The 230,686-nt window shown below is 38.4% G+C and carries 203 protein-coding genes, 4 pseudogenes, 1 riboswitch and 1 other annotated feature (2 of these 209 only partly in view); of the genes and pseudogenes, 157 read left to right on the top strand and 50 right to left on the bottom strand.

The window, feature by feature from the left end; genetic code table 11:
* Positions 1-1,889, bottom strand: the 5' portion of a protein-coding gene (locus tag HMPREF1210_RS08070) for an EAL domain-containing protein (protein WP_016428158.1). 364 nt of this gene lie to the left of the window's left edge; the window shows 1,889 of its 2,253 coding nt (coding positions 1-1,889); it begins with the start codon at positions 1,887-1,889; its stop codon lies off the left edge, out of view.
* Positions 1,890-2,196: 307 nt separating this feature from the next.
* Between HMPREF1210_RS08070 and HMPREF1210_RS08065 the strand changes: the two genes are divergently transcribed.
* The 12 genes from HMPREF1210_RS08065 to HMPREF1210_RS08010 all read left to right on the top strand — a co-directional run bounded on the left by HMPREF1210_RS08065 (position 2,197) and on the right by HMPREF1210_RS08010 (position 17,377).
* Entirely contained in the window at positions 2,197-3,381 is a 1,185-nt protein-coding gene (locus HMPREF1210_RS08065) for a tetracycline resistance MFS efflux pump (protein ID WP_016428157.1), read from the top strand.
* A 1,397-nt stretch (positions 3,382-4,778) separates the two neighbouring features.
* Positions 4,779-5,099: a hypothetical protein gene (locus tag HMPREF1210_RS08060; RefSeq protein WP_016428156.1), complete on the top strand. Its 321-nt coding sequence runs from the start codon at positions 4,779-4,781 to the stop codon at positions 5,097-5,099.
* Positions 5,100-5,261: 162 nt separating this feature from the next.
* A complete protein-coding gene (locus HMPREF1210_RS08055) occupies positions 5,262-5,576 on the top strand; it encodes a hypothetical protein (RefSeq protein ID WP_016428155.1) in 315 nt (104 codons plus the stop codon).
* A gap of 95 nt (positions 5,577-5,671) precedes the next feature.
* Positions 5,672-6,508 carry a CPBP family intramembrane glutamic endopeptidase gene (locus HMPREF1210_RS08050; protein WP_016428154.1) on the top strand — a complete coding sequence of 279 codons (837 nt, stop codon included), beginning with the start codon at positions 5,672-5,674 and terminating at the stop codon, positions 6,506-6,508.
* Positions 6,509-6,659: 151 nt separating this feature from the next.
* On the top strand, positions 6,660-6,872 hold the full coding sequence (locus HMPREF1210_RS08045; protein WP_016428153.1) for a hypothetical protein: 213 nt from the start codon (positions 6,660-6,662) through the stop codon (positions 6,870-6,872).
* A gap of 920 nt (positions 6,873-7,792) precedes the next feature.
* Positions 7,793-8,230, top strand: a complete 438-nt coding sequence (locus HMPREF1210_RS08040) for an SMI1/KNR4 family protein (protein WP_016428151.1) — start codon at positions 7,793-7,795, stop codon at positions 8,228-8,230.
* A 145-nt stretch (positions 8,231-8,375) separates the two neighbouring features.
* Positions 8,376-8,657 (top strand): colicin immunity domain-containing protein, encoded by a 282-nt coding sequence (locus tag HMPREF1210_RS08035; protein WP_016428150.1) that lies wholly within the window; start codon positions 8,376-8,378, stop codon positions 8,655-8,657.
* Between the two features lie 430 nt (positions 8,658-9,087).
* Positions 9,088-9,278: riboswitch (cobalamin riboswitch) on the top strand.
* Between the two features lie 184 nt (positions 9,279-9,462).
* Entirely contained in the window at positions 9,463-13,068 is a 3,606-nt protein-coding gene (locus HMPREF1210_RS17310) for a DUF4430 domain-containing protein (RefSeq protein WP_016428149.1), read from the top strand.
* Positions 13,069-13,210: 142 nt separating this feature from the next.
* The gene (locus tag HMPREF1210_RS17305; protein WP_051123197.1) at positions 13,211-14,080 is read left to right on the top strand and encodes a DUF4430 domain-containing protein; all 870 of its coding nucleotides are present in this window, start codon (positions 13,211-13,213) and stop codon (positions 14,078-14,080) included.
* Between the two features lie 80 nt (positions 14,081-14,160).
* Positions 14,161-15,039, top strand: coding sequence for an energy-coupling factor transporter transmembrane component T (locus HMPREF1210_RS08020; protein WP_016428147.1), 879 nt, complete (start codon positions 14,161-14,163; stop codon positions 15,037-15,039).
* A gap of 5 nt (positions 15,040-15,044) precedes the next feature.
* A complete protein-coding gene (locus HMPREF1210_RS08015; RefSeq protein ID WP_036659812.1) occupies positions 15,045-16,700 on the top strand; it encodes an ABC transporter ATP-binding protein in 1,656 nt (551 codons plus the stop codon).
* Positions 16,676-17,377: an ECF transporter S component gene (locus tag HMPREF1210_RS08010; RefSeq protein ID WP_016428145.1), complete on the top strand. Its 702-nt coding sequence runs from the start codon at positions 16,676-16,678 to the stop codon at positions 17,375-17,377. The genes HMPREF1210_RS08015 and HMPREF1210_RS08010 overlap by 25 nt, the downstream gene beginning before the upstream one ends.
* A gap of 34 nt (positions 17,378-17,411) precedes the next feature.
* Here HMPREF1210_RS08010 and HMPREF1210_RS08005 read toward each other — a convergent pair whose 3' ends face one another.
* Positions 17,412-17,597: a hypothetical protein gene (locus HMPREF1210_RS08005; RefSeq protein ID WP_016428144.1), complete on the bottom strand. Its 186-nt coding sequence runs from the start codon at positions 17,595-17,597 to the stop codon at positions 17,412-17,414.
* A 519-nt stretch (positions 17,598-18,116) separates the two neighbouring features.
* On the opposite strand from HMPREF1210_RS08005, the gene HMPREF1210_RS08000 reads away from it, so the two are divergent.
* From HMPREF1210_RS08000 to HMPREF1210_RS07990, 3 genes are all read left to right on the top strand, one after another.
* A complete protein-coding gene (locus tag HMPREF1210_RS08000; protein WP_036659453.1) occupies positions 18,117-18,665 on the top strand; it encodes a hypothetical protein in 549 nt (182 codons plus the stop codon).
* Positions 18,666-18,968: 303 nt separating this feature from the next.
* A complete protein-coding gene (locus HMPREF1210_RS07995; RefSeq protein WP_016428142.1) occupies positions 18,969-19,433 on the top strand; it encodes a DUF3291 domain-containing protein in 465 nt (154 codons plus the stop codon).
* Between the two features lie 281 nt (positions 19,434-19,714).
* Positions 19,715-20,140: an ester cyclase gene (locus tag HMPREF1210_RS07990; protein ID WP_016428141.1), complete on the top strand. Its 426-nt coding sequence runs from the start codon at positions 19,715-19,717 to the stop codon at positions 20,138-20,140.
* Positions 20,141-20,471: 331 nt separating this feature from the next.
* Here the strand turns inward: HMPREF1210_RS07990 and pstA are convergent, their stop codons facing one another.
* The 6 genes from pstA to HMPREF1210_RS18405 form a co-directional block, all read right to left on the bottom strand.
* The gene (gene pstA / locus HMPREF1210_RS07985; RefSeq protein WP_016428140.1) at positions 20,472-21,371 is read right to left on the bottom strand and encodes a phosphate ABC transporter permease PstA; all 900 of its coding nucleotides are present in this window, start codon (positions 21,369-21,371) and stop codon (positions 20,472-20,474) included.
* Between the two features lie 2 nt (positions 21,372-21,373).
* Positions 21,374-22,303, bottom strand: coding sequence for a phosphate ABC transporter permease subunit PstC (gene pstC / locus HMPREF1210_RS07980; protein WP_016428139.1), 930 nt, complete (start codon positions 22,301-22,303; stop codon positions 21,374-21,376).
* Between the two features lie 77 nt (positions 22,304-22,380).
* On the bottom strand, positions 22,381-23,241 hold the full coding sequence (locus HMPREF1210_RS07975) for a phosphate ABC transporter substrate-binding protein (RefSeq protein WP_016428138.1): 861 nt from the start codon (positions 23,239-23,241) through the stop codon (positions 22,381-22,383).
* Positions 23,238-25,028, bottom strand: a complete 1,791-nt coding sequence (locus HMPREF1210_RS07970; protein WP_016428137.1) for a stalk domain-containing protein — start codon at positions 25,026-25,028, stop codon at positions 23,238-23,240. The genes HMPREF1210_RS07975 and HMPREF1210_RS07970 overlap by 4 nt, the downstream gene beginning before the upstream one ends.
* Before the next feature lie 378 nt (positions 25,029-25,406).
* Positions 25,407-27,218, bottom strand: a complete 1,812-nt coding sequence (locus tag HMPREF1210_RS18650) for an endonuclease (RefSeq protein ID WP_016428136.1) — start codon at positions 27,216-27,218, stop codon at positions 25,407-25,409.
* Positions 27,219-27,256: 38 nt separating this feature from the next.
* Positions 27,257-31,573, bottom strand: a complete 4,317-nt coding sequence (locus tag HMPREF1210_RS18405) for a 5'-nucleotidase C-terminal domain-containing protein (RefSeq protein WP_016428135.1) — start codon at positions 31,571-31,573, stop codon at positions 27,257-27,259.
* Positions 31,574-31,932: 359 nt separating this feature from the next.
* On the opposite strand from HMPREF1210_RS18405, the gene HMPREF1210_RS18400 reads away from it, so the two are divergent.
* Entirely contained in the window at positions 31,933-32,229 is a 297-nt protein-coding gene (locus HMPREF1210_RS18400; RefSeq protein ID WP_016428134.1) for a hypothetical protein, read from the top strand.
* A gap of 347 nt (positions 32,230-32,576) precedes the next feature.
* Positions 32,577-32,735 carry a hypothetical protein gene (locus HMPREF1210_RS18195; protein ID WP_016428133.1) on the top strand — a complete coding sequence of 53 codons (159 nt, stop codon included), beginning with the start codon at positions 32,577-32,579 and terminating at the stop codon, positions 32,733-32,735.
* A 38-nt stretch (positions 32,736-32,773) separates the two neighbouring features.
* On the opposite strand, the gene HMPREF1210_RS07945 is transcribed toward HMPREF1210_RS18195, so the two are convergent.
* Positions 32,774-33,184, bottom strand: a complete 411-nt coding sequence (locus HMPREF1210_RS07945) for a hypothetical protein (RefSeq protein ID WP_016428132.1) — start codon at positions 33,182-33,184, stop codon at positions 32,774-32,776.
* Between the two features lie 468 nt (positions 33,185-33,652).
* Here HMPREF1210_RS07945 and pcp point away from each other — a divergent pair, with 468 nt between their 5' ends.
* From pcp to HMPREF1210_RS07915, 5 genes are all read left to right on the top strand, one after another.
* Positions 33,653-34,288 (top strand): pyroglutamyl-peptidase I, encoded by a 636-nt coding sequence (gene pcp, locus HMPREF1210_RS07940; RefSeq protein WP_016428131.1) that lies wholly within the window; start codon positions 33,653-33,655, stop codon positions 34,286-34,288.
* A gap of 601 nt (positions 34,289-34,889) precedes the next feature.
* A complete protein-coding gene (locus HMPREF1210_RS07935) occupies positions 34,890-35,633 on the top strand; it encodes an ABC transporter ATP-binding protein (RefSeq protein ID WP_016428130.1) in 744 nt (247 codons plus the stop codon).
* The gene (locus HMPREF1210_RS18190) at positions 35,593-37,011 is read left to right on the top strand and encodes a hypothetical protein (protein WP_016428129.1); all 1,419 of its coding nucleotides are present in this window, start codon (positions 35,593-35,595) and stop codon (positions 37,009-37,011) included. The genes HMPREF1210_RS07935 and HMPREF1210_RS18190 overlap by 41 nt, the downstream gene beginning before the upstream one ends.
* 1 nt (position 37,012) lies before the next feature.
* On the top strand, positions 37,013-37,327 hold the full coding sequence (locus HMPREF1210_RS07925; protein ID WP_016428128.1) for a hypothetical protein: 315 nt from the start codon (positions 37,013-37,015) through the stop codon (positions 37,325-37,327).
* Between the two features lie 526 nt (positions 37,328-37,853).
* Entirely contained in the window at positions 37,854-38,108 is a 255-nt protein-coding gene (locus HMPREF1210_RS07915) for a hypothetical protein (RefSeq protein WP_369758001.1), read from the top strand.
* A gap of 341 nt (positions 38,109-38,449) precedes the next feature.
* On the opposite strand, the gene HMPREF1210_RS07910 is transcribed toward HMPREF1210_RS07915, so the two are convergent.
* A complete protein-coding gene (locus tag HMPREF1210_RS07910) occupies positions 38,450-39,304 on the bottom strand; it encodes a dimethylarginine dimethylaminohydrolase family protein (RefSeq protein ID WP_016428125.1) in 855 nt (284 codons plus the stop codon).
* A gap of 177 nt (positions 39,305-39,481) precedes the next feature.
* Here HMPREF1210_RS07910 and HMPREF1210_RS07905 point away from each other — a divergent pair, with 177 nt between their 5' ends.
* Both HMPREF1210_RS07905 and HMPREF1210_RS07900 read left to right on the top strand, forming a co-directional pair.
* Positions 39,482-40,228: a YqcI/YcgG family protein gene (locus HMPREF1210_RS07905; RefSeq protein ID WP_016428124.1), complete on the top strand. Its 747-nt coding sequence runs from the start codon at positions 39,482-39,484 to the stop codon at positions 40,226-40,228.
* A 345-nt stretch (positions 40,229-40,573) separates the two neighbouring features.
* The gene (locus tag HMPREF1210_RS07900; protein WP_016428123.1) at positions 40,574-41,569 is read left to right on the top strand and encodes a YecA family protein; all 996 of its coding nucleotides are present in this window, start codon (positions 40,574-40,576) and stop codon (positions 41,567-41,569) included.
* A gap of 98 nt (positions 41,570-41,667) precedes the next feature.
* Here HMPREF1210_RS07900 and HMPREF1210_RS07895 read toward each other — a convergent pair whose 3' ends face one another.
* Positions 41,668-42,573: an LCP family protein gene (locus tag HMPREF1210_RS07895; protein WP_147640337.1), complete on the bottom strand. Its 906-nt coding sequence runs from the start codon at positions 42,571-42,573 to the stop codon at positions 41,668-41,670.
* A 211-nt stretch (positions 42,574-42,784) separates the two neighbouring features.
* On the opposite strand from HMPREF1210_RS07895, the gene HMPREF1210_RS07890 reads away from it, so the two are divergent.
* Positions 42,785-43,057, top strand: coding sequence for an excalibur calcium-binding domain-containing protein (locus HMPREF1210_RS07890; protein WP_016428121.1), 273 nt, complete (start codon positions 42,785-42,787; stop codon positions 43,055-43,057).
* A gap of 61 nt (positions 43,058-43,118) precedes the next feature.
* On the opposite strand, the gene HMPREF1210_RS07885 is transcribed toward HMPREF1210_RS07890, so the two are convergent.
* The gene (locus tag HMPREF1210_RS07885) at positions 43,119-43,994 is read right to left on the bottom strand and encodes an SDR family oxidoreductase (RefSeq protein ID WP_016428120.1); all 876 of its coding nucleotides are present in this window, start codon (positions 43,992-43,994) and stop codon (positions 43,119-43,121) included.
* 357 nt (positions 43,995-44,351) lie between these two features.
* Between HMPREF1210_RS07885 and HMPREF1210_RS07880 the strand changes: the two genes are divergently transcribed.
* The gene (locus tag HMPREF1210_RS07880; protein ID WP_016428119.1) at positions 44,352-45,074 is read left to right on the top strand and encodes a gamma-glutamyl-gamma-aminobutyrate hydrolase family protein; all 723 of its coding nucleotides are present in this window, start codon (positions 44,352-44,354) and stop codon (positions 45,072-45,074) included.
* Between the two features lie 85 nt (positions 45,075-45,159).
* On the opposite strand, the gene HMPREF1210_RS07875 is transcribed toward HMPREF1210_RS07880, so the two are convergent.
* A complete protein-coding gene (locus HMPREF1210_RS07875) occupies positions 45,160-46,659 on the bottom strand; it encodes a UDP-N-acetylmuramoyl-L-alanyl-D-glutamate--2,6-diaminopimelate ligase (RefSeq protein ID WP_016428118.1) in 1,500 nt (499 codons plus the stop codon).
* Positions 46,660-46,916: 257 nt separating this feature from the next.
* Between HMPREF1210_RS07875 and HMPREF1210_RS07870 the strand changes: the two genes are divergently transcribed.
* Entirely contained in the window at positions 46,917-47,876 is a 960-nt protein-coding gene (locus tag HMPREF1210_RS07870) for an NAD-dependent epimerase/dehydratase family protein (RefSeq protein WP_016428117.1), read from the top strand.
* A gap of 561 nt (positions 47,877-48,437) precedes the next feature.
* On the opposite strand, the pseudogene HMPREF1210_RS07865 reads toward HMPREF1210_RS07870, so the two are convergent.
* Positions 48,438-49,110 (bottom strand): annotated as a pseudogene (locus HMPREF1210_RS07865) (nitroreductase family protein).
* A 67-nt stretch (positions 49,111-49,177) separates the two neighbouring features.
* On the opposite strand from HMPREF1210_RS07865, the gene HMPREF1210_RS07860 reads away from it, so the two are divergent.
* The 3 genes from HMPREF1210_RS07860 to HMPREF1210_RS07850 all read left to right on the top strand — a co-directional run bounded on the left by HMPREF1210_RS07860 (position 49,178) and on the right by HMPREF1210_RS07850 (position 52,591).
* Entirely contained in the window at positions 49,178-50,008 is an 831-nt protein-coding gene (locus tag HMPREF1210_RS07860) for an STAS domain-containing protein (protein WP_016428115.1), read from the top strand.
* Between the two features lie 141 nt (positions 50,009-50,149).
* Positions 50,150-51,439, top strand: a complete 1,290-nt coding sequence (locus HMPREF1210_RS17295; RefSeq protein ID WP_016428114.1) for a general stress protein — start codon at positions 50,150-50,152, stop codon at positions 51,437-51,439.
* 585 nt (positions 51,440-52,024) lie between these two features.
* Positions 52,025-52,591, top strand: coding sequence for a C40 family peptidase (locus HMPREF1210_RS07850; RefSeq protein ID WP_016428113.1), 567 nt, complete (start codon positions 52,025-52,027; stop codon positions 52,589-52,591).
* 152 nt (positions 52,592-52,743) lie between these two features.
* On the opposite strand, the gene HMPREF1210_RS07845 is transcribed toward HMPREF1210_RS07850, so the two are convergent.
* Complete coding sequence (locus tag HMPREF1210_RS07845) at positions 52,744-53,298, bottom strand: biotin transporter BioY (protein WP_016428112.1); 555 nt, start codon at positions 53,296-53,298, stop codon at positions 52,744-52,746.
* A 298-nt stretch (positions 53,299-53,596) separates the two neighbouring features.
* On the opposite strand from HMPREF1210_RS07845, the gene HMPREF1210_RS07840 reads away from it, so the two are divergent.
* The 3 genes from HMPREF1210_RS07840 (at position 53,597) to HMPREF1210_RS07830 (ending at position 56,947) form a co-directional block, all read left to right on the top strand.
* A complete protein-coding gene (locus HMPREF1210_RS07840) occupies positions 53,597-54,031 on the top strand; it encodes a MarR family winged helix-turn-helix transcriptional regulator (RefSeq protein ID WP_016428111.1) in 435 nt (144 codons plus the stop codon).
* Between the two features lie 7 nt (positions 54,032-54,038).
* The gene (locus tag HMPREF1210_RS07835; RefSeq protein WP_016428110.1) at positions 54,039-55,607 is read left to right on the top strand and encodes an MDR family MFS transporter; all 1,569 of its coding nucleotides are present in this window, start codon (positions 54,039-54,041) and stop codon (positions 55,605-55,607) included.
* Positions 55,608-56,026: 419 nt separating this feature from the next.
* A complete protein-coding gene (locus tag HMPREF1210_RS07830) occupies positions 56,027-56,947 on the top strand; it encodes a DMT family transporter (protein ID WP_016428109.1) in 921 nt (306 codons plus the stop codon).
* Positions 56,948-57,120: 173 nt separating this feature from the next.
* Here the strand turns inward: HMPREF1210_RS07830 and HMPREF1210_RS17615 are convergent, their stop codons facing one another.
* Together HMPREF1210_RS17615 and HMPREF1210_RS07825 are read right to left on the bottom strand one after the other, a co-directional pair.
* Positions 57,121-57,348 carry a hypothetical protein gene (locus HMPREF1210_RS17615; RefSeq protein ID WP_081637793.1) on the bottom strand — a complete coding sequence of 76 codons (228 nt, stop codon included), beginning with the start codon at positions 57,346-57,348 and terminating at the stop codon, positions 57,121-57,123.
* A gap of 58 nt (positions 57,349-57,406) precedes the next feature.
* Positions 57,407-57,961 carry a helix-turn-helix domain-containing protein gene (locus tag HMPREF1210_RS07825; protein ID WP_016428107.1) on the bottom strand — a complete coding sequence of 185 codons (555 nt, stop codon included), beginning with the start codon at positions 57,959-57,961 and terminating at the stop codon, positions 57,407-57,409.
* Between the two features lie 290 nt (positions 57,962-58,251).
* Here HMPREF1210_RS07825 and HMPREF1210_RS07820 point away from each other — a divergent pair, with 290 nt between their 5' ends.
* The 4 genes from HMPREF1210_RS07820 to HMPREF1210_RS18020 are packed head-to-tail and all read left to right on the top strand — an operon-like array spanning position 58,252 to position 61,954.
* Positions 58,252-58,911 carry a GntR family transcriptional regulator gene (locus HMPREF1210_RS07820; RefSeq protein WP_016428106.1) on the top strand — a complete coding sequence of 220 codons (660 nt, stop codon included), beginning with the start codon at positions 58,252-58,254 and terminating at the stop codon, positions 58,909-58,911.
* A 7-nt stretch (positions 58,912-58,918) separates the two neighbouring features.
* Complete coding sequence (locus HMPREF1210_RS07815) at positions 58,919-60,094, top strand: aminotransferase class I/II-fold pyridoxal phosphate-dependent enzyme (RefSeq protein ID WP_016428105.1); 1,176 nt, start codon at positions 58,919-58,921, stop codon at positions 60,092-60,094.
* A 50-nt stretch (positions 60,095-60,144) separates the two neighbouring features.
* Positions 60,145-61,764 (top strand): M20/M25/M40 family metallo-hydrolase, encoded by a 1,620-nt coding sequence (locus tag HMPREF1210_RS07810; protein WP_016428104.1) that lies wholly within the window; start codon positions 60,145-60,147, stop codon positions 61,762-61,764.
* 40 nt (positions 61,765-61,804) lie between these two features.
* Complete coding sequence (locus tag HMPREF1210_RS18020) at positions 61,805-61,954, top strand: hypothetical protein (protein ID WP_155974207.1); 150 nt, start codon at positions 61,805-61,807, stop codon at positions 61,952-61,954.
* A gap of 574 nt (positions 61,955-62,528) precedes the next feature.
* Here HMPREF1210_RS18020 and HMPREF1210_RS07800 read toward each other — a convergent pair.
* Entirely contained in the window at positions 62,529-63,530 is a 1,002-nt protein-coding gene (locus HMPREF1210_RS07800; protein ID WP_016428103.1) for an NERD domain-containing protein, read from the bottom strand.
* A 189-nt stretch (positions 63,531-63,719) separates the two neighbouring features.
* Between HMPREF1210_RS07800 and HMPREF1210_RS07795 the strand changes: the two genes are divergently transcribed.
* The 3 genes from HMPREF1210_RS07795 (at position 63,720) to HMPREF1210_RS07785 (ending at position 68,058) form a co-directional block, all read left to right on the top strand.
* Complete coding sequence (locus HMPREF1210_RS07795) at positions 63,720-64,769, top strand: S-layer homology domain-containing protein (protein ID WP_016428102.1); 1,050 nt, start codon at positions 63,720-63,722, stop codon at positions 64,767-64,769.
* 502 nt (positions 64,770-65,271) lie between these two features.
* Positions 65,272-65,733, top strand: coding sequence for a VanZ family protein (locus HMPREF1210_RS07790; protein ID WP_016428101.1), 462 nt, complete (start codon positions 65,272-65,274; stop codon positions 65,731-65,733).
* A gap of 150 nt (positions 65,734-65,883) precedes the next feature.
* Positions 65,884-68,058 (top strand): 5'-nucleotidase C-terminal domain-containing protein, encoded by a 2,175-nt coding sequence (locus tag HMPREF1210_RS07785; protein ID WP_016428100.1) that lies wholly within the window; start codon positions 65,884-65,886, stop codon positions 68,056-68,058.
* A 200-nt stretch (positions 68,059-68,258) separates the two neighbouring features.
* On the opposite strand, the gene HMPREF1210_RS07780 is transcribed toward HMPREF1210_RS07785, so the two are convergent.
* Complete coding sequence (locus HMPREF1210_RS07780; protein ID WP_016428099.1) at positions 68,259-68,978, bottom strand: hypothetical protein; 720 nt, start codon at positions 68,976-68,978, stop codon at positions 68,259-68,261.
* 179 nt (positions 68,979-69,157) lie between these two features.
* Between HMPREF1210_RS07780 and HMPREF1210_RS07775 the strand changes: the two genes are divergently transcribed.
* The 5 genes from HMPREF1210_RS07775 (at position 69,158) to HMPREF1210_RS07755 (ending at position 78,234) form a co-directional block, all read left to right on the top strand.
* Positions 69,158-71,101 carry an S-layer homology domain-containing protein gene (locus HMPREF1210_RS07775; protein WP_016428098.1) on the top strand — a complete coding sequence of 648 codons (1,944 nt, stop codon included), beginning with the start codon at positions 69,158-69,160 and terminating at the stop codon, positions 71,099-71,101.
* Positions 71,102-71,277: 176 nt separating this feature from the next.
* The gene (locus tag HMPREF1210_RS07770; protein ID WP_016428097.1) at positions 71,278-72,738 is read left to right on the top strand and encodes an N-acetylmuramoyl-L-alanine amidase; all 1,461 of its coding nucleotides are present in this window, start codon (positions 71,278-71,280) and stop codon (positions 72,736-72,738) included.
* Positions 72,739-72,832: 94 nt separating this feature from the next.
* Positions 72,833-74,737, top strand: coding sequence for a S8 family serine peptidase (locus HMPREF1210_RS07765; protein WP_016428096.1), 1,905 nt, complete (start codon positions 72,833-72,835; stop codon positions 74,735-74,737).
* 184 nt (positions 74,738-74,921) lie between these two features.
* Positions 74,922-75,944, top strand: a complete 1,023-nt coding sequence (locus HMPREF1210_RS07760) for a C40 family peptidase (protein WP_016428095.1) — start codon at positions 74,922-74,924, stop codon at positions 75,942-75,944.
* 250 nt (positions 75,945-76,194) lie between these two features.
* Positions 76,195-78,234 carry an S-layer homology domain-containing protein gene (locus tag HMPREF1210_RS07755; RefSeq protein WP_016428094.1) on the top strand — a complete coding sequence of 680 codons (2,040 nt, stop codon included), beginning with the start codon at positions 76,195-76,197 and terminating at the stop codon, positions 78,232-78,234.
* A gap of 200 nt (positions 78,235-78,434) precedes the next feature.
* Here HMPREF1210_RS07755 and murJ read toward each other — a convergent pair whose 3' ends face one another.
* The 3 genes from murJ to csaB are packed head-to-tail and all read right to left on the bottom strand — an operon-like array spanning position 78,435 to position 82,307.
* Positions 78,435-79,955, bottom strand: coding sequence for a murein biosynthesis integral membrane protein MurJ (gene murJ / locus HMPREF1210_RS07750; protein ID WP_016428093.1), 1,521 nt, complete (start codon positions 79,953-79,955; stop codon positions 78,435-78,437).
* 54 nt (positions 79,956-80,009) lie between these two features.
* Positions 80,010-81,182, bottom strand: coding sequence for a glycosyltransferase family 4 protein (locus HMPREF1210_RS07745; protein WP_016428092.1), 1,173 nt, complete (start codon positions 81,180-81,182; stop codon positions 80,010-80,012).
* A 15-nt stretch (positions 81,183-81,197) separates the two neighbouring features.
* Positions 81,198-82,307 carry a polysaccharide pyruvyl transferase CsaB gene (gene csaB, locus HMPREF1210_RS07740; RefSeq protein ID WP_016428091.1) on the bottom strand — a complete coding sequence of 370 codons (1,110 nt, stop codon included), beginning with the start codon at positions 82,305-82,307 and terminating at the stop codon, positions 81,198-81,200.
* Between the two features lie 415 nt (positions 82,308-82,722).
* Here csaB and HMPREF1210_RS07735 point away from each other — a divergent pair, with 415 nt between their 5' ends.
* The 13 genes from HMPREF1210_RS07735 to HMPREF1210_RS07675 all read left to right on the top strand — a co-directional run bounded on the left by HMPREF1210_RS07735 (position 82,723) and on the right by HMPREF1210_RS07675 (position 102,883).
* Positions 82,723-83,442, top strand: coding sequence for a WecB/TagA/CpsF family glycosyltransferase (locus tag HMPREF1210_RS07735; protein WP_036659447.1), 720 nt, complete (start codon positions 82,723-82,725; stop codon positions 83,440-83,442).
* 111 nt (positions 83,443-83,553) lie between these two features.
* The gene (locus HMPREF1210_RS07730; RefSeq protein WP_016428089.1) at positions 83,554-84,828 is read left to right on the top strand and encodes a nucleotide sugar dehydrogenase; all 1,275 of its coding nucleotides are present in this window, start codon (positions 83,554-83,556) and stop codon (positions 84,826-84,828) included.
* A 14-nt stretch (positions 84,829-84,842) separates the two neighbouring features.
* The gene (gene galU / locus HMPREF1210_RS07725; protein ID WP_016428088.1) at positions 84,843-85,715 is read left to right on the top strand and encodes a UTP--glucose-1-phosphate uridylyltransferase GalU; all 873 of its coding nucleotides are present in this window, start codon (positions 84,843-84,845) and stop codon (positions 85,713-85,715) included.
* Positions 85,716-85,775: 60 nt separating this feature from the next.
* Complete coding sequence (locus HMPREF1210_RS07720; RefSeq protein WP_016428087.1) at positions 85,776-86,909, top strand: glycosyltransferase family 4 protein; 1,134 nt, start codon at positions 85,776-85,778, stop codon at positions 86,907-86,909.
* Positions 86,910-86,915: 6 nt separating this feature from the next.
* Entirely contained in the window at positions 86,916-88,298 is a 1,383-nt protein-coding gene (locus HMPREF1210_RS07715; RefSeq protein WP_016428086.1) for an O-antigen ligase family protein, read from the top strand.
* A gap of 314 nt (positions 88,299-88,612) precedes the next feature.
* Positions 88,613-91,096, top strand: coding sequence for an S-layer homology domain-containing protein (locus HMPREF1210_RS07710; RefSeq protein ID WP_016428085.1), 2,484 nt, complete (start codon positions 88,613-88,615; stop codon positions 91,094-91,096).
* Positions 91,097-91,657: 561 nt separating this feature from the next.
* Positions 91,658-93,472, top strand: a complete 1,815-nt coding sequence (locus HMPREF1210_RS17290; RefSeq protein ID WP_016428084.1) for a M14 family zinc carboxypeptidase — start codon at positions 91,658-91,660, stop codon at positions 93,470-93,472.
* Positions 93,473-93,496: 24 nt separating this feature from the next.
* A complete protein-coding gene (locus tag HMPREF1210_RS07700) occupies positions 93,497-94,717 on the top strand; it encodes an S-layer homology domain-containing protein (protein WP_036659445.1) in 1,221 nt (406 codons plus the stop codon).
* A gap of 393 nt (positions 94,718-95,110) precedes the next feature.
* Positions 95,111-97,465 carry a bifunctional 2',3'-cyclic-nucleotide 2'-phosphodiesterase/3'-nucleotidase gene (locus HMPREF1210_RS07695; RefSeq protein WP_036659798.1) on the top strand — a complete coding sequence of 785 codons (2,355 nt, stop codon included), beginning with the start codon at positions 95,111-95,113 and terminating at the stop codon, positions 97,463-97,465.
* Positions 97,466-97,681: 216 nt separating this feature from the next.
* A complete protein-coding gene (locus HMPREF1210_RS07690; protein ID WP_016428081.1) occupies positions 97,682-98,182 on the top strand; it encodes a C40 family peptidase in 501 nt (166 codons plus the stop codon).
* Positions 98,183-98,340: 158 nt separating this feature from the next.
* Positions 98,341-99,363, top strand: coding sequence for an acyltransferase (locus tag HMPREF1210_RS07685; RefSeq protein WP_016428080.1), 1,023 nt, complete (start codon positions 98,341-98,343; stop codon positions 99,361-99,363).
* A 147-nt stretch (positions 99,364-99,510) separates the two neighbouring features.
* On the top strand, positions 99,511-100,128 hold the full coding sequence (locus HMPREF1210_RS07680; RefSeq protein ID WP_016428079.1) for an S-layer homology domain-containing protein: 618 nt from the start codon (positions 99,511-99,513) through the stop codon (positions 100,126-100,128).
* Positions 100,129-100,372: 244 nt separating this feature from the next.
* Complete coding sequence (locus HMPREF1210_RS07675) at positions 100,373-102,883, top strand: phosphodiester glycosidase family protein (RefSeq protein ID WP_016428078.1); 2,511 nt, start codon at positions 100,373-100,375, stop codon at positions 102,881-102,883.
* Positions 102,884-102,952: 69 nt separating this feature from the next.
* Here the strand turns inward: HMPREF1210_RS07675 and HMPREF1210_RS07670 are convergent, their stop codons facing one another.
* A complete protein-coding gene (locus HMPREF1210_RS07670) occupies positions 102,953-103,849 on the bottom strand; it encodes an accessory Sec system S-layer assembly protein (RefSeq protein ID WP_016428077.1) in 897 nt (298 codons plus the stop codon).
* Positions 103,849-106,209 carry an accessory Sec system translocase SecA2 gene (secA2, locus tag HMPREF1210_RS07665; RefSeq protein WP_016428076.1) on the bottom strand — a complete coding sequence of 787 codons (2,361 nt, stop codon included), beginning with the start codon at positions 106,207-106,209 and terminating at the stop codon, positions 103,849-103,851. Before secA2 ends, HMPREF1210_RS07670 begins: the two co-directional genes overlap by 1 nt.
* Before the next feature lie 249 nt (positions 106,210-106,458).
* Between secA2 and HMPREF1210_RS07660 the strand changes: the two genes are divergently transcribed.
* A complete protein-coding gene (locus HMPREF1210_RS07660) occupies positions 106,459-107,499 on the top strand; it encodes a glycosyltransferase family 4 protein (protein ID WP_016428075.1) in 1,041 nt (346 codons plus the stop codon).
* Positions 107,500-107,660: 161 nt separating this feature from the next.
* On the opposite strand, the gene HMPREF1210_RS07655 is transcribed toward HMPREF1210_RS07660, so the two are convergent.
* Together HMPREF1210_RS07655 and HMPREF1210_RS07650 are read right to left on the bottom strand one after the other, a co-directional pair.
* Complete coding sequence (locus tag HMPREF1210_RS07655) at positions 107,661-108,722, bottom strand: LCP family protein (RefSeq protein ID WP_016428074.1); 1,062 nt, start codon at positions 108,720-108,722, stop codon at positions 107,661-107,663.
* Positions 108,723-108,924: 202 nt separating this feature from the next.
* A complete protein-coding gene (locus HMPREF1210_RS07650) occupies positions 108,925-109,557 on the bottom strand; it encodes a YigZ family protein (RefSeq protein ID WP_016428073.1) in 633 nt (210 codons plus the stop codon).
* Positions 109,558-109,735: 178 nt separating this feature from the next.
* On the opposite strand from HMPREF1210_RS07650, the gene HMPREF1210_RS07645 reads away from it, so the two are divergent.
* The 5 genes and pseudogenes from HMPREF1210_RS07645 to HMPREF1210_RS18390 all read left to right on the top strand — a co-directional run bounded on the left by HMPREF1210_RS07645 (position 109,736) and on the right by HMPREF1210_RS18390 (position 116,456).
* Complete coding sequence (locus HMPREF1210_RS07645) at positions 109,736-110,890, top strand: sensor histidine kinase (protein ID WP_016428072.1); 1,155 nt, start codon at positions 109,736-109,738, stop codon at positions 110,888-110,890.
* A gap of 29 nt (positions 110,891-110,919) precedes the next feature.
* Positions 110,920-111,594: a response regulator transcription factor gene (locus HMPREF1210_RS07640; RefSeq protein ID WP_016428071.1), complete on the top strand. Its 675-nt coding sequence runs from the start codon at positions 110,920-110,922 to the stop codon at positions 111,592-111,594.
* Positions 111,595-112,055: 461 nt separating this feature from the next.
* A pseudogene (locus HMPREF1210_RS18395) lies at positions 112,056-112,307 on the top strand (DDE-type integrase/transposase/recombinase); the annotation flags it as partial.
* 363 nt (positions 112,308-112,670) lie between these two features.
* On the top strand, positions 112,671-115,829 hold the full coding sequence (locus HMPREF1210_RS07625) for a S8 family serine peptidase (RefSeq protein WP_231391066.1): 3,159 nt from the start codon (positions 112,671-112,673) through the stop codon (positions 115,827-115,829).
* A 369-nt stretch (positions 115,830-116,198) separates the two neighbouring features.
* Positions 116,199-116,456 (top strand): hypothetical protein, encoded by a 258-nt coding sequence (locus tag HMPREF1210_RS18390; RefSeq protein WP_016428067.1) that lies wholly within the window; start codon positions 116,199-116,201, stop codon positions 116,454-116,456.
* 505 nt (positions 116,457-116,961) lie between these two features.
* Here the strand turns inward: HMPREF1210_RS18390 and HMPREF1210_RS07620 are convergent.
* Positions 116,962-118,254, bottom strand: a complete 1,293-nt coding sequence (locus HMPREF1210_RS07620) for a hypothetical protein (protein WP_016428066.1) — start codon at positions 118,252-118,254, stop codon at positions 116,962-116,964.
* Between the two features lie 297 nt (positions 118,255-118,551).
* On the opposite strand from HMPREF1210_RS07620, the gene HMPREF1210_RS18645 reads away from it, so the two are divergent.
* The 22 genes and pseudogenes from HMPREF1210_RS18645 to HMPREF1210_RS07525 all read left to right on the top strand — a co-directional run bounded on the left by HMPREF1210_RS18645 (position 118,552) and on the right by HMPREF1210_RS07525 (position 140,725).
* A complete protein-coding gene (locus HMPREF1210_RS18645) occupies positions 118,552-118,809 on the top strand; it encodes an MFS transporter (RefSeq protein WP_081637790.1) in 258 nt (85 codons plus the stop codon).
* 86 nt (positions 118,810-118,895) lie between these two features.
* Positions 118,896-119,786 carry a LysR family transcriptional regulator gene (locus tag HMPREF1210_RS07615; RefSeq protein ID WP_016428065.1) on the top strand — a complete coding sequence of 297 codons (891 nt, stop codon included), beginning with the start codon at positions 118,896-118,898 and terminating at the stop codon, positions 119,784-119,786.
* A gap of 251 nt (positions 119,787-120,037) precedes the next feature.
* Positions 120,038-120,180: pseudogene (locus tag HMPREF1210_RS18640) on the top strand (DDE-type integrase/transposase/recombinase); the annotation flags it as partial.
* A gap of 22 nt (positions 120,181-120,202) precedes the next feature.
* Positions 120,203-120,425: pseudogene (locus tag HMPREF1210_RS18635) on the top strand (DDE-type integrase/transposase/recombinase); the annotation flags it as partial.
* Positions 120,426-120,566: 141 nt separating this feature from the next.
* The gene (locus HMPREF1210_RS07610) at positions 120,567-121,151 is read left to right on the top strand and encodes a nuclear transport factor 2 family protein (protein WP_016428064.1); all 585 of its coding nucleotides are present in this window, start codon (positions 120,567-120,569) and stop codon (positions 121,149-121,151) included.
* A 307-nt stretch (positions 121,152-121,458) separates the two neighbouring features.
* Positions 121,459-122,814 (top strand): DEAD/DEAH box helicase, encoded by a 1,356-nt coding sequence (locus HMPREF1210_RS07605; RefSeq protein WP_016428063.1) that lies wholly within the window; start codon positions 121,459-121,461, stop codon positions 122,812-122,814.
* Complete coding sequence (locus tag HMPREF1210_RS07600; protein ID WP_016428062.1) at positions 122,811-123,431, top strand: ComF family protein; 621 nt, start codon at positions 122,811-122,813, stop codon at positions 123,429-123,431. Before HMPREF1210_RS07605 ends, HMPREF1210_RS07600 begins: the two co-directional genes overlap by 4 nt.
* Positions 123,432-123,549: 118 nt before the next feature.
* Entirely contained in the window at positions 123,550-124,110 is a 561-nt protein-coding gene (gene hpf, locus HMPREF1210_RS07595; protein ID WP_016428061.1) for a ribosome hibernation-promoting factor, HPF/YfiA family, read from the top strand.
* Positions 124,111-124,625: 515 nt separating this feature from the next.
* The gene (locus HMPREF1210_RS17285) at positions 124,626-127,016 is read left to right on the top strand and encodes an EAL domain-containing protein (RefSeq protein WP_016428060.1); all 2,391 of its coding nucleotides are present in this window, start codon (positions 124,626-124,628) and stop codon (positions 127,014-127,016) included.
* A gap of 97 nt (positions 127,017-127,113) precedes the next feature.
* Positions 127,114-129,627 (top strand): preprotein translocase subunit SecA, encoded by a 2,514-nt coding sequence (secA, locus tag HMPREF1210_RS07585; RefSeq protein WP_016428059.1) that lies wholly within the window; start codon positions 127,114-127,116, stop codon positions 129,625-129,627.
* Positions 129,628-129,645: 18 nt separating this feature from the next.
* Positions 129,646-130,747, top strand: a protein-coding gene (gene prfB / locus HMPREF1210_RS07580; RefSeq protein WP_147640335.1) for a peptide chain release factor 2 whose coding sequence is annotated in 2 segments (ribosomal slippage) — positions 129,646-129,717 and positions 129,719-130,747 — 1,101 coding nt in all. Because the reading frame shifts where the segments join, the coding sequence is not laid out codon by codon here.
* A 362-nt stretch (positions 130,748-131,109) separates the two neighbouring features.
* The gene (locus HMPREF1210_RS07575; RefSeq protein WP_016428057.1) at positions 131,110-131,973 is read left to right on the top strand and encodes a YitT family protein; all 864 of its coding nucleotides are present in this window, start codon (positions 131,110-131,112) and stop codon (positions 131,971-131,973) included.
* A gap of 51 nt (positions 131,974-132,024) precedes the next feature.
* Positions 132,025-132,366, top strand: coding sequence for a cytochrome c551 (cccB, locus tag HMPREF1210_RS07570; protein ID WP_016428056.1), 342 nt, complete (start codon positions 132,025-132,027; stop codon positions 132,364-132,366).
* A 291-nt stretch (positions 132,367-132,657) separates the two neighbouring features.
* On the top strand, positions 132,658-133,344 hold the full coding sequence (gene ftsE, locus HMPREF1210_RS07565; protein WP_016428055.1) for a cell division ATP-binding protein FtsE: 687 nt from the start codon (positions 132,658-132,660) through the stop codon (positions 133,342-133,344).
* Positions 133,334-134,218 (top strand): permease-like cell division protein FtsX, encoded by an 885-nt coding sequence (ftsX, locus tag HMPREF1210_RS07560; RefSeq protein WP_016428054.1) that lies wholly within the window; start codon positions 133,334-133,336, stop codon positions 134,216-134,218. Before ftsE ends, ftsX begins: the two co-directional genes overlap by 11 nt.
* A 24-nt stretch (positions 134,219-134,242) precedes the next feature.
* Positions 134,243-135,550: a murein hydrolase activator EnvC gene (locus HMPREF1210_RS07555; protein ID WP_016428053.1), complete on the top strand. Its 1,308-nt coding sequence runs from the start codon at positions 134,243-134,245 to the stop codon at positions 135,548-135,550.
* A 137-nt stretch (positions 135,551-135,687) separates the two neighbouring features.
* A complete protein-coding gene (locus HMPREF1210_RS07550; RefSeq protein WP_016428052.1) occupies positions 135,688-136,341 on the top strand; it encodes a hypothetical protein in 654 nt (217 codons plus the stop codon).
* The gene (locus HMPREF1210_RS07545; protein WP_016428051.1) at positions 136,338-136,913 is read left to right on the top strand and encodes a redoxin domain-containing protein; all 576 of its coding nucleotides are present in this window, start codon (positions 136,338-136,340) and stop codon (positions 136,911-136,913) included. The genes HMPREF1210_RS07550 and HMPREF1210_RS07545 overlap by 4 nt, the downstream gene beginning before the upstream one ends.
* A 383-nt stretch (positions 136,914-137,296) precedes the next feature.
* Positions 137,297-138,730, top strand: coding sequence for a S41 family peptidase (locus HMPREF1210_RS07540; protein WP_036659439.1), 1,434 nt, complete (start codon positions 137,297-137,299; stop codon positions 138,728-138,730).
* 81 nt (positions 138,731-138,811) lie between these two features.
* Positions 138,812-139,981, top strand: a complete 1,170-nt coding sequence (locus HMPREF1210_RS07535) for a PDZ domain-containing protein (protein WP_016428049.1) — start codon at positions 138,812-138,814, stop codon at positions 139,979-139,981.
* 10 nt (positions 139,982-139,991) lie between these two features.
* A complete protein-coding gene (locus tag HMPREF1210_RS07530) occupies positions 139,992-140,237 on the top strand; it encodes a CsbA family protein (protein WP_016428048.1) in 246 nt (81 codons plus the stop codon).
* A 251-nt stretch (positions 140,238-140,488) separates the two neighbouring features.
* Positions 140,489-140,725, top strand: coding sequence for a glutaredoxin family protein (locus HMPREF1210_RS07525; RefSeq protein WP_016428047.1), 237 nt, complete (start codon positions 140,489-140,491; stop codon positions 140,723-140,725).
* A gap of 135 nt (positions 140,726-140,860) precedes the next feature.
* Here the strand turns inward: HMPREF1210_RS07525 and HMPREF1210_RS07520 are convergent, their stop codons facing one another.
* Positions 140,861-141,169 carry an AzlD domain-containing protein gene (locus HMPREF1210_RS07520; protein WP_016428046.1) on the bottom strand — a complete coding sequence of 103 codons (309 nt, stop codon included), beginning with the start codon at positions 141,167-141,169 and terminating at the stop codon, positions 140,861-140,863.
* Positions 141,169-141,855, bottom strand: coding sequence for an AzlC family ABC transporter permease (locus HMPREF1210_RS07515; protein WP_016428045.1), 687 nt, complete (start codon positions 141,853-141,855; stop codon positions 141,169-141,171). Before HMPREF1210_RS07515 ends, HMPREF1210_RS07520 begins: the two co-directional genes overlap by 1 nt.
* Positions 141,856-141,931: 76 nt before the next feature.
* Between HMPREF1210_RS07515 and HMPREF1210_RS07510 the strand changes: the two genes are divergently transcribed.
* From HMPREF1210_RS07510 to HMPREF1210_RS07470, 9 genes are all read left to right on the top strand, one after another.
* Positions 141,932-142,489: a helix-turn-helix domain-containing protein gene (locus HMPREF1210_RS07510; protein WP_016428044.1), complete on the top strand. Its 558-nt coding sequence runs from the start codon at positions 141,932-141,934 to the stop codon at positions 142,487-142,489.
* Positions 142,490-142,547: 58 nt separating this feature from the next.
* Entirely contained in the window at positions 142,548-143,186 is a 639-nt protein-coding gene (locus HMPREF1210_RS07505) for a TVP38/TMEM64 family protein (protein ID WP_016428043.1), read from the top strand.
* Positions 143,183-143,755, top strand: a complete 573-nt coding sequence (gene lepB, locus HMPREF1210_RS07500; RefSeq protein WP_016428042.1) for a signal peptidase I — start codon at positions 143,183-143,185, stop codon at positions 143,753-143,755. The genes HMPREF1210_RS07505 and lepB overlap by 4 nt, the downstream gene beginning before the upstream one ends.
* Before the next feature lie 96 nt (positions 143,756-143,851).
* Entirely contained in the window at positions 143,852-147,346 is a 3,495-nt protein-coding gene (gene addB / locus HMPREF1210_RS07495; protein WP_016428041.1) for a helicase-exonuclease AddAB subunit AddB, read from the top strand.
* Positions 147,330-151,052 (top strand): helicase-exonuclease AddAB subunit AddA, encoded by a 3,723-nt coding sequence (gene addA, locus HMPREF1210_RS07490; protein WP_016428040.1) that lies wholly within the window; start codon positions 147,330-147,332, stop codon positions 151,050-151,052. Before addB ends, addA begins: the two co-directional genes overlap by 17 nt.
* Before the next feature lie 2 nt (positions 151,053-151,054).
* Positions 151,055-152,212, top strand: a complete 1,158-nt coding sequence (locus tag HMPREF1210_RS07485; RefSeq protein WP_016428039.1) for a DUF418 domain-containing protein — start codon at positions 151,055-151,057, stop codon at positions 152,210-152,212.
* Positions 152,213-152,288: 76 nt separating this feature from the next.
* Positions 152,289-153,191, top strand: a complete 903-nt coding sequence (locus tag HMPREF1210_RS07480) for a fumarylacetoacetate hydrolase family protein (RefSeq protein WP_016428038.1) — start codon at positions 152,289-152,291, stop codon at positions 153,189-153,191.
* A 295-nt stretch (positions 153,192-153,486) separates the two neighbouring features.
* A complete protein-coding gene (locus tag HMPREF1210_RS07475; protein ID WP_016428037.1) occupies positions 153,487-153,858 on the top strand; it encodes a YisL family protein in 372 nt (123 codons plus the stop codon).
* A gap of 256 nt (positions 153,859-154,114) precedes the next feature.
* Positions 154,115-155,572 (top strand): alpha-amylase family glycosyl hydrolase, encoded by a 1,458-nt coding sequence (locus tag HMPREF1210_RS07470; RefSeq protein WP_016428036.1) that lies wholly within the window; start codon positions 154,115-154,117, stop codon positions 155,570-155,572.
* A 282-nt stretch (positions 155,573-155,854) separates the two neighbouring features.
* Here HMPREF1210_RS07470 and HMPREF1210_RS07465 read toward each other — a convergent pair whose 3' ends face one another.
* The 4 genes from HMPREF1210_RS07465 to HMPREF1210_RS07450 form a co-directional block, all read right to left on the bottom strand.
* Entirely contained in the window at positions 155,855-156,793 is a 939-nt protein-coding gene (locus HMPREF1210_RS07465; protein WP_016428035.1) for a helix-turn-helix domain-containing GNAT family N-acetyltransferase, read from the bottom strand.
* A gap of 336 nt (positions 156,794-157,129) precedes the next feature.
* The gene (locus HMPREF1210_RS07460) at positions 157,130-158,458 is read right to left on the bottom strand and encodes a CoA-disulfide reductase (protein WP_016428034.1); all 1,329 of its coding nucleotides are present in this window, start codon (positions 158,456-158,458) and stop codon (positions 157,130-157,132) included.
* A gap of 18 nt (positions 158,459-158,476) precedes the next feature.
* Complete coding sequence (locus HMPREF1210_RS07455; protein WP_016428033.1) at positions 158,477-159,331, bottom strand: DegV family protein; 855 nt, start codon at positions 159,329-159,331, stop codon at positions 158,477-158,479.
* A gap of 25 nt (positions 159,332-159,356) precedes the next feature.
* Positions 159,357-160,163: a Cof-type HAD-IIB family hydrolase gene (locus HMPREF1210_RS07450; protein WP_016428032.1), complete on the bottom strand. Its 807-nt coding sequence runs from the start codon at positions 160,161-160,163 to the stop codon at positions 159,357-159,359.
* A 137-nt stretch (positions 160,164-160,300) separates the two neighbouring features.
* Here HMPREF1210_RS07450 and HMPREF1210_RS07445 point away from each other — a divergent pair, with 137 nt between their 5' ends.
* The 3 genes from HMPREF1210_RS07445 to HMPREF1210_RS07435 all read left to right on the top strand — a co-directional run bounded on the left by HMPREF1210_RS07445 (position 160,301) and on the right by HMPREF1210_RS07435 (position 163,913).
* On the top strand, positions 160,301-161,074 hold the full coding sequence (locus HMPREF1210_RS07445; RefSeq protein ID WP_016428031.1) for a prolyl oligopeptidase family serine peptidase: 774 nt from the start codon (positions 160,301-160,303) through the stop codon (positions 161,072-161,074).
* 50 nt (positions 161,075-161,124) lie between these two features.
* Entirely contained in the window at positions 161,125-161,433 is a 309-nt protein-coding gene (locus HMPREF1210_RS07440) for a metal-sulfur cluster assembly factor (RefSeq protein ID WP_016428030.1), read from the top strand.
* A gap of 368 nt (positions 161,434-161,801) precedes the next feature.
* Positions 161,802-163,913: an ATP-dependent Clp protease ATP-binding subunit gene (locus HMPREF1210_RS07435; RefSeq protein WP_016428029.1), complete on the top strand. Its 2,112-nt coding sequence runs from the start codon at positions 161,802-161,804 to the stop codon at positions 163,911-163,913.
* 57 nt (positions 163,914-163,970) lie between these two features.
* On the opposite strand, the gene HMPREF1210_RS07430 is transcribed toward HMPREF1210_RS07435, so the two are convergent.
* The gene (locus HMPREF1210_RS07430) at positions 163,971-164,159 is read right to left on the bottom strand and encodes a YjzD family protein (RefSeq protein ID WP_016428028.1); all 189 of its coding nucleotides are present in this window, start codon (positions 164,157-164,159) and stop codon (positions 163,971-163,973) included.
* Between the two features lie 190 nt (positions 164,160-164,349).
* On the opposite strand from HMPREF1210_RS07430, the gene HMPREF1210_RS07425 reads away from it, so the two are divergent.
* From HMPREF1210_RS07425 to opp4A, 7 genes are all read left to right on the top strand, one after another.
* On the top strand, positions 164,350-165,285 hold the full coding sequence (locus HMPREF1210_RS07425; RefSeq protein WP_016428027.1) for a beta-ketoacyl-ACP synthase III: 936 nt from the start codon (positions 164,350-164,352) through the stop codon (positions 165,283-165,285).
* 108 nt (positions 165,286-165,393) lie between these two features.
* Positions 165,394-166,635: a beta-ketoacyl-ACP synthase II gene (gene fabF, locus HMPREF1210_RS07420; RefSeq protein ID WP_016428026.1), complete on the top strand. Its 1,242-nt coding sequence runs from the start codon at positions 165,394-165,396 to the stop codon at positions 166,633-166,635.
* Positions 166,636-167,079: 444 nt separating this feature from the next.
* Complete coding sequence (locus HMPREF1210_RS07415; protein ID WP_016428025.1) at positions 167,080-168,099, top strand: ABC transporter ATP-binding protein; 1,020 nt, start codon at positions 167,080-167,082, stop codon at positions 168,097-168,099.
* Positions 168,086-169,012, top strand: a complete 927-nt coding sequence (locus HMPREF1210_RS07410) for an ABC transporter ATP-binding protein (protein WP_016428024.1) — start codon at positions 168,086-168,088, stop codon at positions 169,010-169,012. Before HMPREF1210_RS07415 ends, HMPREF1210_RS07410 begins: the two co-directional genes overlap by 14 nt.
* A gap of 12 nt (positions 169,013-169,024) precedes the next feature.
* Complete coding sequence (gene opp4B / locus HMPREF1210_RS07405; protein ID WP_016428023.1) at positions 169,025-169,990, top strand: oligopeptide ABC transporter permease; 966 nt, start codon at positions 169,025-169,027, stop codon at positions 169,988-169,990.
* Between the two features lie 66 nt (positions 169,991-170,056).
* On the top strand, positions 170,057-170,932 hold the full coding sequence (locus HMPREF1210_RS07400) for an ABC transporter permease (RefSeq protein ID WP_051123219.1): 876 nt from the start codon (positions 170,057-170,059) through the stop codon (positions 170,930-170,932).
* 16 nt (positions 170,933-170,948) lie between these two features.
* On the top strand, positions 170,949-172,736 hold the full coding sequence (gene opp4A / locus HMPREF1210_RS07395; protein ID WP_016428021.1) for an oligopeptide ABC transporter substrate-binding protein: 1,788 nt from the start codon (positions 170,949-170,951) through the stop codon (positions 172,734-172,736).
* Positions 172,737-173,583: 847 nt separating this feature from the next.
* Here the strand turns inward: opp4A and trpS are convergent.
* Together trpS and HMPREF1210_RS07385 are read right to left on the bottom strand one after the other, a co-directional pair.
* Positions 173,584-174,570, bottom strand: a complete 987-nt coding sequence (gene trpS / locus HMPREF1210_RS07390) for a tryptophan--tRNA ligase (RefSeq protein ID WP_016428020.1) — start codon at positions 174,568-174,570, stop codon at positions 173,584-173,586.
* A gap of 45 nt (positions 174,571-174,615) precedes the next feature.
* Positions 174,616-174,838, bottom strand: a binding site (T-box leader).
* 54 nt (positions 174,839-174,892) lie between these two features.
* Positions 174,893-175,240, bottom strand: coding sequence for a DUF3899 domain-containing protein (locus tag HMPREF1210_RS07385; RefSeq protein WP_016428019.1), 348 nt, complete (start codon positions 175,238-175,240; stop codon positions 174,893-174,895).
* A 243-nt stretch (positions 175,241-175,483) separates the two neighbouring features.
* Here HMPREF1210_RS07385 and HMPREF1210_RS07380 point away from each other — a divergent pair, with 243 nt between their 5' ends.
* From HMPREF1210_RS07380 to pepF, 11 genes are all read left to right on the top strand, one after another.
* On the top strand, positions 175,484-177,199 hold the full coding sequence (locus HMPREF1210_RS07380) for a peptide ABC transporter substrate-binding protein (protein WP_016428018.1): 1,716 nt from the start codon (positions 175,484-175,486) through the stop codon (positions 177,197-177,199).
* A gap of 197 nt (positions 177,200-177,396) precedes the next feature.
* Complete coding sequence (gene opp3b / locus HMPREF1210_RS07375; RefSeq protein WP_016428017.1) at positions 177,397-178,329, top strand: oligopeptide ABC transporter permease; 933 nt, start codon at positions 177,397-177,399, stop codon at positions 178,327-178,329.
* On the top strand, positions 178,329-179,348 hold the full coding sequence (opp3C, locus tag HMPREF1210_RS07370; protein WP_016428016.1) for an oligopeptide ABC transporter permease: 1,020 nt from the start codon (positions 178,329-178,331) through the stop codon (positions 179,346-179,348). Before opp3b ends, opp3C begins: the two co-directional genes overlap by 1 nt.
* A gap of 17 nt (positions 179,349-179,365) precedes the next feature.
* Positions 179,366-180,421 carry an ABC transporter ATP-binding protein gene (locus HMPREF1210_RS07365; RefSeq protein WP_016428015.1) on the top strand — a complete coding sequence of 352 codons (1,056 nt, stop codon included), beginning with the start codon at positions 179,366-179,368 and terminating at the stop codon, positions 180,419-180,421.
* Positions 180,421-181,362, top strand: a complete 942-nt coding sequence (locus tag HMPREF1210_RS07360) for an ABC transporter ATP-binding protein (protein WP_016428014.1) — start codon at positions 180,421-180,423, stop codon at positions 181,360-181,362. Before HMPREF1210_RS07365 ends, HMPREF1210_RS07360 begins: the two co-directional genes overlap by 1 nt.
* 542 nt (positions 181,363-181,904) lie before the next feature.
* On the top strand, positions 181,905-182,132 hold the full coding sequence (locus HMPREF1210_RS07355; RefSeq protein WP_369758000.1) for a DUF3953 domain-containing protein: 228 nt from the start codon (positions 181,905-181,907) through the stop codon (positions 182,130-182,132).
* 235 nt (positions 182,133-182,367) lie between these two features.
* Entirely contained in the window at positions 182,368-183,573 is a 1,206-nt protein-coding gene (locus HMPREF1210_RS07350; protein ID WP_016428012.1) for a putative glycoside hydrolase, read from the top strand.
* Between the two features lie 411 nt (positions 183,574-183,984).
* Positions 183,985-184,380 carry a transcriptional regulator SpxA gene (gene spxA, locus HMPREF1210_RS07345; protein ID WP_162920212.1) on the top strand — a complete coding sequence of 132 codons (396 nt, stop codon included), beginning with the start codon at positions 183,985-183,987 and terminating at the stop codon, positions 184,378-184,380.
* Positions 184,381-184,642: 262 nt separating this feature from the next.
* Positions 184,643-185,311 carry an adaptor protein MecA gene (gene mecA / locus HMPREF1210_RS07340; RefSeq protein WP_016428010.1) on the top strand — a complete coding sequence of 223 codons (669 nt, stop codon included), beginning with the start codon at positions 184,643-184,645 and terminating at the stop codon, positions 185,309-185,311.
* Positions 185,312-185,456: 145 nt separating this feature from the next.
* Positions 185,457-186,614 (top strand): competence protein CoiA, encoded by a 1,158-nt coding sequence (locus tag HMPREF1210_RS07335; protein ID WP_255349284.1) that lies wholly within the window; start codon positions 185,457-185,459, stop codon positions 186,612-186,614.
* Positions 186,615-186,678: 64 nt separating this feature from the next.
* Positions 186,679-188,496 (top strand): oligoendopeptidase F, encoded by a 1,818-nt coding sequence (gene pepF / locus HMPREF1210_RS07330; protein WP_016428008.1) that lies wholly within the window; start codon positions 186,679-186,681, stop codon positions 188,494-188,496.
* Positions 188,497-188,971: 475 nt separating this feature from the next.
* Here the strand turns inward: pepF and HMPREF1210_RS07325 are convergent, their stop codons facing one another.
* The 3 genes from HMPREF1210_RS07325 to HMPREF1210_RS07315 all read right to left on the bottom strand — a co-directional run bounded on the left by HMPREF1210_RS07325 (position 188,972) and on the right by HMPREF1210_RS07315 (position 190,908).
* On the bottom strand, positions 188,972-189,784 hold the full coding sequence (locus HMPREF1210_RS07325; protein WP_016428007.1) for a ClpXP adapter SpxH family protein: 813 nt from the start codon (positions 189,782-189,784) through the stop codon (positions 188,972-188,974).
* Entirely contained in the window at positions 189,781-190,179 is a 399-nt protein-coding gene (locus HMPREF1210_RS07320; RefSeq protein ID WP_016428006.1) for a group 2 hemoglobin yjbI, read from the bottom strand. Before HMPREF1210_RS07320 ends, HMPREF1210_RS07325 begins: the two co-directional genes overlap by 4 nt.
* 156 nt (positions 190,180-190,335) lie before the next feature.
* Positions 190,336-190,908, bottom strand: coding sequence for a CYTH domain-containing protein (locus HMPREF1210_RS07315; protein WP_016428005.1), 573 nt, complete (start codon positions 190,906-190,908; stop codon positions 190,336-190,338).
* 108 nt (positions 190,909-191,016) lie between these two features.
* Here HMPREF1210_RS07315 and HMPREF1210_RS07310 point away from each other — a divergent pair, with 108 nt between their 5' ends.
* From HMPREF1210_RS07310 to HMPREF1210_RS07295, 4 genes are read left to right on the top strand one after another with little or no spacing between them, the layout of a single operon-like run.
* Complete coding sequence (locus HMPREF1210_RS07310) at positions 191,017-191,403, top strand: hypothetical protein (protein WP_016428004.1); 387 nt, start codon at positions 191,017-191,019, stop codon at positions 191,401-191,403.
* Positions 191,404-191,449: 46 nt separating this feature from the next.
* Complete coding sequence (locus HMPREF1210_RS07305; protein WP_016428003.1) at positions 191,450-192,130, top strand: GTP pyrophosphokinase family protein; 681 nt, start codon at positions 191,450-191,452, stop codon at positions 192,128-192,130.
* Positions 192,127-192,927 carry an NAD kinase gene (locus HMPREF1210_RS07300; protein ID WP_016428002.1) on the top strand — a complete coding sequence of 267 codons (801 nt, stop codon included), beginning with the start codon at positions 192,127-192,129 and terminating at the stop codon, positions 192,925-192,927. The genes HMPREF1210_RS07305 and HMPREF1210_RS07300 overlap by 4 nt, the downstream gene beginning before the upstream one ends.
* Positions 192,920-193,792 (top strand): RluA family pseudouridine synthase, encoded by an 873-nt coding sequence (locus tag HMPREF1210_RS07295; RefSeq protein ID WP_016428001.1) that lies wholly within the window; start codon positions 192,920-192,922, stop codon positions 193,790-193,792. Before HMPREF1210_RS07300 ends, HMPREF1210_RS07295 begins: the two co-directional genes overlap by 8 nt.
* Here the strand turns inward: HMPREF1210_RS07295 and prpE are convergent.
* The gene (gene prpE / locus HMPREF1210_RS07290; protein ID WP_016428000.1) at positions 193,789-194,541 is read right to left on the bottom strand and encodes a bis(5'-nucleosyl)-tetraphosphatase PrpE; all 753 of its coding nucleotides are present in this window, start codon (positions 194,539-194,541) and stop codon (positions 193,789-193,791) included. The two genes, HMPREF1210_RS07295 and prpE, sit on opposite strands and share 4 nt — an antisense overlap.
* 100 nt (positions 194,542-194,641) lie before the next feature.
* On the opposite strand from prpE, the gene mgtE reads away from it, so the two are divergent.
* From mgtE to HMPREF1210_RS07275, 3 genes are all read left to right on the top strand, one after another.
* Positions 194,642-196,015 (top strand): magnesium transporter, encoded by a 1,374-nt coding sequence (mgtE, locus tag HMPREF1210_RS07285; protein WP_016427999.1) that lies wholly within the window; start codon positions 194,642-194,644, stop codon positions 196,013-196,015.
* A gap of 175 nt (positions 196,016-196,190) precedes the next feature.
* Positions 196,191-196,961: an enoyl-ACP reductase FabI gene (gene fabI, locus HMPREF1210_RS07280; protein WP_016427998.1), complete on the top strand. Its 771-nt coding sequence runs from the start codon at positions 196,191-196,193 to the stop codon at positions 196,959-196,961.
* 42 nt (positions 196,962-197,003) lie between these two features.
* Positions 197,004-197,408, top strand: a complete 405-nt coding sequence (locus tag HMPREF1210_RS07275; RefSeq protein ID WP_016427997.1) for a hypothetical protein — start codon at positions 197,004-197,006, stop codon at positions 197,406-197,408.
* Between the two features lie 175 nt (positions 197,409-197,583).
* On the opposite strand, the gene HMPREF1210_RS07270 is transcribed toward HMPREF1210_RS07275, so the two are convergent.
* Positions 197,584-198,135, bottom strand: a complete 552-nt coding sequence (locus HMPREF1210_RS07270) for a CotY/CotZ family spore coat protein (RefSeq protein WP_016427996.1) — start codon at positions 198,133-198,135, stop codon at positions 197,584-197,586.
* Positions 198,136-198,266: 131 nt separating this feature from the next.
* Between HMPREF1210_RS07270 and HMPREF1210_RS07265 the strand changes: the two genes are divergently transcribed.
* From HMPREF1210_RS07265 to HMPREF1210_RS07245, 6 genes are all read left to right on the top strand, one after another.
* On the top strand, positions 198,267-198,674 hold the full coding sequence (locus HMPREF1210_RS07265) for a YhcN/YlaJ family sporulation lipoprotein (protein ID WP_016427995.1): 408 nt from the start codon (positions 198,267-198,269) through the stop codon (positions 198,672-198,674).
* Positions 198,674-199,129 (top strand): stage V sporulation protein AC, encoded by a 456-nt coding sequence (spoVAC, locus tag HMPREF1210_RS07260; protein WP_016427994.1) that lies wholly within the window; start codon positions 198,674-198,676, stop codon positions 199,127-199,129. The genes HMPREF1210_RS07265 and spoVAC overlap by 1 nt, the downstream gene beginning before the upstream one ends.
* A complete protein-coding gene (locus HMPREF1210_RS07255; RefSeq protein ID WP_016427993.1) occupies positions 199,123-200,127 on the top strand; it encodes a stage V sporulation protein AD in 1,005 nt (334 codons plus the stop codon). Before spoVAC ends, HMPREF1210_RS07255 begins: the two co-directional genes overlap by 7 nt.
* Before the next feature lie 9 nt (positions 200,128-200,136).
* Positions 200,137-200,502: a stage V sporulation protein AE gene (gene spoVAE, locus HMPREF1210_RS07250; protein WP_016427992.1), complete on the top strand. Its 366-nt coding sequence runs from the start codon at positions 200,137-200,139 to the stop codon at positions 200,500-200,502.
* A 66-nt stretch (positions 200,503-200,568) separates the two neighbouring features.
* On the top strand, positions 200,569-200,706 hold the full coding sequence (locus HMPREF1210_RS17595; protein WP_016427991.1) for a YjcZ family sporulation protein: 138 nt from the start codon (positions 200,569-200,571) through the stop codon (positions 200,704-200,706).
* 11 nt (positions 200,707-200,717) lie between these two features.
* On the top strand, positions 200,718-200,978 hold the full coding sequence (locus HMPREF1210_RS07245) for a stage VI sporulation protein F (protein WP_016427990.1): 261 nt from the start codon (positions 200,718-200,720) through the stop codon (positions 200,976-200,978).
* Between the two features lie 35 nt (positions 200,979-201,013).
* Here HMPREF1210_RS07245 and HMPREF1210_RS07240 read toward each other — a convergent pair whose 3' ends face one another.
* From HMPREF1210_RS07240 to HMPREF1210_RS07230, 3 genes are all read right to left on the bottom strand, one after another.
* Positions 201,014-201,442 (bottom strand): GNAT family N-acetyltransferase, encoded by a 429-nt coding sequence (locus tag HMPREF1210_RS07240; RefSeq protein WP_016427989.1) that lies wholly within the window; start codon positions 201,440-201,442, stop codon positions 201,014-201,016.
* Between the two features lies 1 nt (position 201,443).
* Positions 201,444-201,962: a YjcG family protein gene (locus tag HMPREF1210_RS07235; protein ID WP_016427988.1), complete on the bottom strand. Its 519-nt coding sequence runs from the start codon at positions 201,960-201,962 to the stop codon at positions 201,444-201,446.
* A 77-nt stretch (positions 201,963-202,039) separates the two neighbouring features.
* Positions 202,040-202,762 (bottom strand): esterase family protein, encoded by a 723-nt coding sequence (locus HMPREF1210_RS07230; protein WP_016427987.1) that lies wholly within the window; start codon positions 202,760-202,762, stop codon positions 202,040-202,042.
* A gap of 71 nt (positions 202,763-202,833) precedes the next feature.
* Between HMPREF1210_RS07230 and HMPREF1210_RS07225 the strand changes: the two genes are divergently transcribed.
* The 3 genes from HMPREF1210_RS07225 (at position 202,834) to HMPREF1210_RS07220 (ending at position 204,248) form a co-directional block, all read left to right on the top strand.
* Positions 202,834-203,454, top strand: a complete 621-nt coding sequence (locus tag HMPREF1210_RS07225; RefSeq protein ID WP_051123196.1) for a phosphatidylglycerophosphatase A — start codon at positions 202,834-202,836, stop codon at positions 203,452-203,454.
* A 207-nt stretch (positions 203,455-203,661) separates the two neighbouring features.
* Complete coding sequence (locus tag HMPREF1210_RS18490) at positions 203,662-203,784, top strand: hypothetical protein (RefSeq protein WP_016427985.1); 123 nt, start codon at positions 203,662-203,664, stop codon at positions 203,782-203,784.
* A 248-nt stretch (positions 203,785-204,032) separates the two neighbouring features.
* Complete coding sequence (locus tag HMPREF1210_RS07220) at positions 204,033-204,248, top strand: WGxxGxxG family protein (RefSeq protein WP_016427983.1); 216 nt, start codon at positions 204,033-204,035, stop codon at positions 204,246-204,248.
* A gap of 105 nt (positions 204,249-204,353) precedes the next feature.
* Here HMPREF1210_RS07220 and HMPREF1210_RS07215 read toward each other — a convergent pair whose 3' ends face one another.
* The 3 genes from HMPREF1210_RS07215 to HMPREF1210_RS17590 form a co-directional block, all read right to left on the bottom strand.
* Positions 204,354-204,590: a YkuS family protein gene (locus tag HMPREF1210_RS07215; protein ID WP_016427982.1), complete on the bottom strand. Its 237-nt coding sequence runs from the start codon at positions 204,588-204,590 to the stop codon at positions 204,354-204,356.
* 800 nt (positions 204,591-205,390) lie between these two features.
* Complete coding sequence (locus HMPREF1210_RS07210) at positions 205,391-206,059, bottom strand: lysoplasmalogenase (RefSeq protein WP_016427981.1); 669 nt, start codon at positions 206,057-206,059, stop codon at positions 205,391-205,393.
* Between the two features lie 39 nt (positions 206,060-206,098).
* A complete protein-coding gene (locus tag HMPREF1210_RS17590) occupies positions 206,099-206,314 on the bottom strand; it encodes a diguanylate cyclase domain-containing protein (protein ID WP_231391064.1) in 216 nt (71 codons plus the stop codon).
* 244 nt (positions 206,315-206,558) lie between these two features.
* On the opposite strand from HMPREF1210_RS17590, the gene HMPREF1210_RS07205 reads away from it, so the two are divergent.
* The 7 genes from HMPREF1210_RS07205 (at position 206,559) to ppsA (ending at position 214,247) form a co-directional block, all read left to right on the top strand.
* Entirely contained in the window at positions 206,559-207,140 is a 582-nt protein-coding gene (locus HMPREF1210_RS07205) for a TetR/AcrR family transcriptional regulator (RefSeq protein WP_016427980.1), read from the top strand.
* A gap of 26 nt (positions 207,141-207,166) precedes the next feature.
* Positions 207,167-208,369 carry an MFS transporter gene (locus HMPREF1210_RS07200; protein WP_016427979.1) on the top strand — a complete coding sequence of 401 codons (1,203 nt, stop codon included), beginning with the start codon at positions 207,167-207,169 and terminating at the stop codon, positions 208,367-208,369.
* A 512-nt stretch (positions 208,370-208,881) separates the two neighbouring features.
* Positions 208,882-209,160, top strand: coding sequence for a hypothetical protein (locus HMPREF1210_RS07195; protein WP_016427978.1), 279 nt, complete (start codon positions 208,882-208,884; stop codon positions 209,158-209,160).
* A 333-nt stretch (positions 209,161-209,493) separates the two neighbouring features.
* Positions 209,494-209,706: a hypothetical protein gene (locus HMPREF1210_RS07190; RefSeq protein WP_016427977.1), complete on the top strand. Its 213-nt coding sequence runs from the start codon at positions 209,494-209,496 to the stop codon at positions 209,704-209,706.
* 513 nt (positions 209,707-210,219) lie between these two features.
* Positions 210,220-210,453, top strand: a complete 234-nt coding sequence (locus HMPREF1210_RS18630) for a DUF3953 domain-containing protein (protein ID WP_016427975.1) — start codon at positions 210,220-210,222, stop codon at positions 210,451-210,453.
* A 284-nt stretch (positions 210,454-210,737) separates the two neighbouring features.
* The gene (locus HMPREF1210_RS07180) at positions 210,738-211,517 is read left to right on the top strand and encodes a putative protein N(5)-glutamine methyltransferase (protein ID WP_016427974.1); all 780 of its coding nucleotides are present in this window, start codon (positions 210,738-210,740) and stop codon (positions 211,515-211,517) included.
* A gap of 114 nt (positions 211,518-211,631) precedes the next feature.
* Entirely contained in the window at positions 211,632-214,247 is a 2,616-nt protein-coding gene (ppsA, locus tag HMPREF1210_RS07175) for a phosphoenolpyruvate synthase (protein WP_016427973.1), read from the top strand.
* A gap of 744 nt (positions 214,248-214,991) precedes the next feature.
* Here ppsA and HMPREF1210_RS07170 read toward each other — a convergent pair.
* Positions 214,992-215,429, bottom strand: a complete 438-nt coding sequence (locus tag HMPREF1210_RS07170) for an Rrf2 family transcriptional regulator (protein WP_016427971.1) — start codon at positions 215,427-215,429, stop codon at positions 214,992-214,994.
* A gap of 169 nt (positions 215,430-215,598) precedes the next feature.
* Here HMPREF1210_RS07170 and HMPREF1210_RS07165 point away from each other — a divergent pair, with 169 nt between their 5' ends.
* The 4 genes from HMPREF1210_RS07165 to HMPREF1210_RS07150 all read left to right on the top strand — a co-directional run bounded on the left by HMPREF1210_RS07165 (position 215,599) and on the right by HMPREF1210_RS07150 (position 219,189).
* Positions 215,599-216,240 carry an NAD(P)-dependent oxidoreductase gene (locus HMPREF1210_RS07165; protein ID WP_016427970.1) on the top strand — a complete coding sequence of 214 codons (642 nt, stop codon included), beginning with the start codon at positions 215,599-215,601 and terminating at the stop codon, positions 216,238-216,240.
* A gap of 297 nt (positions 216,241-216,537) precedes the next feature.
* The gene (locus HMPREF1210_RS07160; RefSeq protein ID WP_016427969.1) at positions 216,538-217,746 is read left to right on the top strand and encodes an aminopeptidase; all 1,209 of its coding nucleotides are present in this window, start codon (positions 216,538-216,540) and stop codon (positions 217,744-217,746) included.
* Between the two features lie 162 nt (positions 217,747-217,908).
* Entirely contained in the window at positions 217,909-218,274 is a 366-nt protein-coding gene (locus tag HMPREF1210_RS07155) for a DUF4440 domain-containing protein (RefSeq protein WP_016427968.1), read from the top strand.
* A 210-nt stretch (positions 218,275-218,484) separates the two neighbouring features.
* Positions 218,485-219,189 carry a hypothetical protein gene (locus tag HMPREF1210_RS07150; protein WP_016427967.1) on the top strand — a complete coding sequence of 235 codons (705 nt, stop codon included), beginning with the start codon at positions 218,485-218,487 and terminating at the stop codon, positions 219,187-219,189.
* Positions 219,190-219,398: 209 nt separating this feature from the next.
* Here the strand turns inward: HMPREF1210_RS07150 and HMPREF1210_RS07145 are convergent, their stop codons facing one another.
* Positions 219,399-220,277: a DMT family transporter gene (locus HMPREF1210_RS07145; protein WP_016427966.1), complete on the bottom strand. Its 879-nt coding sequence runs from the start codon at positions 220,275-220,277 to the stop codon at positions 219,399-219,401.
* A gap of 479 nt (positions 220,278-220,756) precedes the next feature.
* Here HMPREF1210_RS07145 and HMPREF1210_RS07140 point away from each other — a divergent pair, with 479 nt between their 5' ends.
* The 7 genes from HMPREF1210_RS07140 (at position 220,757) to HMPREF1210_RS07105 (ending at position 225,550) form a co-directional block, all read left to right on the top strand.
* On the top strand, positions 220,757-221,080 hold the full coding sequence (locus HMPREF1210_RS07140; RefSeq protein ID WP_036659785.1) for a PadR family transcriptional regulator: 324 nt from the start codon (positions 220,757-220,759) through the stop codon (positions 221,078-221,080).
* Positions 221,081-221,842 (top strand): hypothetical protein, encoded by a 762-nt coding sequence (locus tag HMPREF1210_RS07135; RefSeq protein WP_016427964.1) that lies wholly within the window; start codon positions 221,081-221,083, stop codon positions 221,840-221,842. It abuts the gene before it with no gap.
* Positions 221,843-222,190: 348 nt separating this feature from the next.
* Positions 222,191-222,580 (top strand): hypothetical protein, encoded by a 390-nt coding sequence (locus HMPREF1210_RS07130; RefSeq protein WP_016427963.1) that lies wholly within the window; start codon positions 222,191-222,193, stop codon positions 222,578-222,580.
* Positions 222,581-222,953: 373 nt separating this feature from the next.
* The gene (locus HMPREF1210_RS07125; RefSeq protein WP_016427962.1) at positions 222,954-223,217 is read left to right on the top strand and encodes a hypothetical protein; all 264 of its coding nucleotides are present in this window, start codon (positions 222,954-222,956) and stop codon (positions 223,215-223,217) included.
* A 189-nt stretch (positions 223,218-223,406) separates the two neighbouring features.
* Entirely contained in the window at positions 223,407-223,805 is a 399-nt protein-coding gene (locus HMPREF1210_RS07120) for a DUF5071 domain-containing protein (protein WP_255349283.1), read from the top strand.
* A 78-nt stretch (positions 223,806-223,883) separates the two neighbouring features.
* A complete protein-coding gene (locus tag HMPREF1210_RS07115; RefSeq protein WP_016427960.1) occupies positions 223,884-224,621 on the top strand; it encodes a hypothetical protein in 738 nt (245 codons plus the stop codon).
* A 632-nt stretch (positions 224,622-225,253) separates the two neighbouring features.
* Positions 225,254-225,550 carry a hypothetical protein gene (locus HMPREF1210_RS07105; RefSeq protein ID WP_016427958.1) on the top strand — a complete coding sequence of 99 codons (297 nt, stop codon included), beginning with the start codon at positions 225,254-225,256 and terminating at the stop codon, positions 225,548-225,550.
* 188 nt (positions 225,551-225,738) lie between these two features.
* On the opposite strand, the gene HMPREF1210_RS07100 is transcribed toward HMPREF1210_RS07105, so the two are convergent.
* Positions 225,739-226,701: a YafY family protein gene (locus HMPREF1210_RS07100; RefSeq protein ID WP_016427957.1), complete on the bottom strand. Its 963-nt coding sequence runs from the start codon at positions 226,699-226,701 to the stop codon at positions 225,739-225,741.
* A 110-nt stretch (positions 226,702-226,811) separates the two neighbouring features.
* On the opposite strand from HMPREF1210_RS07100, the gene HMPREF1210_RS07095 reads away from it, so the two are divergent.
* The 7 genes from HMPREF1210_RS07095 to HMPREF1210_RS07065 form a co-directional block, all read left to right on the top strand.
* Positions 226,812-227,291, top strand: a complete 480-nt coding sequence (locus tag HMPREF1210_RS07095; protein ID WP_036659425.1) for a GyrI-like domain-containing protein — start codon at positions 226,812-226,814, stop codon at positions 227,289-227,291.
* A gap of 22 nt (positions 227,292-227,313) precedes the next feature.
* Positions 227,314-227,778 (top strand): hypothetical protein, encoded by a 465-nt coding sequence (locus tag HMPREF1210_RS07090; RefSeq protein ID WP_016427955.1) that lies wholly within the window; start codon positions 227,314-227,316, stop codon positions 227,776-227,778.
* A gap of 338 nt (positions 227,779-228,116) precedes the next feature.
* Positions 228,117-228,335 carry a hypothetical protein gene (locus HMPREF1210_RS18380; RefSeq protein ID WP_016427953.1) on the top strand — a complete coding sequence of 73 codons (219 nt, stop codon included), beginning with the start codon at positions 228,117-228,119 and terminating at the stop codon, positions 228,333-228,335.
* A gap of 220 nt (positions 228,336-228,555) precedes the next feature.
* The gene (locus HMPREF1210_RS18010; protein ID WP_016427952.1) at positions 228,556-228,720 is read left to right on the top strand and encodes a hypothetical protein; all 165 of its coding nucleotides are present in this window, start codon (positions 228,556-228,558) and stop codon (positions 228,718-228,720) included.
* Between the two features lie 143 nt (positions 228,721-228,863).
* Positions 228,864-229,190 (top strand): antibiotic biosynthesis monooxygenase, encoded by a 327-nt coding sequence (locus HMPREF1210_RS07075; protein WP_016427951.1) that lies wholly within the window; start codon positions 228,864-228,866, stop codon positions 229,188-229,190.
* 151 nt (positions 229,191-229,341) lie between these two features.
* Positions 229,342-229,884, top strand: a complete 543-nt coding sequence (locus HMPREF1210_RS07070; protein ID WP_016427950.1) for a GNAT family N-acetyltransferase — start codon at positions 229,342-229,344, stop codon at positions 229,882-229,884.
* 432 nt (positions 229,885-230,316) lie between these two features.
* Positions 230,317-230,686: the 5' portion of a response regulator transcription factor gene (locus HMPREF1210_RS07065; protein ID WP_016427949.1), read on the top strand. 311 nt of this gene lie beyond the right edge of the window; the window shows 370 of its 681 coding nt (coding positions 1-370); its start codon is at positions 230,317-230,319; its stop codon lies beyond the right edge, outside the window.

Below are 230,686 nucleotides of genomic sequence, written 5' to 3'. Positions count from 1 at the left end.
GATGTGGAACGAATAACATCCATTGTCATAGATTCCGTGATTTCCAGTTCCAAACCATGTGGTGCAAGCCCAGTTTCTTGCAATACTTGTTTGACTTTATCCACAAGACGTTGCTTTAAAAATTCCTGAGGAGACAAGTTGATGGATAGTTTCAATGACGTCATGCCTTGATCGTGCCACTTTTTCATTTGACGGCAGCCGTGATTGAGTACCCATTCACCAAGATGTACCATCAATCCCATTTCTTCAGCTAGTGGAATGAAATCAGCTGGAGGAATAAGTCCGAGTTCAGGATGATTCCAGCGTAATAAGGCTTCAACTCCCACAATTTGCTTAGTGTGCAAATCAATCTGCGGTTGGTAATGCAGGATAAGATCGTTATTTTTTATGGCTAATTCGAGCTCCGATTCGAGCGTCAGTTTCTTGAGAGATTCCTCGTTCATATCCGAATTGTATATGCAGTAACCGTTTTTCCCTTGATCTTTTGCACGGTACATAGCAGTATCTGCATGTAGGAATAGGGTATTGATATCTGACCCGTCATTTGGATAGAGGGCGATACCGATACTCGTGCTAACATGAAACTCCAGGTTTTGAAGGAAAAATGGTTTCCGAACGACTTCAATAATATCGTCGGCAATTTTTTTTATTTCATCAACTGAATTGAAATCTGTCAAAGCGATGGTAAACTCATCGCCACCCATTCGAAACAGCTTTCCTTTGTCGAGTAAATAATGATTTAATCTTTGAGCGATTTCAACAAGTAACGTATCACCTTTTGCATGACCCAATGTATCATTGATTAATTTAAAACGATCAAGATCTAGCAGGAAAACCGCCAATGAAATATTTTTCCCATCGGATGAATCCAGAATGCCATTTATATAGTTATGGAAATAGCGTCTATTAGGCAATGTTGTTAAATCATCATGATGTGCGTGATGTTGCATGATCAATTGGTTTTCATAGCGTTCCGTTATGTCCCGGAAACTGCAGACTGTCCCGATGAAATATTGATTCACACTGTAAATTGGACGGCCGTCAAATAGACATATGGTTTCTTTTGACGAATCCGGTTTTTGGAATTTCACTTCGATATCGGAGAAGCTTTCTTTCGTTTGGATGATTTGATCTATCCAATCCTTAAGAATAGCCAGCTCAGACGCAGGCTTTTTAATCACATCTTGGCGTTTCAATCCTGTCAGTTTTTCTGCATATGGATTAAATTCCATAATACGACCATAATGATCCGTCAAAATCATGGCAGTATGTGAGGATTCCGTTAACACTTGGTTCAGCACATTCAAATCTTTGTTTTGTTCTTGCAATTGGATTTCACGTTCGATACTCGTTCCGACAATCGAAAGCAAGGAAAGGAGTAGAGGGTCTTCAAAATTCAAAGCGGTCATAATGGAAACTGTTCCAAGAGTGCCGTTCGTACGATGATCTGTAACTGGCACGGAATAACAAGCCGACTGATAGAGGAAATCATGATAATGTTGAGAGCCTACTACTTCCACCGGTTGATTGTGGTTCAGTGCAAGACTGATACAATTCGTTCCATTGTATTTCTCCGTAAACTGAACGCCTGTTCTGAAGCCAAGTTGTTGAATGACATCTTTAATCGTATTGTCACCTTCCATATAGGTAACGATGCCCTGATTATCGGTAACAACAATCAAAAGTGGAGTTCCTTTTACCATCTTCAAAAATTCTGGAATAAAAAATTCCACCACTTTCAAGACTTCTTTATTTTCTTTTTGAATTTGTTGTAGTTGTTCATGGCCAATTTCAAAAGGGTCGGGAATAATCGTCGGATCCAATCCCCATTCTTCACATCGCATTTTCGACTGTTCAATTAGCTGTAAATTTAATTGTTGTGCTTGCATTCAAATCCCCCCTTTATAATAAGGTTTTTGCAAAGTGTCTTAAGTAAATAATTCAAGGTTTTACAATATATAACAATATTTTTGTATTATAGTAGCTAGTACTCCTTTTTATTATAGTTGATAAGAAGGATTTTACCTACCAAATAATGAATAAAGTCGAATATAGTCGAAAAAGTTGTTTAATTCGTCACAATCGTACCCAACATAAAAAAAGATTACATTTCAAGTAAATGAACCGAAAGAGTTGACGTTTGACTGGTAGGTAGGGTTAGATAGGAAAGTATGTTAAATGAGATGAGGAATAGTTATGATGCAAGATCAACGAAAGAAAATAATTGTTTTAATGATAAATATGTTTATCGCAATAGGGAGTTTTGGCATAATCATTCCGATACTGCCAGCCTATCTAATGTCGATTGGTGAAGGGGGCATGGCGGCAGGTCTTATGATTGCCATCTTTGCGGGGGCACAGTTCGTCATGTCACCGATTGCCGGTAAGTGGGCAGATCAAGTTGGTCGACGGAAGATGATTATTGCAGGTCTAAGCGGATTAACGCTTTCCATGTTTGTGTTTTATTTCTCGGATTCAATATGGGTGCTGTATACATCGCGAGTGATAGGCGGTATCGGAGCAGCCTTATTAATTCCTGCGATTTTCGCTTATGTAGCAGATATTACGACTATGGATCAGCGTGCAAAAGGGAATAGTTACATTTCCGCAGCGATGTCACTCGGAATTGTCATTGGACCTGGAATCGGAGGGTTTTTGGCGGATTATGACTTGAAGCTTCCATTACTCGTTTCCGCATTGGTATCGTTGTTGTCTGTGATATTCTCAATAATTGTATTGAAGGAAAGCAGGGAAACTGGAGATGTTTTAGGCGCAGTTAAACAGGAATCAATGGTGAAAAAACTTGCACAGTCTGTACAAAAGCCTTATTTTATCCCACTTGTTATTACACTCGTCATGAGTTTTGGGTTGATGGCATATGAATCGGTATTAGGTCTGTTTGTGGATAATCAATTTGGCGCAACACCGAAACAGATTGCAGTGATGGTGACGTCAACAGGGATTGTCAGCGTTGTGATGCAATTATTGGTGGTGGATCGTCTCGTTCGAAGGTATGGTGAAGGAATCATTTTGAATTTCTTTATCGCCCTGACAGCTTTATGTTTCTTCTTATCTTTATTTGCCTCCACCTATGTGCTGTTCTTTATGATTACGTTAGTGGTGTTCCTTGCAACTTCTATTTTGAGACCAGTGCTGAATACGCTGATCTCAAAGCTAGCAGGTAATGAACAAGGCTTCGCGATGGGGATGAATAACGCCTATATGAGTATTGGTAACGTAGTTGGACCGCTACTTGCTGGTGTTTTATATGACGTGAATATTATATATCCTTTCTTGCTAGGATTCGTCGTACTAGGGATTACAATCTTGGTAAGTGTCGTGTGGCAGAGGAATCAGAAATCAATCCAATTTGTGAAGTGAATTTATTGCGTTCGATAGGTTAGTTCGACAATATGAACGTAGGGTGTCACAATCAGAAAAGGCTTTTGGCCAGTTTAGCTGGGAGCTATTAAATAAAAATGAATAGTAATTAACAGGTGAAACCTCGTATTTTGATCAAACAAAATACGAGGTTTTTATTCTATTGTAGTTTTGAAATAAAGTTGCGATGATCCGAGTAGGAATAACGCTCTTTTTTTAACTTATTGAACTCACATGAAAATTAAAAAACGCTCAAAATCAATAATAGTGCATATCAAAAGGACCCCGAAAAAAGCTGAGCCTTAAGAGAAATTATTTGGAGTTGGTAAGTAAATCGAGAAGTATCTCCAATCTACTAAGAATAAAGGCAAGTCTGGTGCAGTAACTAAAGTAGGATAAATATCCCGTAAGTGCTACTCATATTGGGGCGACAGTTTTGTGATGCACCGTGGTCGTTGGAGTCAGACTAACGGTTGGGCTCTATGGCACCATAGTTCATCGACCTTCTTCGTCATCCGTAGTGATTTATACCCATTAAGAACAAATTTTCATCCTTTGTGGTGCAGTGATTATTCGCTGCATGGGTGGCTTAGAGGTCAGTTTACTAAAAGAAATTATTTTGATTTATGGAATTATCTGTTAAAATTAATTGGACTGTTATCTTAATACTGGGCGTAAATGGGGAATTTAAAAGGAGGAGAAGAAAATTAACGAAACCTTTTATCTCAAACTAAATGGATATTTACTGCTCACAATCATACCATTATCCGCTCTTGGATATTATTTTGCCGTCCACAAAGAATCATTGTTCTACTTGTATGAATGGCTGCTTGTTGCAATTGTATTAATTTCAGTACTTTTCTCAATTAAAAATATAGTATCCATCAAAAGTAGACTAAAGTGGGTTGCTATTTCTATATTAGCCTTTTTAATTCAATTTGCGGTACTTGGATTATTTTTGGGACCACTAACTCACTATCTTATGATTTATCTTTTTTATGTTGTTGCAATCCTTTCTTTTGCTATTTTTATAATAACAATTAGAAAAAACGAAACCTTAAGAATTATCCCGTTAAGCTTCACTATATTAACAGGATTCTTCACGTTATATATGGTATTTCTAAATGCTTTATGGGGAAATAATTTAAGTTAAAACAACTTTATATTTTTCTTGCAGAACCACTATATAAACTAAATTGATGACTTTACACTTCAACTATTTAACTGGTGCTTTAGTTAAAGATCATCGGGCTGATTATTCAGCCCTTTTTCTTATTGAACTAACGGGGCAGTCTAGTTGAATAACTGCTCGAGGAATTATGAAAATAATGAGTAGGGTTATCATTGTGGAACTTGGTAATATGTGTAAACGTCAAATTTGAAAAGGAGCTGAATTAATGTTAGTAGATGTTTTTTATTATCTTAAATTTTCAATTGGTGTTTTTATTTTTAGTTTGTTAGTTACATTAATTTTAATATTATTGAAAAAGTCCGTTATAAGTGGATATTCAGTCAGTATGTTGGTATTTGTTTCTTGTATCGTATCGGGAGTAAATATGTTTATTTCGGGATATATAGCGGATGAAGTTCCATCTGGAGGAGACCCAATTATCTTCTATATGTTTTTAGTTGTTCTATTATTAAGTGTAGTAAATATGATTTTAGTTTTAATAAACACGAAGGAAAAGTTTGGGGAACAAAATATAGTAAATAATTAACGAAGTTTGTGAAAAATTGTACTTAAACTAACGGATGCTTTACTTCAATAAGGGGTGAAGCCTTTTTTCTTATTGAACTAAAGGGGCAGGTTAGTTGAAGAGTGTGGTATAACTTTTGTTCAACAATTGGGACATTTTGTGGAGAAGGGAGATGGGAGAACTATGGAAAAAGTATTAAGAAAATCAGGTCTGTATGGGTTAGTGTTCGGATTGGCTGTTTCCATTCTATTTGTTAGTTACAAAGAAATTCAAGAGGTAGATAACGGTGGTCAACTAATTACGTATAAACCGTTTCTTGATTATTTTATAGCGATTTTACGTTTTGGAATTATAGGAATGTTTTTGGGTGTGTTTATTGGTTGGAAGGATTATGAAAAGAAACATAAGACACAGCAACAAGGAAAAACATATTACATCCTTGCCTTTTTTGTTGTATTCCTCATTTCAAGCATTTTAATGTTGATATTAAATTGGTGAAATAGTATTCCGTTTTCATCTTCAACTAACGGGGCAGGTTAGTTCAATAAGAGATAAGATTTTTTGTGGTAAAATTTAGTGGGGGAGATTTGTAAATGGATGTAGACAATTATCGGAAATTTAATATTACGTCATTTGTTCTTTTTTATATGTCTATAGTGATTTCGGGAATAATTTTTTTTGGTTTTATGTTAAAGAATTATCCAAACGGAACACTTGTGTTAGTTTTAAAAATAGCCATCTTGATTTATTTCATCTACCAAATTAAAAAGTATAGAATTGAATTTAATAATGTTTCTCTTAAAAAGAGTATGTCAGGTATCAAATGGGCAAAATATGTCTCTTTGAGTATCATTTTAAAAATTAATTTTACTTTCATAGCAGCAATTAGTTTTACGCTGTTCGTTATTCTATTCCCATCACTTTTTGATTATTTTATTAACTTTCTTTCTGAACAAAATATTGAACCCGTATCTAGGAGTGCATTAAGTTTAATAATACCTATAATCTCTACAGCGATATTAACTCCAATATGGGAAGAGCTGTTTTTTAGAGGTATAGTGCTAAGAAAGTTAACAAAAAGATTTAAGCCTATTACTGCAATATTAATTTCTTCTCTTATTTTCGCCATAGTACATAGTGGTTTCATTGGAATAGCTCATGCATTTCTTATGGGATGTATGTTAGCTTATTTTTATCTATTGAAACAAAACATTTGGATACCAATTATTTTACATGCAGTAATAAACCTTGTAGCTATTCTTTTGAGTACATTCGATTCTCCAAATTTGACTGATTTAGCCATGCCCTCGAGAGAACAATTGATAGGGGAATTAGCATTGTACGGACCGATTACATTTGCTATTACATTTTTCCTTCTACTAATATTTATTAGAGGTTGGAAGCAAGTTAAGCTTTTGGTTATTGAATAAGACGGATATTTTCTTATTCAACTAAAGGGTGCTTTTGTAAAAATCTTTGGGCTGCTTTGGTAGCCCTTTTTTCTTTTTCATCTAACGGGGCATGTTAGCTAAAGAAAACTTTTATCTTATCCTAAAATAAATATTAAAAGAGGCGTTTGAAGTGGTTAACATTTTTGTAGTTGTTTGGGTTGTAATAACATCACCCATTCTTTTATCTGTCGTTTTTAGAATTTTCAAACCGATTGTAAATGCTGATTCTACTGGTATAAGTATGATAATTATTGTTTTATTAGTTGGTGTCTTGGATGCTTATATTGGAGTTAAATTAATTGAAAAGAAAATTCAACCTTGGCTAGAAAAGCGAAAGAGATAAACATTTTCCTTATTCAACTAACGGGTGCTTTAGTTAAAGATCGTGGAGTTGCTTTGGCAGCTCTTTTTTCTTATTGAACTAACGGGGCAGGTTAGTTGAACAAGGAAATGTTGAAATAGGACCTAAAATTCTTGGGGAAAAGGAAGTAAGCGTAATACGATTCGATAATTTAGGTTTTTATACAAAACCTTATAATTCTACATGGGAGGTTTGCCCTCACCATAATGCTTACTGTCATCATAAAAGGAAGTGTGAGGCAAACTGGATTATTATATAAGTTGTTTGTTTTCTTCGGTTTGTATAAAAGCATCAGTTAACAATTGAATATCTTCCCGTATCTGAGACTTCAGTTTAGGACAGTCACACTTGAAATAATCATCAACTAATCTTGTTAGTTCGTAACTAAATAGATTCATAGGCACAATCTCCTTTTTATTATCTCCTTCTAAATAGTCCCTAAATCCTATTATGAGACATTCTCGTATTAATTAAAAGGAATATTATATAGTCAAAACTATTAGATAAGTTATGGAAACATCTATTGAGAGAGAGAAAGGATGGATTATTTTTATGACCATGTACAAAATTCGTAATAGAGATACACAACAGATTTTTTCGGTAACTAATGGCTGGATCAACGAATTCTAAATAGGTGGTATTTTTAATAATCAGAAGACGGCACAGCTGTTGCAATAGGTTTCCTCATTTTACTGCTCGAATTGTGGGTATGTGTTAGGCTTATATGTTGAGAATCCTCAAAATCTTGGAAAGTGATTTTAAAGTAACGGGTGCATTAGTTAAAGTTCATCGGGCTGTTTAAACAGCCCTTTTTTTTATAGAACTAACGGGACAGGTTAGTTGAACAAGGACATGCATTATAAAATTTGGATATTTCATAAAACTAACAGGGAGGTTATTTAATGAAAGATGTAATAGGACTAATACATACAAGGAAAATAGGCGTTGATGAATCAGACATAAAGGCAACAGAAAATAAGTTAGATGCAGTCTTCCCAGAACAATATAAGGAACTTTTCAAGTTAATCAATAATGCAGAAATAGGTGAATGGACACTTTATCCTATCAAAGACCATAGAAATTCAAGAAAGACTTGGGATGATGTTGTTAGACAAAACAACGAAGTCAGAGAAGAAGATATGTCGAAAGACCTTATTTCAATCGGTGAAGATGGTTCGGGAGATAAATTATGTTTTAAAGTAAATAACGGAAGAATGGAGAATGAGATTTATATTTGGTATCACGAAGATGTAGAACTTGAAGAATATGCCCTTAATTTGAAAGAATTTATTATTTTAATATCAGAAGAAGAGGCCGAGGATGACTTTGAGGACGAATAAATCTTATTCAACTAACGAAGTGCTTTACTTCAATAAGGAGTGAACCTTTTTTCTTATTGAACTAAAGGGGCAGTTTAGTACAATAATAAAGCAAGTAAAGCAGTAGAGAGAAGAAAATTAAAAGTTACTTATTGTGAGGGGAAAAATGGACGTAAACAAATACAAAAAATTGATGGTGGATTTTTTAGAAGAGAAGATGTCAGCAGATGAATTTCAAACACAATATTTTAAAGTGTTTAAAGGATCGGATGATATAATGGGCAAACCCTTATTTGAAATTCTGAATGGGGTATTTGAATCAGCAGATTGTTACTGGCATGAGTGTCTTCCTGGACAAGAGACTCCATTCGAAATATCAGAACAACAACTAAGAAAAGAAATAAATGAAGCATTAATTAAATTAAATAACCTGTTAAATAGTCGTTAGAGCTTATTCAACTAACGGGTGCTTTAGTTGAAGATCCTCGTGCTGCTTAGGCAGCTTTTTCTTATTGAACAAACGAGGCAGGTTAGTTCAATAAGAGGATTAATTTACCAAATGAATAAGAAGCATTTTGAACTAATGGTACTACCAACGCATAGCAGGATATTTTAGGAAAAGAACATTTGATTGTTGAAATCATTGACTCAGATGAAGTAGGTGGGCTAAAGGTCTATTTATCGAAAAGTTATATATTGGAATTATTCCCAGACACTTCAGAAGAGGATGATGAGTCCTGGAGACTTTTTAATCGTAGGAGCGATAACCCCCACTTTATCTCTATATAAAAAATCATCCGTTTTTTGTAGGCAAACTTTACCAATTCAATTATTGTAATTCTATTTCCATTAAACTATAATGAAAGCGATTTAATAATTGAATAGTTATATATTTTGGTTCTTTACTTGCGGGTAAAGATTAAAAAGGAACCAGGTTAAAATCCTGGACGGTCCGGCCACTGTAATTGAGGGAGTGACTTCCATGAGCCACTAGTTGAAAAACTGGGAAGGCGGAAGAAACGTACCAACCTCATAAGTCAGGAGACTTGCCTAAATATAGATGTAGAATACCTTCCGGGAAAAGGTTGCATTGTGGATCATTGAATTTCTTTTTGAATTTGTGAGAATACAAAGGCTCTTACCTTTCTTCCGGGGGTAAGCGCTTTTTTTGTTTGATTTCGAAAAAGGGAGGATTTCACGGAACCGCAACAACACGTTAATCAAAAATTCTATGAGAAATGGAGAATCATCACTTGACTACCTACACACAGAAATTGCGACGCCTTCTTCCTGCATTATTGGCATTGATTATGCTCGGGTCCTTGATTTCACCGATCCAGGCAGGAGCCATAGGGGAAAGCGGAAATGCTTCGCTGCCTCAGGAGACGAGAGGCCAGCTTGCCGAAGGGCAAATTAATACACAAACGCAGTCGACACAAACCGACCGTAGCGCCGAGATAAGAGCAAAAGTGGAACAAGCAATCGAGAAAACGAAAAACTACTACATACAGAACCCCCCTGACTATTCCAAAGGGACTTCACATAGCAATTATTGGCTGATGTCCGCTTTATGGGGTGCAGGGACGGACTTGGAAAACGACGTTCCATGGAAAGAAAATGCTTCCCCATGGAATCCAGCGTCTTATTGGACCGTCGGCAAGGAAAAGGTGACTACTTCCTCGAACGAGGATGCAGGAATTGTTATCGGTTCCATCGTTTTGGGCAAAAACCCATATAAATTCGGGACACGGGACATTGTGCATGATTTAGTTGCGAAGCAGAAAGAGAACGGATCTTTCTTTACTATTTGGGGAGAGCCTTGGGCAATGGTCGCGCTTGATCTGATGGAAGCGGAGTATGACCAGGATAAACATATCCAATATATATTGAGTAAGCAAAATGCCACGACAGGATACTTTGGCGATTCCGATGTGACAGGGTGGATACTGATCGCCCTAGCCCCACATTTGGACCGGCCGGATGTGAAAGCCGCTGTCGACAAGGCGGTCCAAGGGATACATGACAACCGGAACAAAGCCACGGGCGAAGTCATGGGGCAGATGTTCGGGGAAAACTCCAATAGCGTCGCGCCTATCATCAATGGCTTGGCGGCGGTAGGCGAGGACCTCTTCTCGGAAAAGTGGACCATGGAAACGACGCAGCTCGGATCGGTCAACCTGATTGAACGATTTGTGGACCGCTATCAAATGGCTGATGGCAGATTTACTTGGCAGGAGAACACTTTGGGCTCCTGGCAGTTGGCAACCGAGCAAGGATTGCTTGCCATCTCTGATGCCGTTGCAGGAAAGTCGACTTTCGTGCGGCTGAAAGACTACAAGGAGCAAGAACTGGACAAGCAAACGAATGTCTCGGTAAGAGTGGAAGGAATCAACGATACGCTACTCATGAATAAAGATGTCCAAGTGGAGACATTCATGGAAGCCGCCGATGCTTTCGATGCGACGGAGCAGGCGCTTGCCGAAGCAAGCATCCCGTTTGAAGGATCGAGTTCCTATATTGCCAAAATAGGGCCAGAGGAACAAGCGACGTTCGGGGCCTGGGATGGCTGGCAGTATATAGTGAATGATGACTATCCGGGTGTGTCTGTCGGAGAGTACCCGATTGAAGACGGAGATGAAATCGTCTGGTTTTACGGGAACGTGGGGGACATTTACCAAGATATCGATATAGCCGATGAAGTGGAGGAATTGACCCTCCGCCCAAACATTTCAATTGCGCCGAAATTACTTGAAGGCGATGAAATTGAAGTTACGGTGACGGCAGAATACAATGTGTACAACCGTTCCTGGGAACTGGAAAAAGAGAACGAGGTAGCGAAGATCAAGGACGCGGCCATCCACTTCAATGGGGAGACATTCAGAACGGATGCCAACGGAGTCGCACGCATACCTGGTGAAAAAGCAAGGGTCGGGACGTATGAGCTGAAGGTCACGAAAGACATTAACGGTAGTTATCCAAGGCTCCTGCGCCAATCAAGTAAGATCATCATTGAGGAAGACCCCGACAGCGGTGCCATCCCGTCGGACAAAACGGTCACACTGTCCGTCGAGAAGCGCACAATAGGTCTGGGAGATATCATCGTGCCTATGGAAGTGGCACTGCAAAATGGTGATACTGCGTTCACATTATTGAAAAGAGTGGCCGACCAAAAAGGGGTATCCATTGATTATATTGGATCCGGGGCTGGGCTTTACGTTCAGGCGATAGAAAATCTTGGGGAGTTTGACCATGGTTCACAAAGTGGTTGGATGTATTCGGTCAACGGAACCTTCCCGGAATACAGTGCAGGGAACTATGTGTTGAAAGACGGAGATGTTCTCCGCTGGCAATATACGAAGGATCTTGGGCATGATCTAGGACAAGGAAATATTCCGGATAACGGAGGGGGCGGCAGTCCCGGAAACGGCAATAGCAATGGAAACAACCAGATCGAGATACAAAAATCAATTGCCAATGCAGCAAAATGGATCGAAAAAACCCGTGATTTCACTAATTATGATCATTTCATCGATTGGGATGTACTTGGTTTGGCGAGGGCGGCTCAAAAAGTTCCAGCTTCTTACTACGCTGCGTTCGAGAGCTATGTAAAGGCGGAAAAAGGAGAGTTCAGGAAAGTCACCGACTATGAGCGGATGGCGTTGGCCATCACCTCGATCGGGAAAAATCCGAGAAATATCGCGGGATATGACTTCATTGAAAAAATCTACAACAATGAACGCATGACGATGCAAGGGACAAACGGTGTCATTTTCGCTTTGCTTGCCTTGGACTCAAAAAATTACGAAGTTCCTGCGAATGCGGTATGGACGAAAGCAAAGCTGGTGGATTGGCTGCTTGCGGAACAGAACGGCGATGGTGGCTTTCCGCTGACGGATGGAGCTGCAAGTGATATCGACATGACTGCCATGGCGCTGCAAGCTCTAGCGAAATACCAGCAAACGAAAGAAGCAAAGGATGCAACGAATAAAGGATTGGATTGGCTGTCCAAGCAACAACTGGCTGAAGGTGGATTCCAGTCGGCAGGATCAGTCAACAGTGAAAGCGTTTCGCAAGTAATCATTGCGCTGTCAAGTCTTGGGATTGACTTGGAAGACAATCGCTTCAAGAAAGAGAAAGGCGATTTGCTTTCGGCACTTCAAACCTTTGTCAATATGGACGGGGGGATTTCCCATACGAAAGGCGCGGAAAGCAACTACATGGCCACCCAGCAAGGGATGATGGCTTTGGTCGCCTATGACCGTCTCAAAACTGGCAAAACCGGCCTGTATGATATGGGAGACGTAAAGGCATCGGCCCCGAATCTTTCATTCCCGGATGTCAAGAAAGGATCTTTTGGGGAAAAAGAAATACAGGAGCTTGCTGAAAAAGGTGTAATTGCTGGCTTCTTGGATGGGACGTTCAAGCCAAACCTAGAATTGAACCGAGGGGAAGCGGCGATTTTATTTGCCAGAGCACTGGATTTGAAAGCTCCGGAGTCGCCGGCAGGATTCAAGGATGTAGCCAAATCTAGCGTATTCTATGAAGCCGCACATGCTGCGAAAGCGGCAGGCATTTTCAGAGGTCAGGGGATCGGGGAAACTTTCGGTGCTGGTGAAAAACTGAATCGTGAACAAATGGCTTCCGTGCTTGTCAGAGCTTTTGGATTGAAAGCCACAAATGAAAAAGTGAAATTGGCTGATCTGGACAGTGTGTCGGATGCACATCGGAAAGATGCAGAAATTTTATATCAAAATGGTATCACGCTTGGGAATGGGAACGGAAATTTCGATCCTAAAGGGTCTGTCTCCCGCGCGCATTTTGCCGTGTTCCTTTCCCGTTCACTGAACAACAAGAAATAAACAGTGTCGCGTTCATTTTATCAAGTGTTCACATTAAATATCGTATTTCAAGGACGGTCCAGCATTCCTCCACTAAGGTGCTGGATTGTCTGCAATATGGAGGACATTCAATTCAAAGAATGTAAGTAAAGGGGGACTATCGTTGAGGAACCATGTGAAGTTCTTCGGAAATTTGGCCGCCGCTTTTGTATTGGTTCTTTTGCTGGGCGCATGCGGATCGTCACTGCAGAAACCGACAGGGCTGGAAAAACCGCAGAGCAGCCAGGAAACGGATGCAAGCGAGGAGCTGACGGAACAGGAACCCGTAGAAGAGAACGAGGGCATCTCTGAAGAATCAATAACGGATTCCCGCAAGGAAGAGCAAGAAAAAGCAGGAGAAACCAAGGTACGGGTGGAAAATGAGCAGGAAAAAACGGTTGCGTCGGCAAAGAAAGAAGTGCAGCAGCCTACTCATGCAAAGGAGCAGGCTAAAAAGCAGCCAGGACAAGCCGAAAATCATACGTCAGGGCCTTTAGGGGAAGATGGCAAGCAACCTTCAAACGCCACTGCCGGCAATCTCCCAAAAACGGCAGCACCCGTACAGGTCCCTTCCAAGCCACCGGCACCGCCTGTGGAAAGCCCCGCTGAAAAAGAAAAGGAACCTGAAGAGCAAGCATCCACAATCGTCTTCTCAATCGTCATCTCGTCAAGTGAGGTCCCTCTGACTCCTGTAAAAATGGAATTCAAGGAAGGGGATACCGTACTGGACGCATTGATCCAAATCACGAAAAAACATAAAATCCAAATGGATTACCGTGGCGGGAAAGGCGCCAGTGCTTACGTGGAAGGTATCGCCAATGTCTATGAATTTGATCGTGGACAGGGGAGCGGCTGGATGTACCGTGTAAATGGGGTATTTCCGGATCGTGGGGCAGGCACGGTCCCGTTAATGGTGGATGATCATGTCGAATGGCTCTATACGACCAGTCTTGGGGAGGACCTGAAAGCCGACCTGAAACCTTTTCGCCGTTAATTCAGCCAAGCGAAAACCGGCCAGTGCAATGCGGCCGGTTTTCTGCATGAGAAACGTTAAATGAAAGAAGGTGTACAAATATGGAAAGTGGCTTTCGCAGCTGCCACCCATTCGTGGTTTTCTTCTATTATTTATGTGTCGGCTTTCTCGCCATGTATTTCAATCATCCAGCATTTCTGCTTGTGGCGTGCTTGCTGCTGTTTGGGGCCAATCTTGCCCATGGCGGCGGCAAAGCGCTCAGGAAATGGATTCCATCACTCGTCTGGATGAGCGTTGCCATTATTGTCTTGAATCCATTGTTGAATTCGAGGGGTACGCACATTTTCTTCTACTTTCGAGGGAAGCAGGTTACCCTGGAAGCCACGATGTACGGTGTCGTAATGGCGCAGTCGATTGTCATGATCCTGCTGATGTTCATTTCATTCAACATCATTTTGAACGGCAATAAATTTCTGTTCGTTTTTTCTTCATTCTTGCCAAGAACCGCCTTTTTGACCATGCTGGCCATCCGTTTCGTCCCCCTTTTGAAAAGAAGGCTGGATGAAATAAGCGACGTGCAGCGCATCAAAGGGACGACAGCCTCGACAGGAACCGTATGGGAGCGAGTGGGAAATGGGATGACCATGCTGCAGATTTTGTTGACATGGTCCTTGCAAGAATCATTGGACACGGCGGATTCAATGAAGGCGAGGGGATACGGGACGGGCAAGCGGAATCCTTATATTCCCTACAGAATGAACAAACGGGATAAGGGGTGGCTCGTGACAATGACTGCTCTTTTTGCGCTATGTGTAACAGGCGGGATGCTTGGGTACGGCAAAATCATTATCTATCCAGCTCTGGGGACATTGCACCTTTATTTCCTGGATTGGGTCCTGCTTATTTGTATGATGTTATTGGTATCATTTCCATTGCTCGTTGAAGGGAGAGAACAATTGAAGTGGAAATTTTCCGTATAGAAGAAATGACATTCGGCTTTCCCGACATGGAATGGAAAGCGCTGAAGGATATCCATTTAAGTGTGAGGGAAGGGGAATTTGTAGTGCTATGCGGCCCGAGCGGCTGCGGCAAGACGACATTGCTGCGTCTTTTGAAAAAAGAGCTTGCCCCTGCAGGCAGGAGGAAAGGGGAAATCTATTACGAAGGAAAGCGTTTGGAGGACTGGGAAGAAAGGTTATTGATTGAACAAATTGGCCTTGTTTTTCAAGATCCCGACAATCAAATCGTCATGGATGAAGTGATGCAGGAAATTGTGTTCGGCTTGGAAAATCTGGGCTACTCGAATTTCGAAATGCGCAAAAGGGTTGCAGAGATGGTCCATTTTTTTGGAGTGGAAGGATTGCTGAGATTGAAGCCATCGGAACTATCCGGTGGCCAGAAGCAGATGCTGAATTTGCTTTCCGTTCTGTTATTGAAGCCCAAGGTGCTGCTACTGGATGAACCGACTTCCCAGCTTGATCCGATTGCGGCCAAAGAGTTGATTCTCATTCTGGAAAGGTTGAACAAGGAAATGGGCATGACGGTCATTCTTGTCGAACATCGGTTGGAAGAACTGTTCGGGGTTGCGGATCGGGTACTTATGATGGAGGACGGGAAAATCGTTTATGATGGAAACAGCAAAGCGGTCATCACCGAACTATATGCGCGGGGAGACGAACGATTCATCCCTTACGTACCTTCAATATCTAGGCTTTATATGGAAAAAGAAGTTTGGCCAAGACTGGATGGCATACCATTGAACGTGAAGGAAAGCAAAGAGTGGATCCGAACACTGCCGGTATATCCTGCACTTGAAGTTGCGGATGCCGATGCCACTAAGGGAACTGGGAGGCAGCGGGTACTGGAAATGAAGGATGTATATTTCCAATACGAGAAAAAAGGATCGATGATCTTGAAAAGTCTTTCGCTGGATATTTTCAAAGGGGAATTCTTTGCATTGGTCGGAGGGAACGGTTCAGGAAAATCCACTGTTATGAAGGCGTGCATTGGAAGCATCAAGCCGAAACGGGGAACAGTATGCTATGAAGGAATGGAAGTAAGTAAGCTGAAGGGCAGGAAACTGTATGAAAGAATGGCCTACCTTCCCCAAAATCCACGGACCTATTTCGTCCATGATACCATTGTGAAGGAATTGGAAGAAGCGGTCGTGCGACACGATGTGAAAAACGGCACTGCCAAAATGGAGGAATTGATGAAGGCATTCAATATCACACATCTGCGGGATCGCCATCCGTATGATTGCTCAGGCGGAGAAATACAAAGGGCGGCACTTGCCTGCATGCTGATTGGCTCTCCTGATATCCTGTTCATCGATGAACCGACAAAAGGGCTGGATCCCATCTCGAAAAAGCGCTTTTCCGAAGTGCTCTATAGGCTCCATCGTGAAGGATTGACCATCATGATGGTGACGCATGACATCGAGTTCGCTGCCCGGAATGCACAAAGATGCGCTATCATGTTTGATGGGGAAATAACGGTTGCCGGCACGGCGGATCAATTATTCAAAGGGAATTACTTCTACACCACGGCAATCAACCGGGCGACAAGGTCAAGCAATGTATATGAAGCACTTACGTTAGAGGAGGCGATCGAAACATGGCCCGCTCCCACATTTACTTGATGGCCGCTTCTTTTATTGTGCTCACCATGCTCATTGTTTCCATCGTTTATTTCGATTACAATGCCTATCTGCTGCTGAGCCTTGCGATTATCGCGTGTACCATGCTCCCCTTCTTTTCCCGTTTTGAATTCAGGGAATTGGCAGGGCGGGAAATCGTCATTTTGGCGATGCTCGCGGCCATTGCGGCGGTTAGCCGCGTTCCTTTTGCGGGCCTGCCCAGTGTCCAGCCCACCTCATTCGTCATCATGATGGCCGGTCTTGTTTTCGGGGCGGAATCGGGCTTCATCGTAGGGGCTGTCGCAGCGGTCGTTTCCAACATCTTCTTGGGACAAGGACCTTGGACTCCATGGCAAATGTATGCGTGGGGAATGCTTGGGATGAGTGCCGGTCTGTTGCGTAACGTTTGGTGGATGAAGAAAATGTGGGGTAAGTGCATCTTCGGGTTCCTTTGGGGATATTTATTCGGTTGGTTCATGAACATGTGGATCATTGTAAGCAACATGGAGATTTTGACAAGGGAATTTTTTGTCGGTGTCTATGTCTCCAGCATCTATTTCGATTTGGCGCATGGATTATCGAATGTATTTTTCATTTTAGTTTTCGGGGCAAGCTGGACGAAAATCTTGGAACGCTTCAAGAGAAAATACAGTCTGCTAAGTGTGAAAGGCTATGTGTAAGTGAATACATTCTTCTTTGATGCATTTTCGTGGTTCATTCAAACTTGTATTTTTCTTTAATCAAATCTTTTATTAATTCTTTATTACGAGTTTTAAAGACCTCATTGTGAGATGAAATCATCCCCAGACTAGCAGCATCCGGTTGGATGTATTGCTTAACTTTGTTAATGGTGTTGGCTGCGTCTTGAAATGTACCTGCAATCAAATTAAATGCAGTCATGTTTCAATAAATCGCCTACTGCAACGACTCCTGGAATCGATGCTTCACTGGTGATGCAGCTTGCTATAAAGCAGCCATCAGCCAATTCCGACTGGACGGGACTACTTTTTCCAAAGATTAATGAAGACTCCTAAATTTAATATGTGATAAATTGCTTTTTTCATATTCAACTAACGGGCGCTTTAGTTGAATAACCGACAGCCTTACAAGGCGGTTTTTTCTTATGGCCTAGATTTAATCGTGTAACTATACTTAGGTGTCGTATAGGTTACTGAACTTAGATTATTGAACGAGTTCTTGAACATTAATAAAAGAATTAACCTCACAAAACACTGTAAATATAGGGTGTTCATTAACTCCTGATTTACTGAACAAAACCCTTCGGTTCAGTGATTGAATCGGTCTTTATAAGATCTTTGAAAACGTTACTAAATGGCGAATTATTTGGTAATTCATTTACAAGGGAGTTTATCTGTGGTAATATAACTAAATATTCCCAAGATTAAAGGAGATTGAATGATGAAAAAACTATTATTGCTTATTGCTTCACTTTCTTTAGTGCTTGCAGCTTGTACTGAAGACAAAGAAGACAAAGAAGAGAAAAAAGTTACAACGACTGTAGGAACTAAATCTGAAGAAACTGCATCTGAAGAAAAAGCGAACCCTGCTGGAGATATGATGAAGTTTTACTTATCAATCTCTCAATCTATTAATGCTGTAGATGCAGATCTAAATGCTTTTGAAAATGTAGATGTAGAAGCACCTCCAGAAGCTGCTGAGCTAAAAAAAATGCGGGATGCTGCAAAAACAGCTGCTGCAAATACTGCGGTTAAAGTAGAAGAATTAGAAGTTCCTGCTGAATTAAAAGATCACCAAGAAACAATTGACTCAGCATTAAACAAAATGCAAGAAGCTTATACAATGAAAGCAGACGCATTAGCTGCAGAAGGTGACGTTGTATTAGATGAGGCAAATGCTAAATTTGAAGAGGCTGAAGCTGAATTAAATGAGGTACTTAAAGAAGTTGGCTTAGCAGAATCAAGCATTGCCAGCGAAGTAGCACAATAAGAAAAAATCGTCCGATAGAACGGACGATTTTTTTATTTAACATTATGTCAGTTGGTATATATACAAATGTGAAGCCAGCTGCCTTTAAAGGGCAGCTTTTCTTATGGAGTAATGAAATCGAATACTTCCCAATCCGGGTGTTATGTCTACTAGGAGTGCATGCAGCACACTCGTTCAGCGATAGAATAGATATGTTACAGATCGTATTTCTTCTTCAACTAACGAGGCAGGTTAGCTGAAGAAGGAATTTTCACATTTTTACTTGAATATATCTAGGAAAAGACTATAGATGGAGGGCTGTTTATGGCATTAGTTTCAATCTATACTGTTGGTAGGCTAAACCACCACAATGACCACCCTGCCTCTCGTGAATTTTTTCAAGTGGGAAATGAAGTATATCGTCAGGCAACTAAGTCAGGACTTATTGAGGCGTTTTCACCTGAAGGAGTCCCTTTCCCTGAAGAAACCGTAAAGGGAATTGGTTCTCCTATTCTTACACTAACAGTATGGAGAAGCCTTCAATCCTTATATCGCTTTACCTATTCAGGACAGCATATGCAAGCATTACGAGATAGAAGCAGATGGATCGAGCCGTATCCAAAGAAACACCTTTCTTATGTAGTTTGGTGGACAGAAAAGGTTAATGATGTCTCATGGGAGGAGGCATTCAAGAGATACAACTATTATATTCAGCATGGTCCCACTCCTTTTGCATTTGATTTTAAGCATGCATTTGATGAAAAAGGGGAGATGTTCTTGATTAAGTAGCAGGGGGGACCCTTTATTAATTGGGAAATTATCCATTTAAATTAATGGTGAAGTTAAGGAGTAATACACCTTCCTGTGACATTTTTCTCGCCATTTTTATTTATTCTGGAGGGAATTGTGAAGTATTACACTTAAACTATCGGGTGCGTTAGTAGAAGATCAATGAGCTGCATAGACGGCTCTTTTTTCTTGTTAAACTAACGCACTCGCTAGTTTAATAGTTAGAATAAAATCACCTATGATATTATTAGTTTTGAATTTATTAACAAGGGGGTTTTTAAATGACACCAGAACAAATTGTTAGAGAATTTTTTGAAGAAGTACGTTCAGGTAATAATCCTGATTACTCAAATCAATTAATGGCAGAACAAGTATTGGCACATCAAATTGTATCTGAAGTAGAACAAACAGTTTTGAGGACACCTAAAGATTATGCTGAACACGTAAGAGAAATGATTGAAGCATATGGTAATTTTTCTTTAGAAATTCAAGAATTTTTAGTACAAGGAAATAAAGTATATGTACGTTGGAAACAAGTAGGTAAACACGTAGGAGAAATCGATGGTTTTCCCCCAACGGGTCTGCCAGTAATTGAAATTGCGAGTGCTGTATATAAAATAGAAAATGAAAAAATTGCAGAGTATTGGATTCAGATTGATAGGTCAGGTATTCAAAAACAATTAGAAAGTAATAAAAATATTAAGTAGTTTATTTTCCGAACTATTTTTTTAAAAAAAGTGCTACACAAGATTTGTTAATAAACTCTTGTTAAACTAACGCAGCAGGTTAGCGTAAGAAGGATGTTAGGAAGAATTAGAGAAACTTAAATTTTTAAGATTAGTCTTGATAAGATGTTTGCGGTAACATTTGCAGCATTAATCGTGTCATTTCTGTCATTTACCCCGAAACAAATAACCCATCCTTTAGTTAGACGCAAAAGATGGGTTACTTCTTCATAAGTGAAGTTGTCATCCATAGTAAGAAGAACCAGCTGCCTTAAGAGGGAGCTTTTTTTATGGAGTAATGAGGTGTTACTGCCTATTTCATACGACTTCTCATTTTGTAATCTCTCAACCAGAGTGGAAATCTCATCGTTAAACTAATTATTAAGACGATTAACACTAGAACCGCTGCAGACATGTCTGCAATATCTGCAGCATCTTCTACAATCGCGCTTGATTGAAGATACCAAAGATGGACAGGTAAGGTCCCACCTTGCGAAAGCAAGTTAAAGTCCCACATATTCCCCGATGTCCCCGTTCCACCAACAAGTAAAATAACAGCAGATTCACCGAAAGCACGGCAGGTGGCCAAGCTTAATCCAGTTAATATCCCACCCATGGCCACAGGAACGACTACATTGACAATCGACTTTGATTTGGTTGATCCTAACGCATAGGATGCTTCTCTTAACTCGGCTGGAACAGCTTGAAGCGACACCTCTGTTACTCGTGTAATAACAGGTAAATTAAGCAACGATAAGGCAACACCAGCTCCTAAAATGGTTAAACCTATATTAAAGATATCTACAAATACAACATAGCCAAATAATCCAAATACAATCGAAGGTACGGTTGCTAAACTCTCAACACATGTTCGTATAAATTCAGTTAATCGATTATTTGGCGCGTACTCTGATAGATAAATCCCTGAACCAACACCAATTGGAATCGAAATGACCAATGAAATAAATAAGACGTAAAAGGAGTTAATCAGAAACGGCCCAACACCTCCTCCAGCTAAAATTTCATCTGGTAATCCAAAGAAAAAGTGAGGAGTCAATTTTGGTAAACCCTTTGAAAGAATAAATAGAAGTAACGCAGCGATGAGAAAAAGAACGATCACTGTTAATATCCATAAGCTAATTGTCAGTATACGATCAACAAGGTATCTTGATTTTTTATTTTTTATCAGTTCGTTTGAAATACCACTTCTCATACTTATACCCCTTTTGGACGAAGTTTGCGGATTAGGACAATCATAAGTGACGAGATAATTAATAAAATGAAAGCCATCATGTACAAGGCATTACTCCATGTTGATTCAAATTCAACATCAATGATTTGGTTAACGATATTACTGGTAAGTACAGCGGTTGGTGTGACCAAATCAGTTGGTAGTTGTGCTGTATTCCCTATCACCATAACAACAGCCATCGTTTCACCAATGGCCCGAGCCATCCCTAAAATGATTGCAGTAAATATCCCCGATTTTGCTGCTGGCAAAACAATCCCAAACACTGTTTGAAATCTTGTGCTCCCCATAGCATAACTCGCTTCTCTTAGCTCCCGAGGAACAGCAGTGATCGCATCATCACTAATTCTTGAAATCGTAGGTAATACCATAATCGTCAAAACAATCGCTGCAGCTAACAAACCATCTCCTAACAGACTTCCAGTCACTTGTCTTAAAAACGGCAAAAGAATGGTCAAACCTAAGTAGCCATAGACAATAGACGGAATCCCCACGAGTAAATCCAAAACAGGCCGAATTATACGTTTTAGTGATTCTGGTGCGATTTCAACCGTGAATATTGCTAGTCCTATGGAAATCGGTGCAGCAAACAACAGGGTTAATGCGGTCAAAGAAAGTGTACCTATGATAAAGACGGCAGCACCATACTTTTCTTCATAAGGCTCCCAAGTCGTAGAAAAGAGAAATTCAGTCAGAGAAACATCATTAAAGACTAAAAATCCTGTCCGCCCGATAAAAAGAACAAGAGCGAAAAGAACAAGTCCCATGAAAAGTGCGCTAGTAAAACAGAAGACTTGAAATAATCGATTATTAAAGTAGTTAAGTTTCATTTTCTTCATTTGATTTTTTGCAAATGAAACATTTACAGTGGGTAGTGGATGTGCGATCTTTGCCATAAAAATCCTCCAAACTAATTTAAAGCCAGCTCTGATTAGAGCTGGCTTTCTATGTTTATGGTAAACATAGATTTAACTTAATTCATTGCACTAATAGGAATAAACTTTAGTTTCTTTAAAGAACCATTTTGGAATTTACTGCTTTGAATGAACTTAATAAATGCAGCTTCAGCACCTTTAGGAGTGCCTTTTGTCAATAAGTATCCATAACCCCAAATTTTATAGTTACCATTCACAACGTTTGTCGTAGTTGCAGATACACCGTTGAAGCTAAGAGCCTTAATATCACCTTTTACATAAGCTAAATCTGTATAACCGATAGCATTTGGATTTGCTCCGACATTTTTAACCATATCTCCATTACTGCTAACTTCTTTATAATTTTCACCTTTTGACATAAAATCATTTCCAGCTAAAGCCTTCATTTGATAGTTAACACGTGTACCAGAACCATGTTTACGATTTACTACAACGATTTCTGAATCGTCTCCACCAACTTGCTTCCAGTTTTTAATTTTCCCTGAAAAAATATCTTGAAGCTGTTTTGTTGATAAATTTTTTACCGGATTTGATTTGTGAGTGATTGTTGCAAATGGAATAACTGCAATTTTGTGAGCTTTTAAACTATCAAATGCGCTGAATCCAGGAACAGCTTTGGTTGCATCCCAGTCAGCTGCGCCTATTGTTGCTGAACCTTTCATAACAGATTGAGGACCAGCAATTGAAGAAGAACCTGATACCGAAATAGAAACTTTAGGATTAGCTTTTTTAAATTCTTTTGCAGCTTGTTGTGTTAAAGGTAATAAAGCAGAAGAACCTGCAACGACGATTTTCCCACTTGTTGCTGCCTGAGCTGTTGTTGTTATTCCACCAAAAGTTAAACCCACTGATGCGACAACCACTAGTGCCGCTGCTGTAAATCGTTTCAAGATATTCATTTGTTATTCGCTCCTTTATTTTTCGTTAATGCTTCAAATTGACCGTTTTTCCATACAACCACAATTTCGCCGTCTTCACCCGGTGTAGTCGCAACAAGTGACTTACCGTCAGGAGAAGTTGTGAATGATGTTAATTGAAGGTTAGTTTGAGCTAATTTTCTTAACCCTTTTGTATCTGTATTTACTTCGTAAAGTGTGCTCATGCTGTTTTCTTCAGCAACTAGAATCACTAGTTTTCCTTGTGGTGTTACCAGAGATGAAATAATGTCTTTGTTCTTAACAAGTACAGTCGTTTCATCCACTCCATATAAAATCTTTAACTCTGGAAGCTCTTCACTATCTGTCTTAGCACTTAAATACACGATGCCCGCATTTTTTAGGAACATAGAGAAAACTTTATTATCATTCGTCGTGGTCAATTGATCTGCTTTCACTTCTTTGCTCTCAAGGTCTATAGAGTAAATCTGAGGCTCAGTGCCAGTTAAATCGATAGAGTCCACATCTGTTTTGTCATCATCTGTATATTTTGTCGTTCCTTCTTTACCCACTACATACAGAACTTTTTTTCCATCAAAAGATAAATGTAAATCCGACTTGTAGGTCAGCTTATCTTCAAAAACTTTTGTAACCTTACCATCAGTAATTGTCATATATGAAATTTTTTCGTTTTTATCTCCTTGAAGGAAGTAAACCTTTGTTCCATCAGATGACCAAACAAATTCAACTTTAAGTGAGTCATCTTCTGCATTTACAACAGTATCCATTTTCGTTTCAAAGTCGACTAAATGCATAAATCCTGTTTCGTCCGAATAAACAGCTTTTTTGCCATTGGGTGAAACAATTAAATCTGTTGCATTAATTGTCCAGCTTGCTTTTTTAGTTTGGGTGTCTAATAGCACTGAACGATCATTATTAGTAACTAACAGTGTTTTTTCATTAATGAATTGTGGCGCAAACGTATCTCCACTTACTAAACCAGAAGTTGCAACAAATAAACTGCTATTTAACTTTTGAACATCACCTCCAAATGCAGTAACAATATCGTTCAGATCAGCGTAAACAATGCCTTTCACGTGGACAGGACTTGCTACTAACTTCATGGATGTTCCATTATTTTGTAATACCTTGCTTAATAATTTAAATTTCAAAGTTTTACCTTGCTTAGAAAGAGTGATTTCATTATTCTTTCCGATTGTTGTGGTTGCAGAAAATAATTTTGAGATATCTTGAACAGAATAAAGCTGTTTGCCGTTTACAGTGAACGTATTCACTTGTTTTCCGGTACCGTCTACCATTAATTTGGAAGATCCAAGTTTAAAACTACCATTTACAGAGATTAATAGGTTTTTATCTGTTAATATATCTCCACCTAATGCTTTAACGAGGGGTGTTGCTTGGACAAATAATGTTTTTTGTTCTAGCTTTGCTGGAATCCCTAACTTACTTTTTTTACCATTCACTACATAAACATTGGAGTTTTGAGTTAACTGGATTGTTTTTTTGTTTTTCCCGATTCCTTTTGTAATCGTATATGTTTTTGTTTTTTGATTGTAAGTGATGGAAGCAGACATCATTTTAGCCAATTCTTGTACGGAGTGAAGCTTAATCTTGTTGATCTCAATAAATGAAACTGATTTTTCCATACCCTCAACTAAGACCATTTCTTTTTTTACAGTCATATTTTGTTGCACGACTGCAGCATGTGCTTCATTAATTGCTACGGGAGCAAATAAACTACCCGATAAAACAGCGGATACAATAAATAAACTAGTTACTTGGCGCTTCATTCTTTCTTCCTCCTCTTTTATAGTTCAAATAAAATAAATAAAAACCAGTAAATACCTCTCCTCCCAGTCTAATTACTCACTACTAAAGTCATTGTAGACTGGTTATATTAAGCTGGTGTGATTTTTTGTGTGAAAATTGTAAAAATATCATACGGATTTTATTAAGAATTACAGTAGCAATAGATTGTAAAAAGAATTGTTCCAATATAAAAACGGAACAATCCTTGGGAAAATTTAATATGTGAAATGAGTTTCTTCTATGTAAATAGGCAGCATGTCCAATACGACAGAGAGGGAGGGAGGGAGGGGGTAAGAATTTTGAGTCTTACATTGCAAAAAAAGCCCCTTCATCATGATGATGAAGGGGAGGAGGCTTGTTTATGATGCTTCTTCCAATTCGTTTGGATTAGCTGCATTCCAAATTGATTCTACCCATTGTGGGTTATCGATGAAAGGATTGCGGTTTCCTTGGATGCTGTAAATGACATTGTTGCGGTTCGCTTCGAATGCATCAACAGGATCCTGGTTGTGCCATTGTAGCAATATGGACAGTTTACCATGGTATGGTGCTGAACCATTGTTTAAATTGTTGTTCAGTTCTAAATCCACTTTATCTCCTTTTTCATAGCGTGTTGCCATGTAGAAGAGCATGCGAGCAACGTCGCCTTTGACGCTATCAGGTGGCTCGAATGAACTGCCTGTTTTTAAACAACCATTACAGCCACTTACTGGACTTCCGCCGTTATCGAAGTCAAGGTTTCCTCGGGAGCTGTTAACTTGAACGTTGGTTGGTCGCAAGTGATGGATATCAGTACCTGGGCCGTTGCTTGTGCCGAAGTTGCCATGTGATTTTGCCCAAACGTGTTCCCGGTTCCAGTTAGTTGTGTTCCCGCCGTTATTGCTTTTCGGGCTTGATACTTTTGAGTAGAACAAGATGACGTTGTTCGGGTTGTTCGGATCCTCGTCTGTTTCGCGGAGAGCTGCCCAAACCGCGTCATATGATAGGACTTTGTGATTTTTTATGATATCGTGTAAAGCTGTTTTTAGCGTTTGACCTTGTTTACCTTCTGCATCTTTGTAATAATCACCAGCGGTAGGTGGGATTTCAGTATCTGATACAGTTACTGAGAAGCTTCCTGTTACTTCGAATTCGCCATCAGTTGCTGTAACTCCGACAATATACGAGCCTTCAGCTAGTGATAATGTCAATACGCCATCTGTAATTGTACCAAGTGTAGACGTGTAGGTTAACTCATCGTTATCCACATCTGTGAAATGTTCAGCTAGGTTTATGGTGATGGTTTCACCTGTTTTCACTGATTTGTTCGTGAATGTATTTGCCAGGATTGGTGAATGGTTTGCATTCGGATCTGCAGGGTAGTCAATTACCTCGCCTTTTACGTTCGTATATGCGATTGTTTCAGGATTAGCACCGTTAATGAAAGTTAGGGCTTGAATGTTTTCAGCGCCACGGATTTCCTTGACGTTCGGTCCATCCACCACAACTTTGGAAGCAATATTACCTTTGAAATCAAAAATTGCTTCTGCAGATACTGGATTAAGTGTCAGTTTGTTCGACGAGAATCCTTGTCCATGAAATTCACCATATGCTCCTATTACAAAGAGGCCTTCTGTGATTTTCGAAGAACTGTCCATCGTAACGGAAATACTTGGGTCATCGATAGTGATTTTATTCGTTTGTATATTTGTGAAATTGAATGTTTTTTCTGGTGTAATCGGTGTTACCTCAATTGGTTCTTCAATGTTTGAAAATGCAATAGCTGAAGGGTTTTTCAAACCAGGCTTTGTAAAGTACGCTGTCAGGTCACCTGAAATGTCAACTTGTTTTCCGATAAGTGAAGGGTTTGAGTTTAATCCCCAATCACTTCGGAAACTAGAAGTTACAGCTACGAAAAGCATGTTATTTACATTTGTCTCGTCTGCACGATCTGCAATAGCGAAGTTGAAATCGTCAGGCAGATTAGTTTTGGAGACATTTGTGGCACTGTTAATATGTCCGATAATATAGCCGCGAACGGTTGCTTTACCGCTGTTGTTGGCAATGGCATCTGACACTGTCTTAACTTCTTCGGCTTTTGCCACTTGTAATGTGTAAGGTATGACCATACTGAGTAATAAGATGAAAACCAGTCCAAGGAGACTAGTCTTTTTACGTTTTAAGTAAGTCATTAAGTACGCTCCAGTCTATTTGAATTTTTTCTGGGTGCTTAGAAAATGATGTCGCCATCCACTTGAATGCCATCAAGGCTAACATTGTTTAAATCTAGTCCAGAAAGGTCCATATTGCCTTCAACTTGAATGTTCAAGAATGACAAGTTAGTTGAAGAAGTTCCTTTGAGCACCAGGTCGCCTGTAATTGTTGCATGTTGAAGTAATTGAGCGTTTTCCATGGTTACAATAACATCGCCAATAAATGTTTTTGGTGTCTCAGCAGATCCAGAAAATTCTTCCGGAGTAACTTCAAATGGTCCAGTCGGTTCAACAGGAGCTTTAGCATCGTCCAAAATACGTTCTTCAATTTGTGGATTTACAGTACCTAATTTTTGAACATAGTCTCGTAAATTTTCCCAATCTGATAAACCTAAATCTGTAACACGACCTTGGTCGTAAGCATTTTTGAAAATTGTAAAGCCGTCTCCACCTTTTGCAGTGAATGCGTTCGTCGCAATTACATAATCAGATGTTAAATTGATATCCGAGAAAGAGCCATCTGTGTTTTTGACTTTCATCGAAGTAACACGATTTCCAGCTGCTAGGCGGCTGTCGTAAGTAAATTTCATACCAGAAATATGCAAGAATCCACCGTTTTCGCCTGGTGCTAGACTGACGCTTTGTTCAAGTGCCATTTTGATTTCCGCACCTGACAGTGTCATGGTTGCAAGCGTATTACCGAATGGAAGGGTAGTCAACACTTCGCCAACTGTGATTGGTCCTGCGTCTATTGGATTTCGAATTCCTCCGCCGTTTTGCATTGCAATCACAACTTTGGAGTTATATTCTTTCGCTTTATCAAGCATGCCGTCAGTGATTAGATTTCCAAGTTTTGTTTCATTTGCCCGGACACTCTCCATACTAGTAGGTCCAAGGCGTGGGTTCGCTAGTTCTTCAAGTGCAGTAGCGCCTGTCGGTTCATTTTTAATTGTGGCAACTTCATCAGCGTAAGGTTGAAGCAATTCTTTTGCTTGCGCATCTTCCGCTTTGCCAGCAGTTGCGATCAATTGTCCATTGTGCGCAGTAATGATACCTGATTTATCAAAAGTCACATCCAGCGTGCCTAAGAAGTCACCATATTGGTAGGCTTGTACGATGATTGTTAAGTCCTTTGCCACACCATTTTCGTCTACTGCCACTTCGACAGGAGCTTTTAATTGTGTATGACTATGGCCACCGACTATTACATCAATGCCATCTACATGCTTCGCTAATAATTGATCGTTATCGAAGGCAGGATTATCATCAAAACCTAAGTGGGTAATTGCCACGATTTTGTTTACGCCTTGGCTTTCCAGTTCTTCTACTGCTTCATTTGCAGAAGTGATGTAATTTTTGAACGTCACATCATTGGCACTTGAAATTTGAACTGTTTCTTCCGTTGTCAAACCAAAGAATCCAACTCGCTGACCATTAATATTCTTAATAATCGTGTTGTACATTTTACCGCCGACCGGATCAATACCAGTCGAATCGTTGAACAAATCTTTTAAGTTTGCATCTGCCGAAAAGTCCACGTTACTTGAGACAATCGGGAATTCTGCGTCTTTAATAAAATTAGCCAGTGCTTGATGGCCATCAGGTGATGAGCCAAGATCGAATTCGTGATTTCCAAGAGTCATGAAATCATATTGGGCCAAATTCATAAAAGCAAGGTCCGCTTGTCCCTGGAACTTGTTGAAATATAATGTTCCAGAGAAGACATCCCCAGCGTCAAGTAACAATGCATCAGGTTTTGCTGCACGAACTTCTTTAATGGCGGTTAAGCGTTTTGCAGCATTGTCTAAACGAGCGTGAGTATCATTGGTGTGCATCAATGACAACGTAAAAGGACCTGGAATAACTACTGATGCTGTGTTTACGATACGACCTTCAATTTGAGGGTCGACTGTGCCTAAGTTTTTAACGTAGTCACGAAGGTTCTCCCAGTCAGCAGCGCCAAGGTCGGTTACGCGGCCTGCTTCATATGCATTCTTGAAAACTGTGTAGCCGTCTCCGCCTTTAGCTGTAAATGCGTTTGTCGCGATTACATAGTTGCTTGCTGGAACAATATCTGAGAATGAACCGTCAGTATTTTCAACTTTCATTGAAGTAACACGGCTACCGACTGCAAGTGTGCTGTCGTAAGTAAATTTCATACCAGAAATATGCAAGAATCCACCGCTTTCTTTCGGTGATTGGCTAACACTGTGCTCTAAAGCTGTTTTGATTTCAGTACCAGAAAGGTTCATTGTTGCCAATGTGTTACCGAATGGCAAAGTTGTTAATACTTCACCGACTGTAATTGGACCAGAGTTGATAGGAGCGCGAATACCGCCACCATTTTGCATTGATATGACCACGTTTGGATTGAATTGTTTTGCTTTCCAAAGCATACCGTCTGCAATCAAGTTACCTAATTTAGTTTCGTTTGAACGAACACTTGGACCGGTATCACTTGATCGTGGGTTGTCTAAAGCTGAAACAGCTGTAGCTCCAGTTTCTTCGAGTTTAATTGTTGCGATTTGATCAGCATAAGGTTGCAGCAAAGCTTTCGCTTCAGCATCTTCAGTTTTTGAAGAGATCGTGATTAATCCACCTGTTTTACCTGTTACAATTCCGTTTTTGTCAAACGTTACATCCAGTGTTCCAAGGAATTCACTGTATTGGTAGGCTTGTACGATAATTGTCGGGCTCTTCGCTACACCATATTCATCCAAGTTTACTTGAACTGGTGCATCCAATTTTGTATGGCTGTGACCGCCTACGATTACGTCAATTCCATCAACATATTTCGCAAGAAGTAGATCATTGTCGAATGCAGGATTGTCATCATAGCCAAGGTGAGTGATTGCGATGATTTTGTTTACACCTTGACGTGTCAACTCATCTACAGCTGAGTTTGCAGATGTAATGTAATTTTTAAATTTCACATCTTTTGCAATTGAAATTTCAGCCGTTTCTTCTGTTGTTAATCCGAAGAATCCAATACGTTCTCCATTTACATTTTTAATAACTGTGTTATACATTTTGCCGCCTGTAGGATTAATTCCAACGCCGCTATTTTTTAAATCTTTTAAGTTAGCATCTGCTGAGAAATCAACGTTACTGCTGACAATTGGGAATTCAGCATCTTTGATGAAATCAGCAAGCGCTTTGTGACCTTCTGGAGTAGAACCAAGATCGAACTCATGGTTACCTAATGTCATCATGTCGTATTTAGCTAAATTCATGAAATCTAAGTCTGCTTTTCCCTGGAACTTATTGAAATATAAAGTTCCCGAGAAAACATCCCCAGCATCAAGTAATAGAGCGTTTGGCTTCGCAGCGCGCACTTCTTTTATTGCCGTGATGCGTTTTGCCACATTATCCAAATTTGCATGTGTATCGTTTGTATGCATTAGTGATAGTGTGAAAGGATTTGGATTACCGGGTGTTATTGGTGGTGTAACCACTACTGGTGCCGCAACAGTAACTGTTAACACTAAGTTAGTTGCTTTGTTTCCAGCTTTATCTTCCGCACTATATGTTATCGTGTACGTACCTGAGTTAGCTGTGTTAATCGTGCTGATTTCAGCACCTTCACTGTTACGAATTGTTGTTTTAACGGGAACGCTAGCATCTTTGTTATCAGTAGCTGTAACAACTGGAACAGCAAATTGGCCATTGTGTGCAACATTTATAGATGTAGCTCCTGTGTAAGTGAAAGTAGGTGCTACTTTGTCAGTTGTTTGGTTCATGTCTTTACCACGATATAGGAACATAGCCATTTCGCCACGAGTCACCGCTAAGTTTGAACCAAATGTAGTGTCTGTTTTCCCTTCAGTCAAACCAGCTTTTAATAGTGCGTTTACATATGAATCCCAGCGATTATTTACATCTGTAAATGTGTTGTTAACCCCCGTGCCATCTAACTTGTATGCAATTGCTAAAACTTTAGCCATTTCGCCACGAGTGATTTTAGCATCTGGATCGAAAGATGTTTTCGTTTTCCCATTAATTATTCCAGCTGCAAATAGAGCGTTAACTGAACCTTCAACTCGTACATTTAAATCTGTGAAAGTAGATTTTGGTGCGGTGGCCACATTAAGACCGATTGCTTTAGCAATCATGATTGCCGCATCTCCACGTTTTAATGAATCGTTTGTTCCAAATGTTGATTCGCTATACCCTTGTGAGATACTTTCGGTTGTTACGTAATTGACTGCTGCTTTAAGTGTACTTGGTACGTCACTGTATGCTGCAGAAGCGGCAATCGGAAGTGTAGATGCGACTAAAGCTGCTGTGGCTGCTGTAGCAACGAACTTTTGATACCTTTTAACATGAATAGACATTCGTCAATCCCCCGTTTGGTTATTTTTGTTTAGAAATATATGAATATTCCATCACATTATCATTTTAACACTACTATTATCATAATAGCTAACTAAAGATACAAGACTATTAACCTATTAAAAGGGTAATTCATTCGAAAGTTTACAAAATTTACTTCTTAACAATGTTGAAACAACTAAGTTTCACGTGCAATTAAGACTACTTTTTGAAATTTGAGTAAATATGTAATTTTTTCGTAAAGCTAATAGAATCGGTTTTCTCTATGAATAAGTTAAAAAATCAGGAAATTCCGCATTGAATGTTTGAAATTATCTATTAAACTGTTGTAGGAAAAATTTATTTTAAGGGGAGTTCGTGAATGACAGACTCTATCACAGAATTTAGTATTAACAGAGATGAGTTTATATGGAAAATGGAAAGAGGACTATTCTTTCAAAATGATGCCTCTGCAATCGTATTATGGGACTTAGAAATTGAAATCTTATTGCAAACTTTGGATAAACACTTGGATATCGAAAAGAGCAATACAATATTGAAGGACTTTGGATTTCGCATGGGAGCAATAGCAAGTAAGTACTATTCTGAACGGATGGATCTTGAAAATATTTTAATTCAATTCAGTGATATTATCGCAATGCCGGTTGGGGAAATGTGAAAAATCACTAAGTTTTCCAAAGAAGATAGAAAGGTGATTATTGAACTTCACAATAGCTGGGAACATAGGGTTTTCAAATCAATTAATAAAGATCAAGAATGTATTATAATGCTGAGTTATTGGACAGGATTCATGAGTGAATTGTTGAAAGAAAATATGAGCTATTCATTGACAAACAAAAATCAAAATTGCATGGATTATTGTGAAATTAAACCGTTTGTAAACGAATAGTACTTTCGATGTAATCTAACTCTTCATACATAAATATTTAAATTTCATGTTATAAGTTTGATTATTAGGGGAAAATCAACTATGACGGAAATTTTATAATGGAGAGGTGAAAAAAAGTGAAAGACAATGAAAAACAATCTGCAAAAGAATTTGCAAATCAATCAGCTACTGAACAAACACAAAAAGAAGACCAGCTAAGTAAAGAAGAAAAAGAAAAACTTCAAGTGAAAGATGGTCAGAATAACCATCACTTGGATGAGCGTGGAGGGTACTAATCAAAAAACCGTGATCCCATAAGGATCACGGTTTTTGTTTATTCATTTGGCAATCTTTTTGCATTTTCTTGTTTCGCTGGTGAGTCATTGTTATCTTCAGGCAGTGATTCTTTTGATTTTGGTGCAGCTTTATGCTGAGATTTTGGGAAAGCTTGTTTTGCTTCTTTCTTAGTGTCCTTGCTTAGTACACTTTCGATATAATATTGAACACTGGTCATGGCGCCTTCTTCCACCATACGATTGTCATCCGGATCGTTAGGATCTGAGAAACCTGATTTTGTCATTTGGCATTGTTTTACATTTTTTGAATCCATGAATGAGGACACTTTTGTCATCGTATTATTCATCATGATTTTGGCTTTTTCACGATTTTCTGCTTTCTGTAGAAACATATAAGCCGTAGCTGCAAGACCTCCAATTAATAATGAACGTGTATTTCCTCTAGACATCGTCATCCCTCCAATTGTTGTTAAAAATCAGTTATCTTATATGATACCCACTTTCACAAACAATCACACATTTTCTTTCATAATTCCAATTTGCTTTCCTAAAATAATTCTGATGGATACTATTTAATCGTAAGGATGAAAGGTATATACGATGGTATTTAGGAGATTTCGTGTTGTACATCTTTTTGAATTGAATAACTTTAATTCAACTCAAAATCAAAATTGTACTTCTAATAATTATGCGTAAAAATATCTTTCGAATTTATATGAACATTACAGAGTGATACTTATTACTCAGATTTGTTAATTGAATTTCATTTTATACGAAGAAATACCAATGGAGTGGTCTATCTATTTGGACTGAAATCGATAAAATTCCAAATAATATTATCTATAAATTGTTTGCTTTTCGAAATAAAAGAAGCTATACGGTACAATAAAATCATGTGAAAAGGAGGTTGCTAGCTTATGAAGAAAACATTGTTACTGACAGGTTTTGAACCATTTTTAGAGTTCACGGTGAATCCAACTATGAAAATAGTGGAGGAATTAAACGGACAAACGATTGGAGATTATCAAATTATAGGGAAAACGATGACGGTTGATTTTAAGTCATCAGGGGACCAATTAGTCGCATTGATAGAAGAGTTACAGCCGGATGCAGTCATTTCATTGGGATTGGCAGGAGGTCGCTCAAAAATAACACCAGAACGCATCGCGATCAATGTGAAAGATGGTGCTGCAGATAACGAAGGACATACACCTGTGGACGAACTTATTCATCCTGAAGGTCCAGCAGCCTACCTTTCCACGTTACCGATTCGAGGGATGGTAGAAAAATTAAACGAATCCGGATTTCCTGCATCCATTTCAAATACTGCGGGTACATATTTGTGCAATAACGTGATGTACGAAGGACTACATACAATTCATACAACCAACTTAAATATCCCATCCGGATTTATTCATATACCAGCTTCCCATGATTTAGCCATCCAACATGGAAACATCCCAAGCTGGTCGCACAAAGATTTGAAAAAGGCGATATCGATTTGCATTACAGTGCTATCCGAGAAATCTATTAAATCAAAACAAACACCATAGCGAAAAGCTACGGTGTTTGTTTTGTAATTGGATATGTAAACATTAATGTGTTGTAATCCTACATTTATGCTAAGCCGCATGTTCCGCGTGAGCCCACAAGTATGAAGACCACATACTTGTGGGTCTCATTCTTCACGCACTTGCGGCATGCAAGGCGTAATACACTCTCACGTTTTATATTCAATAATCTAAGCATGCATATTATAGCCACTTGTGAAAAGTAATCGTAATACCTACTATTTCTAATAACTAAATTTAGAGTAAAAAATGGGAAATTTATTTATAAAATTATGGAAAATAATGCTTTTTCGGAAAAAGTTTCTCAACTTAAATAAGTAGCCTTTTTTTTCTATAATAGTAAAATAAGTATATAGATTACAAAACGAGTAGCCATCAAGAATTTTTCCTATTTGTCATTTTACATTTCTCAGTTAAATAAACAAAAAGCATTTTTTAAAGTTTTTTATAATAAATTTTAAATATTCTGAAATGAATCATTGACTAATTTTTCCTTTATGTTACATTAAAAATACCATTTTTTAACTTAAAATTTACTTATTACCAATAAATGGATTTTAATATGTCTTGCGGGGGGTAAAAAATGCTATCTATTCAAAAAATTCACCATTCTTATGATAAAGAACAGCCAATTTTTAATGATATCAATTTGGAAATTAAGAGAGGAGAATTTGTAGCAATTGCTGGACCCAATGGATCAGGAAAAACCACTTTAATTAAACTGGTATGCAATTTACTGAAGCTACAAAAGGGTTCCATCACTTTCAATGGAACATCTCATACTTCTTTGTCTGTACAGAGTAAAATTGTCTATTTACCTAGTGACGATTATATTCCCGAATTTTTAACAGGTCGAGAGTATATTATGTTAATGTCCAAGTTATATAAAAAGAACATAGACGAACAAAATTTACAAGTAATTTCATCTCACTTAAGCATGAATAAGAAACTTTCGGAGATGGTGGAATCCTATTCCCATGGAATGAAAAAAAAGCTTCAATTAATAAATGCTCTTTTATTAAATCCTCCATTAATGATTATAGATGAAACCTTAAATGGCATTGATGTTGAGGCGAAAGAAATTATAAAAATATTACTCAATGAGTATACGAAAAATGGTGGCACCATTATAATTTGTTCACATGATTTAGAGTTGATGCAGGAGATAAGCAATAGGGTGATTCTTTTATATAAAGGGGAAGTATATCTGGACAATCGCGTAAGCAATCTTACACGATCACTCTCAGATTCATTTAAAGAGTTGATGAATTTAGAGGAGGTGAAAAATGAGATCCGCACAAGTTTTCAATTTAGTACATCTGATTAGCTTATATTTCACCAGAAAGGTTTTTAATATCGGTCCTCTAAAAAGCAAAGCATTTAGGGTTATCTTTCTATTAGTCTTAGTGATGATGCTCGGTATTTTCACTTTTATGCTTTATTCATTCTTTAATCTAATTGGGAATGAAAACCTTGAAGTTCCACTTATCTTAAGAGTGTATAGTATGACAATCATGTTTTGGTCTTTAATTATTTTTATGTTTGTCAAAATACTTTTTATGAAGTCCAACAGTTTTCTTAAGATGACAACCACTCTTCCTGTAACGATGAATGAAAGAAATAGCGCACTTTTAATTTTTGAAACGGTGATATCTATTATATTAATCTCATTGTTGTCAAGTGCTGTTGTCCTTTCACTGATCCTTACATATGGAACTCAATTCATTTTGTTATTAATTAGTACAGTCTTCTTCTCTAGTATTATTACGTATTTAATCTTACAACTTATTAATAAAGTCATCGTCTTTATTCTCAATTTTTTCAACCTGAATCCTTTAAAAGACATCGTGACAATCTTTATTTTTAGCCTAGTGTTCTTCTTTTTATACCAAGATGCTAATTCTGTGGCAGAGTCAGTTGTATATGCATATCTCGACGAAAAGGATGTTGGATTTAATATTTTAATATCATGGTCGATTTTCTTTGAACGATTCGACTTTTGGATTATTTTGGTCACTTTTATGATATCGTTTTTACTTTTGAGTTTCTTGAATATCAAAATACCTGATAAAGCGTACATGTCTACGCAAAATTATTTGAAAATTGAATTATTTAAACGATTTAATAACCTATTGGTCTCCTATGTGTATAGTATTCTCAGGAAGAAAGATACCTTTAATTACATAGGTGTTTCGTATATCATCTTCCTCTATTTATTTATGGATAATAAAAGTGAATACTCATTATATGCACTTCTACCTTTGGCGTTTAATGGAATTTATCATTATGTAAATACCAATTCTATTAGAAAATTATGGTGGAAAACGAATTATACGGTTTGGAAAGACTACGTATTCCTTATTAGTAGTCAGATTTTATATATACTGTTCATTTCATTACCATTGGTGATAATTGTATTGATTTTTAATACAAGCCTAACAACAAACTTTATGGCTTTAGCATCTGTAACTGTTGCTGTTTTTTTATTCACACTGGTTGGTATCCTTTTTCCACCATACGATGATAATCCATTCTCTGTCATTATCAGTTTCGTAATTATTTTCACGATAATAATTGTTTTGGCGATAGGGATAGCAATTCTTCAATTGTCTACTACACAAAATTTTATATTTGTCGGTTTTATCTTTTTTGTAATTATATATTTCAGTATATTTGGCTTAAAAAAAATAAGGGAGGAAGTATAAAATGAAAAAAGTCTTTATAGGATTCAATGCATTTTTGGGGGCCTTTGTTACAACTTTAGTAATTCTAGTTCTTTCATTTCTTTACATGTTGTTCAGTGAGGGCGGCAAATTAGGAAAGAGAACAGTTTACTTTGACACTCTTTTCTTCGATTCAGCCGATAAGGCTGATGGTTCCGTTTCTTTACACTTTGGAGTTGAAAATTATCTTCCAGCAATCCTTACAGTGATTATACTTACTATATTTTATATGATTGTTTTCTTCACTTATAAACTTTTACGACAAAAACAAATCCAACTTAAAAATAGCCATAATTAAGCCATGAAACAAGTCACAAAAACAGTAGAAGACATAAATCTTATGAATTTTTCATGGTTATTCCTTAAAATCAATAAACCACTGGTGATAATGATCATGGTGAGCATCTTATTACCAATGCCACTGTTTTTGAAACTAGAAGTTGCTTTTTTAACAGTCCAACAATTCACCTTGATTAGTTCGTTGCTTATTTCATTCATGCTGCATGAATACTTTCATATCTTATCATTTAAGGTTTTGAAAAAAAAAGGTGCTGTGCGAATTGAGAGTACATTTTTACGAATTTCGATTATTCCTCTTTTTCACCTAAGTAACTATCAGATAGTGATGATGGCTATGATGGGACCATTGATTTGTTTCACTATAGGGTTGATTCTTTTCATGACAGCTAGTTCTCAGTTAATGATGTATGTCTCTTATATTTTTCTTCTACACATAATCTTTCTCTTGCCTCCCTTTGGAGACGGGATGATGATTATTAAAGCATATCTCAGTTCTCAATTGAAAGGAGGTGAATAAATTGACAATGTCCATAAATAACAGTTTAATCGGTATTTTGGTTTTTCTACAAACCATGAAGGTGAAAGCTATTAACTCTTTTCAAAAGCAAATGGTTAAAAGTGATGCTTGGTTTTTAATCTTTGCAGCAGTATTATTAGGTTTGGCATTTACTATTTTTGCAGGTCTAATGATTTGGTGTGTTGTGTATCAAGGCAAAAAATTCACAGGCAACTGGAAATGGTCCCAGTGGGGAGTCAGCGTTTGGGCTGAATGTGCATAAGAATTATTTAGTCTGAGCCCTAGAGAAGTAGTTACAAAAATCATGTATTTATGATCACTTCATTCCATAATCCTAGGGTGAATGATTAACGGTGTATTGGATTTGAAAGATTGATTAGTAATTTATATTCTTCTGCTGGCACAGAAGATATTAAATGACACTATAGAACTCATACTGTTTAACCGTTTCAATGATAACCACCATATAAACATGTGATAAATGAAAGTGTTTCTTTAGGGTATTATATTGTATTAAACAAAAAGAATCCATTTTGAAGCAAGACTGATCAAAATGGATTCTTTTTATTGTGCTTTAGTATGCAATTTTATAAAACTGCCACTTTATCCTCGTGCAATTGGCATAGTACAACATCTGAAAGATCCCCCAGATTTGATGATTTCTGAAAAGTCCACTTCAATCACTTTATAGCCTTGCCTCCGCATTTTGTTGTTGACATGGGCGTTGATAGGCAAACTGAAAACTCTTTTATGTCCAATGGATAACACATTCGTACCCATCGTAAATTGTTCTTCCTTACTTACTTCAATTAAGTGATAGCGGTTTGTTAAAAATGATACAGTTTCCGCGTCTAGTGCTTGTGGGAATATTAATGCATCGGTGGGGGAAAGTATATTGAATACACAATCCAAGTGTAAATATTTAGGGTCAAATGGAATCGCAACTATTTCATAATTCGGCAAATCGGAGCGAAGCTGTTCAATTGCTGAATTACATGTACGATGACTAAGCCCTATATAGATTGTCCTATCGTCAATAATGACATCTCCACCTTCAATATGGTTTTGAGATAATTTTTGGAAAGGTACGTGATGTGTGTTTAACCACTTCTCTAGAACGGTTTCTTCTCCTTGTCGGATACTGCTTGCCATTTCAGATACAAAGGTCTGATTGCCAAGAGTGAATCCGATATCCCGTGTAAAAACTTGTTCAGGATAAGAGGCATTGGCAGGCAGTGTAATGACGTCGACGCCTTCTGCACGCATTTTCTCAACAAAATCATGATGTTGATTCAAAGCACGTTCAATATTGATGTTTTCATCTTTATATTTTTTTTGAACATCGTTGATAATTTCATCAATCGACATAAATTGGGGTTCACAAACAATAACTTTTCGCAAAGTGTCATATTCACTTTGGCAACTCGTTTGAATAGAATCGGTACTTTCAATGCTCATCTTTCATCCTCCATGAAATTGTAATTGTTTCTTCTGTTATTCCCGTAACGGTAATAAATTAACATAAAAAGAAAGAAAAAATTTTTCAATATTTAGATGAGATTGTTTCGAATCAAAGGTAGAGGGTATTTGATTAATAAAATATGACATACATGCTATTTGGTGGAGGGAATTTGGATGATAAGAAAGAAACCGGCTTTATTGACAAAAGAGGATTTTTCTACACGATCGGATCTACCACAATGGTTACTCGATGAATATCAAACTTTTCATAATACAGTTACGGATAAAACTTTTCCCTGTTATTTCGGGATGAGTGGAGAGTTAAAAGGCGAATTGCGTTATGGCTTTATCACACAGGACGATTGGTCAAATCTACCCAAAACGTTGGAAGGTTTCTTGGACTTGTTTAATAACCCTAAACATAAGCGTCATGGCTTATTTGTTTTTGTTGAACCATTTGAAGTCGAAGGCAAATTAGAGCAATACCGCAAACAATTTTGGGACATTCTTCAGTATTTACACGAAGTCGACCCAGTGGAATGGCCTGAAGATGCACCACGGAATCCAGCCCACTATTTATGGGATTTCCGTTTTCATGGGGAACCTATTTTTGTTTTTGGTAATGCTCCAGCTTACAAACAAAGAAAAACACGACATTTAGGTAACTCCATGGTGCTCGGTTTCCAGCCACGAAAAATATTCCAAGGGCTAGAGGGGACTGAAAAAGGGGGCATCATGTCCCGCGAAAAAGTTCGCGAACGCGTAGAGGCATGGGACCACCTGCCAACGCATCCGGATATCAGCCATTTCGGTGATCCAGAGCATAATGAATGGAAACAATTCTTTATCGGAGACGACATTGAACCCATTAAAGGGAAATGTCCATTTAATCATAAAGCAATGACAACCGTTGAAAGTTAATTTAGTCATGCCTTTTGTTAGGTCAAGATTTGTTTAAATTTATTGAAACGAGAATAGAATGTACCTGAGCGAGAATAGTCGACAGGAAACCGCGAATAGAGAACCTGGATTCGCGAATAGATCTGAGGAAACCACGAACTAGACAGAAAAATCATCAAAAAGTATCCAACTCTTGTTGTATGACCCTTTTGTTTACAGCTAATCCCTGTCAGCGTGCATATCTTAATAATGAATTTATCCATATCCGCGCTATTCCGTAAGTCCCACATCCTTCGTACCCTGTATTCATGCTGGATTGCATGTTACACTAGGGCGTAAACTTTATTAATCGAAGGACGTGTTTGAATGGTAGGACGTAATGATCCGTGTCCATGTGGAAGCGGGAAAAAATTTAAAAAATGTTGTGAACGCAATCAGGAGCCATCAATTGAAGCTGTTCGTTCGGAAGAGTTGGATAGAATGCTCCAATCATTTTATGACGAGTATCCCGAACGCAAGGATTTTCCAGCATTGCTAAGTGTAATTAAGGAATGGAAATCGAAGCTAGAGAAGTATTTGCTTGAAGAAATGATAGAAGCTATTGCAATCGACGAATTCTTCTTCCATCATAAACCAGAAATCTGGTTGAAATATGTTGAAAAGCAACAAAAGAAAGCGGTGCGACCATCTGTTATCAATGTTCTGGAGCATTGGAAAACGCCTTCCGTACTTTTGGGAGAAGTCGTAGAAGTAGCACAAGAGTTTATGAAAGTAAAAAATATCCTTACGAATGAAACACTTTATTTAAAACGTGAAAGTGAAAAGCCTGTTCCTGTTGGCGTGCATGTTTTCTGCTTCATGCTGCCGGATATCAGTTTAAAAGACAATCACTTCTTGGCGGTTTCAAGCTTAATATTCCTCCCAACTGACCATCGGGATGTTATCAATACCTACGCACAATCAAATGCTGTCAGTACAAAGGAAGAGGCAGCCAACTTCTTGCAAACACACCTCATCGATTTCTGGGAACTATTAGGGGCAAACGGTTACGCGGGAGGCGAATTTACTGATTTCGAAGCTGGTATCCTTCTTGAAGTAATGGAGCGACTCGAGAAACAAAATCGTAATCCTAAGCCATTGTTGAATATCATTGAAGACTATTTGGTGACCAATCAACCGAATGCCAGAAAAGAAGCGGCCGTAGCTGCAGGTGCCATTCGATTTGGGCAAGAGCATCAATTGTTTGAAGGACCATATTGGAGCGTTAAAGAAATAGCTGAATGGTATGGAGTATCAACTCATTCATTAAATAAATATTATAAAGATATTAATGAGTTTTATTCAGTAACGTTAGCTAATTAATTTGTAAATCCCGCCTCTATTTACAATAGGGCGGGATTTTTTAAAATTGCATCAGTAATCATACAAAAAAGCTTCTTCAATTTTGAATGGAGCTTTTTTCAATCTTTCAATTCTAAATGTGTCTGCAATTGTAGCTGTATCTTTTCAAGTTCATGTGAATCTAACACGTAATACCAGACACCATCCGAAATTTGCCCATGTCCTTCTTGTAAAGAAAGTGATTCCAGATGACTAAAAGCCTCTTTATAATCTTTAAAAATTTTCTTCATTTCATCAAACGTTAAATTCGTGTGCACATTGTCGCCTGCAACAGCTAATAATTCTTTATATTTCCACACACTATTGAAAGATTTCAGTTTGTTGAAAATAGCATTAAGTACGATTTTTTGACGTTCTTGTCTGCCGAAATCCCCATTTGGGTCATCATACCTCATTCGAACGAATGCTAATGCTTGTTCACCTTGTAAATGAATAGGACCAAGTTGATACATAAAATCATCCACTTCAAAAGCTAAATTGTTTTCTACGTCTACACCTTCAACGGCATCAACTAATCCGATAAATCCTTCCATATTAATCGAAACTGTATAATCTATAGGAATCTGCATTAAATTTTCAACGGTAGCTTTGACCATTTCTACACCACCAAAAGCATAGGAGTGATTAATTTTATCTTCTTTGTTCAATCCGATCAATGTTGTATAGGTATCTCGAGGGATGCTAATGATTTTCGTCGTATTATCAGTTGGATTTACGGTGACTACAATCATTGTATCCGCTCGTCCTCTGTCGTTTTCTCTCTCATCCACTCCCAATAACAGAAAAGAAAGTGGGGGCTTCTCTTCAATTAGTATAGGCGTAGATCGGAAAGTAGACTCAGGAAATTTTAAGGGTTCGTGCATTTGTTCAACTGTGGATTCAACAGTTGAATAGACATGATAAATTGCAAATCCTGTAACCAGAAATAAGAAACTAACGATCGTGATAAGCTTATGACCCAACATCCATTTCACTTGTATTTCAACACCTCTCTTCACAATATATCCAGCAATAGTGGCAATTAGAAGTGAGTGTATCGATTTTAAAAGTGATGAAAAAATTAAAAGGGAGATTAGTAAAGCACACTTGATAATAACAAATAAATTAGATTCTCTGGACAAATAGTCTATTTTTAATGTATGATATTGGTAATTAAGTAGTGTTGGAGGAATATTAATGAAAAAGAGAATAACTAGTCTTCTTCTTTCTGTTGCATTAATCGGAGGAATGGTAGGACATACACAAGTGGAAGCAGCTCCTAAGGTGACATTAAAGGAATATAGTAATTGCAAAGAAATTAATAAGATTTATCCAGGTGGGATTGCACGGTCATCAACAGTGAAAAATAAAGGTGGGGCAACTAAGTACAAACCTTTCGTTAATCAGAAATTGTATGATTTAAATACTAAGAGTGATCGTGACAACGATCTGATTGCTTGCGAACGTTAAACAAATAACCATAAGAAAAAGCACATCTTTGATGATGTGCTTTTTCTTATTTTATGATTTTCTACGAAGAAACGAAGTCTCCACCATTTACATGTATCGTTTGTCCGATCATGTAGCTTGAGTCAGAAGATGCTAAGAAAACGTAAGCCGGAGCATTCTCTGCAGGTTGTCCACGTCTTGCCATTGGTGTGTCGTCTCCCGCCTTGGCTACTTCTTCTTTGCCAAATGTTGCAGGAATCAAAGGGGTCCAAATCGGTCCTGGCGCTACTGCATTCACTCGAATACCTTTATCGACCAAGTTCAGTGCCAGGGAGCGGGTGAATGTAGTGATGGCACCTTTTGTGGACGAGTAATCGATTAAATGTGGCGAACCTCTGTAAGCAGTAACTGAAGACGTGTTGATAATGGTGTCCCCTTTCGATAAATGGGGAAGTGCTGCCTGAGATAAGTAAAACATCGAGAAGATATTTGTTGAAAATGTTTCTTGCAATTGGTCCGGAGTGATTTTCAAGAAGTCTTCTGTAGGAAATTGCTTACCAGCATTATTCACCAGTATATTTAGCTGACCAAATTCTGCAATCACCTGGTCAATGACGTCGTGGCAATTTTCATCATCACTCAAATCAGTTGCAATTTTCATCGCTTTCCCGCCGTATCCTTCCACCAGTTTCACCGTTTTATCAGCATCATCATGCTCATCTAAATAGGCGATTGCAATATTCGCACCTTCTTTGGCATAAGCCACGGCAATCGCACGACCGATACCACTGTCTCCACCTGTAATGAGTGCTACTTTTCCAGCCAGTTTGCCAGAACCTTTATAATCTTTATCGTCGTAAATCGGTTCGGGATTCATTTTTGATTCAATTCCAGGTTGGTGATCTTGGGTTTGACCTTCAATTTCTTCGTGAATTTTTTCGTATTTATCTTTTGCCATGATACGCCTCCTCAAAAATTATGATATGAAAATTATTCCCTTCACAGGCTGATTCAAACGTGAAAAAAACGTTGCCTTTATGACAACGTTTGATTCATTCAAGTTTCTTAATAGTGATTGCTGCGTTTAAGATGATCTCATCACTTTCGATATCAGTCTGTAAGTCTACATAAGTAGAAGATGATGTTTGATTTCTTATTGTCAATTTACTATTAGATTCTAATGTAAGTATGACTAAACCGGTATTAAGGGGGGATTTCCTTCAGATGGCATTTGGAATATTTAGTTATGTTTTTCCTGAATCTAAGAGGGTAGATAAAGGAATAAGAACTTTTTTAAATAGAACGGAGAATATACATGAAACCAATTATTGGAATTACCGCAGAAATTACAGAGGGAGGAGGATATTTCATGCCATGCATTTATCCAGATGCTGTGACACAGGCAGGTGGAATTCCTTTAGTGATTCCTCTTATTCCGGGAGAAGATATCGATGCACTTTGTGAACAAATTGATGCACTGTTTGTAACAGGAGGGGAAGATATAGATCCTTCTTATTATGACCAAGATCCTCATGTGCATTTAGGGAAAATCGCTCCACGTTTGGACGCGATGGAGCATGCTTTAGTGCAAAAAATGTTGGAGCTTGATAAACCATATATCGGTGTATGCCGCGGTTTACACATGTTAAACGTTGCAACAGGAGGTTCTCTCTACCAAAGTATTCACTCTCAAAGAGAAGAAGCAGTAATGCAACATAAACAACAAGCAGAGCGTACTCATCGTTCTCATCCAGTAAAAGTAGACAAAGATAGTCGAATGTTTGAAATGCTTAAAGAAGCAGAGTTCAGAGTGAATTCTTTCCACCATCAAGCCTGTCATGAAGTAGGTGGACCGTTAAAAGTAGTAGCACGTGCTAAAGATGGCATCATTGAAGGCGTAGAAAGTACAGAGCATTCCTTCGTTTTTGGTTTCCAATGGCATCCAGAGGAATTTGCAAAAGCTGGAGATGAACCGTCTAAACGAGTCTTTAAGGCATATATTGATGCAGCGATTAAACGAAAAGAGAAGAATAACTAAACCAAAAAGAACTGCTGGCTTATTGGCAGTTCTTTTTTTGTTTCATTTAAGAAACAAAAAACCTGTTGGCGCGGGGCCAACAGGTTTATACGCTCAATTTTGTATTGTAAAAATAATTGTGAATAATTTCTTCATCCGAATGAGGAATATATTCCCCTTTTACAATTTGAGAGCCGTTTATACATCCACTCGTCAGTAAAACAATATCACCAGGTTCACTTGCTTTCAACGCTTTCATAACGCCCTCATGTCTTGAAGGAGCGGTCAAAACTTCTTGTAAATATGGTTCGGTAAAACCCTTCAGGACAGCGTCAACAACATTCCAAGGATCATTATAGCCAGGATGATCAACTGTGACAATCAACGCATCTGCTTTTCCTTCTGCTGTTTTTGCCATTTTGGGCATCTTAGAGAAATCTCTAATGCCTATTCCAGTAATTAAAGTGATTAATCGGTTATGAGGTAATTTTTTTACAGCCCGCATAATCGCTTCTAATGCAACAGGTGTATGTGCATAATCCAAAACGATTGTTCTATTTTCAGGTCCGTGAATAACTTGGAAGCGGCCATCTACTTGTTGCATCTTGGGGAGGACTTGCAATATTTCCTGTAGGGAGACATTCGCAAATAAAGCAGCACCAATCGCGGAAACTAAATTACCTACATTATATTCCCCGTAGATGGGGACATTAATACGATACGTCTGGTCTTCATAAATTAAATCGAAAGACATTCCATCAAGATGATGCTGTATATTTGTCCATACTAAATCTGCATTGGATTCCACATTACTGGAATATGTCAGTATAGATCCTTGTACGGCTTGAATAATGTCTTGACTCATCCCGGCATCGTCCAAATTAATAACACTTGCTTTAGCCTGTGTAAACAATCGAAGCTTGCACATCTTATAATGTTCGAACGTTTTATGATATTCCATGTGCTCTTCAGAAATATTTGTATGGATTGCCACATCAAATTCAAATCCACTTACTCGATGCTGATCTAATGCAATCGAAGACACTTCCATGGATGCCGCTTTGTCCCCATGGTTCACAAGCTCAGTGAAAATAGCTTGTACATCCGATGACATCGGGGTGGTAGGCGTGCTTTTTTTGAGATGAAGTTGTTCATCTGAAGTGAAAATGCCATTCGTACCGAGCATCCCACAAGGCAAATCGAGTAAGTTTAATAAGTTTCTTACATATGTAGCAACTGTTGTTTTTCCATTCGTACCGGTAACACCGACTTTGAATAATTTATCTGAGACATAATGATTAAATTCAATCGCTATAAAAGCCAAGGCTTCCTGTGAATCATGCACTAATACAAAAGATAATAGGGGATGGGAAGAAGCATAAGATTCGAGGGTACTTTTGTCTGAACCCACGATAGTGGTAGCGCCGTTTTGAATTGCTTCATCTATGTATAAGTGACCGTCGGTTTCTTCTCCTATAATGCAAAAAAAGGCATACTGATTTTGTACATCTCTTGAATCGTACACAATCCCAGCCGTTAGCTGCATAGACGGTCCATATACGTGGAGCGCTTTTATTTGAGGAAGTTGAGTCCATTGAATATCCATGAAATGCTCCTTTATCTTCAATAAGATTAGGTAAGTTTAACATTGCACGCATTGAATCTATAGCACAGTTCGACAAAATGCGAGTATTTTCCCACACGGTTTGCTACTCCATACCCTATATCCTTTTTTATATCTAACTAAAACGTCCTATGTCGTATTTAGTATGCTTTAAAAACAAGAAGCAATGCTTTAACTGAAATTTTTAAAGGTTTTTTTTAATATGCGAAGAAATTGTAAGAAGTAGAGGAGATGGGAAAATGAAAATTTTAGTGCTTGGTGGAACATCTTTTGTAGGACGTCACTTAGTGGAAGCGGCAGTCAAAAACGGACATGAAGTGGTATTATTTAACCGGGGAAAAACGAATCCTGAAGTGTTCAAACAGTTAAGGCATATTCAAGGAGATCGGCGGAAAGATGCGGAGAAGTTACGTGAAAAAGAGTGGGATGCAGTCTTAGATACATGTGCTTATTCTCCTCAAGACCTGCATCCAGTGATAAGCGTATTGAAAAATAAAACAAATCGTTATATGTTCATTTCGACCATTTCGGTTTATGACGATTACAAAAAAGGCAGACCTAATGAGTCAAGTTCTACTTTTGCACAAAAAATCGAGTCAGATGAAGTGACTGGTGAAACTTATGGACCATTAAAAGTTATGTGCGAAAAATTAATCAACGAAACCTTTAAGGACCGTGCATTGATTATTCGTCCATGTATCGTTGTAGGTCCGCATGATCCTACAGACCGATTCACGTACTATGCGAAAAGGTTAATGGAAAACGGGAAAGTTGCTTTACCCGGTGGGAATGAACCTCATCGCATGGTCCAATGGATTGATGTAAGGGATATGGCTAGTTGGATTGTGCAAATGATTGAAAATGGGACAACTGGTACATTTAATGCAGCTTCAAATCCACTGTCAATGGAAAAATTCATTGACAGTATAACGACAGCTACAATTGAAAAACAATGGATTCCTGACGCCGTTTTGGAATCAACGGACTTGGGTTCCCGAAGATATCCTTTTTGGGTATCCATTTCACAAGACTATCCCGAAGGTTTTATCATTGTTGAAAATCAACGAGCAATCGACAACGGGCTGACCATTAGACCTTTAGCCACGACTGCACAGGATACAAGACAATGGGCAATAAATCGAGAGTTAAAGGCGGGGCCGACAATTGAACAAGAGCAGTCGCTTCTCAAAAACAAGTAGTAGATTAGACATAAGAAACCTTTGAGAAGTGCAAAAAATAGTGTATACTTAAATCAGAAAGACTAGGTGTGTCAGCACCTAGTCAACAATCGCTAATGTACAAAATAGCGGTTGATCCAGATTAATTCAGAAAAAGCCGTCTCGCCTAATCAGTGGGGACGGCTATTTCTTTTTAGCGAAAAAAATGACTAATGATACAACGATTGAAAAGCCCCCGATCATTACAGTTGCAAGCTGCATAAGCAAACTCATCGATTCAAAACTTGTCATAGGCATCACCTCCATTCCCTGGAAGTGATCATCCGCTACCTGTCATCTACAATTGTTCCTTTTATTATAACATAAACAGAATATATGTTCGTATTTTTGTTGAAAAAAAGAACATAATTTTGGTAATGCCATTTTTTGCTCGTTAACTTTCATTAACGAGGTGGTTTACATTTTTCAGGGAACTTCATTTCTTTAATAGAGGGAGTCTCAAAAGGATTGATTGAAAATCCTTTTGAATCAGAAAATTTTTTTCCAAATAAAACCTTGTTTTTTCAGGAAATCTTTCATATGTTACCGACGGGCTTCCCCTAAAAACTTAGCCATTGATTGGGTCCAGTTGGTCGTCTTTTGATTTGAACCTCTAGTAGCGTAATAATTCTCCATCGTCTGGTCGTAAATGGATAAGAGGGTATGATATTTTTCACTATTATATTCATTTTCATGTACAATCGCTTCGACTGGAAAACGTGGTTTCGCTTCATATTTTTCATCTGGGACACCCATTGTCATTGCAAAAACGGGAAATACTCGACTCGGTAGATTTAATAGTTCTGAAATTTCATCTAGGCTGTTGCGGATTCCACCGATGTAACAAATACCATAGCCGCTATAGCCAAATTTTGTGCGAAAATTGCAACATCTGTTGTTCTGACGATTACATTTTCTGTTGTATCCGCTACAATAGTAGTATCATTAATTACACCAGCAATTTGTAGTCTCTTAAAATCAACACAACAAACAAATACAGCTCCAGCTGTTTCCATTTGTGTCGGTTTTTTTGATAATTGCCCCAATTTGTTCGTGATAACTTAGTCCGTTATCCAAATAAAACTATAAGCTTGTACAAAATGAGAACTCGCTGCATGTTGAGCAACTGAAATAAGTTCAAAACTTCTTCTTTTGACAATTTCTTGTTTTTATATGTACGAATTGAGGTTTGAGAAGAAAGTAAATCCAAGACCAACCGAAATCATCTCCTTTCTACATATCGTCACAGAAAGGATTCTAAAATGTGAAGGAGTGCCCTCAGCATGCACAGGAATATGGATCTTTATAAATACTTAATAACAAAAGCCGAAAAATTAACTGATGACTGGTACAAATCGATTGATCAATCTACTGCAGTAGGTGTATATGCATCTAAAGATGCAAAAGATATTAATCGTTTAAAATCTCAAAATTATAGTTTTCATGAACATTTAATTCAGGTTTTTTTGGAAGATGAACATGAATTCTTTAAAGCTTTTGAAGTTTGGTTAAACGAAATTGTTACCGATACTGGTCATCAATCTACACCCACTCATATAATTTTGCAGGAATTCCTCAATGTACAAAGACAATATCTTAGTATGATTGAGAGTTTTGAAAGAGAGAATGAAGGAACTTATACAAAAGAACAAATTTATTCATGGAATCATATTATTCTAAAAGCGTTCAGTAGGGTTATGACTAGATTTGTAGAAGTACACGATCAGCTATCTTTGCGAAGGCTAAAAAGTCAGCAAGAATTGATTAATGACTTGAGTGCTCCGGTGATTAAATTACATCAAGATGTTGGTTTACTTCCTGTAGTGGGTGAAATCGATACGCAACGAGCTAAATATTTGTTGGAGAATACATTGATGGAATGCACGAAAAAATGCATTACTCATTTGTATGTAGATTTATCAGGTGTAAATGTAATTGATACAATGGTAGCCATGCAAATTTTCCAATTAATAGATGCATTGAAGATTGTCGGAGTTAAGACTACATTATCCGGAGTTCGACCAGAAATCGCTTTGACAGCAGTTCATCTGGGTTTGAACTTCAAAGACATCCATATAGCTGGAAATCTATCCCAAGCATTACAAATGAAATAGACTAAGATAAACCTGTGCTCAGCTGAGCACAGGTTTTTTTGTGCAATCATATTACAGTCTGATTAAAAGTTTTCAAAAGTGTTTAACTTTAATAAAGCGTTGGGTAGATAGAATGTAAATCAAAAAATAGGAGGTAACCCCATGAACTTTGAATCAAATCGTAAAATTGAAGTTGCTCGTACAGAGGATGAAATGTATGAAAAATTAGAACAACTAAAAGCACAAGGTTATTCCGAGAGTGATATACATGTCATTTCAAAAGATCATGCACACATGAGTACATTAAATCGCTATTCTGAAGTTTCGACGCATGAAGCGGGTACATTCATGGATAAATTCAAATCATGGTTTACGGGAGAAGATTCCGTTAAAGAAGGTCTGAGGAAATTAGATTTAAATGACGCAGAAACTGATCGCTATTCAAAAGATGTTGCTAGTGGTGGGTTTTTACTGTACACCGATGCATCGCTAAACGATAGAGTCACAGATTCTCACCAGAATGAGTTTGAAGAAGGCTATGATACGTTTGGATCAACTGGAAACAGTTATGAATCTTATCATGGAGAAGAGCGGGCAGTTCAACCAATTGAACCAGGTTTCGAAGACACGACTCGTAACGAAGCGACAAGACATTCAAATGAGTTTACCGCTTCAGCACGTACAGACTTTGTTGAATCACGATTCAATGAAACAGATAAAAATCTTACTGGAGATTCCACAACCTTTAGTGCAGAAGAACCGCGAAGCGAAATGACTTTTGACAGTGGTAAAAATCCTCAAAGAGAATATGCTAAAGAAAAGGGGTTTGAACCGTCAACAAATGATTTTGTTAATGAGACAGATGGTCGTTTCGACGAACCTACAGATCGTTTTGGGCGAGGAGAAACTTTCGCTACGGATCCATATTTGGCCAGAGAAGAAGACCATATTGGTCATTCAATGCAGGAAGATAGAATGGTTCGGGAGAATCGTCCGAATATTCAGGATACGATTAAGAATGAACAACAGACAGATGGATTCCAATCTCCTGGTGTAGACCCTAATTTAGGACCTGCAGCATTTGGTAGTGAATTAAATAATGATAAATCCACTGAGGAAATGAAACACGATTTTGATAGAGATCCTCGAACGGAAGAAAAACGAGTTTTTGGGACTGAGTATACAGCAGGTAAACATAACGAACCAACTAATCAATCTGAAGAAAAAGCTTTAAATAAGTACAACACATCCGAAGAGCCAGAGTATAGAGAAACTGGTTACGAAAATGAAGGACATGGCAATGCATTTGCATTCGACACGAATTCTACTGAGAATGAAATTCCCTTAGGTGGTGTCGATGAAGATGAAGATGTTACAACGAATCAATATGAGGAAAGCTTAGATAGAGATAAATATCTTCGCGAAGTTCCCCCAAACAGCAAATTATTTTAATAAATGGTAGCCATGCTGCCCATACTATTGCTATAAGATGACCTCCTTATAGAAAAACCCCTTACAGAATTCAGCGGCTGTAAGGGGTTTTGTGCGTTTAGAATATTGGCGATAGTAGAATGAAAATCCGTCATATAAATGATGTTTCCAACAAGTCCGCCTAAGCTGACTTTCAATAGGGGAATGGGAAAATATATTTACTTCTGTTGAGAATGGATTAAAACTGCTTAATAATCATTGGAATTACTTGAAGAGTGATAGTCAAAAGAAAATCGGTGTACTTTCAAATGATTTGTCGATGAAAGATGGAGTAATTAAGTCGATTTTGAGTGGATATACAGCCAATAACATAGTTTCTGAAAAACTAAGAAATTGTGTGAAGCTGCTATTGGCAATTGTCCTTTCTACCTGTAAATGACAATAGTCTCCAAATATTTCCCGGGCAATAACAAATCACGAGAGTAATTACTGACAAAATTATTCTTAATACGAGTTGTTTCTATAATATAAATTATATTGACTGAATTTTCGTATTTTAATATGATGAGTATAAGATTTTCAGAGATTAGATGGGGGATAGAGATAGTGAAGAAAAAAATAATAATAATTTGTCTAATGTTATCGACTTTCAGTTTAACTTTCAGTCCGATTGTAGAGGCATACAGCACAACAAAAACACATACTTCAACTATGGCACAGTTAAAGAAATCTTCTATTCTCAAGAAAAAAACTCAAACAGTTGAGCCGATTGCCAAACCAGTTTCTATAACTGGACAAGCAGTATATGCAAATATTGCTTCGATCGCTCCTAACTTTGTCGGAACGCCATATGTTTTCGGTGGGAAAACACCTGCTGGCTTTGATTGTAGTGGTTTTATTCATTACGTTCATCAGTTTGCGGGGCTGGATATACTTCGGATGAGTAGTGAAGATTATTTCAAATTATCATCCAAAGTGAATGTACCTGTAGTAGGTGATTTAGTATTCTTTAAAGATACATACAAAGAAGGAATTTCCCATATGGGCATTTATATGGGAGAAAATACATTTGTTCATGCCGGATCAAAAGGTGTAGAAATCACAAAACTTGATAATCCGTATTGGCAACTACACTTTGTCGCGTTTAAACGTTTTAATGTTGTAACGGACTAAATGAAAACAAGCACCGGAGTGAGTATCTCCAGTGCTTGTTTTAACTTTCCGTTATGTAAAATAGTTCCTTGAGAATCGAAAACTCGATGGGCGTAAATAACCCGTATCTACAAAGCGCTTTTTTAGATACGGGGTTAATCAATTGTCTTCGCTTATGAAATTGTAGCTGGTAATAGCTTTGCAGATGTTAGACGTTTACGAACTAGAATCCCTGTAGTTGCAGCAAGTATTGCTTTAATTATTCCCACCAGAATAAATGGAGTTACACCGCCAGTTAAAGCTGCAGTCCAACTTAGTTCAGCGACGAATTTCAACCAAACAGCACCAAATGAAAGAGTAATAATCATCGCAATGATATTTGCGATGACAGCATTTTTAACTGTAAATCCGAATCGCTCCAGTAGCCAGCCTATTAAGAAGGCTGCTGGAATGAATCCAATTATATAGCCTCCAGTAGGACCAAAAACTACTCCGATCCCTGATGACATTTCACTAAATACAGGTAATCCTGCAATTCCCAACATTATATAGACTAAGACGGACAATACCCCATAACGCTTGCCTAAAATGGTAGCCGCCAGTCCAACAGCAAGGGTTTGTCCAGTAATTGGAACTAGTGGAAGGGGAATAGTTATTTGTGCCATAATCCCAATAATTGCTGCGAATAGAGCGGTAACAATTAACATCTTAAGGTGTTCGTTTCTCATATGTATAACCTCTTTTCATTAAGTGAACTATTTATTAATTTTAGTTAACACAAATAGTATCATAATAATATTCTGCTATTTCGTCAATACTTGCTTAATATTATATATATTTGGGTCAAGATTTATCAGTCCTGCCTTATTCACTCTATTTGACAGGTTTCTGTTGAATGGATTTTTTTGTGTGCACAATTTTGACTTTTGTTTTGGAAAGCAACACAATTTGACAACTGTCAGTTCCAAGCTTACTATACTAAAGTAGTTAAGTTACTAAACTATTTAATGTTGAAGGGGTTTTTCCATGAACGATCGCAAAGAAATAATTCAGGAGTTTGTCCGATCTTTCCGCTATTTAATAAGAAGTACTCGACAAGATTTTGCGGTCGAATTTGAAGGATATATACCATTTAATGAATTTACGGTTCTACGTGCATTGGAAGAAGATCGTACACTTCGTGTGTCCGATGTGGCACGAAGATTGAATTCAACCAATAGTTATGTCACATTGACGAGTGATAAATTGGTGCAAAAAGGATTTCTCATCCGCGAACGCAATGATTCAGATCGACGTACGGTTTATATGACTTTGACTGATGAAGGATTAACGCTCGTGAAGAAAATGGACGAAATAATGTTTGCATATTTCAGTAAAACGTTTGGCGATATTTCAAATGAAGAAATGCTCTCAGTCATGAATATTCTTCAGAAAATTAAGCCAAACGAGAGAAAGGTTTGATTTCTACTTGGAACATTTAAAACAAAAAGAAAAAGTAACTATTATGATTGCGATTATTGGGGCACTATTTTTTGCAGCAGTTAACCAAACAATCGTCAGCAATGCTTTGCCAAAAATCATTTCTGATTTAGGTGGTTTGAATTATTACAGTTGGGTATTTACCAGCTTTATGTTAACGAGTGCCATTATGACAGTCGTTGCAGGTAAACTTTCGGATATCTATGGAAGAAAGCCGTTTTTTCTAATCGGTATTTTAATATTCTCTGTTGGCGCATTTTTGTGTGGCACATCCGCTTATATTGAACAGTTGATCATTTATCGTGCCATCCAGGGTGTGGGTGCAGGCCTTATTATTCCTACAGCCTTTGCGGCAGTGGGAGACTTGTTTGCCCCGCGAGAACGTGGAAAATGGCAAGGTATTATGAGTTCTGTATTTGGTATATCCAGTGTTCTTGGACCAACTATTGGTGGATATATTGTCGATAATCTAGACTGGCGATGGGTATTTTGGGTGTTCTTGCCACTAGGTATTGTCGCTTTTGTATTGATATTAAGGCTGTTCCCTAAAACAGAAAGACGCCAAAATGAGACCATTGACTATTTAGGCACTTTCTTCCTTACCGGAACATTGGTTCCAATGTTGCTTGCGTTTTCATGGGCTGGTTCTAAATATGATTGGTCATCAGACATCATCTTGTCGCTATTCGCAGGATCGATTGTTTCCTTGGGGTTGTTTATTTGGGCTGAAAACCGAGCGAAGAGTCCAATATTGCCTTTGCACTTGTTTAAATATGCCAATTTTACATTCTCAAATATTATTGGCTTTGCGGTAGGAATAGGCATGTTCGGTGGTCTCATGTATGTGCCTTATTTCGTTCAAGGCGTACTAGGATATTCCGCAACACATTCCAGCTTCATTTCGATGACCATGACTCTTGGTTTAGTCGGAGCGAGTGCATGGGGTGGACAATTGATTACAAAAACAGGGAAATATAAGCGACAAGCCACTTTTGGTCTGGCGGTTTCTGTCGTTGGTCTTTTATTATTGTCCCAAATGGACATGGACATTTCCCAGTGGCTACTTGTGCTTTACTTAATTTTGGTAGGCTTTGGTATCGGAATGGGCTTGACCGTATTTACTATGACTGTTCAAAATTCCGTTGGATCTGAATATTTGGGTGTAGCAACAGCATCTACTCAACTTTTCCGATCCCTAGGAGGAACAGTTGGTGTGGCAGTTCTCGGAACAGTATTGAATACATCGATGAAGGATAAAATGGCTTCATTCGATTCAAGCAAAGTACCTGAAGCTGCAAGAGAAACATTAAGCAAATTCCAAAACCCCAATTTATTATTGGATCATACACAACTCGAGTCCATTCGGGCACAGTTACCTGAACAAATGTTGCCACTATTTAATGATTTAATGTTGCACTTACAACAATCATTAACATTTGCTTTATCAAATGTATTTTTAGTAGCGGCAATTGTCATGGCGATCGCTACACTTTTGACATTTACCATTAAAGAAGTTCCTCTGCGCAGTCAAAAGCAAAAACCTAATTTAGAAGAATGAGTCATAATTCATGATAAAACCAGACGATAGAGTATCCATGTGGATGCTCTTTTTTGGGATAATAAGAGTAAGAAAATTTTAAAAAGTATTATATGGAAGAATCGATTTTAGGGCATAGCTGTTGTGTGGCAAAGTATGTTGTAATAGACAACTATACGATATCGAGAAATAAATCATTTACTTTAGTCAGTTAAAGGATTAAGATGGTTGTTCTATTGTTTTTAAGCTACAATCAACATGCTTAATTATTTGATGGGTATCTAAAATTATAGAATTGCTATGTCTAGCTCCAAGCGCTAGCTCGCACCTTAGCTTCAAACCCTCAGGCGAAAGCAAAGGGAACCTTTCCAGCGCCGGCGTCGAGCTAAAGTAGCGCTTATGCTTTTCCTAGAACGAAGAAATGGTGAGGTGAAAACCACGTGAAACAATGGAAAATCTATGGCATACTCGTTTTCGTTATGTTCATATGGGGCTTTAATTTGCCTGCCGTAAAATATTTAGTTAGCGAAGTGCGTCCTGTAACAATGACTGCCTTTCGCATTTTTTTAGCCAGTTTAACCGTATTTTCGATTTTAGCGGTACTTCGCATCGTCAGAAAACCGACAAAACAAGAATGGAAATTCATTGTCCTTGGTGCACTTCTTAATGTTGTGTGCCACCATTACTTTTTGTCGATCGGACTGACCATGACGACAAGTTCGAATGCCGGTTTAATTCTTGGCACAGGTCCAGTACTAACCGCGGTATTAGTGTCAATGATTATGAGGATCTATCCCTCTAGATTGCAATGGGTAGGAGTAATACTCGGATTGTTCGGAGTCAGCGCAACAGTACTAGCTGCAGGAGAAGGAACCTCTGGGTTATCTTTTGGTGATGTATTCGTGTTTCTATCCATATTGACACAGGTTTTCAGTTACTTGGTTATCAGTAAAGCTGCAAAAACACTGGATCCCCGATTGCTTACAGCTTACATGTTCTTAATCGGATCATTCGTATTGTTCTTGATCAGTTTGTTCCAGGAACCTGGAGAAATTCGAGCATTTTTAGAAGTTCCACCGATGTTTTGGGTAGCATTCTTTGGAAGTGGCATGATTGGAACAGCAGTTGGACATATGCTATATAACTATTCAGTAGGAAAGGCCGGCCCTTCTAAAGCAGCCATTTTCATGAATTTGAATACATTGTTCACCTTGGTGGGTTCATCTGTATTTCTTAATGAAACCATCACAAGTCGTCATATTTACGGACTTGTTTTGATTGTCGTAGGCGTAATATTGGGCTCTGGTGCTGCTGAAGATATTTGGAGAAAATATAAATTGAAAAAGTCCCTCTCAGAGTGAGAAGGTTATAAAATGAGGGTCTTCCGAGTTTGTGGAAGGCTCTTTTTTGATGGGACGCGAACAGAAAGTGTGGAAGCGCGAATAGAAAGGGAGAAACCGCGAATAGAAGAGTCGACACCGCGAATAGACCACTCAAAACCGCGAATAAAAAAACCACTCCCAATTGGAAGTGGTCAGTAAGTGCGTTTATTCATTCGATCGGCAACTTGGTATGCGTCGTACATTCCCCATATCCAAACAAGCGGGAAAGTGATGAAGCCAATCAATACGAACATTAATAATGAGTTGATTAGTTGAACGCCAATCAAGATTAAGCCTTTCATGATTTGGCCGTTATATATTTGCCCGACACCGGTCCAAAAGAAACTTAATACAGCGGCAATGCCTGGGTTTTTTAGAATGAATTATTCCTCCTTATGATTCTCATACATAAGTATATGGATGACAGGCGAAAAAGATTCAAAAAGGATGAGTCATGGCCCAAATTGCTGTTGCTATTTGTGGACTGACATTTTCAAAACGATGAGGCAGATTGCTGTTGAAGTAAATACTGTCCCCTTCAAAAAGTTCATATACTTCTCCATCGACCTCTACACGAATTTGCCCTGACAATAAATACCCACATTCTTCCCCCGTGTGAAACATCAAGGGATTTTCTGATTGTTCACCTGGTTCTAAAATCAATTTAAAAAAGTTGATTTGTTTCCCTTGAGTAGGTGACAGGTGTTGATATGTAACATTCGGACGCAGTTGCTTCATTTCAGGCTGTTCATTATTACGTAGAACTGTAACGATTTCTTGCTTTTCTTCTACAAAGAATGTGAAGACGGGAACTTTTAAGCAATGACTCATTTTCCACAATGTATCCAGTGAAGGCGATACTTGTCCACGTTCTATTTGAGATATCATACTTTGGCTGACCCCAGCTTTTTTCGCTAAATCATCCGCAGTAAATCCTTGCGATTTTCTTAAATACCTAATTCTTTTACCAACTTCCTCTTTTGGAAAGTCCATGTTCTAAACCCCCATTCAGTTACTTAATGACGCACTCTATCACTTATCTATCATTTTACACAATATGCTAATAAATGGGTTTAAAAAATATTAATAATTCTTAATTAATAATTATTTATTGTTATAAAATATCGTGGATAATTAGTAATACAATGTTGTCTTCATCTGCATTTGATAAATTATGACAGAATTTATCAAACAATCACTCTATACTTTGAGACACCAGTACGTTATAATTCACATATACTGTATACAGAATACAAGTTGTTTTTGAAAGAGGTTGACATCTGTTGAGAAAGATAAAAAAATCCGATTCATTAGCGGATCAAGCCTATGATTTAATCCGCAAAGATATTTTGACGGGCACTCTTGCGCCTAATGAAGAACTGCGTGAAGAAAAATTTGCATTGGAATTGGGCATAAGTCGTACACCACTTCGGGAAGCAATTCGCCGGTTAGCAACTGATGGACTCGTGGTCTTACAAACTGGCAAACCGGCGAGTGTTTCATCCTTCACGAAAGAGGATGCACTTCATCATATGGAAGTCCGTAAGTTACTCGAAACGTACAATATTGAGCAAGTTGTCAAATTTACAACGCCAGAATTTCTTAAATCTCTGAAAAGTAATCTTAAGCTTCAAAAACGGGCAGCGGAGAAAAATGACTTTCATGAATTTATTGAACTGGATCGGGAGTTTCACCTATTATTGGCTGATCAAAATCCGAATACAAAATTATGTGAAATGATTTATACCATCAATACTGGCGTTAATCGTGCCTTTTTAATCCTCGCGAATACGTACCCCGTTTCTGCAATGGAAGCTAGCGGGGAGCATGAAGACATCGTCAACGCTCTTGAAAAACAAGACGTATCTAGTGCCATAAATGCCATGCTGGAACATATGGATAATATTGAAAGAAGATTTCTTCATTACTATGAGAAGGGTTGAAGATTCCATGCCACTTACGATAAATGAACGCATTACCAAAATTGCCGTTTCAGGCATCCGTCAGTTTTCCAATCAGCTTGTACATTATCCGGACGCAGTGAATTTAACGATAGGCCAACCAGATTTCCCAACACCTGAAGCTGTCAAACAAGCAGGGATTGCAGCTATTTCTAATGACTTGACTGGGTATTCCCATAATGCCGGCATGATTGAGTTGCGCAATGCGGTCAGTCGCTTTTTCTTGGAGAAATATGAATTTGCATATAAAGCGGAAACTGAAGTTATCGTCACAATCGGTGCAAGCGAAGCCATTGATGTGGTTTTCCGAACCATCCTGGAAGAAGGAGACGAAGTGATTCTGCCGGCGCCATGCTATACAGGTTACGCTCCAATCATTACCATGTGTGGTGCAAAGGTAAAGTACTTAGATACTTCAGATACAGACTTTCAACCATCTCCCGAACGTCTGAAAGCTTTAATTAGCGAGAAGACGAAAGCCGTTCTATTCAATTTTCCATCAAATCCGACAGGTGTCACCATTGATTCCAAGCAAATGGATGCCTTGGCGGATGTATTGAAAGAGCAGGAAATCTATGTATTGTCCGATGAAATATACAGTGAAAACACTTTTTCTGGCGAACATCGATCCTTTGGTTCGTATCCAGAATTAAGAGACCGTTTGTTCCTCATTCACGGATTATCAAAATCTCACTCTATGACAGGCTGGCGCATCGGATTTTTATTAGGTCCTGAAGCACTTATGCAACATTGCATTAAAATTCATCAATACAATTCCGTTTGTGCACCAGTTCCGAGCCAATATGCAGCAATCGAGGCGCTTGGCAACAGCAGGGATGTTCCTGCTGAAATGAATAAAGAGTACATTGTCCGCCGTGATTACGTATATGGCCGACTGATTGATATGGGACTTGATGTGGTTAAACCGAATGGCGCTTTTTATATTTTTCCTTCTATTAAAGAATTCGGGATGACGTCCTTTGATTTTGCAACAAGTCTGTTGAAAGAAGGAGGCGTTGCATGTGTGCCAGGCAGTGCCTTCAGTGAATATGGTGAAGGTTTCCTTCGTATTTCATATGCATATGCAATGCCGGTATTGGAAAAAGGAATGGATCGAATGGAAACATTCATTTCAAAACAAAGGGAATTACGTAAAATCGTATAGGTTATGGCACCATTAAAAGATATTTGTTTTAAAAACAGGGGGAATACATCATGACAGAACTTAAGTGGTCAACACCAGAAGCACTCCGTACCTTGTTATGTGAAGTAGTCAGTTGGAAAAGTATGACGCTATCAGATGGAGAACGAGAATTTCCGTTTAAGGTTCAAGCGAAACTGCAGGATATTCCATACTTCCAAGATCATTATAAAAACATTGAATTAAGCGAGGCAGATCTTGGTCGGAAGTTTCTCACTGCTTTATATAAACATCCAGAAGCGAAAGAAACGATTGTGCTAATCAGTCATTTCGATACGGTTAATACCGAAGAATACGGTGACCTCGAAGCATTGGCCTTTGAACCGGAAATGTTGACGAAAGCCTTGCATGATGTAAAAGAAGAATTGCCTGAAGACGCCCGACTTGATTTGGAATCAGGTAATTATTTATTTGGTCGTGGCACGATGGATATGAAGATGGGTCTAGTATTGCATATGAGCCTCATCGAAAAAGCATGTCATGAACAATGGCCGGTCAATCTCCTGTTATTGACGGTTCCAGACGAAGAAGTAAACAGCTCTGGAATGAGAGCGGCTGTGTCCAAATTGATTGAATATCGTGAGCAACATGATCTCACATACAAGCTATTTTTAAACAGCGAGCCCGTTTTCGCACAACAACCGGGTGATGATAAATATTATTTGTATTCGGGATCCATCGGAAAAATTATGCCGTCAGCCCTTTTTTACGGTATGGAGACACATGTGGGAGAACCGCTTAGTGGAATTACGGCCAATTATATTGCTTCATTTTTAACGCAGCGTATGGAATATAATCCAATATTTCAGGAAACAGTTTTAGGTGAGAAGACCCCATTACCTGTAACCATTCAGCAAAAAGATTTGAAGATGGAGTATTCAGCGCAGACACCGTATCGTGCGAAAGCATTATATAATGTGTTTCTGATGAAACGCAATGCTGCTGAAATCATGTCGATTTTTGAAGGTGTTGCGAATGAAGCTGCGTATGAGTGCAACGCAAGCTATCAAGCGATTTGTACTCGTGAGGATGTAGCACCAGTTGGTGAGATACGGGTACTGAAGTACGAGGAATTGATGAATCACGCAGTTTCGAAATTTGGCTACGATTATGTAGAATTAGTCAAAACGACCGTTCGGGATCATCAGGAGTTGGATGATCGTGAAAAATCATTCCGAATCGTTGATACACTAATGATTCAATGTCAGGAGTTGGCACCTGCAATCGTACTCCTTTTTGCACCACCATATTATCCTGCAGTCAATACGAGTGACGATCCGTTAGTGGAAGAGTGTATGGAATTTATAAAAGAGCTGGGTAAGTCGGAATTTAATCTAGCGATTGAACAGATTCATTATTTTAATGGAATCTCTGATTTGAGTTACGTGAACTACGAAGATACAAATGGGGGATGGCAGGTGTTTGAAGCCAACACACCTGTATGGGGCGATACGTACTCCATTCCCTTTAATGAAATGCGAAATCTAAAAGCTCCAGTTCTCAACGTGGGACCCTTCGGAAAAGACGCACACAAACGTACGGAACGGCTGCACATCCAAAGTGCATTCGTTGAATTGCCACAGTTACTCGAGAATTTAGTAAAAAAAGTCCTTTTGGAAAAAATAGAAGCCTGACCCAATCCCTCACTCTCTGATAGAGTGGGGGATTTTTGTAATGTTTTTCAGGATATCAACTGGGGATATCAAGGATTCGCGGGTGGGTATCGAGGATTCATCGTGTGATATCTACATTTCAATAGGTGATATTTGGGCTTATCGCTGGAATCAAGGATTCGCGGGTGGATATCGAGGATTCGTCGTGTGATATCTACATATCAATAGGTGATACCTCAAATTGGCCAGTGTTTATCTAGAAATCGAGGACTCATATCTAAAATTCACGAAATCCGCACAATTCAAACGCGCTGAAATGGTGCCATTTGCGTCGCAAATGGCACGTTTCTGTGGGTGTATCGCTGGAACCAAGGATTCGCGGGTGGCTATCGAGGATTCGTCGTGTGAAATCTACATTTCAGAAAGGGATAACTTGAAATGGACAGTGTTTATCTAGAAATCGAATATTCATATCTAAAATTCACGAAATCCGTGCAATTCAAACGCGCTGAGTTGGTGCCATTTGCATCGCAATTGGCACGTTGCTGTGGGTGTATCGCTGGAAACAAGGATTCGCGGGTGGAAATGAAGGATTCGTCGTGTGATATCTACATTTCAATAGGTGATATCTCAAATTGGCCAGTGTTTATCTAGAAATCGAGAACTCATATCTAAAATTCATGAAATCCGCGCAATTCAAACGCGCTGAAATGGTGCCATTTGCATAGCAAATCGCATGAAGTTTATCAATCAATAACTCTTACTTACAATAGAAAAGCTTCCGGTCATTCCCGGAAGCAAGCTTTTTCCTTTTTGGATAGAAAGCGATGCATTTCTTCAGCATTTACATGATAGATTGTTCCCTTATTTTGACCTGAGTAAGGGAAGTTTGATTTTTTCATAAAATAACCGACCGAATAGGATTTGTCTACACCTGCAAATAAACGTAATTGTCTATTTGTAATCTGATTGCCTACCAATGTAAACCAATCTATCATCGTATCGTAAAAAGGGTTGTCAGGAGTATGAAGACATGAGGAGCATACATATACTCGATTACTTTTTTTCAATAAGCGGCTCTCACACTTCGGGCAGAAAATTCCTTTAAGTAGTTCAGAGGGATGTATTCCATATTTTTGGCATGCAGTTGCGTGTTCGAAAGGTCGATTTGATTCTTGTAATTTCTTAGAAAGTGTTTGAAATTGATAATGAGTAAGTTGCTGCGGAAGCTTATTTAATTTCCGAAGAATTATAGGTAACTCTTTTGCAAAATGAATACCCCGATTCTCAGCTCCAATTAGTAAGGTGGAAGCAAAGGGGAAACTGACAATTCGATGTACAGGTAATTGTGTATCATGCTTTGCAAACCAATCTAGCAAATTCCCGACATAATAATCTGCTTGAACGGTAGGACAATCCATTGATCTTACGATGCCATCTTTTGTTTGTAATACTTGTCCGACTTGTTGGAAGGATATTGTTCCACTCCAATTCTTTACTTCTATTATTAATGCATAAGCGGTTGTGAATATTAAAATATCAATTTGGGTGGAAGGAATGTCTTTTTCATGGATTCGAATATTGGGAAGTAATATATGGGGGATAGGGAAGTGAATGGTCGATAAGACAGAATCAATATATGCTTCTCCAGCATGACCTGCGTTGGAATTATACAAATCTTGATTAATGTCGGTAAATTGGGGGTGATTTACCGATAATCGACGATGCAATCGCCGAAGGGAAAATAATCCTGCAGGAATATCTCGATTTAGTTGAATAAAAATCATCTCCTTTTTATGAATTTATCAAATATTATGATATCTAACAAGATTTATTAAAACTTATCACCTTACACCAACATAGATCCCTTCAAATTTCAACAATCTTCCAATATCATAGATTTATTTTCGTGCCTCCTTATCCTCATTAAAATTATTCTATTTTTTGGTAGAGTAATATGGAGAGGATGTGGGAGAATGAAACCCGTAAAGTTTATTGTTGCGGCATTACTCGCTATTACTTTGTTCGTTCCGACAAGTAGTCAAGCTGCTGGTTTTCCGGATGTTTCAACGGAACATTGGGCATATAGCTCAATTATAAAGCTTTCAAATGCAAAAATAATTAATGGATATAGTAATGGGACGTTTGGTCCGAACAATCAAGTTACCCGTGCACAAGCCGCAAAAATATTGGCGAGTGCGTTAAAGCTACCGCTTGATTCAACTTTCAAAACGAGTTATCAAGATGTACCTTCAACGCACTGGGCATTTAAAGAAATACGCGCTTTAACTGAAAAAGGAATCTTTTCAAATGCGACAACATTTAACCCTGATGCACCATTGAGTCGTGCGCAAATGGCCAAAGTTCTGGTAGTGGCATACCAAATTAAAATTGACGATAATAACCAAGTTACTTTCAAAGACGTGCCACAAGACAACTGGAAACCATTCATTACTACGCTGGCGGAAGTGAAAATTTCTGAAGGAGTTTCATGGAATTATTTCAGTCCGTACGCCAAAGTCACCCGTGCGCAATTGTCGGTCTTCATCGATCGTGCGATGACTTGGGATCAAAAACGAGATTCAGGTGTGATTAAGTATGACAGCACAAATAAAGTCTATGTCGATTCCACGCTTGCAATTGATGATACCGCAAAACAAACTATTCACTTGGTGAATCTCGAACGCGCGAAAGCGGGTCTTCCTGCATTAGCGGCAGATGCACCATTATCTAAAATAGCCACAGTAAAAGCGGAAGACATGGTAAAAAACAATTATTTCGATCATATCTCTCCAACGTATGGGAAGCCTTGGGATATGGCTGAGAAGTTCGGCTATAGTTATAGCAGCTTCGGAGAAAACATTGCATATGGTCAACGAACACCGCAGGAAGTTGTAACTGCGTGGATGAATTCACCAGGTCATAAAGCCAATATTTTAAACAAAGACTATACCAATATCGGTGCTGGAATAAAGAAAGATTCCAATGGCCAAATCTATTGGGTGCATATGTTTTCTAGTAAATAAATATGAAAAATAATGTGGCAGTCTAACTTAGACTGCCATTTTTCTATGTTATGAAGGGTGTAACCAATTCCAGATAAGCCAGCAGAAATACAGATATCGTCGGACGAAATGTAGATAACAATTTACTTCGATACCAATTCCAGAAAACACACCACGAATTCTAGATAACGCTAATCGAAATCTAGATAAGTCATCACGAAATACAGATATCTGCGGACGAAATGTAGATAACAATTTACTTTGATACCAATTCCAGATAACACACCACGAATTCGAGATAGCGCTAATCGAAATCCAGATAAGTCATCACGAAATACAGATATCTGCGCACCAAATGTAGATAACAATTTACTTCGATACCAATTCCAGATAAAACACCACGAATTCGAGATAAAGCATCTCGAAATGTAGATAACCATGCACGAAATGCAGATTTCCAACTCCTGATCCACAATCACCCTTCAGCACGAATAAATCTAGGAAGTGTGCTAAACTTGAAAATATGAAAAAGTACATTCTATTTATCTTCATCCTAGCAACACTATTTTATTCTTCTGCACAAACGTATGAAGAACAGTCGTTGATTCCTGACCTCATGAGATGGCTCCCGAACGAACCTTTTAAAGGTGGTTTATCTCTTTTGCAAATTCCTTATTGGGGGACAATCGTTTCTGTGGAAGAACGTGGTTACCATGCATTTATTGAATTTCTAATCAGAAAAGGAGCACATGTTGTTACGTTTGGTGCTCTTGCTATTGCCGCGTATATCATGGTAGGGCGCTTAAGGGTGGCATTCATCCTTACAGTAGTACTGGCGATTGCTGATGAATTTCATCAATCACTGACAGGCGGGCGGACACCAACCATACATGATGTTTTGTTGGATTCATTTGGTGCGGGTTTGGCATTAATCTCTATTTATTTCATTGAAAAGTATAGGTCTAAAAAAAAGAAGTCCATTTAAAATGGGCTTCTTTTTTACATGATAAGAAAACGCTTGCAAAAAAATGAAGATTTTGTAAATAAACTATATTATTAATGGGAATATTGGTAAAATTAATAGGGTAAGAGTTTTTACCTAATAACCTACATATTCGAAGGAGGAAATTTGTACATGTCGAAATTGTCTAATAAGAAATTCTTAGCTACTACTGTTACTGCTGCGGCCGTTGCCATGGCTTTTGCTCCAGTTGCATCAGCTGACGAAATGAAATTCACTGATGTAGGTGAGAAATATAGTGATGCGGTTAACTTTTTGGTGGGAAGCGGTATATCTAAAGGGCTAACTGATACACAATTCGGTGTTAGCAAAAACATTGACCGAGTAGATGCAGCGGTTCAAGTTGCACGTGTATTAGGTTTTTCTGAAGACGGAAAGTATAAGAGCTCTGGATTCACTGATGTACCAGCTCGTGCAAAATGGGCAGTTGATGCATTGGTAGAAGCGAAGATTGTAAACGGTAAGACGAATAAATCGTTTGGCTCTTATGACGATTTGACTCGTGATGAAACTTCTAAGATATTAGCAAATGCTGCTAAGCTACCAATCGATGAGAGCGTTACAAAGACTAAATTTACAGATGTAAATCCTAGATTTGCAAAATATGTTGATGCACTTGTTAAAGCTGGAATCACAAATGGACAAACAGAAACAAAGTATGGTTCATGGTACGCAGTGAGACGTGGTGAACTTGCGTTGTTCCTTGATCGTGCAAAAGAACATTTTGGTTTCTATGATTTAACTGTCATGCATACAAATGATACACATGCATACCTGGAAACAGCTCCATTCCGTGCTACTGCAATTAAAGAAGTACGTGCAGAAAATGAAAACAATATTTTACTAGATGCTGGTGACGTATTCTCTGGAGATCTTTACTTCAACGCATTTGAAGGCGCTGCAGACGTTGCGATGATGAACTACCTTGGTTATGATGCCATGACTTTTGGTAATCATGAATTCGATTTGGGATCTTCAAAAGATGGTCACAAGTCTTTAACAGAATTCATCAAAAATGCAAAATTCCCATTGGTATCTGCTAACGTGGATTTCTCGAAAGACCCATTGTTTGACGGACTTCAATCAAAAACTTACGCTTCATCATACAAAGATGGACAAATCTATAATGGTGTGGTTTTAGATGTTAATGGTGAAAAAGTCGGTGTGTTTGGCTTAACAACTGAAGAAACACCAACAATTTCTTCAACAGGGAAAGTTGAATTCAAGAACTACATTGAATCGGCAAAAGCTTCTGTAAAAGCACTTCAAGAACAAGGCGTAGATAAAATTGTCGCACTTACTCATCTTGGTTTAGATGATTCCTTGAAGTTTGATAATGACTTGGAATTAGCGAAACAAGTTGAAGGTATCGATATTATTGTTGGGGGCCATACACATTCGAAAATTTCTGCTCCGGTAGTATCTAAAGCGTTCGACGCTCCAACAGTTATCGTAACTGCAAATGAATATGGTAAATTATTAGGAACTCTTGATGTTACTTTCAACAAAAAAGGCGAAGTTTCAGTCTTTGCTGGAGAATATTTAGAAATGAAAGCTGAAAACTTTGCTGCTGATGAAGGCGCTGTGAAATTATTGGCTCCGTATAAAGCAGAAGTTGAAGCTATTAAAACTCAATCTACAGGTACAACAGCAGTAGCGATGTTAGATGGACAACGTGCTGGTGATACAGAAGGCAAGTCAAGTGTTCGCTTCAATGAAACAAACCTTGGAAACTTGATGACTGACGGTATGCTTGCAAAAGCAAAAGGTATCAATAAAGATACGGTAATCGCTCTTCAAAACGGTGGGGGTATCCGTAGTTCAATCGATGCGGGTGACATTACAGTTGGTGAAGTATTGAAAGTTATGCCTTTTGGTAATGCATTGGCAATCATAGACCTAAAAGGCTATGAAATCAAAGCTGCTTTGGAACATTCAGTGTCTCAAGCACCAAAAGAAAACGGTGCATTCTTACACGTATCTGGCATGAAATTTGAGTATGATAGTTCAAAAGAAGCGGGCAAACGTGTAACAAAAGTTCAAGTTAAAGTTGGAACTGAATATGTGGCTCTTGAAGATGCGAAAAACTACTTCGTAGCAACTAACACATTCACCGCTAAAGGTGGAGACGGTTACGAAATGTTCAAAACGGCTTACAATGAAGGTCGTGTGTCTGAACCAGGTATCGTTGATTACACAAGCTTCATCGATTACATCAAGACATTGGATAAAGTTGATCCAAAAGTAGAAGGTCGCATCGTTGACGTTGCTACTCCTGCAGCTAAATAATTAAGTAAATGAATAAATTGTAAAATACCCCCGGCATCTTTTGATGTCGGGGGTATTATTTTTTGAAATGATGAAATGAGTGAGGATATGTCATTGTATTTTAAATAAGAGTTTATAATAAACAACTCAATAATAGTAATGTTTAATAGCTAATTTTTCTATTAAAAAAACCTGACCGGTATTTCGGTCAGGAAGACTTATTATCTATTCATTGCCTTATCTAATAGTGCGCTACGTCGAGCTTCTTTTTCAGCTTCATAGTCATTTATTAAACTTTGAGCGTGGGACTTTCCATAACCATTTGCTACAAGTTCCTTTTCAATAACTGAAATTGCTGAGTAAAATACTTTGTCTGTTCGGCCTTCCAATTCAGAAGCAGCTGAAGTGTATTTGTTGTAGAAGTAAGCGTAGTTAATTGATTCACCATTTGCTTTTTTTCCTTGATACTCTGAATATGCACGACCAACTAATGCATCAATACGGCTATTTGCCTGAGATTGCAGACTCGACATTACGGGTTCATATTTCTGTTTAATAGAAGCAACTGTTACACCACTATCAGGGGTGTTGCCTGTGCTGGATCCACCGTTTGATGAATTACCAGTTGTACTCGTTTTTGTACCAGTAGAAGAGTCGTCATTTGTTGTTCCATTACTAGAATTTGTACCTGAAGATCCATTGTCAGTAGACACGACCGGAATATTATTGTTAACCTCCGATTCAACAATGTTGCCATCTTCATCTAATTCAATAGAAGTGCCATCTGGTAAGTCAATTTTATATGTTTCTTTAGTAATTTCTGTGACTTCTGAATCGGCTATATCATATTCCTTAATTTGAAAAATGTAAATTAAATATCCACCAACGATTAAAAATAAAGCTACGAAAGCAGCTAATATTTTCTTCCAATGCTTTTTCACGCGCAGACGCCTCCTAAATAAATTCTACTATAAGATTACCATAATTCGACATGAACAAAGTAGATTTATTGAAAAGACAATCCAATTTCGATATATTTGGTAAATTCGGTTGTGGTTGGAAAATCTATGGACTATAATAAACACTACGGAATAAGCAAATATAACCAAGAGGTGATTTAATGACTAAATTTTCTAGTGATAATAAGACTATAAAAGCAATAATCGCAGGAGCGGTTGCATTCACACCCGTGATAGCAGTAGGTATAAATGCCGAGAAGGCGAGTGCAGCAGAGCAGGATTCTCTACCTAGTAACGTGGAAACGTTCCTTAATCAATTAGATGTAGTTTATGCGGATCCAAGTTTGACTAAAGATGACTTATCTAAATTACATGCAGCCCAAAATTACTTAGCTGCCAAAAGTGACTGGGTAGATGTTGCAGAAAGAATGCTTAATAAAAGTACTTTAACTGCTGAAGAGCAGAAAGTTCTTACGTATCTTCTTCCTTTATTTGCCGCAAGTACAACAACTAACTTAAAAGCTTCTATTAATAGTTTCTACTCAAAGGTAAGTGATGCTGAATTACAAAAAGCATTTGATGTACAAGTAGGTTCTACTACATTTACAAAAGCTACTTTTACTTCATTCTTAGTAGAAACTGAAACTAAAGTTTTTACTAACTATGCGAACAATACAAAAGGGACAACTTTATTTAACGAATTTGTGAATGCACTAATTTCCCCAACAAGTTATCCAGATGTAAAAAAAGCAATTACAGATAAGTTCATATTAACTAGAGTTTTTGATGAGCTCCAAGATATCTTGAGTGTTGGAATAATTAATGACGCTAAACCTGCTTTTGCAAAAGTTGCGACTATTTATGACGGAAAATTCGGTGTCGACACAGGAAATCCAGGCGGTGGTACTCCAGGACCAACACCACCTCCAGTTGAGGTAAATAAAGATGAGGTATCAACGGGTGGATCAACAATTGAGTCAAATCCACAATCTGTAATCGATGCAATTACGAAAGCGGCAACTGTTGAAGCGTTAGTTGTTAAATTAGATGCTGGTGTTGAAGTTGTAAGTATTCCTGCAACAATATTAAGTGCTCTCAAAAACAAAAACGGTGAAGCGGTAGTTGTTATCGCTTCTGGAGACGCTACATATGAAGTTCCTGTTTCTCAGATTGACCTTTTGGCAGCTGCTGCGTCGCTAGGTGTTGCTTCTGCTGAATTAAAATTAGTAGTAACAGTTGATGAAGTCGCAAACCCACTAGCAGGTAAAGCTGGATTTAAAACACTATCTGATGCAATTGATTTCAAACTTTCATTAGTAGCACCGGATAATAAAACAATCGAATTGAAAAACTTCAGTAAACCTGTTCAACGTTCAATTAGTACTTCTACAACCTTAAACCCATTAACAACAGTTGGTGTGGTAGTCAATGCTGACGGTTCAGTCGTAGCAGTTCCGACATTTGTAGAAGATAAAGGAGCTAATCTTTACCGTAACAGTAACTCGGTTTACACACTAATTGAGAACTTCAAGACATTTAATGATGTAAATAACGGTAAAAACTGGTCAGAAGAATATGTTGAGAAATTAGCTTCTCGTATGGTAGTTAAAGGGACGACTGCAACAACATTCTCTCCAAACCGTGAAATTACACGTGGTGAGTTTGCTGCAATTTTATCTCGCGGTCTTGGATTAATTTCGAAATCTTCAGATGTTAAATTTACTGACGTCTCTTCAAAACAAGCTTTCAATCTTAATGGTGAAATTGCAGCAGTAGTTGAAGCTGGAATTGTTAAGGGTGATGCGAAAGGTAAATTCCGTCCATATGATGAAATTTCTCGTGATGAAGCGGCAATCATGATTAGCCGTGCACTTGATTTTATCGGCACTGATGGCGTTAAAGTAGACACGACTAAAAAGATTACGGATTTTACAGATTACCGTTACATCGGTAACACTGCACGACCACACGTTCAAAAAGTTTATCAAGCTGGATACATCAACGGTTACAGCAATGGAACGTTTGGTCCTTCACAAGATACTGAACGTGGCCAAATGGCGAAAATTCTTTATAACTTCTTACAATCTGTCAAATTCATTAACTAAATTACAAAAGACCTCACAGAGTGAGGTCTTTTGTAATTTATATTCTCCAATTAAAATACAGCAAACTAGAGTGAAAAGTCGATTATTGGTAAAATATAGACCAATAGAAACATAGAAATTTGGCAAATTTTATGTTACGATTTCGTTACAACATAGAAAAAGGAGAATTTTGCGATTTGAAAAAATTATGGTTGTATGCTTTCTTTGCTGCAGTATTCATTGGATTAGGGTTTCCTGTAACACAAGCTTCGGCTAACACATCATTTAGTGATGTTGGAACTACCCATAGAGCCCAAGAGGAAATCTATTATTTAGTAGAAGGAGGAATTGCGAACGGAATTTCTTCGACATCCTTCTCACCGAACCAACAAGTAACGCGTGGACAGGCTGCTGCTATGCTAGGGCGTGCACTTGGTTTGAATGGAGAGAAAAAGACAACATCCTTTTCAGATGTCTCTTCAAACTATTTTGCATCTGGTTATATTCAACAAATGGTAAATAAGGGGATTATTTCAGGTTACCCTAATGGCCAATTCCAGCCTAACAAAACTTTGACTCGTGGTGAAATGGCTCTTTTAATTAGTCGTTCATTTGGCTATGGAGCAAACTCTGTATCAATTGCTTCTTCTCGTCTGATGGAAAAAGGAATCGCTCAAGGTTATGCTGACGGTTCATTTGGTGCATCTGAGACGATTATTCGAGCAGACTTCTCTGTATTCTTAGCTCGTGGAATTCATAGTCAATTCCGTACGTCTGATGAACAAACGTTTAACCGTCCTATGTATGTAAATGTAGATAGTTTAAACGTCCGCACTGGTCCTAATACACAATACCCTTCTTTGGTAAAAGTAAACAAGGGACAAGTCGTTGAATATGGATATACAATTGGAGATTGGTCTTTCATACGTGTAAATGGAAAAGAAGGATTTGTACATAGTTCATATATCCAAATAGATGTGCCAGATCCGAATAATCCAAAGCCTCCTGTCGTAACACCGCCACCTACTACTGTACCTAGCGATTTAGTTGTCATCATCGATCCAGGTCACGGTGCACATGATCCAGGCGCTCAGGGGTTTGGTTATAAAGAAAAAGATGTCGTATTGAGCATTTCCAAATCAATTAAGACATATTTCGATAAAACACCAATTCAAGCAAAATTGACAAGATCCACAGATGTTTTTCTTGAGTTGGGGGCACGTACTAAATTTGCTTCACAAAACAATGGTGATATTTTCATCAGTATGCATGCAAATGCACTGAATGGTTCAGCAAATGGAACAGAAACTTATTATTATCGAACAGCTGCAACTAATCCATATGTAAATGATTCCAAGGCTCTTGCCACATATATTCAAAATCGTATGCTGGAAGCATGGGATTTGGCAGACCGTGGTGCTAGACCTGGGAACTACTATGTATTGCGTGAGAATACAATGCCTGCAGCTTTAGCAGAGATCGGATTTATCGATAACAAGACTGATAATGCGTATATCGCATCAACTACACGTCGTGATCAAATGGCAAAAGCTATCTTCATGGCAACTCTTGACTATTTCTACCACTATGAAGGGCGAAAAGATGTGTTACCATTATATAACACGGTAAACGGCAAACCTTCTCCTAAACTTCATTAAAACCAAAAACGCTGATCTAAAGAAAATTTAGGTCAGCGTTTTTCATATGAGTCAATTAAAAGTATAATGAGAAAAAAAGATAGGGGGCGATACCGTGAAATACATTGGGAGTATTGCTTTGTCTACGCTTTTACTTTTTGGGAGTTTACCCAATCATGAAGTAGTTGCTGAAACAACGCATCACATTCTAGTAAAAGTAAACGATAGTCAGAGAGAGTTACTCAATAATTACAAGATACTGCGTGAATTCGACACTATCCCGGTAGTTGAACTTGAAGTAACATCTTCACAACTGAATGAACTTAAGATGGATTCATCAAATGTTCAAATCCTGCCAGATTTTGATTATCAAATTTCAGCGGATTCAGTCCCAGTATCCTTTAAACAACTTAAAGTAACGCCTACACAAGTTACACCCTATACAGGAAAAGGCGTTAAGGTAGGCATTCTGGATACAGGAATTGACACGGAGCATTCCGATTTGTTTGTTCGTGGAGGCTTTTGCAGTTTAGAAGAGAAATGCCCACAATCTGTTTCTTACGATGATGACAACGGTCATGGAACACATGTTGCGGGAACAATAGCTGCGCTGAAGAATAATGCAGGTATTCAAGGTGTAGCGCCAAATGTTGAATTATTTGCAATTAAATCGTTAAATCGTAATGGAGGCGGTTCTACTGCCAGTTTAGTCGCTGGTGTAGAGTGGGCCATTAAGAATGATATAGATATTTTAAATATAAGTGTTACAACTAACGGGGATGACCCCGCTCTTCGCATGGTATTGGATAAAGCGTATCAAAGTGGGATGGTGCTAGTAGCCGCTGCTGGTAACGAGGGAGAGTCTTTGCAAAAAGATAGTGTTCAATACCCAGCAAAATATGACAGTGTCATCGGTGTTTCTGCTATAACTGCAACAAACGAGAAATTACTTGAATCTTCAAGTGGACCGGAAGTTGAAATTGCAGCACCAGGTTCATCTATAGTTAGTACATATCCGAGAAATTTGGATACAACGGATGGCCTAAAGAACGGATATTTTTCTCAATCAGGTACTTCTATGGCTGCTCCACATGTTACCGGAGTGTTGGCACTTTATAAAGAACGATTCCCAAATGCATCAAATGTAAAGTTGCGTCAAATGTTGCAAGTGACAGCCACGGATTTAGGTGCAGTAGGACGAGATGAAACGTTTGGGTATGGAGTCGCTACCTATGAGCCTATCATTACAGAACTACCATTCTTGGAATCCAAAGTAGCAAATGGTCAGATCTTGTTTACATTACAAAATAAAGATGCTGTGAGTAGTTGGAAGCTAACAGAAAATGGGACTACCCTAAAAGAAGTGGCAGGCTCAAAGTGGGAACTGTATCGTCCTGCGGGAACTTATTCATTTAATTTTACTTTTGTAATGAAAAATGGAGCTGCTATGACAGAAAAAGTGAATGTGACATTAAGAAATCCGGCGTTCACAGACTTGAATCAATCCCAGTGGTATTCAAGTCATATCAGCTATTTGTTCTTTAAAGAACAAATGAATGGTTATAAGGATGGATCATTTAAGCCATCTAAAGCAATTACAAGAGCTGAAGCAGTAGCATTACTTGGACGAGCAAAGGATTTGAATGGGGAAGAGAGAGTCACTTCATTTAAAGATGTAGGTTCTGGTAATTTTGCATCCGGCTACATCCAGTCTGCATTAGAAGAAGGAATTCTATCAGGTTTTCCGGATGGTACATTTAAGCCTAATCAAGCTGTGACTCGCGCAGAGATGGCCATTCTCATACAAAATGCATTCATGTTCCCAAGCGATCCTAATAAAGGTTTACCTTTTTCTGATATGAATACAGGCATGGCAAGTTATGAAGCCATTCAGGCATTAGTTCAACAAGGAATAGCAAAAGGTATTTCGACAACACAATTCCAACCTCATTTAAAAATGACAAGGTCAACGTACAGTGTGTTCTTAGCAAGAGCCCAAAAACCGACAGTCTTTAAATAAAAAAGAAAAACTCGAAGCGTTTATCGCCTCGAGTTTTTTAATATTCTGTCGATTGTTACACAATTGTAACCTAAACGTAAAGTAACTATCATGAAATGTCTGATATTATTTAAAATAGATTGTTAAAACTATAGAAATGAACCAGATATTATGTCTAGGTTCCAAAAATTACATGAGGTGGAAAATGAAGAAACGTATTACTCAGATGATCATCGCTGTGTTACTGATCTCAGTGGCGCCATTTATGACGACTCAAGCCAGTGCTTCAACAGGAAATGAAATCGTGAACTACGCTAAAACATTACAGGGCGTCCCATACCAATATGGTGGAATTACTCCATCAGGGTTTGACTGCTCTGGATATACATCTTATGTTTTCAAAAATACTGCTGGTATATCATTAAATAGAACAGCTGCCAATCAATATTCACAGGGCACTTCTGTTTCAAAATCAAATCTTCAACCGGGAGACTTAGTTTTCTTCGATAACTTGGGATACACATCACATGTAGGAATTTATATTGGAAATAGCCAATTTATCTCAGCAACCTCTTCTAAAGGAATTGCAATAGCGAGCATAAACGACCCATACTACTGGGGAAAATATTATATGGGTGCTAAACGAATTGGAAGTGCATCAGTTGCATCTACACCACCCGTAACAAATGGTAATTTCACGGATGTGAAGTCAACGCATCCAGCCTATGTAGCAATTAAGGAACTAAATATGGATGGTGTAATCAATGGTTTTGAAAACCAACAATTCCGTCCGAATGCTGAAGTTACTCGTGGACAAGCTGCCGCGATGGTAAATAGAGTATTAAAATTAACGCCTAAAAATCAATCTCGATTTTCTGATGTTCCAACAAATCATACTTTTGCAAAAGATATAGCGGCAATGAACGAAGCAGGTATATTAAGTGGTTATACTTCAGGAAGATTTGGAATGAATGATTCTTTAACAAAATCACAATTAGCCGTAATTTTAGACCGTGCATTCAAAATTTCTGCTGCAACAGAAAATCAAGTTCACACGGCCTCTATCTATAATGATGTTCCAAAAACGTATTGGGCTCACGATCCAATTGTTGCATTAAAAACAATTGATCAAACAACAGTTTTCCAAACATCGTATTACAAAGTTAATGCTGAAGCATCTCGTGCTGAATTCTCAGCAGCAGTGTACAGCGCTAAATTGGCAAAATAATATTATGTTCGAAGTCATTTGTCTAATAAGGCAAATGGCTTTTTTTTATTATTAATATCCCCAAATTTTGTAGGGTTAAACCTTTTAATTAATAAGAAGTCATTCGTACTAATTTAGACGAATGGCTTTTCATTTTGTTTCATTATATGGGTAAAAATCTTTATCTATTTTATAATTACCCAAAAAACCTTTTATTATACCAATTATTCTATTAAAATGGAAATAGTCACAATAATTGGAGGAAATGAGAATGAAACATATAAAGAAGGGTTTGCTTCTTGTGGTCATGTTCACGTTGGCATTTACGATGTTATTGACGACACAAAAAGTAAAAGCCGATAGCCATGATGATATTACCGGTACTTTAGCACCTGAGATGAGAGAAGCTGTTAAACGGGGAATATTGTTAGGTTATGGAGAAGGAAAATACGGCCAAGAAGAACAAGTAACACGTGCTCAATTTGCAGCATTCATAAAAAGGGCTTTGAATTTACCTGAAGCACAAGCCACTTTTAAAGATGTCACACCAAATATGACATTGGCTACTTCAGTTAATGCTGTGGCCGGTGCAGGTATTATGCAAGGGGTAACATCAGATAGATTTAATCCTGATGCCTTGATTACACGTGAGCAAGTTGCTTTGACCATTGAAAATGCATTGATCTACAGTAAAATGGAATTAGTTAAAAAAGAAACCCTATTTTCAGATGCTAGTTTAATGACCTCAGGAACGAAATTAGCAATTTTTCATGCAACTAATTACGGAATTATAAACGGTATTCCGAATGACGATGGGACAATGAGATTTGAACCGAAATCTAATGCGACTCGAGCGCAAGCAGCCGCATTTATCGTACGTTTCTTAGAAGCGAAAGAGAGCTATGTGCCAACACCACCCACGGTTCCAGAGCCAACACCTGAACCTAAGCCACCTATTGATACAACTAAATACTACAATGCCATCATTAAAGATGGTCAACTTGTGAAAGGGCAATCGGAATATATTACATACGATGCTGCAGCTTCTGCTTTCAGAAGTAACCCTTCTGCCAAAGCAATCTATAAAGGTAATGAAATGATTCAAATTAAAGAAGGTCTTGCTTATGCAAAGCATTACACGCCAGGATCAACAACTGTCATTTATTCAGATACTAGTTTTTCAAAACAAGCCACATATATTCAATATGGTAGAGAATTAAAATTACTAGAGTCCAATGACAGATATGTAAAAGTTCAAGCTGGTGGGACAATTGGTTTTGCAAAACAAAGTGAAATTGAATATATTCCGCAAGAGTTGATTACAAATAAAGATTACTACATGCCGTCATCTACAGGTGTGTTAACACATTTCACTTATAATCATGCCAATAAGTCATTTGGTTATGGTGGCTATCAAATTGGACCTGCACCAATATTTATGACGAATCTTCAAAAATATTATTCTCAGGATGGCGTCAATTTCTATCATGAAAATGGTGTTTTCGCAGGTCAGCACTATCCATATTTCCAATACTTATCAGCAAGAAGTAAAACGAACTATACAGCAGATGAATTGAATCTTTATATTATGGATCGTTTACAGACTGTTTCTTCAAAATATCCTACGGCATTAACCAAATCGAAGCTGATTGGGCTAGGTGCTTTCTTGAAAGAAGTGGAAAGTATTTATAATGTGAACGCACTCTTCATCCTTAGTGCGGCGATGCATGAGAGTGATTCAGGAATGAGTGTGAATGCACAGACGAAGAACAATCTTTTCGGTATTAAAGTATTCGATTCAACACCTGAAGATGGAGAATCATATATCAAACCTGAAGATAGTGTCGTGGCATTCGTGACACGTTATGTGAATTTAAACTATGGTCCACCTACTGGCTCATATGCTAAAGGTTTGGCACCTGGAAATAAATCTTCAGGTATGAATGTTCATTATGCTTCTGATCCAAACTGGGGAGCTAAGATTGCTCAATATATGTGGCGTGGGGATACTTTACTAGGTTACAAGGATAGTGGAGTAAATGCGAAACAATTGGCAATGACAGCTCATAATGGTGTAATCAACGTGAGGTCTACTCCTGAAGTCAAATCAGATAATCTATTATTCACATACAAAGCAAAAGATTTAGGTGCTAACAATAGCTTTGGTTATCCATTGGTGATTTTAGATGAAATCATTGGCACGGATGGATATAAGTGGTTTAAAGTGTTATCAGATCAAAATTCACCTGCAGATTTCGGGTGGATTCGTGAAAAAGATGCAAACAACACACTTGTAAAGAAAATTAACTAGCAAATAGGAAAGACCGTTTCGTATTTATACGAAACGGTCTTTTGAGTTTTATATTAAGGCAATTTTTTTATATATAAATTAGAGCGAATCAGATTCTTTTCTTCGGACGAACTTGCGAGCCTCCTCACTCATGATGATTGTCTAACAATGACTTTATCAAAAGAAAAAGCTTCTGGCACTGGCCAAAAGCTCACTAACTATTATTTAGATCGTTTCACCATACTCAACATGCGATTGAAGCCAGTCGGGTAAGTGACTTTTAATGACGCTGCATATACGATGATACCGATTGGCACAAGCACTGCTAGCTGGATTAGCGAATACCAATCCTCTGCACCTAAAGCAATCTTAGCTCCCCAAACCACAAGCCCCATAAGGACTGCAGGTATGATTACTCTGACACTCATGCGAGCAAATCGAGCAAATTCAGACATTCCTAAATCTCTGTATACCACAATCATAGACACGGTAAAGTAGTAAATGCTGACTACTGACGCCGAGACGGCGAGTGCAGGGTAGCCGTAATCATCAACTAACCACCAGTTTAATAAGAAGTTTAATAAAATTGTCGTGACACTGATTCGGAACACAACAGAAGTTTTCCCACGCGCATACATCGACTTGGATAGAATCAATTGCATGCCTTGGAAAACGATAATTGGTAGGTAAAATAACAAGGCAATATACGTATTATCTGTATCTTGCGCTGAGAATTTTCCACGCTCATAAATGAACGACACAGCAGCGTCACCAACAACCAATAAACCCACTGTAATTGGTAACAACGTAACAAGAGAAATTTCCATACCACGGAAAAAAGTATCTTTAAATTTCTTAATATCTTCCGTTTGTTCACTCATCAAAGTGAATATAATCGCGGCTAGAGTCGTCGCGTAAATCGCATTTGGTATGCTGATTAGAAGCGATGAGTTGTTTAAATACGTAACAGCACCGTCAGCGACACCCACACCAGATGCGAAAGCTTTATTGACGAACAGATTTATTTGTCCAACCACAGAGTTCAATAAAGAAGGGATAATCAATATAATGAAAGCTTTCTTGAAATCCGGCTCCATGGTGAAATCCAAACGCCATTTATAATCGGAACGACCTAGGAAGTATAACTGAATAACAACACCTAAAATCGTTCCGAATAAAAATCCGTAGACCAGTGAATAAATTCCCCATACTTCACTGAAGAAAATGGCGAAAATGGCTGCCATCAATGTAGCTAACAACTTCGCTAATTGTGAAGGTACAAATATGCGCCGGGACTGAAGATAGGAATCCAATAGTCCGGTTAACGCGATTAACATCATGAATGCAAAGAAAATCTGAGTCATTTCAACGGCATATGGCTCTATGCCTTCCTTCATATTGGGATAAATGACGGGAACAAACTGTTTCGCAAAAAACCATCCCAAAATACTGATAAAACCAAAGATGACCATTGTCCAGTTCAGGAGGGCATTCGCATTTTGTTCACTAGTATCCAATCCAGTTTTTTTACGTTTAATATACATTGGCAAAAATACATTATTGAAGCCTGTAGATATCATGGCCACCACTAATGTAATAAAACCGAAAGCGAGGAAGTAGCCATCTGTTTCATTTGATGCCCCAAACTCATTCGCGACTACTGCTTCACGAACGAACCCTGATAATTTCAGTAATAAAGCAAGTCCTGTTGACCATAACGCTGCTTTCTTCAAGTTACTCATCTTACACCTACCTATTTAGAAAAACTCCTTGCTATAGGAGCAAGGAGCCTTAGATTATTTAGAGATTGCACGTTTATAGATACTTTCATATTTTTCGGCAGCTGCGTAATGAGAATACTGGTCCACGATTTTTTTGCGCGCAGCATCAGCCAGCTGTGATCCTTCTTCACGGTTTTCAAGAAGGTGAATCATGGCATTTGAAAGATCTTCAATGTTTCTTTCTTCAACAAGTAGACCATCTTTTTCATGGTCAACAATTTCTTTTAATCCACCTACAGCACAAGCGATTAGTGGTACACCTGAGCCCATTGCTTCAAGAGCAGAAATGGATGTCGCTTCTTCAACTCCTGCACTATATATAGAAGGAACTAATACAACATCACTTAGAGCAAAGTACTCGATCATGTCTTTATGAGCTACGGCTCCTAGTAATGTAACGTTATCTGCTACGCCTAGTTCTGCAGCTTTAGATTTGATTTCATCAAACATTTCACCTGTGCCTGCAAATAGTACACGAGCGTTCGGGAATTTCTCCAAAACAGGCGGGAATGACAATACTGGATAAATAACGCCATTTTTACGAGTTAAACGACGTGGAACAAAGAAGATAAGTTCATCTTGATTTAAGCCATATTTGTCACGGAATTCACGGCGACGTTCAACTTCTGGTTTAAATGAATCTACATCAATGAAGTTTTTAATCATTGTTCCGTCAACGCCTGTTTCACGCTTCACATAATCTTTAATGCGTGTATCAACTGTAATGACTTCGCGCGTAGCCGTGTAACCTACACGTTCTACTGCCATTAGCTTGTCCGCATGTTTTGATCCTTCAGCAACAGATCCTTTTGAAATACCTTCATACGTTAAATAACCATGAACAGTGGTAACTGTCGGAAGACCTGCTGCAAGAGAAGCGCGAGTGGCGAATACGTCTTGCGCATTAACTACGTCATACGCTTTATATTTATCTTCACGTAACATTTTTTCGAGGAATGCCTGGCGACGTTCTAACGTCCACACATAACCAGCACCTAAAGAAATCTTGTTTAAAATAAACGACGGACCACGTGCGATAAAATCACGTTTCCATTTTGGTACATCAGAGAAAGATAAAGTATCCACTTGATGTCCACGAGCTTCAAGCCCGGATTGTAATGTTGTCATATGTGTCGAAAGGCCACCTAAATGAGGATAGTCATACGACGTGACTAATAATATTTTCATGAATGACAATCTCCTTTAGTTTCCGAATTTTTCTTTTAATAAATCCAAGTTGCGCATAGCTTCACGACGAAGTTGATCGACATTAGGTTCCATTGTTTTCTGTGCAGCTTCTTTGTTGTCCAGTAAATAAAGGGCATTCTCAAGAAGTTTTGCCTGATCAATTTCACCTAAACGGAATGAATAGTCCCACATGCCAGAACGTTTTAGAAAGCTTTCTACTTTCTTATCGTAACTGAATCCAAGATGAGGAACATTGCTGAGTGCTGAGAATATTAAAGCATGTAAACGCAAGCCGACAGTTAAATCCGCATGGCGGATAAAGTTCAGGAATTGATTTGGTGAAAAATCCGAACCAAGCATATACGTTTTGTCTGCGTGTTTCATATGTGACAATACATCATTGGAAGCAGGTACATCATATTTTCCTTCCATTGGAACGAAAACCGGTGTAACGCCACGTTGCTCAATTAACTCATCTAATAAATGAGCCATTTTTTCAATGTAGTCCGGATGCTCAAACCATGGACGTACAGTAACGGCAACGATTTTTTCGTCACCTTTTAAAGGAAGTGAATCATATGCCGAGTTTTCTTCGTCTGCTCGGAATGCGAAAACGATATCAGCAGTCACCACTGTTTCAGGTCGTTTAACACCGAGTGAATGCAGATAGTCTTTTGAATATTGGTCACGAACTGTAACGAAGTCAGCCAGGTTAGCAAAGATTTTCATCAAAATCTTACCCCATGTAGAGGTAACAGGGCCGATTCCTTGTGAAAAGAACATTACTTTTGCTCCACAAAGTTTAGCTAAGAACACAATTAGTAAATAATAAGGAAGCGGGCCGAATAAAAACTTCGTTGGGTAAGTGTCTTGAAGCAAGCCGCCACCACCGGAAATCAATAAGTCTGCATCACGCAACGCTCTTACTTTTTCCTTATTTTGATGTCTCCATCCACGATAAACAGATTTCACGCCATGTTCCTTCGCTGTTAATTCAGGCGATAGGGAAAACACAGTGATCTCAGGATTGTTTAATTCAGAACGCAGATTATCTACGATCGCTTTTAGTATCGCTTCGTCTCCTGTGTTACCAAGACCATAGAAGCCGGATAATACAATTTTCAAATGAAGTCCTCCTCTTAAGAAAAGCGGAAAGCGCCACTATAGCTCAACGCTCTAAAATGTGGAACAGGCCAATCTAATCCGACTCTGGCGCTGGAGCAACTGAATCGAAAACTTGTTTTCGAATGAAGTTGCGAAGCTTAGGAGCGGGTTGGCCTGTGCAACTGGATCTGGCGCTGGAAGAAGCGAATCGGAAACCTGTTTCCGAATGAGTTTCTGAAGCTTAAGTGTGAGCTGGCGCTTGTAGCTAGACATAATAATAACAGAAATTTATCTTTTTAATTTCCATAACAAAAGCTTTCACAACGAAGTGAAAGCGTCTTATGTCCAAATTTTATCACTTGTCACGGATGCTATGCAACTAAACAAAGAATCTGCTATACTATATCAATTGAATGTGAACGAAATGAGGCTGTAAATAGTGAAAGAGACCTACTTAGGCGTGGATGTATCGCCATTAACATATGAAGGAATTATCAGTGAATTACAACAGAAAATGGCTCGTAATGAGCAGTCAACAATTATCGCAGTAAACCCGGAAAAAGTCATAACTGCAAATCGGGATCCACAAGTGAAAACGTTAATTAATGAATCAACTTTCCAGATTCCTGATGGCGTTGGTATCCTATTGGCATCAAAACTAAGAGGTGGCAAGATTACTTCCCGTGTTACTGGGGTAGACATGATGGGAAAACTGCTGGACTTCGCCGCATCACATGGCCATCCGGTTTATTTTTATGGGGCAAAAGAAGAAGTCGTGACTAAAGCCATTTCAGAGATTCAAAAAGAGAGACCGCTTCTGACCGTTGCTGGATATACAAATGGTTATGAGAAAGATGAGGCAGCTTTGGTACAACGTATTCATGAAAGTGGAGCGAAGATATTATTCGTTGCACTCGGCAGCCCAAAACAGGAACTATGGATAAAGAGGGACCTGGTAAACCTTCCAAACGTTCTTGTTTTTCAAGGGGTCGGTGGGAGTTTTGATGTATTTTCGGGAATGGTCAAAAGAGCACCCGCACTTTTCCGTAAGTTTGGGTTAGAATGGTTATATCGTTTGGCAAGTAACCCATCACGTATCAAGCGTCAAATGAACTTGCCGATCTTTTTATGGCGAGTATTAATAGGTAAGAAATAACATTGAAATCGTGTGATTTCTGTACCTATAATTGCGGTACTTGAGTGACCAATACAAAACACACTTATAATAGAAGAAACTAATTTATTTTCATTCAGAAGGAGAATACTTATGAAAAAAACCATTTGCGTAGTTGGACTCGGATATATCGGATTACCGACTGCTGTCATGTTTGCAAATCATGGACACCAAGTTCACGGAGTGGACGTTAACGAAGACACGGTTAAAATGATTCAAAAGAAACAATTACATATCGAAGAAAACGGTCTACAGGAGCGTTTAGATAAAGCGATTGATTCTGGTTCACTGACTGTTTCTACAGAACCAATCAAGGCGGATGTCTTTATTATCGCTGTTCCTTCACCAATCAAAGCGGACAAAACAGCTGATTTAGAATATGTAAGAATAGCTACTGCTTCTACAGTTCCTTTCCTTGAAAAAGGTAACTTGGTTATTTTGGAATCAACTGTTCCTCCACGCACGGTAGAAGATGTAATGATGCCTGAATTGATTAAGGCGAACTTGGAAATTGGCATGGAATTGTTAGTGTCCCACTCACCTGAACGCGTGATTCCAGGTCGAGTATTTGAAGAATTGGTTTCCAACGACCGTATTATTGGTGGTGTCAATGTAGAGTCAGCTAAACAAACGACAGCACTGTATCAATCATTCGTAAAAGGTACGATGCATGAAACCGATGCAACGACAGCTGAACTTGTAAAAGTAATGGAAAACACATACCGAGATGTTAATATTGCTTTCGCAAATGAATTGGCAAAAATCGCACAGAATATTGGAGTGAATATTTGGGAGGCAATCAAGCTTGCTAACTTCCATCCTCGGGTGAATATTCATATGCCAGGCCCTGGTGTTGGTGGACACTGTATCGCAGTTGATCCTTGGTTCTTGGTGGAACTTGATCCGCAACAAGCGAAGCTCATTCACTTGTCACGACAAACAAATGATGGCATGCCATCCTATACTGCTCAATTAACGGCTGATATATTAAATGCAAAAGGCATTAAGGATCCGAAAATTGCTGTACTCGGATTAGCATTTAAAGGCAACATTGACGATATGCGTGAAAGTCCTTCTGTTGACGTAGTGGAACAACTTCGTGAGCGACAAATGAGTTTGTCAGCATACGATCCACATATTAAACACAACAACTTGCCGGAACAGACACAAGATCAATTTGTAGCGCTTCAACATGCTTCGGCGATTTTAGTATTAACTGATCACCAAGCGTTTAGAGACTTGAATCCTGAAGAAATCAAATCACATATGACCAACCATATCATCATCGATACTAAAAACTGTATTGATCGTGCGAAATGGGAAGCAGCTGGATTTGATGTATATCTTTTAGGTGATTCCAAGAATTAAGGGAGGCATTGTTGATGAAAAAAGTACGCAAAGCAATTATTCCAGCTGCAGGTTTAGGTACACGTTTCTTACCAGCAACGAAAGCAATGCCAAAAGAGATGCTACCTATTGTTGATAAACCGACCATTCAATATATTGTAGAAGAGGCTATTGCTTCAGGTATTGAAGATATTATCATCGTTACAGGAAAAGACAAGCGTGCCATCGAAGATCATTTCGATTCTGCGCCACTTCTTGAAAATACATTATATGCAAAAGAGAAATTTGATTTATTGGAAGAAGTACAACAATCCGGAAAAGTTGAAATTCATTACATTCGTCAGAAAGCACCCCTTGGATTGGGACATGCTGTTTGGACCGCACGTAAGTTTATTGGGGATGAACCTTTTGCGGTTTTACTCGGTGACGATATTGTACAAGCTGAAACACCATGCTTGAAACAGTTGATTGAGAACTACGAAGAGACGGCTTCCTCAGTGATTGGTGTAATGGAAGTTCCAGAATCAGAAACACACCGTTATGGCGTCATTGATCCTTCTGAACAAATCGGTTCACGGTACAAAGTTCGTAAATTCGTAGAAAAGCCAAAACAAGGTACAGCTCCTTCAAATATGGCGATTATTGGTCGTTATGTGTTTACTCCTGAAATCTTCAAGTATTTAGATGAGATGGAAATAGGAGCGGGGGGCGAAATCCAATTAACGGATGCCATTGAAAAGTTGAACGGTGAACAAGGCGTTTATGGATATGCTTTTGAAGGAAATCGTTATGATGTAGGTGAAAAACTTGGTTTTGTCGAAACCACTTTGGAATTTGCCCTGCAACGTCCAGATTTAAAAGATGATTTAATCGCCTACATGAAAAAGAAAATTGAACAGTATGAATAAGACATCGCGAGCAATCGCGATGTACTTGCGTCTAGAACTAATTGGAAAGGGGGATGAGAGATGAAAATTTTATTGGTAGCCAATATGTATCCATCCTCAAACTTCCCAAGTTACGGTGTCTTTGTACAAAACACCGAAAAGATTTTACAAAATGAAGGCTTTCAAGTTGATAAAGCCGTTTTACAGAAGAAAACATCTAAACTGTCTAAAATAATGGGTTACGCTATTTATTACAGCAAAATCTTATCAAAAGGTTTAACTGGAAACTACGATGCTATTTATGTGCACTATGCTTCTCATAATGCCATGCCTCTATTATGGTTGAAAAAGCTGAAGCCTTCTGTCCGAATAGTGACAAATGTTCATGGTAGCGATGTGGTACCGGAAGTTGCTTCACAGGAAAAATACCAACCGGCAGTTAAAAAACTGCTTCAACAATCATCACTCATAATTACACCTTCTCATTACTACGAAAAATTAGTGCAACAAAAATATGGTGTCAAAACACCTATACGCGTATTTCCATCTGGTGGGGTGAATGCGGAAGTCTTCCACCCGAAAAAAAACCAACGTATAGATATTTTATCTCAACTAAAACTAGATCCTGCTTTCCGTTATATCGGATATGTAGGGAGACTGGATGTCGGAAAAGGTTGGGATCATTATTTGCGGGCCATTTCGTTTTATATGAACGAAAAGCCAGAGGAAAGAGACCGTACCCGTTTTATTGCAGTAGGCTCTGGTAAAGAAGATGATGCATTTAAAGAACTTGCGAAATCATTGGGCATTGAAGATGTCATCATTCACTATCCTTTGATGAAACAATCTGATCTAGCAAATATCTATACTGTCATCGAAGCATTCATATTTCCGACAACCAGAAAAGGGGAAAGCCTGGGTCTCGTTGGACTAGAAGCAATGGCATGCAAAACTCCGATTCTTGCAAGTGCAATAGGGGGCATCCTTGATTATGTTCAAGATGGTCAAAATGGATGGTTATTTACCCCAGGGGACGCTGTTCAATTAAAAGATTTATTGGTTAAATTTGATGAACTGTCAAATGAAGAATATGAAAAGATTTCTCAAGCAGCTTATGAAACCGCCTTACAATATGAACAAACAACAATTCAATCGAAGCTTTCAGCTATTTTTAATGAATTGAATCCACAAACAACTAACGAAAGAGGATTTTAACTTGCCATGAATCAAACTAAATTTCTAATCTATTTTATTGCTTTTCTTGTGCTTCAACCCGTCATTGATGTATTAACAGCTGGGTCCAAACTTTTATTGGGCTCGAATATTACAATCGGAGTCATGCTCCGCTTTGCTTATATGGGAACAATGGGTTTATTTTTATTATGGATGGCCCGCTCGAATAAATTGGCACGCGGCTACATAATATACCTAGTTGGCTTAGCACTAATTATTGGTATTAACATTTTCCTGAATATAAGCGTTAAAGATCCTTATTATCTATTCCAGGAATTAAAGTTCTTCAATAAAGTAGTATATTTCAATATCGTGTTCCTTGGATTCATGATTGTGTATAAACAATTACAAGCACGTGATTGGGATATCGAGAAACATACGACGAAATATATGTGGTTAGCAGGCTTTATTATCGGCGCAGTATTTATCATAGCTCAGCTTACTGGCACGAGTTTATCCAACTATGCACATACCAAAGTTGGTTACTCCGGTTGGTTCTATGCAGGAAACGAAATAGGGGCAATTATGGCGATTATCTTACCGATTCTTGCACTGTATGCAATCGAACGAACAACAAATGCTAAGAAACCGTGGTTCTGGATTCCATTTGTCATGTTGTCACTAGGAATGCTGGCATTAGGAACTAAGGTTGGTTACGGTGGAATACTGGTTGTCCTTTTATCAGTACTGATTGGTAGCATCATCATGTATGTGTTCATGAAGCTTAAAACGCAACAAGTAAAATCAAGTTTGATCATTTCATTTGGATTAATTGTTTTGCTTGCAGCTGCAACACCATTTACACCTGTTTTCGGAAATATGTACGCTCATTTGGACATCTTGAATATTGATCTTTTCGGAGATTCTGAGAATGATGAACCCCAATTTGATGCCAACGGGGAAGAAATTATCGAAGACGATCCCGAAATAACAAATGAACAACTTCAAAACTTGATTTTCAGTTCACGTGAAAAGTATGAAAAAGAATTCAATGCAGATTTTAATTCTTCACCAATCACACAAAAGTTGTTCGGTATGGGCTTTGCAGGAAACTATGAAGAACCTGAACCAGGAAAAGACTTGAAAATGATTGAAATGGACTTCCATGATTTGTTCTATTCATTTGGATGGATCGGCTTCTTTTATTTAATGGCTCCATTCTTCTGGTATACAGGGAAGTTTTTACTACATTTTGTACGAAATATTAAAACACACTTTACGTATCTATATATTTTATACGGGGTGGCCTTCTTGCTGGCGGTGGGAATAGCTTACACAGCAGGACATGTATTGACTGCACCAGCAGTTTCTATCTATATCGCATCCATTTTAGCGATGTTAAATGTCAGAGAGAAGCTAATAGACCTATAAAAATAGGCTGTTAGACTAGAAAAATCTGAAATTTCCTAATAACATCAGGTTAATTTGTCGTAATATCTATAAAATAGTTGAAATGTAAATGTAATCTGTTAGAATAAATAGGAGTTTAATTGTAAAACTTTGTCCTTTTACTGCCATTTCTATAAACCTTTCTTCTTGCGCAGAAGATATATATTTACTAGGTAAATAGAAAAAACTGGCGTAAAATTGTAAATGTTGGTACAATTTAAACTGTGAAATATTTTTGATGCGGTTTTGCCGTTCTCAAAACACAGACTATACACAAAACAGGAGGAATACTCAACATGGCTTATCAACCAAAGTCGTACAAAAAATTCGTTGCAACAGCAGCGACAGCAACACTTGTTGCATCTGCAATCGCACCAGTAGCTTCGGCTGCATTCTCGGACGTGGCAGAGCAATACAAAACAGCAGTAGATTACCTATCTACTAAAGGTATCTCACAAGGATATCCTAACGGTAAATTCGGTACTGACGACAAAATCAAACGTCAAGATGCTGCAGTAATGATCGCTAAAGCTCTAGGAGCTTCACCAACAGGAACTTATGCAAACGCTGGTTTCACTGACGTACCTAAGGATCGTCAATGGGCTGTAAACTTCCTAGTTGAAAAGAAAATCGTTTCTGGTAAAACAGCTGAAAAATTCGGCGCTAACGATTTCACTACACGTGGAGAAATGTCAAAAATTATTGCTAACGCTTATAAATTCGTAGGTGATGCAACAAACACATTCCCATTCACTGATGTTTCTGATACTTTCAAACAATATGTTGACGCATTAAACGAAGCTGGTGTAGCTAAAGGTTTGACTGCTACTAAATTCGGTACTGGTGAAAACGTAACACGCGGTCAATTCGCATTGTTCGTTTACCGTGCTGAAACATTTGCTCCTGCTGCACCGTCAGTAGTATCAGTAAGTGCGATTAACGGTAAAGAGATTGTAGTTGATTTTAATGGACCTCTTGATAAAGTCACTGCAGAAACAGCAGCTAACTATGAACTTAGTGTAAATGGTATTGCTGAAACTGGTTTTACAGCTAAACTAGCTGACAGCAAAAAGCAAGTTGTTTTAACTCTTACTGATGCTGCTAAATTAGCTAATAATGAAGCTTTAACTTTAACTGTATCTAAAAATGTTTTGAATGAAAAATTAGTTGCAGGTGTAGCTGATTACTCAAAAACTTGGGTATTCTCTGATAAAGTTGCTCCAAAAGTTACTAAAGTAGAAAAAGATGGAGATAACATCGAAGTTACTTTTGATGAATATGTATCATCTACAGTTACTATTTCAAAAGTAAACGGTGTTGATAAAGTTGTTGCACCTGTAGTTGGTTTAACTAAAACAATTACTATCACTGATGGTGCAAAAGGTTTAGCTAACGGAAATTACGAAGTATTGTTAAGCGGTGTAACTGATGCTACAGGAAATACTTCTTCAGTTTTAACTGGAACTGTAACTGTTTCTGACGATACATTAGCTCCAACTGTATCTAAAGTAGAACAAATTACTGACGACAAGCTAAGAGTTACATTCAGTAAAAATGTATCAGGTGCTACTTTTACAGTTAAGAAAAATGGTTATAACCTAACTGCAGTTGCTACTCCAGCAGCTGGTCCTGAAGATGAATATGTAATTACACTATCTGATGCAGGCGCTATTAAAGTATATGATGCTGGGCAGTCATCTTCTGTTGTAACATTAGAGGTAACTGGATATAAAGGATCTACAAATAACCTTTTCGGTGCTGCATATACAACTAATGTTTCTTTGAATAAAGATACTACAGCTCCAACGAATGTAACTCGCTTTAATGAAATCGTTGACATTGATACTGCAGCAGCAACTTTTGATGAAGTATTCAACATCAAATTCAATGAAGAACTTACAGTTGGATCTGCTGATGCTTCAAAAATCACATTAACTGATAAAGATGGCGTTAGACAGGCAGTAACAAGTGCTACAGTTGTTAACGATGCAGCTGGAAAACCAACTATCCTTCAAGTTAAATCAACTGCAATTCAAGATGCTACTACTAAGAAGATTAATGTAGGAACTTACACAATTAACTTGGGTGTTGGTTCAGCAAAAGACTTAGCTGCAAATTCAAATGCTGCAACTAATGTAACAATTAGTAAGTCTGGTACAGCATCAGATGTTACTGCTACAGCAACAGCTGCGGCTAACGTTATTACTGTAGTTTATGGCTCTGATATGACTACTACTGCAGTATCTGCAGCAAACTACTTACTTAACGGTAAAGCATTACCTGCTGGGACTAACATCTTCTTTGATACAAATAAATATACAGTAGATATTGAACTTCCAGATGGTAGTGTTTCATCTTCTGGTACTGGTGTATTATCAATCTCTGATAATGTTGTATCTACAGGTGGAAGCAAAGTTGCATCTGCAGATCGTACGAAAAACATCACAACTGGTTTTGTAGATAATGTTAAACCAGTCTTAGCATCTGCTAAGAAAGAAAGCACAACTTCTGTTGAACTTACTTTCAGTGAAAATGTTGATGCTACAACTTTACTAGCTGCAGATTTAAATGACTTTGTTGTTAAAATTAACGGAAATACAGTAGCTTACACTGCTGTTGTTGATGGAGTAGTAGGAGATAACAAGATTTCTTTAACTGTTCCTACTTACAACACATCTCAAGCAGTTACTGTAAGTGTTACAGGCACTGCTGCTGATATTCAGTTAGAAGATATTCAAGGCAACCTTGTAACTAAATCTACTACTGTAACAGCTAACTAATATTATAATAATAGGTGTTAAATTCTACTACTGTACAGATTGAGAGATTTGTAAGTACTGCATTGACACTAAGGGAAAAGGGCCATCGCTTTTGCGATGGCCCTTTTTATTTTTTCAATAATATTTTTTATGGTAGTCACACAATTTAGGTATAAAAAGCACTACATCATCCACTTCTTCTAAACTTGTTTTGTCTAGAAACAAGAATTGAAATGGTTTTTCCTTTTTACATTGCCCGATGGTAGAATCATCTGAGAAAATAGTATGTTAAATCATTATTTAGGTTGTGATAAATTAAGTAAGTGAACCCATTTTTGATGGTATTTTAATTTATAGAAAATAAGATAATACATAAACTGTTTACCTTTGATGAGGATAAAAAATTGTAATCGTATATTCACTAAATTTAACTAGTAAAGCAAATAGGACTAATAGTAACAGGGAATGAATATTGTATATTAGTAATTAGTAAGTAGATAGATTCATTTAGTAAATATTCACACAAACTGCCTTCTATATGAAATATACTTTACCTATATTACTTACTGAAGGAGCAATGAGATGAAAAAATCACTATTAATCTTTTTATTTGTTATCGGAATTGGATTTTCACTTCCACAACTGGTTTCCGCAAATGATTCTATGATGCATGGTCAGTTAACTAACGATCAAGTACCTTTGTATTCATCAATGGAAATGACAAATGCTGTCGCAACCTTGCAAGGAACAGGTAACACTGTTCAATTCCAACCGACACAAAATGCAACGATTTTGCAAGTGTCTATTGGTGGGAAAACCTATTTCATGGAAAGTCGATTTTTGGCACCAACCGACAAAGTATTACCGGACGTTCAAACTGGCACCGAAAGACAAATTAATACAAAAACTAACTTTACTATTTTCGGTGAAAAGTCTTCGTCAAGCAATGTGTTAGTTCGTGGGAATTCAGCAGGTTCTTTCACGACAATTGGCTACGAAAATGGATTCTTCAAAGTTTTGGTCGCAGGGAAAGTCGGATATTTCCCGGGGAATGATGCAATCATATCTTTCACAAAACCAGCAATGTCGATTCAAGTCTTAGAAACTAAGCTTCCGTTATATGAAGTACGCAGTGGTGAGCGAATTCAAGTCGGATCCTTAGCGTCTGGTTTTATCATTAATCGTGAGAAAGAAGTTAGTGGTTATCATCAATTTGTCGCAAAAGGGAAGACCTATCAAATTCCTGTAAAGGGCACCTGGCCATCCAGTACAGCTGCAACAATCATACCTGCCGCTAAACCGATGTTTCCTGCGTCCGTACGAGTGGAAAATGAAACTGCTGTCACTAACAGCTCAGGAACTACGATTGGTTATTTAAGTCGAGGAAGCGTGCTGACATTACATAACTTCAGTAAAGATAAAGGCGTAATTGAGTTTCTTGGTTCGGTTGCGTATATTCCTTTGAAAAATGTGACACATTCCAACCTTGTTCAACCAAAGAAAAACATTTCTCACAGAGAAATGTCCTATTGGATGCAAGTAATAGCGGGAATGTACCCGGAGTTCACTAAGTTTGAACTCATCGGGAAGAGTGTAGAAGGACGGGGGATTTACGCTTTAAGAGTTGGAAATGGTAAGAAAGAAATCTTATTTGATGCATCCATGCATGCACGGGAGCACATGACAACCAATGTACTTTTAGAAATGATTGATACTTACTCTCTTCATTACAATAACAAAACAACCTTTGCTGGATATAACGTTAAAACGGTATTGGATCAAACCAGCATTTGGTTCGTTCCAATGATGAATCCTGACGGTGTTACGCTGGTTCAGGGTGGGCAAGGTGCTGTTACAAATGGCGCACTTGCTCGAAAAATCAACGGTTCGAGTAACTTTGCACGTTGGAAAGCGAATGTGCGGGGAGTCGATTTAAACAAAAACTTTGATGCAGGATGGAGCTATATTGATAATAATATTACTAAGCCAAATTGGATGGGTTACCGTGGACCACGTGCGTTTTCTGAACCAGAAGCAGTTGCGTTGAAGCATTTCGTCGAGAAACATAAGTTTATGTCCAATGTCTCTTATCATTCCTCTGGACAAGTCCTGTATTGGTTCAATTTCCAAGCAGGAGCGCAACTGAGCAGGGATGTTCAATATGTGAATCAGCTCAAATCGATTACAGGATATACAGTTGTCCCACCTTATTATAGAAAAGGAACAGGATCTTCCGCGGATTGGTTTATTAAAGTGACGAAGATGCCTGGTGTTACAGTGGAGATTGCTCCGTATGCTGGAGAGGCGCCTGTTCCACTTGCTTATTGGGATGGCATTTGGAAACAGAATCATAAAGTCGGATTGCACGCTGCCAATGAAGCTTGGAAACGGAATTAATATAATAATGGAAAGAGGGATATGATGATGAAAAAAGTAATTGCATCCTTGGCACTAGGAGTCTTGTTTGCAAGTTCATTTGTCAATGAAGCCGATGCTAGCGTAAAACATTCAATCTATACCGACTTATCCATGAACAACACTTTTTATGAGGCTGTCTATTCTATGAACATGAAAGAAGTATTGGAAGCAGAATATACGAATGATGGTAAAGTTTTGATTGACTCTGCTGGAATCGTCACTCGTGGGGAAGCAGCATTCATGCTGTATATGCTTCTTGGCATGGAGCCGGAAATCAGCAAGAGCTTCCCAGATGTTAAATCCGACAGTGCCTATTATGAAGCAATTTCCACAATTGCTTCACTAGGGTATGTTAATGGCTATGAAGATGGGACATTCCGTCCTGAAGTTGAATTGACACGTTCTCAAATGACTCGTATCTTGTCAGGAGCTTTCAATTATTCAGTGACAATGAATGCTAAAGTACCTTTTACTGATGTCAATGAACGTTGGGCGCCTTACGTTGATGCGATTTTCCGCAATGGAGTGACCAAAGGTGTAACGGCGACGTCGTTTGCACCGGATAAAAAGTTGACGCGAGGTGAAATGTCAGCTTTCATGTATCGTGCCTTTAAAAAGGTTCCGGGATCTACTTATAATGACTTCGAAGTGATGAATGCCATTAATGAAGCTACTCGCAAAACACGAATTATCATGATTCAAGGTCTTGAAAAATATCATCCGAATCATAAAGCTGCAGATATTAAGGATGATTTGTCAGAGCTAGTGGTGGAGCCATACTTATCACAAGCATTAAAAGGATATGAAGCGTCATGTTATAACTGTGATAACGCAAATGTTATACATGACTTCCAATTTGGATTACCATTCAGAGTCGTTGCGAAAACGGACAATGTCCTAAAAGTGGATGCGACTGTTCCTTCAAATGGGATTAATTCGGGTTACCGTGCCACGATTGAATTAGTACGAAGCGGTGATACATGGAAAATCAAAACGTACGTGCCACGTACGTTTAAAGAAGATCCACTAAAACTCACAATTGAGCAATCAATTGATTACCTTAAATATGCTATTCCTCTTTACTACCAGGAAGAAGTTGATTCCATTCAACATACAGGAAAAGAACCTCGGTTAGGACTGGATTTGTTTAAGGTGAATGGGAAATCTATGTATGTATTTGATGTAAATACCGGTGAACTAACTGAGTACTATCCGGTTAACTAAATAGAGTATAAGGAGCCTATCTGTGAAAAAGATAGGTTCTTTCTTTTTCTATTAATATTTTGAAGAACTAATATTAATCGATAATAAAGAAGATATGTTAAAGGTCACTTTTGATTTTTCCTTATAAAGAGATATGTAGCAAAACAGCGCAGACTCACGTGGGAAAGCGAGACAGTCGAGACCGAGGCTCGGCGATCGCCCACGGAAAGCGGAGCGGTTTTGCGGAATATCTACAATACCATTTAATATAGCTAATAAAAAATGAGCTTACATAATAGGAAAATAGTAGAAAAACTTCATAAAACAGTTACATAGCCTTAATATTTTGACATCCTAAATTTGGTATAATGAATTTGTTTCATTATTTCGAATTAAGGGGAGAAATGCATGACAATGTGGAAAAAAGTATCCGCTTCAGCATTAGCAATGTCGTTAGCTGTAAGTGGTTTGGGGATAAGCCAAGAAACGTCTGCTGCAGAAAAAGACGCTACTCGCGGAGAATATGTGAAGGCACTAATTACTGCGATGGGTGTGGAACTGGGAACTGGAAAAACGATTAAATTTGATGACGTTCCAAATGAACTAAAACCGTATATTGAAAAAGCAGTTGAGTTAAAACTTATCAATGGCAAATCTGCAACAAAATTTGATCCAAACGGTACTCTAAATCGTGAACAAGCATTTGTAATTGCGGTTCGTGGTATCGGGACTGATAAGAGCTTTCCGATTAGTAACTTAAAAGAGTTCAAGGATGGCAATAAAATCAGCGGAAGTTTACGTTCTGATCTATCAAAAGGAGTTGGAATGGGCTTCTTACTTGGATATGCCGACAAAACAGTAAGACCAGGTCACCATGTAAGCAAAGGGGAAATGCGTGCACTCGTGCAACGTTTCCTGAAAGAATATAAGGCATCTGTGGCGAATACGACAGTAGCGCTACGAATTCTTGGAACCTCTGATATCCATACGAATATAGTGAACTATGATTATTACAAAGATACGCCATCCAACAGCTTGGGTCTTGCAAAGACAGCAACATTAATCAAAAATGCCCGTAAAGAAAATGGCAATACTTTGTTATTCGACAATGGAGATTTGATTCAAGGGACTCCACTAGGCTCATTCAAATCATCAGTGGAGCCATTGAAAGATGGGGAAGTTCATCCATCGATAGCAGCTCTTAATTTGTTGGATTATGACGTTGCCACTCTTGGGAACCATGAGTTTAACTATGGTCTTCCATACTTGAATGAAGTGATGGACGATGCTGGCTTCCCTTATGTAAATGCAAACGTGAAAGACGCTAAGACAGGGAAGAATATGTATACTCCGTATGTCATCGTTGATAAAAAAGTGAAAGATTCTAAAGGAAAAGAAACGATCATTAAAGTCGGTGTAACTGGAATTGTCCCTCCTGCGATTCTTAAATGGGACAAGTCTCATTTAGAAGGAAAAGTCACTGTAGACGATTCAGTGGATGCTGTCGAAGCACTTATTCCTAAAATGGAAAAAGACGGAGCAGACGTAATTGTCGTGCTGTCCCACTCCGGTATGGGTGACATGGTTCACGAAAAAGGCGAAGAAGATGTGTCCTATTTGATGACAAAAGTTGAAGGTGTCGATGCAATCATTACAGGACATGCGCATCAAGTATTCCCTGGGAAAGTTGATACTTCATTGACTGGCGTGAATGTTGAACAAGGTACAATCAACGGGAAACCTGTAGTAATGTCAGGCAAGTTCGGTAGCCATTTGGGTGTAATCGATTTGACGCTAGCTAAGAAAGGAAACGATTGGACAGTTTCTTCTTCTAAAGCTGAAGTACGTGCGATTGCTAAAGATGAAAGTGATGTAGATACTAAAGTAGTAGAAGCGGTTAAAGTTGCACACGAAGGAACAATTAAATATGTGCGTAAAGCAGTAGGAACAACGACTGCAATTATCCATAGTTACTTCTCACAAGTTCAAGATGATCCATCAATTCAAATTGTAACAAATGCTCAAAAATGGTTTGTTGAAAAAGAATTAGCAGGAACTGCTAACGCCAAGTTGCCTATTCTATCTGCAGGAGCACCATTCAAAGCAGGTACCCGTAGCGATCCAGAGTATTACACATATGTACCAAAAGGTGAATTGGCAATCAAGAACGTCGCAGATTTGTACTTATACGACAACACTGTCTCTACTTTAAAACTTACAGGAGCTGACGTGAAAGAATGGCTTGAGATGTCTGCAGGTCAGTTCAACCAAATCGACGCAACGAAAACAGCAGAACAATCTCTGATCAATACTAACTTCCGTTCATACAACTTTGACGTAATTGATGGAGTGACATATGAAATCGATGTAACACAACCAGCAAAATATGATGCTGATGGCAAAGAAATCAATGCCAATGCAACACGTATCAAAAACTTGAAGTATGATGGTAAAGCAATCGATCCTAAACAGGAATTCATCGTTGCTACAAACAACTACCGAGCAAACGGTAATTTCCCGGGCGTACGAAATGCTAAAGAAGTCGAAATATATACCGTTGAAAACCGCCAAGCGGTCATCGACTACATTATCGAAAAGAAAACAATTGATCCTTCTGCTGACGGCAACTGGAAGTTTACAACATTGCCTGCATCAGCTAAAGTAATGTTTGAATCATCTAAAAAAGCGGTTGAAGTTATTCCTACTAGTGGTAATATCAGCTACTTGGGTGAAGGTACAGATGGTTTTGGAAAGTACTTATTAAAATAATAACATGCAAAAGCAGTGGCCAAATCGGTCACTGCTTTTTTTTATGTTTAATAGTCTGAACATTCAATTATTACAAGATTATCTTAAATTCGACTCATAATGTAACGACATTGTTACACAACTGTAAAATAAAACAGGTATATTTCATGGTAAGATGACTTTAGTTAAGTTTTCAGAAAATTTTTAGCCATTGGCCAAACCGGAGGATTCTAATTCATGAAGTTACAGTCTCAGTTCCTTAAAGTTCTTACGATGATTACTTTCGCTATACTATTAATTGTTGCTCCATTAGCAAACGAAGTGGACGCTTCAAGTGGTGTTGATTCAAGCAAGCTTGTATCTGCAGCAAATAATGTTATGGGAACAAAGTATTTACGTGGTGGAACGACAGCAAACGGATTTGATTGCTCAGGATTTATCGGTTATGTTTACAATCAAGTAGGTGTTGATCTTCCAAGAACATCTGCAGGCATGTACTCAACAGGCTCATCAGTTGCTAAGAAAAATCTACAAGCGGGCGATTTGGTTTTCTTCAATACTTCAGGTAAGGGTGTATCTCATGTGGGAGTTTACGTCGGTGGAGGAAAATTCGCTCACTCATCATCTAGCAAAGGTGTTTCAATTGCAAAACTTAACGATCCCTACTACTGGGGTTCAAAATACATTGGCGCTAAGCGTGTTGCAAATGTATCCCAAGTAGCTTCAGCTAAAAAATAAACTTACATTCTCATACGCCTTGTCGTAAATTCAATTTGCGATAAGGCGTTTTTATATGGAATAATATGATGTGAGTCTTCGAAATAGAATCGCGAGAGCAAAGAAGTTTAGAAATAAAGTTAGTTCAAGATTTTTTGATGTAGAAAGGATATGAGAGAATGTCGACTGAGCGTTATGATTATATGGACTGGATGAGAGTTTTCGCCATCTTTTCAGTCGTAGGCATACATGTGGTAGCACAGCTAGTATCAAGTATGGAGATTGGTCACCAAATTTGGTGGTTTGCAAATCTATTGGATTCTGCCTTACGTAACAGTGTCCCATTATTTTTCATGATCAGTGGGGCACTATTGTTGACGCGCAAACAACAAGAACCGTTAATCCCTTTTTTCAAGAAGCGGGTTAGTAAGGTTGCAATACCGTTACTGGCGTGGAGTATTATTTACATCGTCTATCGCAAATTCATGTGGTTTGAAGAACATACGTGGAAACAAATGATTAAAATGGTGTTGACGGACTCTGTGTTTTTCCATTTATGGTTTCTATACGTTATTTTGGGTTTATATTTAATGACCCCGTTTTTAAGACAAATTGTCAGTTCCTCTTCTAAACAAATGCTGCAATACTTTATAGGAGCTTGGTTTGTCATGTCAAGCTTGTTTCCATTCGTACCAAAATTCTTCGATTTTGGGCTGGCTTTGTCTGCTGGACTGTTCGGTACGTATATTGGCTACTTTATTTTAGGCGCGTATTTAATCTTATTTCCTCTCAAACGGAAATGGTTGCCTTTGCTTGGACTGTTAGCCGTGATCGGGTATGCAGTAACAGCCTACGGCACATATGTTTTGACTCTCCAGAATGACGGGAGATTGGATGGTTTCTTCTATTTGTATATTGCCCCGAATACGGTGGTGATTGCTGTTTTCTTATTTGTATTATTTCAGCAGTTTCCGAATGTCTTCAAGCCGAATACTGTTATTCAAAAAATCAGTGCTGCCAGCATGGGAATCTATTTGTTACATCCCATCATCCAGTTATATGGTCGCCGTATAGGGTTTGACGAATATTGGGTTCATCCAGTACTTGCAGTGCCGCTAGTGTGGATTGCTATATTCTTTTCATCATTTGTCATCGTGTGGATACTTCAAAAAATTCCACTCGTTAATAAACTAGTACCATAAAGCATTCAAAACTAAGTGTCAGGTCATTCCGTTTGAATCTCAATCTTGCCGACTGAGAGTGGGAGGGCCTGGCACTATTTACATGGTGGTATTCATTTCCATATTTTGTTACACTTATAAGAGACTTAAAAAGAGGTGAGCTGTAAAATGTTGAAAAAAACTTTGTTGCTTTTGTCATTGGCAATTGTCGTCCTACTTCCTTTGAACTCGGTTCTTGCGGCTTTTTCAGATGTAAATAATACATATAAACCAGCTGTGGACCATATTGTCAGTAAAGGATATGCACAGGGAATCAGTGAAACGCAATTCGGTATTTCCAACGAAATCAAACGTATTGATGCAGCAGTCATGATTGCCCGTGTAAATGGTTTTACTCCGGATGGGAATTATCAACAAGCAGGATTCACGGACGTTCCTAAAGATCGTCAATGGGCTGTTAATGCTCTTGCGGCTAACGGAATTATGAATGGTTTATCGACCAAGACTTTCGGAAGTTATCAATCTATGTCACGTGAACAAATGGCGAAGGTCATTGCACTTACATACGATTTGAAGGCTACTTCTATGGATATTCCATTTACTGATGTTCTTTCGACAGTGAAACCTTTTGTAGCAGCTTTGCTTGAAAGTAATATTACACAAGGGAAAACGGCTACTGAATTTGGTTCTAAAGCAAATATTACACGAGGTGAATTTGCATTATTCATCTACCGTGCAGAAACTGCTGGGTCACTTACACCCCCAGATGTAATTTCAGTTGATTAAATTGTAAAATGAAAAATTACCATCTTGTACTAATTCTGAATTGTGATACAATGAAAACGTATTAAAAATCCTGTTTTGTATTTTCATAAACTTAAAAACTTGGTTGATGCGCGAAAAAGAATCCACGGGACTGGTCTCCTGTGGATTCTTTTTCGTTTATGGAAAACAATTACAAATAGACTATTTCTATTTTACTAAATTTTAGTATAATTATTAGTAGAATCTAACATTAAGGAGCTGCATCATGTACCCAAAATTAAAAAGAATGCCTGCTTTTCTACTAGCATTCATTCTAGTCTTTTCAAGTTTACCCGTTTCTGCCGCTACGTTATCTCCTGGTATACACCACGAAACTATCTCGACATCAGTGGGAGGTTACCCACAAAAAGTAAACAAACTCTCCATCGATGTCACAAATCCGTATACTAAAATCGAATACGGGGTATCCAATCCAATCAATACACTTAAGACAGTAACTAATTTATCAAAAGAACATACATATCCGAGCCATAATGTAGTTGGTGCAATTAATGCATCTTTTTACACCTTCGAAAATCGTTATCCTTCATATTTACTGGCAAAAGATGATCAAATCGTTAATTTAGGAAGAGTTTCAACTAATTTTAATGACTATATGTACGTGCCAGCTGCATTTGGTGTGACGGCTGAAAATAAAGCGAAAGTTGGGCGTTATTCGTTAGAACGTACAATTGAACATAATGGGTCGTCATTTAAGACGACAGATATGAACCGGGAAAGAGCAAATAACGAATTAATTTTATACACGGAAGGTTTTCGTGAAGAAAAAACCCGTCAAAACCAATATGGAATTGAAGTGGTTGTAACGGGAGTAACAAAAAAAGTAGACTCCCAGTTGAAATTCGGAGAAAAAGTGACCGGTAAAGTATCCGCTATACGTCCGTATGGTCAGTATACTTCTTCGACAATCCCGAAAGATGGTTTTGTTCTATCCGCATCTGGAACATCGAGTGCTAAATTATCATCTATGAAAATAGGAGATGACGTTTCACTGACAGTTGATGTTGATTCTGCATGGAAAGGCTCACAATTCATGTTGGCATCAGGTCCTTTACTCGTACAGGATGGAAAGTCTGCTTTGACAATTGATATCACTGCCGGTCGTGCGACTGAAAGAACTTCCCGTACCGCTGTTGCGACCGATGCCACTGGCAGTCGTGCATATTTCGTTACGGTCGATGGTCGTCAGTCTGGTTACAGCCAAGGAATGACCCTACTTGAATTTTCAAAGTACCTTGTTTCAATCGGTGCTTACAATGCCATCAACTTGGATGGTGGTGGATCAACGGCAATGGTTACACGCCGTTATGGAAATGTATATCCATCTCTAATTAACCGACCTTCGGATGGTTCTGAACGTTCCGTCTCTGCTATTTTGGAAGCAATTAGTACTGCACCTAATGGACAAGCCACTCATATAAATGTCTCTCAGGATCAAGAGGGAATCGTTGCTGTTGGTGCATCTCTAGGTTTTAAAGTAAATTATGTGTTAGATCAATATTATAATCCCTTAATAGTAGATTCTACGAAACTAGAACTTCAGGAAGTTTCAAATGGAGTAGGGAAGATTGAAAATAATCGCTTCGTCGGAGTAAAAGCAGGAACAGGGCAAATCACCGCAAAATACGATACCGCTACGGTTTCAATTCCTGTTACAGTTACCGATACGATTGAACAATTAGTGGCATCTCCTTCAGAAGTTCGTGTCGGACTTGGAGAATCAGCTAATTTCCAAGTGAATGGAATCAGTAATAATCAAAAAGTTATTTTCAATCCTGCAGCTGTTTCCTGGACGACAACAGGAGGCATAGGCTCAATCAACGGCACTACTTTCAATGCAGGAAATAGTGAAGCTACGGGTTCAATCACAGGAACCTTCGGATCTGCACGTGTGTCGATTCCTGTTACGGTTTCAAATAAATCATTACAAGTCAGTGGATTAGACTCACTCACAGGATTAAAGGCAGAAACTATCCGTTCATCTGCAACCATTGGTTTAGAAAAAACATTGCAGGCTAAAGAAGGATCCAGTTCCCTTAAGTTGTCTTATGATTTTTCAAGCTTTGCTGAGGGTACCTCCGTATCGTACTTGACTTGGCCGAACGGTTTGTCCATTCCTGCGGCACCTAAGAAAATTGGTGCATGGGTGTATGGAGATGGTGCAAATCATTGGTTACGCGCAGCCATAACAGATGCTAATGGTCGCGAAACAGTGATTGACTTTACTCAAGATGGAGGACTTAATTGGGTAGGCTGGAAATACGTTGAAGCAACGATTCCGACTAATGTCCAAAGTCCAGTAAAATTGAACAAGATATATATTGCTGAAACTTCTTCAGCGAAGAAAGGTAAGGGTTCGATTTGGCTTGACCAGGTCCAAGCCGTTTATTCAAATCAACCAATTCCTACAAAATCGTTTGTTCCTTCTTCGTCAGCGAGAGTCGTGGATACAAATAAACAATTTACGGTGACTTTCAATCAACAAATGAATTCCGCATTTTTCAACACGAAGCATGTTTTTGTCGAGGATGAGTTCGGTACTCGCCAAAGTATAGCTGTCCGTACGGGAAGTGATGCAACTAAGGTTGTCGTCAGTGCACCAACGGGAGGATATGTGAAAGGGAAATCCTATCGACTAGTCGTTACACATTTCGTACCGAATGGAAAAGGTGTTCGAATGGTAAAAGACTCGATAACGGAGTTTAAAGTGCAATAAGAAAAGCATGTGAGCGATTGCTCACATGCTTTTTCTATTTAATATGACCTGAGAATAGATAAATCGCTTTTAAGCGCTCTGAGGCACTCTGACGGTCCATTTAGACATGTCAGAATCTTTATTGATGACCATTTCCTTAGGGAACAAGAAGGTCCAGGGTTTAGAAGTATTTGCATTAACCTTAAGTTGATCAATCGTAAATGCGCCTTGTGCCACAATTTTGCCATTCGCATCGAGCACTTCCAGTGGAAGTTGCTCTAATGTGATTTGCTGGGAGTGCCCATTTCTAATAAACAGGGAGACCGCAAGAGTACCATCTGGCTGAACTTTTGCCTGGAATCCACTGAAGTTTACTTCTCTGTCATGAAGTTTAGGCAGGGAATCAACAATTTTCTTTAAGCCATCTTTTTGTTCGTCGCTTAGAGCTTCTTCCCAAGCTGCGTCCAATTCGATCTTGTGTGGTACCAACGATTGAACGTTGAAAGCTAAACGCCAACCATCCTTAGGAAGTTCTCCTTTTAAAGTCGGCTGTTCAAAAACAAATACCCAAGGTCGTGCACTGGTTGCAGGCAATTCACCTAGTTCCGCAAGATTGAATTCTTTTGCTGCCACCACTTGTTCATTTTGATCGATCAGCACGAGCTCAGCTGTATTCAATGTAATGGGAGTGGCCAATGATGTCCGTAAAAATGCTTTAACCAACCAAGCTTGTGTATTGTCGTCTTGCTCAATATCGATGCCTGATAAAGAAATTTGATTTGGTTTTAATGATTCAAGCTCATTCGAAAGGAAGCTGAATACATATTGTTGTTCTTTCGGTACATCCCAAGCAGGATGAAGGGACAATGCTGTAGTGACTTCTTCCGACTGAGCACTCGGTTCAGTGCCATTAACTAACTCTGTTGACTCAACGGTACTATCAGCACCCGTTTTTTCGGTCTTCTTGAAAATCGAAAAAATGCCCATTAAATCGTCTCCTCTCGAGTTGAAATAATTTTCATAAAGTTGATAATCTCAGTTGCGATTGAACGGCGTAGCTCCTGGTAATGCATTTCAAAAAGCTCCAGACCTTCATTTTGGTAAATGCGCATTGGGTCTTCTTGTTGATATGCACGTAAACCGATGCCCTCTTTCAATCGTGTCATCGCCTCTAAATGTCGTACCCATGTTGAATCCAAGTAGGCAAGCATCACTTGTGGAATGGTATTCATAACCTCAGGCTGCTCAGAGAAAGTGGACATGTAATCTTTCAATTCATTTACTGCCGGCTGAAGTTGTTTAATAATATCTTTCACTTTAGAAACAGAACGATTCAATGTAACAGGTGCTAGAAGAATTTGATTCATCGTTTGTTCGATTTGGTCGAAATTCCAGTGTGCAGAAAGTTCGTCTTCTGAGCAACTTTCCCCTACAACAAACTCGACTGTTTCATCCAACATTTTGTGTAATTGATCAATCAAATCATTTCTTTCAAGCACTTTGTCTCTTAAGGTATAAATGACTTTTCGTTGTTCATTGATGACATCATCCAATTTAAGGTTGTACTCACGCATGGAGAAATGAGATCCTTCGACAATACGCTGTGTACGTTCCGTCAGTTCATGAACATCTTTACCAAGGACAAGACCTATGCTATCAGTTTTCACTTTTTTATTGAATTTCTCTAGATCATCTTTTGCAAAACGTTTGAACATATCATCCTCGAGGGAAATAAAGAATTGAGACTCACCTGGATCGCCTTGGCGTCCAGAGCGACCGCGTAATTGATTATCAATTCGACGATTTTCATGCTTTTCAGTTCCGAGGACAAATAGTCCGCCTACATCAGAAACACCATCACCCAGTTCGATATCAGTTCCTCGACCAGCCATGTTAGTGGCAACGGTAATTTGGTTTAATTGACCAGCTTGTGAAATCAAGAATACTTCCTGCTCCACGCTTTTTGCATTCAACAGTTGGAATTCCAAGTCTAGTTGTTTTAAATATTTCGCTACTTCTTCTGATTGCAAAATAGAAGTAGTTCCGACTAAAACAGGTTGTCCAGTTGTGTGACGGGCTTTTACTTCCTTGGCAACAGCTGTATATTTCTGCTCAATCGTTTCATAGACTTGATCCGTTTCATCTTTACGAATGCGTGGGCGGTTTGTCGGAATTTGCAGAACTTGCATTCCATATACTTCAAGGAATTCTTTTTCCTGCGTTTTTGCCGTACCCGTCATCCCGCAAAGTAGGGGATACATCCGGAAATAGTTTTGAATGGTGATTTGGGCTTGGGCTTTATTTTCTTCCGTAATCGTAACGCCTTCTTTAGCTTCAATTGCTTGATGTAATCCATCAGACAATGTACGGCCATCCATGATTCGTCCAGTAAACATATCGACTAAGAAGATTTTATCTTCTTTAACGATATAATCAACATCGCGTTCAAACATTACATGAGCACGAACTGCCTGAATGACATAATGGAACAAAGTCTGATGCTCCAAATCATAAAGATTATCAATGCCAAAAGCCGCTTCCACTTTTTCGATTCCGGTTTCAGTTAATGATGTTGCTTTCGTTTCATCATCGAAATCGTAGTCACGCTCTATGATAAATCGTTTAGCCAAACGAGCTGCAATCATATGTAAATCTGCATCAGCTGACATTTTGCCGGCCACAATCAACGGTGTTTTGGCTTCGTCAACCAATACGCTATCCACTTCATCTATAATGGCAAAATGGTAAGGGCGTTGGACTTTTTGGGAAAGGTCAGGTGCCATATTATCACGCAAATAATCAAAACCAAACTCTGTTCCCACACCGTACGTAATGTCCGCATTGTAGGCTTCTTGTTTCATGGCCGGTTGCATCAATGGCAGATTGATGCCGACTGTCAATCCTAAAAAGCGATGGATCTGTCCGATTTGTTCAAAGTCACGATTCGCTAAATATTCATTTACCGTTATGACATGAACGCCTTTCCCTTCAAGTGCGCGCACGTAAGAAGGCAGGGATGCAACGAGTGTTTTACCTTCTCCGGTTGGCATTTCGGCAATATTGCCTTCAGTCAATACTAGACCTCCAATTAACTGGACATCGAAGTGACGCATATTTAGGACGCGTTTCGAAGCTTCACGAACAACAGCAAAAGCATCTGGAATAATGGCCTGAATTTTTTCGCCATTTTCAATTCGTTTTTTGAACACTTGAGTGGCTTCTCTTAATTCATCATCTGATTTTTGAGAATATGTATCTTCCAGGTTATTAATTTGATCTACTAATTTACGATATTTCTTTAATTGGCGTTCGCTAGTTTCTGTTGACCGTTTAAAAAGGGAAATCATAATTTTTACGCTCCTTTTATTTCTATACACCTACTTATTTTAACAAAAAATTGAAGGAAATACTATGAAACATATAATCACTTCGGACGTCTAATAGGATGAAAGTGTTTTATTTGACAAGTTAATGGTTATATTCATAGGAAGAAACATTCATTTTTACGAATACTGTTTACCATCATCGGTTTCATGCTATAATACTTATGGATTTATATGTATAAACGATTATGTAATAACTTGAGGAGGAAAGACATGCTCTACCTATCTTTGGTTTTGGCATTTGTCGCTTCGATACTACTAACACCAGTGGTGAAGGCAATCGCGTTTAAGGTGGGCGCCGTCGACCGACCTAATTATAGAAAAGTTCACGCACGTATAATGCCACGTTTAGGTGGATTAGCCATATTTGGTTCATTTTTAATTGGTTACTTTGTGCTACACCCGGAAGATCCAACTGCACTTTATATTATTTTAGGTGCTTTTATGATCATTATTACAGGTGTACTTGATGATATGTTTGAAATAACGGCAAAAGCAAAATTGCTTGGACAATTCATTGCGGCAGGAATCGTCATTTATGGCGGATTGGAAATTGATTTCATTAACTTACCTTTTGGTGGGGAATTGGATTTTGGTTACTTCAGTATCCCATTAACGATTTTATGGATTGTCGGAATCACCAATGCAATCAATTTGATTGATGGTCTTGATGGATTGGCTGCAGGAGTATCCACAATCGCATTAATCACACTTGCAGGAATGGCATTTATGATGGGTAACATGTTCGTGTTTGCAATGGCTGCACTACTTGCAGCGAGTTCTGCCGGATTCTTATTCTACAATTTCCACCCTGCGAAAATTTTCATGGGTGATACAGGGGCTTTGTTCCTTGGATATATGATTGGTGTACTTGCATTGCTTGGTTTCAAAAATGTTACGGTGATTTCGTTGATTATCCCGATTATTATGTTGGGTGTTCCGATTTCCGATACATTTTTCGCCATCGTGCGACGCGTGCGTTTGAAACAGCCGCTCTCAGCACCAGATAAATCTCATTTACATCACTGCCTATTGAATGTAGGATTTACTCACAGTCAAACTGTTCTTATCATTTATGCACTGGCATCGATGTTTGGTCTGGCAGCTTTGATTTTCTCACAAGCAACGTTGTGGGGGGCAATCTTATTAATCGCCGTTATGTTAGTAGCTATCGAATTGTTCGTAGAAGCAGTTGGCTTGGCTGGCAAGAACTATAAACCATTAATCAACTTTGTCCGAATGATCGGCAAATGATGTTAACCTCATGCGAAACTCGCATGAGGTTTTTTTATGGTTTGATAGGGAAGAGATAAACATATTGACTAGTTCAAGCACATACAAATTGCCATTAGATGAAAGATGTCGCTTTAAGCAAAAAAAATCCCGACACTGTTTGAAGTGTCGAGATTTTAAAGTTATTCATTATTGTCTAAATCGTCTTCTTTTGCAAACTCAGTTGAGTCTGTTTCAGAACCACTATCGGAGTAACTGGATGCATCAGGATTTAAGCCCAAATGGCTTTTTAGCACATCTTGCGTTTCATTTAATGATTCTTCATCCAATAACCAGTAATAAACGCCAGTCGACATGTCGTCTGAACCTTCAAGCGACAGTGTGTCAACTTGAGGAGCACCATCTTTGATATAGGCAATGAATGATTTCATTTCGCTAAACGTCATATCTGTTTTCATGTTATCTCCAACAGCATCAATTACATCGCCATACTTTGTAAAGGATGAAGCAGAAGATGCTTTCTTCATAATTGCACTTAATATTTCTTGTTGGCGTTTGCCACGTTCAATATCATTATCCAGTTTACGGGTACGGGCCAAAGCTAGGGCTTCGCGGCCGTCTAATTTCTGATAGCCTTCTTTTAATTGTATGGAGTATATGTCATTTTCATCTTTTTCAAGTCGATCATAAGGAACATGTGCATAAATGCCATCTAGTGCATCTACAACATCGATGAATGCATTAAAGTTCATTCGAACATAATAATCCACAGGTACATCGAGTAATTCTTCAACAGTTTCTATGGAAGCTTTCGTGCCGCCATAAGCAAGGGCATGAGTTATTTTATCTTTGTGTCCCACTTCAGGGATGTATACAAGTGAGTCACGTGGAATGCTGACTAATTTTACGGTTTTATCTTTGTTATTAAGTGTTGCAAGCATTAATGCATCTGAACGGCTGTTGCCTTCACCTTGACCGCGTGCTTCACTATCATCAACGCCAATGAAAAGAATGGATACATTATCTTCAAGGGGTTTAACAGCTTCTTCACGTAATTCTGAGCCTGCGCGATCATGAATTGCTTCATAAGAGTTGTCTGCAGCTGATTCTGCCTTTTTAGCTAAATAAATTCCGTAAGCGGTTAAGCTAATCAGGAGGGACGCAACAAGCATAGCTGAAATTTTTAGTATTAATGACTTTTTCGAGGTACCGCTTCTTGTCGTTTTATGTTGTTTTCGATTCATTTTTAATCTCCTCTGGGTAGGGTTCGACCCTACTACTCAATAAGACGTCCCAAGTTAGGTCATTGTTTCGTCTCTAGCTACAGCACTCCTCATTATACAATGCTTTACCTATACCGTAAAAGGAAATGTTTTTTACATTTTCTTTAAAATCATTACATCTGTTAAATATTACTTGCTATATAAACGGAATAAAGGCCCGAATTTAGGTGTCAAATTCAAGGAATTTAGAAGATTGTTGCGCGATTTTAGCTTGCCCATTCGTCATTTCTGTTATCCATTCAACAAATGTCTCTTCTGTTGATACAGGCACGTAGAGAAATATTTCAACAGTATCTGCGTAATCTATACGATCGAGTGGATAGGTGGACCCACGCACTTCATTTTCGACTTTACCCAGCCACGTATAATCGACAGAAACTTTCATTAAATGGTGGAGTCGGCGTTCGACAATATGCGCTGCCTGAATTCCTGCGGTAGTAGCTTTTCCATACGCACGAATTAAACCGCCTCCACCTAATTTAATACCGCCAAAGTATCGCGTTACGACAACGACAGTATCCTTTAAGCCTTGTTTCTTTAAAACTTCCAACATCGGAACACCAGCTGTTCCACTTGGTTCCCCGTCATCATTTGCTTTTTGAATGGAGTCATGTTCTCCAATCATGTAAGCTGAACAATTGTGATTCGCTGATTTATGTTGAGATTTTATTTCATCAATAAAGGCTTGAGCCTGTTGTTCCGTCTCAGCTCGGTTTACGTAAGTGAGGAATCGGGATTTTTGAATAATAATTTCTGATTCTCCGAAGCCTTTAACTGTGACATAATCTTTTCTCAAATCTTTCCACTCCTCGCTGACATCTAGTTGTCATCTAATTTTAATATGTTTTTGTGTATATAGTGATATAATAAATGCAGTCATAGCAGGAATAAAGGCATATATGACGTATTATATAGATAGAGAAATGAATGATTAAGCATTCATCAGACAGTTGCTCGAAAAAGGAGAATACCCGATGTCAGGGAAAAAGGTCGATATCAATTCTTTAGATCATATTTTCAGCCAAATGGTTGAAACGATGGACCGCTCCAAAAACGATATTTTCATTATAAGCGAACAAAATCGACAAAGCTTATTACAAATGCAAAAAGAATTGGAAATTGTCCATTCGAAATTAGCTGATGTATTAATAGAAGGTGATTTGCTTGAAGAAGATACCCGTCTTTCAAGAAAGCGGCTCGGCGATGTATCCAAGCATTTTAACACGTTTACGGAAGAACAAGTGCGTGAGGCTTATGAACAAGCAAACGATTTACAAATTAAACTTTCAATTAATCGTACGGAAGATCGCCAACTACGGGAACGTAGAGATGATTTGGAACGTCGTTTAAATGAATTAAACGATGCTATTTTGCATGCCGATCAACTTGTTACACAGGCCAACGTGGTTACCAACTACTTAACATCGGATTTGAAAAATGTTGGACAAGCATTGGAAACCGCGAAATTAAAACAAGATTTCAGTTTGAAAATTATTGAAGCACAAGAAGAAGAACGAAAAAGGCTATCTCGTGAAATACATGACGGTCCCGCCCAAATGATGGCCAATGTTTTAGTTCGATCAGATTTGATTGAACGGACTTATCGTGAAAAAGGTGTTGATCAGGCACTAGTAGAAATTTCAAGTTTAAAATTGATGGTACGAAATGCTCTGTCGGAAGTAAGACGAATTATTTATGACTTGCGACCAATGGCATTGGACGATTTAGGTTTAGTCCCTACCCTCAAAAAATACTTAATGACTATCGAAGAATATAATATGGGGTGCAAAATACACTTCCATTCAAATGGAGAACAGCGTCGACTTTTACCGAATTATGAAGTAGCGCTATTTCGCCTGATTCAGGAATCTGTGACGAATGCGACAAAACATGGCAAATGCCAAACAATTTGGGTAGAAGTTGTATGGAATAAGAACAAAGTAGCCGTTACGGTGAAAGATAACGGAATTGGTTTTGATCAGCGCCTTGTTCGGGATAGTTCATTTGGTTTACTTGGAATGCAAGAACGTGTCGATCTATTAAAAGGTGAAATGGTTGTGAAATCCTCACCTGGCAAAGGAACAACAATGATGTTTCGAATTCCTTTAATTGAGGAAAAAGAGAGATAAGGTCTGCTTATATTTAGGAGGAAATGACGATGACGAAAATTGTAATTATAGACGATCACCAATTATTCCGTGAAGGGGTAAAACGAATTCTAGACTTTGAAGATTCATTTGATGTAATAGCTGAAGGCGATGATGGAAGCGACGCTTTAAATTTGTACGAGCAATATGCACCGGAAGTTATATTAATGGATATCAACATGCCACGTAAAAATGGAGTAGAAGCAACAGGTGAGCTAATGGCGAAATATCCAGAAGCCAAAGTAATCATGTTATCTATCCACGACGATGAATCTTACGTTACGCACGCTCTGAAAACAGGTGCTCTTGGGTACATGTTGAAAGAAATGGATGCTGACGCAATTGTACAAGCCATTAAAGTGGTTGCAGCAGGTGGATCTTACTTACATCCAAAAGTAACACGTAATTTAGTGGCGGAATTCCGTCGTTTAAGTGAACGTGAAAATAAAGGAACGTTCCACCAATCCGAAATTCGACGTCCTTTCCATTTACTAACAAAACGTGAATGTGAAGTTCTTCAATTATTAACAGATGGCCAAAGTAACCGCATGATCGGTGAAACATTGTTCATCTCTGAAAAAACAGTGAAAAATCACGTCTCTAGCATTCTTCAAAAAATGAATGTAAACGACCGTACACAAGCCGTCGTAACAGCTATTAAAAATGGCTGGGTTGAAGTACGCTAAATGACTAATTGGACCCCTCACAAATGTGAGGGGTTTTTTGATTTTTAGTGAGATTCCAATGGGTCGGGTGTGTAGTTTAGTGTTCCAGGTAGACAGAATGGCCATCCAGATTGCACAAAATGAAAATTTGACATGGTATTTTCATGTGAAACTTTGTGAGATTAGACCTTTCAATGCTTTTATTTCTAATATACATATAAACTTTGGTGTAATGATTTATGTATCAAACTGGGCTATTGTGTTTGCTGAAGTTTGAACATTAATGTCTTTAAAGATGACATATAGACATGGGAAATCAATATCCTTTAAAAAATTGTCCACATACGTTTCACCGCTGTACCCAGCATGAATCCGGTTGAAGATTACGATTAGCCAATGGCTTAATCGAATTTCTGCAATAGAGATATGGATAAAATGAAAAATCAATCATTTTAATAGGGAATAGGAACAATCCAATGGAAAAATCAGCCAAGCGCTTCTTGAAAAAAGCCTTGGCTTTTTCGTTTGTTGCCAGACCACGTGTAAAAACAATAGATAAAAATCAGCTTATCCAGGAGCGTTCAAAGTTGAAAAATGAAAACAAAATGCAGGAAACCCTCCAAATAATACAAATAAAATACTTGAACAACATCGTGGAACAGGATCACTGATTCATTAAGAGGAGAGTCCGTCCTATGTTACGGTTCAAGTCTTTTGACACAGCTACATTCATTTCTTTACTTTGCACCAGAACCAGATTTTTTGGACTGGTGCATATTAGTATAGTGCTGAACATCGATAAAATATTGTTATGGTTACCATAATGTTTCGTGATTTTACAAGAATCTCGTAAAATCTTAAAGTTTTAATATAAGCTGTCGCAGCCAAGAACTTGAACTGAAGCAACTTATATTATTTATATTGTTCTGGTGCAAGAACTTCAAAGCACTGTCAATGAATCTCTAAATCTTAGACATACTGATTCTATTACTCTAAAAAAGAGGCATGATCATTATGGGGAATTCCAAATTTTAAGAAAGGAACAGTTGATTATTAGTATTCTGAAAAGTTTATCAAAATTAGAAAGCGGGGATCTTATGAAAATTAATTCATTAATTAAAAAAACAACTGCTATGGCGTTTTCAGCGAGCTTAATAATCTCACCTATTCAATCGGTAGCTTCCGCAGAAGCAATAGCAGAGAGTATTCCTAATTTAGAGAGTGACAAGTTACATTTTAGTGGTTCCGACGAGCAAACCATTACCCTAATTACGGGTGACATCGTCACAATCAAAAAGATTGAAAACGGTAAAAGCGTCATAGACGTGGAACCTGCCGATCCGAACGTAGGCGTACAAATGTATACAATTGGTGAAGATTCGTATGTCATACCAGATTCAGCTATACCTTATCTGGCTGCTGACAAACTGGACCAGGATTTGTTTAATGTAACGCAATTAATAGAGGACGGCTATGATGATAAAAGTCTCTCTTCCCTGCCAGTTATCGTAGAATACACAGAGTCCACAGCGAGCTCCGTCCAAACAGCGAGCGGTGTCCAAACAAAGAAGGAATACACAGAGTCCACATCGAGCGCAGTCCAAACAAAGAAGGCCGATCCAAAAGGAGCAAAAAAGGTTCGTGTGTTAGAAAGTATTAATGGTGCCGCTCTTGCAACATCTAAAAAAGAAGCGGAGACGTTCTGGAATGATATCACACCTGAGGCTTCCCAGAAAGCCAAACCTAACTTTGACCATGGCATTGAAAAGATCTGGCTTGATGGTCGTGTGGAAGCCACATTAGACCAAAGCGTACCTCAGATCGGTGCCCCAACGGCTTGGGAATCTGGTTTTACAGGTAAGGGGGTTAAGGTAGCGGTACTTGATACAGGAATCGATCCTAATCATCCCGATCTTGTAAATCAAATAGCCGAGGCAAAAAGCTTTGTACCTGGAGAAACGGTTGAAGATGGTCATGGGCATGGTACACACGTTGCTTCAACGGTATTAGGGACAGGTGCTGCTTCTGATGGCAAGCACAAAGGAGTTGCTCCTGAAGCACGTTTGCTTGTAGGTAAAGTGTTAGACAACGCAGGACGCGGTTTCGATTCATCGATTATTGACGGTATGGAATGGGCTGCACACAACGCCAAGATTGTAAGCATGAGTTTGGGAGGCGGGCATAGTGACGGAAGAGACCCGATGTCTCAAGCCGTAAATAGACTAAGTGAAGAAACAGGTGCACTATTTGTTATTGCTGCCGGTAACGATGGTTCTGAAGGATCCATCGGTTCACCAGGAGCTGCAGATGCTGCTTTAACGATTGGTGCTGTGGATAAGGCAGACAAAATTGCTCCTTACTCATCAAGAGGACCTCGTCTAGGAGATGGGGGATTGAAACCTGACCTGTCTGCACCAGGTACTGGGATTGTTGCTGCTCGATCTGCACTATCAAGACTAGGAAAAGGATCTTACCTGACTATGACTGGTACATCCATGGCAACCCCACATGTGGCGGGTGCTGCTGCGATCCTTCTGCAGAAGCATCCTGAGTGGAATGGCACTCAGCTAAAAGAAGCGTTGATGAATACCTCTAAAAGATTAGATTACTCGCCTTATCATATCGGTACGGGCCGATTGGATGTACCTGCAGCTCTAAACAGCACTGTTCGTGCAACGGGTTCCCTGTCGTTCGGCTTCATTCAGTGGCCATACGATCATGCGCAGCCTATACAAAAAACAGTCACGTATACAAACGACAGTGACTCCGCTGTCACTCTAGATCTTCAAGCAGAATTTAAGAATACAAAAGGTGATGCTGTACCAAATGGTATGTTAACCATTTCTGAGAGCAAGATCACGGTTCCAGCTAATGGGACAAAGACAATAACAGTTTCAGTAGATCCGAAGCTTGGTAACTGGGGTCGTTATGAGGGGCACCTAACAGCAACTGATTCTGAAGGCAAGCAAGTGGCTCATACTTCAATGGGCATTGAGAAAGAAGATGAGAAGTATCCGCTAACGTTTAACACTAAGGACTTTAATGGAGAGCAAAAAGTTGCGAGAGTCGGAATCGTTGGCGAAAACATGAAACCTACATTTATTGATATATACGGAACAAAAACAATTCGTGTAGCACCTGGTACGTATTCAGCCATGGCTTTCCTAGCAGTTGGCGGTGGTACCGATGATGTTAGTCAAGTATTAGTCGGTAATCCTGAATTCAAGGTAGACGGTCCTCAAACCGTGGAACTTGATGCACGAAATGCAAAAGAAATTTCAGCTGAAGTACCGAAGAAGACAGAATCAAAATTTCGTCGCGTTCAATACCACCGTACCATTGGTGACAATGAAGTGACCGCTGCGTATATGGTTGGTTTTAACGTTAATAAAATATATGCTGTCCCAACAGAGGAAGTTAAGACAGGAGAATTCGAATTTCTGACTCGCTGGCATTTAATAAAACCTCAACTTGAGATCCAGTTTAAAGAAACAGTGTTAGATGATATTCTGGAGTATGGAACTACACCTCTTGAAGGTAAATATAACTTAGAGACGGTTTATGTAGGAAAAGGAACACCAGCTGACTATGAGGGTCTGGACGTAAATGGCAAAGTAGTTGTCGTTGATCGTAGCACGAAACTTAAGCCTTCTGAGTATTTGCCTGAGAGCAAAGCACAGGCCAAAACGGCACTTGACGCTGGTGCAAAACTGATGATTATCGTAAACTATGAAGATACGGAATTCATGCCGATGATTTCAAATGAACCAGGAAATCCAAGAGGCACGAACATCCCACTTACCGTTACTGGAATCAGTAAGAGTAAAGGCGATAAAGTGATTGCAGCAGCACGTTCCGGTAACCTGCACCTGCTTGTTGAAGGTGTACCATATTCACCATATGTATATGATTTGGTGGATGTTCACCAAGGCCAGATTCCAGAGAATTTAAAATATAAACCATCTAACAATGAACTCGTTAAGATCGACACGAGTTACAAATCAGATAGTGGTACAGTTGCTGAAGATGTCCGTTATGATTTACGTCCGTATCAAAATGACGCTTGGGGTATAGCGCATTCAAGCTTACTGCAGTTGCCTTCTGAACGAACAGAGTGGGTTTCAGCAGTGAAAGATACAAGCTGGTCTCACGAAGGCAGAGTAGTAGGATTTCCATACCGTTCATGGCAAGTTCTCCAGCCTTTTGTTACTTATGAAAAAGGACAAAAACTTCAGGAAGACTGGTTTCTACAATAGTTCGTCCGCGTTTGTGTCAAGGCTATTGGACACCTAACCGCCAAGGGAACAATTTACAATTTGATATTCCTGCTTGGGCAGATTCAGGAAATGGCTCTACAGGTCAGGTCACATCTGCGGAATCCGTAAAAAATTTCAAACACTTAAATTGTACCAAGGAAATACTCTTCTTATAGAAGGAAAAGGGCAAACTATTTTATATAAACCAGTCCCAGAAGAAAAAACACAATACCGTCTAGTAAGTGATGCGAAGCGAGACCCGAATCGCTGGAAAAAATCATTAAGTACGCATATAAAATGGACATTCTGGTCTCAAATAGGCCAAACTTTACTCCCATTCTATTCACTGAATATAAGGTTGAGACCGATATGAACGGTAACGCACTTGCGGCACCTTCCACTCCACTCGAACTATCTGTTGCAAAACTTGAAGGTGTAGCAGATTACGGTAAGCTAGAAGGAGCGACATTAGAGGTTTCTTTTAATGAAGGTGAGTCGTGGGAGACTGTGGAACTAGAGCGTACAACCGATAACAAGTGGGTAGCCAAGATCAACAATCCGAAGAATGTCATTACGAGCAGCTGCTTGGGATCATCAAGGAAACAAGATTTCTCAAGAAGTCATTAAGGCTTATGGATTGTAATAAGTTTAATAGCCTATCCATCTATAAATGATGGATAGGCTATTTTTATTGTTTTTTTTAAAGTTCTTTAATAGCTTTATTAGCACTGCATGTTTTACGTAAGCCTCATTATACATTTGACTATAGTCAACCATTTTTATTTTTAATAGTGTACTATATTACGAACTTATTATTTAATACCAATTAGCATGTTATTTATATTACTAATTAAATTGATAAAAAGTGTTCTTTTTTTAGTTTTCTCCCCGTCAACCGAACCCGGTCCAGAATAGGGCGCTGTCTTTTTTATTTATTTTAGTGGTCGGAATAATGATAATGAATAGTAACTGTTCAGTTATTATTACAAGTGACATGATTAACCAAGATTTTCAGTACTTTTGGTGTAATAGATTTATTGTAACAATTTCAATTACGTAAATTGTGTATATAGTTTTCATCGTCACAAGATTTTATTTGAAATTCAATCAGTATGTGTTCCAAATAGCCCCTTTATAATAATAATTTATAAACTTTCCTTGGACGACCTTTTGTACGTGGATTTTCCTCAGCTATAACTTGAGCAAGTCCATTTACCTCTAACTCACTTAATATGCGTCTAGCACTACGTGTTGTAATTTGCATATATTGTGCGAGATCATTAGCACTCATTTCTTCGTTTAAACGTTTTTTTATAATCGATTTCAATTTATGAAGCGTAGCTACACTGAGAGATGTTTTTTCTCTAATAGATTTCATTTCTTCTGATATGTAAGAATAAGTTAGTTGTTCTTCTTGACCAAGTGGGCCTGCAATTCTCTTATCATCAAAGCAAACTGCCCATGAACCTTTTCCCCATTTTCTACTTTGTAATAAAGCGTTCCATGCATTGATTTCAGCTTCATATGCTGAATGACCAATACCAATTCCGCAAGTCTCCACTTCTTCCTTTAATCCCCTAAATGTATCAATCTCTGCTATATGTGTGAAGTCGTTGGTGATCTCTTGCAAAAAACCTCTTGTTGAAAAGATCATATATCGACCTGGACCAATAGAAAGATAGGATCCTTGAATCTTATTTGAATATGTACGCAATTTATTCATAAATTCGAGTTCAATTTCATGAAGTTTATGAGTTGTAAATGCTGTATTTGCCAAGCCAGCAAAAGCAGCATCATATTCAATAATTTGCACAGCAATTTGAGCTCGTTTAAAATGAAGCATTTCATACATTCTGCGAATTTCATTTACAGCAGATTCAACTGAAATCTCTGTTTGAATGAGTCGATAGGCAGGAACGCCAAGCTTTTTTAATTGTTGAAGAATTGGATGACCTGTAACAGCCGCTTTAGTATATCCGTTAATATAGCATCGATAGTGAAAGTCGATTAATTCCTGTAATTCTAACATTTCCGGTACAACAAATTGTATTTTTGTTTTTATACCAACTTCTTGTAAGACTCGTTCAATCTCATCACGCGGGCGAAAATCGTAGCTTATTTCGTCAACTTTCAAATTATGCTCATGAGCTATATACAGCAATAAACTGTACATAGCAGAACCTTTGGAGTCAATGTAGATAATAGGATCGGTTAATTTCCCCCAATTTTGAACAATTTTATATGTAATTGGCCCAGTACACAGCCACATGGTTATATCATTTTTACGTGGTAAAACACGTTTATCTAAATCTTCCTCGGTTAAGCACTCTATTGGAATACAAGTTATGTCGTTGTATTTCTTCAAATATTGTTGAACTACTTCGATAGAATCGCTGGGTCCAAGTAAACCAAGTAATATACTCAATGTTCTTCGCTCCCGTCTATATATAGTGTAACAGAAAAAAAATGGTTAATAGAATTCTATAATTAAGTTTTGTGTTTTTTCGGAATATTGTGGTCAAATTTAAAAGATATGCTATAATTAAGGACAAATCCTTAAATAGACCGAAAAAAGAAATGCAAAATCTTTTATGGGGTAAGTGAATTTTTTAGAAAATAATTAAGTGGGACAACTATGGAAAAAGTACAATTGAGCAATGGGAAACGTTATTTTATTTTTCATTACTATTCTTAGGATGGATTGTTGATTCTTTGACGTTGTTTGTATGAATATTGCTATCATTCCCCGACTAATAAAGAATTGAATTTATCTCAAACACAGAGTGGAATGGTGATTAGCAGCTTTTGGTTAAGTAGTGGATGTATGTCACTTTTTGCAGGGTGGTTCTCAGACAAGTTTGGCTCGAGAAAAGTGATTGTAATCGCCACATTCATTATATCTTTATTTTCATTTTTAACTAGGTATGGTTGGGGCATTTGTTGCGATTTTAGCGATGCGCTTTATTCTTGGATTAGGTGATGGGGGATTGCCTACAGGCAGTAGTGTTGTGATTAAAGAAATTTTTAAAAAAGACGTTCACGCAAGAGCGATGGAGAGTAGCTATTATGGAATTAAGACACTTGAAAACTTTCAAATTTGTAGCAGAGTACTTAAATTTTACAAAGGCTGCGCAACAGTTAAACTTCACTCAACCAGCTGTAAGTGCACAAATTCAGACACTCGAACAAGAATTGAAAAAGGAGCTATTTTTACGGGTAGGAAAGAAGACCTTTTTGACGCCTGAAGGTGAAATCCTTAAAACATATACGGATCAGCTCTTTTCCATAGTAGATGAGATTGAATCATCATTCTCTGAACTTTCAAGTTCGTATGAAATTATAACGATTGCCGCTGGTGAAAGCTATTGTTCGAATTTTTTTCCTTATGTCATTTCTGAGCACTTGAAGCTATTTCCCCATATACAGATTAAGTTGATTTCCTGTAAAAGGGATGAAGTTATAAAAGGGGTAGAATCAAACAAATACGATATAGGGATTATTTCGGGCGAGCTATGTAAAAATGAAATTACAAACATCGTGATTGCAGAGGAAGACATGGTTCTAGTGGTTTCTAAAGATTTGTATGCTAGCTACCCGGAAGACCAATTACTGACGAAATTTCCTATAATTAAATATCAAGCTGAAGGATATTTTGAAATGATGATGAAAAAATATTTGAGGCAAGCAAAACTTTCATCACAAAACGTAATAGAATTTAGAAGTTTAGATGGGATCAAAAAGGCCGTATTAAATAATGTCGGGCTAGGGTTGGGAATCAGTGTCAGCATAAAAAAAGAAATTAGCAATGGTGATTTAGTTCCGATCCTAGTTAATGAGAACAAGGTAAAAGTAAAAACCTCTATCATTACGTTGAAGGAAAAAGAAAAAGTAGTAACAATTCAAACTTTTATTAATCTAATCCAAAAAATTTGGAACAGCATTTCTACTATGGAGTAATAAAGCTTTTTAGTAGTGTTATAACATCGTTATTAGTGTGGGGGAAACTTTGTGACAACAGGGCCATATTAAGCACTAGTGATGTCTGCACTTTATTACAAATCAAGGATTCCACTTAAAGAAAGTAGCCTTACTGCTTTAGGAGGTTCTAGTACAAAAACTTTAAAACAATTGCAATGAATCTCTAACTCTTGAACATACTGATACTATTATTCTACATAAGGTGTGCGATCTGTATAGAATAACAAAAATATATTGCAGTCGGTTCAAATGGAAATACCATTGACTTTTTCCTTAGTAAACGAGAGATACCAAATCAGCCAAGCGCTTCTTGAAAAAAGCCTTGGCTTTTTCTTATGTTGCCAGAAATCGTGTAATAAAAGTAGATGAAAATGTCGGAAAGTATCTAAACATGACAAGTAAACTATCTGAACAACATCGTGGAACAGGATCATCATTTCATTAAGAAGAGAGTCCTCCTAATGTTGGGGTTCAAATCTTTTGACACAGTACATCCATTCTTTCAGGAGTAGAAGCCATGCATTTGATAAAAAAGGAACAGATGATTTACGAGGTCATTCTGTTCAGGTTGACAGTTTAGCCTTCCAGGTTGCACAAAATGGAAATAGTCCACTATAATCCAAAGCCATCCAACAATCCTACGCTTTAATACACGAAACTTTCACATGATGTGTGTCGTCTCTATTCTGATTGCGGCTATAATTATTGTAAGGGCAATCATTTTATGACAAAATAGCCGAGTAGGAGGGACGAATTATAATGAAATTCAAATATATGATGGTGTTAGCGCTAATTTCAATATTACTGTCTGCTTGTGCAAGTGAAGAAGACCGAGGCGGTGCAGGTTCCGTTTCCGATGGGGAAACTTCAAGTGAAAATAATGCATTGGAACATGGTGTGAAGAATCAGGATCAGGAACAATCTGATGTTGGCTTTGAGATGTCGGGTTCTGATATTGAAGAGGCACAAGATGTGCCAGTAGATGAAAAGAAGGCAATATTGTCTGCGTTTGATACCTATATGACTTCTTTTAATAACGAAGACTTTGAGACGTATATGTCTGTCATCGCTAAAGAACCTGAAGGGTTTGATTACAAGGAAGAAGAAGAGATGATTAAAAAAACGTTTAAAGAATATAAAGTTAAACGGACAGCTGAAGATGTGACGGTCATTAAGTATGACAAGAGCCAAGCTCAGGTCTTTGCTTCACTTGCGATCTCGCTTGAACAGGAGTCAACAGGTGCTAAACTTGACCGAACAGGTCGACAAGTAACCGTTTTTGCCAAAGAGGATGGAAACTGGCGTGTCAGCAGTGTCTACTTCATCGGTGATGTAGCGGAATAAAGAAGATGAGAACCTCGCATAAGTGCGAGGTTCTTATTATTTAGGCTCAGGTTACATTAAACTGTAAATCAACGTATTTGAGCTATCTTCAAGATCCGCCAGAGCTAACAAGTATAAAATCCGCTTAACGCACGCTTCAAGCTCTTGCGGCATGTAAGGTGCAAATACACTTCTTCATAATATCAACTTCTTTGTTAAAAATTTTCCCTCTCCATACACCAATATGTCCATCTTAAATTGGCGAGTTCCACAATTGGGGATTATGATTAAATGATAGGAATGAGATATCCGTATAGGAGGGATGCTCATGAAAGAGATACAAACATTTTTAAGTGGCCGATTATGGTTGAAGGAACAAACCCCATTTCCTTTATCCGACATAGAAGATTTAATTGAAAAAGGATTTATTACCCCTCATCAAGGCATTTCATCAACTCATTTTTCACCATTACTAAAAACCAATCAACACCAATGTCGTCGTTGCGGATTTAACCAATTGACCTCTTTCCACTGTGCAAAATGTAAAGGTGTTTGCCTTTATTGCAGGCATTGCATTCGTATGGGCAGAGTGAGCAGTTGCACGGAGTTGATAACATGGACTGGACCTGTGATTGAACAAATCCAGTCACATCGGTTTTCATGGTCTGGCACATTGACATCTCAACAAGAACGAGCTTCAAATGAATTACTAGCCAGCGTTCGTCGAAATCAAAGTCATTTAGTTCATGCCGTATGCGGGGCTGGAAAAACGGAATTATTGTTTCCTGCTGTATTTGATTTGCTTGAGCGGGGACAACGTGTATGTGTGGCTACTCCAAGGACAGATGTTGTACTGGAGCTTGCGCCGAGATTCCAGCAAGTTTTTCCGCAAACAGTTATTCATGCTTTATATGGTGGCTCTCCGGGTTACACGGACTACGCACAGCTCATCATCGCAACAACACATCAACTGTACAGATTTGAAGAAGCTTTTGATGTCGTGTTTGTCGATGAAGCGGATGCTTTCCCATATACAGTGGATAAATCTCTGCAATATGCAGTGCAAAAAGCGAAAAAGAAAGAAGCTGTTGTTCATACTATTACAGCTACACCATCTGATGAACTTTTAAGACAAGCTGTTAATAAATCGGTCATATCTGTAAGGTTTCATGGTTTTCCTCTACCGATACCACGTTTTGTCGGGTTGTGGAATTATCATAAGCACATTAAAAAAGGTAAACTTCCCCAAAAATTAAAGATGTGGACTTTAAATTGCTTGAACCACTCCCGACCTTTTTTAATTTTCTTCCCTACAATTGAACTCATGGAAAAAGCTTTGCCCTTATTTCAGCTGTTGCACCCGGAAATTTTGTCAGTCCATGCAGAAGACCGTGATAGAAAAGATAAGGTCATTAAATTGCGTCAGAAAAAAGTTTGTGGCTTGCTGACAACGACCATTTTGGAGCGAGGAATCACGATTCCTAATGTTCAAGTAGCAGTAGTGGGTGCTGATGAGACGATTTTTACGAGCAGTGCATTAATCCAAATAGGCGGGCGTGTCGGTCGAGCGATAGATTATCCTGATGGAGATCTGGTGTTTTTTCATCATGGAATTTCGTTTGCCATGGATACAGCCAAGGCTACTATAGAAGCTCACAATAAGCAGGGTGGATTCAGGAGATGACGTGTTTACTCTGTTCAACACTATTTTTAGAAAGTGCTTCTTGGCAAAAACTATTCTTCTTCAAACAATCGGATGTTCTCTGTCATGGTTGCAGAGCAAAATTTGAAAAAGTACAAAATAATCAGATTGAAAATGAATGGTCGGGGACAATATATGAAGGTGCACTTGATACCGTTAGATCCATATACACTTACAATGACTGGATGAAGCATGTGTTTCAACAATATAAATTCCAGTTGGACGTGGAGCTGGCAACGATTTTTGCTGAAGATTTCAAACCGTTAAGAAATGTTCAGAAGTTGATAGTCCCTATTCCTCTACATCCGGAAAAGTTACAGGAAAGAACCTTTTCACAAGTGGATCAATTGCTCATGGCTGCACATGTTCCTTATACGCATGTGTTGGACAAAACTGTAAATCGTTCACAAGTCGGAAAAACAAGAAAAGATCGGATGTCCTCCGAATTAATTTTTTCCGTGTCCAAGAGTGTTCAAAATCAACACATTATATTGGTCGACGATTTATATACAACAGGCACCACACTGCATCATGCCGCATTTGTTTTGAAAAAAGCGGGGGCTGAATCAGTAGATGCAATTACATTGATTCGAGCATGATGCGACAGAAAAAGGCATTTATTCGACAAAATCCAGAAAAGTTTTTGGTTTGTAGCAGGAGTTTATAGGGGATATGTAGAATAAGGTTTACATAGCCTTAATTAAAGGAGGAGTTTACATGTTAAATTTTAATATCCGTGGTGAAAACGTCGAGGTAACTCCTGCGATTCGTGAGCACGTTGAAAGCAAGATCAATAAGGTAGAGCGCTATTTCAACGAAGATCTCCAAGCGAACGCAAATGTCAATTTAAAAGTGTATAACGACAGTCAAACGAAAGTGGAAGTAACAATTCCTTTGAAGAGTTTAACGCTTCGAGCTGAAGAACGTCACAATGATATGTATGCAGCGGTCGATTTAATCGTCGATAAACTTGAGCGTCAAATTCGTAAATATAAAACGAAAGTAAACCGTAAGTTCCGTGAACGTGAAGGAGTAGGTGCATACTTCGCAAACGTTGTTTCTCCTGAGCAAGCGGCATATCAGGACGAGAGTGAAGAAGAATTACACATCGTCCGTACAAAACAATTTGAATTGAAACCAATGGATCAGGAAGAAGCGGTTCTTCAAATGGATATGCTTGGACATAATTTTTACGTTTTCACTGATGCAGAATCTAATGGAACAAATATCGTCTACAAGCGTAGAGACGGTAAGTATGGTTTAATCGAAACAAATTAATCTTAATCAGTAAATGAGAAAGCCCAGAAAGATTTGGGCTTTCTTTTTTTATTTATTTAGCTAAATAAAGAGTGCATTTGCGCCTGCATTCCAGGGAACGAAGGTTAAAAACGCCTTGTCCTGCGTCTCCGGTTACTCGTTGCAAAATGCAATGCGAGAAATTTTGTGGCAACACCTTCATGACCTACTTCATGTTGGCCCACGTGTGAGACTAACAAATATGTGATTTGTTTAATTGTTGGCCCATGCGGCTAGCGCGAATGGCGATAAACATCAGCATCATTTAACAGCAGTAAAAATTATGATTTGTATAAATGCAGTAGATGTTAAAAAATGATTTGCGCCAGGATGCCTCAAGCGGAACGAATGGCTAGTATAAACGGATAAAAGCAACAGTGTTGAACATAGCCTGTAAAATTGATTTATTTGTCGATTGAGGAGGAATTCACTCGAATGAAGCGAATTATAACATTATTAATTGCTAGGTACTTCACTTAAATAGGGGAGGGGATTGGATGAAGAAAAGTCGATTTTGGAAAAGACTTGGATTTCGTGGGAAAGTGTTATTTGCCATGAGTGCAATTGTCATCCCAATCCTCATTGTGATGGCTTCTTTTTCATACAATTATTCAAAAAACTTATTTGAATCACAAATGGAAGAAGAATTGGCCCTTGAAAACGAATTGGTGGTTCAGCAAATCTACACGTTGTTAAGTAGTAAAAGTGAAATTACAAAACAACTTGGAGAACTTGAAGATGTACGGGAACTTATGGAATCTTCAGTTGAACGGGAAAATGTAGAGGAGTCAAATACATATCAACAAGCAAATCAGCTTATGACAAGAGTACAAGAAAATACAGATGGTGTTGGTTTAGTATGGATGGCCTTTCTTGAGCCGAATTTTTTAATTGCAGATAATGGATACGTTACCGATGCCGCTTATGATATACATAAACGACCGTGGATTAAAAAAGCGAATGAAGCAGAAGGCTTATCATACTCAGATATTTATGTCGATTACACAACTAAGGAATTAACCGTGAGTGTCATTTATCCAGTCGAATCAGAGGGCAGACGTCTCGGTTATTTTGGTTTGGACATGCACCTGGATACGATTCCTAAATTGATAGGACCATATGAAACAAAGGAAAACAAGCATATTTTATTGACGGAGACAGGGCAAACATTATTTGACTCTGACAACATTAATAGTGAATTCGAAAACATTGCACTCGCTGAAAATGTATTTGAGTTAGTTAAAACATCAAAAGGAAACTTTTATGTGGAAACACAAAAAATTGATAGTACTGGGTGGCAAATGATTAGTTATGCACCCGAAAAAACAGTTACCCAACCACTTGCAGTTTTTGGGCAAATCATCGGTATATCATGGATCATCGCAGCAATTCTTATTTTAATCACCTTATCCTGGTTGCTTCGCTCCATGTTAAAAGACTTACCGACCATTGTGAAGCATGTCCGTCAAATGGAACGAGGTAATTTAGTCGCTAAGATGGGAATCAAAAGTAAGGACGAAATTGGTGAAATTGCACAATCTATCGAGCAGATGGGCAATTTGCTAAACCAACAAGTACAAGAAATTGACTATCAGGCAAGATTTGACTCATTAACGAACTTGCCAAACCGTTTTTCGATTGAACGTGAACTTGCCGGATGGATCGAAGAATTAACCGATTCCGATCAAATGATAACTGTGGCATTTATTGACCTTGATCATTTTAAACAAATCAATGATTCGAAAGGACATGCTTACGGGGATTCGCTATTAGTACAAGTAGCACATCGGATAAAAGACTTATTGCCAGAAAACAGCTGCTTTGGTCGCTTCAGTGGGGATGAATTCATTGTCTTGCTACATTCCAAAAAAGACAAATTCCCGGGAGTTCGAGCAACCCTAACTTCAATACATACTTCATTCGCAAAAGCATTTTATTTGAACGAACAAGCATTTTTTGTGACTTCTTCCATAGGAGTTTCACTTTATCCCATGGATGCTCAATCATGTGAGCAATTACTAATCAATGCAGATACCGCACTTTATAAAGCAAAAGCAGTAGGAAGAAACAGAGTCCTCTATTTCAATTATGAAATGAAGGAAGCATTCGAAAAACAGCATATGATGGAGCAAGGTTTACGTGAGGCCATCAAGTACAATCAACTTTCACTCGTTTACCAACCACAGTTCAACCTAAAAACACGCAAAACCGAAAGTCTGGAAGCATTGCTGCGTTGGCGACATCCAGAATGGGGAATGATTTCTCCTGCCGAGTTTATTCCCGTGGCGGAAGAGTCTGGGAAAATTCAGGAGATAGGTGATTGGGTACTTGAAACAGCCATTCGAGAAATTAAGAGTATTCATATGGAATACCCACATGTGTCGTCTGTAGCGATCAATGTCAGTACGATTCAACTACGGGAAACATCCTTCATTCATCTCTTGAAAACGTTGTTGAATAAATATCATGTAGATCCTGGCCTCATCGAAATCGAGATAACTGAGTCCATCTTTATTGAGGGTGGAGAAGAAGTGTTGGAAACGCTCGAAAAAATTCGAGAAATGGGCATTTCCATTGCGCTTGATGATTTCGGAACAGGTTATTCCTCATTAAATTATTTGCGTATTTTACCGATAAACCGTGTGAAAATTGACCGTTCATTTGTTCAGAAAATGGAGAATGATTCGCGTGTGCAGGCGATTATTAAGTCCGTCATTGACTTGTCCCACGATTTAGGGTTCAACGTAGTTGCAGAAGGGGTGGAAACACAAAAACAGCTCTTCTTAATAAAGGCTTTGAATGCAGATGTCATTCAAGGGTTTTATGGCAGCAAACCTTTGAACTGGACACAATTGCATGATTTTCTAAAAGATAGACAAACACTGTAGAGATATAGCCGTCATTTGCACCCCTATAGTTGCAGTGGTAAAATAAACCTTGAGACTATATAAAAAAACCTTGAGACTATATGGGAAGTGAATTTAAATGCTTGGAGTATTAAATAAAGTATTTGACTTAAATAAGCGTGATTTAAAAAGATTAGAAAAAGTTGCCGATCAAGTAGAGGCGTTTGCAAAAGACATGGAAGCATTAACTGATGATCAGTTACGTGCTAAGACTGATGAATTTAAAGGGCGATTGGAAAGTGGTTCCGATTTATCGGAAATTCAAGCGGAGGCATTCGCAGTAGTTCGGGAAGCAGCCAAACGAGTTCTTGGTATGTATCCTTTCCGCGTTCAAATTATGGGTGCGGCTGCACTTCATGAAGGCAATATTTCAGAGATGAAAACCGGTGAAGGGAAGACGTTGACGTCCACTATGGCTGTTTATTTAAATGCCATCACTGGAAAAGGTGTTCATGTGGTTACGGTCAATGAGTACTTAGCAAGCCGTGATGCTGCCGAAATGGGTCAGTTGTATAATTTCTTAGGATTAACTGTTGGATTGAATTTAAACAGTTTGAATAAGGACGAGAAACGTGAAGCGTATGCAGCTGATATTACGTATTCAACAAACAACGAACTTGGATTCGACTACTTACGTGACAATATGGTGTTGTACAAAGAAGAACATGTTCAGCGACCACTCTATTATGCAGTAATCGATGAAGTCGATTCCATTTTAATTGATGAAGCACGTACGCCATTGATTATTTCAGGACAAGCAGCAAAATCTGCTCAACTTTACCAACAATCAAATGCTCTTGTCCGTGTACTTCGTAAGGAAGAAGACTTTTCATATGATGAGTCGACTAAAGGTGTCGTATTAACAGAGGCAGGAATTGAAAAGGTTGAAAAAGCGTTTGGAATCGACAATTTATTCGATTTAACACATGTTCGCTTAAACCATGCCATTAACCAGTCCTTGAAGGCACATGCAAGTATGCATAACGATGTAGATTATGTGGTTCAAGAAGGCAACGTCGTAATTGTTGACTCCTTTACAGGACGTCTGATGAAAGGTCGCCGTTATTCGGATGGACTTCATCAAGCGATTGAAGCGAAAGAAGGCCTTGAGATTCAAAATGAATCGATGACCATGGCAACCATTACATTCCAGAACTATTTCCGTATGTACGAAAAACTTTCTGGGATGACGGGTACAGCCAAAACCGAAGAAGAAGAATTCCGCAATATATACAATATGAATGTCATTGCCATTCCAACGAATCGTGTCATTGGACGTGATGATCGTGCTGATTTAATTTACGCTTCAATGGAAGGTAAATATAAAGCCGTAGCGGAAGATATTGCACAACGACACAAAGCTGGTCAACCAGTTCTTGTTGGTACAGTGGCTATCGAAACTTCTGAAATTATTTCGAACTTGTTGACAAAACATGGCATTCGCCACAATGTACTGAATGCGAAAAATCATGAACGTGAAGCTGAAATCATCACAACTGCTGGCCATAAAGGATCTGTAACGATTGCTACGAACATGGCTGGACGTGGAACAGACATCAAACTTGGTGAAGGTGTCATCGAAGTTGGTGGATTAGCTGTCATCGGTACAGAACGACATGAATCCCGTCGTATTGACAATCAGCTTCGTGGACGCTCAGGACGCCAAGGCGATCCTGGTGTGACTCAGTTCTATTTATCAATGGAAGATGATTTGATGCGCCGTTTCGGTTCGGACAATATGCGTGCTATGATGTCTCGATTGGGTATGGATGATTCTCAGCCAATCCAGTCGAAAATGGTGACACGTGCGGTTGAATCAGCACAAAAACGTGTCGAAGGAAATAACTTTGATGCACGTAAACGATTGCTTCAATATGATGATGTTTTACGTCAACAACGTGAAATCATTTATAAAGAACGTTTGGAAGTGCTGGAAACCGATAACATGCGTGGATTGGTAGAAACGATGATCGACGAAGTTATTGAACGATCAGTTGCAGCTCATACTGCTTCAGACAAGCACGAAGAGTGGAACTATAAAGGTCTGGAAGATACAATTCAAGCAAATTTACTATCTGAAGGTGCCATAACTCGTGAGCAGTTGGAAGGTAAATCTGCGGACGAAATCACAGAATTTATTAAAGCGGAAGTTTACAAACGCTATGATGAAAAAGAAGAGGAAATGTCTCCTGAACGTATGCGTGAATTTGAAAAAGTTGTCTTGTTGCGTTCAATTGATTCAAAATGGATTGATCACATTGATGCGATGGATCAACTGCGCCAAGGAATTCACTTGCGTGCTTACGGACAAATCGATCCACTTCGTGAGTATCAAAACGAAGGATTTGCGATGTTCGAAGCGATGGTTGAGTCTGTACAGGATGATGTTGCGAAATATGCCATGAAGGCAGAAATACGCAATAACCTGGAACGTGAAGAAGTAGCGAAGGGCCAAGCGGTTAATCCGAAAGAAGAAGGCGGATCTGTCAAGAAAAAGCCAGTTCGTACAGAAGCTTCAGTAGGAAGAAATGAAATGTGCCCATGCGGCAGTGGCAAGAAATTCAAAAATTGCCATGGTGCTGTTGAAAGATAACGGAGGAATTTAGACATGATGGAATTATCAGATGTACGTAATGAATTAGACAGAACAGCTTCAAAATTATCCGACTTTAGGGGGTCTCTTTGACTTAGAAAACAAAGAGGCAAGAATTGCTGAGTTGGATGAAAATATGTCGATGCCTGACTTTTGGAATGATCAACAAGCAGCGCAAGTGGTCATCGGTGAAGCAAATGGATTAAAAGAAATTGTGAACGAATATAACGAATTGCTTGATACCCAGGAAAACTTAGAAATGACATTGGAATTGTTACGCGAAGAACCTGACGAGGAATTGCAAGAAGAACTCAGCAGTGAAATGAAAGAGTTTACTGCGAAATTGGGCGATTTTGAACTGCAATTATTACTGAGCGAACCGTATGATAAAAACAATGCCATTCTTGAACTTCATCCTGGAGCAGGAGGAACGGAGTCTCAAGATTGGGGCTCCATGCTACTGCGCATGTATACACGTTGGGGCGAGAAGCGTGGCTTCAAAGTGGAGACACTCGATTATTTACCTGGTGACGAAGCTGGAATTAAGTCCGTCACACTAGGCTTTAAAGGCCACAATGCATACGGCTATTTGAAAGCTGAAAAAGGGGTTCATCGTTTAGTACGAATTTCTCCTTTCGATTCTTCTGGCCGACGTCATACTTCTTTCGTATCCTGTGAAGTTATGCCTGAATTTAATGATGAAATCGAAATTGACATTCGTACGGAAGATTTGAAAATCGATACGTACCGTGCCAGTGGTGCAGGTGGTCAGCATATCAATACGACTGACTCCGCTGTCCGTATCACTCATTTACCTACAGGTGCAGTCGTTACGTGTCAACAAGAACGTTCTCAAATCAAGAACCGTGAAAAAGCAATGACGATGTTAAAAGCGAAATTGTATCAATTGAAAATCGAAGAACAAGAAGCTCAGATGCTCGAAATTCGAGGGGAGCAAAAGGAAATCGGTTGGGGATCTCAAATTCGTTCATATGTCTTCCATCCTTATTCAATGGTAAAAGATCACCGTACAAATGCTGAAAGTGGCAATGTGCAAGGTGTAATGGACGGCGATATCGATTTGTTCATCAATTCCTACTTGCGATCAAAAATGAATTAAGGCAAAAACGGACATCCTACAGAGGTGTCCGTTTTTTTATGGTTCTGTAAACTCTTACGAAGGATAAAAAAGCTCAGTTAATTTTTGCTGTTTTGCTCCATATCCCTAAACAACAACAAAGAAATAATACATAGCTTACTAAAATTAAGGGAAAACAATTAAGTAGGTGGTTTTCATACTTGTTAGCTCATGCGGAACATGCGGCCAGCGCAAATGTACGATAAATCAACGTATATATTACAATTGCGACGAAAAGAAAATTTTCATACAGGCTCACTTTAACATGATGAAGTTCACACACTATATATCCTCTGCTATACTTCATTAGGGAAAAATGGACATAATAGAAAGAAGGAAATTTTATGAATAGAAAAACACGGGTAGAGCCACATCCTATTTTGGCTTCCGTTTTAGAATATATGTATATCATCGCCGGTGCCGCTATTATCGCTGTAGGTTTTAACGTTTTCTTATTGCCGAACGAAGTGGCATCTGGCGGAGTTAGTGGAATCAGTACGATTTTAAAAGGATTGTTCAATTGGAATCCAGGATATGTGCAATACGCATTTAATATTCCTTTATTTATTGCAGGAGTAATTTTTCTTGGTAAACAATTCGGCGCACGTTCACTAGTCGGAACACTTACGCTTCCCATGTTTGTCCTACTAACTGCAGGATGGGAACCCGCAACATTAAATCCGTTACTCGGGGCACTATTTGGCGGGATTTCAGTAGGAGTTGGATTGGGTATTGTCTTCCGAGGACATGCATCAACTGGCGGAACAGATTTAGCGGCTCAAATTTTAGCGAAGTACACCGGATTTACCCTTGGAACTAGCGTTATGCTGATTGACGGACTGATTGTTCTTTCTGCAGCCCTAGTTTTCGATATTGAAAAAGGATTATATGCTCTGATTGGTCTATTTGTGACAACCAAAACCATTGATATTATTCAACTTGGATTCAGCCAATCGAAAATGGTTTACATTATTACGAATAAACAGGAAGAATTACGGGATGCTATTTATACCGAAATAAATCGTGGTGTAACCAAGCTTCCGGCAGTTGGTGGCTATACCGAACAAGAACGACCAATGCTACTTGTTGTGGTTTATCAAACCGAATTCACGAAATTGAAACAATTAGTTAAAATGGTTGATCCATCAGCATTTGTCATTGTTTCAGATGCCTACGAAGTACTCGGTGAGGGTTTCAAACGTCCATAATTTAGGTATACTTAAAAAGTATATATAAACTATTTTGAGGGAGGGAACAAGATGAACAAAAAATTTCTTGCAGCTATTTTTGGTTCTGCACTAATGCTTGCCGCATGTGGTGGTGGAAATGATGAAAAACCGACGCCAACCAATGATGAAAATGGCGGAGAAGTAACTGATACACAGGATGCTGAAAAAATTGTACAGGGTAATTGCACAAGCTGTCACGGTGGTAATTTAGAAGGGCAAGGCAACTTCCCAAATCTGACAGATGTGGGATCCCGCCTTACTGAAGAGGAAATTTTACAGGTAATTCAAAAAGGCCGTGGTCAAATGCCTCCGAACATTATTGAAGGCGCAGAAGCTGAAGTAGTTGCCGAATGGTTGGCTAATAAAAAATAATTTGTAATAAACAAAGACCAATGACTGTTTATGTCATTGGTCTTTGTTTTTGTCAAAAAAGTGTCGAACTAAAAGGAGGATTTCAGGAACCTAATGCCGAATTTTAGTATTTAATAGGTCGAAATATCGTGTTGAATTTTAGGGATAAAGAACTAATGAGGAGGTATCACAAGGTTTCTGTCTAAATTTTGTAATAGTACTGTAATAAAATTTTGTCGACAAACTTGATATAATGAGCTTGTCGGAAAAAATTTCGAACAGCTAGGAAAAAACATAGGTGGTTACAAAAATATGATTTCAATGAAAAATGTCTACAAAAAATATCCAAACGGCATTGTTGCTGCAAACGGAATTAATGTAGAAATCAAACAAGGTGAATTTGTATATGTTGTAGGTCCAAGTGGGGCTGGTAAATCTACATTTATCAAAATGATGTACAGAGAAGAGCGTCCTACGAGTGGAGATATACTAGTAAATGGCATAAACTTGGCGACATTGAAGTCGAAAAAAGTTCCATATTTAAGAAGACAAATAGGTGTTGTCTTTCAAGATTTTAAATTATTACCGAGATTGAATGTTTTTGAAAATGTAGCATTTGCTTTAGAAGTAATTGAAGAATCGCCAAAAGTGATTCGTAAACGTGTTATGGAAGTTTTGGATTTGGTAGGGCTTAAACATAAAGCTCGTATGTTCCCAACTGAGCTGTCTGGTGGAGAACAACAGCGAGTATCGATTGCCCGGTCCATTGTCAACATCCCAAAAGTGATGATTGCGGACGAGCCAACTGGAAACTTAGATCCTGAAACTTCTTGGGATATCATGAATTTGTTCGAGGAAATCAATCGTCGTGGGACAACCATTATAATGGCCACCCATAATAAAGAAATTGTTAATACAATCAAACATCGAGTAATTGCAGTTGAAGGCGGACTCGTCGTACGTGATGAAGTCGGAGGTGACTACGGTTATGAAAGCTAGGACTGTAGGACGTCATTTCCGTGAAAGTTTTAAAAGTCTCGGCCGAAATAGCTGGATGACTTTTGCATCTGCCAGTGCAGTGACTGTCACGTTGTTGCTTGTCGGCGTATTCGTAATGATCATGATGAATTTAAGTAAAGTGGCTGATGATTTAGAAAAAGATGTTGAAATAAAAGTGTTGCTTGAACTTACTGCAGATGACAAAGCTGCAACGCAATTAGAAAAAGATATTAAAGAATTAGATGGTGTTGCAACAGTCGTCTATTCAACAAAAGAAGCTGAATTAAAAGATTTAATAAAAGATTTCGGAGCGACAATGGGATTGTCCGATCAAAATAACCCGCTTCGTGCAGCCTACTACGTGAAGGCTGAAAACCCTCAGGAAACTGAGAAAGTTGCTCAACGAATAGATCGTCTTAAAAACACCTATTCTGTCGAATATGGTGAAGGAAAGATTGAGAAACTATTCAGTTTCCTGAATGTTGCTAGAAATATAGGTTTAGTATTAATCCTAGCGTTACTATTTACTGCGATGTTCCTAATTTCGAATACAATCCGTATCACAATTGTTGCACGTCGACGTGAAATTGAAATTATGAAACTGGTAGGGGCGTCAAATTGGTTTGTTCGTATACCGTTCGTTTTAGAAGGAATGTGGATCGGAATCCTTGGTGCAATATTGCCAATAACTCTCGTCACTTTACTTTATTACAACTTATATCACGCTGTTCAACCTTATTTGAAAGGCGAATTGTTTAATTTATTACCACTTACTCCATTTTTGTATCAAGTTAACGGCCTCATTTTATTGATGGGCATTTTCATTGGTGTGTGGGGAAGTTTTATGTCAGTACGTAAGTTTTTACGCGTTTAAACGCGAGCTTGAAAGGGGCAGAACATGAGAAAGAAACAATCTAAATGGATGGCAGTTTCCATTGCAACAGTATTGGGGTGTTCATTATTTATGACACAACCTGCGGATGCATTGGCTAACTCCTTGAACGATTTGAAAAATGAACAGAAACAATTGGATCATAAAAAATCACAATTGAATTCGACTATTAATCAGAAAAAAGGCGATATTTCAGAAAATCAATCGGACCAAGAAAAATTGCTTGCTCAAATTCAAGCTCTCGATAGCAAAATTATTGAGACAAATAGCGAAATAGATCGTGTGCTTGGAGACATTAAACGCACGAACTTAGAAATTGAAAAATTGCATGAAAGTATTACGGTTTTAGAAAAGAAAATCGCTGATCGTGACGAGTTAATTAAAGAGCGTCTTCGCTCCGTTCAGGAAAGTGGCGGTTCCGTCAATTATCTTGATGTGTTACTTGGAGCTAGCAGTTTCTCAGATTTCATTGACCGTTTCTCAGCTGTAAATACGCTAATGGATGCAGACCGCAAGATTTTGGAAGAACAGGCTGCAGATAAAAAGTCATTGGAAGCGCAGAAATCTTCGGTTGAAGAAAAATTGGCTCAACAAAAGACAAGCCGTGATAAATTAGTAAGTCTTAAATCAAATCTTGATTCCCAAAAAGCTTCAAAAGGTAGATTAGTAGACCAACTAGAAGCGGAACAAGGAAAATTAATCCAACAAAAGAATTCACTTGAAAAAGAATATTCTGAAACACTCGAAATCAGTAAAGCGGTAGAGAGTAAAATAGTAGCTGAACAAGAGAGATTAATCGAAGTTGCACGTCAAGCTGAAATCGCACGCAAGAAAAAAGATGCTGCTGAACGCAATAAACATAATTCTTCAAATTCAAATGGAACACCTCCACCAGTAGTATCTTCTGGTGATTGGACACGCCCTGCTGCAGGACGTTTCTCTTCCACTTTCGGTGGTCGTAATATCGGATCAGGCGCGGAATTCCATTACGGCAGTGACATTGCAAACAGCATCGGTACACCGATTGTCTCAGCAGCGGATGGCATTGTTTCTCATGCAGGGCCAATGGGAACATACGGAAATGTAATTATGGTTACACATTCTATTAATGGTCAAATTTTCACGACTGTCTACGCGCATTTAAGTGGATACAATGTAAGTTCAGGTCAATCAGTCTCTAAAGGACAAATGATAGGTAGAATGGGAAATACTGGTCGTTCGACTGGACCTCATTTACATTTTGAAGTTCATGAAGGACCTTGGAATAGTGAACGTTCAAATGCGGTCAATCCGATTCGTTATGTATCATTCTAAAGTAAGTCAATTGAGCTCACTCTCAGGTAAACTGAGTGTGAGCTTTTTTATTGACGTTCACAAGCATATTTCTCCACATATTAAGTAGTTTGATATACGATATAGGGTATATTTGGAATGTCTTGAGGAGTTGAAAAGTGTTGCCGGTAACGGATTGGTTTATTATCAAGTCTCTAACAATTCCTTCATCGTGGATAGCAATACTTTTGGCGTTATTTATTACGGGAATCGTATTAAGGATGAAATTTGGGAAAGATACAGTAGATTGGTTTTCGGATGCAGCAATACTCTTTTTAATTGTATGGAAATTTAGTGTAGTGTTTACTGATTTTGATATGATTGTTAAATACCCACTTGGGATTCTTTATTTCAATGGGGGTGAAACCGGCTTCTACATTGCATTGGTTATAGCACTTAGTCGTTTAGTATGGCAAATAAGAAGCAGAGGTTTGTCTGAACGCGAGTTTGGCGCGATGCTTATTGGGTTCGTTTTGTTGCAATCTTTGTATCAATTCCTTATGGTTATTATGAATGAAGCGGAAATTTGGCAGAAACTGATAACAATTGTTATTTTTACTGGAATGACTACCTTAACCTGGAAGAAAGCATTTGCATCAAATGTTTGGAGATTACAATTGCTTACGCTCTTTTTATTTACACATATCCTTGCGGCCGTTTTACAGCCTGAAGGCGTGTTCCAAAGTCCGCTGATGGTCACGGTACTATTCGTGATTTGCGGTTTTACCGTTTCTATATTATTGAATAAACAACAAATGGAGGAGAACAAATGACCAAAAAAGTATTTGGACTCGTGATACTTGCTGTTCTTATAACGATTGTCATCGCGACGATGGTGAAAAATAACATCGATGAGGCAAAGTCCTTTGAAAATGAACAATTAGGTATCGAAATGACAGGTGTTGCTGCATCCGAAGGATTGAATAAAGGCGATACAGCACCAGATTTTGAATTAACAACACTTGATGGGAAAAAAGTGAAGCTCTCTGACTATCAAGGGAAAAAAGTAATCGTTAATTTCTGGGCGACGTGGTGTCCTCCTTGTAAGGCCGAAATGCCTCATATGCAAAATTACTATGAAGATTTCGCAGAAGAAGAAAATGTGGAAATATTAGCTGTCAATCTAACAAGCGGAGACAGTGAAGAGAAAGTGAACGATTTTGTACGGGACTACGGGCTGACTTTTCCGATTCCTATGGATACTGAAGGTGCCGTTGGTCAAACCTTTGAAGCCATCACTATACCTACTTCATATATGATTGATACTAAAGGCCGCATTCAGAACAAGATTGTAGGACCGATGGATGACCAAATGATTAAAGATTTTGTGTCTAATTTAGAATAAAAATGCTCTGTTAATAGGTATGGATGTTTATCGTACATTTGCGCTTGCCGCACGTTCCGCATGAGACCCACAAGTATGAAAAACACATACTTGTGGGTCTCATTTTTCAAAAGTACTGCTCCTGCGGTTACTCGTCGCAAAGAATAGGACTGCTCCTGCGGTTACTCGTCGCAAAATACAATTTTGTGTCAACGCCTTCGTGACCAACATCCTGTTGGCCCGAGGAGGCTTGCCAGTTCGTCCGTGGAAGGGGCACAGATTCCTTCTTTCTTAAAATCAACCTTGAAAAATAACATAGCCAATAAAAATAAATCTGGCTTATTCTTGTCCTATCGTCACCTATTCGTTCATACACTGAAACGAAGAAAGTAGGGGGCGATTTTTTGAGACGAAGCAGGGTTTTTTTGTTTGGTTTTTTAGTGATTTTGATTCTTCTATTCCTCATTTTTTGGGCGCCTTTTAAAAAGGACAAGGTGGCAAGTGTACCAATCAGCCAACTGTCACCGATAGATCAGGCTTATGAACGTATCTTGGCAAGTTCTGTTCATCCCGTCGAGGGGAAACAATTGATTGAAGGTGCATTACGGGGAATGGCAGATACACTTGGAGATCCTTATAGCAAATACATGACCAAAGAGGAAGCAAAGGCTCACCGTGAATCCTTATCGGACGAACGCGTGGGAATAGGGCTGGAGATTGTAGAAAATAAAGGTCGATTTATAGTTGTGACACCGATGAAAGAATCACCTGCTGAAAAAGCAGGAGTTAAACCGTATGACGAAATTGTAAGAGTAGATGGGAAGCGAGTAGAGGGAAAAAGCTTAGCTGATTTGCTGTCGGCCATAAAAGGAAAAAAAGGAACCAATGTCTCATTAACGGTCTTCAGAGAAACGGAAGATCGACATGTGGAATTAAAGATGACCAGATCCGCACTTCAGATACAAACGGTGACTAGTGAGATAATTGAACAAGATAGTTCTTCGATTGGCTATGTAAGCATCTCCGTGTTTGGAGAAAAAACAGCAGAAGAATGGGAAACGCAAACCCGCACACTCGTAACACAGGGAATTGATGGATTATTGATAGACGTGCGTGGTAATCCAGGAGGATATTTACATAGTGTAGAACAAGTAATTGGCACCATGTTGAAAAGCGGGCAAATCTTTGCTTACATGCAAGATTCAAAAGGTGCACTCGAGCCATTGGCCGTAAAATCAACAAATGAAGATGACTATACAAAAGTTATGAAAAAGATTCCGATTGTATTATTACAGAACGAAGGTAGCGCCTCTGCAAGTGAAGTGTTGAGTGGTGCTTTAAAATCCAACCAACGGGCACTAATCGCCGGTTCCAAGAGTTTTGGAAAAGGCACCGTGCAAGAAACATGGGAGTTAACAAATGGGGGAGAAATGAAGTTATCTTCGCACAAATGGTTAACACCTAAACAGCAGTGGATTCATGGAACTGGGATTAAGGCGGATTTTGAAGTGAAAGCAAGCGAACTTTACCAGCTCGAACCCCTTCCGATGAGTGGAACTTATCAAGTAGGAGATTTTAATGTAGATGTACAGTATGGCCAAAAGGTACTGAAGGCATTAGGATTCCCTGTTACAAGAGTCGATGGCTATTTCGATGAAGATACAGCAAGAGCCGTGAAATCTTTCAAGGAACAAAAGAAACTCAAGGCAGAAGCGAAAATGGATATCGTTTTTTATAAAGAAGTCAGAGAGACCATTATGACCTATAAATCAAGCAAGAAACATGATAATCAGCTTCAAATGTCTCTAGGCTATTTATTCCACTCTATTCAAAAGTAGAAAAAACCTATACGCATTCCATCAACGGTTTGTTACAATGGAAAGAAATGCACGAACCGTTGATTGGGTGGTGATTCGTAAATGTGGCAAGAAATTGGACTAGAATTGATTAAGGGAATCGGAAAATTTTTTATTAATCCATTATTTTATGTGGCAATCTGTTTTGCGGTGCTTCTAGGATACGTACGCGTAAAGAGGGAACGACGTTCATTCCGTACACGGATTCTTTGGGGTTGGACAGAGGTTAAGAGAATGTTCACGGATATATGGATGTATGCACTGATTTTATCCTTACTCAGTACAGGTATTGGTCTGACGCTTACGACAGATTGGGTGGTAACGTTCAGTTTGATCAGTGCGATTATTGTCGTACTTTTTATGTATCAGATTGGATCGCCCGTCATTTCTGCAGCGCTTGCAACTTGCGCATTGTGGATTGGCTATGAAATGAATACTAGTTTTTCAATTTTGAATTTCGAATGGGTCGGGGATCGCAATTGGATTGAACTGTCTTTGCCTGTCAGTCTGTTAATGGGGGCAGCGGTAATTGCAGAGGGGTTGCTAATCCGAAAAACAGGTGCTGAATCGGCATCTCCTATATTGGAAAAATCGGCACGTGGTTTGACATCTGCCAGTTATTTATCAAAACGACTGTGGTTGTTGCCTGTATTGGGCATTGTACCTGGAAGTGTAGTACCGGATTTCATGACTTATTGGCCACAATTTACACTTGGAAATGAAACGTTTGCTTTTGTGTTATTTCCAATTGTAATCGGGTTCCAGCAAAAAGCACGCAGGACACTCCCTGTGAATTTATATCCGAAGTTAGGTAAAGCCGTCATCATCGTTGGGGTGGCCACAATAGGTTTATCACTCATTGCTTATTGGCTACCAATTGTCGCGGCTATTAGTTTAGCTCTAGGTGCTTTTGCAAGAATAGGGGTATGGATGTATTTTGCCATAAAGGAAAGACAAGGAAATTACGCCGTTTCTCCACAAGATTCAGGTGTGATGATTGCAGGCGTATTACCGGAATCTCCAGCGGATAAGATGGGACTTGTTATTGGAGAATGTATCCGCAGGGTTAACGGGCAGATGGTCACGAATGAACGGGAATTATATGAAGCGATTCAAATAAATGCTGCACATTGCCGACTTGAAGTATTGGATCATCAAGGTGAAGTCAGATTAAGACAACATGTTATTTATCGTCACGATCATCATCGACTCGGTTTATTGGTTGTAAGATAGGAGAGCAATAATGGAATCAATGTTTACAAAAATACTATTTGCATTATTTTTACCAGGACTGCTCGTCGTACTGTTTACAAGAATCACATTTTCACATATCGTTGCTTTAATTTTAACCGTAGCTCTTATAACCGCCTCCGTCTATGTCGGGTATACGCATACATGGCTGTTATTTATTGTTGATGCATTATCATTGACAATCGGATTTTGGTACGCGACACGTATGATGGAACGAGGAAAAAGACAGGATGATTAACAAAACGTCTTTACACTTATGTGTAGAGACGTTTTTTTTGTGGGAAACATTGTGAATACTAATTATTTGAACTTGTAGACCCCTAGTAGTATATTGTAAATAAAATGTGGATTTTCATAAAAACTGGAGGGAAAGTAAATGTATTTTCAATCTCATTTTTTATGATAAATTAGCAAGACAAGCGAAAATATTAAACATTTAACTGGCAATTATGTTGCTTATAAAAAAGCATAATATCGGAGGTATACAAAATGAAACCACAAATTACTGTTTATTCAACCAACACATGTCCATATTGCGACATGATGAAAAGTTTCCTGAAACAAAATGAAATGGAGTTCACGGAAGTGAATGTTCAAGCAGATCCTATAGCAGCACAAAAATTAGTGGAAACAACTGGGCAAATGGGAGTTCCACAAACAAATATTAACGGTCAATGGGTTTTGGGATTCGATCCGGATCGAGTTCTGGAACTTGTAAAAGCTTAAAAAGGGGATTTGTTAAGGGACTGCCTAGTTTATCTTACATTTGCGCTAGCCGAACATATAATGAATTGAAGTATAATAAAAAGCGAATAGCTATGATGCTATTCGTTTTTTGTCATATAATCCAAATATATTACATCAACCTATCAAACCATATATCGCCAGAACAGCAATGGACCCCATGACAACGATAATTACATTCGCTCCAGCAAATGCTAGTGTAAAAGCGGCAAGTGCACCAATAAGCCCGAATAACATATTTCCTTCCTGTACAAACAACATAGCGGGAAAGATCAGTGCGCCCAAAACAGCGTAAGGAATATTACGCAGTATTCCGCTGACAATGGGAGGCAATTCTCGGCCTTCCAGAAATGTTAGTGGAAATGCGCGTGGTATATAGGTGACCACAGCCATTCCAAGTAACATCCACCAGTACGATTTTTCCATTAACTTGCACTTCCTTTCTTCGCATACAGCATTTCAACCAAAATGGCTGAACCGAGCGTCGCTACTAAAATGGACCATCCTGTTGAAAGGAGGCCGCTCCAATACAAAGCACTGTGAATCACTGCACCGAAGAAAGCCAGCAGCATCACTTTACGGTTACCTTTCATGGATGGAACGAGCAGTCCGACAAACATTGCGTATAAAGCAATCGACATGGCTGCTTGAAGGAACTCGGGTAAATTGGCACCAATGACATGACCTATAGCAGTGAAGACCACCCAGCTGCCGTAAGAAATCAGAATAACACCGGCTGCAAAAGGAGTCCGGATTTTGTCGGCTTTATTTGTTGCTAATACGGAGAACGTTTCATCCGTCACCCCAAACGCATATATGGCTTTTTTCCAACGTGCTTCAGGTTGCATCTTTTCATTTAATGAGGCCGTCATAAGAAAGTGTCGGATATTGACAACAAACGTATTAAGAACAATTAAGATAGGGTCTACACCTGTTGATATCAGAGTTAACGATATGTATTGTGCAGCACCAGCAAAAACGAATATACTCATGGCTGTTGCTTCCCACATAGACAACCCGGTTGTTTTTGCTAGTAATCCAAAGGTTAATGCGATAGGAAAGTAGCCAATGGCAATGCTTAACCCAGCTCTTATTCCATTCATAAATGTCATTGGTCGAATTCCTCCCGCTTCAAAGTTTAATATATTATACATCTGTATGGTAAAGTAAACAATAAGAGGTGAAGAGATGGAACAGATGAGACGTAATTTAGGCCTACAATTAAAAATGATACGACAACAACGCGGGATGAGTTTAGATGATATAGCCAAACTGACGGATGTAAGTAAAGCACAATTGGCGCAAATGGAAAAAGGTGAATCCAATCCTACGGTTTCTACCATTTGGAAAATTGCAGACGGACTTAAAATCAGCTTCTCATCTTTATTGCAACCACCGAGGCTGAATGCAAAAAAAATATCACCTACAGATATTCCTTTTTTAACAGAAGACGAAGGCCGTTACCGTGTATTTTCCATTATTCCGTATGATCCAAAACGGGGCTGGGAGTTTTATCGGATTGAAATGGATCCTTTATGTTCTTATGAAAGTGCCCCTCACCTGAAAGGTGTCGAGGAATCGCTTACAATAGTAGATGGACAACTGAAAGTCATCCTTGAAAGTGAACAAGTTGATTTACTAAAAGGAGACACACTTGTTTTTTCCGGAAATCAGACACATCGGTATGTGAATAATAGCGAAGAAACGACGGTCATTCATTTAATCATCCATTATCAGTATGTTTGATGTTGGCAGTCGACGGGGAAACTGAAGGATAACTATAATTTTTTTGAGGATGAGGAACATGTTCGATTGGTTAACAACTGAAAATTTATTGGAACTAACAAGGGACTATCGTTCACTGGGACCTCTCATTGGCTTCCTGTTACCATTTTTAGAAGCATTTTTACCGTTTTTACCTCTATTTGTATTCGTTTTTGCAAATGCTAGCGCATATGGTTTATGGATAGGGTTTTTATTATCGTGGGCGGGGACAGTTGTGGGTTCATATTTAGTTTTCATACTGGTTCGAAAATATGGACGGGCGCGCTTTCTTCGTTTCATGACTAAACACGAACGTGTTCAAAAATTAATCCATTGGGTTGAGACCCATGGTTTCGCTCCATTATTTTTGCTGTTATGTTTTCCTTTTACCCCGTCAGCATTAGTCAATTTGGTAGCAGGATTGTCTAACATGAAAAAGAATTCTTATTTATGGACATTGTTGGCTGGGAAATTTGTGATGATTTTGACAATCAGCTTCATCGGTTATGATATCAAAGCCCTAATTACACAGCCGATACGGACTGCTATAGTCATTGGCGTAATCATTTTGCTTTGGTTCATCGGAAAACAAATTGAACGTCGATTGAATGCACGGGTGGAAGCTAACTTTTTATTGGTTCAAAAAGAACGACAGGAAGGGAAGGGGCCAACGGTTTGACTTCAATGAAAAAAGAGGCATGGGAATGGTTAAAAGCGATTGTCATCGGAGTAATGATCATTGTCATCATTCGTTCATTTCTTATCACGAATTATGCCGTCTCTGGCCATTCGATGGAGCCTACACTCCACAATTTGGATAAAGTACTAGTGAGTAAAATTTCGTATTCCGTTGGTGATATTGATCGACTGGATGTTTTGGTTTTTCATTCCGCTGACAATGAAGATTTTGTAAAACGAGTCATTGGAATACCAGGAGATGTCCTCACGTACAAGAACGATAAGCTCTTTATCAACAACCAAAGAGTGGAAGAACCGTATTTGCAGTCATATGATGCCTATCAAAACCCCGACGACCGATTAACAGAGAACTTTACGCTTGAAGGAATCACTGGGGCAGTACGTATTCCCCCTGATTCGTATTTTGTTCTTGGTGATAATCGCAGACAAAGTTTGGACAGTCGTTATTTTCAATTCGTCAACAAAGAAGATATCGTTGGAAAAGTAGTCGCAAGGTACTGGCCACTTGAATCAGCAACGATGAATTTCTCAGGTGAAAATCCCGAATAATTTCCCCCTCTTGCAGTAGTTAGGTACAATAGAGGGAAGGAAAATATTCGGGATTTTGTTTGTTTTTTATACATGATTTAATAGGGGGGCATGGATGTGTCATTACGATTAATTACCGGACGAGCTGGTGTAGGGAAATCTGAATTCATGCGGCATGAAGTAACTGAAAATGCCATGAGTAATCCACTGGGTGCGCCTATATTTTTTGTGGTACCTGACCAAATGTCCTTTTCCACTGAATTTGCACTTTCAGCAATGGATCATTCAAAAGGAATCATCCGTACACAAGTCACTACATTCAAACGACTGGCTTGGCGTGTATTACAGGAAACAGGAGGGATAAGCCGTCAGGAAATCAGTGGATTCGGCTACCGCATGTTAATCCGCCGATTGCTTGAAGAACACAAGGAAGAGTTCTCTCTTTTTAAGCAAGCTGCCAATAAACGAGGATTTACTAACCAGATGGAAATGCTGTTAAAGGAGTTCACCCGATACTGCCTTGACGGTACAACTTTAATTTCTCTTGAGGAATCTCTTAAACAACTGAATGCCCCGCGTACTTTACAAGATAAGTCACATGACTTGTCGGTTTTGTTGCGTGCTTTGGAGGAACGGCTTGGAACTGCTTATATTGACAGCGAAGGTTACTATGCTTTGCTGTCCAAGCAAATTGTTCAATCGGAATTAATTGCTGAGGCGGACGTTTATATTGATGGTTTTGTGACGATGACAACCCGGGAATACGAAATTATCGGAGAACTGATTAAACATGCGAAACGCGTCACCATTGCACTGCCTTTGGATGATGAAAGCCTTGATTTGATGGATGAGCAGTCATTATTCCACAGTGCTGCTAAGACTGCAGAACGTTTAAAGGAAGTGGCACGTACTGAATCCGTAGCAATTGAACCTTCAATCCATTTAAACGAAAACAAGCGTTTTATGACAAATGAGATTAAACATATTGAAGCGAACTTACATAGTTATCCCGTACCATCCATTGACGATCATAATCATGTACTTGTGGTTGAAGCGGACAGTAGAAGGGCAGAAATTCACGCAGTTGCAAGACATATCCGAAGTCTTGTTCGTGACGAACAGCTTCGCTATCGTGATGTTGCGATTTTATATCGCCAACCCGAAGTGTACGATGAATTGATTGAAACCACATTTGCTCAATACGATATTCCTGTATTCATCAATCGGAAAAAGGCCATGCTTCATCATCCATTGGTCGAATTCAGTCGTTCTGTTTTTGAAGCAGTTTTAAATGATTTTCAATATGAGCCAATGTTCAGGGCCATCAAAACGGATTTGTTCTTCCCGCTACAAGCAAATAAAAGAGTATGGCGTGAACGCGCAGATCGTTTAGAGAATTTCGTGATTTCACAAGGGATTTATGGCGAACGCTGGTCGGATGAACGACGCTGGCTCGTGAAAAAATACCGTGGACTTGAATTTCATTCAAAAGTTCAAACAGATGAAGAACGTGCTATCCAAGCTGACATAACTGCAGTGAGAAACATCGTTTTGACCCCTCTTCAGGAGTTTAGACGGAAAATAGAGGCATGCGGGACAGGAAGAGACGTCGCACAGGCACTATTTGAATTAATCGAAGAGTTACAGATTTACGATAAGCTGCAAGGGTTAAAAGATGAGGAAAATGAACAGGGGCGTCTTTTGCTAGCTACCGAGCATGACCAGGCCTGGTCACAGTGGGTAGATGTACTGGATCAATTTGTGTTGATGTTTGGTGATGAAAAACTGACTCCTAAAGAAAGCTTGCTACTATTGGAAGAAGGTTTTGACACGTTGGAGTTCTCCCGCATTCCACCGTCACTCGATCAAGTGACCGTAGCAACGGTTGATTTATCCCGATTGTCCGATATTCGGGCAGCATTTGTCATTGGCGTCAATGACGGGGTATTTCCAAAACGACTCGAACAGGAAGGGTTGCTTTCGGATACCGAGCGGGAATGGTTTATGCAAATTGGCTTTGAGCTGGCTCCGACGTCAAAAATGCGTCTGATGGACGAATCCTATATGGCGTACCGAGCGGTGACAACAGCTTCCGAAAAACTGTTTGTGTCATACGCTGTTGCGGATGAAGAAGGGAAAGCACTGCTTCCTTCGACATTCATCAAACGATTGCAGCAATTGTTGCCGAAAATCGAAGTGGAACTGGCTGTCATTGATCCGGCTGTTTTGAAAGACAGTACAGATTACTATATCCAACATCCTCGGGCAACTTTGCCATACCTTGCCACTAAATTAAAACAAGCGGCTGTTGAAGGAAATCTGGAGGAAGAATGGCAGGCGGTTGCTTCCTATTATGAAAATGATCCATTTTGGCATAGCGTTTTCGAACGGATTATTCGACCACTGACGAATCCAATAATCGCAGAGCGTCTGGACCGTGAAACGACCAATGCATTGTATGGGGATACGTTCATATCCAGTGTGTCACGTGTCGAGAAATATTACAGTTGTCCTTTTGCACATTTCGCAACGTATGGTTTGCGCTTGGAAGAACGCGCAGAATATTTACTAGAAGCCCCGGCCATCGGAGATTTATTCCATGCCGCTTTGAAATGGATTTCTGACGAAACGAAGCGATTGGGGTTAACTTGGGCACAGCTTTCAACTTCTCAGGCTTGGGAATTGGCGAGACAAGCAGTAGAAGAAATTTCGCCATTTTTTGTCCATCAAATTTTACTCAGCACAAAAAGATATACCTATATTCAACGTAAACTCGTCCAGATTTTGCAACGCACCATGACGACTTTACGTGATCATGCTAGTGTCTCGACTTTTGTTCCAATCGCGATAGAAACTGGTTTTGGTCCTGGAGAAGAATTGCCCACATTGGAAATCCCATTGAAAAATGGTCACGCCATGAAAATGCGTGGTCGTATAGACCGCGTGGACGCAGCTGTTGTGGATGGCCAGCCATTTGTGCGAATCGTTGATTACAAATCGTCCGCTAAAGGACTCGATTTAAATGATGTGTATTATGGAATTTCCCTGCAGATGCTTACGTATTTGGATGTGGCTGTCAGTAACTCGGCAATTTGGTTAGGTGAAGATGCCAGTCCGGCAGGTGTTTTATATATGCATGTTCATAATCCAATGTTGAAATTGGCTAAAGAGCTTTCTGACATGGACCTTGCGGAAGAAGTATTTAAGAAGTATAAAATGCGCGGTTTATTGATAGACGATGCCAACGTCTTAAGTGAAATGGATACGGAAATAGCAGGCACTTCAAAAGTAATACCAGCCCGCATCAATAAAGACGGCTCAATATCCAAATCTTTTTCGAAAGTTGTGTCCACACAGGACATGGCGAATTTGCGGACATTTGTACGTAAAAAGCATCAGCAAGCCGGAGATGGGATGCTCGCTGGCGATACACGGGTTCTGCCCTACAGGATGAAGGATAAAACAGCATGCGACTATTGTAATTTCCGTAGTGTATGCCAGTTTGATCCTACAGATCCTGACCAGCACTATCGTAAACTGTCGGTAGGTACACCAGAAGAAGTCACGCAACGAATTAAAGAGGAGGTCTCACCTGATGCTGATACCAATTAAACCACAAGATGTTACATGGACTGACGCTCAGTGGCGCGCCATTTTTGCAGAAGGACGTGACATACTCGTTTCAGCAGCAGCTGGCTCAGGAAAAACGGCTGTCCTGATTGAACGTCTAATCCAAAAGATGATTCGTGAAGATAATCCGATTGATGTGGATGAGCTTCTCGTTGTGACATTTACCAATGCATCGGCGGCCGAAATGCGACACCGGATGGCGGAAGCGCTGGAAAAAGCGCTTGTGAAAAATCCGAATTCCAGTCATTTAAGAAGACAATTGAGTCTATTGAATAAAGCGCAAATCTCGACACTTCACTCTTTTTGTTTATCCATTGTTAAGCAGTACGCTTACATCCTCGATTTGGATCCGGGATTCAGACTGGCAAACGAAGCGGAAGCAGCTCTAATTCGTGATGATGTATTGGCTGCGATATTGGAGTCGGCGCATAAAGCGGAAAATCCTGAAGCGCTGTACAGACTTGTTGACAGTTTCACGACAGACCGGGACGATCAAATGATTGAAACGTTGATTGATAAATTATATGACACAGCAAGTGTACATCCGGAACCGAAGAAATGGTTACAGTCAATCCCACAAAGCTATAATGTGCCTGACGATATGGTAATCGATGATCTGCCCTTTATCGGAGCGCTTAAACTGACCATCCAGCATGCTATGGAAGAAGCGTATGCGATGACGGAAGAGATTCGTCAATATGCGTTGCTTCCGGCAGGTCCAGCTCCTTACGGGACCACAGTGGAACAAGATCAACTCGTAATTGCTGAAGCGATTCGTCGTATTTCCACACAATCGTGGCAGTCGACTTTTGACTTCTTCCAAACGTTGAAATTTGCGACGGCTGCCCGTATCCCGAAAGATACGTTCGACGACGAACTCGTTCAAAAAGCGAAAGATAAACGTGATCAATTGAAGAAACGCGTCAATGGTGTGAAAGAAGCCTATTTCACACGAACACCAGCAAGATTATTGCAGGAAATGAGAATGATGCACCCTCTGCTAGTAACATTGGTGGAACTGACATTAACTTATGGTGACCAATATCGTTTGGCAAAAAGTGAGCGAGGGTTAGTCGATTTCTCGGATTTGGAGCATTTTGCCTTGCAAATATTGACGGAAGAAGAAGATGGCCAACTTGTTCCTTCAAGCACGGCCCAGGACATCATGATGCAGTACAAAGAAGTTCTGGTGGATGAATATCAGGATACAAACCGTTTGCAAGAAACCATTTTACAGATTGTCAAAACCGGTACGGAAGCAAATGGCAATATGTTCATGGTAGGTGACGTCAAACAATCGATTTATCGTTTCCGCTTGGCTGAACCGATGTTGTTCCTGGAGAAGTACTTGAAGTTTACGACAGAACCGCAAAATACAGGTGTGAAAATCGATTTAAATGCCAACTTCCGAAGTCGCGCGGAAGTTTTGGATGCAACCAATTTTATATTTTCTCAAATCATGGGGAAACGAGTTGGGGAAATTCAGTACGATGAAGCGGCAGCCTTAAAAGCAGGAGCTCCGTATCCGGATCAGCCATCTTCAGTAGAGCTTACGATTCTGTCTCAGCAAACGGAAGATGTCGATGAAGGTGCGAGTGAAGACGAAGAAATCAATGAAGAAATCTTAGAAATTGACGAGTTGAAAAAATCCCAGTGGGAAGCTCGCTATATCATCCGAAAAATTCGCTCATTAATGGATCAGAAAACGATGGTCGTCGATGCGTGGACAAAAAAAGAACGTCCACTTGAATACCGGGATATAGTGATCCTGACGAGATCTATGACTTGGTCAGCTGATCTAACGGAAGAATTCAAGCAGGCGGGCATTCCGTTATATGCTAACCTTTCAAAAGGTTATTTTGATGCGCTTGAAGTGATGATTATGTTGAATACCCTGCGTATTGTCGATAATCCATATCAGGATATTCCCCTGGCTTCGGTGCTAAGGGCACCATTTGTCGGGTTAACGGAAGCAGAGCTTTCCCATATCCGTCTATCCGCTCCTAAAGAACCATTTTATGAAGCACTTAAAAACTTCGTCCGAATGGGTGGCAGTGGCATCGCTTCCGAAACAGCTGAAAAGCTGCAGCGATTCTTCCTTCATTATGAAGAATGGCGTGATTTGGCACGACGGGGATCATTGGCAGATTTAATCTGGCGAATTTATATGGATACCCACTATTACGAAATGGTCGGCGCCATGCCAGGAGGAAAACAAAGACAAGCGAACTTGCGTGCGTTGCATGACCGTGCACTGTCTTATGAAAAATCGTCCTTCCGTGGACTTTTCCGCTTTTTGCGATTTATCGACCGAATGAAAAAGCGTGGAGACGACTTGGGAACAGCACGTGCAATGAGTGAAAAAGAAAACGTCGTCCGTTTAATGACAATCCATTCTTCCAAGGGACTTGAATTTCCTTATGTGTTCATTGCCGGTCTTGGCCGTGACTTCAATCAAATGGATTTCAATGAACTGTATTTATTTGATCAGACGTTCGGTTTGGCTGTAAAAGCAGTGGATCCGGATAAACGAATTTCCTTTACATCACTGCCATTTTTGGCCATGAAAGAAAAGAAGCAGCTGGAGCTGAAGTCGGAAGAAATGCGGGTTTTATACGTAGCGATGACACGAGCAAAGGAAAAGTTAATGCTCGTCGCGACTGTTAAGGATGCACAAAAATCGATTGACAAGTGGCAGGATATTTCCGCTTCCAGTGGCGATATGTTACCGGAATATGTACGTTCACGTGCGAAGGGGTTCCTGGATTGGATTGGTCCTGCCGTCGCTAGACATCATGACTTCGCGTTGTGGCAAGGACAGGTGGATTCAGATGCATTGCCACATCCATCGAAATGGTCGTTTGAAACGATTCATGTAGAAGAATTACGACAGGTCATTGCAATCGATACTACTTCAGAGCCGTCTGATGCCACGAAGCAAAAAGGAATTTCCCCGGAAATAATGAGTGAAGTGGAACGTCGATTCAATACAGTCTATATTCACGAGCGTTCAACCGTCAAACGTTCCAAGCAATCGGTAAGTGAACTGAAACGAATTGATCAACTGCGAAAAGAAGAAGAACCCGAATTTTTCAGGACGAAAGAAGTTCAGCAAGCCATTACCAGTGTTCATAAACGGCCTGCTTTTCTACAACAAGGGGAGCACAAACTAACTAGTGCAGAAATTGGTACAGCGATGCATACGGCCATGCAGCACCTCGATTTCAATTTACATCCTGGCAGGGAAATGATTGAATCCTTTATTCAACTGCATGCAGATCGTCAGTTGTTGACTACAAATGAAGCAAAAGCCATAAAAGTGAATGCCATTGAAAACTTCCTGCAATCACCGCTTGTGGACAGATTGCGTCATGCTTCCGAAGTCCTGCGTGAAGTACCTTTTACGTATGGTATGAAAGACGAGGATGGGGACATTCAAATTTTGCAGGGTATCGCAGATTGCTTATTCCAAGAAGAAGATGGACAGTGGGTATTACTCGACTATAAAACCGATCGAATTAAAGGTGTTTTCCATAACGAGACTTCGATTTTGCGGGAAATGCAGCATCGCTATGGTTTACAGCTGTCGCTCTATCAAAAAGCTATAGAAAATATTCTTTCCATCACCATCAAGGAAAAAATATTGTATTTGTTTGACTCGAATCAAATCATTGTATTGGAGGATTGAAGGTGAATTTAAGACCTACAGAATTACAGGAACGGGTCGTTGCAATCGATATGATGCGCGGCTTCTCACTCCTAGGGATTTTTATCGTCAATATGCTGGCGTTTCATACTCCCTATTACTACATAAATCCGTACACTTGGTATACAGATCTGAGTGATAAAGAAACGTTTCAATGGATAGATATAGTGTTACAAGGAAGTGTATATCCTTTATTTTCCATGCTATTTGGCTATGGATTGATGATGCAATTCCTTAAATCAAAGCAACGAGGAGGATCTTTCCTACCACTTGCAATACGCAGGTTAAGCGTATTATTGATCATCGGAATTCTACATGCTTTCCTTATTTGGTCAGGTGACATATTGATCACATATGCACTGAGTGGGTTTATTATCATTTTGTTGTTGCGACTTTCAAGTGGCTGGTTACTTGGAATTGCGTTACCTCTTTATCTCATACCGAACTTAGGTTTCTCGTTTTTACTTTATTACGCAGCGCAAACTGGCCAAGAATTTTATGCCGGTGTACAGGAGATTGAATCTTCTATCCTGGCATTTGGTTCTGGAAGCTGGACTGATATTTTCATTCAGCGGGCAGCCGATTGGAGCTATGCCAATATTGAGTCGGGGACCTTATTATTAATAGGTATAACGATTTTCCCTTATATGCTGCTTGGTGCTGCGGCGGCTAAAGCGAAATTGATTGAACGCACATCAGAGAAGAAGATTTTTTGGATTGGATTGACGGTACTAACATTGGCAGTGGGCTATTTCATCAAGTTCTTGCCTTTCACAAAAGAAGCGGACTTTTTCACAATGTATGTGCAAGATATATTTGGAGGTCCCTTGGTCGCTATTGGCTATGCAGGACTGATTGCACTGTTATGTCAATTAACTGTCTTCCGTAAGCTCTTCTCGCCTGTTGCTAAAGTTGGAAGAATGTCCATGACGACATATTTAACACAATCAGTCATTGCCACCACCATCTTTTATTCTTATGGGTTTGGCTTGTATGGCAAAGTGGATGTATTGACAGGAACTTGGCTAGCTGTCGGAATCTTTATCGTCCAAATAATATTCGCAGAAATCTGGTTATCCAAGTTTAAGCAAGGACCGATTGAAATGCTCTGGAAAAGAGCGACGTATGGAAAAATTAAATAAAAAAAATCGATGAAAAATTTGTCGAAGTATCGTAGACTGAATTAAACAAAATTTCATTCAGAGGGAGTGTCAGTGTATGAAAATCGTTTCTTTTCGTTATGAAGGTCAAATTCGTTTCGGTCCCAAGGTGAAGAAAGAAGAAGCCATATGGGACGTGGTGGCGATACAACAGACGCTCCAAGTGTTGCCCGATTTTCCTCAGACCATTGTTGATGGAATTGAAAAAGGAATGGATTTTGTTGAGCAGATGCGTAAGCTCGCAGATGCTGCTCTGAATTCTGAAGAGCCGAATCAATTCAAACGACCATTTACAAGCATCAAATGGCTATCTCCGATTCCACGAACACCGAAAAATATTTTTGGTGTGGGTCGAAACTATGCAGAGCATGCAAAAGAAATGGGTTCAGAAGCTGCACCAGAACATTTGATGATTTTCACAAAATCACCGACAACAATTGCAGCAGACGGAGAATTACTTTCAGTACATTCAGATGCCACTTCTTCATATGACTATGAAGGTGAACTGGCCGTTGTTATCAGTAAAAAGGGAGAAAATATTCCTAAAAAACTTGCTTATGATCATGTGTTTGGCTATACAATCGCAAACGATTTAACAGCGCGTGATTTACAGAAGAAACACCAGCAATTTTTCCTTGGCAAAAGCTTGAAAGGATCTTGTCCGATGGGTCCATATTTAGTGACGAAAGACGAGTTACCAAATCCGCAAAATCTATCCATTGTGACAAAAGTGAATGACGAAGTACGCCAAAATGGACATACAGATGATATGATTTTTTCTGTAGAAGAATTGATTACACAAATTTCTGCATTGGTAACACTTGAACCCGGAGATGTAATTTTGACAGGAACTCCTTCTGGTGTGGGAAAAGGCTTTAATCCCCCAAAATTTTTGGTAGCCGGTGATACAGTGAAGGTGTCTGTTGAAGGAATTGGCACATTGGTAAACCGATTTGAATAAAGATTTATTTAGGCTTTGTAACATCATGTTATTGAATAAGAGAATCTTCGTGACTCCTGCTGAAAAATGGATTGCCAAAACTCTTCAGTGAGAATAAACGAACGAAATGCAATTTTGTGGCAACACCTTCGTGACCAACATCCTGTTGGCCAGAGGTGGCTTGTCAGTTCGTCCGCGGAAAGGGAGCAGAGATTCACACTTTTTTTATAAATTGAAACTAGTAGGTTAAAAAGTTTATTAGTCAGCGAGATATGATACGATAGAATTGAACGATTAATTAGATGAGGTGACGATTTTGGATTTTTTAGCTAACACGCACTTACACATTACAGCTTGGGTACTAGGTATTATCTTGTTCTTTGTCTCTGTTTTACTTAAGACAGGCAAAGGACAAAAAATCACACATATGGTGTTACGTTTAGTTTACGTATTCATCATTTTGACAGGTGTGGCATTGTTCATGGTTGGCATGGATTCCGATATGGGCATGCTTTATGGATTTAAGTTCCTTGGTGGAATTTTAGTCATCGGCATGATGGAAATGATTTTGGTTCGTATGAAAAAACAAAAACCAACAATGATGTTTTGGGTATTATTGTTCGTGTTCTTGTTTATCACAATGTTCCTAGGGTTCTCATTACCATTAGGCAGCAGCTTTTTAGCATAAACAAAGGAAGAAACCACTTTACTTCATTTATTTGGAGTGAAGTGGTTTTTTTATTGCGTGATTTGAAGGTCAGTGGAGGGTTAGTTGGGAAATCTGGAGGTTTAGGTGGAATCGGACTCTTACAAGGTTCCTTGAGGTATCCATGTTATTTTTCACAGTTTTGACGTAAATACTACTTAAATCTTTGCTAATCATGGCGTGGCAATGTTCCGTTTGATAAAATAACGTAGGAAGATTCGTTAGAGGAGGACCTCAATTGAAAATAGATAAATGGATTCGTGCAACAATTGCAGCAACATTACTTATGGGTTTGATTGCCCCGTTAACTACACAGGCGGCATCAAAACAATCCATTCAAAACGAAAGTATATACGACTTACTAGTCGACCGCTATTTCAATAAAACAATTGAAAATGATTTTGAAGTTGATGCGAGGGAGCCCAGTGCATTTGCAGGTGGCGATTTCGAAGGTGTGGCGGAAAAATTGGATCACATCCAAAAGATGGGCTTTACGATGGTGTCTTTAGGACCCGTCTTTTCAACAGAGACATATGACGGGAAACGTGTCATGGATTACGGGCAACTAGAACGTCATTTTGGGACATCCGAAGAGCTTACAGCTTTGATCAAAAAAGCGCATAAAAACAACATGAGCGTCATGATTGATTTCCCGCTTCAAAATGTAAGTGCGAAGCACGTTTGGGCAAAAGATAAGGACAAGGCTTCCTGGGTACAATCCAATGAAGATGGAACGATCTCATGGGATTTAACAAATGAAGATGCACAAAAAGCGATTGAACAGGCAGCGCTTGATTTTGTAAAAAAATATAAAGTAGATGCCGTGCGATTGACTGAAATTGAAGGAATCGATTCTGCGTTTTTAAATTCATTGATCGAGAGCCTTAAAAAAGACAATGAACATTTATCTGTGCTCAGTTCCGAATCTAGTGAAGCTAAATTCGATGCCACATTAGTAAGTGGACAAGAAGATATGTATCGAAACATTTTCAAAAATGTAGATTTAGATTCAAAGGCATTGGAAGAAATATCGACTGAAAATCCAGTCATCCATCAAATTGATACGATCAATTCAAAACGATTCACCGCCAATGCGGCCGAAGAAAATATGTTTCCGCCTACACGTTGGAAAATGGCAATGGCTACTTTATTGTCAATGCCCGGTATACCAATGATGACTTACGGTTCTGAGATTGCAGTAAACGGAGAGAAGCCTCCAGCTTCTCACCCGATTATGGACTTTAAGACTGATGAAGAATTGATTGAATATATTGGAGATGTACAATCGCTTCGAAATGATTCAGCAGCATTTCGGACAGGTTCAATGGAAATGTTATATAACGAAGCCGGCTTGATGGTGTATGAACGTTCGAATGATGAGGAAACTTGGATTGTCGCCATCAACAATACAGGTGGTACTCAAAGCTTTGATATCCCACGAGAAGTGGTTGGCGATAATAAACAACTTCGTGGTTTAATTGAAGGGGATATTTTACGACAAAGAGATGATGGAAACTATCGTCTGGTAGTGGACAGAGAAATTGCCGAATTTTATCAAGTAACTGATGATAAAGGAATCAATAAAGGGTATTTAGCAGCTCTTGTTTTAGTCTACATTCTATTCATGTTCTTCATTTATCTTGTTTGGCGCAAAGGTAAGCAACGAAAATTAGATGAAAAGAAAAATATAGGATAGTTGTAATTCTATTGCATGGGACTGTATACCACCAGCAGCAAAATCGTGTACCCAATGATCAAGCCGGTTTTCCTATTAATTGGAATAACCGGCTTAATTTTTAGTGAGTCCTCGCTTTACCAAGTGAAAGTTTTTTCTATTCTTTTACTTATGTTCAATGGTTCTAAAAGAACATACTTATGTATAAACAGAAAGCATAACATCCCCATCATCTTATAATACTTCCAAAGAGGATAAGCTTTTCCCATCGGTAATGAATCCAACAAGATTGATTTTTCGTTTTTATTTTGATTGGTTTACATCGGAAAAGTCAAGATCCCATCGTTCTTCTATTAATTGCTCTCCAGTCCATTCTTCATTTGGTTTTTCTTCGGTCAGCCTAAAATTATACTTTTTGTAAAGATATCGAGCGGTCTCGAGCGTGCTTACCGTCCATAAGAACACATGCTGATAATTTTGTGCCTGGCAGAAATTAAGAGCATGCTCCATTAGTTTTTTTCCTAAGCCCATTCCTTGAAAGTTTTCATCTAAAACAAACCATCTAAGCTGTGCTACGTTTTCACTCGACTTAGTAATTGCAATCGAACCAACGATATCACCATTCACTTCAGCAACCCATAACTCTCCACCATCCGTATCGATCATAAATTCAGTTAAACCTTTCATGACGTAATATTCAAAGATTCGTCCGAATTTATATGTCTTTGCATATAACCTTCCATGTAGGTGGGCGACATATCCAATATCTCCGGGTTGAAATGGATGAATGGAGACAACCAGTGAGGAATCATTTTCATTTGAATAAATCGATTCGATTGATTCCATATATTGGATTAGCTCTGACAGATGTTTCTTTGATAAATTTTGAATCATTTTATCTACTCCGTTATTTGCATTTTCAACCAAGTCATTGAAAATTTCTTTGCCATATTGTGTTAGAAAGAGGGAATATTGACGTTTATCCTCGGTTGACTGTTTTTTAATGATAATATTTTCGTCCTCAAATCGCTGTACAATTCGGCTCATATAACCTCGGTCTATTCCAAGTTTTTCTCTGACTTCAGTCGCAGTACAACCATTTCTATAATTGATTTCAGTTATAATCCGCGCCTCTGTTAATGGAAAAGTTTGATTATATATTTCTTGATCGATTTTGCCTAAAACATTTGCATAAAACCTGTTGAATTTTCGGATTTTTTCTACATAATGAATTGTTTCCATAAAAACCCCTCCTTAATATTCAGAAATTTTAAATTAAAAAGAGTATAATATATATAGTTGACTCAGTCAACTATGTGATAATTTTTCAAAAGAATTACCCCCACATAGCAATATTCCTCGAAAAACAAAAATCGCTTGAGACAACTTACAGTCCCAAGCGATTTTTTCAATTTCATTAAGAATGGATTCTACTGAAATATTAATTCTTTGAATGTTCGCAATGTCTAGCTCTAAGCACCTAGCTCGCACCTAAGCTTCAGAACCTCATACGGTTACTTGACGCAAAGGGAACCTTTCCAGCGCCGGCGTCGAGCTAAAGTGACGCTTTTCGCTTTTCTAATTAGCACGATAACCGACCATATTCACGGGATCTTTTGGTGATGAATAGGGAGGGGCATAGGCCAGTTCCAAAGCTTGTAAATCGTCCATTGTGAGACCGGCAAAAATGGCAGTGGAGAGTACATCAATTCGTTTATCGATTCCTTTACCACCAACTGCTTGTGCACCCAATACTTTACGGGTTACAGAATCATAATGAACTTTCAAGAATATGTTTGCATGGTCCGGATAATAGCCAGCATTGGATTTAGATTTTTGAATAATCGTTTCAAACTTCATCGGGCTATCTTTCAGTGCTCGTTCGTTTAATCCAGTTAATGCCACATCAAGTGAAAAGACTTTGCAAATCGTTGTACCAAGTAATCCTTTGAAAGGGATCTTTTCCCCGGTTATATGTTTCGCGACAATAAATGCCTGACGGTGAGCTGGCCATGCTAGCGGAACACGTTTGGCGTCGCCAGTGATGAAATCTTTATTTTCTGCAGCATCTCCGATTGCATATATATAAGCATCATTCGTCTGCAAATATTCGTTTGTGACAATCCCTCGCGTTTCGCCAATCGTTAAACCAGCGTCTTCAGCCAATTTCGTATTGGGCGATACACCGATGCTCATAAGAATGAAATCGGCTTGGATCGTTTCGCCAGAATCGAGAACCAGATTAGAACCCTTTACATTGGTAATAAAATCTTCCTTATATATGCGCACACCATGATCACTTAGCTCTTTTTCCACAAGGGCAGAGCAGTCAACGTCCATGATGTTCATCACTTGAGGGGATTTTTCGACAATTGATACGTTCAAACCAATGTCAACAAGATTTTCTGCCATTTCCACACCGATAAATCCAGCACCCACAATTACACAGCTTTTAGGTTTCTCAGTGGATATATATCCATTGATTTTTTTCATATCACTGAAGTTACGCAACGTGAACATGATCGCGCTTTCCAGACCGGTTGTTTCAGGCACAATCGGTGTACCACCTGGAGAGAGGATAAGAAAATCGTAAGTTTCTTTAAAGGATTGCTGGGACTCGAGATTCAAGACTTCTACCGTCTTAAGCTGGCGATCAATTTTTGTCACACGATGTTTCAGAAAAACATTGATTTTCCGCTCGTTTTTAAACTCTTCAGGAGTTGCCGCAATCAAACGATTGTGCTCTGAAATTTTCCCTCCGATGACATACGGCATTCCGCACGCACCATACGACATCGTATCATCCTGATCGAACACAACAATCTCTGCGTTTTTGTCATAAAAACGAATTTGGGAAGCGACAGTCGCTCCTCCTGCAACAGCTCCAACGATGACGATTTTCTTCATGTTCACTCGCTCCGTTTCTTATGGCTGTATCTGATTTGAAAAGAACAAAGCTAATGCACCAGGACCAGTATGTGCACCTATCGCAGATCCGATAATATGAATTTCTACATGTTTTGGATGGAATGTTTCTTCAACCATTGCCTTCATTTCCATTGCAAATGCTTCATCGTCAGCATGACTGATTGCAATAGTTTGTTCATGTAAACGCTCACCGCGTTCTTCCATGAGTTCAATGATCCGTTTCATTACTTTTTTGCGTCCTCTTAATTTTTCAATCGGTACAAGCTTGCCGTTTTCCACGTGAAGAAGAGGTTTGATGTTTAATAATCCTCCAATAATAGCACTGGTCTTGGACACGCGTCCGCCTCGAGCCATATAATCTAAATCTTCAACTGTAAACAAATGTTCCATATGTAGTGCTTTAAAACGGATTATTTCGACAATACGTTCCATAGGTTCTCCAGATTTCATCAATCGGACGGCTTCCTTTATAAGCAAGCCATAACCAAGTGAAGCACATCGCGAATCAACGATTGTTAATTTAAGATCAGGATAGTCTTCCTTTACCTGTTCCCGAATCATAACTGCGGTATTATGTGTTCCTGAAAGTTCTGAAGAAAAGGCAATATACAAGCCTTCTTCTCCGGACTTCGCAAGTTCTTCAAAAAACGACAAAAATTGTTCTGGTGAAGCTTGTGAAGTTTTTGGTTGTTTACCTTGACGAATTTCCGCGTAAACTTGTGTCGAATCGATTGTCATGACATCCAAGTATTCGGCATCATCAATATGTACACGTAATGGAATCAACGTGACCGGATTTGTTTCATAAAAAGATTTCGGTAAATCGCAAGCACTGTCTGCAAATATTCTCATTTGTATCCTCCTGAATCAACTATTTCTATAATTTTAAACGTTCTTGTAAGAAATCCGCAATCCCATCGTCATTATTTGAAGTTGTTACTTCATTTGCAATGTTTTTGAGTTTCGCAATGGCATTGCCCATAGCAACGCCGGTTCCAGCATATTCAATCATCTCTAAATCATTGTCTTCGTCACCAAATGCAATAATGCGTTCCTTTGGAATATTCAAGTGTTTCGATACATGCGAAATACCTACAGCTTTATTTAGGCCGCTGCGTACAATTTCAATTACATGCCATGGCGCGCCCCATCTTCTGTGATCAATCACTTCTGCATGTACATCATGTAAGTGTTGACGGATGGCAGGAACTTCATGTTCTTCTGCATGAATAAGCAAACTGGTAGGGTCGGTCTTTAAATAATTTCGTATATCACCTGTTGTTACTTGTGGTTTTCCGAAGCTAAAAATGTCGAGCAGTTTCTCATCATGATAGTGCAAGTAAACATCATCCATAACTTCGGCAATAATGTTATGAAATTTATAATCATGAATGGCATCAATCACTTCGTTTACGACTTTCAAATTAATGGGTTCATGAATCGGATTCCATGTATGGTCAGTGGGATGATGGACAAAGGCACCATTAAAATTGACAATGGGTGTTTGCATTTTTAACTGGTGGTAGTAAACTTCACTGGCACGATAAGGTCGTCCAGTCGCGATCATTATTTCATGACCTTTTTCTTTTGCTTTAAATAACGTATGTAAAGTCTTTTCAGAAATGACTTTTTCATCTGTTAATAATGTTCCATCAAGATCCAAAACGATTAAATGAGGTTGCATGTTAAATGACTCCTTTCCTATTAGAGTAAAGTGTATCGTCATGGACATCCATTAGTCAAAAAAATCCAACTTCATTTTTGAAGTTTTTGATTTGTTTTGCTACGATAACAAGTATTAGATACAAAGGAAGTGGAAAAGTGAACGTTGAAAATGAGCGGTGGGGACATATTCCACTATTGCATGTATACAAAGAATCCCTAAGGGAACAACAGGTACCAGTCGTGATTTTTCTTCATGGCTTCACAAGTGCTAAAGAACACAACTTACATTATGCCTACCAATTGGCCGAGAAAGGCTTTCGAGTGTTACTGCCTGATGCCCATTTGCATGGAGAGAGACAAGAAAATCTTGATGAAATTCAATTGTCACTGCGTTTCTGGGAAATAATTTTAACTTCTATTGAAGAAGTAGCTATATTAAGGGAACTATTAATTGAACGAAACTTAATAATGGACCATACAAAATTAGGACTAGCTGGGACATCAATGGGAGGCATTGAAACATTAGGGTGCCTGAATGTTTATCCGTGGATAGACACGGCTGCCGTGATGATGGGTTCTCCTGGATATGTCCATTTGGCGAAGGCACAAATGGCTCAGTATGAAGCACGTGGCTTTAAATTACCGATTACTGACGTGGAGCGTATGCAGATGTTTGATACGTTAAGAAAATTCGATCTTACTTTAAACCCGAGTGCATTGAATGGCCGGCCAGTATTTTTCTGGCATGGGGTTCAAGATAATGTGGTTCCTTATGAACCTACCTTTAACTTTTTTAATGCGTTGAAAAAATCATATGTGCATGATCCTGAACGTTTCCAATTTATGACGGATAAATCGGCGGGTCATGCCGTTTCAAGAAAAGGGATGCTGGAATCAACCAGCTTCATTGCACACTATTTGTCTCAGTAAGCTGCATTTGTTATGATGAATATATACGTTAGTTAGAGAGGGGTATGAACATGGATCAAGATATGCGCGACAGCATGATGGGTGCACTCGAAAATGTTATTGACCCAGAACTTGGTATTGATATTGTAAACCTTGGACTTGTTTATGATGTGGATTTATCAGAAGATGGATTTGCAGTTGTGACTATGACATTAACTTCACTTGGTTGCCCGATGGGCCCAATGATTGTTGATCAAGTAAAAACTGCATTATACGAATTACCGGAAGTTAAAGAAGTCGATGTCAATATTGTGTGGACTCCAGGCTGGTCAAAAGACAATATGTCCCGCTACGCAAAAATGGCACTCGGTGTCAGATAAAATATTCCATTCATCCACTCACAGTTAAGTGAGTGGATTTTTTATGCCATTAATATAGAAAGCTGTGAATATTGAATTGAAAACAAGAGAGTACATTTGCGCCTAGCAAGCAGCAAGAGCGTGAAGTATCAGACCCTCTAGTATGTAGTTTTTATACTTTTTGGCTTATGCGGGTCAGCGCAAATGTACGATAAACCACTCATAGCATTTTATTTTCAAATGAATGCTTCCCCAACTAAACAACGAAATTCACCAAACAAACATTATGCACCACAAAAATCCCATGCACATTTCTTTACAATATTCCTCCTAGCATCCTATAATAAAATCAATTAGTCAAAAAAGGTCAAACAAGGAGTGGCGTGAATATGCAACAGCAACAAGAACAGAAAAGACCACTAGAACTGTATGGTCGCAATTTAGTAGAACAGGCTCGTAATGGAAAAATGGATCCCGTTATTGGGCGAGATCAGGAAATCAGACACGTCATTCGTATTCTTTCCAGAAAAACTAAAAACAATCCGGTGCTGATAGGGGAACCGGGTGTTGGTAAAACAGCGATAGTTGAGGGATTGGCACAGCGAATCGTACGGAAGGATGTTCCTGAAGGATTGAAGGAACGTGATATTTATGAACTGGATATGGGTTCATTGATTGCAGGTGCTAAATACCGCGGTGAGTTTGAAGAACGATTAAAAGCGGTGTTAAAAGAAGTTAAAGATAGTGAAGGACGCATTATTCTTTTCATTGATGAGATTCACACCATTGTCGGTGCTGGAAAAACAGAAGGTGCGATGGATGCGGGCAATATGCTTAAACCTATGTTGGCACGTGGAGAATTGCATTGTATCGGAGCAACAACGCTTGATGAGTACCGTATGTATATCGAAAAGGACCCTGCACTGGAGCGACGTTTCCAACAAGTTTTGGTACGGGAACCTTCTGTTGAAGATACCGTGTCGATTTTACGTGGATTAAAAGAACGTTTTGAATTGCATCATGCTGTACGGATACATGACCGGGCGATTGTTGCAGCAGCACAATTGTCTGACCGTTATTTAACGGAACGATTTTTGCCGGATAAAGCAATTGATTTAGTGGATGAAGCATGTGCGATGATCCGAACAGAAATTGATTCCATGCCTCAGGAACTGGATGAAGTGACAAGAAGAATGATGCAATTGGAAATAGAAGAACAAGCATTGATGAAGGAAAAAGATCAGGCAAGTCAACAACGTTTATCTAAACTACGACAGGAACTCGATGAATTGAAAACGTCCACCGAGTCTATGCGTAATCAATGGTCCAAAGAGAAAGAATCCCTTCAGTACATTCAAAAGAAACGTGAGTTAATGGATGGTTACCGACGAGATCTGGAACTGGCGGAAAATAGCTATGACTTAAATAAAGCAGCCGAGCTTCGTCATGGCAAAATACCAACGCTCGAAAAAGAAATCGCTGAACTTGAGTCTGCGCTTGAATCAACTTCTGAAAATCGTTTATTGCGCGAAGAAGTGACTTCGGAGGAAATTGCTTCTATCGTTTCTCGTTGGACAGGAATACCCGTGATGAAATTAGTTGAAGGAGAAAGAGATAAGCTTCTTAGATTGAAGGAAACATTACAGGAACGTGTAGTGGGGCAGGATCAGGCTGTCCAATTTGTAACGGAAGCCGTTTGGCGTGCACGTGCGGGTATTAAAGATCCTACAAAACCAATTGGTTCATTTTTATTCCTGGGGCCAACCGGTGTAGGAAAAACAGAGCTTGCCAAGGCATTAGCTGCCAATTTATTTGATTCCGAAGATCATTTCATCCGCATTGATATGTCCGAATATATGGAGAAACACAGCGTATCACGTCTTGTAGGAGCTCCTCCAGGATATATCGGCTATGAAGAAGGTGGGCAACTGACAGAAATGGTAAGACGTAATCCATATTCGGTCGTTTTGCTCGATGAAATAGAAAAAGCACATCCTGATGTCGCTAATATCTTACTCCAGCTTTTGGATGATGGAAGGATTACGGACAGTCAGGGGCGGGTCGTCAACTTCGCAAATACTGTAGTGATTCTGACTTCAAATATTGGATCACAATATTTGTTGGAGGATAGCGACCAAGCGGAATCTTTGGTGATGACTGCACTTCGAACACATTTTAAACCAGAATTATTGAACCGAATGGATGAAATTGTTTTGTTCCATTCATTAAAAGGTTCTCACTTCACGTCAATTACGGAGAAGTATTTGGCGCAATTAGCAAATCGGTTGAAAGAGCAGGAAATCACAATTACTTTCACCCAGCCATTGATTGATTGGGTGGTTAGTGAGGGAACGGATGCAGCGTTTGGGGCACGCCCATTGCGTCGCTTTATTCAGCGACACGTTGAAACAGCTGTAGCAAAAGTTCTCCTTGGTGGGAACTTAACTCCCGGAAGCAATGTTGAAGTATCCCTTGAAAATGGAGAAGTTATAATCAATTAATAAAAAACGGTATCTCTGAAGTGGAAGCTTCGGAGATACCGTTTTTGTTTTGTTGAATTAGTGGTGCTCGTGTGTTGCTGGCTCATTAGGAATAATTGCAGAAATCAAGAAGATAAGTGCTGCAAACCCAAGTGAGATGATAGCACCCAAGTTAAAGTCGAATGGCACTGCTGCCACTGAACTTACTACATAGTTCAGCATTGTAACAAGTAGAAATGACCAAATTAATGTAATGACAAATTTCATGTTGTTTCACCTCTGGACAGACTATTTACTTCTACCATCATAGCATATGAGCCGAATGTGACAAAGAATCTTTTATAGAACCTTCTCTAAGTTTGGCAAATTCGTGACGATGAGTTGAAATTTCATGCTTAATTCGTTATTATTATTACCAGGTACTAATAGAAGATAATAATTGAAATGAGGGTGTCATATGAGTGTGGGGATTATCGGCTTAGGAAGATATGTGCCAGAACGTGTTGTTACAAACTTTGATTTGGAAAAACAAATGGATACTACCGATGAATGGATTCGTACTCGTACTGGTATAGAAGAGAGAAGATATGCGGACGATGATGTTAATACTTCAGATATGGCTTTCGAAGCAGCTAAACAAGCGATAGAAGAGTCAGGGATCGAAGCTCATCAAATTGGCTTGATTTTGGTTGCTACGGTTACGCCTGATATGCCTTTTCCAACTGTTGCGACGATGATTCAGGAGAAACTCGGTGCAAAGAATGCAGCGGCAATGGACATTTCGGCGGCATGTGCAGGTTTTATGTACGGAGTGATTACAGCCAAACAATTTGTTGAGACGGGTGTCTATCCGTATGTTCTAGTTGTGGGCGTTGAAAAACTATCAAAAATTACGAACTTTGAAGACCGCAATACCGCTGTCTTATTTGGAGACGGTGCCGGAGCGGCCATCATTGGTCAGGTTTCGGAAGGCAGAGGTATTCTATCATTTGAACTTGGTGCAGACGGCTCCGGAGGAAAACACTTATTCCAAAACGGTCCCTTCCTTGAAATGAATGGTCGGGAAGTATATAAATTTGCTGTCCGTCAAATGGGGGAATCAGCTGAAAATGTCATTGTCAAAGCTGGACTGACAAAAGATGAAGTCGATTTCTTGGTGCCTCATCAAGCGAATATTCGAATTATGGAAGCTTCAAGACAGCGATTAGAATTACCTGTAGAGAAAATGTCCAAAACAATTAATCAATACGGTAATACATCTGCTGCATCTATACCAATCTCATTAAAAGAAGATATTTTAGCGGGTAGAGTGAAAGACGATGATGTAGTGGTTCTTGTTGGATTTGGCGGCGGTTTAACATGGGGGGCCATTTGCTTAAAATGGGGAAGATAGAGTTATTTTGATGGAGTGTCAGTTGGGTTACGATTGTCACCCAGTCAAGTAATGCAATGTTAAACAGTTAATATAAAAATCAATTTTCACATGAAGGGAGAAAAAATCATGACAAAACGTCGTGTTGTAATAACGGGAGTAGGAGCGGTTTCACCGCTTGGAAATGATATTGAAACAACTTGGGCGGGGATTAAAGAAGGCAGATCGGGCATTGGACCAATGACTCGCGTCAACCCGGACGATTTTCCTGCAAAAGTTGCAGCAGAGGTTAAAGACTTTGATATCGAAACATATATCGAGCGTAAAGAAGCAAGAAAAATGGACCGCTTTACACATTTTGCACTGGCAGCATCCATTATGGCGATGAAAGATGCAAATTTGGAATTAACACCTGAACTGGGTCTTCGCACAGGCGTATGGATTGGGTCTGGAATTGGTGGAATGGAAACATATGAAGCACAGTTCCGTACATTTCTAGACAGAGGCTATCGTCGAGTAAGTCCGTTTTTCGTCCCGATGATGATTCCGGACATGGCAGCGGGTCAAGTATCGATTCATTTCGGTGCAAAAGCAATGAATTCTTGTACCGTGACAGCTTGTGCATCAGGCACTAACTCAATCGGTGATGCATTTAAAGTGATTCAACGTGGAGAGGCTGATGTAATGATTTCTGGTGGAGCAGAAGCACCGATAACAAATATGTCAGTTGCAGGTTTCTGTTCGAATACTGCTCTTACTCTTAACCAAGATTCTAAGACCGCTTCACGTCCATTTGATGCAAACCGTGATGGATTTGTAATTGGAGAAGGCTCGGGTATTGTTATTTTGGAAGAGTATGAACACGCCATTGCACGTGGTGCGAAAATTTATGCAGAAATTATCGGCTACGGTTCAACTGGTGATGCACATCATATCACAGCACCAGCTCCTGAGGGTGAAGGCGCTGCCCGTGCAATGCAACAAGCACTTACGGATGCTGGAATCTCTCCTTCTGATGTCGACTATATCAATGCACATGGTACGAGTACACCTTACAACGACCAATTTGAAACAATGGCAGTTAAATCAGTATTTGGTGAACATGCTTACAAACTTGCTATGAGTTCAACAAAATCAATGACAGGACATTTGCTTGGAGCAGCTGGCGGAATTGAAGCGATATTTACTTCGCTTGCAATACATGATAGTATTTTGCCTCCAACGATGAACTTGGAAAATCCTGATCCGATTTGTGATCTTGATTATGTGGCAAACGCCTCACGTGAAAAAGAAATCGAGTATGCAATGAGTAATTCACTTGGTTTTGGTGGACATAACGCGTCACTTTTATTCAAAAAAGTTCGTAATTAAACAGTTAAAGTCTCAGTAGCATGTAAGTGCTATTGAGACTTTTTTTGTTAGTTTTATCCATTAGATAATGTCGGACGATGTCGAAATATTAGGGAGACGAAAACAATTTCAATGGTTACTTAGTAGAAAAACTTTATATGCATATCAAATGAACGAATTAAATATTATTTACTGCAATATATTAAAATTCTCAATAAAAAGGCTATAGATATCAATTCAACTAAAATTATAACTATATTAAAATAACTAAATTTAATAATAATGATTATTTAATTTACGTGTCATTCATACTTTAAACACAGTATGAGTAAATTTAATATAAAAATAATTGTTGTAACATTTGGAAAGATATTGTATATTTTTAAAAAGTGTTCGACTTTTCTGATAAAACGAACTAATACATACTATTCAGCTAAGATAAACCAACATGTGGGAGGCGTTAATTTGAGTAATCCTGTGTTAAATATTCGCAATCTTTCAACATCTTTTAAGATTAAAGAGCAGTATTATGCAGCGGTTGATGATGTCACGTTGACTGTAAATGAAAACGAAGTACTAGCGATTGTTGGTGAGTCGGGATGTGGGAAAAGCGCATTAGCTCTTTCCATTATGGGGCTTCACACAAAAAAGCGAACAAAATTAGATGGTGAAGTTAATTATAATAATCAAAACTTATTGCGTTTAAACGATGCGAATTTGAACAAAATCCGCGGGAATGATATTGGTATGATTTTTCAAGATCCTTTGACAGCTCTGAATCCATTAGTGCGCATCGGGAAACAAATTGAAGAGTCCATGAAGTATCATACGAAACTTCCAGGGAGTCAGCGTAAAAAAAAGGCGCATGAGTTACTTGGGAAAGTGGGCATTCCAAACGTAGAACGCGTTTATACACAATATCCTCATGAATTATCAGGTGGAATGAGACAACGTGTTGTCATAGCGATTGCACTTGCTTGCGAGCCGAAGCTATTGATAGCGGATGAACCAACAACCGCATTAGATGTAACAATTCAGGCACAAATTATGGATTTGATGAAAACACTACAGGAAGATACAAAGGCCGGCATTATCCTAATTACACATGACTTGGGAGTCGTAGCCGAAATGGCAGACCGAGTAGCAGTTATGTATGCGGGTCAAATTGTTGAAGTGGCAGCTGTGGATACAATCCTGTCGAATCCGCTTCATCCATACACACGCTCTTTATTGAATTCAATCCCAAGTAATTTTTCAAACAAAGGTCGTTTGCACGTAATTGATGGGGTTGTCCCATCGATTCAAAATCTGAAGAGAACTGGTTGTCGTTTTGCTCCTCGAATCGAATGGATTGGTGAGGAAGAACATCAAGAGAATCCCGTTTTGGAAGAAGTAGAACCGAATCACTGGGTGCGTTGCTCATGCTATCGTAATTTCTACTTCCCAGAAGGGAAAACAGGAGAAAAACACTATGTCCTTACTTAAAGTGAACGATTTAAAAATACATTATCCAATTCGCGGTGGGGTTTTTAAAACCGTAAAAGATCATGTTCGTGCAGTCGACGGTGTCAGTTTTGAGCTTCAAGCAGGTGAAACATACGGTCTTGTAGGTGAATCTGGTTGTGGGAAAACGACTACCGGACGAACAATCATTGGATTGAATAAAGCCACTTCGGGTGAAATTTTATTTGATGGAACAGATTTGACTAAGCTGTCAAAAAGTGATCGCCGCAAATATACGAAAGACATTCAAATGATTTTCCAGGATCCTTATTCATCACTGAATTCAAGGAAGCGTGTACTTGATATTGTTGCAGAACCGATTCGTAACTTCGAACGGTTATCACCAGATGAAGAGCGCAAACGCGTACAGTTTGTCATTGAACGAGTGGGGTTGAACCCAGAAGCTATTTATAAATATCCGCATGAGTTTTCAGGTGGACAGCGTCAACGTATAGGGATTGCCAGAGCTTTAATGTTAAATCCGAAATTAATTATTGCAGATGAACCGGTGTCGGCATTGGATGTTTCGGTACAAGCTCAGGTTTTGAACTTCATGCAGGACATCCAAAAAGAATTTAACCTTACGTACTTATTCATCAGTCACGATCTTGGCATTATTCGTCATATGTGCGATCGAATGGGAATTATGTATCGCGGTCAATTTGTTGAAGAAGGGACAAGCGAAGAAATTTACAACAATCCACAACATATCTATACAAAACGTTTGATTGCGGCTATTCCAGAAATGGAAACAGGACATCGCAAAGAAAAGACGTTGATCCGCCAACAAATTGCGGCAGAGTACAGACAAACTAGAGATCAATTTTTCGATCAAGATGGTCGTTCTTACGGTTTAAAGAAAATTACAGACACGCACTCAGTTGCGATGCAATAGGAGGACATAACAATGTTAAAGTTTATTTTTCGCCGGACATTGATTATGATTCCTCAAATATTCATACTCAGTGTTTTAATCTTTCTTTTAGCAAAAGCAATGCCTGGGGACGCATTGACTGGAAAACTCGGTGCAGGGGATGTTGATCCGGAACGAATTGTGGAACTGCGTGAAAAAGCTGGCCTTAATGATCCATGGCATGTTCAATATACCCGATGGATTGGTAATGCCGTCCAAGGTGATTTTGGTAAATCAGCAGTCTACCAACAAAAGGTAACAAACTTGATCGGTGACCGAGTGGGTAATACTCTCTTGTTATCTGCAAGTATTTTAATTGTTAGTTACTTAATTGCCATTCCACTCGGAATTATAGCCGGTAGGTGGACAGATTCGTGGGCGGACAAAATTATCGTCTGGTATAACTATTTGTCGTTTGCCACACCATTATTCGTATTTGCCTTAATCTTATTGTTTATCTTTGGCTTTGTACTCCAGTGGTTCCCAATAGGTGGTTCGGTCGACATTAGGGCTGATAAAGGAACTTTCGAATATGTCTTAAGTAAGGCAGAGCATTTAGTGTTACCAACAATGGCTGGTGCATTACTCGCTACATTCGGTACAATCCAGTACTTAAGAAATGAAATCATTGATACAAAAATTAAAGACTTCGTCAAAACTGCACGTGCAAAAGGTGTACCAGAACGTAAAGTTTATACGCAGCACATATTACGCAACTCATTATTACCGATTGCTGCTTTTCTAGGCTATGAAATTACTGGATTAATAGGCGGCTCCATATTCTTAGAATCAATCTTCAGTTACCCAGGATTGGGCCAACTCTTTTTATCATCAATCAGTTCACGAGATTTTAGTGTCGTAACAATCCTAGTATTAATATCAGGTATTGCTGCAATTGTCGGCACCATGCTATCCGATATTATTCTAAGCTGGGTGGACCCAAGAATTCGCATCGATTGAGGATACTAGATTGGAGAGAGAAAAATGACAGTAAATATGGGAAATGAAACGCCCGTAACGGGTGCAATGAAATCTAAAAGTACGCACACTTCATTAGCCAAAACGATGTGGCGTGAAATTAAACATGATAAGATGGCGCTTTTTTCACTTATCTTATTGAGCGGTATTTTGTTGACGGTGTATATAGGATCGTATTTTCTTGACTTAGAGGAAATCAGAAGAATTGATGTTTTTAACATTTATGCTGAACCTTCTGCTGCCAATTGGCTTGGTACAGATTATGGCGGACGTGATGTTTTTGGCACGTTAATCATTGGAGCAAAGAATTCCATTACCATCGGAGTGGTCATCACGTTAATTTCGGCAATAATCGGATTAACGGTAGGATTGATTGCCGGTTACTTCGGGGGTGCTGTAGATAATATTATTATGCGTTTCATCGATTTCATCATCATCCTACCTTTCTTGATGATTATTATCGTATTGATAACAGTTGTACCTGTGTTCAACGTCTATACGTTCATCGCGATCCTGTCTCTATTCTTATGGACAGGTAAAGCGCGATTAATCAGATCCAAGACACTTGCTGAACGCGAACTGGATTACGTAAATGCTTCAAAAACTCTTGGAACACCAAACTGGAAAATTATGATGTTTGAAGTGTTACCAAATTTGAGCTCTATTATTATCGTAAACATGACGTTAACGTTAGCGGGTAATATTGGAATTGAAACTGGATTAACTTATCTCGGATTCGGTTTACCTGAAAGTGTTCCTTCACTAGGAACATTAGTAGCGTACGCCAGTAATCCAGAAGTCATCGAAAATAGATGGTGGGTTTGGTTACCTGCATCATTACTGATATTAGTAATCATGCTGTGTATAAATTTCATCGGTCAAGCGTTGAAACGTGCGGCTGATGCAAGACAAAGATTGACATAAAAAGGGAGGAAGAAAAATGAAGAAAAGTTCACTGTTGTTACTTTGTTTGATGCTTGTACTAAGCGCCTTTTTAGCAGCTTGTACTGGTAAAGACAAAGGTAGCGAGAAAGATCCAGAGAAAGATAATGAAGAAGCAGGGGAAGATGAAAACAAAATTGATTTAGCTTTCCCGACAAAAGTTTCTGCTGAAGGTGAAGCAGTTAAAGATGGTTCATTAAACTATGGTTTGATTTCAGATACACCATTTGAAGGTACTTTGAACTATGTATTCTATTCAGGTAACCCTGATTCTGAAGTTCTTCAATTCTTTGATGAAAGCTTACTTGCAATTAATGGTGACTACGAAATTACAAATGACGGTCCTGCTACATTTGAAATATCAGAAGACAAAAAATCTATTACTGTAAAAATCAAAGACAATGTAAACTGGCATGATGGTGAGCCAGTTAAAGCAGACGACTTATTATATGCTTATGAATTACTTGGTCATCCAGACTATACTGAAGCTCGTTACTCAGGTTTAGTTCCTATGGTAGTTGGTATGGAAGAATACCATACTGGTAAAGCTAAAACGATTTCTGGTATCGAAGTAAAAGACGAAAAAACAATTAAAATCACTTTCACGCAAGCTAGTCCTTCTTTAACAACTGGATTCTGGGCTTACCCAGTACCACGTCACTACTTGGGTGACATGACAATTGCAGAAATACTTGAATCTGACAAGATTCGTACAACTCCAATTGGTTACGGACCTTTCAAAGTTAAGAAAATCATTCCAGGTGAATCTGTTGAATTCGAACGCAACGAAGATTACTGGAGAGGCGTTCCTGCGCTTAAATCTATCGTACTTAAAGTTGTAAGCCCAAGTGTTGCTGTTAAAGCAATGCAAAATGGCGACCTTGATATTGCAAGCTTACCTGCTGACCAATATTTATCAGCAAAAGAACTTCAAAATACTGAATTACTTGGTCAAATTGACTTAGCTTATTCTTACATTGGTTTCAACCTTGGTAAATGGGATGCTAAAAAAGGCGAAAACATTATGGGCAACCCGAAATTAGAAAACAAACAATTACGTCAAGCAATGGCTGTAGCTCTTAACAACAAGCCAGTTGGCGAAAAAATGTACCATGGTTTACGTTTCCCGGCTACTACTTTAATTCCACCATCTTTCCCTAGTTACCATGATTTCGATGCAAAAGCTATCGAGTACAACCCAGAGAAAGCAAAAGAATTGTTAGCTGAAGCTGGCTACAAAGATACAAATAATGATGGTTTTGTTGAAGATCCTGAAGGTAAAGAATTTAAATTAAACTTTGCATCAATGTCAGGTTCTGATGTAGCTGAGCCATTAGCTCAACACTACATTCAAAACTGGGCTGATGTAGGTATTAAAGTTGAATTGTTAGAAGGCAAATTACACGAGTTCAACTCATTCTACGAGCGCGTAGAAGCAAATGATCCAAAAATTGATATCTTTGCTGCAGCATGGGGTACAGGATCAGACGTGGATCCAGAAGGATTATACGGTCGTAAAGCATTGTTCAACTACACTCGTTGGACAAACGAAAAAAATGACGAGTTACTTGCAAAGGGTATATCTGAAGATGCATTCGATGTTGAATACCGTCAAGGCGTCTACAAAGAATGGCAAGCACTTATGAACGAAGAGCTTCCTGTAATTCCTACATTGTTCCGTTACAGCATAACATCTACTAACAAGCGAGTTCTTAACTATGATATCGCTGCTGGAATGACTTTCTGGGATGAAGTTGCAGTATCTGCTAACGCACCAGTAAAATAATGAAAATTAAAACGACTCATCTTGAAAATGATGAGTCGTTTTTGCTTGTTGACAAAAGAATAATAATTAATATAAAAGAATAAAAAATGAGTTCTTATTTTTTGCACTCTATCGAAAAAAATTGTGGTCGGCTATTTCTTTCGCTTTCCGCGGACGAAACGCTAGCCTCCTCGGCTCAGCTGTCTATGACAGCTGAGCCTGTGGGGTCTAGCTTGTTTCGTTTTTCCGCAGGAGTCTTCAGAAGTAGCCAACCACCTTCCAACTTAAATATTTTGCAGAGACACGCTTACAGAAGCAATTTCTTTTGATTGGAGTGGAGGCGGCGACATCAGCGGGAACAGCACGAGCTGAAGACCCGCAGGAACGTAGTGACGAGGAGACTGAAGCCGTGCCCGCGAAACGCGTCCGCCACAATGGAAATCAGCATATTCTTACATGAGCTCTTTTTCAATAGTATACAGTTATATTGACTCATTTTTTTCTTTGTTTACAGTCTAAAACGACTCATCTTGAAAATGATGAGTCGTTTTTTTTTTTTATTATTAACGGCAATTGGAACAAGTAAGAGTAAAGTTGGAGAAGTGTTGATTTGAGGCCTTCTTGTAAAAAGAAGCAAGCTTTCAGACTGACATGTACAAACACTTCATATAGTAGTGAAAAAGGGTGCTAATATTGATCAAATGGTTAATGTTCTTAATCAGCTACATTTGCATTGTCATAAGCCTTATGCAGATTTTATTGTATTTAAATTATCTTTCACTGGGATACACATGGAAAAGTGTCTGGACATTTATATTCCAGACACCCGATTTCTTCATATTTGCTTGTTCGTTTGTTCTTATGACGTTTATCGTTTTCTACCCAAGCCCATCGCGTTCTCCATTTTTTTGAGTGTTTTAGAAGCTGCAGCCTGTGCTCTTTGCGCACCATCATCCAAGATACCATCTAACTCATCCGAATTTAACAGCGCTTCGTAGCGTTCCTGAATAGGTGTAATGTGATCAATAATAGCTTTCGCAACAGAAGCTTTGAAATCACCGTATCCAACACCAGCATATTTTTCAACCAATGCTTCGATTGTTTCACCGGTCAACGCAGCTTCAATCGTCAACAGATTGGAAACGCCCGGTTTTTTCTCTACATCAAAAGCAACAATGCCTTCTGAATCAGTTACTGCGCTTTTGACCTTTTTCTCAATTTCTTTTGGTGTATCCAATAGAGAAATCGTCGATTTTTTATTTGGATCAGATTTACTCATCTTTTTCAAAGGATCCTGTAGAGCCTTGATACGTGCTCCATTTTTAGGTAAGCGAATATCTGGAATCGTCAAAACGTCATTATATCTTTTGTTGAAACGCTCAGCCAGATCACGTGTTAATTCCACATGTTGCTTTTGATCATCACCTACAGGCACGATATCGGTCTGATAAAGCAGGATATCTGCTGCCATAAGTGGTGGATAAGTAAGAAGAGAGGCAGATACGCCGTCTTTCCCCGAAGACTTATCTTTAAACTGAGTCATGCGCTCAAGTTCACCGATATAAGAGATACATTGCATCATCCATCCCGCCTGAGCATGTGCAGGAACTTCCGACTGGATGAATAGAATGGCTTTCTTTGGATCGATACCGACTGCCAAATAGAGCGCTGCAAGCGATCGGATATTTTTACGAAGTTCTAGTCGATCTTGTGCAACCGTAATTGCGTGCTGATCCACGATACAAAAAATACATTCATACTCGTCTTGCAAGGTAGTGAATTGACGGAAAGCACCGATGTAATTACCGAGTGTGACCGTTCCTGTTGGCTGTACGCCTGAAAAAATTTTCTTCATGTGGTTTCCTCCTTAAAAATAAAAAAAACACATCACTCTCCCTCAAAAAGGGACGAATGATGTGTGAATCCGTGGTACCACCCAGATTGCCAAAAAATCTTGGCCTCTTTAACTTCGTAACGTGAAGGTACGTGATGAACTACACCGAAATCCGGTTCGTAAACCATGCTCAGAAGTCCATTCCTAATGATGGGAAGATCTGTTTTCACCAAATACAGATTCTCTGGACAACCCATTCAAAAGTACTATTCTTCGTCTTTGCATTTATCATGTATTTTGATTGTCATTATAATATAGAAGAAACTCCAAAATCAAGTACAAATTATGCTAAATAATAAATCATCAGTGCAATCAACATTGCGAGTAAAATGGACCCACCTAACTGGAAAAAAGGTTTTGTCTGGAAATCCAGCAACTCCGAAGGGGCACGCATTGACTCCGTATCCACTAAACTTCTTTTCGATGAGAAAACTTTTCTGAAGCTCATAGTAAAAATATCGAAAAATCCATTTGACACAACATAGACCAATAACCCAATAAAAGTGATCGTTCCTCCGACAAAAAACGACATGTTTATATAAGAGGTAAGTGTCACTTCTTTAATAATGAGTAACATCAATGCAATGATAAGTAACTGAGAAGCAATAAACCAATTAATCAACTTTTTCATAAAAACACCTCAATCCTTCTCATATTGTAGAAGAATTGACGGAAAAAATCAAAATTTCGCTAAACGAATTAATAATTCGCAATTCTCGAAAAACCTTAGACTACCAACGGTTCTGTTATGTTCTTGTAATCTTTCTGTTACATAAGTGTAAAAAATATTCAAAAAAAGACTGTACAGATTTTTTTGAATATGTATAATTAACATTGTAACAATTTTTCAGAATATTTAAGGAGGTCATTTTAAGTGAAGAAAAGTAAATTAGTTTGGCTATTAAGTCTTATGCTAGTACTTAGTATGTTCTTAGCTGCTTGTGGTAAAGATGAAGAAAAACCTTCAACTGAACCAGCAACTGAAGGAGACGGCGATACAGGTACAGAAGAACCAGCTGAAGGTGCTTTAGATGCGGAGCAAATCCTTAATCTAAACCACGTCGCTGAGATTCCATCATTGGATTCTTCAATCGTTGAAGACCAAGTTGGTTTCGATATGTTAGGTAACGTAAACGAAGGTCTTATGCGTTTGGATCAAGAAAATGTTCCTGTTCCAGCTATGGCTGCTGAGGAACCAACAATTTCTGAAGATGGTTTAACATACACGTTCAAGTTACGTGATGCTAAATGGTCTGACGGTTCTGCTGTTACTGCTAACGACTTCGAGTATGCATGGAAACGTGCAATTGACCCAGCAACTGGTTCACCATACGGTCCTTACATGATGGCTGGCGTTATCAAAAACGCAACTGCTATCGGTGAGAAAAAAGCTGAAGTTGCTGACCTTGGAGTTAAAGCTCTAGATGAGAAAACTCTTGAAGTTACTCTTGAGCGTCCAGTTCCTTACTTTATCTCATTGATGTCATTCGGAACATTCTTCCCGCTGAAAGAAGAATTCGTTAAGGCACAAGGCGATAAATATGCAACAAATTCTGAAACAATTCTTTACAACGGTCCATTCACTATGACTGATTGGGATGGCACTGGTTTAACTTGGAAACTTAAGAAAAACGAACAATATTGGGATGCAGAAACTGTAAAACTTACTCAAATCAACTTCGACGTTGTTAAAGAAGTAGCTACTGCAGTTAACCTTTACACAACTGGCGAAAAAGATCGTACTGGTCTTTCTGGTGAGTATGCTATGCAATATGCTAACGATGAAAATCTATTAAAAGAATTAGAGCCAACTGTGTTCTACTTCAAATATAACCAAGAACGTAACGGTAAGAAAACACCACTTGCTAACGTAAACATTCGTGAAGCACTTGCTAAAGCATTCAACAAAGAAGATTTAGCAAATGTAGTATTAGCTAACGGATCTCTTCCAGCTAACTACTTAGTACCACAAGAATTCACTTTCACTGCTGAAGGTGCTGACTTCCGCGAAGTAAATGGCGACATGGCTACTTACAATGTTGAAGAAGCTAAAGCTGCATGGGAAAAAGGTTTATCTGAGCTAGGTGTTACTGAATTATCTCTTGAAATTCTAGGTGGAGACTCTGACCTTTCTAAGAAAATGGATGAGTACTTCAAATCTCAATTAGAGACTAACCTTGAAGGTTTAAAAATCACACTTAAAGAAGTACCATTCAACGTTCGTTTAGAACTTGATGAAAAACAAGATTATGATATCCAAGTTTCTGGTTGGGGCCCTGACTATCAAGATCCTATGACTTTCGTAGACTTGTTCGTAACAGGTTCTTCTCATAACTTAATGTCTTACTCTAACCCTGAGTTTGACAAGTTGATTGAATCAGCTAAAGGTGAACTTGCACTTGATGCAGAAGGTCGTTGGGAAGCAATGGCTCAAGCTGAGAAAATGTTAGTTCAAGAAGATTATGCAATTGGACCGATCTACCAACGCGGAACAATGGCATTAGTACAACCTTATGTTAAAGGTATTGTTTCTCACCCATTCGGTGGAGACTACTCATACAAATGGGCGTACATCTCAGGTAAAGAGTAATCTTTAACTAAGAAAAAAAATCTCATAGAGAGAGAGTATATGGTATCCAATAGGGCCATATACTCTCTTTTTAAATGAGAGTGAATTAATTAAAAATTTACTATTTTCAAATATTAATTTGACATTAACTAGTTTCATCTGTTTATATAGAAAAGTAGAATTTAAATTCTGCTCGTATTCACTTAGGAGGTGCAAAAATGGCTAAGTATATCGCAAGACGTGTTTTTTATATGTTCATTACTCTTTTCCTGATTGCGACAGCAACATTTTTCTTAATGAAAACGCTACCAGGTTCCCCTATTGCATCCGCTTCGAAACTTACCCCTGACCAGCTAGCGGTAGTAGAGGCGAAATATGGTTTAAATGAACCACTACCAGTTCAGTATGGTAAATACATGCTAAATTTAGCACAAGGTGACTTAGGTAACTCATTCCAGTTTAAAGGTGCGAGCGTAACAGATTTAATTCTCAATCGCTTAGGACCATCTTTCTTACTAGGTGCACAAGGTATGATTTTAGGAGTTTTCATCGGTATTATCCTTGGGATGATTGCCGCATTACGACAAAATACGATTTGGGATTACGGTAGTACATTAATTGCTATTATCGGTATTTCTATCCCATCATTCGTTTTTGCAACAACTCTTCAATATTGGTTCGGCGTACAATTAGGCTGGTTCCCAGTAGCTCTTTGGAAAGACGGCTGGATGTCCAGTGTTATGCCTTCCATTGCATTAGCAATGGGACCACTTGCAATTGCTTCACGTTTCATCCGTACAGAAATGATCGAAGTCTTAAGCTCAGATTATATTACTCTAGCACGCTCTAAAGGTGCCAGTGGATTTGAAGTAGCATTTAAGCATGCTTTCCGTAATGCTTTGATTCCTTTGGTAACGGTTTTAGGACCAGTTGCTGCTGGATTACTTACAGGTTCACTTGTTATCGAGCAAATATTTGCGATTCCAGGTATCGGTGAGCAATTTGTAAAAGCGATTATGATCAATGACTATTCAATTATTATGGGAACAACGTTGTTCTTCTCTGTATTCTTGATTTTCATTATCTTAGTTGTCGATGTTCTTTATGGAGTAATCGACCCACGTATCCGTTTATCAGGAGGTAATAATTAATGACACAAAATCTAGATAAATTACCTGCTGGTTCTTTTAACCGTATTACAATAGATAGCAGTGCAGCAGAACGTATTACTAAACCAAGTTTAAGCTTCTGGCAAGATGCATGGTTACGCATTCGTAAAAACAAAGCGGCCATCGTTAGTATTGTCATTTTGTTTTTGATTATAATCATGTCATTTGTAGGGCCAATGATAAGTCCGCATGATGCAGAGACACAAACTCTTACTCATGCAAACTTACCACCGAAAGTTCCAGGTTTTGAAAACATCGGTATTTGGGACGGAACAGGGAATTTGGCAGGTAAAGAAGTAGATTTGTATGAACTGAAAAATGTAGACGAATACTACTGGTTCGGTACTGATGGATTAGGACGTGATATGTTCTCACGTGTATGGGAAGGTACTCAAATCTCATTATTCATTGCATTCATTGCAGCTTTAATAGATATGGTCATCGGCGTTCTTTATGGAGGAATTTCTGCATATTATGGCGGACGAGTAGATGATATCATGCAACGTGTCGTTGAAATCTTATACGGAATTCCAAACCTTGTCGTGGTTATCTTAATGATTCTCGTCATGGATCCAGGTATCATGGCCATTATTATCGCCATTACAATTACTGGATGGATTGGGATGTCACGTGTTGTACGTGGACAAGTTCTTAAATATAAAAACCAGGAATTCGTATTGGCTTCACGTACTTTAGGAGCAAGCAACAACCGCATCATTTCTAAACACTTACTTCCTAACATTCTAGGAATTATTATTATCAACACAATGTTCACAATTCCAGGTGCAATCTTCTTCGAGGCTTTCTTGAGCTTTATCGGTCTTGGGTTACAACCACCAGCTGCATCACTTGGAACATTGATTAACGATGGTTATAAACTAATCAAATTCCAACCGCATATTTTGATGTTCCCGTCAATTGTCTTGAGTTTATTGATGGTGGCATTTAACTTACTCGGAGATGGATTACGTGATGCACTTGATCCGAAAATGAAAGATTAAGAAGGAGGAAAGCGACAATGGAAAAAATCTTAGAAGTAAAAGACCTTCAGCTTTCCTTCCACACTTTTGCAGGGGAAGTAAAAGCCATTCGTGGTGTAAACTTCGATTTGCAAAAAGGGGAAACGCTAGCGATTGTTGGTGAATCAGGTTCAGGGAAATCAGTAACAACAAAAGCGATTATGCGTCTTTTACCAGAATCTAGTTCAGAATTCAAAAGCGGACAAATTTTGTTCAATGGCAAAGATCTAACAAAGCTCTCAGATAAAGAAATGCAAAAAATTCGTGGTAAAGATATCTCAATGATCTTCCAAGATCCGATGACTTCACTTAACCCTACAATGACAATTGGTCGTCAAATTACTGAACCATTGTTAAAGCACCAAAAAGTAGGGAAAACAGAAGCGAAAAAAATTGCGATTGATTTATTGCGTATGGTAGGGATGCCTAAACCTGAATTACGTATTAAACAATATCCACACCAATTCTCTGGTGGCCAACGACAACGTATCGTTATAGCGATTGCTCTTGCTTGTAATCCTCAGATTCTGATTGCGGATGAACCAACAACAGCATTGGACGTTACGATTCAAGCTCAAATTCTTGAATTAATGAAAGATTTACAGAAGAAAATTGATACATCTATCATTTTCATTACACATGACTTGGGTGTTGTAGCAAACGTTGCAGACCGAGTTGCGGTTATGTATGGTGGACGTATTGTCGAAATGGGTACAGTGGATGAGATTTTCTATAACCCCCAACATCCGTATACATGGGGATTATTAAGCTCAATGCCTTCTCTGGATACAGCAGATGAAAAATTATATGCAATTCCAGGGACACCTCCTGATTTATTGGATCCACCAAAAGGAGATGCATTTGCACTTCGTAGTGACTATGCACTTGCAATCGATTTGGAACAGGCTCCGCCAGTATTCCAAGTGAGCGATACACATTACGCTGCGACTTGGTTATTACATCCGGAAGCACCTCAAGTCGAGCCGCCAGCTGCCATTGTGGAACGTATGAAGAAATTCCCGGGAAGTCGATACTATGAAGGAGTTGCGCGCTGATGGCTGAAAAATTGCTAGAAATTAGAAACTTAAAACAATATTTCAATGAAGGCAAAGCTAATGAAGTGCGTGCAGTAGATGACATTAGCTTCGATATTTACAAAGGTGAAACACTTGGATTGGTTGGAGAGTCAGGTTGTGGGAAATCAACAACTGGCCGCTCAATTATCCGCTTATATAATGCAACAGACGGCGAAGTGATTTTCGATGGAATTAATGTACATGGGAAAAAATCAAAGTCGGATTTAAAAATATTTAACCGTAAAATGCAAATGATTTTCCAAGATCCATATGCGTCGCTCAATCCACGTATGAAAGTATTGGATATTATTGCAGAAGGTTTAGATATTCATGGCTTAACAAAAAATTCAAAAGAGCGTAAAGATCGTGTCCATGAACTTTTAGAGACTGTTGGTCTTAATAAAGAACATGCAAACCGCTATCCACATGAATTCTCGGGTGGACAACGCCAACGTCTTGGTATCGCTCGCGCTCTTGCAGTAGATCCTGAATTCATCATCGCTGATGAGCCAATTTCTGCGTTGGACGTATCGATTCAAGCACAAGTAGTTAACTTATTAAAAGAACTACAAGAAGAAAAAGGTTTGACTTATTTATTTATCGCACATGACTTGTCGATGGTAAAATACATTTCTGATCGTATCGGTGTGATGTATTTCGGGAAATTGGTTGAATTGGCTCCTGCCGAAGAGTTGTACAATAACCCATTACATCCTTATACACAATCTTTGTTATCTGCAATTCCACTTCCAGATCCTAACTATGAGCGTACACGCGTACGTAAATCGTACGATCCTACATCTCATAACTATCAAGATGGGGAAGAAATTGCGATGCGTGAAGTAACACCTGGACATTTTGTATTCTGTTCAGAACGTGAATTTGAATCATTAAAGTTAACTTCTGCAGCTCGTGTATAATGAACTTTGATACACGGGAAAAATGAAATGTGCCATTCCTTCATAAGGAATGGCTTTTTCTTTTGGCTCTGTTAAAAGAGAAGTTTGTTTCTCGTACATATACGCTAGCCGTATGTTCCGCATTAGCCAACGAGTATGAAAACCACATACTTGTGGGTCTCATTCTTCGAAAATGCTGCTCCTGCGGTTACTCGTCGCAAAAAAAAAGATTGCTCCTGCGGTTACTCGTCGCAAAATGCAATTTTGTGGTAACACCTTCGTGACCAACATCCTATTGGCCCGAGGAGGTTTGTTAGTTCGGCTGCGGAAATGGCACAGATTCCTTTTTTGGGATCTGTTTAATAATACTGTGATATTCGACTGTATAGAACATATGTTTATACCCAATAAACGAAACTAACGCAACGATTCCATTAAGAAAAAGGACAGCATAACAAAAATTTTGGGAATATTTGTAGAATTATATTATATAATGAAGAAAAAAATGCCTTAGTTAAGAAAATAGGCAGAGTTTAGTTTAAGGAGGTAGATAAACTTTGTTAATGATTTTACGGATTCTATTTTCAATTATTACATTAGCATTAGCTGGTTATGGATTAATTACAAGAAATTTTGAATTTCAAGCATATTTGATTTTATTTTTAGGTTTAGCAATGTTGGTGACGGGAATACAAGAATTCCAACAAAATAAAAAGCTGACAGGCTGGTTATTGATAGGCGTATTTGCATTTTCGCTATTCGTATCTATCCAAAGTTTTATATTGCATTAGGGAGTTTAATGTAAGTATTATTCTCCATACGAAAGAACAAGAAGTGTATTCGACTCAAAATATCGAATACGCTTCTTAATTTGATACAAAACAACAATCAAGTTAAACAGAGCCTATTTTTTAAAAACAACCGAGAAAGTTTAACATTGGCTTTCTTTTTTTATATGACAAATTAATCTTTAAATGCATATGTATACTTGCTAAAATGGTAGAGAATAGAAAGGAAGTACAAATTATGACAGTAAGAAAATACATAGGAACAAGTGCTTTAGTTGCAGCATTATTAATGCCTACTTCAGGCTATGCAGCGAAAGAAGTAATCGTCAAGGACTTTACTGAACGTACATATGGCTTTACTACGGTTGAAGAAGAAATGATTACTGCTTCCGCATTGTTTCGATTTGATTCGGGTATGAATTTCACTTATCCTGATGCCATCCGTGGTGTCTATGTAACTGGTCATTCAGCAGGAGGAGCACGCTTTAAAGAGTTATTGAAGTTAATGGATTCCACTGAATTAAATGCCATGGTTATTGATATTAAAGATGATTTTGGCGATTTAACATATGTTCCAGCCGACGACTCACCATTAAAACCTTTAAATATCGGAAACCCATATATTAAAGATCCAAAAGCGATGTTAAAAGTTTTAGAGGAAAAACAAGTATACCCAATCGCACGTGTAGTGGTTTTCAAAGATTCCAACCTTGCTAATGCCAAACCAGAGCTTTCCTTTGTGGGAGGTTCAACAGTCTGGAAAAACGGTCGCGGAGAATCATTTGTAAACCCTTTCATGAAAGAAGTATGGGATCATAACGTTGCCATTGCAATAGAAGCTGCAAAAATGGGCTTCCAGGAAGTCCAATTTGATTATGTACGTTTCCCTGAAGGATTTGAAACGCGTTCTGATTCACTTAAATATGGAAAAGGTGACTATGCAACTTCTAAAGATGACGATGTACAACTACGTGTTCATGCAGTGACCGATTTTGTAGCGTATGCACGTGAGAAATTAAAACCTTATGATGTAAAAGTATCTGTGGATATCTTCGGGTATGCCGCAACCTTACCTGAAGCACCAGGAATCGGACAAAATTTCGGGAAAATTTCCGAAAATGTTGATGTGATTTCGTCAATGATCTACCCAAGTCACTGGACGTCTTATTTTGGCATCGCTAAGCCAGATTTAGAACCGTATCGACTTGTCCAAGAATATGCAAAAGCTGAAAATGCCACACTGGGCAAACTTGAAAGTCCGCCAATTTCACGTCCATGGTTACAGGATTTCACAGCTTCCTACTTAGGAGCAGGGAATTACAAGAAATACGGTGCTGCAGAAGTGGAAGCGCAAATACGTGCGTTAAGTGAAGCTGGTATAAAAGAATACTTATTATGGAATGCGGGCAATCGTTATTCGCCAGGTGTGGATTACACACCATAACACAGAAAAAATTCTCTTTCGTATGGAAGAGAATTTTTTTTTTTTTCTAAATATGAAACCTTTTGGGTGTTTTAAACGTATTATTTAATGAAGAGAAAAAACATTTTGTCATTTTCATTCTCTAATTGAGAATTGAAAATCCAAACAAATTTTATTGTTTAAAACAGGTTAGATGCGGGTATATTTTAAATGTATAGCATAGAAATTGAGTTAGAGTGCGTGCTTCCTACATATTATTGCTAAAATGTGACGCCACATTAAATTACTTGACTTTTTCTTCATATTCTATATTAAAAATCTTGAAAATGGTGTATAATAAATTTTGTTAACCTATATTAAAGTAATTCTAAATTAAAAGTTGTTACAATTTACTTGAACTTGTTTACACATTTGAAAGGAAGTGTTCCTATGATGGTTACATTGTTTACTTCTCCTAGCTGTACATCATGTCGAAAAGCGAAAGCATGGTTAGAAGAGCATGACATTCCATATACTGAGCGTAACATCTTTTCGGAACCGCTAAGTATTAGCGAAATTAAAGAAATTCTTCGAATGACGGAAGATGGTACTGATGAGATCATTTCCACTCGTTCTAAAATATTCCAAAAATTAAATGTTGATGTTGAAAGCTTACCACTTCAACGTTTGTACGAATTAATTCAAGAACATCCTGGACTGTTACGTCGTCCAATTATTCTAGATGAAAAGCGTCTACAAGTAGGTTATAACGAAGATGAAATTCGTCGTTTTTTACCTCGTAAAGTTCGGGCTTATCAATTGCTTGAAGCACAACGCATGGTTAACTAAATTCGGATGAAAAATGACTGATTGATTCTTCTTTTAATTTTAATTGAGAAGAAAACGTCAGTCATTTTGCATTTTTCAGCTTGCCAATCTCTTCTCGCTCTACTACAATGCTAATAAATTGTATTTTCCAGAGTAGGAGCATATCCTTTTCATTTTCTCTGGACCGTCATACAATAGAAACAGACACTGTATCGGTAAGCGGCTTGAAGTGTTGCTGAAAAAAGGGGAATCCCTTTAAAGCGATCGAAGGGAGATGTGTAAAATGGATATCGAACGCATTAATGAAAACACAGTCAAATTCTACATTTCATACATCGACATTGAAAAAAGAGGCTTCAGCCGAGACGAAATTTGGTTTAATCGAGATAAAAGCGAAGAACTCTTTTGGGAAATGATGGATGAAATTAATGATGAATCAGACTTTGAAGTCGAAGGTCCATTGTGGATTCAAGTTCATGCAATGGATAAAGGACTTGAAGTAACAGTAACTCGGGCACAAATTAATCGTGATGGGAAGAAAGTAGACTCTCCATTTGAAATGGATGAAAAGGGTCAATACTTTTCTAATATGTCTGAAAGTTCATCAGACGAACAATCTTATGATGAATATGGTGGACTTTTTACTGATTCAGATGAACCTCAAAGTGAATTCACATTTTTTGTGAATGACTTTGAAGATTTGATTCCATTAGCTAAGCGCATTGATTTGCCTTCGTATGTATCAACGTCTTTATTCGCTTATAAAGATCGTTACTACTTATACGTTAAAGCAGATGCTGAGTTAATGAATGACGAAGAAATTGAAAATATGGTCAGCATACTTTCTGAATATACGTCCGGTTCAACCGTGACGGTTCATCGTATGAAAGAGTATGGCAAAGAAATAATGGCCGATGAGGTATTTGAGCAAATCAATAAATATTTCAGTTAATCGCCTCCCTTAACGGGGAGGATTTTTTTATGTCTTGGTTCAAAATAAATATTCTTTTTTGTGTTGCTGTCATTGTGCTAAAGAGGTGAGTGACAATTTTTTAATTGCCTTTATGTTGGAATATTCGTAAAATATTAAAAAGGAGGTGTTGTGTATTCTAACGGCACAAATAAATAACGAGAAAAATTTCACACTGGAAAGACATATGACAAAAAGTCAGTTGGAACTAATGCGAAGTACAAGCCAATTTACATGCCCCCAATGCGGAAACCCCCTTCGCTTAAAAATTGGCAAAGTCGTCACTCCCCATTTCGCCCATATCGTTCTAAGCGATTGTTTTACTTCATTTTCTGAAAGAGAATCCCCAACACATTTAATTGGAAAACAACAGCTTGCTGAATTCTTTACACGAGTAGGTTTTCAAGTAGAGGTCGAAGCATTCATTCCGAAAATTTCACAACGACCTGATTTATTGGTGCAAAGAGGCAGAAATTTATTTGCTGTAGAATTTCAGTGCAGTGTAATACCCATAGACGATGTCTATAAAAGAAATCTTGGATATAATCAAGTGAAAATTCCATCCGTTTGGTTACTTCGCACCCCTGCTAATATTAATGTCAAGGCAACTGGCGTAACTTTCATCAAATTATCCAAGTTTGAGCAGTCGTTTATCACAATAGATTCTTCATCCAAGCCCTCGTTAATCACCTATGATCCGACCAGTACTCAATTTGTTTATATTAGTCATCTATTACATATTAGCGGGTCATCATTTATAGCCAAGATTTGTACTTTGCCAAATAAGTTTCAAACTTTTCCTTTTGCACACATAAAACCACTTACTCAGAACGAAGCAAATCAATATTGGAGTTTTTACCAGCATAAACGCTCCAAGTTATTAACCAATCGAATTTATTCCAGTAAATTTGGTACCAGAGATAAGTTTTTAAACAATTGTTATATTCAACGCATTCTACCAAAAGATTTACCGTTATATATAGGCTTTCCACTCCTTGGATCACAAGTCTTCCAAAACCATTCTACAGAATGGCAGTTAGCGCTAATATGCGCGCTATCCCAAAAGCAAGTAGATTTCGATAATATCAGCGAAGGTTGGATAGAAGCATTTCTTGCCGAATACTGTAGAGTAATAGACTTTAAAATAGCGAAAGATGTAGTCATGCAATATTGCCAATTGCTACAGCAAATAAATTTCGATCTATCTAAATTAGTGTCACAACAAATCATGCAAGAAACATTTTTAAAACAACTTTTTCATAGGTTAATAGTTGCAAAACGTTAGGAAAATTGAGAAAATATAGAAGTTATTCGATTTTTCTATCAAATCGACTCAAGGGGGAACGGAAATGACGACAGAAACAAAAAACAAAATTTTATCACGTAGTGAAGTACCAACAGATTTGACATGGAAGCTTGAAGACATTTTCTCTAGCGATGAAGCATGGGAAAGTGAATACAAAGAAGTAAGTGGGCTCGCAGAAAAAGCAGAAACATTTAAAGGTACCTTTGAGAACGGGGCAGAAGCTCTTTTCAATGCTTTTACGTATAAAGATGAAGTGTTGGAGCGTATCTATCGCTTATATACTTACTCTCACATGCGTTACGATCAAGATACAACAAATAGCCACTACCAAGCAATGGACAGCCGTATTAAGACTTTGCTTGTAAAAGTATCAACAGGTTTATCTTTCATGACACCAGAACTATTGGCGTTGGATGAAGCGAAAGTCAAAGATTATGTAGAAGAACATGAAGGTTTGAAATTATATAAACAAGTATTAAAAGAAATTAATGAAATGCGTCCACATGTTCTTCCTGCAGAACAAGAAGCGTTATTGGCTCAATTCGCGGAAGTGGCAAATGCTTCATCTGAAACATTTGGAATGTTGAACAATGCCGATTTAGAATTCCCTACGATTAAAGATGAAAATGGGGAAGATCTGGAATTGACCCACGGTCGATACAGCCGCTTACTTGAGAGCTCTGATCGTCGAGTGCGTGAAGATGCTTTCCGTGCCATGTATGGTACTTACGGAAAGTTCCGAAACACATTCGCTTCAACATTAGCTGGGAATGTTAAACGCGATAACGTGAATGCTCGAGTTCGTAATTATACTTCTGCACGTCACGCTGCAATGTCTGAAAATCATATTCCTGAGCAAGTGTATGATAACTTGGTTGATACCGTAAATAAGAACTTGCACTTATTACAACGTTACGTCTCTTTGCGCAAGAAAGTATTAGGTGTCGACGAATTGCATATGTGGGATCTTTACACACCATTAGTTAAAGAAGCAAAGATGGAAATTCCTTATGAAGAAGCAAAAGAAATTATGCTTAAGAGCTTTGCGCCACTTGGTGAAGAGTATGTATCGATTGCCAAACAAGGATTGGAAAATCGTTGGGTGGATGTTGTAGAGAATAAAGGAAAACGTTCAGGTGCATATTCTTCTGGTGCATATGGAACAAATCCTTATGTACTAATGAACTGGCAGGATAATGTAAATAATTTATTCACACTTTCCCATGAGTTTGGTCATAGCCTTCACAGCTATTATTCACGCGCAAATCAACCATTTATTTATGGGGACTATTCTATATTTGTAGCTGAAGTTGCATCAACGTGTAATGAAGCATTATTGAACGAATATATGTTAAACACAATTGAAGACGAGCAAAAACGAATTTACTTGCTGAACTATTGGTTGGAAGGGTTCCGAGGTACTGTATTCCGTCAAACGATGTTCGCTGAGTTTGAGCATTTGATTCATAAAATGAACCAAGACGGGGAAGCATTGACAGCAGATAAGTTGACTGAAGTTTATTATGATTTGAATAAAAAATACTTTGGTGACGACTTGGTTGTTGATGAAGAAATCGGTCTGGAATGGGCTCGTATCCCACATTTCTATTACAATTATTATGTATATCAATATTCGACTGGTTACAGTGCAGCAGTAGCTTTGAGCAATCTAATCCTTTCTGAAGGTCAACCAGCAGTTGATCGCTATATCAACCAATTCCTGAAAGCGGGATGCTCAGATACGCCGATTGAAGTGCTGAAAAAAGCAGGAGTTGATATGACATCCGCTGCACCGATTGAAGAAGCGTGTAAAGTGTTTGAAGAGAAGCTAGCTGAACTTGAAAGTTTGTTATTAAAATAATCATTATCCACCTCCATCTGAAATAGATGGAGGTGTTTTAGTTATATCGGTATATCATTCAAATGGTAGAAATAGAATCGCATTTTACTGGAAGCGCTTACCTTATGACGATTTTGTGAAAAAGATTGTGAAGGATTGATTTACTCGTTATGTCATGATATCGTTTAAATGTGAAATAAATCACACACAAACATACACCCCTTTGTTTGAACGTGAACATTTCTCCCATCCCCTTTGTGAAAAGAACCGTCACTCCAGAAATGGAAGGACGGTTCTTTATTTTTTTCTAGAACTATACTGATGTTTATCTTACATTTGCGCTAGCAGCCTGTTCCGCATGAGCCAAACCATGTTTAATGGATATATCTCCATAAAAACTGCCCCCCACTTGTTAGTTGTGTTTAACAAGTGGGGGGCAGTTACTTTTGTCTTTGGATAGTTTTTATAAAGTATATGCCCTATTTAAAGGGAGGTTTCACGCTTTTTGCATATAAGATTTGAGTCTCCATTGATTTGTATCTGCCAATGGAATGCGTTCAAGTTGCTGTAGTAGTGTTCGTTTTTTTAATTCTCGCTCCGCGGCATAGTTTGTCACACCGTAAATGGAAGCGATTTCTTTAGTAGACAATGTATGATAGCGTATAAAAAGTTCATCTAGTGTGGGTGGTTCTTGAGGACTTAGTTCCATATCCAACATCTCAGCCAAAATTTTCTCGTATACTTCGTAAGAATACACACCACACACTTTCAGTCCTTCATCCTCAATATGTTCATTGAAAAATACCATGCTAGGCGATTCACTGACTTCCATTTCCCGACTGATATGGAGATCGCATTGAAAGGCGCGGGTGGCTTCTTTTGACTGAATATCTGACTTGAATTCTTCTACATCCAACTGTGCTTCTTCCGCAATTGCTATGAGGCTTGTAAATGAAGCAACGTTTTTTGTATCCAAGAAAAACTGTTCTTGAAGTTTTTGAAGATATCGGACTCCAGCTCGTTTACCTTGTAGCTCCGCAGCTTTAATGGCAACAGAGGGAAGTGCTGGATGTGTAAAATCATCGGCATCTACCGAATCATTTGCACAAAATGAATTAAGAGTAGAAAGCTTCGTACTAAGTACTACACGTAACGTGAAATATTGTTCATATTCGACTTGTAATTTTCGCACAATCGGTTGTAAATCAAAGCATGAAGAGCAGAGTGGGTCAATAAATGCGTAAAGCTCAATTGGCTTTGTTGAACTCGTAGAAACTATCGCTTCGGGCGGAATCTGCAAGTTATTCACTCGATTTCCTCCTCTTGATCTGGCCGGTTCGTCATATGATGAGCCGTTAGCACAAGGCGATGATAAAAGTCGTCACGGATTTTTCCTTCTAACTCGACCTCATCCATTGCATCATGCATACACTCAAGCCATGCTTGTGCTCTGTCTGGTGTGATAGGGAAAGGCATATGTCGGGCACGTAACATCGGGTGTCCGTGTTCTTGTGAATAAATATTAGGTCCACCTAAATATTGTGTCAAAAATTGTTTTTGTTTACGAGCTGTTTCCGTCAAGTCATCTGGAAATATAGGCTTAAGCTTTGGGTGTGCCGCGACTCTCTCGTAAAATGCATCAACAAGTTGCGACAATTTATCCGGACCAATTTCCTCATAAGGAATAATAGGTTTTCGGGTCATTTTATAAACTCCTTTGCTTGCGCTGTATTCCCATTCTATCAACCTCACGTATATTTCTCAAACAAATCGATTTTGTTAATTCTTACATACAATTTTATTTTCGTAACAACGAATGCAAGTTTATAAATGTACAAGCGGTATTACTATTCATACAGTTTATTTATGTTGAGCCGCTTTCATGAACCGGGCAATTTTTTTTGGTGTTTTACGAATTGGAATTCTATAAGTTGAAAGCATTTCATTAAAGCTATGTTGTCCACTTAAATAATCATTCACTTCAAATTCAACTTCATAATCTGTCTTCCCCAAATAGTCGGAGCGATCCAATACGAGCAAGCCATCTTGATACGGAATTTCTACACGATGTGTATGAAGAGATCCAAATGCGAATAGAACCTCGGGTAAAGACTGGAATTCACTGTAAGATTGGGGCATAATAAAGCCGTTTTGCAAAATTTCATCTTTTTCTGTTGCACTTAACAGGCGTGTAGTTTCAATCATGGTATGTTTATTTTCACCAGGTGCTTTTAAGGTTAATTCAGTGCGCTGTCCAACGACTCGTAAACGAAATCCCATGTAAGCATCACGTAACTGAAAATCCTTCGTGTCGAAGTATGTGTTTGTCTGCATGCGAAAGTCATGCTCAGATACGCCAAATTCACGGCATAAATTATGAAACTCTTCTTTTTCCAACAGATTTTTAAATTCTATTTCTTTTTGAATGGACATCGTGATTCACCACCTTCCTTCTTATTATGCTGAAAAAATTGCAAACTGCAACATATGGGAACCTATGATAAAATATGGGGTAGTAAAGATTGAAAGGAAGAGCAAACATTGCGTAAAACTTATATTGTCGATAGCGGCGTGCAAAATGAAAACGATATCCGTTTTTTATTGCAAGAAGATCCAACCAATCAGGAAGTAAAAGCGGCTGGTCAGTTAATCACTGATTCAGATGAGAATGCATTCGTTTATTTAATGGATGACTCCGATGGGTATACATATGTTCTATTTCCCAAAACAGTGTGGCCATTACTGGCAGTGTCACTTGGTGCAGACAAGGACCCAGTGTTAGTTTGGGGAAAGACGGATATTGTGCTTGATAATTTCAGAGAAGAATTAAATATGCTGATCTTCAATATCGAAGGAAATCACAATTACGGTGAAGAATTTGCAAATGCAGTAGAAGAAGCTTTTAAAGAACAACTGGCTGCAAATTGAATTCATAATAAATTCACGAAGATAGCATTGGCAAGGGGGACTGGTCATGGGGCAATGGAGACGTTTTTTAGAGCCTTATAAGCAAGCAGTAGATGAATTGAAAATAAAATTAAAGGGTATGCGGACGCAATATGAAATAGCAAATACAAACTCACCAATTGAGTTTGTTACTGGCCGTGTGAAACCTCTTGCAAGTATCTATGATAAAACACTTGAAAAAGGAATTGCTTTCGAGCCCTCTGCCATACTAGTTAATGAACTGCAAGATATTGCAGGGTTGCGCATCATGTGTCAATTCGTTGATGACATAGAGACAGTGGTAGAGTTACTGCGTAATCGTCACGATATCAAAGTGGTTGAAGAACGTGATTATATCTCACATGAGAAACCAAGTGGCTACCGTTCATATCACATGATTGTTGAATATCCCGTCCAAACCATTCATGGGAAAATTCATATCCTGGTGGAAATTCAAATCCGCACGTTGGCAATGAATTTTTGGGCATCCATTGAACATTCGTTAAACTACAAATATAAGGGATTATTTCCCGAAGAAATAAAAAACCGCTTGCAAAGTGCAGCTGAAGCAGCATTTCGTTTAGATGAAGAGATGTCACTAATCCGTGATGAAATCCAGGAAGCACAAAAATATTTCAGTGAATATAAAGAGAGTGGAAATGCGAATTTCCCATCTAACTCTGGGGAAGGTAGGTCGAAGCATTTATGAAATTTGCCATTCAATCAAGGAATGATGCACACTCAAACGAATTGATGGCCAATGCCAAAACCTACTTGTCGGATTTTGGACTGGTGTGGGATGAAGAGTCACCTGATATCGTGATTTCAATAGGTGGAGATGGGACATTGTTGCACGCGTTTCATCGCTATAGTGAACAATTGTCGAAAGTAGCCTTTGTTGGAATTCATACAGGTCATTTAGGATTTTATGCAGATTGGAAACCAGCTGAAATCGAGAAGTTGGTGATTTCCATTGCCAAAAAAGAATTCGAAGTGATTCAATATCCTTTGCTGGAAGCGACAATTAATTATCGTAATACGGATGAAGAAAGTGTTTATTTGGCTTTAAATGAAAGCACAATCAAATCTCCTGATGTGACATTGGTGATGGATGTCGAACTGAATGACAGCCATTTCGAACGTTTCCGTGGCGATGGGTTATGTATGTCGACACCTTCAGGAAGTACCGCCTACAATAAAGCGCTTGGTGGAGCAATTATTCACCCATCTTTGGAAGCGATGCAGTTGACGGAAATGGCGTCCATCAACAATCGGGTCTTCCGTACAGTCGGCGCTCCTCTGGTTTTACCATCACATCATACATGCGTTTTGAAACCAGTGAAGGCCGTCGATTTCATGGTGACGATTGATCATTTGCAATTGCTCCATAAAGACGTAAAATCCATCCAATATCGTGTAGCAAAAGAAAAAGTGCGATTTGCTCGATTCCGTCCATTTCCTTTCTGGAAACGTGTACACGATTCATTTATCGACAGCGATGTATAAACAATTTCATTTACTATTTAACGCAACAGAGCCTATATTACTTCGTGAAGCCCTAGGTAAATGGGGGATTTCCAAACGCACTTTAACATCAATTAAATTTGACGGCGGTTCCTTACTAGTAAATGGACAAGAAAAAACGGTCAGACATCCACTTTCAGTTGGGGATGTAGTGACCGTTCTTTTTCCTTATGAAGAAGTGAGTGCAGGGCTGATTCGCCAAGAAGGTCCACTGGAAATCATTTACGAAGATGATGTCCTCTTGATTGTCAATAAACCGCCTGGTCAAAGCACCATTCCTTCCAGGGAACATCCATCAAACACGTTAGCCAATTATGTAGCTCACTATTATGAAGAAATGTCGATTCCTTCGACAGTCCATATTTTGACTCGACTAGACCGTGATACATCTGGCTTAGTCTGTTTAGTTAAAAATCGACACATCCATCACATCATGAATCAAGGACATGTCATGAATAAGACATATGAAGCCATTGTTCACGGCAGAGTCGAGAAACAGACACAAGAAATCATCGAACCGATTGGACGTAAAGGAAGCAGTATTATTGAGAGAGAAGTACGGAAAGATGGTCTATTTGCTCATACCGATGTCAGTGTCATTCGATATGATTCACATTTTTCACACGTGAAATGTCTATTGCACACGGGAAGAACTCATCAAATTCGTGTACATTTGGCTCATATTGGTCATCCGATCATGGGAGATGATCTATACGGGGGGAAACTGGACTTAATTACACGACAGGCACTCCATTGTGCATCTGTAGATATTAAACATCCTTTAACCGGAGAAATTTTAACCATTACGAGTCCATTGCCAGACGATATGAGTAAATTACTCCATTAGTTTTCATAGTTTTCATAGTCGTGAAATTTTTCTTCTACATATGGCTGGATTGAAGGTACTGAAACCACTTCCATCTCAGGATATCTAAGGGCAGATAATTTCCCGCCGAACACACAGCCGGTGTCGATATTCACTGTTCGGTTTTTGAAGCGTGCTTCTTTGGTAGGTGTATGACCGTATACAATAAATGCAGGACCTTTATAATGTTTGGCCCAATCTCCCCGTATTGGACGACCATCAGCATGTTGTTTACCGGAAATATCACCGTATAAGACAAAAACAATAATATTTTTTTGTATCGGTTTACCGATCATATCTTCGCGTATTCCAGCATGAGCGATAATCAGTTGATCATCGTCAAGCTGCTGGTAGGGTGAAAGTGCTTCATAAAAAGCAATATATCGCTTTCTAAATGGTTCTTGTTTATTTGGAGATAATTGCTTAAATTCTTCTACGGTCGTTTCCAGACCATGAGTAATTTGAACTTTATGACCTTTAAAATAGCGATAAAGTTTGTTGCAATGATTTCCCGGGGAATAAATTAATTGCGTGGCATCCTGCAAATCAAACAATAAGTTCAGGACTGCCAAGGATTGCGGTCCTCTATCAGCTGCATCTCCGACAAAGGCGAGTTTGCGTCCATGTGGATGAACGAATCCCTCTTCAGTCGGTTGATAGCCTAATTTTTCAATCAATGCAGTCAGTTCTTCGTAACATCCATGGATATCTCCAACGATATCGTACAACAATTCGTTCACCTCATTATAAAAATAGTTTGCTATAACTTCAGTTTACCCCATACAATGGGGAATGTAGAATTGTAACGGGCAAAGAAAGGAGGGGGCATACATGACAGAGGAGCGTAAACATAACGAAGAAAACCAATTCGATGCTGAACAACTGCTAGCATTTTTGACTGACCAACAAGTAGATGAATTCAGAGATGAATTTTTAGCGCTTCATCCATATGATCAGGCACAATTTTTTGAAAAGGTGGGACCTGACAGCAGGCAAATTATCTATCAGTATCTCTCTCCGAAAGAAATGGCAGTAATTTTCCAGTCGATTGAACTCGATGACGATGAATATGAACCTTTTCTAAAAGAAATGGACAATACGTATGCGGCGGATATGTTATCCGAAATGTATGCCGATAATGCTGTAGACGTACTAAATGAGCTGGGCAAAGATCAAGTAGCCAGCTATTTGACTATCATGGATGATGAGTCGGCTAAGGAAATCAAAGACTTGCTCCATTATGAAGAATATACGGCCGGATCCATTATGACGACCGAATATGTAGCAATTCCCGAAAATTCAACATGTCGCTCTGCGATGACCATCTTGCGAAACGCTGCCCCTGAAGCTGAGACCATTTACTACCTTTTCGTCGTCAACGATGATCACCAGCTGACGGGAGTTGTTTCATTACGTGATTTAATTATTGCCGAAGAAGACACTCTTATACGTACGATTCGAAATGAACGTGTAGTAAGTGTGTCAGTCAGTGACGATCAGGAAGAAGTAGCAAGAATGATAAAAGACTATGATTTCCTGGCAGTGCCTGTAGTAGATTTTCAAAATCATTTACTTGGAATCATCACAGTTGATGATATTTTAGATGTACTCGAAGAAGAAGCGAATGATGATTACTCGAAATTGGCAGCCGTATCAGAGATGGATACATTTGATAAAGGGCCATTAACAGCAGCAAAAAAAAGGTTGCCATGGCTCATCATTTTATTGTTTTTGGGGATGCTCACTGCAAACTTGATGGGTATTTTTGAGGAAACACTAGACCAGGTTGCCATTTTAGCCGTTTTTATTCCGTTAATTGCAGGAATGGCAGGCAATAGTGGGACCCAAGCACTTGCTGTAGCCGTTCGGGGGATTGCAACAGGCGATATCGCCGAACAAAGCAAATTGAAATTGTTGATGCGTGAAGCGGGTACAGGCCTAATCACCGGTATTGTTTGTGCGGTATTTGGCGTGGGCATTGTGTTTTTCAGTCAACACGATTTATTGCTTGGACTGTTAGTCGGGGCAGCAATTTTCGGCTCCATTTTTGTTGCTACCTTATCGGGATCTTTCATTCCGTTACTCATTCACCGGATGAATATCGACCCCGCTGTGGCGTCTGGACCATTTATTACGACACTCAACGACATTATCAGCATTTTAATCTATTTAGGATTGGCTAGCATGTTTCTCACACAACTTTAGCTTAATGAAAATCAGAACCCCATTGATTTGGGGTTCTGGTTTTTTGTTATATGAAAAGCGCCTTCACAAACCCACTAGCTATTACTAGTGTCATATTCTTTTTGCACTTTCTTTTTTTGTGATGTATTATTAGTACCAGGTATTAATAAAGAATATTAATTAGGGGGATTTTTATATGTCTTTGTCATTGCAGGGGAAAACGTTTGTCATCATGGGTGTAGCAAATAAACGCAGTATCGCTTGGGGAATCGCACAGTCGTTGGATAAAGCTGGAGCGAATATCATTTTCACGTATGCGGGGGAACGATTCGAGAAACCCGTGCGTGATTTAGTAGCAACATTGGAAGGGAAACATGAAATTGTTCTTCCATGTGATGTAACAAATGACGAAGATGTGGAGAAATGTTTCGCAACAATTGGACAAGCAGTAGGAAAAGTAGATGGTTTAGCCCATTGTATCGCATTTGCTAAAACAGAAGAGTTAGCGGGGAACTTCTCAGATACTTCACGTGAAGGGTTTTTGCTTGCACATAATATAAGTGCTTTCTCATTAACGGTGGTAGCGAAAGCTGTTAAGCCATTAATGACAGAAGGCGGAAGTATTGTCACTTTAACTTATTTAGGCGGAGAAAAAGTGGTACCGAATTACAATATCATGGGTGTTGCCAAAGCATCGCTTGATATGTCAGTACGATACTTGGCAGCAGATCTTGGGAAATATAACATCCGTGTCAATGCCATTTCAGCTGGCCCAATCCGCACGTTGTCTGCTAAAGGTGTAAGTGATTTTAACAGTGTGTTGAAAGAGATCGAAGAACGTGCACCGCTTCGTCGCAATACTACACCTGAAGAAGTAGGGGATACGGCACTGTTCTTATTTAGTCAATTATCACGCGGGATTACAGGTGAAACCATTCATTGTGACAGCGGTTTTCACATATTGTAAACCTGCAGCATAAGCTATTTCAAAAAGGGTGTGTGTATTCCATTGGAAAATGATCCGCTCCTTTTTGTCCAAGGTCCGCCGGTCTATAGGTATGTACGTAAGGTGTCTCGTTGGCAAGAAGAAAGTACTTCAATCTTCCCGGAGCCTGTTGTAAAAGCCCTCGAAACCAAAGTCGAAGCCGAAGTTGAAGCCAAAGTCGAAACCGTAATTGAAACCGATCCATTGATGTGGCAAAGATTGCGCTTTTTGACGTCAGATTTTGCAAAGTTTGTGTATAAGCCACTTTTTTTTCAATTAAAAGATGGTGAAAAAATTGGCGGAATCGTGGATGTGCTTTATCAAGATAGTGTCCAAATTAAATCAGCTGAAGATGAGATTATGGCATTTGAAATTAACGAAATTAAAGAGATTTGGTGGGGAGGAAAAATTCTCCCGATTCGAGTGTGAATAGTAGTGAAGAAAACATCCATTTTAACATAGTGGATGTTTTTTCTTTTTATCTGGAACTAGCCGAATTATTTTTGTCATTTTACACATTCTGTTGATAAAACAAAACTAAGCCCGACTCCTTTTGATAGGAAGTCGAGCTAATTAGACACTGCACGCTTGACGTGTTTATTTATTAGTCACAAACACCTAGAAATACGTCTGCTACACATTCAATGCCACAGAAGCAATTCAAGTCAACGGTAATACAGCTATTAGAAAGTCTGAAATCTCGAACTTTACAAATTTTTCTTAAATCCAATTTGTCACCACAGTCGTTTAAAAGATCTACTTCTTTATGATGATGATCCAAAGGTTCTAGTACACGAAGTGTTGCGCAGCAACCATCGAATATTTCTTCTACACGGAAGAATACAGAGAAGCAATCACAGTCTTTACGATCATTATCGCGGAAGAAAGCTTTGAACGGTGTACCGTCATCCGTCAAAAGCATGAATACGCGAGTATCAGCTTGGTGACGAGAAGGACTTACTAATCCACCAAGTGGCTCCAAGAAGCAATTTGTTGGACATACCGGACAGTCCATGTCCGTTGCTCGATCTTGAATGTCTTTGATTGCACGAACTACATCACAGATACATTGATCTTTCTTCTTGAAATGTCCAGAAGATGAAGATGACGATGACGATGATGATGATGATGATTCCAAGTTACGTCCACATCCCATTTTGTTTTCACCTCACTCTCTTTAAGAGTCTTTATACAATATGTAGATTGTGTTCGTTGGTCAGGGCGCGTAACCAATTTATACATAAATTTTTGGAAAAACATCATACTAGGATAAAAGGTGAATTGAAAATGAAAAAATTCGGATTGTTGATCTGTATATTATTGCTATTGGTGGGTTGTTCAAATGACCAACCGCAAGTATCCATTTATCATGTTGATGATGATCAGGAAGAAATTGAATCACTCAAGAAAATCTTCCAGGACAATGAAAAAATAAGCGAGGCTGCTGCCGTGTTCTTTGATCATCAGTTGGTTGTGTCCTTGCAAGTAGAACCAATGTCGAAATTCAGCAAAGAAAAAATTGCAAAATCAATTGAAAAAGAAGTGAAATCGCTTTTCCCTGATCATGATGTATTTGTATCTCCTGATTTGAAAATCACTTGGGAACTTAAGAAAATTATTGAAAAGAAACCGACAGAGGATGCTTTGAAAAAAGATTTAGATAAACTTCGAGCATTGGCAAAGGAGAATACGTAATGGATCCCAATTCATATCAACAAACAGTGGACGAGATGGCACCGAAGCGACCCGTTTTAAAGAACTGTCTGAAAGCATTTCTGACTGGCGGTATCATTTGTGCTGTCGGACAAGTCATTTCATTTTTCTACATGGCCTATTTTTCATTTACTGAGCGAACAGCGAGCAATCCTACCGTAGCCACGATGGTTTTTATTTCCATGTTATTAACAGGGTTCGGTATTTATAAAAAAATTGGCCAGTTTGGTGGTGCAGGTTCGGCAGTACCTGTAACAGGTTTTGGTAATGCCGTAATCTCTGCAGCAATTGAACATAAATCGGAAGGTTTTATTTTAGGAGTAGGAGTCAATATGTTTAAACTGGCAGGTCCAGTTATCGTCTATGGTACATTCTCTGCCTTTGTCGTAGCGCTCATCAAAACCATACTCGTTAAGATGGGGGTGATCTCTTGGTAAGTAATTCGCGGACGTATCAGTTTGCTACAAAGCCAAGTATCGTTTCAACGGCAGTTGCTGTTGGTCCCCTAGAAAAAGAAAGTCCATTCCATCCTCATTTCGACCATGTCTACGATGATGAACGTCTTGGACAAGACACAAACGAAAAAGGGCATTCCCAGTTAATAGAGGATACTTGTAATTTGGCCATCATGAAAGGTGGATTTCAACTCCCGGATATCGATTTGTTTCTTGGAGGGGATTTAGTCAATCAAATGACACCAACCAATTTTGCGGCACGCCAGCTCGCTACTCCGTTTATGGGCATGTTTTCTGCTTGTGCAACAAGCATTTCTTCTCTAATTACAGCAAGTTTCTTTCTTGAAACCAAACAAATGGATCGGATCTTATTTGGTGCAGCCAGCCAGCATAACGCTGTTGAGAGACAATTTAGGTACCCAATTGAATACGGTGCACAAAAGCCTCCTACAGGCCAATGGACTGTAACTGGAGCAGGTTACGGAGTTCTTTCCCACAATCAAGTTGGTAAACCGTTCGTGCAGTCTGCCACAATTGGTCAAGTTATGGATTGTGAATGTACGGATCCACTTGATATGGGGAGTGCTATGGCACCGGCAGCCTTTGATACAATTCAGCGACATTTAGCTCAAAATAAAGGAACTTCTTATGATTTTGTCATGACTGGGGATCTTGGGAAGAATGGCTTTGCCATTTTACAGGAACTTATCAAAACAAGTGGAGTTTCTTCTTATCTTGTTGATAAATATCGTGATGCAGGATCGGAATTTTACGGAAATGACGATAAATTTTTATCTGGAGCCAGCGGAGCTGGTTGTTCTGCAACGGTCTATCTAGGACCAATTTATGCTGAATTATTAGCGAAACAATATAAGAAAATACTGCTGGTAGCCACTGGTGCTTTATTATCCCCACTTTCATTTCAACAGGGTGAAACGATCCCATGTATTGCGCACGCTGTTGAATTGTCGATGGAATGAGGTGACAATATGATCGTTTCAATCATTTTAGCATTTATCGCTGGTGGACTTATTTGTGTAGTGGGTCAACTACTTTTTGATGTGGCGAAATTAACGCCAGCGCATACATTAAGTTTATTGGTAGTCATTGGTTCTGTTCTAGATGGGTTTGGCTTATATGAGCCTTTCATCGATTTTGCAGGAGCAGGAGCAACTATTCCCATTACTTCTTTTGGCAATTCACTTACTCATGGAGCTATGGCGGAGGCAGAAAAACATGGTTTTATCGGCGTATTAACCGGTATGTTCGAAGTGACGAGCTCAGGTATCAGTGCAGCCATTGTATTCGGTGTGGTTGCAGCAATCATTTTCAAGTCCAAAGGTAAAGTGTCCTGAGGAAAATGCCCTCTTCCTTTAAATTCGTTCGCATATTCTAGTTCGAATGGAAAGGGAGGGAATCGTATGTGTGAGGGTTATAGTCCTTGCGGTGGTTATCCAAAAATGTATCCAGCTCGTGCTCCTTATCAAGGGTCAACATTTATCCTCATAGTTGTACTATTCATCCTATTAATCATCGTAGGGAGTAGTTTCATCAGATAGGAGGGGAACAAATGCAAGACTCATTTTTTAAGAAGATTGAGCAAAAAACTGGTGTATCGATGGATGAAGTTTTTACATTGGCCAATGCCATCCAGCACGCTGATTTTTCAGATGAACGCCAAGTGAAAAAAATTGTTCGAAGAGTGTCGAAAATTGCTGGAAAACAGATTTCAAGCGATTTCGAAGACCAAATTGTTCAATCAGTTGTTCAAAAAGGAAACAAGCTAAATCTTAATGAGATAGCAAACATGATGAACCAAAAAAACGAATAAAAAAAAGCACTTGTTCAGTTGAACAAGTGCTTTTATTATAGATTTTTTTCCATGGCACGATGGGGGATACCTGCATCCATAAATTCAGGCGAGGTAATTTGATAAGAGAGTTTTTCATAAAAAGGAACGGCATAAGACTGAGCATTTAGTTTAACTGTCGTTAAACTAGCTTCTCTCGCATAACTTTCCATCGTTTCCATCATCAAATTTCCTAAATGCTTGCCACGATATTGAGGCAAGATACAGACACGTTCAACTTTTGCGACACCTGGTTCAGGTTCTCGAATTCGGCCCGCACCTATAGGCATTTCATCGTCATACGCCACGAAATGAACAGCAGACTGATCATATTCATCCATCTCTAAATGTACTGGGACATCCTGTTCATCCACGAATACTTTTTGACGAACAAAAAATGCATCATCCAGCTCTTTTGGTATTTCCACTCGTTTGGCAGTAATCAAATCAATTTTCAGCTCCAGTCAAACGGAATGTTTCATAAACCGTCCAAGAGCCATCTTCAAGTTGATACAGCAAATGCAAGCGATCGATAGTTTCCTCGTGATCGACACCAATCATTTTCAATTGGCCATAAATATCGTCATGTTCACCGGATGACATTTTTTGTGCGATGGTAATATGAGGGACAAAGGCATATTCAGCTTTGCCACCCACTTCTTCAGAATGCAAATCTTCATGTAAATTAAGCAATTCTTCACTCGGTTCCACTTTGAAATAAATTGCATTCGTAACCGGTGAAAAGGAACTAACTTTAGTTGTGTGTATTTTGAAGGGGTTGTGACGTTTGACAACGTTGCTGATTTTTGTAGAAAGTTGTTCAATCTCAGTGTCACTAGCTTCGAATACGCCCTTGACCGTCATGTGAGGGGTGATGAGTGCATAATGTGGATCATAACGTTTGCGGTATGAGTTTGCCAAGTCTTGTAGTTTTTTAGATGGGAATGCAACGACTCCATATTTCATCCTAAAAACCTCCTTTTAGTTAAGTAAGTACATACTTATAGTATAGCAAATTTTCTGGATAAGGCTTCATTTGACGATCAATGTCCGAAATTCATTTTAATCGCACGTTTCAAATCCGGTTGCCAATGTTTCCAAGTATGCTCTCCTTCAAATTCGTCATAGAACAACGAAAATCCTTTGTCTTGCATCAATGAATTTAAAACCCTGTTCGGTTCAAGGAAGTTTTCAATCTCGCCATTGGTTAGCTTTACTGCATCTTCGCCAGTTCCAATGACATGATAAACCGAGAATGAATGCGGTGTCCGGACATTTTTAATTTTTTCCAATACCTCTTCATTGACCATCGGGGAGTGTAAAAGGACTTTCCCAAATATATTGGGGTATTTGATAGCGGCAAGAAGGGAAGCAGTTGCTGCCAATGAGTCGCCGATTAGGGCTCGTCCCATTCCAATCTGATATGTAGGGTAGGTTAAATCCAAATAAGGAACAAGTTCATGTGCAAGAAAACGTAAGTACGCATCATGCTGATCCCCGGACGGATGGTATTTACGACGTCGATCTTCCACGTTTTTATATGGGACACCGACAATGATCATATTTTCAATTTCTTTGTTTTCGAGTAATTCGTCCGCAACACGGGAAATTCTTCCCAATTGGAAGTAATCTTTTCCGTCAGACGCAATTAAAACTGTATATTTATAAAGTGGTGAATAATTTGCTGGTATATAAATCAGCAGTTGCATATCTTCTTGTAAGGCGTCGCTAAATAGCGTTACGTCTTGGATTGTACCTTTAGACAACGGTTTAACCTCCTCTAAATCTTGCTACAGAAATTGTACCATACTGAAGGTGGAAGGTATAATTATGAATAATGACAACAAGGATTGAAAGAAATGGAGATGGCACAGTGGATAGAAATGGTTTGCGCGTACACTCTAAGCAAGTATTCGAAGCTACAAAAGAGGCTTTGCAGCGCCGAGGTGTATCAATTGAAGAAATAGCGAAAATTGTATACGAAATGCAAGTTGCATACAATGTAGGCCTTACATTGGAACATTGCATAGAATCGGTCGAAAGTGTTCTTAAAAAAAGAGAAATGCAACATGCCATTTTGGTTGGCATTGAGCTTGATGAATTGGCAGAGAAGAAAATGCTCTCTACGCCATTGCAACAGATTGTTGAAGCGGATGAAGGATTATTTGGAGTAGATGAAACGATTGCATTAGGTTCCGTTTTTACGTATGGAAGTATAGCGGTAACCACATTCGGTCATCTGGATAAGAATAAAATTGGGATTATCAAAAAACTGGATACAAAAATAGGTGAAGGCATACACACATTTTTGGACGATCTTGTTGCAAGTATCGCTGCATGTGCATCGTCAAGAATTGCACACCGTACACGGGACTTAGAAGAGCATAATGAGACATTTGCCGATATTAAACCAGAAGAGACAGCTCCAGAAACAAATATTGAAGGAACAACGACCTAATAAGAAAAAAGTAATACCATCTTTTTAAGCTAGAGTTATAGAAAAACGTTGAAGGAATTTTCACCTTCAACGTTTTTTTGTTCTGATAAACATATGTTGAATCACACACACTTTTCCATGTGAAAACTTGAATATGATTTCATGTCTATGGACAAGCTATTGATGAATAGAATAAATGAATCCATCAAAACAGCAGGAGGAGTTTAAATGGAAGAACGACTCATTGAAAGCTTGGGACAATATTTCGTGTATCATAAAATTAGAGAACGATATGGTCTTACGTTTGAGCAATTTATTGAGAAGTGGGAACGTGGAGTTTGGAAAGCTTAGAGAATATGATGTAAAGCGTCATCTCAAATGGGATGATGCTTTTTTGTCACGTTTAAAAATTTTTGCGCATTACTTAATATTCATTTGGAGTGTTCAAAACATTGAAGTAATGTGCTGACATCTTTTTTTCTTATTAATTTTTCCCAATCATATACACTATAATCCATGAATCATTTATTTTGTGAATATTTGGTTTTGATTATGGTAAAGATAAAAGTGTACCTAACTTACTTGAGGAGGAATTATTAATGAAAAAACTTGCAGCACTTTTCCTCGCTTTTATGATTGCTTTTTCATTTGCAGAATCAACTACTTACGCTACCCCTAATACAAATAACGATGTCGTGGATGACGTAAACGACGACGATGGTGATATGGAATGGGGTTGGCTAGGATTGTTAGGCTTGATTGGTTTAATGGGCCTAAAACGAAAAGATGATCTTCGCGATCGCCATGTGAAATAGCCTGTTCCCACGCATTTTAGTGGGTCTTTAATTTTTATCGTACAAAGGAGTTAAAGAAAGAAGCTCAAGTAGACTGAGCTTCTTTTTTGATTTGATTAATTCCGATTACATCTGACCTAGCCGATGTTCTACCGCTTGTACTACGTTATCAATAGACATTCCTGACATCGCAACAACCGGAAATTCAAATTCGTCATTATGACCTTCGTTAATCGCCCTTACAACACCCATATCGTAACCTGAAACATTCTCATCAGTGCTGAACATCTTCACAGTGTGACCTTTTTCTTCTAAAGCCTTTTTTACGTCTTCATAGGGTTTTTCTACTGCAATCTTTGCCAATTTTGTAATCCTCCTTTCATTAAATAAAACAACATCATTAATCTTCCCCAAAGTTGCTCCAATAACCGTAGCCAGAGAAGAATAAAAAAATAGCCTCTAAACAATATTGCAGATGTCATATGGCAGTTAATATCTTGCCTGTTCGAATATTATCCACGGTCCATGATTTTTGGCCTTTCTTAAAGAGATAATTATTCTTTTTTAACTTGCCCTCAAATAATATATAAATGCAGGTGACTTTAGCTTATGGACACTTATATCCTAAAGCAAAAAAGCCATCAAAAATAAAAAGTAATTCAAAAAATTAATGAGTAATATAAACTTGAGGGAAAGTTTAACAATGGTTTGATACGCAATTCTGTACATAAACAGGATGGTATTGCATAAACTATATTGACTGCGGAACTTAACCAGGTTGTCAGTCAAACCAAAAAAGCGTCTAGGCAATTGCCTGGACGTTTTCTTACTTTTAAAGGACTATGTACACTTTCGTAATTTTAAGCAGTTTAATCAGTTCTTTGTTCTCTTAATTGGTAGCATAATTAACAATATAATGAAGTTGATGTAGTAGGAATTTTTGAAGAATTGAAATAGCCCAACCACAGTTATTGTGGATGGGCTTTTATTTTGGCAATTTTTCTAGGATACTTTTTTCACTTGATTAACAATATTCTTTCAGATGACATTGTGTTAAAAGTATTTCAGAAGCGGAAGAGCATTTAAAACTTTAATGATATCTTAAGGGATCATAGTAATAAATGGAGAATGTTGTAACAAGATTAAAGAACTAGAAAAATTATTTAAGAGAAAGCAGACGGTCGATTAGTTTCAGATACAATGGAACGTATGCTATTAGCAATCAAAAATTGTGCGCTGTAATAAGTCGTCATAATAAGGATTCCTGAATACGGAATATCGGACACAAACATATTCCAGGACAAAATGGAATCGGAAATGACAAACAAAATACTTCCAACAATCGCCCATTTGTTGCCTGTCATAAATGCGGACCATGCCATCAAAGAAATGACGATGATATAAAACAAGACGGGTAATACTAATGAATCGTTGCCATCAAGAGTTAGAGCACTGATGATTTCTTTACCGAAAAAGTAACCGTATATCGCAATCGGTACGATGGTTGCAAAACGGATTTTTGAAAAGTTCCATCTACTCAAAAATCCCGCAAAATAAAACAGGTGTCCAATCAGAAAAGCGGATAAACCAACGACAAACCAGTAGACGAGAAAGCCGTCTCCGAGCATACAAAAAAATAGACCGATTAACAGAAGCCAATGTGTAAGCAATTTCTTAGCTGGCGCTTGTAAATAGGCAAAGTAAATAATCAGCCACATTGGAATTAATTTAAACAAGAGCTTAACAGCAAGTGTATCTTTAGGAATGATGAAAATGTAGAGAATGCTCATGAATAGAATGAGCACTGGCAACCAATATTTTTTAAGTGTCATGACTACCTCCAAGTGTAAATTAAGTAACTAGCAATTCTATCAAGTATTCAGTAATGTATTCTTCAAACAATCTACGATTTCCTCTTTTATATTATGCATACTATCTAAGTTTCGAACTCCATCTAGACATGATGAACGTAGTGTCACTGTATCCTCTTTAACCACGCCGGCTTGAATTCGCTTGGTAACCTCCATCAATAAATGATCGCCTACGGTATGTCCTAACGTGTCATTTATGTACTTAAAACGGTACAAATCGATAACATGATACCAATTTTATTTGCCTGATTAAGTGCTTGAGTGGGGTGATCATTTAATAAATGACGATTCACCAACCCTGTTAATTTCTACTTGTTTTGTTCCACAATCGCGGACGATTATGGAATATTTTTCTGCATTACCGTGCTGTAAAACCTTTCTATAAACTAATCTGCTTGCTTATATCTATTTAGTTTGCTAATATAACTAACGAACGTTCGTTAAATTTGAGGTGATATTATTGAAAAGCAATGAAATTAAGAAGGCAGCTCTAAAATATTTCACAATTCATGGTTATGAAGGAGCATCCCTTTCTCTAATAGCTGAAGAAGTCGGCATGAAAAAGCAATCCATTTATGCCCATTTTAAAGGAAAGGATGATCTTTTTCTGCAAGTTTTACGGGATGCGAAAGAGACGGAGCTATCTTCAAAACTTCAATATTTTAGTCAAGTTGATTCAGAAAACCCTGAAAAAGATTTATACGGATTTCTACAATTGGTCATCGATCTTTTCCAAAAAAATGAGCAGTTAAAGTTTTGGCTGCGTATGTCTTTTTTTCCGCCAGCCCATCTTGAAAAAGCAATTGAACAGGAAGTCATAGATATCGAGGAAAAGGTACAGATGATATTGGAAAGAAAATTTCAGGATTGGATCAATGTAAAAAAAATCTTCGGAGATGAGGCAATAACGCCTACCTATGCTTTCTTAGGAGTAGTCGATTCCATTCTGCTGGAGCTTGTTTACGGCAATAATGAGAAACGGCTGAAGGACAAATTAGCAGCCTCTTGGACAGTATTTTGGAGAGGTATTTCACATCAATGAGCCATACAGAAAAAAGGTGTTAAAACATGAAAAAACCAATTAAAAAACAAAAGATGGTATTAATTATTCTTTTAAGCAATATATTCATTGCATTTCTAGGAATTGGACTCATCATCCCCGTTATGCCGTCATTTATGAATATCATGGATTTATCAGGAAGTACGATGGGCTATCTTGTTGCCGTATTTGCGGTAGCGCAACTGCTTCTGTCACCATTCGCAGGTCGATGGGTTGACCGTTACGGTAGAAAGAAAATCATTATATTCGGCTTATTCCTTTTTGGTGTTTCAGAACTTATCTTTGGTGTAGGCACGAACGTATCGGTTCTTTATATATCAAGGTTTCTAGGGGGAATTAGTGCAGCCTTTATTATGCCTGGTGTTACTGCATATGTTGCAGATATTACATCAGTTCAGGAACGGGCAAAAGCAATGGGCTATATTTCTGCCGCCATTAGCACTGGCTTTATTATAGGACCTGGTATAGGTGGATTTATTGCAGAATATGGTGTTCGCTTGCCTTTCTTCTTTGCGGCAGCAATTGCTTTTTTAGCATGCATTTCATCGATGTTTATTTTAAAAGAGCCTCTAACAAAGGAACAGCTTTCGGAAATTTCTGCTAATACAAAGCAAACAAACTTTATTGGCGATTTAAAAAGATCACTTCATCCGCTTTACTTTATTGCATTTATCATTGTATTTGTACTCGCTTTCGGTTTATCAGCATATGAAACTGTTTTTAGTCTATTTTCTAATCATAAATTCGGCTTCACGCCTAAAGACCTTGCAGCTATTATTACAATAAGCTCAATCTTTGGAGTTGTTGTGCAAGTATTTATGTTTGGAAAAATGGTAGATATACTCGGAGAAAAGAAACTGATCCAATTATGTTTGATTGTAGGTGCAATATTGGCGGTGGCGTCCACCTTGGTCTCTAGCTTCTTGGCAGTACTGGTGGTAACTTGCTTCATCTTCCTCGCATTTGACTTGCTTCGTCCGGCAGTGACGACATTTTTATCAAAAGCTGGCGGGAAAGAGCAAGGATTTGTTGCAGGAATGAATTCAACCTATACGAGCTTAGGTAATATCGTAGGGCCAGCCATGGCCGGAATACTATTTGACGTAAACATCCACTATCCTTATCTATTCGCAGCTGTCATTATGGTCTTTGGCCTATGTATTACAGTCATGTGGAAAGAAAACGAATTGGCAGAAAGTTTAGCGAATTAATTAGAAAAGCACAATGGCCTTCGGAACAATAAAAGGCCAAGATTGTTCCTGTGATGATCATTCGAAGTAGCTTCCATGTGGAGCTAGAAAACTCTCTTACTCAAAAAGCCATACTCTTATCTTTGAACCTAAACTCCTTGTTCATATTGAACAAAGAGTTTAGGTTTTTAAATTTCCATTCTACTTTAATTAAAAAGCGCTATTCCTTAAATCCAATTTTTAAATATCAAATATCGCTTATTCCACAATCTGGTCCAATTATGAATGCTTACACTAGAAAATAAATAGATATATATGGACCGTTAAATTAATCTGTCTTATTCAACTAACGGGTGCTTTACTTCAATAAGCAGGTATATTTGGAAGGACGCCGAAATAGGTAACATAAAGAGATTAGATTGAATTGAAGAATATTTCTATGTGCATTTTTATCAAATGTTTAAAGAATAAACAGATGAAAAAAAGGAGGAAATGACATTTCAATTATTCGATTGAAGAGAATAAGTTTTCTGTTGCTTGTTTTAGTTTTATTACTCTTAGGATGTACAGAAGAAAAAGATAATGATGGAGATTGGAATCTAAGTCCTGCATTCAATGTCGATAATCTAACTTTGCATGGAACTGAAGGGGAATTTGGTGTTATTAAAGTAAATGGAGAAAGCAATGAACTTGAGTTTCCAGCAAAACAAGGAAGACTTTATGCAGTTTATTTCTTGAATAGTCTCGAAGAACTTAATGGGAAAAAATATAAAATGACGGCTACACATAAAGAAAATGGCGAATCTGTCTAGCTTCATGAAAAAAATATTGAAAAGGAACAGAATGGAGCGAAATTCGGATTTGACAAATTAGGGTTATGGAAAATTGATGTAACTATTGATGAAAAACCCTATACAAGTTTTGTTGTGGAAGCGAAATAAGGGATTGTGTTTTTCAACTAACGGATGCTTTACTTCAATAAGGAGTAAAGCCTTTTTCTTTTTAAACTAAAGGGGCAGGTACTCCAATAAGCAGAAATGGACTTTTGTTGATTTCATATGGAAATTTTTTGTAACTTATATTTGTTTCAAACGTATTAAAGTAAATGGAAAGTTTGTTCAATTTAAATAAGGGGTGTTCTGAAAATGACTGTATTTAAAAATAGGCATTTTACAGGTGGGTTATTGATTTTAGTTTTAGCTTTATTTGGATTCGCTTTTTTAACGATTTCATCTAGTTATTTCAATACTTCAGAAATAAATTTAGCTAGTACTCGCTGTTATGAAATTGGTGGAGAAGTCATATTAGAAATCCATAATAATTTCACAAGTGAATATTCTTTTGAGTGTAAAAAATAAAAGGCATTGTGTTTGAATAATTCCTCATTTCTTATTCGACTAACGGGTGTTTTAGTTAAAGATCATCGGGCTGTTTGTCAGCCCTTTTCTTATTGAACTAAAGGGACAGGTTAGTTCGAAAAGGATGTACTCTAATATTTAAATGAAAGGATTTTTCTAATTACACGTATCCAACCTTTTCACCAAAGCAATCGATACGTTTGCCGCTCAGGAAACAGTGAAGTTAAGTAATGGAATAGACGCTCAATGGGATGATCAAGGAGATGCTAAAGTAATTTCGTGGCACGATAGTGAAGAGAATGTGGACATCGGTTTAATGATACCTCCTCACAAGGGAGAGAAGAAAAACTATACACTTAAGGATTTTTTAAAAATGGCTAATTCAGTTAAATGAATATTACAGTATTTGTTGTCCAACTAACGGGGCGGATTAGTAAGCGTCCGTTCTCTTCATTCCACCAAAATGAATACTTTATATGATAAGATAAAATAATTTTTGAGAGGATTATATTGATGAAAATAATAAGAATTATATTAGGAATAATTGTTATTGCTTTATCCAGTTATAGTTTAATAAGTAGAAACTTTGAGTTGATGCCGTTTATGATGTTGTTCTTAGGTGCGTTTATGTTGGTAACAGGATTATTCGAACTTCAGAAAGACAGAAAGAGATTTGAAGGGTATATGTTCATTATTGTTTCTTTATTTATTTTCTTTGTTTCCATACAGGGTTTCTTATTGAACTAACTTAAAATTTCTTCTTCAACTAACGGGTACTTTAGTTGGAACTTGCTGCCGCCTTTACAGGTGGCTTTTTCTTATGGATGAAATGAAGTTCTCACCTCAAAGATCTACATCAGAGCTAAAAGACCATGAATAAATTCTTCTAACATCTAATCGAAAAAGTGGAGTGGTATTATGAAAAGCTTGGTTAGTTCAAGAAGGATTTCTTCTATTTTTAACGAATTACAAATAATACTAAAAGCTATCAAGATTAGGTGATATTAATAGAAGAGCAAATTAATTTTTATATGGACGATGAAACAAAAAGTATAATAACCAGGCTTCGGACAGCCGGTTGTGTATTCGCAGAAGATGAGGCACGGTTGTTTTTCTCTGAGGCAAGGACGCCGGCTGAATTTGCCACCATGGTGGAACGACGAATAAACGGCTTGCCCCTTGAATACGTCTTAGGGTGGGCTGAATTCTGCGGTATCCGGATAGCGGTGGACCCGGGAGTATTCGTACCCCGCCGTCGCACTGAGTTTTTAGTCCGCCAAGCAGCAGCTCTCGTAACACAAGGCGCCATTGTGGTTGACCTGTGCTGCGGCACAGGCGCGGTGGGTTTAGCGCTGGCCGTAGCTATGGAAGGAATCGAGTTGTACGCCGCTGACATTGATCCAGCCGCGGTGCGGTGCGCCCGCCGAAACGTAACTTCCGTCGGAGGGCACGTGTATGAAGGAGACCTCTATGAGCCGCTGCCAGCCACATTACGGGGCCGTGTCAACGTCCTGGTCGCAAACGCACCCTACGTCCCTACCGAAGCGATCGTGCTGTTACCCCAGGAGGCCCGCATACATGAGGCGCGGGTGGCACTCGACGGGGGTGCGGACGGGCTTGACGTCCAGCGGCGAGTAGCTGCTGAGGCAACACTCTGGCTTGCGCCGGGCGGTCATCTGCTGGTTGAGACTAGCGAGAGACAGGCACTGTTGACCGTCGAGATTTTTGCTCAAAACGGGCTAATAACACAGGTGGCATATTACGACGAACTTGACGCTACAGTCGTCATTGGAACCAGGCCCAACCTATGAACATGGAACTTCGCCAGGAGCAAGAACGAGTGGACAGCGTAATTGGTTAATCAGATGAACAATTTTTGTCATATGATTCGTCTTGGTATTGACCGATAAATGGGAGGGAAAGAAATGAAACGATATGTACTAGAGTTTCGTGAGATCGATAAAACGAAACAAACGGTGGTCGGCGGCAAAGGGATGAATTTGGGAGAATGTTCGAGGATTGAAGGAATACTTGTACCAAAGGGATTTTGTGTTACTACAGAGGCATATAAAAGAGTCATCGGAAAAAATGAGAAGCTTCATCAACTACTGGATAAATTGGCCGTTCTAAAAGTGGACGAACGGGAAAAAATTAGTTTGATTAGCAAGAAGATTCGTGAGCTGATTGAGGGAAGCGAAATCGAGAAGGAGATCGAAGAAGATGTCGATCGATGTCTCTTAACTTTTGGCTATGAGCAAGCTTATGCTGTGCGTTCCAGTGCCACGGCAGAAGATTTGCCATATGCCTCTTTTGCCGGCCAGCATGACACCTATTTAAATATCACCGGTAAAGAAGGCATTTTGCGGCACATCCGAAAATGCTGGGCTTCCCTATTTACGGATCGTGCAGTGGTTTACCGCATGCAAAACGGTTTTGACCACAACCAAGTGTATTTATCCGTTGTTGTCCAACAGATGGTGTTCCCACAGGCTTCTGGAATTTTATTTACTGCAGATCCCGTTACTTCCAATCGGAAGTTGCTATCAATCGATGCTAGTTTTGGGCTGGGTGAGGCACTTGTCTCTGGTTTGGTATCTGCGGATTGCTATAAGGTGCAAGAAGATAAAATCGTCGATAAGATGATAGCAACCAAAAAATTGGCTATCTATGGACTAAAAGAAGGCGGAACAGAGACACAGCAGATCGATCCTGATCAGCAAAAGACTCAAACACTTACTGAACAACAAATTTTACAACTAGCACGCACAGGAAGACAGATCGAAGCTTATTTTGGTTGCCCACAAGATATCGAATGGTGTTTGGTTGATGATACATTTTATATTGTCCAGAGCCGGCCAATCACTACTTTATTCCCGATTCCTGAAGCAAATGATCAAGAAAATCACGTTTACGTATCTGTCGGTCATCAACAAATGATGACCGACCCCTTGAAACCATTGGGAATGTCTATATTCCAGTTAACATCTTTTGGACCAAGGTTTAAAGCTGGTGGAAGGTTGTTTGTTGATATCACACATAAACTAGCTTCACCTGTTAGCAGAGAAATTTTATTAGATACCCTGGGACAATCCGATCCGCTCATAAAAGACGCACTTATTACCATAATAGAGCGAGGAGATTTTATAAAATCGTTACCAAATGATAAAAAAGAACTGAGTCCCAGTAAAAGCAATAAAGGTATGTCGTCTGCGGGTTTTCAAGCACAAATCGAAAACGATCCGACAATCGTTTCTGATTTGATTAAGAGTAGTCAAACATCGATAGAAGAGTTAAAACAAGTCATCCAAACGAAATCAGGATCCGATTTATTTGATTTTATTCTAGAAGATATCCAGCAATTAAAGAAGATTTTATTTGACCCACAAAGTTTGGGTGTGATTATGGCTGCTATGGATGCTTCATCATGGATTAATGCAAATATGAACAAGTGGTTAGGTGAAAAAAACGTAGCAGATACGCTTTCTCAATCTGTACCAAACAACATTACTTCGGAAATGGGTCTGGCGCTATTGGATGTCGCAGATGTGATTCGTCCTTATCCAGAAGTAATTGATTATTTGCAACTTGTAAAAGATGATACCTTTTTGGATGAACTGGTTAAGTTTAATGGTGGACAGGAAACCCAAGACGCTATCTATGATTATCTCAGCAAATATGGAATGCGATGTACCGGAGAAATCGATATTACTAAAACTCGTTGGAGCGAAAAACCAACTACACTTGTCCCCATGATTCTCAATAACATCAAAAACTTTGAGCCTAATGCTAGCAATCGGAAATTTGAGCAAGGGCGACAGGAAGCTTTGAAAAAAGAACAAGAGTTATTAGATCGATTGAAGCAATTACCGGATGGTGAACAAAAAGCCAAAGAAACAAAACGAATGATCGACCTAATCCGGAATTTCATCGGTTATAGGGAATATCCAAAATACGGCATGGTTAATCGCTACTTCTTTTATAAGCAGGCTTTACTGAAAGAAGCCGAACAACTCGTACAAGCCATCGTTATTCATGAAAAAGAAGATATATACTATCTCACTATTGAAGAACTTCACGAAGTCGTTCGCACAAATAAACTAGATTACCAGATCATCAGCGAACGAAAAGACGAGTACAAATTATATGAAAAACTAACTCCACCACGTGTTATTAAGTCTGATGGTGAAATCATTGTAGGTGAGTACAAACGAGAAAATCTCCCTGCCGAAGCTATTGTAGGTCTACCTGTTTCTTCCGGAGTTATAGAGGGACGAGCACGTGTCATCATAAACATGGAAGATGCTAATCTAGGAGATGGAGATATATTAGTCACCTCCTTTACTGACCCTAGCTGGACACCATTGTTTGTATCCATAAAAGGCCTAGTGACCGAAGTTGGAGGATTGATGACCCATGGAGCAGTTATCGCACGTGAATATGGCTTGCCAGCAATTGTCGGGGTGGAAAATGCTACCAATATGATAAAAGATGGGCAACGTATTCGAGTAAATGGAACAGAAGGGTATATAGAAATACTATAATTCATTACATTTAAATCATAAAAGAAGAGCATTCGAATTAGGAGAATCATTGACATCATGGTGCTTTGCGGTCAATGTTAAGAACCCTGCCACTAGGACATATAAGGAGCAGTAACTGAAGATCGATATTAATGTCTGTTAAGATTATCTTGAAATCGAGTCTTCTGTTAAAGGGCGCAATTGTAGAGCAACACAGGTAGAAAATGATCAATCTTTTTTATAAAAACCAATCTTAAATCTGCTAGATAGAATCCATTTTGATCAATCTTTTTTCAAAATGGATTTTTTTTCTTTACCGTAGAATACGGGTTAACACGATATTTTTAATCAACCTTTAGTTTAAAACTACATCAGGAGGTATCTGCAATTAATAAGTATGTAAGAGTGATTATAGGTTTAGTAGGTTGCATTATATTATTCGTTTTTGGATTGTATCGTTTAATAGTTGAGTACCCAAATTCAAATGCATTATTTGTTCCTATAACATTTACAGTCGGTGGGTTTATTGGTCTCATCGGCGGGATTATGGAACTTAGGAAAATGAATGGTTCTTAAAGTAACGGCATGTATTCCAAAGGGGAGATCTGAAGAACATTTAAAACAAATGCTTGATAATCACCGAGAGCAAACAATCAAAGAAGAGGATAATCCTGTTTAAAAATACAGAGACGAATGTTATTGAGCTAACGGGGCAGGTTAGTTGAACAACCAAGACAGAAGACATTCCTCTGTAATGTCTTCTGTCTAATAAATCATATTTTCTTTATTAGTAATATCATTTACAACATCACCTAGAGTTACACTCCCCAAAACCTTCTCCATGGCAAATTGAGCAGCTGAAAGTAAGGGTTCAATTGTATCTTGGATGTTTCTTCCTACTGGACATTCTGGATTTGGTTTGTCATGTACGCTAAACAACTCTTTATCCTGTACAACATTAACTGCCTTATAGATGTCAAGCAGTGTAATATCATTTAGTTTCTTTGCAAGTTTAGCTCCTGCGATACCAGGATGAACTTCTATTAATCCTGTTTTTTTTAGCATTCCTGTAATTTTTCTAATTAAAGCGGGATTCGTGTTTACGCTTGAAGCTAAAAACTCCGATGAACATATCCCTTCCTTATTAAATTCAAGTAAAGCTAATATATGAATTCCAACAGAAAATCTACTACTGATGGACATGAATTATCACCTTCTTACAATGTAATTAGTTTAGTTACAGGTTAATTATACCTTAAAAATTAAAATAAGATAAACATTTAAATTGTTGACTTTTAATTCACTTGTAATTACAATGATTACAAGTAATCGATTTGGTTACAATTAATAAAACACTTAGGAGGATTTTAAAATGAAAATTGGAATTATTGGTGCAAGTGGTAAAGCTGGTAGGTTAATTTTAAAAGAAGCAGTAGAAAGAGGACATGAAGTTACTGCTCTTGTTAGAGATGCTTTGAAAATAAGAAACCAACAAATTAATGTAGTAGAAAAGAGTGTATTTGACTTAAATTCACAAGATGTTGAGAAGTTCGATGTTGTAGTAAACGCGTTTAATGCTGCTCCAGGACAAGAAGATCAACATGTTGAAGCTGGTAAAGTCCTAATTGAAGCACTTAAAAGTGCTCCACAGACAAGATTAGTAGTTGTTGGTGGGGCAGGAAGTTTATTTGTGGATGAGGCCAAAACATTAAGAAAGTTTAATACACCTGATTTTCCTGAAGCTTATCTTCAAACTGCTACAAACATGGGCAAAAATCTTGATGAACTACAAAGCACAATTGGTATTCAATGGACTTATATTAGCCCTGCAGGATTCTTTAATCCAGAGGGTAAACGTACTGGTTCTTATCAGAAAGGAAAAGATAATCTGATTCTGAATGCAAAAGGCGAAAGCTATATCAGCTATGCTGATTATGCGATTGCGTTGTTAGATGAAATTGAAAATCCACAGCACAAAAACGAACGTTTCACAGTCGTTGCCGAAACAGAATGAAATTTTCACAAATGATACCATTAGTGATTACGCTAATGGTATTTGTTCTATTTAAATACACCTCATGTACCGCTTTAACGCAAATAACCCACCATTCTTGAAACGGCAAAACTCTTTATGTATAAAGGTTTTGGGCGTTTTTTGTTTAGGTATTAAGGTTATAGAAAGAAGGATTACCAATTAACAGGGCAGGTTATTTAAAGAAGGTAGTTTTAGGTAGAACGTTGAATTTGTATTGGGTAATGATAGAACGAGAAGGGGTTTATGCTATTAAACTAAAGGAGCAGTGAGCAGTTTATGTATTTAAATAATTATGCCAAAGTAATTGTAAATATTGGGGTGACAGTTGAAAAGGGAGATTTAATTAAGATCAATTTTTCATCGGAACATTTACCTTTAGTACGTGAAATCTCAAAAGAAGCCTATAAGAGTGGGGCGCAATTTTTCTCGCTTGATCTACGGGATTCGGAAATTGAAAACGATCGAGTGCATTATCTAAAAGACGAGTTTTTAGAGGTTTTCCCAAAATCAGTAGTTGAAAATGAATTGAATTATGCGAAGTCTGGCTATTCGACAATTACAATAGTTGCACCAACGTTTTCAGATGAGGATTCTGATTGGGGCGAAAGAGCTTCGATAGTCAATAAAGCAAAATCAATCGCTATGAGTCCACGTCGAACTTATGGTATGGAAAATCATAATAAATGGGTACTTGTCAATGCGCCAACGAAGGAATGGGCACTGCAAGTTTTTCCAGACCTCCCTGAAAATGAAGCGACCGAACTTTTATGGAAACATATATTGGACGCATCAAAATCGAATGAGCCTAATCCTGAATTAGCTTGGAAACAACATGATGATATCTTGAAAAGCATAGCTATAAAGTTGAACAATTATAAGTTTTCTGCATTGCGATATGTTAGTGAAAAAACAGACTTAACTGTTTCGTTAGTCAAAAATCATGTTTGGTTAAGTGGATCAGAAACTACTAAAGACGGTAAGGAATTCATGTCTAATATTCCTGTTGAAGAAGTTTGGACAATGCCAAATAAGTTTCTTGCGAATGGGTATGTTACCACCACAAAACCAGTTATTTTAGCAGGACAAACTATTCGAAATTTAAAGATATTCTTTGAGAATGGGAAAGTTACAAGAATCGAACCAAAACACCAAGGCTTTCTTGATTTTCTTCAAACAGATGAGGGGGCTGGAATGCTTGGCGAAGTTGCACTTGTTTCAGCAAATTCGAGTATTGCTAAAACGGGGATTACTTTCAAAAGTACCTTATTTGATGAAAATGCCGCTTGTCATATTGCACTAGGTCAAGCATACATTGATAATATTTTGGATGGACATTTAAAAACTGAAGAAGAACTAACTGAGATAGGTATGAATAGATCAGCCGTTCATGAGGATATTATGATTGGTGATAGCTCCATGAGTGTATACGGATTATTAAACCAAGAAGAAATTCTAATAATGGAAAATGGTGCATGGAAAATCTAAGTTTTAGTCATTTAATTTTTTTAATCTCTTTAAAAGATATGTGTTTAAAGAGACTTCGATTGATATATTTTCATCTTCAACTAACTGGGCAGTTTAGTTGAAGATGATATGACGAGTTATTAGTATAGTTTTATTATGAACAATAATTAAGGAGAGTGGAAAATGAATAGTGAGTCTTCATTGAAAGAACATTTATGTCACTTGGAAGAGAAGTTGTTAAAACCGGAAATTCGTTCATCCCAAACAGAGCTAAATAATTTACTTGCAGACAATTTTTTTGAAATTGGAAGTTCGGGTAAGATGTTGTACAAGGAGAATGGTATTGGGGAGAAGGGGATAGGTTTGGTAGAGATGACATTAAGTGATTTTGAAATACATCCATTATCGGAAGATATTGTTCTAACTACCTACCGTATATTTGACGAGATAAAAAACCAACATTCTTTGCGTAGTTCAATATGGAAATTAAAAAATGACAGGTGGCAAATGTCCTTTCACCAGGGTACCAAAACAAGTGATTCGCAATAATTTCAACTTCAACTAACGGGTGCTTTACTTCAATAAGGAGTGGAGCCTTTTTTTCTTATTGAACTAACGGAGCAGGTTAGTTAAAGAAGCATAACCATATTATTGGGGTTATTTTTCCCATATACTGTATAATTGAATTAAGATATTATCGGTATCGGAATATTCAAATCTGGAGCAGTTTTAAAGATTTATTTTTTGGGGGGGAAAGGTTTGTTATATTTATCTTTATTTATTGGTATCGTTTTAATTGTCATTATAACTAAACTTACGCAAATTTTTAAATTATCAAGAATTTGGGAGTTGCTTGGTCAGATTAGTGCTTCACTTGTAATAATAATGGTCGGTAAACTTGATGTTAGTTATTTTAATCTAATTTATGGTAATCAAATCGAATTAGGATATTTGACGATTCCATTTTCTTTATTATTTATTGTAGGTTTTACAAATGTAATGAATATGGAAAAAGTGCAAAATTATTTAATATTATGGTTACCATGTGTTTCATTAATTTGTCTTTCTATATTGTCTTTCAACATGGGATATTCATTTGTTTCAATAACGGGGATTTGTGCTAGTTTAACGATTATGTTGATTCTGCTATACGGCTATTATTCGGGTAAAGTATTTGTAGGTAGAACACTTACTACATTAATAGGTTTTATAATTGCAGTACTTTCACTAGCCCTTAAAACAGTTTATATTCCTATATTTACGTTAGCACTACCATTCGCTCTATATTATTTAATTCAAAATAAATTTACGTCTGTACAATCAATTACAATTAGCTCTTTAATGGGTATTCTATTTAGCGTATTAATGTTTATAGTCCCTTTAAATATATTATGGTATCTTGTTGTTGGGTTAACGGTCATTTTGGTTATCACGCAATTGTCTCGTAGATATCGCTTTATTTAGAAAAAAATTTCGATTACCCAATCTTAAGGGGGCTTTATCATCAAAAAACTGAAGCCAATCTTCAACAAACCGGTGCTTTACTTCAAGAAGGAGTAAAGCATTTTTTGCGTTTTTTCTTATTGAACTAACGCAGCAGGTTAGTTCAATAAGGAAGATTAATTTCTAACATGCAAAACCCCTTCAAATAAGGTTGAAGGGGTTTTGTAATACTAATTTTTCTCGTTAATAACGAATAAAACACCAGTGAGAATTAGGATAGATCCTATCCAAAACGTTACACCTATGTTCTCGCCTAAAATAAGCCATCCAAGTAATGTTCCAACCACGGGTTGAAAGAAGAAAAATAACCCGCCATTTGAGGCGTTAAGCATTTGCAATCCACGATTCCAAAGTAAAAATCCAACTGCTGTTGAGATAACACCCAAATACAAAAGTCCTCCCCAAATAGTCGGGTGAGTCAATTCAGAGATATTAATTTCGTGTAACCGCGGCAAAACAAAAGGGGTCAATACAATTAGGGCAACCAATATAGAATAGGTCGTTACCACAATTTGTGAATAATCACTCGGCAACTTTTTTACAAGTACAGACATGAGTGCCCATGTTAAAGCGGCAATAAGAAGCCAAATCCCACCAAGTGTACTGGACATACTCATATTACCAATTCCAACAATGAGTAGTACTCCAATTGTTGCTAAACAAACGGAGATTCCCTTTTTTAATGTCAAACGTTCTTTAAGGATTAAGCGAGCAAAAATAACCATAAATGCTGGTGTTGAAGAAGTTATAATGGCTCCCATTTGTGCTGTGGATAGCATTGTACCAGTTTCCTGAGCAACAATTGAAATCGCATTACCAATGACCCCAATAGCTACGATTAATAAGAAATAACGTTTCTCAATTCGCCAGTTTTGTCGCGTTATGAAGCCGATAACGAGAAGTGCAACAATTGCCACTAAATATCGCATCCACACAAGTTCGAGTGGAGGTATCACAGATACCACAACTTTAACAACAACATACATACCGCCCCAAATACTGGATGCTAAAACTAAATATAATGAACCTAATAAGGTATTGTTTTTCATTTTTTGTACCCTCCGTCTTTTGTTTAGGTCGAAAATGCACCTAACGGAGAGATGTAGTCACCTTCACTCCATCAAGAGCAGAAGAGTACTACTGGTACATCGTTTTCAAATAATGGAGTCCAATACATATTGATTCACCTCTGTTCAAATCTAACTTCAAATATATGTGTATTATTATAGCAGAGAATATTAAGTATTTGGACGAAACACCCACACAAAGAATATGATGAACTCGCAAAAGAAGTTTTAGAAACAATCTAAATTAATGAATGCTCAACTAACGGGTGCTTTAGTTGAACATTTGGCTGCCTTTCATGGCAAAACGAGTGCGTTAATCCACCAAGGAGCAATAAACCGCTATCTTGTAATGCAAATTAGTTGTTTTATTACTTTTTATTAGCTATAGTGTATTACAAGTTACTTATTTTCTTTGTATCATTTAATGAAAGGCAGTGAGTTTATTGGCTACGTCCACCCAAATGTTGAAAGGAATCTTGGAAGGTTGTTTGTTGGCGATTATCAAACGCGGAGAGACGTATGGATATGAAATGATTGAGAAATTAGAAGATTTTGGTTTCAATATGGTCAGTGAAGGGAGTATTTATCCTGTTTTAATGAGGATGCAGAAAGAAAATCTGGTCACAACAGTAATGAAAGCTTCACCAAATGGACCGAACCGAAAATACTATACAATCACCGAAGCAGGGCAAGATGAACTAGCTGATTACCATGCAAGGTGGAAAGAACTTTCTCAGGCAGTGCATGCTTTATTTGATAATGACATAAACAAAGGAGTGGAATAAATGCTAACAACAAAAAGTGTGAATTTCATTGATAACCTTCGAATGTACTTACTCACTTCAGGGAAAAATGAAAACGAAGTGAAAGAAGTAACAGAAGAATTGCGTGATCATTTAATTGAATCTGAAAAGCGTGGAAAGAGTATAGATGAAATAGTCGGGGGTACTCCTGAAGCTTATATGGACTCCATCAAGCTTGAGATGAAAACAGATTATATAAGTATTGTGAAAAACATTCCGATATACTTTTTAGGGATTATTGCTTATTTTATTATGGGACCGGCAATTAGGGGTGAATTTGAATTGAACATTGTTCAATTAATTGGGTTTCCAATAATTTCAGTAATTGGACTACTCATTTATGTTTTTTTGCTCCAAAAAGCTGGGAAAAATCAATATTCATCAAAGAAACTCTTCTTTATTGGAATCATTGCCAGTTCAAGTGTTACTGCATTATTCATCCTTCTTTTGTTAGGAAGTAACTTTCTAGTAGAACCGTTCTACAAAGCTAGCCCTATAGTAACCTTGGGCATTATAGTAATTTGCGTAGCAGTTTTTATCTTATTAGCCTTTTGGGGTAAGACTTTTTCAGCCATTTGGATACCAACGTTATTGTTCATACCTGATTATTTTTACCGTTTTTCAAATTTAAAGGACGAAACAATATTGATTATCGCTGCTGCATCGTTTGTTCTTATTTTCATTTTCATGATGTTGAACTTATTAATTAGTGATCGATTAATAAAGGCAAAAGTTATGAGATAAAGGAAGTAAATAGCTAATATTAATTGTCGCGTATCTGAGCAACACATTCTCTAGACAATTATAAAAACGCTAGTAATGTTATGTGTTTCTAATACAAATAAATCAGGGTGCGATTACCTGCGGGGGTTATTTCAACCCAGCATGCATGCTTCATACACTCACTTCCGAAAGGCTCGGTTAAAGACGCGTGTTGATTTTCCTCTCTAATTAACCTTCCCCGTTATTAGTACGCTCCTTATTGAACTAACGGGTCAGGTTAGTTCAATAAGGAATTAGTTACCAATACATAAGTTCTGATATTTTGAGACAATCAAACAGTATCTAGACTTTAAAGGTAAGGGGTAAAAGATGAAGAAATATATGTCGTTAAACTTAATTTTGTTTACTGCTTTTTTGACAGGAACCATACTTACGATATTTATAATATATAAGGATATTGATACTTCGCTATCTCTTAAATTTATTATAGGATATGTAATTTATCTTCTTCTATATGGTTTGTTCTTCATCTTTTTAGTTATTGCGAATACAAGGAAATTAAATTGTATTCAAATAAGAAAAAGGTTTTTTACGTTTATTATTTGGTTTATTTCTTTAAGTGCATTGCACTATCTTCTTTCTTATTTTTTCAGACGTTCGGAAATGGATGTTTGGGATTTAGGTACTCCTTTGGGTGTATCAATTGGATTGGCATTTTCTGATTTAATGTATTGGAAAAAGAAAGTAAATGAAAAATAGTGATCCTTAATGAACTAATGGGTGCTTTAGTTGAATAAGGACCACTAAAAAAAGCTCAAACTTTTTTATAAAAAACGAAATAACTAATAACAAATTAAGAAGCCATTTTCAATCTTTTTTCAAAATGGCTTCTTTTTGTCTGTCGTAAAATATTGGTTTGCGAAATGACCCTAGGAAGGGGAGTGAACACTATTCGTCATTTTACTCTTCGGGTATTGTTTTAGCTAAAATAATACCCTTGGTTAACTCCTGAATATTATTACCCGAGATGGCAATGGTCCACCTGATAATATTGAGTTTGATACTATCTCCAATCTATCAATGGGATAGCTTGGAGATATAGATTGAAAAAAAGTTAAGGATGTGTTTTTAAATGGGATTGTTTTTTGAGAAGAGAAAATATAAAAGCACAAAACCTTTTATATTCATTAATGTCCTGATGGTAATGTTAATCGGATTTGTTTTGTTAATGGGAATCATCAATAATTTTGAAGGCTTTTATGTTCGTCTAACATTCATTTTAGTAGGAGTGAGTTTCATTATCGAAGGATTAGAAACTTATTTGCATAAAGAAAAAAGTTGGGTCTATCTTTCAAGCTTTGGAATAGGCGTTCTGTTTATTGTCTTACAGTTCTAATATTCATACTGGGGCTAACAAGCTACTAAACTCATTTTACTTTTACTTTGCATGCTCATCTTTGGACAATAATTATGAAGAGAGTGGACTATATAGCTAAAAGAATTCAAGCAGATATAATCAGTGATTAAGCTCTGGAATAATGGTTGACTCAACAGATATTAGCGTCATGCTTACAATTGAAATGGAGTGATACATCTGGGAAGCTTTAAAGATTTTCTGCCACGACATAAAACTGATGATGAAAGAGTTGAAATGATTAAAAAAATGGATAGAGCTCAAGTATTACCATTGTTGCCTAGCCTTCTCGAATGGATCCAAGATATGAATTGGCCAGTGGCACGAGGCGTATTGGAACTACTATTGACCTTCCCAGAAGAAATTGTTCCCCATGTGCAAAATGTATTAACATTATCAGATGATGATAGTTGGAAGTATTTTATATTAAATCATTTAGTCAACTACTTGCCTTTAGAGTCTAGAATGCAATTTAAAGAGTATCTAACCAGAGTTGCCGAGGCACCTACAGAAAGTGAACTGTACGAAGAACTTAATGAAATCGCTAAAGAGATTTTAGATACAATCTGAATCTACTAATTTATGATTTTTACATAGATATTGGATTAAAACTCGAAAAATACTTATGGAGAAGAGGACATTGTAAGAATGGAATACAAAAAACTAGTCTATCAAGCATGTATTAAACAACACAAAGAAGGGGATTTTGGTATATATTTTCCTAATCTATTTCCTGAAGATGGCTGGGAATATCCATTAGCAGTAGGAACAACCAGACTTGAAGCGATAAAAGAAGCCCAAAAGCAACTTGCCTTTTCTTTAGCTGGGATCTTATATGACAATGAAGACCTTCCAAAGCCATTACCTATTCAAAGCAAAGACCTACTAGAAGGGATGGAAATAATTGATATAGAAACTGCTACTAGTCTTGATTCTGAAGAAATAAAGGAGCATTTGAAAGGGCGCCATTGGCATATTAGCTATTACCTTGAAGACAATGAAGATGAGGGTATCGAGGCAATTGGATATAAAAATGACCAGGGAGAGTGGGATATATACTTCGATGATTATTCAGAGGACGAGAAAACCCTATTTTTTGATTCCTCTTATAAAAAAAATAAAGAGTGGCCATATAATATAATCCTATTTTCTGTTCATTTACGTTCCGAAGCACAGGAGAAATTTAATCACTTTGTTGAAAATGTAATTTTAAAACGACGTACTTCTATTGAGTGGTTGGAGAGGGAAAAAGATCGATTAGAATCTGAAGCGAATTTTAATAAAGCTCTTAATGACTTAATTGATGAAAAAGTGAAAATTGGAGAGATTAGTGAAAATGAAGCTGCTTTAATGAAAAATGAAATCACCACTAATGTAGATAACTAATTCCAGTTAACTTAAATTGCGTAGTGTAACCGTAGATTTTCCGGAATTCTGTTAAGTATTCTAATTAAACATAGTTAAAAAGAGAACAAAGGATAATTTGCCAATGCTAAATGAAACTTTTTTAAATATAGTTGTACATATGATGGACTCATCGCGAAAATGGTGGTGAAAAAAGGTTATGGAATTGTTAAGAGTGTTTTTTGGTCTAATCGCAATTTGTTTAGGTATTTATTTACTAATACAACTATTTAAGTTCAAGAAAGAATTTGATAAAGCAAAAAATAAGCAAGAGAACTTTCTACAAAAATGGGAGAGGGATTTCTCGAGGTATATTATGTTAGCAGTTGCTATGGTAATCTGTGGTTTAACTGCTACAGTGTTGAGTTGGTTTTAGATGAACGCTTGAATATTGAACACAACAAAAGGACCTTTCATTAGGTCCTTATTAAATATCATTAAAAGAGACGGAAAAAGATCTTACCTTTTCCGTCTCTTTGATAATTATATATATGGAAAATTTATTTAAAGTTGGAGCTTTTATTCGTTTCAAACGTATTAAAGTAAAGGGGCAGGTTAGTTGAACAGTGTTGTATAACTTGTGTTCAACAATCGGGGTATGAGGGGTGAAATTATTGGCTACACAAAAGAAGAGTAAATGGTCACTTGCTTTCAGTATTATAGGAGTAATTGCATTTGGAGTTAGCTATTTTATATCTGAAAATCCGACTTTTATAGAAAAAATCGTTATTGGGATACTTTTTATCTCTGGAATTATACTTATGGTAGGCGGTATTATCTCGGGCATTTGTGCCTTTAAGACAAAGGAGAAGGGAATTCTCAAATATATAGGATTTTTAGTAATAATTCTTCTTGTTATTGGATTAGCTTTACCACTGTTGCTTATGGTTTTATTTGGATTTGGGGGATAATTTGTATACGGTGATTCTGCAAACGGGCGCGAATGTTTAAGAAGTGTCTCTGTTCTTATTCAACTAACGGATGCTTTAGTTGAATAAGGACAACTAAAGACTATAGTTAGGTTTTCCAACGATCGTCTTTTTGCTTCGATGTCAAAAAACTCACCATGCAGTAACGCTGTTTCCTTGATTGATACATTTTATGGGCAGTATAAGCATAATCTCTCCTGTAAACCTTCCAAGACTTCTTCTGGCACTTCCCTGACCTTGATATCCCCACCTAGGAAAAGTAGCCAATTTGTTATTTCGGTCACTTCTTCGGGCTTATTAACATTGATAAAAGTCTTTAGAATGGCTGTGGTTTGGTAAGGATTCGTATAGGAAATTGAAACTTTTAAAGGATGGTATTTTTTGAACTGGGCAATCGCTTTAGGACCAAGTTCAAGGACAAGGTTGATTACTTCTTCCTGCTTACTTAGTTTTTCTAAAATCTTTTTCTTACTTAATCTTTTTTTCGTTGGGTAGGGTTTGACATTGGTGAGATGCTCGACAGGAAAAATCTGCTTCTTTTCTTCCTTTAAGTCAAAGCCTTCAATTAGCCAAAGGCTTTTTTCATGATAAAGGTGCAAGAGATAAATTGGATAAGACTTTATTACCTTCTCTTCTTTAATGGTAATCAATAAATAGCTATCCAAAAGAAGGATTTGGATGAGTTTTTCTAAGATGGGATGGGGGAGGTCTGAAAGATCAAGTAGGTCGGGATTATTGGGGTTGGTCCCTTCAAAAAGCAAGATTTGATTTAAAAGAACAAGGTCATTTTGCTGGTTTTCTGAGATGAGGCCTAGTAATTTTTCAGCTAAAGACTGACGACTCTTTAGATAGGGAAGTTGTTGATTTCTTGTGGCCATAAAGGCAATAAAAAGAGCTTTGACCTCATTATCGGTAAAGCGAAGAGCGGGCAGGACAGAGTTGTGCATGACAAAATAACCCCCATCCCTTCCAACTTCAGCGACAAGTGGCATCCCCATGGCCTCAATTTCTCTGATATCTCTAATAGCTGTCGAACGAGAGATGTTAAATTCTCGCATGATTTCAGAAATTGTAAAGTGGGCGCGGTTGTTGATATACCGCATGATGATATTAATCCGTTCAACTTTTTTCATCGTGACTCCTAAACAGTATCATTTTTTGACATGATTTAAGGCTATCATAAACCTATCAAGTGAAGAAGACAATTCATTTGATAAATATAAAAAAGAGGAAGGTTTTGAATATGGCAGATTATACCTTAGAAGAAAAAGACAGCTTTACCGTTTTAGGTTTTGGAACTGAGCTTAAGAGCGATTACACAGACTTTGCTGGGATAAACAAGGAAAAGTCAGACTTTTGGCAAGCCTTCAGCCAAGATGGAAGGCTTGACTCTTTAAAAGCCATAGCCACAAATGACTACATTTTTGCCGTGAACGAAGCAGTGAATAACAAGATGATGCATTATGCTGGCGTCATGACAGAGGCATCGGCACCAGAAGAAGCCAGAGTAATCCAATTTCCTAAAGGGGAATACCTAGTTGTTAATGGGGAAGGTAAGACGGCTGATGAATTGAATAATAAGCTTGCTGGCCTTGCCTTCGGTCAAGTCTTGCCAGAAGCAAAGAATTTTGCCTATGTTGGTGGGCCAAATGCAACGGTTGAGATGGGGCAGCGAAACGGCTTAGTTTTTGGTGAAATGTGGATTCCTGTTGTTAGGAAATAAAAAGATAAAAGGAGAGATGGAAATGTCCTATATCGTTGATTTTAAAAATGTGTCTACGGTTGGTTTAGAATCTTCACCTGTAGTAGAGGCGCTTGCTGGTTTACGTGCTAATGAAGCCCGTTACTTTATGAATAAATACAAGCATGAATTTACGGTTGTACCAGCTAGCGAAAGCCAGGAGACCCTTGATTATGTGAACCGAATTTTGAAAGAAGATCGTGATATTGAGTTTGCGGCCCAACCTTTAGAAACGTCGCGTTTTCAACTGGAAAATATCAAATTTGCCTACGTCATTTATGAGGATGGTCTTGTGGTCAACGTCATGTATACGGTTGATGGCCCTAAGAAGCGGGCCGTTGGTTTTAAGCTTTCTGAGGGGATGGAGGTACCAAACGAGTTAGAAGGGAAGTTTAAGTTTGCTAGGCAGAAGTCTAAACTAGCTGGAACAATTCGTGGCTCGTTTTTTGTAATTAAAGGAGAATATTGAAGTATGCAAAAGCGGAAGTCCTTGTTACTCCATTAAAGGGCGCGATTGTGGAACAACACAGACAGAAAATGATCAAATTTTTTTATAAAACCAAACTTAAATCTTCTGATAAAGAATCCATTTTGATCAATCTTTTTTCAAAGTGGATTCTTTTAGTTCGTAAAATATGGGTTTTCGCGGTACTTTTTAATCAAACTTTATTCCAAAGCAACAAGAAGACTTTCTCCGAAGATAATTGAATATTTATGTTTAAAATATAGTAGAAATTGCGAAGGGAAGTTCTTAAGTTACGTAGCAAGTTAGGAAAGTAATTCACAAAAAGGGGGTGTATTAAAAAATTGGATTTATTACTTTGGATAACTGTTGGTTTCATTATAATCGGATTTATTGTTCTCGCTTCTATGAAAAAAAATATGGATAGTAAGCTCACTTTTATAATAAGAAATATGGAAAGTAAGAAAAGTTCAACTAAATCCATAGTTTGGTGGATAGTGGGAACCACAGTTTGGGGGGGAGCGAGTCTCATTCTTATTGGGTGGTGGTTTAGTGGGATTTAGTAATTTTTTGGCAATGGATTTAGAGGGAGTTAGTTCATTTTTGTGAAGGAATGTACGTAAACAAACGGAGGCTTTACTTCAATAAGGGGTAAAGCCTTTTTATTATTCAACTTACGGGGCAGGTTAGTTTAAGAAGGTTTTTATTCACAAGGTATAGAATGAAAGGAATATAAATAAAAATTCAGAGGTGACGATTGAAAATGGAAAGGAGTCTGTTTTGATGTCAGACGATAAAAAACATATACAAAAAAAGATACAGGCTAAATATAGGAGTATTAAACAAAAATACAGCGAAGATAAAAATTTCGATAAAAAAGAGTTTACTATTCTCGCTATAATCGTATTATTAATTTTCTTGTTGGATGCTATTTTTCCAACCTTTTAGAAAAGTGCGTTTTCCCTTAACAGGTGCATAGATTAAAGCATTTATTATTTAACTAACGGGGCAGTTTAGTTCAATAATAAGACCTGAGATTATGCTGGGATTTTTTATAATAGTGAAAAATAAATTTCTAAGGGGACTTACATATGAGTGGAATTGCGAAAACTCCTGAACCACCTTATTACGCAGTGATTTTTTCTTCACAAAGAACTGAAGGAGATAATGGTTACGGCAGAATGGCGGATAAAATGGTGGAATTAGCTTCTCAGCAGAATGGATTTTTAGGTGTCGAAGATGCACGGGATGAAGGACTAGGAATTACTGTTTCGTATTGGGATTCTTTACAATCCATAAAAGAATGGAAGGAAAATTCAGCCCATAGAGTAGCACAAAATAAAGGGAAATCTGAATGGTATAAAAACTTTTCTCTCAGAGTTTGTAAAGTAGAGAGACATAACTTTTTTGGAATTTGACAATGTTATTTATTCAACTATCGGGTGCTTTAGTTAAAGATTATCGGGCTGCTTAAGCAGCTCTTTTTCTTATTCAACTAACGAGGCAGGACACTTTAAAAAGGATTACTGCAATTTCGTTTCAAGTGAATAGGAGTTGGGAGGGTTTTAGGTGATTAATGTGGTGATTAGAAGGCCAAGTATTGAGGACATTAAACAGTTAAATGAATTTTTTAGAATTGTTATTATTGATACGTTTAATAAGGAAGGTATAGGGGAGAAGTCGGATGATATTAATGATGAAATTAAAGTTAAGAAAAAATACTTAGAAAGTGATTTTGAAAGCAATGGTGAAAAAAGATATTTTTTGATTGCTTTAGATGGTGATAAAATTATTGGTTCAATTGAATACGGCCCAGCAAGCGATCTCATTAGTGATTGTACAAACAATACTTTCAAAGAGCTAATTGAAATAGGTACAGTATTTGTTCTTCCTGACTACCAGAGGATTGGGGTAGGGAATTTGCTATTAAATAAAATGTATTTTACTTTACAGAATAAAGGCATAGAAGAATTTTGTTTAGATAGTGGATATATTAGTGCACAAAAAATCTGGAAAAAGAAGTTTGGAGAACCTGATTACTTGTTAAAGGATTATTGGGACGAAGGGTATGATCATATGATTTGGAGAGTCAAGGTTAGCGAACGGGTTTAGAATGAGAAGTAAAGAAGCATAAGTGCTTAATCAACTAATGGTGCTTGAGTTTAAGATCAATGAGCAGCTAATTAGCTCACCAGAAGGTTGCTGAAGCCATGACAAAATGGACTATTTATTTTTTGAGATCGTAAACTTTTATTCGGTATCTTTACCTAATCTTTATTTCGTCAGGCTATACTTTTTTGAAACAGAATTAAAAATTAAATTTATTGAAACTCAAATATTGAAAGAAGTTAGTACATTACCATTGGTAAACAATTAAATAACAATGGTAAAGTTGCAACATTTTTCTTATTTCCGGTTTTTTCCCTTTTAAATCTACTCCCGTTCTTAATAGGAACGATTTATTCATTTAAGTAATGGAGTAATCGAAGAGTTATTGGATAGAATCTAAGAATAAGGAGCATTGAAAGAGAGTGTGAATTGATAATGCAGTACAAAATTTTAATAGTAGAAGATGAGACTATTTTACGTGAAATTGTGAAAGATTATTTCCTAAACGAGGGTTATGAGGTGGTTGAAGCCATTGACGGTGAACAAGCATTAGAATCATTTCAAAAACATGCTTTTCATCTAATTATTCTTGATATCATGTTGCCAAAAGTAGATGGATGGACTGTTTGTAGAAGAATCCGTAAGGGATCAAATGTTCCAATCATCATGTTAACTGCACGTATTGATGAGGATGATACATTACTTGGGTTTGAGCTAGGTGCTGATGATTATGTCACAAAGCCATATAGTCCACCAATTTTATTAGCAAGAGTCAAACGTTTACTTGAAAGTCGATATCGATTGA

It is taken from the genome of Paenisporosarcina sp. HGH0030, from assembly GCF_000411295.1.
In the GTDB taxonomy this organism is placed as follows: domain Bacteria; phylum Bacillota; class Bacilli; order Bacillales_A; family Planococcaceae; genus Paenisporosarcina.
This window is presented reverse-complemented; position numbering and strand designations above follow the sequence as displayed.

Excerpts from the sequence above, each read along its gene's own strand:
- HMPREF1210_RS08065 (WP_016428157.1), top strand. The coding sequence starts at position 2,197 with ATGATGCAAGATCAACGAAAGAAAATAATTGTTTTAATGATAAATATG.
- HMPREF1210_RS08060 (WP_016428156.1), top strand. The coding sequence starts at position 4,779 with ATGTTAGTAGATGTTTTTTATTATCTTAAATTTTCAATTGGTGTTTTT.
- HMPREF1210_RS08055 (WP_016428155.1), top strand. The coding sequence starts at position 5,262 with ATGGAAAAAGTATTAAGAAAATCAGGTCTGTATGGGTTAGTGTTCGGA.
- HMPREF1210_RS08050 (WP_016428154.1), top strand. The coding sequence starts at position 5,672 with ATGGATGTAGACAATTATCGGAAATTTAATATTACGTCATTTGTTCTT.
- HMPREF1210_RS08040 (WP_016428151.1), top strand. The coding sequence starts at position 7,793 with ATGAAAGATGTAATAGGACTAATACATACAAGGAAAATAGGCGTTGAT.
- HMPREF1210_RS08035 (WP_016428150.1), top strand. The coding sequence starts at position 8,376 with ATGGACGTAAACAAATACAAAAAATTGATGGTGGATTTTTTAGAAGAG.
- HMPREF1210_RS08020 (WP_016428147.1), top strand. The coding sequence starts at position 14,161 with ATGGAAAGTGGCTTTCGCAGCTGCCACCCATTCGTGGTTTTCTTCTAT.
- HMPREF1210_RS08015 (WP_036659812.1), top strand. The coding sequence starts at position 15,045 with ATGACATTCGGCTTTCCCGACATGGAATGGAAAGCGCTGAAGGATATC.
- HMPREF1210_RS08010 (WP_016428145.1), top strand. The coding sequence starts at position 16,676 with ATGGCCCGCTCCCACATTTACTTGATGGCCGCTTCTTTTATTGTGCTC.
- HMPREF1210_RS08005 (WP_016428144.1), bottom strand. The coding sequence starts at position 17,597 with ATGACTGCATTTAATTTGATTGCAGGTACATTTCAAGACGCAGCCAAC.
- HMPREF1210_RS08000 (WP_036659453.1), top strand. The coding sequence starts at position 18,117 with ATGAAAAAACTATTATTGCTTATTGCTTCACTTTCTTTAGTGCTTGCA.
- HMPREF1210_RS07995 (WP_016428142.1), top strand. The coding sequence starts at position 18,969 with ATGGCATTAGTTTCAATCTATACTGTTGGTAGGCTAAACCACCACAAT.
- HMPREF1210_RS07990 (WP_016428141.1), top strand. The coding sequence starts at position 19,715 with ATGACACCAGAACAAATTGTTAGAGAATTTTTTGAAGAAGTACGTTCA.
- pstA (WP_016428140.1), bottom strand. The coding sequence starts at position 21,371 with ATGAGAAGTGGTATTTCAAACGAACTGATAAAAAATAAAAAATCAAGA.
- pstC (WP_016428139.1), bottom strand. The coding sequence starts at position 22,303 with ATGGCAAAGATCGCACATCCACTACCCACTGTAAATGTTTCATTTGCA.
- HMPREF1210_RS07975 (WP_016428138.1), bottom strand. The coding sequence starts at position 23,241 with ATGAATATCTTGAAACGATTTACAGCAGCGGCACTAGTGGTTGTCGCA.
- HMPREF1210_RS07970 (WP_016428137.1), bottom strand. The coding sequence starts at position 25,028 with ATGAAGCGCCAAGTAACTAGTTTATTTATTGTATCCGCTGTTTTATCG.
- HMPREF1210_RS18650 (WP_016428136.1), bottom strand. The coding sequence starts at position 27,218 with ATGACTTACTTAAAACGTAAAAAGACTAGTCTCCTTGGACTGGTTTTC.
- HMPREF1210_RS18405 (WP_016428135.1), bottom strand. The coding sequence starts at position 31,573 with ATGTCTATTCATGTTAAAAGGTATCAAAAGTTCGTTGCTACAGCAGCC.
- HMPREF1210_RS18400 (WP_016428134.1), top strand. The coding sequence starts at position 31,933 with ATGACAGACTCTATCACAGAATTTAGTATTAACAGAGATGAGTTTATA.
- HMPREF1210_RS07945 (WP_016428132.1), bottom strand. The coding sequence starts at position 33,184 with ATGTCTAGAGGAAATACACGTTCATTATTAATTGGAGGTCTTGCAGCT.
- pcp (WP_016428131.1), top strand. The coding sequence starts at position 33,653 with ATGAAGAAAACATTGTTACTGACAGGTTTTGAACCATTTTTAGAGTTC.
- HMPREF1210_RS07935 (WP_016428130.1), top strand. The coding sequence starts at position 34,890 with ATGCTATCTATTCAAAAAATTCACCATTCTTATGATAAAGAACAGCCA.
- HMPREF1210_RS18190 (WP_016428129.1), top strand. The coding sequence starts at position 35,593 with ATGAGATCCGCACAAGTTTTCAATTTAGTACATCTGATTAGCTTATAT.
- HMPREF1210_RS07925 (WP_016428128.1), top strand. The coding sequence starts at position 37,013 with ATGAAAAAAGTCTTTATAGGATTCAATGCATTTTTGGGGGCCTTTGTT.
- HMPREF1210_RS07915 (WP_369758001.1), top strand. The coding sequence starts at position 37,854 with ATGTCCATAAATAACAGTTTAATCGGTATTTTGGTTTTTCTACAAACC.
- HMPREF1210_RS07910 (WP_016428125.1), bottom strand. The coding sequence starts at position 39,304 with ATGAGCATTGAAAGTACCGATTCTATTCAAACGAGTTGCCAAAGTGAA.
- HMPREF1210_RS07905 (WP_016428124.1), top strand. The coding sequence starts at position 39,482 with ATGATAAGAAAGAAACCGGCTTTATTGACAAAAGAGGATTTTTCTACA.
- HMPREF1210_RS07900 (WP_016428123.1), top strand. The coding sequence starts at position 40,574 with ATGGTAGGACGTAATGATCCGTGTCCATGTGGAAGCGGGAAAAAATTT.
- HMPREF1210_RS07895 (WP_147640337.1), bottom strand. The coding sequence starts at position 42,573 with ATGTTGGGTCATAAGCTTATCACGATCGTTAGTTTCTTATTTCTGGTT.
- HMPREF1210_RS07890 (WP_016428121.1), top strand. The coding sequence starts at position 42,785 with ATGAAAAAGAGAATAACTAGTCTTCTTCTTTCTGTTGCATTAATCGGA.
- HMPREF1210_RS07885 (WP_016428120.1), bottom strand. The coding sequence starts at position 43,994 with ATGGCAAAAGATAAATACGAAAAAATTCACGAAGAAATTGAAGGTCAA.
- HMPREF1210_RS07880 (WP_016428119.1), top strand. The coding sequence starts at position 44,352 with ATGAAACCAATTATTGGAATTACCGCAGAAATTACAGAGGGAGGAGGA.
- HMPREF1210_RS07875 (WP_016428118.1), bottom strand. The coding sequence starts at position 46,659 with ATGGATATTCAATGGACTCAACTTCCTCAAATAAAAGCGCTCCACGTA.
- HMPREF1210_RS07870 (WP_016428117.1), top strand. The coding sequence starts at position 46,917 with ATGAAAATTTTAGTGCTTGGTGGAACATCTTTTGTAGGACGTCACTTA.
- HMPREF1210_RS07860 (WP_016428115.1), top strand. The coding sequence starts at position 49,178 with ATGCACAGGAATATGGATCTTTATAAATACTTAATAACAAAAGCCGAA.
- HMPREF1210_RS17295 (WP_016428114.1), top strand. The coding sequence starts at position 50,150 with ATGAACTTTGAATCAAATCGTAAAATTGAAGTTGCTCGTACAGAGGAT.
- HMPREF1210_RS07845 (WP_016428112.1), bottom strand. The coding sequence starts at position 53,298 with ATGAGAAACGAACACCTTAAGATGTTAATTGTTACCGCTCTATTCGCA.
- HMPREF1210_RS07840 (WP_016428111.1), top strand. The coding sequence starts at position 53,597 with ATGAACGATCGCAAAGAAATAATTCAGGAGTTTGTCCGATCTTTCCGC.
- HMPREF1210_RS07825 (WP_016428107.1), bottom strand. The coding sequence starts at position 57,961 with ATGGACTTTCCAAAAGAGGAAGTTGGTAAAAGAATTAGGTATTTAAGA.
- HMPREF1210_RS07815 (WP_016428105.1), top strand. The coding sequence starts at position 58,919 with ATGCCACTTACGATAAATGAACGCATTACCAAAATTGCCGTTTCAGGC.
- HMPREF1210_RS07810 (WP_016428104.1), top strand. The coding sequence starts at position 60,145 with ATGACAGAACTTAAGTGGTCAACACCAGAAGCACTCCGTACCTTGTTA.
- HMPREF1210_RS18020 (WP_155974207.1), top strand. The coding sequence starts at position 61,805 with ATGTTTTTCAGGATATCAACTGGGGATATCAAGGATTCGCGGGTGGGT.
- HMPREF1210_RS07800 (WP_016428103.1), bottom strand. The coding sequence starts at position 63,530 with ATGATTTTTATTCAACTAAATCGAGATATTCCTGCAGGATTATTTTCC.
- HMPREF1210_RS07795 (WP_016428102.1), top strand. The coding sequence starts at position 63,720 with ATGAAACCCGTAAAGTTTATTGTTGCGGCATTACTCGCTATTACTTTG.
- HMPREF1210_RS07790 (WP_016428101.1), top strand. The coding sequence starts at position 65,272 with ATGAAAAAGTACATTCTATTTATCTTCATCCTAGCAACACTATTTTAT.
- HMPREF1210_RS07785 (WP_016428100.1), top strand. The coding sequence starts at position 65,884 with ATGTCGAAATTGTCTAATAAGAAATTCTTAGCTACTACTGTTACTGCT.
- HMPREF1210_RS07775 (WP_016428098.1), top strand. The coding sequence starts at position 69,158 with ATGACTAAATTTTCTAGTGATAATAAGACTATAAAAGCAATAATCGCA.
- HMPREF1210_RS07760 (WP_016428095.1), top strand. The coding sequence starts at position 74,922 with ATGAAGAAACGTATTACTCAGATGATCATCGCTGTGTTACTGATCTCA.
- HMPREF1210_RS07755 (WP_016428094.1), top strand. The coding sequence starts at position 76,195 with ATGAAACATATAAAGAAGGGTTTGCTTCTTGTGGTCATGTTCACGTTG.
- murJ (WP_016428093.1), bottom strand. The coding sequence starts at position 79,955 with ATGAGTAACTTGAAGAAAGCAGCGTTATGGTCAACAGGACTTGCTTTA.
- HMPREF1210_RS07745 (WP_016428092.1), bottom strand. The coding sequence starts at position 81,182 with ATGAAAATATTATTAGTCACGTCGTATGACTATCCTCATTTAGGTGGC.
- HMPREF1210_RS07730 (WP_016428089.1), top strand. The coding sequence starts at position 83,554 with ATGAAAAAAACCATTTGCGTAGTTGGACTCGGATATATCGGATTACCG.
- galU (WP_016428088.1), top strand. The coding sequence starts at position 84,843 with ATGAAAAAAGTACGCAAAGCAATTATTCCAGCTGCAGGTTTAGGTACA.
- HMPREF1210_RS07720 (WP_016428087.1), top strand. The coding sequence starts at position 85,776 with ATGAAAATTTTATTGGTAGCCAATATGTATCCATCCTCAAACTTCCCA.
- HMPREF1210_RS07715 (WP_016428086.1), top strand. The coding sequence starts at position 86,916 with ATGAATCAAACTAAATTTCTAATCTATTTTATTGCTTTTCTTGTGCTT.
- HMPREF1210_RS07710 (WP_016428085.1), top strand. The coding sequence starts at position 88,613 with ATGGCTTATCAACCAAAGTCGTACAAAAAATTCGTTGCAACAGCAGCG.
- HMPREF1210_RS17290 (WP_016428084.1), top strand. The coding sequence starts at position 91,658 with ATGAAAAAATCACTATTAATCTTTTTATTTGTTATCGGAATTGGATTT.
- HMPREF1210_RS07700 (WP_036659445.1), top strand. The coding sequence starts at position 93,497 with ATGATGAAAAAAGTAATTGCATCCTTGGCACTAGGAGTCTTGTTTGCA.
- HMPREF1210_RS07695 (WP_036659798.1), top strand. The coding sequence starts at position 95,111 with ATGTGGAAAAAAGTATCCGCTTCAGCATTAGCAATGTCGTTAGCTGTA.
- HMPREF1210_RS07690 (WP_016428081.1), top strand. The coding sequence starts at position 97,682 with ATGAAGTTACAGTCTCAGTTCCTTAAAGTTCTTACGATGATTACTTTC.
- HMPREF1210_RS07685 (WP_016428080.1), top strand. The coding sequence starts at position 98,341 with ATGTCGACTGAGCGTTATGATTATATGGACTGGATGAGAGTTTTCGCC.
- HMPREF1210_RS07680 (WP_016428079.1), top strand. The coding sequence starts at position 99,511 with ATGTTGAAAAAAACTTTGTTGCTTTTGTCATTGGCAATTGTCGTCCTA.
- HMPREF1210_RS07675 (WP_016428078.1), top strand. The coding sequence starts at position 100,373 with ATGTACCCAAAATTAAAAAGAATGCCTGCTTTTCTACTAGCATTCATT.
- HMPREF1210_RS07670 (WP_016428077.1), bottom strand. The coding sequence starts at position 103,849 with ATGGGCATTTTTTCGATTTTCAAGAAGACCGAAAAAACGGGTGCTGAT.
- secA2 (WP_016428076.1), bottom strand. The coding sequence starts at position 106,209 with ATGATTTCCCTTTTTAAACGGTCAACAGAAACTAGCGAACGCCAATTA.
- HMPREF1210_RS07660 (WP_016428075.1), top strand. The coding sequence starts at position 106,459 with ATGCTCTACCTATCTTTGGTTTTGGCATTTGTCGCTTCGATACTACTA.
- HMPREF1210_RS07655 (WP_016428074.1), bottom strand. The coding sequence starts at position 108,722 with ATGAATCGAAAACAACATAAAACGACAAGAAGCGGTACCTCGAAAAAG.
- HMPREF1210_RS07645 (WP_016428072.1), top strand. The coding sequence starts at position 109,736 with ATGTCAGGGAAAAAGGTCGATATCAATTCTTTAGATCATATTTTCAGC.
- HMPREF1210_RS07640 (WP_016428071.1), top strand. The coding sequence starts at position 110,920 with ATGACGAAAATTGTAATTATAGACGATCACCAATTATTCCGTGAAGGG.
- HMPREF1210_RS07625 (WP_231391066.1), top strand. The coding sequence starts at position 112,671 with ATGAAAATTAATTCATTAATTAAAAAAACAACTGCTATGGCGTTTTCA.
- HMPREF1210_RS18390 (WP_016428067.1), top strand. The coding sequence starts at position 116,199 with ATGAACGGTAACGCACTTGCGGCACCTTCCACTCCACTCGAACTATCT.
- HMPREF1210_RS07615 (WP_016428065.1), top strand. The coding sequence starts at position 118,896 with ATGGAATTAAGACACTTGAAAACTTTCAAATTTGTAGCAGAGTACTTA.
- HMPREF1210_RS07610 (WP_016428064.1), top strand. The coding sequence starts at position 120,567 with ATGAAATTCAAATATATGATGGTGTTAGCGCTAATTTCAATATTACTG.
- HMPREF1210_RS07605 (WP_016428063.1), top strand. The coding sequence starts at position 121,459 with ATGAAAGAGATACAAACATTTTTAAGTGGCCGATTATGGTTGAAGGAA.
- HMPREF1210_RS07600 (WP_016428062.1), top strand. The coding sequence starts at position 122,811 with ATGACGTGTTTACTCTGTTCAACACTATTTTTAGAAAGTGCTTCTTGG.
- hpf (WP_016428061.1), top strand. The coding sequence starts at position 123,550 with ATGTTAAATTTTAATATCCGTGGTGAAAACGTCGAGGTAACTCCTGCG.
- HMPREF1210_RS17285 (WP_016428060.1), top strand. The coding sequence starts at position 124,626 with ATGAAGAAAAGTCGATTTTGGAAAAGACTTGGATTTCGTGGGAAAGTG.
- secA (WP_016428059.1), top strand. The coding sequence starts at position 127,114 with ATGCTTGGAGTATTAAATAAAGTATTTGACTTAAATAAGCGTGATTTA.
- HMPREF1210_RS07575 (WP_016428057.1), top strand. The coding sequence starts at position 131,110 with ATGAATAGAAAAACACGGGTAGAGCCACATCCTATTTTGGCTTCCGTT.
- cccB (WP_016428056.1), top strand. The coding sequence starts at position 132,025 with ATGAACAAAAAATTTCTTGCAGCTATTTTTGGTTCTGCACTAATGCTT.
- ftsE (WP_016428055.1), top strand. The coding sequence starts at position 132,658 with ATGATTTCAATGAAAAATGTCTACAAAAAATATCCAAACGGCATTGTT.
- ftsX (WP_016428054.1), top strand. The coding sequence starts at position 133,334 with ATGAAAGCTAGGACTGTAGGACGTCATTTCCGTGAAAGTTTTAAAAGT.
- HMPREF1210_RS07555 (WP_016428053.1), top strand. The coding sequence starts at position 134,243 with ATGAGAAAGAAACAATCTAAATGGATGGCAGTTTCCATTGCAACAGTA.
- HMPREF1210_RS07545 (WP_016428051.1), top strand. The coding sequence starts at position 136,338 with ATGACCAAAAAAGTATTTGGACTCGTGATACTTGCTGTTCTTATAACG.
- HMPREF1210_RS07535 (WP_016428049.1), top strand. The coding sequence starts at position 138,812 with ATGTGGCAAGAAATTGGACTAGAATTGATTAAGGGAATCGGAAAATTT.
- HMPREF1210_RS07530 (WP_016428048.1), top strand. The coding sequence starts at position 139,992 with ATGGAATCAATGTTTACAAAAATACTATTTGCATTATTTTTACCAGGA.
- HMPREF1210_RS07525 (WP_016428047.1), top strand. The coding sequence starts at position 140,489 with ATGAAACCACAAATTACTGTTTATTCAACCAACACATGTCCATATTGC.
- HMPREF1210_RS07520 (WP_016428046.1), bottom strand. The coding sequence starts at position 141,169 with ATGGAAAAATCGTACTGGTGGATGTTACTTGGAATGGCTGTGGTCACC.
- HMPREF1210_RS07515 (WP_016428045.1), bottom strand. The coding sequence starts at position 141,855 with ATGACATTTATGAATGGAATAAGAGCTGGGTTAAGCATTGCCATTGGC.
- HMPREF1210_RS07510 (WP_016428044.1), top strand. The coding sequence starts at position 141,932 with ATGGAACAGATGAGACGTAATTTAGGCCTACAATTAAAAATGATACGA.
- HMPREF1210_RS07505 (WP_016428043.1), top strand. The coding sequence starts at position 142,548 with ATGTTCGATTGGTTAACAACTGAAAATTTATTGGAACTAACAAGGGAC.
- addA (WP_016428040.1), top strand. The coding sequence starts at position 147,330 with ATGCTGATACCAATTAAACCACAAGATGTTACATGGACTGACGCTCAG.
- HMPREF1210_RS07480 (WP_016428038.1), top strand. The coding sequence starts at position 152,289 with ATGAAAATCGTTTCTTTTCGTTATGAAGGTCAAATTCGTTTCGGTCCC.
- HMPREF1210_RS07465 (WP_016428035.1), bottom strand. The coding sequence starts at position 156,793 with ATGGAAACAATTCATTATGTAGAAAAAATCCGAAAATTCAACAGGTTT.
- HMPREF1210_RS07460 (WP_016428034.1), bottom strand. The coding sequence starts at position 158,458 with ATGAAGAAAATCGTCATCGTTGGAGCTGTTGCAGGAGGAGCGACTGTC.
- HMPREF1210_RS07455 (WP_016428033.1), bottom strand. The coding sequence starts at position 159,331 with ATGAGAATATTTGCAGACAGTGCTTGCGATTTACCGAAATCTTTTTAT.
- HMPREF1210_RS07450 (WP_016428032.1), bottom strand. The coding sequence starts at position 160,163 with ATGCAACCTCATTTAATCGTTTTGGATCTTGATGGAACATTATTAACA.
- HMPREF1210_RS07440 (WP_016428030.1), top strand. The coding sequence starts at position 161,125 with ATGGATCAAGATATGCGCGACAGCATGATGGGTGCACTCGAAAATGTT.
- HMPREF1210_RS07435 (WP_016428029.1), top strand. The coding sequence starts at position 161,802 with ATGCAACAGCAACAAGAACAGAAAAGACCACTAGAACTGTATGGTCGC.
- HMPREF1210_RS07430 (WP_016428028.1), bottom strand. The coding sequence starts at position 164,159 with ATGAAATTTGTCATTACATTAATTTGGTCATTTCTACTTGTTACAATG.
- HMPREF1210_RS07425 (WP_016428027.1), top strand. The coding sequence starts at position 164,350 with ATGAGTGTGGGGATTATCGGCTTAGGAAGATATGTGCCAGAACGTGTT.
- fabF (WP_016428026.1), top strand. The coding sequence starts at position 165,394 with ATGACAAAACGTCGTGTTGTAATAACGGGAGTAGGAGCGGTTTCACCG.
- HMPREF1210_RS07410 (WP_016428024.1), top strand. The coding sequence starts at position 168,086 with ATGTCCTTACTTAAAGTGAACGATTTAAAAATACATTATCCAATTCGC.
- opp4B (WP_016428023.1), top strand. The coding sequence starts at position 169,025 with ATGTTAAAGTTTATTTTTCGCCGGACATTGATTATGATTCCTCAAATA.
- HMPREF1210_RS07400 (WP_051123219.1), top strand. The coding sequence starts at position 170,057 with ATGAAATCTAAAAGTACGCACACTTCATTAGCCAAAACGATGTGGCGT.
- opp4A (WP_016428021.1), top strand. The coding sequence starts at position 170,949 with ATGAAGAAAAGTTCACTGTTGTTACTTTGTTTGATGCTTGTACTAAGC.
- trpS (WP_016428020.1), bottom strand. The coding sequence starts at position 174,570 with ATGAAGAAAATTTTTTCAGGCGTACAGCCAACAGGAACGGTCACACTC.
- HMPREF1210_RS07385 (WP_016428019.1), bottom strand. The coding sequence starts at position 175,240 with ATGAAAAAGTTGATTAATTGGTTTATTGCTTCTCAGTTACTTATCATT.
- opp3b (WP_016428017.1), top strand. The coding sequence starts at position 177,397 with ATGGCTAAGTATATCGCAAGACGTGTTTTTTATATGTTCATTACTCTT.
- opp3C (WP_016428016.1), top strand. The coding sequence starts at position 178,329 with ATGACACAAAATCTAGATAAATTACCTGCTGGTTCTTTTAACCGTATT.
- HMPREF1210_RS07365 (WP_016428015.1), top strand. The coding sequence starts at position 179,366 with ATGGAAAAAATCTTAGAAGTAAAAGACCTTCAGCTTTCCTTCCACACT.
- HMPREF1210_RS07360 (WP_016428014.1), top strand. The coding sequence starts at position 180,421 with ATGGCTGAAAAATTGCTAGAAATTAGAAACTTAAAACAATATTTCAAT.
- HMPREF1210_RS07355 (WP_369758000.1), top strand. The coding sequence starts at position 181,905 with ATGATTTTACGGATTCTATTTTCAATTATTACATTAGCATTAGCTGGT.
- HMPREF1210_RS07350 (WP_016428012.1), top strand. The coding sequence starts at position 182,368 with ATGACAGTAAGAAAATACATAGGAACAAGTGCTTTAGTTGCAGCATTA.
- spxA (WP_162920212.1), top strand. The coding sequence starts at position 183,985 with ATGGTTACATTGTTTACTTCTCCTAGCTGTACATCATGTCGAAAAGCG.
- mecA (WP_016428010.1), top strand. The coding sequence starts at position 184,643 with ATGGATATCGAACGCATTAATGAAAACACAGTCAAATTCTACATTTCA.
- pepF (WP_016428008.1), top strand. The coding sequence starts at position 186,679 with ATGACGACAGAAACAAAAAACAAAATTTTATCACGTAGTGAAGTACCA.
- HMPREF1210_RS07320 (WP_016428006.1), bottom strand. The coding sequence starts at position 190,179 with ATGACCCGAAAACCTATTATTCCTTATGAGGAAATTGGTCCGGATAAA.
- HMPREF1210_RS07315 (WP_016428005.1), bottom strand. The coding sequence starts at position 190,908 with ATGTCCATTCAAAAAGAAATAGAATTTAAAAATCTGTTGGAAAAAGAA.
- HMPREF1210_RS07305 (WP_016428003.1), top strand. The coding sequence starts at position 191,450 with ATGGGGCAATGGAGACGTTTTTTAGAGCCTTATAAGCAAGCAGTAGAT.
- HMPREF1210_RS07300 (WP_016428002.1), top strand. The coding sequence starts at position 192,127 with ATGAAATTTGCCATTCAATCAAGGAATGATGCACACTCAAACGAATTG.
- HMPREF1210_RS07295 (WP_016428001.1), top strand. The coding sequence starts at position 192,920 with ATGTATAAACAATTTCATTTACTATTTAACGCAACAGAGCCTATATTA.
- mgtE (WP_016427999.1), top strand. The coding sequence starts at position 194,642 with ATGACAGAGGAGCGTAAACATAACGAAGAAAACCAATTCGATGCTGAA.
- fabI (WP_016427998.1), top strand. The coding sequence starts at position 196,191 with ATGTCTTTGTCATTGCAGGGGAAAACGTTTGTCATCATGGGTGTAGCA.
- HMPREF1210_RS07270 (WP_016427996.1), bottom strand. The coding sequence starts at position 198,135 with ATGGGATGTGGACGTAACTTGGAATCATCATCATCATCATCGTCATCG.
- HMPREF1210_RS07265 (WP_016427995.1), top strand. The coding sequence starts at position 198,267 with ATGAAAAAATTCGGATTGTTGATCTGTATATTATTGCTATTGGTGGGT.
- spoVAC (WP_016427994.1), top strand. The coding sequence starts at position 198,674 with ATGGATCCCAATTCATATCAACAAACAGTGGACGAGATGGCACCGAAG.
- spoVAE (WP_016427992.1), top strand. The coding sequence starts at position 200,137 with ATGATCGTTTCAATCATTTTAGCATTTATCGCTGGTGGACTTATTTGT.
- HMPREF1210_RS17595 (WP_016427991.1), top strand. The coding sequence starts at position 200,569 with ATGTGTGAGGGTTATAGTCCTTGCGGTGGTTATCCAAAAATGTATCCA.
- HMPREF1210_RS07245 (WP_016427990.1), top strand. The coding sequence starts at position 200,718 with ATGCAAGACTCATTTTTTAAGAAGATTGAGCAAAAAACTGGTGTATCG.
- HMPREF1210_RS07235 (WP_016427988.1), bottom strand. The coding sequence starts at position 201,962 with ATGAAATATGGAGTCGTTGCATTCCCATCTAAAAAACTACAAGACTTG.
- HMPREF1210_RS07225 (WP_051123196.1), top strand. The coding sequence starts at position 202,834 with ATGACAACAAGGATTGAAAGAAATGGAGATGGCACAGTGGATAGAAAT.
- HMPREF1210_RS18490 (WP_016427985.1), top strand. The coding sequence starts at position 203,662 with ATGGAAGAACGACTCATTGAAAGCTTGGGACAATATTTCGTGTATCAT.
- HMPREF1210_RS07220 (WP_016427983.1), top strand. The coding sequence starts at position 204,033 with ATGAAAAAACTTGCAGCACTTTTCCTCGCTTTTATGATTGCTTTTTCA.
- HMPREF1210_RS07210 (WP_016427981.1), bottom strand. The coding sequence starts at position 206,059 with ATGACACTTAAAAAATATTGGTTGCCAGTGCTCATTCTATTCATGAGC.
- HMPREF1210_RS07200 (WP_016427979.1), top strand. The coding sequence starts at position 207,167 with ATGAAAAAACCAATTAAAAAACAAAAGATGGTATTAATTATTCTTTTA.
- HMPREF1210_RS07190 (WP_016427977.1), top strand. The coding sequence starts at position 209,494 with ATGACTGTATTTAAAAATAGGCATTTTACAGGTGGGTTATTGATTTTA.
- HMPREF1210_RS18630 (WP_016427975.1), top strand. The coding sequence starts at position 210,220 with ATGAAAATAATAAGAATTATATTAGGAATAATTGTTATTGCTTTATCC.
- HMPREF1210_RS07180 (WP_016427974.1), top strand. The coding sequence starts at position 210,738 with ATGGACGATGAAACAAAAAGTATAATAACCAGGCTTCGGACAGCCGGT.
- ppsA (WP_016427973.1), top strand. The coding sequence starts at position 211,632 with ATGAAACGATATGTACTAGAGTTTCGTGAGATCGATAAAACGAAACAA.
- HMPREF1210_RS07170 (WP_016427971.1), bottom strand. The coding sequence starts at position 215,429 with ATGTCCATCAGTAGTAGATTTTCTGTTGGAATTCATATATTAGCTTTA.
- HMPREF1210_RS07165 (WP_016427970.1), top strand. The coding sequence starts at position 215,599 with ATGAAAATTGGAATTATTGGTGCAAGTGGTAAAGCTGGTAGGTTAATT.
- HMPREF1210_RS07160 (WP_016427969.1), top strand. The coding sequence starts at position 216,538 with ATGTATTTAAATAATTATGCCAAAGTAATTGTAAATATTGGGGTGACA.
- HMPREF1210_RS07155 (WP_016427968.1), top strand. The coding sequence starts at position 217,909 with ATGAATAGTGAGTCTTCATTGAAAGAACATTTATGTCACTTGGAAGAG.
- HMPREF1210_RS07145 (WP_016427966.1), bottom strand. The coding sequence starts at position 220,277 with ATGAAAAACAATACCTTATTAGGTTCATTATATTTAGTTTTAGCATCC.
- HMPREF1210_RS07140 (WP_036659785.1), top strand. The coding sequence starts at position 220,757 with ATGTTGAAAGGAATCTTGGAAGGTTGTTTGTTGGCGATTATCAAACGC.
- HMPREF1210_RS07135 (WP_016427964.1), top strand. The coding sequence starts at position 221,081 with ATGCTAACAACAAAAAGTGTGAATTTCATTGATAACCTTCGAATGTAC.
- HMPREF1210_RS07130 (WP_016427963.1), top strand. The coding sequence starts at position 222,191 with ATGAAGAAATATATGTCGTTAAACTTAATTTTGTTTACTGCTTTTTTG.
- HMPREF1210_RS07125 (WP_016427962.1), top strand. The coding sequence starts at position 222,954 with ATGGGATTGTTTTTTGAGAAGAGAAAATATAAAAGCACAAAACCTTTT.
- HMPREF1210_RS07115 (WP_016427960.1), top strand. The coding sequence starts at position 223,884 with ATGGAATACAAAAAACTAGTCTATCAAGCATGTATTAAACAACACAAA.
- HMPREF1210_RS07100 (WP_016427957.1), bottom strand. The coding sequence starts at position 226,701 with ATGAAAAAAGTTGAACGGATTAATATCATCATGCGGTATATCAACAAC.
- HMPREF1210_RS07095 (WP_036659425.1), top strand. The coding sequence starts at position 226,812 with ATGGCAGATTATACCTTAGAAGAAAAAGACAGCTTTACCGTTTTAGGT.
- HMPREF1210_RS07090 (WP_016427955.1), top strand. The coding sequence starts at position 227,314 with ATGTCCTATATCGTTGATTTTAAAAATGTGTCTACGGTTGGTTTAGAA.
- HMPREF1210_RS18010 (WP_016427952.1), top strand. The coding sequence starts at position 228,556 with ATGTCAGACGATAAAAAACATATACAAAAAAAGATACAGGCTAAATAT.
- HMPREF1210_RS07075 (WP_016427951.1), top strand. The coding sequence starts at position 228,864 with ATGAGTGGAATTGCGAAAACTCCTGAACCACCTTATTACGCAGTGATT.